The organism is Rhodococcus sp. JS3073, from assembly GCF_026810085.1.
Classification (GTDB): Bacteria; Actinomycetota; Actinomycetes; order Mycobacteriales; family Mycobacteriaceae; genus Rhodococcus_F; species Rhodococcus_F wratislaviensis.
The window spans coordinates 2,459,034-2,689,719 of record NZ_CP113951.1 but is presented as its reverse complement, the minus strand read 5'-3'; the positions used below and the strand labels follow the sequence as shown (position 1 = coordinate 2,689,719).

The 230,686-nt window shown below is 68.8% G+C and carries 183 protein-coding genes, 4 pseudogenes and 2 riboswitches (1 of these 189 running past the window's edge); of the genes and pseudogenes, 100 read left to right on the top strand and 87 right to left on the bottom strand.

Annotated elements, in window-relative coordinates; genetic code table 11:
- The first annotated feature begins 30 nt into the window (after positions 1 to 30).
- The gene (locus OYT95_RS12045) at positions 31 to 816 is read left to right on the top strand and encodes an IclR family transcriptional regulator (protein WP_037230440.1); all 786 of its coding nucleotides are present in this window, start codon (positions 31 to 33) and stop codon (positions 814 to 816) included.
- Here OYT95_RS12045 and OYT95_RS12040 read toward each other — a convergent pair.
- The 5 genes from OYT95_RS12040 to OYT95_RS12020 are packed head-to-tail and all read right to left on the bottom strand — an operon-like array spanning position 782 to position 6,407.
- Complete coding sequence (locus tag OYT95_RS12040; protein ID WP_268791545.1) at positions 782 to 1,774, bottom strand: glycerate kinase; 993 nt, start codon at positions 1,772 to 1,774, stop codon at positions 782 to 784. The genes OYT95_RS12045 and OYT95_RS12040 overlap by 35 nt on opposite strands.
- Positions 1,771 to 2,766, bottom strand: coding sequence for a 2-hydroxyacid dehydrogenase (locus tag OYT95_RS12035; RefSeq protein ID WP_037230435.1), 996 nt, complete (start codon positions 2,764 to 2,766; stop codon positions 1,771 to 1,773). Before OYT95_RS12035 ends, OYT95_RS12040 begins: the two co-directional genes overlap by 4 nt.
- Complete coding sequence (locus OYT95_RS12030) at positions 2,763 to 3,701, bottom strand: hydroxymethylglutaryl-CoA lyase (RefSeq protein WP_112301182.1); 939 nt, start codon at positions 3,699 to 3,701, stop codon at positions 2,763 to 2,765. The genes OYT95_RS12035 and OYT95_RS12030 overlap by 4 nt, the downstream gene beginning before the upstream one ends.
- Positions 3,698 to 4,951 (bottom strand): CaiB/BaiF CoA transferase family protein, encoded by a 1,254-nt coding sequence (locus tag OYT95_RS12025; RefSeq protein WP_112301181.1) that lies wholly within the window; start codon positions 4,949 to 4,951, stop codon positions 3,698 to 3,700. The genes OYT95_RS12030 and OYT95_RS12025 overlap by 4 nt, the downstream gene beginning before the upstream one ends.
- A 25-nt stretch (positions 4,952 to 4,976) precedes the next feature.
- A complete protein-coding gene (locus OYT95_RS12020) occupies positions 4,977 to 6,407 on the bottom strand; it encodes a GntP family permease (protein WP_037234659.1) in 1,431 nt (476 codons plus the stop codon).
- A 122-nt stretch (positions 6,408 to 6,529) separates the two neighbouring features.
- On the opposite strand from OYT95_RS12020, the gene OYT95_RS12015 reads away from it, so the two are divergent.
- On the top strand, positions 6,530 to 7,537 hold the full coding sequence (locus OYT95_RS12015) for an AraC family transcriptional regulator (protein WP_268791544.1): 1,008 nt from the start codon (positions 6,530 to 6,532) through the stop codon (positions 7,535 to 7,537).
- A 118-nt stretch (positions 7,538 to 7,655) separates the two neighbouring features.
- Positions 7,656 to 8,792 (top strand): IS481 family transposase, encoded by a 1,137-nt coding sequence (locus tag OYT95_RS12010; protein ID WP_037246031.1) that lies wholly within the window; start codon positions 7,656 to 7,658, stop codon positions 8,790 to 8,792.
- 77 nt (positions 8,793 to 8,869) lie between these two features.
- Here OYT95_RS12010 and metE read toward each other — a convergent pair whose 3' ends face one another.
- The 5 genes from metE to OYT95_RS11985 all read right to left on the bottom strand — a co-directional run bounded on the left by metE (position 8,870) and on the right by OYT95_RS11985 (position 15,052).
- Positions 8,870 to 11,131, bottom strand: a complete 2,262-nt coding sequence (metE, locus tag OYT95_RS12005) for a 5-methyltetrahydropteroyltriglutamate--homocysteine S-methyltransferase (protein ID WP_268791543.1) — start codon at positions 11,129 to 11,131, stop codon at positions 8,870 to 8,872.
- Between the two features lie 127 nt (positions 11,132 to 11,258).
- Positions 11,259 to 11,471: riboswitch (cobalamin riboswitch) on the bottom strand.
- 120 nt (positions 11,472 to 11,591) lie between these two features.
- Positions 11,592 to 12,200, bottom strand: coding sequence for a response regulator transcription factor (locus OYT95_RS12000; RefSeq protein ID WP_128639883.1), 609 nt, complete (start codon positions 12,198 to 12,200; stop codon positions 11,592 to 11,594).
- Positions 12,197 to 13,312, bottom strand: a complete 1,116-nt coding sequence (locus tag OYT95_RS11995; RefSeq protein ID WP_268791542.1) for a sensor histidine kinase — start codon at positions 13,310 to 13,312, stop codon at positions 12,197 to 12,199. The genes OYT95_RS12000 and OYT95_RS11995 overlap by 4 nt, the downstream gene beginning before the upstream one ends.
- 19 nt (positions 13,313 to 13,331) lie before the next feature.
- Positions 13,332 to 14,108, bottom strand: a complete 777-nt coding sequence (locus OYT95_RS11990; protein WP_268791541.1) for an ABC transporter permease — start codon at positions 14,106 to 14,108, stop codon at positions 13,332 to 13,334.
- The gene (locus tag OYT95_RS11985) at positions 14,108 to 15,052 is read right to left on the bottom strand and encodes an ABC transporter ATP-binding protein (RefSeq protein WP_268791540.1); all 945 of its coding nucleotides are present in this window, start codon (positions 15,050 to 15,052) and stop codon (positions 14,108 to 14,110) included. The genes OYT95_RS11990 and OYT95_RS11985 overlap by 1 nt, the downstream gene beginning before the upstream one ends.
- Before the next feature lie 282 nt (positions 15,053 to 15,334).
- Between OYT95_RS11985 and OYT95_RS11980 the strand changes: the two genes are divergently transcribed.
- Positions 15,335 to 16,423 carry a 3-deoxy-7-phosphoheptulonate synthase gene (locus OYT95_RS11980; RefSeq protein ID WP_037234639.1) on the top strand — a complete coding sequence of 363 codons (1,089 nt, stop codon included), beginning with the start codon at positions 15,335 to 15,337 and terminating at the stop codon, positions 16,421 to 16,423.
- Here the strand turns inward: OYT95_RS11980 and OYT95_RS11975 are convergent, their stop codons facing one another.
- The 3 genes from OYT95_RS11975 to thpD all read right to left on the bottom strand — a co-directional run bounded on the left by OYT95_RS11975 (position 16,424) and on the right by thpD (position 20,480).
- Positions 16,424 to 17,071 carry an alpha-ketoglutarate-dependent dioxygenase AlkB gene (locus OYT95_RS11975; protein ID WP_037234636.1) on the bottom strand — a complete coding sequence of 216 codons (648 nt, stop codon included), beginning with the start codon at positions 17,069 to 17,071 and terminating at the stop codon, positions 16,424 to 16,426.
- Between the two features lie 178 nt (positions 17,072 to 17,249).
- Positions 17,250 to 19,400, bottom strand: a complete 2,151-nt coding sequence (locus OYT95_RS11970; RefSeq protein ID WP_268791539.1) for an MMPL family transporter — start codon at positions 19,398 to 19,400, stop codon at positions 17,250 to 17,252.
- Between the two features lie 168 nt (positions 19,401 to 19,568).
- Complete coding sequence (gene thpD, locus OYT95_RS11965) at positions 19,569 to 20,480, bottom strand: ectoine hydroxylase (RefSeq protein ID WP_268791538.1); 912 nt, start codon at positions 20,478 to 20,480, stop codon at positions 19,569 to 19,571.
- Positions 20,481 to 20,625: 145 nt separating this feature from the next.
- Here thpD and OYT95_RS11960 point away from each other — a divergent pair, with 145 nt between their 5' ends.
- From OYT95_RS11960 to OYT95_RS11940, 5 genes and pseudogenes are all read left to right on the top strand, one after another.
- On the top strand, positions 20,626 to 21,273 hold the full coding sequence (locus OYT95_RS11960; protein ID WP_268791537.1) for a LysE family translocator: 648 nt from the start codon (positions 20,626 to 20,628) through the stop codon (positions 21,271 to 21,273).
- A gap of 88 nt (positions 21,274 to 21,361) precedes the next feature.
- A pseudogene (locus OYT95_RS11955) lies at positions 21,362 to 22,168 on the top strand (zinc-binding dehydrogenase); the annotation flags it as partial.
- Between the two features lie 249 nt (positions 22,169 to 22,417).
- Positions 22,418 to 22,552, top strand: coding sequence for a hypothetical protein (locus tag OYT95_RS11950; RefSeq protein ID WP_255309515.1), 135 nt, complete (start codon positions 22,418 to 22,420; stop codon positions 22,550 to 22,552).
- Between the two features lie 279 nt (positions 22,553 to 22,831).
- Positions 22,832 to 23,044: pseudogene (locus tag OYT95_RS11945) on the top strand (zinc-binding dehydrogenase); the annotation flags it as partial.
- Positions 23,045 to 23,106: 62 nt separating this feature from the next.
- The gene (locus OYT95_RS11940; protein ID WP_037234622.1) at positions 23,107 to 23,532 is read left to right on the top strand and encodes a VOC family protein; all 426 of its coding nucleotides are present in this window, start codon (positions 23,107 to 23,109) and stop codon (positions 23,530 to 23,532) included.
- 7 nt (positions 23,533 to 23,539) lie between these two features.
- Here OYT95_RS11940 and OYT95_RS11935 read toward each other — a convergent pair whose 3' ends face one another.
- Positions 23,540 to 24,577: an AraC family transcriptional regulator gene (locus OYT95_RS11935; protein ID WP_128639875.1), complete on the bottom strand. Its 1,038-nt coding sequence runs from the start codon at positions 24,575 to 24,577 to the stop codon at positions 23,540 to 23,542.
- Positions 24,574 to 25,761 (bottom strand): pyridoxal phosphate-dependent aminotransferase, encoded by a 1,188-nt coding sequence (locus OYT95_RS11930; protein WP_037234616.1) that lies wholly within the window; start codon positions 25,759 to 25,761, stop codon positions 24,574 to 24,576. The genes OYT95_RS11935 and OYT95_RS11930 overlap by 4 nt, the downstream gene beginning before the upstream one ends.
- A gap of 120 nt (positions 25,762 to 25,881) precedes the next feature.
- Between OYT95_RS11930 and OYT95_RS11925 the strand changes: the two genes are divergently transcribed.
- A complete protein-coding gene (locus OYT95_RS11925; protein WP_112301169.1) occupies positions 25,882 to 26,481 on the top strand; it encodes a carboxymuconolactone decarboxylase family protein in 600 nt (199 codons plus the stop codon).
- On the opposite strand, the gene OYT95_RS11920 is transcribed toward OYT95_RS11925, so the two are convergent.
- The gene (locus OYT95_RS11920; protein WP_037234611.1) at positions 26,456 to 27,376 is read right to left on the bottom strand and encodes a sigma-70 family RNA polymerase sigma factor; all 921 of its coding nucleotides are present in this window, start codon (positions 27,374 to 27,376) and stop codon (positions 26,456 to 26,458) included. The two genes, OYT95_RS11925 and OYT95_RS11920, sit on opposite strands and share 26 nt — an antisense overlap.
- Positions 27,377 to 27,656: 280 nt before the next feature.
- Here OYT95_RS11920 and OYT95_RS11915 point away from each other — a divergent pair, with 280 nt between their 5' ends.
- Genes OYT95_RS11915 through OYT95_RS11880 form a run of 8 tightly spaced genes read left to right on the top strand, consistent with a single transcriptional unit; the run spans position 27,657 to position 35,757 of the window.
- Positions 27,657 to 28,727, top strand: a complete 1,071-nt coding sequence (locus OYT95_RS11915; RefSeq protein WP_037234607.1) for an ABC transporter substrate-binding protein — start codon at positions 27,657 to 27,659, stop codon at positions 28,725 to 28,727.
- A gap of 38 nt (positions 28,728 to 28,765) precedes the next feature.
- Positions 28,766 to 29,854, top strand: a complete 1,089-nt coding sequence (locus tag OYT95_RS11910) for an ABC transporter substrate-binding protein (protein WP_268791536.1) — start codon at positions 28,766 to 28,768, stop codon at positions 29,852 to 29,854.
- Positions 29,851 to 30,687, top strand: a complete 837-nt coding sequence (locus OYT95_RS11905; RefSeq protein WP_005244194.1) for an ABC transporter ATP-binding protein — start codon at positions 29,851 to 29,853, stop codon at positions 30,685 to 30,687. Before OYT95_RS11910 ends, OYT95_RS11905 begins: the two co-directional genes overlap by 4 nt.
- Complete coding sequence (locus OYT95_RS11900; RefSeq protein ID WP_037234603.1) at positions 30,680 to 31,555, top strand: ABC transporter permease; 876 nt, start codon at positions 30,680 to 30,682, stop codon at positions 31,553 to 31,555. Before OYT95_RS11905 ends, OYT95_RS11900 begins: the two co-directional genes overlap by 8 nt.
- A gap of 24 nt (positions 31,556 to 31,579) precedes the next feature.
- Positions 31,580 to 32,923 carry an LLM class flavin-dependent oxidoreductase gene (locus OYT95_RS11895; protein ID WP_128639873.1) on the top strand — a complete coding sequence of 448 codons (1,344 nt, stop codon included), beginning with the start codon at positions 31,580 to 31,582 and terminating at the stop codon, positions 32,921 to 32,923.
- Positions 32,920 to 34,146, top strand: a complete 1,227-nt coding sequence (locus tag OYT95_RS11890) for an MFS transporter (protein ID WP_128639872.1) — start codon at positions 32,920 to 32,922, stop codon at positions 34,144 to 34,146. Before OYT95_RS11895 ends, OYT95_RS11890 begins: the two co-directional genes overlap by 4 nt.
- A 13-nt stretch (positions 34,147 to 34,159) precedes the next feature.
- Positions 34,160 to 35,149 (top strand): LLM class F420-dependent oxidoreductase, encoded by a 990-nt coding sequence (locus OYT95_RS11885; RefSeq protein WP_037234594.1) that lies wholly within the window; start codon positions 34,160 to 34,162, stop codon positions 35,147 to 35,149.
- A 47-nt stretch (positions 35,150 to 35,196) separates the two neighbouring features.
- Complete coding sequence (locus OYT95_RS11880) at positions 35,197 to 35,757, top strand: GNAT family N-acetyltransferase (RefSeq protein ID WP_112301351.1); 561 nt, start codon at positions 35,197 to 35,199, stop codon at positions 35,755 to 35,757.
- Here the strand turns inward: OYT95_RS11880 and OYT95_RS11875 are convergent.
- The 3 genes from OYT95_RS11875 to OYT95_RS11865 all read right to left on the bottom strand — a co-directional run bounded on the left by OYT95_RS11875 (position 35,754) and on the right by OYT95_RS11865 (position 39,107).
- A protein-coding gene (locus OYT95_RS11875; RefSeq protein WP_268791535.1) for an IS5 family transposase occupies positions 35,754 to 36,663 on the bottom strand; the annotation gives its coding sequence in 2 pieces (ribosomal slippage) (positions 35,754 to 36,305 and positions 36,307 to 36,663; 909 coding nt in all). The two genes, OYT95_RS11880 and OYT95_RS11875, sit on opposite strands and share 4 nt — an antisense overlap.
- 58 nt (positions 36,664 to 36,721) lie before the next feature.
- Positions 36,722 to 37,390 (bottom strand): DUF3239 domain-containing protein, encoded by a 669-nt coding sequence (locus tag OYT95_RS11870; protein WP_128639870.1) that lies wholly within the window; start codon positions 37,388 to 37,390, stop codon positions 36,722 to 36,724.
- A gap of 37 nt (positions 37,391 to 37,427) precedes the next feature.
- The gene (locus tag OYT95_RS11865; RefSeq protein ID WP_005244182.1) at positions 37,428 to 39,107 is read right to left on the bottom strand and encodes a DNA repair helicase XPB; all 1,680 of its coding nucleotides are present in this window, start codon (positions 39,105 to 39,107) and stop codon (positions 37,428 to 37,430) included.
- Positions 39,108 to 39,281: 174 nt separating this feature from the next.
- Here OYT95_RS11865 and OYT95_RS11860 point away from each other — a divergent pair, with 174 nt between their 5' ends.
- From OYT95_RS11860 to OYT95_RS11830, 7 genes are all read left to right on the top strand, one after another.
- Positions 39,282 to 40,043 (top strand): LppU/SCO3897 family protein, encoded by a 762-nt coding sequence (locus OYT95_RS11860; protein ID WP_112301163.1) that lies wholly within the window; start codon positions 39,282 to 39,284, stop codon positions 40,041 to 40,043.
- Positions 40,044 to 40,189: 146 nt separating this feature from the next.
- Positions 40,190 to 41,401, top strand: coding sequence for an ROK family transcriptional regulator (locus OYT95_RS11855; RefSeq protein WP_037234586.1), 1,212 nt, complete (start codon positions 40,190 to 40,192; stop codon positions 41,399 to 41,401).
- A 292-nt stretch (positions 41,402 to 41,693) separates the two neighbouring features.
- Complete coding sequence (locus OYT95_RS11850; protein ID WP_037234583.1) at positions 41,694 to 42,761, top strand: PhnD/SsuA/transferrin family substrate-binding protein; 1,068 nt, start codon at positions 41,694 to 41,696, stop codon at positions 42,759 to 42,761.
- Positions 42,758 to 43,627, top strand: a complete 870-nt coding sequence (locus OYT95_RS11845; RefSeq protein ID WP_268791534.1) for an ABC transporter permease — start codon at positions 42,758 to 42,760, stop codon at positions 43,625 to 43,627. Before OYT95_RS11850 ends, OYT95_RS11845 begins: the two co-directional genes overlap by 4 nt.
- The gene (locus tag OYT95_RS11840) at positions 43,603 to 44,337 is read left to right on the top strand and encodes an ABC transporter ATP-binding protein (protein WP_037234578.1); all 735 of its coding nucleotides are present in this window, start codon (positions 43,603 to 43,605) and stop codon (positions 44,335 to 44,337) included. The genes OYT95_RS11845 and OYT95_RS11840 overlap by 25 nt, the downstream gene beginning before the upstream one ends.
- Positions 44,338 to 44,349: 12 nt before the next feature.
- Positions 44,350 to 45,711: an LLM class flavin-dependent oxidoreductase gene (locus OYT95_RS11835; protein WP_037234576.1), complete on the top strand. Its 1,362-nt coding sequence runs from the start codon at positions 44,350 to 44,352 to the stop codon at positions 45,709 to 45,711.
- Positions 45,708 to 49,466 carry an ABC transporter ATP-binding protein gene (locus OYT95_RS11830; RefSeq protein ID WP_268791533.1) on the top strand — a complete coding sequence of 1,253 codons (3,759 nt, stop codon included), beginning with the start codon at positions 45,708 to 45,710 and terminating at the stop codon, positions 49,464 to 49,466. Before OYT95_RS11835 ends, OYT95_RS11830 begins: the two co-directional genes overlap by 4 nt.
- Positions 49,467 to 49,508: 42 nt before the next feature.
- Here OYT95_RS11830 and OYT95_RS11825 read toward each other — a convergent pair whose 3' ends face one another.
- Both OYT95_RS11825 and OYT95_RS11820 read right to left on the bottom strand, forming a co-directional pair.
- Positions 49,509 to 50,492 carry an alpha/beta hydrolase gene (locus OYT95_RS11825; RefSeq protein ID WP_268791532.1) on the bottom strand — a complete coding sequence of 328 codons (984 nt, stop codon included), beginning with the start codon at positions 50,490 to 50,492 and terminating at the stop codon, positions 49,509 to 49,511.
- 146 nt (positions 50,493 to 50,638) lie between these two features.
- Positions 50,639 to 52,957: a helicase-associated domain-containing protein gene (locus OYT95_RS11820; protein WP_268791531.1), complete on the bottom strand. Its 2,319-nt coding sequence runs from the start codon at positions 52,955 to 52,957 to the stop codon at positions 50,639 to 50,641.
- Positions 52,958 to 53,017: 60 nt separating this feature from the next.
- On the opposite strand from OYT95_RS11820, the gene OYT95_RS11815 reads away from it, so the two are divergent.
- A complete protein-coding gene (locus OYT95_RS11815) occupies positions 53,018 to 53,206 on the top strand; it encodes a hypothetical protein (RefSeq protein ID WP_025431899.1) in 189 nt (62 codons plus the stop codon).
- A 67-nt stretch (positions 53,207 to 53,273) separates the two neighbouring features.
- On the opposite strand, the gene OYT95_RS11810 is transcribed toward OYT95_RS11815, so the two are convergent.
- The 3 genes from OYT95_RS11810 to OYT95_RS11800 form a co-directional block, all read right to left on the bottom strand.
- Positions 53,274 to 53,855, bottom strand: coding sequence for a transglycosylase family protein (locus OYT95_RS11810; protein WP_037234566.1), 582 nt, complete (start codon positions 53,853 to 53,855; stop codon positions 53,274 to 53,276).
- 8 nt (positions 53,856 to 53,863) lie between these two features.
- Positions 53,864 to 54,077, bottom strand: a riboswitch (cyclic di-AMP (ydaO/yuaA leader).
- 234 nt (positions 54,078 to 54,311) lie between these two features.
- Entirely contained in the window at positions 54,312 to 54,689 is a 378-nt protein-coding gene (locus tag OYT95_RS11805; RefSeq protein WP_005244158.1) for a YccF domain-containing protein, read from the bottom strand.
- A 30-nt stretch (positions 54,690 to 54,719) separates the two neighbouring features.
- On the bottom strand, positions 54,720 to 54,959 hold the full coding sequence (locus tag OYT95_RS11800; RefSeq protein ID WP_037234564.1) for a hypothetical protein: 240 nt from the start codon (positions 54,957 to 54,959) through the stop codon (positions 54,720 to 54,722).
- A gap of 153 nt (positions 54,960 to 55,112) precedes the next feature.
- On the opposite strand from OYT95_RS11800, the gene OYT95_RS11795 reads away from it, so the two are divergent.
- Positions 55,113 to 55,523: a cold-shock protein gene (locus tag OYT95_RS11795; protein ID WP_005255275.1), complete on the top strand. Its 411-nt coding sequence runs from the start codon at positions 55,113 to 55,115 to the stop codon at positions 55,521 to 55,523.
- 69 nt (positions 55,524 to 55,592) lie between these two features.
- Here OYT95_RS11795 and OYT95_RS11790 read toward each other — a convergent pair whose 3' ends face one another.
- The 3 genes from OYT95_RS11790 to OYT95_RS11780 all read right to left on the bottom strand — a co-directional run bounded on the left by OYT95_RS11790 (position 55,593) and on the right by OYT95_RS11780 (position 58,621).
- Positions 55,593 to 56,078: a DUF2771 domain-containing protein gene (locus tag OYT95_RS11790; RefSeq protein WP_037234561.1), complete on the bottom strand. Its 486-nt coding sequence runs from the start codon at positions 56,076 to 56,078 to the stop codon at positions 55,593 to 55,595.
- Positions 56,079 to 56,084: 6 nt separating this feature from the next.
- Complete coding sequence (locus tag OYT95_RS11785) at positions 56,085 to 57,755, bottom strand: MFS transporter (RefSeq protein WP_037234560.1); 1,671 nt, start codon at positions 57,753 to 57,755, stop codon at positions 56,085 to 56,087.
- Between the two features lie 71 nt (positions 57,756 to 57,826).
- Positions 57,827 to 58,621, bottom strand: coding sequence for a glutaminyl-peptide cyclotransferase (locus OYT95_RS11780; protein ID WP_268791530.1), 795 nt, complete (start codon positions 58,619 to 58,621; stop codon positions 57,827 to 57,829).
- Positions 58,622 to 58,659: 38 nt separating this feature from the next.
- On the opposite strand from OYT95_RS11780, the gene OYT95_RS11775 reads away from it, so the two are divergent.
- The 3 genes from OYT95_RS11775 (at position 58,660) to OYT95_RS11765 (ending at position 62,793) form a co-directional block, all read left to right on the top strand.
- A complete protein-coding gene (locus tag OYT95_RS11775) occupies positions 58,660 to 59,505 on the top strand; it encodes a DUF3027 domain-containing protein (protein WP_037234555.1) in 846 nt (281 codons plus the stop codon).
- A 176-nt stretch (positions 59,506 to 59,681) separates the two neighbouring features.
- The gene (locus tag OYT95_RS11770) at positions 59,682 to 62,249 is read left to right on the top strand and encodes an ATP-binding protein (protein ID WP_268791529.1); all 2,568 of its coding nucleotides are present in this window, start codon (positions 59,682 to 59,684) and stop codon (positions 62,247 to 62,249) included.
- On the top strand, positions 62,239 to 62,793 hold the full coding sequence (locus tag OYT95_RS11765; protein WP_037234549.1) for a phosphatase PAP2 family protein: 555 nt from the start codon (positions 62,239 to 62,241) through the stop codon (positions 62,791 to 62,793). Before OYT95_RS11770 ends, OYT95_RS11765 begins: the two co-directional genes overlap by 11 nt.
- On the opposite strand, the gene OYT95_RS11760 is transcribed toward OYT95_RS11765, so the two are convergent.
- Positions 62,790 to 63,038, bottom strand: a complete 249-nt coding sequence (locus OYT95_RS11760; protein WP_009478020.1) for a DUF2530 domain-containing protein — start codon at positions 63,036 to 63,038, stop codon at positions 62,790 to 62,792. The two genes, OYT95_RS11765 and OYT95_RS11760, sit on opposite strands and share 4 nt — an antisense overlap.
- A 76-nt stretch (positions 63,039 to 63,114) precedes the next feature.
- Here OYT95_RS11760 and OYT95_RS11755 point away from each other — a divergent pair, with 76 nt between their 5' ends.
- The 3 genes from OYT95_RS11755 (at position 63,115) to OYT95_RS11745 (ending at position 66,536) form a co-directional block, all read left to right on the top strand.
- Positions 63,115 to 64,569, top strand: a complete 1,455-nt coding sequence (locus tag OYT95_RS11755; protein WP_268791528.1) for an NCS2 family permease — start codon at positions 63,115 to 63,117, stop codon at positions 64,567 to 64,569.
- Between the two features lie 33 nt (positions 64,570 to 64,602).
- On the top strand, positions 64,603 to 65,034 hold the full coding sequence (locus OYT95_RS11750; RefSeq protein WP_005244136.1) for a MarR family winged helix-turn-helix transcriptional regulator: 432 nt from the start codon (positions 64,603 to 64,605) through the stop codon (positions 65,032 to 65,034).
- A 170-nt stretch (positions 65,035 to 65,204) separates the two neighbouring features.
- A complete protein-coding gene (locus tag OYT95_RS11745; RefSeq protein WP_268792233.1) occupies positions 65,205 to 66,536 on the top strand; it encodes an MFS transporter in 1,332 nt (443 codons plus the stop codon).
- Between the two features lie 16 nt (positions 66,537 to 66,552).
- Here OYT95_RS11745 and OYT95_RS11740 read toward each other — a convergent pair whose 3' ends face one another.
- The 6 genes from OYT95_RS11740 to OYT95_RS11715 all read right to left on the bottom strand — a co-directional run bounded on the left by OYT95_RS11740 (position 66,553) and on the right by OYT95_RS11715 (position 73,303).
- On the bottom strand, positions 66,553 to 67,407 hold the full coding sequence (locus OYT95_RS11740) for an FAD binding domain-containing protein (protein WP_268791527.1): 855 nt from the start codon (positions 67,405 to 67,407) through the stop codon (positions 66,553 to 66,555).
- Positions 67,404 to 69,779, bottom strand: a complete 2,376-nt coding sequence (locus OYT95_RS11735) for a xanthine dehydrogenase family protein molybdopterin-binding subunit (protein ID WP_268791526.1) — start codon at positions 69,777 to 69,779, stop codon at positions 67,404 to 67,406. Before OYT95_RS11735 ends, OYT95_RS11740 begins: the two co-directional genes overlap by 4 nt.
- The gene (locus tag OYT95_RS11730; RefSeq protein ID WP_128639861.1) at positions 69,776 to 70,306 is read right to left on the bottom strand and encodes a (2Fe-2S)-binding protein; all 531 of its coding nucleotides are present in this window, start codon (positions 70,304 to 70,306) and stop codon (positions 69,776 to 69,778) included. The genes OYT95_RS11735 and OYT95_RS11730 overlap by 4 nt, the downstream gene beginning before the upstream one ends.
- A 96-nt stretch (positions 70,307 to 70,402) precedes the next feature.
- A complete protein-coding gene (locus OYT95_RS11725) occupies positions 70,403 to 71,518 on the bottom strand; it encodes a vWA domain-containing protein (RefSeq protein ID WP_112301149.1) in 1,116 nt (371 codons plus the stop codon).
- A gap of 5 nt (positions 71,519 to 71,523) precedes the next feature.
- Complete coding sequence (locus OYT95_RS11720) at positions 71,524 to 72,417, bottom strand: AAA family ATPase (protein WP_128639859.1); 894 nt, start codon at positions 72,415 to 72,417, stop codon at positions 71,524 to 71,526.
- A 46-nt stretch (positions 72,418 to 72,463) separates the two neighbouring features.
- A complete protein-coding gene (locus OYT95_RS11715; protein WP_128639858.1) occupies positions 72,464 to 73,303 on the bottom strand; it encodes an SDR family NAD(P)-dependent oxidoreductase in 840 nt (279 codons plus the stop codon).
- A gap of 70 nt (positions 73,304 to 73,373) precedes the next feature.
- Between OYT95_RS11715 and OYT95_RS11710 the strand changes: the two genes are divergently transcribed.
- Positions 73,374 to 74,180 (top strand): TrmH family RNA methyltransferase, encoded by an 807-nt coding sequence (locus OYT95_RS11710; protein WP_025431907.1) that lies wholly within the window; start codon positions 73,374 to 73,376, stop codon positions 74,178 to 74,180.
- A 2-nt stretch (positions 74,181 to 74,182) separates the two neighbouring features.
- A complete protein-coding gene (locus tag OYT95_RS11705) occupies positions 74,183 to 74,473 on the top strand; it encodes a DUF2537 domain-containing protein (RefSeq protein ID WP_037234531.1) in 291 nt (96 codons plus the stop codon).
- Between the two features lie 15 nt (positions 74,474 to 74,488).
- On the opposite strand, the gene OYT95_RS11700 is transcribed toward OYT95_RS11705, so the two are convergent.
- The 3 genes from OYT95_RS11700 to OYT95_RS11690 form a co-directional block, all read right to left on the bottom strand.
- Positions 74,489 to 75,268, bottom strand: a complete 780-nt coding sequence (locus OYT95_RS11700; RefSeq protein ID WP_128639857.1) for a DUF6928 family protein — start codon at positions 75,266 to 75,268, stop codon at positions 74,489 to 74,491.
- A 72-nt stretch (positions 75,269 to 75,340) separates the two neighbouring features.
- Positions 75,341 to 76,198, bottom strand: a complete 858-nt coding sequence (sepH, locus tag OYT95_RS11695) for a septation protein SepH (RefSeq protein ID WP_009478031.1) — start codon at positions 76,196 to 76,198, stop codon at positions 75,341 to 75,343.
- Positions 76,199 to 76,315: 117 nt separating this feature from the next.
- Positions 76,316 to 77,062, bottom strand: coding sequence for a GntR family transcriptional regulator (locus OYT95_RS11690; protein ID WP_112301145.1), 747 nt, complete (start codon positions 77,060 to 77,062; stop codon positions 76,316 to 76,318).
- A gap of 173 nt (positions 77,063 to 77,235) precedes the next feature.
- Between OYT95_RS11690 and OYT95_RS11685 the strand changes: the two genes are divergently transcribed.
- Genes OYT95_RS11685 through OYT95_RS11660 form a run of 6 tightly spaced genes read left to right on the top strand, consistent with a single transcriptional unit; the run spans position 77,236 to position 83,324 of the window.
- Complete coding sequence (locus OYT95_RS11685; RefSeq protein WP_112301144.1) at positions 77,236 to 78,252, top strand: BMP family protein; 1,017 nt, start codon at positions 77,236 to 77,238, stop codon at positions 78,250 to 78,252.
- A gap of 1 nt (position 78,253) precedes the next feature.
- On the top strand, positions 78,254 to 79,801 hold the full coding sequence (locus tag OYT95_RS11680; protein ID WP_128639856.1) for an ABC transporter ATP-binding protein: 1,548 nt from the start codon (positions 78,254 to 78,256) through the stop codon (positions 79,799 to 79,801).
- Complete coding sequence (locus OYT95_RS11675; RefSeq protein WP_128639855.1) at positions 79,798 to 80,916, top strand: ABC transporter permease; 1,119 nt, start codon at positions 79,798 to 79,800, stop codon at positions 80,914 to 80,916. Before OYT95_RS11680 ends, OYT95_RS11675 begins: the two co-directional genes overlap by 4 nt.
- The gene (locus tag OYT95_RS11670; RefSeq protein WP_037234519.1) at positions 80,913 to 81,836 is read left to right on the top strand and encodes an ABC transporter permease; all 924 of its coding nucleotides are present in this window, start codon (positions 80,913 to 80,915) and stop codon (positions 81,834 to 81,836) included. Before OYT95_RS11675 ends, OYT95_RS11670 begins: the two co-directional genes overlap by 4 nt.
- 25 nt (positions 81,837 to 81,861) lie before the next feature.
- On the top strand, positions 81,862 to 82,842 hold the full coding sequence (locus OYT95_RS11665) for an ornithine cyclodeaminase family protein (protein WP_268791524.1): 981 nt from the start codon (positions 81,862 to 81,864) through the stop codon (positions 82,840 to 82,842).
- A complete protein-coding gene (locus OYT95_RS11660; protein ID WP_005244099.1) occupies positions 82,839 to 83,324 on the top strand; it encodes a nucleoside deaminase in 486 nt (161 codons plus the stop codon). Before OYT95_RS11665 ends, OYT95_RS11660 begins: the two co-directional genes overlap by 4 nt.
- A gap of 65 nt (positions 83,325 to 83,389) precedes the next feature.
- Here OYT95_RS11660 and serC read toward each other — a convergent pair whose 3' ends face one another.
- A complete protein-coding gene (gene serC / locus OYT95_RS11655) occupies positions 83,390 to 84,511 on the bottom strand; it encodes a phosphoserine transaminase (protein WP_128639853.1) in 1,122 nt (373 codons plus the stop codon).
- 41 nt (positions 84,512 to 84,552) lie between these two features.
- Positions 84,553 to 85,683 carry a citrate synthase 2 gene (locus OYT95_RS11650; protein WP_268791523.1) on the bottom strand — a complete coding sequence of 377 codons (1,131 nt, stop codon included), beginning with the start codon at positions 85,681 to 85,683 and terminating at the stop codon, positions 84,553 to 84,555.
- A gap of 270 nt (positions 85,684 to 85,953) precedes the next feature.
- On the opposite strand from OYT95_RS11650, the gene pdxH reads away from it, so the two are divergent.
- The 5 genes from pdxH (at position 85,954) to OYT95_RS11625 (ending at position 91,103) form a co-directional block, all read left to right on the top strand.
- Positions 85,954 to 86,625: a pyridoxamine 5'-phosphate oxidase gene (pdxH, locus tag OYT95_RS11645; protein WP_037234511.1), complete on the top strand. Its 672-nt coding sequence runs from the start codon at positions 85,954 to 85,956 to the stop codon at positions 86,623 to 86,625.
- Positions 86,626 to 86,667: 42 nt separating this feature from the next.
- Positions 86,668 to 87,954, top strand: coding sequence for an MFS transporter (locus OYT95_RS11640; RefSeq protein ID WP_128639852.1), 1,287 nt, complete (start codon positions 86,668 to 86,670; stop codon positions 87,952 to 87,954).
- Positions 87,955 to 88,006: 52 nt separating this feature from the next.
- Positions 88,007 to 88,969, top strand: a complete 963-nt coding sequence (locus OYT95_RS11635) for an aldose 1-epimerase family protein (RefSeq protein ID WP_037234505.1) — start codon at positions 88,007 to 88,009, stop codon at positions 88,967 to 88,969.
- Between the two features lie 482 nt (positions 88,970 to 89,451).
- Complete coding sequence (locus OYT95_RS11630; protein WP_052033306.1) at positions 89,452 to 90,693, top strand: citrate synthase; 1,242 nt, start codon at positions 89,452 to 89,454, stop codon at positions 90,691 to 90,693.
- A gap of 47 nt (positions 90,694 to 90,740) precedes the next feature.
- Positions 90,741 to 91,103 carry an FKBP-type peptidyl-prolyl cis-trans isomerase gene (locus OYT95_RS11625; RefSeq protein WP_005244090.1) on the top strand — a complete coding sequence of 121 codons (363 nt, stop codon included), beginning with the start codon at positions 90,741 to 90,743 and terminating at the stop codon, positions 91,101 to 91,103.
- Between the two features lie 30 nt (positions 91,104 to 91,133).
- On the opposite strand, the gene OYT95_RS11620 is transcribed toward OYT95_RS11625, so the two are convergent.
- Both OYT95_RS11620 and OYT95_RS11615 read right to left on the bottom strand, forming a co-directional pair.
- Positions 91,134 to 92,498 carry a sensor histidine kinase gene (locus OYT95_RS11620; RefSeq protein ID WP_037234500.1) on the bottom strand — a complete coding sequence of 455 codons (1,365 nt, stop codon included), beginning with the start codon at positions 92,496 to 92,498 and terminating at the stop codon, positions 91,134 to 91,136.
- Complete coding sequence (locus OYT95_RS11615) at positions 92,495 to 93,211, bottom strand: response regulator transcription factor (protein WP_037234498.1); 717 nt, start codon at positions 93,209 to 93,211, stop codon at positions 92,495 to 92,497. Before OYT95_RS11615 ends, OYT95_RS11620 begins: the two co-directional genes overlap by 4 nt.
- 82 nt (positions 93,212 to 93,293) lie before the next feature.
- Between OYT95_RS11615 and OYT95_RS11610 the strand changes: the two genes are divergently transcribed.
- Both OYT95_RS11610 and OYT95_RS11605 read left to right on the top strand, forming a co-directional pair.
- Positions 93,294 to 94,211 (top strand): mechanosensitive ion channel family protein, encoded by a 918-nt coding sequence (locus OYT95_RS11610; protein ID WP_037234496.1) that lies wholly within the window; start codon positions 93,294 to 93,296, stop codon positions 94,209 to 94,211.
- Positions 94,212 to 94,240: 29 nt separating this feature from the next.
- Positions 94,241 to 95,581, top strand: a complete 1,341-nt coding sequence (locus OYT95_RS11605) for a cryptochrome/photolyase family protein (RefSeq protein WP_268791522.1) — start codon at positions 94,241 to 94,243, stop codon at positions 95,579 to 95,581.
- A 21-nt stretch (positions 95,582 to 95,602) separates the two neighbouring features.
- Here the strand turns inward: OYT95_RS11605 and OYT95_RS11600 are convergent.
- Positions 95,603 to 96,825, bottom strand: a pseudogene (locus OYT95_RS11600) (MFS transporter).
- A 97-nt stretch (positions 96,826 to 96,922) separates the two neighbouring features.
- Between OYT95_RS11600 and OYT95_RS11595 the strand changes: the two are divergent.
- Entirely contained in the window at positions 96,923 to 97,510 is a 588-nt protein-coding gene (locus OYT95_RS11595; protein ID WP_112301135.1) for a TetR/AcrR family transcriptional regulator, read from the top strand.
- A 4-nt stretch (positions 97,511 to 97,514) separates the two neighbouring features.
- On the opposite strand, the gene OYT95_RS11590 is transcribed toward OYT95_RS11595, so the two are convergent.
- Positions 97,515 to 99,449, bottom strand: a complete 1,935-nt coding sequence (locus tag OYT95_RS11590; protein ID WP_268791520.1) for a propionyl-CoA synthetase — start codon at positions 99,447 to 99,449, stop codon at positions 97,515 to 97,517.
- Between the two features lie 142 nt (positions 99,450 to 99,591).
- On the bottom strand, positions 99,592 to 100,629 hold the full coding sequence (locus tag OYT95_RS11585; protein WP_268791519.1) for an alpha/beta hydrolase: 1,038 nt from the start codon (positions 100,627 to 100,629) through the stop codon (positions 99,592 to 99,594).
- Between the two features lie 146 nt (positions 100,630 to 100,775).
- On the opposite strand from OYT95_RS11585, the gene OYT95_RS11580 reads away from it, so the two are divergent.
- The 3 genes from OYT95_RS11580 to asnB all read left to right on the top strand — a co-directional run bounded on the left by OYT95_RS11580 (position 100,776) and on the right by asnB (position 104,994).
- Positions 100,776 to 101,450 carry a GOLPH3/VPS74 family protein gene (locus tag OYT95_RS11580; RefSeq protein WP_268791518.1) on the top strand — a complete coding sequence of 225 codons (675 nt, stop codon included), beginning with the start codon at positions 100,776 to 100,778 and terminating at the stop codon, positions 101,448 to 101,450.
- A 59-nt stretch (positions 101,451 to 101,509) separates the two neighbouring features.
- A complete protein-coding gene (locus OYT95_RS11575) occupies positions 101,510 to 102,979 on the top strand; it encodes an HNH endonuclease signature motif containing protein (protein ID WP_268791517.1) in 1,470 nt (489 codons plus the stop codon).
- A 173-nt stretch (positions 102,980 to 103,152) separates the two neighbouring features.
- Entirely contained in the window at positions 103,153 to 104,994 is a 1,842-nt protein-coding gene (gene asnB / locus OYT95_RS11570; RefSeq protein ID WP_268791516.1) for an asparagine synthase (glutamine-hydrolyzing), read from the top strand.
- Between the two features lie 159 nt (positions 104,995 to 105,153).
- Here asnB and OYT95_RS11565 read toward each other — a convergent pair whose 3' ends face one another.
- Positions 105,154 to 106,650 (bottom strand): acetyl-coenzyme A carboxylase carboxyl transferase subunits beta/alpha, encoded by a 1,497-nt coding sequence (locus OYT95_RS11565; RefSeq protein ID WP_037234471.1) that lies wholly within the window; start codon positions 106,648 to 106,650, stop codon positions 105,154 to 105,156.
- A 216-nt stretch (positions 106,651 to 106,866) separates the two neighbouring features.
- On the opposite strand from OYT95_RS11565, the gene OYT95_RS11560 reads away from it, so the two are divergent.
- From OYT95_RS11560 to OYT95_RS11545, 4 genes are read left to right on the top strand one after another with little or no spacing between them, the layout of a single operon-like run.
- On the top strand, positions 106,867 to 107,694 hold the full coding sequence (locus OYT95_RS11560) for an FAD binding domain-containing protein (protein ID WP_268791515.1): 828 nt from the start codon (positions 106,867 to 106,869) through the stop codon (positions 107,692 to 107,694).
- A complete protein-coding gene (locus OYT95_RS11555) occupies positions 107,691 to 110,408 on the top strand; it encodes a molybdopterin-dependent oxidoreductase (RefSeq protein ID WP_268791514.1) in 2,718 nt (905 codons plus the stop codon). Before OYT95_RS11560 ends, OYT95_RS11555 begins: the two co-directional genes overlap by 4 nt.
- Positions 110,409 to 110,425: 17 nt before the next feature.
- Positions 110,426 to 111,409, top strand: coding sequence for an antibiotic biosynthesis monooxygenase (locus OYT95_RS11550; protein WP_112301126.1), 984 nt, complete (start codon positions 110,426 to 110,428; stop codon positions 111,407 to 111,409).
- A 21-nt stretch (positions 111,410 to 111,430) separates the two neighbouring features.
- Entirely contained in the window at positions 111,431 to 111,898 is a 468-nt protein-coding gene (locus OYT95_RS11545) for an SRPBCC family protein (protein ID WP_037234464.1), read from the top strand.
- 21 nt (positions 111,899 to 111,919) lie between these two features.
- On the opposite strand, the gene OYT95_RS11540 is transcribed toward OYT95_RS11545, so the two are convergent.
- From OYT95_RS11540 to OYT95_RS11520, 5 genes are all read right to left on the bottom strand, one after another.
- On the bottom strand, positions 111,920 to 115,099 hold the full coding sequence (locus tag OYT95_RS11540; RefSeq protein ID WP_268791513.1) for a multicopper oxidase family protein: 3,180 nt from the start codon (positions 115,097 to 115,099) through the stop codon (positions 111,920 to 111,922).
- A 90-nt stretch (positions 115,100 to 115,189) separates the two neighbouring features.
- Positions 115,190 to 116,383, bottom strand: a complete 1,194-nt coding sequence (locus OYT95_RS11535; protein ID WP_128639839.1) for an ABC transporter permease — start codon at positions 116,381 to 116,383, stop codon at positions 115,190 to 115,192.
- On the bottom strand, positions 116,380 to 117,276 hold the full coding sequence (locus tag OYT95_RS11530; RefSeq protein ID WP_037234455.1) for an ABC transporter ATP-binding protein: 897 nt from the start codon (positions 117,274 to 117,276) through the stop codon (positions 116,380 to 116,382). The genes OYT95_RS11535 and OYT95_RS11530 overlap by 4 nt, the downstream gene beginning before the upstream one ends.
- Before the next feature lie 31 nt (positions 117,277 to 117,307).
- Positions 117,308 to 117,847 (bottom strand): hypothetical protein, encoded by a 540-nt coding sequence (locus tag OYT95_RS11525; protein WP_037234452.1) that lies wholly within the window; start codon positions 117,845 to 117,847, stop codon positions 117,308 to 117,310.
- Positions 117,840 to 118,145, bottom strand: a complete 306-nt coding sequence (locus OYT95_RS11520; protein ID WP_037234450.1) for a helix-turn-helix transcriptional regulator — start codon at positions 118,143 to 118,145, stop codon at positions 117,840 to 117,842. The genes OYT95_RS11525 and OYT95_RS11520 overlap by 8 nt, the downstream gene beginning before the upstream one ends.
- Before the next feature lie 144 nt (positions 118,146 to 118,289).
- Here OYT95_RS11520 and fdxA point away from each other — a divergent pair, with 144 nt between their 5' ends.
- Positions 118,290 to 118,616 carry a ferredoxin gene (gene fdxA / locus OYT95_RS11515; RefSeq protein WP_005244047.1) on the top strand — a complete coding sequence of 109 codons (327 nt, stop codon included), beginning with the start codon at positions 118,290 to 118,292 and terminating at the stop codon, positions 118,614 to 118,616.
- On the opposite strand, the gene OYT95_RS11510 is transcribed toward fdxA, so the two are convergent.
- Both OYT95_RS11510 and OYT95_RS11505 read right to left on the bottom strand, forming a co-directional pair.
- Positions 118,617 to 120,257, bottom strand: coding sequence for an ABC-F family ATP-binding cassette domain-containing protein (locus tag OYT95_RS11510; protein ID WP_268791512.1), 1,641 nt, complete (start codon positions 120,255 to 120,257; stop codon positions 118,617 to 118,619).
- Between the two features lie 15 nt (positions 120,258 to 120,272).
- Positions 120,273 to 120,866: a class I SAM-dependent methyltransferase gene (locus OYT95_RS11505; protein WP_268791511.1), complete on the bottom strand. Its 594-nt coding sequence runs from the start codon at positions 120,864 to 120,866 to the stop codon at positions 120,273 to 120,275.
- Between the two features lie 139 nt (positions 120,867 to 121,005).
- Between OYT95_RS11505 and OYT95_RS11500 the strand changes: the two genes are divergently transcribed.
- Positions 121,006 to 121,854: an aldo/keto reductase gene (locus tag OYT95_RS11500; RefSeq protein WP_112301120.1), complete on the top strand. Its 849-nt coding sequence runs from the start codon at positions 121,006 to 121,008 to the stop codon at positions 121,852 to 121,854.
- Between the two features lie 9 nt (positions 121,855 to 121,863).
- Here OYT95_RS11500 and OYT95_RS11495 read toward each other — a convergent pair whose 3' ends face one another.
- Positions 121,864 to 122,304, bottom strand: a complete 441-nt coding sequence (locus OYT95_RS11495) for a cupin domain-containing protein (RefSeq protein ID WP_128639836.1) — start codon at positions 122,302 to 122,304, stop codon at positions 121,864 to 121,866.
- 152 nt (positions 122,305 to 122,456) lie between these two features.
- Between OYT95_RS11495 and OYT95_RS11490 the strand changes: the two genes are divergently transcribed.
- Together OYT95_RS11490 and OYT95_RS11485 are read left to right on the top strand one after the other, a co-directional pair.
- Entirely contained in the window at positions 122,457 to 122,585 is a 129-nt protein-coding gene (locus OYT95_RS11490; RefSeq protein ID WP_009478066.1) for a hypothetical protein, read from the top strand.
- Positions 122,586 to 122,589: 4 nt separating this feature from the next.
- A complete protein-coding gene (locus OYT95_RS11485) occupies positions 122,590 to 122,961 on the top strand; it encodes a hypothetical protein (protein WP_037234439.1) in 372 nt (123 codons plus the stop codon).
- Here the strand turns inward: OYT95_RS11485 and OYT95_RS11480 are convergent.
- Together OYT95_RS11480 and OYT95_RS11475 are read right to left on the bottom strand one after the other, a co-directional pair.
- Positions 122,921 to 125,026: an MMPL family transporter gene (locus OYT95_RS11480; protein ID WP_268791510.1), complete on the bottom strand. Its 2,106-nt coding sequence runs from the start codon at positions 125,024 to 125,026 to the stop codon at positions 122,921 to 122,923. The genes OYT95_RS11485 and OYT95_RS11480 overlap by 41 nt on opposite strands.
- Before the next feature lie 57 nt (positions 125,027 to 125,083).
- Positions 125,084 to 128,362 carry a BTAD domain-containing putative transcriptional regulator gene (locus OYT95_RS11475; protein WP_268791509.1) on the bottom strand — a complete coding sequence of 1,093 codons (3,279 nt, stop codon included), beginning with the start codon at positions 128,360 to 128,362 and terminating at the stop codon, positions 125,084 to 125,086.
- 65 nt (positions 128,363 to 128,427) lie between these two features.
- On the opposite strand from OYT95_RS11475, the gene OYT95_RS11470 reads away from it, so the two are divergent.
- Positions 128,428 to 129,102, top strand: a complete 675-nt coding sequence (locus OYT95_RS11470) for a hemerythrin domain-containing protein (RefSeq protein WP_268791508.1) — start codon at positions 128,428 to 128,430, stop codon at positions 129,100 to 129,102.
- On the opposite strand, the gene OYT95_RS11465 is transcribed toward OYT95_RS11470, so the two are convergent.
- Entirely contained in the window at positions 129,075 to 130,568 is a 1,494-nt protein-coding gene (locus OYT95_RS11465) for a phospholipase D-like domain-containing protein (protein WP_268791507.1), read from the bottom strand. The genes OYT95_RS11470 and OYT95_RS11465 overlap by 28 nt on opposite strands.
- Positions 130,569 to 130,684: 116 nt before the next feature.
- Between OYT95_RS11465 and OYT95_RS11460 the strand changes: the two genes are divergently transcribed.
- The gene (locus OYT95_RS11460) at positions 130,685 to 131,785 is read left to right on the top strand and encodes a lipase family protein (protein WP_268791506.1); all 1,101 of its coding nucleotides are present in this window, start codon (positions 130,685 to 130,687) and stop codon (positions 131,783 to 131,785) included.
- On the opposite strand, the gene OYT95_RS11455 is transcribed toward OYT95_RS11460, so the two are convergent.
- On the bottom strand, positions 131,778 to 132,887 hold the full coding sequence (locus OYT95_RS11455; RefSeq protein ID WP_268791505.1) for an NAD(P)-binding domain-containing protein: 1,110 nt from the start codon (positions 132,885 to 132,887) through the stop codon (positions 131,778 to 131,780). The two genes, OYT95_RS11460 and OYT95_RS11455, sit on opposite strands and share 8 nt — an antisense overlap.
- A 144-nt stretch (positions 132,888 to 133,031) precedes the next feature.
- On the opposite strand from OYT95_RS11455, the gene OYT95_RS11450 reads away from it, so the two are divergent.
- The 14 genes from OYT95_RS11450 to OYT95_RS11385 all read left to right on the top strand — a co-directional run bounded on the left by OYT95_RS11450 (position 133,032) and on the right by OYT95_RS11385 (position 147,904).
- Positions 133,032 to 133,763, top strand: coding sequence for an enoyl-CoA hydratase (locus tag OYT95_RS11450; RefSeq protein WP_037234663.1), 732 nt, complete (start codon positions 133,032 to 133,034; stop codon positions 133,761 to 133,763).
- Positions 133,764 to 133,807: 44 nt separating this feature from the next.
- The gene (locus OYT95_RS11445; protein WP_174484695.1) at positions 133,808 to 134,923 is read left to right on the top strand and encodes an MBL fold metallo-hydrolase; all 1,116 of its coding nucleotides are present in this window, start codon (positions 133,808 to 133,810) and stop codon (positions 134,921 to 134,923) included.
- 50 nt (positions 134,924 to 134,973) lie between these two features.
- Entirely contained in the window at positions 134,974 to 137,424 is a 2,451-nt protein-coding gene (locus OYT95_RS11440) for an HAD-IC family P-type ATPase (RefSeq protein WP_037234423.1), read from the top strand.
- A gap of 124 nt (positions 137,425 to 137,548) precedes the next feature.
- On the top strand, positions 137,549 to 137,740 hold the full coding sequence (locus OYT95_RS11435; RefSeq protein ID WP_005244012.1) for an antitoxin: 192 nt from the start codon (positions 137,549 to 137,551) through the stop codon (positions 137,738 to 137,740).
- A gap of 106 nt (positions 137,741 to 137,846) precedes the next feature.
- Positions 137,847 to 139,463 (top strand): Na+/H+ antiporter, encoded by a 1,617-nt coding sequence (locus tag OYT95_RS11430; protein ID WP_268791504.1) that lies wholly within the window; start codon positions 137,847 to 137,849, stop codon positions 139,461 to 139,463.
- The gene (locus OYT95_RS11425) at positions 139,460 to 140,707 is read left to right on the top strand and encodes a lipase family protein (protein WP_268791503.1); all 1,248 of its coding nucleotides are present in this window, start codon (positions 139,460 to 139,462) and stop codon (positions 140,705 to 140,707) included. Before OYT95_RS11430 ends, OYT95_RS11425 begins: the two co-directional genes overlap by 4 nt.
- Positions 140,704 to 141,069, top strand: coding sequence for an MmcQ/YjbR family DNA-binding protein (locus OYT95_RS11420; RefSeq protein WP_268791502.1), 366 nt, complete (start codon positions 140,704 to 140,706; stop codon positions 141,067 to 141,069). The genes OYT95_RS11425 and OYT95_RS11420 overlap by 4 nt, the downstream gene beginning before the upstream one ends.
- A complete protein-coding gene (locus OYT95_RS11415) occupies positions 141,066 to 142,274 on the top strand; it encodes a histidine kinase (RefSeq protein WP_268791501.1) in 1,209 nt (402 codons plus the stop codon). The genes OYT95_RS11420 and OYT95_RS11415 overlap by 4 nt, the downstream gene beginning before the upstream one ends.
- A gap of 33 nt (positions 142,275 to 142,307) precedes the next feature.
- Complete coding sequence (locus tag OYT95_RS11410; protein WP_037234407.1) at positions 142,308 to 143,102, top strand: LytR/AlgR family response regulator transcription factor; 795 nt, start codon at positions 142,308 to 142,310, stop codon at positions 143,100 to 143,102.
- The gene (locus OYT95_RS11405; protein ID WP_011597296.1) at positions 143,099 to 143,458 is read left to right on the top strand and encodes a hypothetical protein; all 360 of its coding nucleotides are present in this window, start codon (positions 143,099 to 143,101) and stop codon (positions 143,456 to 143,458) included. The genes OYT95_RS11410 and OYT95_RS11405 overlap by 4 nt, the downstream gene beginning before the upstream one ends.
- Positions 143,459 to 143,465: 7 nt before the next feature.
- Positions 143,466 to 145,223, top strand: a complete 1,758-nt coding sequence (locus OYT95_RS11400; RefSeq protein WP_268791500.1) for a sodium/solute symporter — start codon at positions 143,466 to 143,468, stop codon at positions 145,221 to 145,223.
- A 184-nt stretch (positions 145,224 to 145,407) separates the two neighbouring features.
- Positions 145,408 to 145,770, top strand: a complete 363-nt coding sequence (locus tag OYT95_RS11395; RefSeq protein WP_005260521.1) for a DUF485 domain-containing protein — start codon at positions 145,408 to 145,410, stop codon at positions 145,768 to 145,770.
- Positions 145,767 to 147,401: a solute symporter family protein gene (locus OYT95_RS11390; RefSeq protein WP_268791499.1), complete on the top strand. Its 1,635-nt coding sequence runs from the start codon at positions 145,767 to 145,769 to the stop codon at positions 147,399 to 147,401. The genes OYT95_RS11395 and OYT95_RS11390 overlap by 4 nt, the downstream gene beginning before the upstream one ends.
- 71 nt (positions 147,402 to 147,472) lie before the next feature.
- On the top strand, positions 147,473 to 147,904 hold the full coding sequence (locus OYT95_RS11385; RefSeq protein WP_009478084.1) for a type II toxin-antitoxin system Rv0910 family toxin: 432 nt from the start codon (positions 147,473 to 147,475) through the stop codon (positions 147,902 to 147,904).
- A 1-nt stretch (position 147,905) separates the two neighbouring features.
- On the opposite strand, the gene OYT95_RS11380 is transcribed toward OYT95_RS11385, so the two are convergent.
- Positions 147,906 to 148,820, bottom strand: coding sequence for an ABC transporter substrate-binding protein (locus OYT95_RS11380; protein WP_268791498.1), 915 nt, complete (start codon positions 148,818 to 148,820; stop codon positions 147,906 to 147,908).
- 88 nt (positions 148,821 to 148,908) lie between these two features.
- Here OYT95_RS11380 and OYT95_RS11375 point away from each other — a divergent pair, with 88 nt between their 5' ends.
- Positions 148,909 to 151,185 carry an ATP-dependent DNA ligase gene (locus OYT95_RS11375; RefSeq protein ID WP_442972558.1) on the top strand — a complete coding sequence of 759 codons (2,277 nt, stop codon included), beginning with the start codon at positions 148,909 to 148,911 and terminating at the stop codon, positions 151,183 to 151,185.
- Positions 151,185 to 151,781, top strand: coding sequence for a hypothetical protein (locus tag OYT95_RS11370; protein WP_112301108.1), 597 nt, complete (start codon positions 151,185 to 151,187; stop codon positions 151,779 to 151,781). Before OYT95_RS11375 ends, OYT95_RS11370 begins: the two co-directional genes overlap by 1 nt.
- Here the strand turns inward: OYT95_RS11370 and OYT95_RS11365 are convergent.
- A complete protein-coding gene (locus OYT95_RS11365; RefSeq protein ID WP_037234391.1) occupies positions 151,731 to 152,000 on the bottom strand; it encodes a hypothetical protein in 270 nt (89 codons plus the stop codon). The genes OYT95_RS11370 and OYT95_RS11365 overlap by 51 nt on opposite strands.
- 21 nt (positions 152,001 to 152,021) lie before the next feature.
- The gene (locus tag OYT95_RS11360) at positions 152,022 to 152,552 is read right to left on the bottom strand and encodes a hypothetical protein (protein ID WP_268791496.1); all 531 of its coding nucleotides are present in this window, start codon (positions 152,550 to 152,552) and stop codon (positions 152,022 to 152,024) included.
- 258 nt (positions 152,553 to 152,810) lie between these two features.
- Between OYT95_RS11360 and OYT95_RS11355 the strand changes: the two are divergent.
- Positions 152,811 to 152,978: pseudogene (locus OYT95_RS11355) on the top strand (response regulator); the annotation flags it as partial.
- 167 nt (positions 152,979 to 153,145) lie between these two features.
- Here OYT95_RS11355 and OYT95_RS11350 read toward each other — a convergent pair.
- From OYT95_RS11350 to OYT95_RS11340, 3 genes are read right to left on the bottom strand one after another with little or no spacing between them, the layout of a single operon-like run.
- Positions 153,146 to 153,328: a hypothetical protein gene (locus OYT95_RS11350; protein WP_268791495.1), complete on the bottom strand. Its 183-nt coding sequence runs from the start codon at positions 153,326 to 153,328 to the stop codon at positions 153,146 to 153,148.
- 27 nt (positions 153,329 to 153,355) lie between these two features.
- A complete protein-coding gene (locus tag OYT95_RS11345; protein ID WP_037240963.1) occupies positions 153,356 to 154,162 on the bottom strand; it encodes an ABC transporter ATP-binding protein in 807 nt (268 codons plus the stop codon).
- A complete protein-coding gene (locus OYT95_RS11340; protein ID WP_268791494.1) occupies positions 154,159 to 154,851 on the bottom strand; it encodes a FadR/GntR family transcriptional regulator in 693 nt (230 codons plus the stop codon). Before OYT95_RS11340 ends, OYT95_RS11345 begins: the two co-directional genes overlap by 4 nt.
- A 94-nt stretch (positions 154,852 to 154,945) precedes the next feature.
- Between OYT95_RS11340 and OYT95_RS11335 the strand changes: the two genes are divergently transcribed.
- Positions 154,946 to 155,407 carry a PPOX class F420-dependent oxidoreductase gene (locus tag OYT95_RS11335; protein ID WP_037240969.1) on the top strand — a complete coding sequence of 154 codons (462 nt, stop codon included), beginning with the start codon at positions 154,946 to 154,948 and terminating at the stop codon, positions 155,405 to 155,407.
- Between the two features lie 11 nt (positions 155,408 to 155,418).
- Here OYT95_RS11335 and OYT95_RS11330 read toward each other — a convergent pair whose 3' ends face one another.
- Genes OYT95_RS11330 through OYT95_RS11305 form a run of 6 tightly spaced genes read right to left on the bottom strand, consistent with a single transcriptional unit; the run spans position 155,419 to position 162,208 of the window.
- Entirely contained in the window at positions 155,419 to 156,561 is a 1,143-nt protein-coding gene (locus tag OYT95_RS11330; RefSeq protein WP_268791493.1) for a CaiB/BaiF CoA transferase family protein, read from the bottom strand.
- Entirely contained in the window at positions 156,558 to 158,771 is a 2,214-nt protein-coding gene (locus OYT95_RS11325) for an acyl-CoA dehydrogenase (protein WP_268791492.1), read from the bottom strand. The genes OYT95_RS11330 and OYT95_RS11325 overlap by 4 nt, the downstream gene beginning before the upstream one ends.
- An 11-nt stretch (positions 158,772 to 158,782) precedes the next feature.
- Positions 158,783 to 159,652: an SDR family oxidoreductase gene (locus OYT95_RS11320; RefSeq protein WP_268791491.1), complete on the bottom strand. Its 870-nt coding sequence runs from the start codon at positions 159,650 to 159,652 to the stop codon at positions 158,783 to 158,785.
- A 10-nt stretch (positions 159,653 to 159,662) separates the two neighbouring features.
- Complete coding sequence (locus OYT95_RS11315; RefSeq protein WP_268791490.1) at positions 159,663 to 160,538, bottom strand: MaoC/PaaZ C-terminal domain-containing protein; 876 nt, start codon at positions 160,536 to 160,538, stop codon at positions 159,663 to 159,665.
- A gap of 5 nt (positions 160,539 to 160,543) precedes the next feature.
- Positions 160,544 to 160,975 (bottom strand): type II toxin-antitoxin system Rv0910 family toxin, encoded by a 432-nt coding sequence (locus OYT95_RS11310; protein ID WP_128639815.1) that lies wholly within the window; start codon positions 160,973 to 160,975, stop codon positions 160,544 to 160,546.
- Positions 160,976 to 161,023: 48 nt separating this feature from the next.
- A complete protein-coding gene (locus tag OYT95_RS11305; RefSeq protein ID WP_268791489.1) occupies positions 161,024 to 162,208 on the bottom strand; it encodes a lipid-transfer protein in 1,185 nt (394 codons plus the stop codon).
- Positions 162,209 to 162,311: 103 nt separating this feature from the next.
- On the opposite strand from OYT95_RS11305, the gene OYT95_RS11300 reads away from it, so the two are divergent.
- A complete protein-coding gene (locus OYT95_RS11300; protein ID WP_128639813.1) occupies positions 162,312 to 163,007 on the top strand; it encodes a TetR/AcrR family transcriptional regulator in 696 nt (231 codons plus the stop codon).
- 23 nt (positions 163,008 to 163,030) lie between these two features.
- Entirely contained in the window at positions 163,031 to 165,322 is a 2,292-nt protein-coding gene (locus OYT95_RS11295; RefSeq protein ID WP_268791488.1) for a serine/threonine-protein kinase, read from the top strand.
- Here OYT95_RS11295 and OYT95_RS11290 read toward each other — a convergent pair whose 3' ends face one another.
- Positions 165,323 to 166,585: an Nramp family divalent metal transporter gene (locus OYT95_RS11290; protein WP_037240985.1), complete on the bottom strand. Its 1,263-nt coding sequence runs from the start codon at positions 166,583 to 166,585 to the stop codon at positions 165,323 to 165,325.
- A 165-nt stretch (positions 166,586 to 166,750) separates the two neighbouring features.
- Here OYT95_RS11290 and OYT95_RS11285 point away from each other — a divergent pair, with 165 nt between their 5' ends.
- Positions 166,751 to 167,929 (top strand): hydroxylase, encoded by a 1,179-nt coding sequence (locus OYT95_RS11285; RefSeq protein ID WP_128639811.1) that lies wholly within the window; start codon positions 166,751 to 166,753, stop codon positions 167,927 to 167,929.
- A 44-nt stretch (positions 167,930 to 167,973) separates the two neighbouring features.
- On the opposite strand, the gene OYT95_RS11280 is transcribed toward OYT95_RS11285, so the two are convergent.
- The 3 genes from OYT95_RS11280 to pdxR form a co-directional block, all read right to left on the bottom strand.
- Complete coding sequence (locus OYT95_RS11280; RefSeq protein WP_268791487.1) at positions 167,974 to 169,275, bottom strand: bifunctional o-acetylhomoserine/o-acetylserine sulfhydrylase; 1,302 nt, start codon at positions 169,273 to 169,275, stop codon at positions 167,974 to 167,976.
- Between the two features lie 40 nt (positions 169,276 to 169,315).
- The gene (locus OYT95_RS11275) at positions 169,316 to 169,843 is read right to left on the bottom strand and encodes an OsmC family protein (RefSeq protein WP_268791486.1); all 528 of its coding nucleotides are present in this window, start codon (positions 169,841 to 169,843) and stop codon (positions 169,316 to 169,318) included.
- A 232-nt stretch (positions 169,844 to 170,075) separates the two neighbouring features.
- Positions 170,076 to 171,485 (bottom strand): MocR-like pyridoxine biosynthesis transcription factor PdxR, encoded by a 1,410-nt coding sequence (gene pdxR, locus OYT95_RS11270; protein ID WP_268791485.1) that lies wholly within the window; start codon positions 171,483 to 171,485, stop codon positions 170,076 to 170,078.
- A 49-nt stretch (positions 171,486 to 171,534) separates the two neighbouring features.
- On the opposite strand from pdxR, the gene OYT95_RS11265 reads away from it, so the two are divergent.
- On the top strand, positions 171,535 to 171,993 hold the full coding sequence (locus OYT95_RS11265; protein WP_112301098.1) for a carboxymuconolactone decarboxylase family protein: 459 nt from the start codon (positions 171,535 to 171,537) through the stop codon (positions 171,991 to 171,993).
- A 47-nt stretch (positions 171,994 to 172,040) separates the two neighbouring features.
- On the opposite strand, the gene hppD is transcribed toward OYT95_RS11265, so the two are convergent.
- A complete protein-coding gene (gene hppD / locus OYT95_RS11260) occupies positions 172,041 to 173,246 on the bottom strand; it encodes a 4-hydroxyphenylpyruvate dioxygenase (RefSeq protein ID WP_268791484.1) in 1,206 nt (401 codons plus the stop codon).
- Positions 173,247 to 173,463: 217 nt separating this feature from the next.
- Between hppD and OYT95_RS11255 the strand changes: the two genes are divergently transcribed.
- Positions 173,464 to 174,111, top strand: a complete 648-nt coding sequence (locus OYT95_RS11255; RefSeq protein ID WP_037232712.1) for an IclR family transcriptional regulator — start codon at positions 173,464 to 173,466, stop codon at positions 174,109 to 174,111.
- A 5-nt stretch (positions 174,112 to 174,116) separates the two neighbouring features.
- Here OYT95_RS11255 and OYT95_RS11250 read toward each other — a convergent pair whose 3' ends face one another.
- Positions 174,117 to 174,659 carry a gamma carbonic anhydrase family protein gene (locus OYT95_RS11250; RefSeq protein WP_181910947.1) on the bottom strand — a complete coding sequence of 181 codons (543 nt, stop codon included), beginning with the start codon at positions 174,657 to 174,659 and terminating at the stop codon, positions 174,117 to 174,119.
- 214 nt (positions 174,660 to 174,873) lie between these two features.
- On the opposite strand from OYT95_RS11250, the gene OYT95_RS11245 reads away from it, so the two are divergent.
- The 4 genes from OYT95_RS11245 (at position 174,874) to OYT95_RS11230 (ending at position 180,879) form a co-directional block, all read left to right on the top strand.
- Positions 174,874 to 176,091 (top strand): CaiB/BaiF CoA transferase family protein, encoded by a 1,218-nt coding sequence (locus tag OYT95_RS11245; RefSeq protein WP_268791483.1) that lies wholly within the window; start codon positions 174,874 to 174,876, stop codon positions 176,089 to 176,091.
- 16 nt (positions 176,092 to 176,107) lie between these two features.
- Positions 176,108 to 176,977 (top strand): hydroxymethylglutaryl-CoA lyase, encoded by an 870-nt coding sequence (locus OYT95_RS11240; protein ID WP_268791482.1) that lies wholly within the window; start codon positions 176,108 to 176,110, stop codon positions 176,975 to 176,977.
- 28 nt (positions 176,978 to 177,005) lie between these two features.
- Entirely contained in the window at positions 177,006 to 178,379 is a 1,374-nt protein-coding gene (locus tag OYT95_RS11235) for an SLC13 family permease (protein WP_268791481.1), read from the top strand.
- A 220-nt stretch (positions 178,380 to 178,599) separates the two neighbouring features.
- Entirely contained in the window at positions 178,600 to 180,879 is a 2,280-nt protein-coding gene (locus OYT95_RS11230; protein WP_268791480.1) for a bifunctional SulP family inorganic anion transporter/carbonic anhydrase, read from the top strand.
- A 1-nt stretch (position 180,880) separates the two neighbouring features.
- On the opposite strand, the gene OYT95_RS11225 is transcribed toward OYT95_RS11230, so the two are convergent.
- Positions 180,881 to 181,777 carry an AurF N-oxygenase family protein gene (locus tag OYT95_RS11225; protein ID WP_005255915.1) on the bottom strand — a complete coding sequence of 299 codons (897 nt, stop codon included), beginning with the start codon at positions 181,775 to 181,777 and terminating at the stop codon, positions 180,881 to 180,883.
- A gap of 99 nt (positions 181,778 to 181,876) precedes the next feature.
- A complete protein-coding gene (locus OYT95_RS11220; protein WP_268791479.1) occupies positions 181,877 to 183,460 on the bottom strand; it encodes an MFS transporter in 1,584 nt (527 codons plus the stop codon).
- A 90-nt stretch (positions 183,461 to 183,550) separates the two neighbouring features.
- On the opposite strand from OYT95_RS11220, the gene OYT95_RS11215 reads away from it, so the two are divergent.
- Entirely contained in the window at positions 183,551 to 184,222 is a 672-nt protein-coding gene (locus OYT95_RS11215; RefSeq protein WP_268791478.1) for a TetR/AcrR family transcriptional regulator, read from the top strand.
- Positions 184,223 to 184,426: 204 nt separating this feature from the next.
- Here the strand turns inward: OYT95_RS11215 and OYT95_RS11210 are convergent, their stop codons facing one another.
- Positions 184,427 to 185,482, bottom strand: a complete 1,056-nt coding sequence (locus tag OYT95_RS11210) for an adenylate/guanylate cyclase domain-containing protein (protein WP_268792232.1) — start codon at positions 185,480 to 185,482, stop codon at positions 184,427 to 184,429.
- 162 nt (positions 185,483 to 185,644) lie between these two features.
- Here OYT95_RS11210 and OYT95_RS11205 point away from each other — a divergent pair, with 162 nt between their 5' ends.
- Both OYT95_RS11205 and OYT95_RS11200 read left to right on the top strand, forming a co-directional pair.
- Positions 185,645 to 186,364 carry a DUF6319 family protein gene (locus tag OYT95_RS11205; RefSeq protein ID WP_128639804.1) on the top strand — a complete coding sequence of 240 codons (720 nt, stop codon included), beginning with the start codon at positions 185,645 to 185,647 and terminating at the stop codon, positions 186,362 to 186,364.
- Positions 186,365 to 186,484: 120 nt separating this feature from the next.
- Positions 186,485 to 187,138 (top strand): S1 family peptidase, encoded by a 654-nt coding sequence (locus tag OYT95_RS11200; protein WP_037232738.1) that lies wholly within the window; start codon positions 186,485 to 186,487, stop codon positions 187,136 to 187,138.
- Between the two features lie 66 nt (positions 187,139 to 187,204).
- Here OYT95_RS11200 and ilvD read toward each other — a convergent pair whose 3' ends face one another.
- Both ilvD and OYT95_RS11190 read right to left on the bottom strand, forming a co-directional pair.
- Positions 187,205 to 188,899, bottom strand: a complete 1,695-nt coding sequence (ilvD, locus tag OYT95_RS11195; RefSeq protein ID WP_268791477.1) for a dihydroxy-acid dehydratase — start codon at positions 188,897 to 188,899, stop codon at positions 187,205 to 187,207.
- A 37-nt stretch (positions 188,900 to 188,936) separates the two neighbouring features.
- On the bottom strand, positions 188,937 to 189,503 hold the full coding sequence (locus OYT95_RS11190; RefSeq protein ID WP_268791476.1) for a TIGR03086 family metal-binding protein: 567 nt from the start codon (positions 189,501 to 189,503) through the stop codon (positions 188,937 to 188,939).
- A gap of 84 nt (positions 189,504 to 189,587) precedes the next feature.
- On the opposite strand from OYT95_RS11190, the gene OYT95_RS11185 reads away from it, so the two are divergent.
- From OYT95_RS11185 to OYT95_RS11170, 4 genes are all read left to right on the top strand, one after another.
- Positions 189,588 to 190,586, top strand: coding sequence for an aldo/keto reductase (locus tag OYT95_RS11185; protein WP_268791475.1), 999 nt, complete (start codon positions 189,588 to 189,590; stop codon positions 190,584 to 190,586).
- A 45-nt stretch (positions 190,587 to 190,631) separates the two neighbouring features.
- Complete coding sequence (locus OYT95_RS11180) at positions 190,632 to 191,900, top strand: MFS transporter (protein ID WP_037197583.1); 1,269 nt, start codon at positions 190,632 to 190,634, stop codon at positions 191,898 to 191,900.
- Between the two features lie 91 nt (positions 191,901 to 191,991).
- Positions 191,992 to 193,572, top strand: coding sequence for an FAD-binding oxidoreductase (locus OYT95_RS11175; protein WP_268792231.1), 1,581 nt, complete (start codon positions 191,992 to 191,994; stop codon positions 193,570 to 193,572).
- Positions 193,569 to 194,483, top strand: coding sequence for a diacylglycerol kinase (locus OYT95_RS11170; RefSeq protein ID WP_037232750.1), 915 nt, complete (start codon positions 193,569 to 193,571; stop codon positions 194,481 to 194,483). The genes OYT95_RS11175 and OYT95_RS11170 overlap by 4 nt, the downstream gene beginning before the upstream one ends.
- Before the next feature lie 4 nt (positions 194,484 to 194,487).
- Here OYT95_RS11170 and OYT95_RS11165 read toward each other — a convergent pair whose 3' ends face one another.
- Together OYT95_RS11165 and OYT95_RS11160 are read right to left on the bottom strand one after the other, a co-directional pair.
- Complete coding sequence (locus tag OYT95_RS11165) at positions 194,488 to 194,871, bottom strand: RNA-binding S4 domain-containing protein (RefSeq protein ID WP_037232752.1); 384 nt, start codon at positions 194,869 to 194,871, stop codon at positions 194,488 to 194,490.
- Positions 194,872 to 194,916: 45 nt separating this feature from the next.
- Complete coding sequence (locus OYT95_RS11160) at positions 194,917 to 196,407, bottom strand: MFS transporter (RefSeq protein WP_037232939.1); 1,491 nt, start codon at positions 196,405 to 196,407, stop codon at positions 194,917 to 194,919.
- A gap of 79 nt (positions 196,408 to 196,486) precedes the next feature.
- Between OYT95_RS11160 and OYT95_RS11155 the strand changes: the two genes are divergently transcribed.
- Positions 196,487 to 196,942 carry a GNAT family N-acetyltransferase gene (locus tag OYT95_RS11155; RefSeq protein ID WP_037232755.1) on the top strand — a complete coding sequence of 152 codons (456 nt, stop codon included), beginning with the start codon at positions 196,487 to 196,489 and terminating at the stop codon, positions 196,940 to 196,942.
- A gap of 53 nt (positions 196,943 to 196,995) precedes the next feature.
- Positions 196,996 to 197,415, top strand: a complete 420-nt coding sequence (locus OYT95_RS11150; RefSeq protein ID WP_005561883.1) for a hypothetical protein — start codon at positions 196,996 to 196,998, stop codon at positions 197,413 to 197,415.
- 15 nt (positions 197,416 to 197,430) lie between these two features.
- Here OYT95_RS11150 and OYT95_RS11145 read toward each other — a convergent pair whose 3' ends face one another.
- On the bottom strand, positions 197,431 to 198,879 hold the full coding sequence (locus tag OYT95_RS11145) for an MFS transporter (RefSeq protein ID WP_268791474.1): 1,449 nt from the start codon (positions 198,877 to 198,879) through the stop codon (positions 197,431 to 197,433).
- 86 nt (positions 198,880 to 198,965) lie between these two features.
- Positions 198,966 to 200,219, bottom strand: a complete 1,254-nt coding sequence (locus tag OYT95_RS11140; protein ID WP_268791473.1) for a hypothetical protein — start codon at positions 200,217 to 200,219, stop codon at positions 198,966 to 198,968.
- A gap of 91 nt (positions 200,220 to 200,310) precedes the next feature.
- On the opposite strand from OYT95_RS11140, the gene ubiG reads away from it, so the two are divergent.
- Positions 200,311 to 201,150, top strand: coding sequence for a bifunctional 2-polyprenyl-6-hydroxyphenol methylase/3-demethylubiquinol 3-O-methyltransferase UbiG (ubiG, locus tag OYT95_RS11135; protein WP_128639796.1), 840 nt, complete (start codon positions 200,311 to 200,313; stop codon positions 201,148 to 201,150).
- On the opposite strand, the gene OYT95_RS11130 is transcribed toward ubiG, so the two are convergent.
- From OYT95_RS11130 to OYT95_RS11120, 3 genes are all read right to left on the bottom strand, one after another.
- Entirely contained in the window at positions 201,141 to 201,989 is an 849-nt protein-coding gene (locus OYT95_RS11130; protein WP_268791472.1) for a 3-hydroxybutyryl-CoA dehydrogenase, read from the bottom strand. The genes ubiG and OYT95_RS11130 overlap by 10 nt on opposite strands.
- Positions 201,990 to 202,063: 74 nt before the next feature.
- The gene (locus OYT95_RS11125) at positions 202,064 to 203,224 is read right to left on the bottom strand and encodes an acyl-CoA dehydrogenase (RefSeq protein WP_037232767.1); all 1,161 of its coding nucleotides are present in this window, start codon (positions 203,222 to 203,224) and stop codon (positions 202,064 to 202,066) included.
- Between the two features lie 172 nt (positions 203,225 to 203,396).
- Complete coding sequence (locus OYT95_RS11120) at positions 203,397 to 204,095, bottom strand: TetR family transcriptional regulator (protein WP_005243897.1); 699 nt, start codon at positions 204,093 to 204,095, stop codon at positions 203,397 to 203,399.
- Between the two features lie 118 nt (positions 204,096 to 204,213).
- Here OYT95_RS11120 and OYT95_RS11115 point away from each other — a divergent pair, with 118 nt between their 5' ends.
- Positions 204,214 to 230,686, top strand: the 5' portion of a protein-coding gene (locus tag OYT95_RS11115) for a non-ribosomal peptide synthase/polyketide synthase (RefSeq protein WP_268791471.1). 284 nt of this gene lie beyond the right edge of the window; the window shows 26,473 of its 26,757 coding nt (coding positions 1–26,473); the start codon lies at positions 204,214 to 204,216; its stop codon lies beyond the right edge, outside the window.

Genomic DNA, 230,686 nt, shown 5'->3' with positions numbered 1-230,686 from the left:
GTGCTGGTGAGGGCGACTATCGTCGAGGGTATGCGAGCGGAAGACGGCGAATTGACCTCCAAGCACCAACCGTTGCTGGTGCTGAGCAAGATCAGGGAGATCCTCGATGCCTTCAGCCTGACGCGTCCGTCGATGACGCTGGGTGAGCTCCACCAGGCGACGGGTCTGCCGACGTCGACGGTCCAACGGCTGGTCAGCAACCTGGTGGCGCAGGAATTCCTCGACCGCACGGGCGACCAGATCCGGATCGGCGTGAAGATGGCGTTCTGGGCCGCGACAGCCACCAAGGGACTCGACGTCCTGGCTGTCGTCACGCCGGTACTGAAGGAGATCCGCGACGCCACCGGCGAGACCGCCAGCTTCTTCCGGGTCGAGCAGGGCTACCGCGTGTGCGTGGCCATCGCGGAGACCGAGCACGCGCTGCGCCGCAACATGTACGTCGGGAAGATCGTCCCCCTGCCCGCGGGATCGGCGGGCCGGGTGCTGCTCGCCTGGAACCCGGACCTCACCGAACAGGTCCTCGCCGGCCCCATCGAGCCGATGACCGAGGGCACCGTCACCGACACGGCGGTGCTGCGCGAACTGATCCACCAGGCCAAGGCGGACGGGTACGCCATCACCGCGGGGGAGCGGGAGGACAGTGCCTCGGGTTTGGCTGCGCCCGTGTTCGATTCGTCCGCCGACGTGATCGGTGCGCTGGCGATCAGCGGGCCGACACTGCGCATGCCGCTCGAACAGTGCGAGAAGTGGGTGGATCTGCTCGTCGGCAGCGCCGAGCAGGTCACCCGGACGCTGGGCGGCCGCTACCCGTCATGAGGCGCGCCGCAATCGCCCGTCCGGCTTCGTGCATGGCCACGGCGTCGGTAGCGACGATCACGTCGGCGAACCGGGACCGGTAGTCGCCGAGATCGTCACCGACGGAGCCGACGACGGCGTACACCGGGGACGCGCCCGCGCGGGCGAGGACCGCGGAGATGATCTTGCCCGCCTTCGTCTGTCCGTCGAGCCTGCCTTCGCCGACGACGATCGCCGACGCGTCCGCGGCCAGGGTGTCGAAGCCGATCACGTCGAGGATGTAATCGGCGCCCGAGCGTAATTCGGCGCCGTACCGTGCCCACATCCCGCCGGAGAACCCGCCTGCCGCGCCGGTCGCGTCGACACTCGACGGGTCGCGGGGCAGGGCCCGCGCCTTCGCCTCGAGTTGCCGCGTGAGGAGTTGCACGGCGCCCGCGTCGGCGCCCTTCTGCGGTCCGAACACCCTGGCGGCGTCGACATACCGGGTGGTGACGTCGGTCAGCACGGTGACGGAGGCGCCCCGGAGTCCGCCGCCCGCCTCGATGGCGGCGATTGCCCCGGTGCCGCCGTCCGTGGTGGCGGACCCGCCGGCCGCGACGACGATGTGCCGGGCACCGCGCCGGGCGGCGTCGGCGACGAGCATCCCGGTGCCGTAGGTGGTGGCGGTGACCGGGTCGCGGGGACCGTCGTGCGGCGTGGTGATCCCGGAGGCGGCGGCGATCTCGATGACCGCGGTCCCGTCGTCGGACAGTCCGTACGTCGGCCGGCACGGGCTGCCCCAGGGGTTGCGGGACCTGGTGGTGACCGGGCGCAGTCCGAGGGGGACGGTGAGAACGTCGAGGGTGCCCTCGCCGCCGTCGGCGACCGGCAGCCTGATCGCGGTGCCGCCGGACGACTCGACCCCGCCGGCGACGGCGTCGGCGACCTCACCGGCGGTGTAGGTGCCCTTGAAACTGTCGGGGGCGATCAGAACCGTCATGAGTTCCAGGCTTCCGGGTTGACCGGATGCGGCGGAATCCGGTTCTGTGCCATGGCCACAGCGTTCTCGGCGCACAGTCTCGCCATCTCGGCGCGCACCGACACCGTGGCGCTGCCGAGGTGGGGGAGCAGGACCGTGTTCGACAGTTCCGCGAGTCCCGGGGCGAGCGCGGGTTCGTCCTCGTAGACGTCCAGTCCGGCCCCGGCGATCTCCCCGGACTTCAGGGCGGCGACGAGAGCGGCTTCGTCGACGACGGGGCCGCGGGCCGTGTTGATCAGGATCGCGGAGGGTTTCATCGCCGCCAGCACACCCGCATCGACCAGGTGGCGGGTCTGCGCGGTGAGGGGCACGTGCAGCGACAGGTAGTCGCTGGTGGTGACGAGGGTGTCCCAATCGGTGTGGGTGACGAGTCCGGCGAACTCACCGAGTTCCGCGTCCGGCACCGGCCGGTCACCGGGCGGCCGCGGACAGAACAGCACCTGCATCCCGAAGGCCAGTGCCCGTTTCGCGGTCGCCCGCGCGATCCGCCCGAACCCGGCGAGACCGAGCGTTCGGCCCGAAACATCCTGGCCGAGAAGCAGGTTCGGTTCCCATCCGGTGAACCGTCCGGCGCGGACGAACGTGTCGGCCTCCACGGCGCGGCGGGCGGTGGCCATGATCAGCAGCATCGCGACGTCGGCGGTGGCGTCGGTGAGCACACCGGGTGTGTTGCCGACGAGTATCGAGTTCGCGGTGGCCGCCCCGATGTCGACGTTGTTGAATCCGACCGCGTAGTTGGAGATCCCGCGGATCTTCGCGGCGGCCAGGAGGTCGGCGTCGAACGTGTCGCGTAGCTGTGACACCACCACGTCGTAGTCGCCGGACACGCAGACCTCCCGCAGCCGGGCGGCGTCCGGAAGCTCGTCGGGGACCTCGACGCTTCCCGCGGCGCGCAGCAGCGTGAGAGCGGGTTCGGGGATCGGGGTGGTGACGTAGAACCGGGCCGCGCTCATCGGCCGCCGCCGATGACCCACTCGAACGCGGTGGCATTGGAGCGCGCACCCTGGGCGGCTTTGGACCGGTTGGCTTCACCGAGTTCGGCGAGAGTCTTCTCGGACAGTTCCACGAGGGATCCGAACGTGGTGGGGTTCAGCCAGTCCGGGCGGGTGGCGAACAGCAGGTCCTCGCTGGCGGTGTTGCCGCTGGCGCCGGGTGCGAACGGGCAGCCGCCGAGTCCGCCGAGGGCGCCGTCGACGGTCATCGCGCCTGCCGCGACCGCGGCGAGACTGTTCGCGACCCCCAGACCCCAGGTGTCGTGACCGTGGAAGACGATGCCCCGCTGCGGGGTTTCGAGCCGGACCCGGGAGACGAGCGAGTACACCTCGGCAGGGACGGCCTGGCCGAGGGTGTCGCAGACGACGACGTCGACGGCGCCGTGGGCGCGCGGATCGTTGGCGATGTCGATGACCCGCTGCTCCGGCACCCGGCCCTCGAACGGGCAGGTGAACGACGTCGCGATGCACAGCTGGATGCTGCCGCCGACTTCCTGTGCGAGTTCGATCGCGGCGGGCATCGCGGCGAGGCTGTCCTCGGTGGAACGTCCGATGTTCGCCTGGTTGTGGGAATCGGAGGCGGAGAAGCAGTACTGGAAATGGCGTGCGCCGGCGGCGGCGGCCTTCTCCACGTGCCGGGGCGTCGCCACCCACACCCAGCAGTGGTCCAGTTCCTCCGGGGTCAGTTCCGAGATCACCTCGACGGTGTTCGCCATCGGCGGGACGAGGTCGGGGCGGGCCATCGACCCGATCTCGAGCGCGGGCACGCCGAGTTCGAGAAGTCGCCGGGCGATCTCGAGCTTCCGGGCGGTGGGCAGCATCTTGCCCGTCAACTGCAATCCGTCACGCAGGGTGACGTCGCGGAGCAGGGTGCGTGATTCGAAGGACTGCGTCATGAGAGGCCACCTACTGTGTCGTTGACGATGGAGTCGATCTGTTCCGGGGTCTTACCGAGCAGCGTTTCGAGAACCTCCCGGGTGTGCTCGCCGAGGTCCGGACCGACGCTGCGGATGGGCAGCGACTTGCCGCCGATCACCGGGACGATGCCGGGGAACCCGACCTGCTTCGGCTCGGCCTCACCGGTGTCGACGGTGAACTGCTGAATCATGTTGCGGGCCGCGTACTGCTCGTCGCTGCAGATGTCGGCGGCGGTGTTGATCGGACCCGACGGCACGCCGGCGGTGTCGAGGATCTTCAGCGCCTCGTCGCGCGAGTACTGGATCGTCCACTCACCGATCGCCGCGTCGAGTTCGTCGCGGCGCGCCCACCGTCCGGCGTTGGTGGACAGGTCCGGGTCGGCGCCGAGGTCGGGGCGGCCGATGATGTCCATGTAGCGCTGGAAGATGGCGTCACCGTTGCCGGCGATGATGATGCTGTTGCCGTCGCTGCAGATGTACGCGTTCGACGGGGCGATGCCCTCCATCCGGCCGCCGACGCGTTCGCGTTTGATGCCGTACGCGAGGTAGTCGGGGATCAGCGACTCCATCATCGACAGGATCGATTCGTTGAGCGCGACGTCGATGATCCGATGCGGCAGTGACGGACCCTGCGTTCCGGCGACCTTCGCGGCCTCGCGCTGGAACAGGGCCATCACCGCACCGAAGGCCGCGTAGAGGCCGGCGATCGAGTCGCCGATCGACACCCCCACCCGCACCGGTGGCCGGTCCGGGTCGCCGACGAGTTCACGGAATCCGCCGGCGGCCTCCGCGACCGCGGCGAATCCCGGCCGCTGCGACATCGGCCCGGTCTGCCCGAACGCCGAGATGCGGGTGATCACCAGGTCCGGATTGGCCGCATTCAACGCGTCCGGTCCGATACCCCACTTCTCCAAGGTTCCCGGCCGGAAGTTCTCCAGCAGGATGTCGCACTTGGCGGCGAGGTCGAGGACGAGCTGCCGGCCTTCCTCGGTGCGCAGGTCCAGCACGATCGACTTCTTGTTGCGGTTGATCGTGCGGTACAGCATCGAGGTGTCGCCGGAGTAGAGCCGCCAGTTGCGCAGTTCGTCGCCGGTCTTCGGGCGCTCCACCTTGATGACCTCGGCCCCGAAGTCGGCGAGCATCCGGCCCGCGGTCGGAGCGGCGATGTAGTTACCCAGTTCGAGTACGCGCACCCCGTCGAGTGGCCGAATGGTGTTGTCGGAGAACATGGTGATCCTTAACTGGTTGTGACGCTCAGAGAACGAGGCTCATGGGCAGGACGAGCAGTATTGCGACGACCGATGCCACCGATACTCCCACCGAACACGTCTTCAGCGTGCCTCGTGTGGTCTGACCCATCAAGGACTGCAGCAGCCAGAACGTGTTGCTGGTGACATGCACCGCGAACAGGGAGCCGGCGCCGGCCGCGAGGGCGATGAGGACGGGGTCGAGGCCGAGGGTGGGCGCGATGGGTGCGAGGATGCCCGCGGCGGTGATGGCGGAGATGGTCACCGAGCCGACAGCGATGTGCAGGACGGCGGCGACCACCCAGACCATCAGCAGCGGAGCCGCGTGATTGGCGGTGAAGTACTTGCCGAGGATGTCGCCGAGGCCGACCGCGGCGATGGTCGCGGCGAGTGACCCGCCGACGCCGGTGAGGATGAGGATCTGGCCGCTCTCGCTGAAACCACTGGCGATCGCCTTCTGGATGCGGTGCTGGCCGACGCTGAACCGTCCGACGAAGCTGGTGCCGATCAGTCCGATCAGCAACGCGATGAGGGGTTCCGACACGAACGAGACGACCGGATTGCTGATCTCGGCGATGTCCAGGATCGCGCCGGTCGCGATGAGAAGGAGCGAGACGAGCAGCGGAGCGAGGAGCAGGATCAGCGGACGGTCGTGTTCGGTCCGCTCGGTGGTGACGGTCGCGGCGCGTTGCGCCTGGGCGACGCCACCGCCGGCATCGGGCCGAGGGGTGGTCCCGCCGCTGCCGCCGTCGGTCCACTCGTCCTCTTCGTCGTCGACGACCGTCTGATGGAAGTGCTCCTCGTCCTTCTCCGGGTTCCACCAACCGCGGGTGAACAGGAACGACATGATCGCGACCGAGATCGCGACGGTCGGGATCACCAGGATCAGCCCGAAGATCAGCATCTTGCCGAGCGGCACACCGAGAAGTCCGGCGAGGGCGAGGGCGCCGACACCGGGAACCATGAGGACGATGCCGCACTCCAGGCCGATGGCGAGGGCGGTGGCCATGCGCGCGGTCCCGACCCGGCCGACCTTCGGTGCGAGGTTGCGGGCGAGCGGCGCCGAGATGACGAGCAGGACGTCGAGGAAGATGGACTGCAGCAACGTCGCGATCGTCAGCGACATCGCATAGGGCATTCGTTTCGGCCCGAACACCCGCAGAAGTGTTCCGACCAGGCGCTGGATCGCGCCCATTTCTTTCAACATGGCGCCCATCAGGACGCCGAAGGCGATCAGGAGTCCCACTTCGGCCATGATGTCGCCGAAACCGGTGCTGATGACGTCCACCGTTTCGGCCGTGCCGAGTCCCGTCGTGAGTCCGAGGTAGGCGGATCCGACGACCAGTGACACCACTGGGTTGAACTTGAAACGCACGATCATCAGAACGACCGCCGCAACGGCGACCGTGGTGTTGATCAGGATTGCTACGTCTGACATGTGCGCGTCCTTATCGAGGAGGCGGGGCAGTGACTGGTGTCACAGGTACACCCATATTATGAGCACACACTCACGATATAAGCAATGGGCCTCCGGCCTCGTGTGGGTGGGATACTCGACGCATGGTCGCGCTGGATCCGTTTGCGGTGGGACGGCCGCCGGCCGCCGAGCGCAGGACGTCGGAGGACTGGAGTGAGATCCAGCTCTGGTCCGACCGCATGTACATGCCCTACGTCGTGCGTCCGCTCGGTGTCGGACTGTCACCCCGATCGAGCATGTACTCCACGAAGATCGGCGACATCACGGTCACCCGGTTCTCCTACGGAATCCCCGTCTCGGTCGGCGACTTCTCGTCCGACGCCGGAAACGCGCTCGTTCTCACGACCATTCGGGGCAACGCCCGGCACCACCTCGACCACGACGCCACCGCGAACACGCCGTCTGGTGACACGTTCGTCGCCGACTGCAGTCGCGTCGACTACCTCGTCGAGTTCTCTCCCGACCACGTCCAGCTCAATCTCACCGTTCCCCACACGTTGCTCGCCGACACGGCTGTGCGGTGGTGGGGATTCGACCCCGGAGATGTTCTCTGGCAACGTAAATGCGTCATCGGGGGCGGTGGATCCGGCTGGCAGGCGCTCCTCGGGTACGCGATGCGGACGACGGGAGAGCTACCGGGTCACGCTACCGAGGGGCGCATCGGGCTCAACCTGCAGGAGTTGCTCGTCGGTCACCTGCTCACCGAATGGGCGGCTCGCGCCGGAGTGGACCCGGACAGGTCCACCGGTCCGGCGGCGCCCGGCTATGTGCGGCACGCCGTCCAGTACATCCGGGAGTACGCCCGCGAACTGCCGACCTCCTCCGACATCGCCGACGCGGTGGGTGTCAGCGTCCGCACCCTGTCCGGGTCGTTCCGGAAATACCTGGACACCACCCCGGCCGAGTACGTGCGTGAGCAGCGGCTTCAGGGCATCCGGGAGGAACTGCTCACCGCATCGCCGGGTGCGACCGTCGCCTCGATCGCCGGCGCGTGGGGGTACGTCAACCTCGGTCTCTTCGCGGCGGCCTACCGACGCCGGTTCGGTGAGAATCCGTCGCAGACCAGGGCCTTCGGCCCCGTGAGTGGTTGACGAGTCCAGGGACTCCTGTCTGAGTTCAGGACATGCAGGACAGTTGATGTCTCAGGACATCGAGGACACTGACGACCCGTGCCCGGGACAATCGGGCATGGGTGGAAAAGGGTTTTCGATGAATCCGGACATCGTGGCCACGGTCTCGGCGGTCGCAGGCGGGGCACGGGTGAACGTGTCCCGCCTGTGCCGAGAGCAGGGCATCTCCCGCAATACCTTCTACGTCCTGGTGGGCAGGTTCCGCACCGAGGGCGCCGCAGCGTTCACCACCCGCTCGACCCGGCCACACCACAGCCCGACCCGTACCGGACCCGAGGTGTGTGAGGCCATCGTCCGTGCCCGCAAGGAACTCGACGACGAGGGCTTCGACAACGGCCCGATCTCGATCGTGTGGCGCCTCGAGGCCCAGGGACTCGACCCGACCCCGTCGCGCTCAACGGTGTACCGGGTACTGAGGGAGTGCGGACAGATCGTTCCTCAGCCACGCAAGAAACCCCGTTCACGCCGCAGTTTCGAGTACTCCGCCCCCAACGGGTGCTGGCAGATCGACGGCCTCGAGCATTATCTCGCCGACGGCACCGTGGTGTGCATCCTGCAGATTCTCGACGACCACTCGCGTCTGGACGTGTGCTCGTATGCCGCCCGGGCCGAAACCTCCGCCGACGCGTGGGCGGCACTGCAACGGGCGATGGACGGGCACGGGGTGCCGGTACACCTACTCTCCGACAACGGGCTCGCCTTCTCCGGGAAACGCCGGGGCGGGATGTCCGAGGTCGAACGCAACCTCGCCGCCCTCGGGACCGTGACGATCGCGTCCTCGGTCCGGCACCCGCAGACCTGCGGCAAGAACGAACGCGCCCATCAGACCTTGCGGAAATGGTTGGCCAAGCAGCCACCGGCGGCGACCCTGACCGAGCTGCAGTCCCAACTCGACACCTACCGGCAGCTCTACAACAACAGGCGCCACCAGGGCATCGACGGTATGACCCCGAACCAACGCTGGGACGCAACACATCCGGCCCAGCCGACGCCCGGGCCGGCGGCACGATCGGGATGCACCACCCGCCCCGTCTCGACTACCGGCGTGATCCAGTTCGACGGACTCTCGATCATCCTCGGCCGCCGACACAAGAACACCACCGCGACCGTCTACTGGCAGGGCGATCGTGTCGTCGTGATGATCGGCGACACGACCGTCCGCACACTTACACTCGACAGGACCACGCGTTACCAGAAACTGTCCTCAAAGTCCTGAGACAGATCTGTCCTCCAAGTCCTGAGACATGACACGAGTCCAGGGACTCCTCAACCACTCACGGGCGGCGGAGCCGCCTACAGCTCCGCGCGGACCAGCTTCGCCGCGTCGACGAGGTTGCGCAGCGACGCCTCGACCTCGGCGGGGCCACGGGTCTTCAGGCCGCAGTCGGGGTTGACCCACAGCCGTTCCACCGACACCGCCTTCAGCGCCTCCCGCAACGACGCCGCGATCTCCTCGACACCGGGCACCCGCGGCGAGTGGATGTCGTACACGCCCGGGCCGACGCCGAGATCGAAGCCGACGGCGTTGAGGTCGTCGAGGACCTCCATGTGCGAGCGCGCAGCCTCGATAGAGGTGACGTCGGCGTCGAGTCTCGCGATGGCCTCGATGACCTCACCGAACTCCGAATAGCAGAGGTGGGTGTGGATCTGCGTCGAGTCCGAGACACCCGACGTCGCGAGGCGGAACGCCCCGACCGACCAGTCGAGGTAGGCCGGCTGATCCGCGGCCCGCAGCGGCAGCAGTTCGCGCAGCGCGGGCTCGTCCACCTGGACGATCCGGATGCCCGCACCCTGCAGGTCCACCGTCTCGTCGCGGATCGCCAGCGCCACCTGGTTGGCCGAATCGGCCAGCGGCTGGTCGTCGCGCACGAACGACCACGCCAGGATCGTCACCGGACCGGTCAGCATTCCCTTCATCGGACGCTGCGTGAGCGACTGCGCGTACGTGATCCATTCGACGGTCATCGGGGTGCTGCGCCGCACGTCGCCGTACAGGATCGGCGGGCGGACGCAGCGGCTGCCGTACGACTGCACCCAGCCGTTGTCCGTCGCGAAGAACCCGTCCAACTGTTCGGCGAAGTACTGCACCATGTCGTTGCGTTCCGGTTCGCCGTGCACCAGCACGTCGAGGTCCAGCTTCTCCTGCAGCGCAACCACATCGGCGACCTCGGCGCGCATCCGGTTCAGGTACTCGGCCTCGTCGATCTCACCCTTGCGCCGCGCCGCGCGCGCGACGCGGATCTGCGTCGTCTGCGGGTAGGAGCCGATCGTCGTGGTCGGCAGCACCGGAAGCGACAGCGCCGACTGGGCTTCCCGACGTTCCGCCGCGGGACTGCGCCCCGGATCGGCCGCGGTGAGCGCGTCCAGCCGGGCACGGACCGTGGCGTCGTGCAGACGCGGGTCCGTGCTGCGAGTGGACGCTGCCGCGCGGGCGAGCGCGAACTCGTCTTCGACGGACTCGCGACCGCTGGTCAGTGCGGTGCCGAGCGTGACGACCTCGCGGACCTTCTCGGTGCCGAACGCCAGCCACGACCGAAGCGCCTTGTCGAGGCCGGTCTCGGCGTCGAGCGTGTACGGGACGTGCAGCAGCGAGCACGACGTCGACACGGCGAGCGAACCGGTACTTCCCAGCAGCGTGCCGAGCGAAGCCAGTGCCGCGTCCAGGTCGGTGCGCCAGATGTTGCGTCCGTCGACGACGCCGGCGACGACGTGCTTGCGGGTCAGATCGGGAACCGTGGCGAGAGTGTCGGATCCGGCGACCAGATCGATCGCGATCCCCTCGACACCGGTCGATGCGATCGCGGGGAGTGCGTTGCCGAGGCTGCCGAAGTAGGACGCGACGAGGATCGCCGGTCGCGACTCCAGCGCGGACAACCGGTTGTAGACCCGCTTGGCCGCCGCGATCTCCTCCGGTGTGCGGTCGGCGACGAGCGCAGGCTCGTCGATCTGCACCCACTCGGCGCCCGCGTCGGCGAGCTGACCGAGCAGGTCCGCATACAGCGGGACGAGTTCGTCGAGGCGGTCGAGGAGGGGTGCGTCCGAGCCGACGGCCTTCGACAACAGCAGGAACGTGACCGGTCCCACCACCACCGGGCGGGCCGGAATGTCCAGGGCGCGTGCCTCTTCGAGTTCGCGGAGCACCTTCGACGGGTCGAGGGCGAACGTCGTCGTCGGGGAGATCTCCGGCACCAGATAGTGGTAGTTGGTGTCGAACCACTTGGTCATTTCGAGCGGGGCGACCGTGTCGTTGCCGCGGGCGGCGGCGAAGTAGCGGTCGAGGTCGCTGCCGATGCCGGCGACCCGGTCGGGCAGGGCGCCGAGCATCGCCGCGGTGTCCAGCACATGGTCGTAGTACGAGAACGTATTGACCGGCACGGAGTCGAGGCCGGTGTCGCGCAGGCTCGTCCAGGTCCGGCGTCGCAGATCCCGGGCGAGAGCGTCGAGCCCTTCGGCGTCGAGGCGGCCGGCCCAGTACGACTCGACGGCCTTCTTCAGTTCGCGATTCGGACCGATGCGAGGTGAGCCCAGCACGGTCGCGGTGAAAGAAAATGTCACGGTATCTCCAGTTGCGTACGCGGTACGGCTACCGCCGGCAAACGGGTACACCTCTCGAGCCCAGGGACGTGCTGCAGCGCGAGAAGGTCTACACGCCCAATCCACGAGGCGGTAACCGTCGGGCACGGCGTGCCCGACACAGTCGGCAGGTCTTCGGACTCGCAGGCAGCCGGTGTGACATCACACCGGACCTAGTGGCCGTCGCTTCCCAGGCGGTTGCCCAGTGCGTGGTGACGGCGGTCGTTCCTGCTCACCGCTGCGGGACAGTCCCGGATTTTCACCGGGTTCCCTCTCACACGCGCGAACTCCGGGGAGTCCGACGTGCTTCGACGCCAGGTGCGGTCTTCGGGGCTCCTCACGACCGTGCCGGGCGAACCAGCTGCAAGGCCAGCATAGGCCTTCGGCCCGTGCGCGGTTAAGGGGTCCCTGGACTCGTCAAGCACTCACGGGCGCGAATCGCCTAGAGCCAGCCGTTCGACTCCGCGGCGCGGACGGCCTCGGCGCGGGTGCTGGCGCCGGTCTTGCCGATCGCCGAGGACAGGTGGTTGCGCACGGTACCTGCGGACAGGAACAGCGCGGCCGCGATCGAGGCGACCGGCGCACCGTCCCGCGCCGCCCGCAGCACGTCGGTCTCCCGGTCGGTGAGCGGCGATTCCCCGCTGACGAGACTGTCGGCGGCCAGAGCCGGGTCGACGACGCGCAGTCCGGCATGGACGCGCCGGACGGCGTCGGCGAGCTGGCGGGCCGGGGTGTCTTTAACGACGAACCCCGACGCACCGGCCTGCAATGCCTTGCGCAGGTAGCCGGGACGGCCGAACGTCGTCACGATCAGGACGCGGGTCTGCGGCATCTCGGCCCGTAATGCCGCGGCCGCGTCGATCCCGTCCAGGCCGGGCATTTCGACGTCGAGGAGCGCGACGTCGGGGGAGTGCTCGCGCGCCGCTGCGACGACCTCGTCGCCGCGCCCGACCTCCGCGACGACCGTCAGGTCCGCCTCCAGGTCGAGGAGGGCGGCGAGGGCGCCACGGACGAGTGCCTGATCGTCGGCGAGCAGCAGCCGGATCGTCACGGGACCTCTTCCTTCAGCACGTGCAACGAGAATCCGCCCGGTTGCGGATGGGTGATGACGACCCGGGCTCCGGCGGCGGCGGCGCGCTCCCGCAGGCCCACCAACCCGTTCCCGTGCACGGATTCACTGCAGCCGGATCCGTCGTCGACGACGGTGACCTCGCGTTCGCCCACCGTGACGGAGCAGTGCGTCGCGCCGCTGTGCCGGACCACGTTCGTGACACCCTCGCGGACCGTCCACGCGAACAACTCGCGCAGGCCGGTGGGTACCGACTCGGTGCTGTTGGGCAGCTCGGCCTCGATTCCGGCCGACCGCAACGCTTCCCCGGCCCGGGCGATCTCCACCGGAAGCGACAGCCCCCGGATTCCCTGCACGGCCTGCCGGACGTCTGCGAGCGCGTCGCGGGAAAGGCGTTCGAGGTCTGCCACTTCCGTGCGCGCCCGGTCGATGTCGATGTCGAGGAGCCGGCCCACGAGTTCGGCCTTGACGGTGATGACGGTGAGGGAGTGCCCGAGGATGTCGTGGAGGTCGCGGGCCATCCGGGTGCGTTCCTCCTGCACGGCGAGTCGTTCGCTCGCTTCCCGTTCCCGGACCAGTTCGATGTTGCGGTTGATCAGCTTGGTCACCCCGAACATCGCGAATGCGGCCGCGCACACGCCCAGCGAGAGCCCGGTGCCCGACCCCCAGTCCATCACCGCGGAGATCGCTTCCACGAGAACTGCGACGGTCAGCGCGGTGATCCCGCCGAGCCACGCGGGGAACAGCATGACCGCGGAGACGGCGAGGAAGACGGCGGCGGACAGCCCCGAAGACCCGACGGCGACCACCATGACGGCTGCGAGCCCGAACAACGCCACCACGAGTGGTACCGCCTGGTTCAGTGGTGGCCGAAACTCGTTGTGCGCGCGCCGGGTATGCGACCACCGGAACATCGCGAGGTACGTCACCGCGAAGGACAGCGTGGCGATCATCCCGATCCAGCCCCGGACCTGATCGCGGGCGGCCCACCCGTCGAGGAACGGCTGGAAGAGGAAGACGGTCCACGCGGCGGCGAAAATGAATCCGAAACGGCCCCATCGTCTGGTCACGACGGGGCCGTCGGGGGTGGTCACGGCAGTCACGATACCGCCGTCACACTCGCTCGGTGTCGCGCTGGAAGCGCCACGCCGCACCGCCGACGAAGATCGCCAGCCACAGCGCGACGTTCAGGAGCCACGTCCACTGCATCGCATCGCCGGTGAGCGGTGCGTGCACCAGTTGACTCAGCCCGTACGTGGGCATGAACTGCGCGATCGACGCCCACACCGAACCGTCCTGCAGCGGCATGAACAGGCCGCCCGCGAAGCCGAGCACGGCGAGCCCGGGGCCGAGGATCTGCATGACGTTCTCGCTCGGCAGCAGGTACCCCATGAACAGGCCGAACGCGGCGAACACCGCGGATCCGAGCAAGGTGATCAGGGCCGTCGTGAACCACAGGGACGTGTCCATCTGGACGGACGTGAACGCGCCCACCAGATAAACGACGCCGACCGCAGCCAGACCGAGCATCATCGCGACGAGCACCTTGACGAAGATGTACACCCCGGGGGACAAGGGGGTGAGCCGCAACTGCCGGCTCCATCCCGACGCCCGTTCCACCGACACCATCGCCCCGCCGCTCGTCGTCGCGATCATCGCGCCGTACAGCGCCATGCTGATCATCACGTACGCCGAGACGTTCCCGTTGCCCGCGCTCTCACCCGAGTAGCTCGGGTTCAGGCCGAAGATGAGGAAGAAGACGACCGGCATGACGAGAGTGATGATCATCGTGCGCCGATTGCGCAGCAGCCGGCGCAGTTCGAGGCCGAGGAGGGTGGTGTTGAGTCCGCCGAGCGGGGGAACACGGCGGCGTGCAGTGAGGGTGGTCATCAGTTGGATCCTTCCGTGCCGGAGTCGGAGGTGAGCGCGATGAACGCGTCTTCGAGTCCTCGGGAGACGATTTCGAGGTCGCAGGCAGGTGTCTGTGTGAGGAGGTGGCGGGCCACGGCGTCGGTGTCCGTCGAGTGGACGAGGACGCTGTCACCGCGAACTTCGATGCTGTCGGCGCCGGGAATCGCGAACAGCTGTTCCCGGTCAGCACCCGGGAAGTGGGCGCGCACCGTGCGTCCCGCAGCCAGTGCCTTCACCTCGGCAGCGGTGCCGTCGGCGACCACTTTCCCCTTGCGCACCAGCACGATCCGGTCGGCGTAGGCGTCGGCCTCCTCGAGATAGTGCGTCGCGAAGACGACCGTTCGGCCGCTGTCCGCGTCGGCGCGGATCGCCGACCAGAAGTCCCGCCTGCCCTCGACGTCCATGCCCGTGGTCGGCTCGTCGAGGATCAGCAGCTCGGGATCGGAGAGCAGTGCCATCGCGAACCGCAGTCGCTGCTGCTGACCGCCGGAACACTTGCCCACCAAGCGGTTTCCGAGATCGGCGATACCGGCCCGGGTGAGGACCTCGTCGACGGGCCGCGTGTCGGCGAACAGGCTCGCGGTGAGCCGGACTGTCTCCTCGACCGTCAGTTCCTTCAGCAGCCCGCCCGTCTGCATGACCGCCGAGACCAGGCCCTTCGCGATCGCGGTGCGCGGATCGGTGCCGAACACGGATACCTCGCCGGCGGTGGGGCGGGACAGTCCGAGGACCATGTCGACGGTGGTGGTCTTGCCGGCGCCGTTGGGGCCGAGGAACGCGACGATCTCGCCGGGCCGGATCTCGAGGTCCAGGCCTCGGACGGCGTGAACGTCACCGAAGTACTTGTGGACGCCTCGCAGGCTGACGGCCGGAGCCGGCGACGCGGAGGCGTTCGTGGAGGTGTGGAGCTCTGTCGATGTCATGCATTCAGCGTGCGATCCGGACGGCCGCCGACCCCGACACGTCCGTCACGACCTCACCGTGACAAATGTCAGGGGGCCGGGGTAGGTGTGGCGCCGATCGGGGGCAGCCGTTACTGTGGGCGCCATGCAGCGCGCATATTTCTGGTTTAGCAGGCCGGCCCCGGGTGGGCCGGTCGGCGTAACCACGCGCTGACTTCTTCCACCCCAGAGCCGGATTACAGACCGGCTCGCGGGAATCTCCACAGTCTTCGAGGGCCGGCCTGAGAACAGGAACCCGAACCCATGACTGTCACTCTCGACACCACCACCAGCAGTGATCGGCTGGACGACCAGCGCACCGTGAGCATCAGCCCGCTGGTGGCGCCGTCGGTCGTGCGCCGTGAACACGCCCCCGACGACGTCGCGTCCGCGACCGTGCGCTCCGGCCGCGCCGACACGGTGAACGTGCTGAACGGCGAGGACGATCGACTGCTCGTCGTGGTGGGCCCGTGCTCGGTGCACGACCCGGACGCCGCCATGGACTACGCCCGCCGCCTCGCCGCGAAGGCCGAGGAACTGCGCGACGACCTGCACATCGTGATGCGGGTCTACTTCGAGAAGCCGCGCACCACGCTCGGCTGGAAGGGTCTGCTCAACGACCCGCACCTGGACGGCACGTTCGACATCGACACCGGGATCCGCATGGGCCGCAAGCTGCTGCTCGACGTGTCCTCGCTCGGCCTGCCGGTCGGCTGCGAGTTCCTCGACCCGATCATGCCGCAGTACATCGCGGACCTCGTCACGTACGGCGCGATCGGTGCCCGCACCGCGGCCAGCCAGGTGCACCGGCAGCTGTGCAGCGCGCTGTCGATGCCCGTCGGGATCAAGAACTCGACGGAGGGCGACGTGCAGGTGGCCGTCGACGGCACCCGCGCCGCTGCGGCGAGCCACGTGTTCCCCGGCACCGACCTCGACGGGCAGGCCGCGCTGATCCGCACAGTCGGCAACCCCGACTGCCACGTCATCCTCCGCGGGGGCAGCGACGGACCGAATTACGACGCGGAGACGGTGGCGGACACGCTCGCCCGGCTGCGCAAGGGCGGTCTGCCCGAGCGGGTCGTCATCGATGCCAGCCACGGCAACAGCAGCAAGAACCACGAGAAGCAGGTCGACGTGCTGAACGACATCGCGGCCCGGCTCGAGGGCGGTGAGAAGGGGATCGTCGGTGTGATGGTGGAGAGCTTCATCGAAGCCGGTCGTCAGGACCTCACACTCGGAAAGGCCGAGGACCTCACGTACGGCCAGTCCATCACCGACGCGTGCATCGACTGGAACACGACGGCGGCGCAGCTGGACCGCCTCGCCCAGGCAGTGGCCGCACGCCGGAAGTGATCACCGCACACCTCTCGTGCGGAACTGCACGCTGATCCGCGGTCCGAGCGGGCGGGTGCTCTTCGGTACGCAATGCTCCCAGGTGCGCTGGCAGGAACCACCCATCACCAGCAGGTCACCGTGGCCGAGTGAGTACCGGATCGAGTGCCCGCCGCCGCGCGGACGCAGCAGCAGCGGACGCGCGGCGCCGAGCGACAGGATCGCGACCATGGTGTCTTCGGTGCGGCTCCGGCCGGTGTCGTCGCCGTGCCAGGCGACGCTGTCGGAACCGTCGCGGTAGAAGCAGAGTCCGGAGGTGGCGAACCTCTCGCCCAGCTCGGGCAGGTAATACCTGCTCAGGGCGTCGCGTGCCGCGACCAGCAGCGGGTCGGGGAGCGGCTCGCCTTCCGGGTAGAACCGGACGAGGCGTGGCACGTCGACCACCCGGTCGTACATCTGGCGCCGCTCCGCTTTCCACGGCACCGTCTCCGCGAGCGTCGTGAACAGCTCGTCGGAACCGGTCAGCCACCCCGGCCGCACGTCGACCCACGCTCCCGCCGTGAGCGTGCGACGCTGCACCGTCGGCCCGAGCTCGCCGAGTTCGACACCGAACGACGCGTCGTCGAACAGTGAAGCCTGGAGCGCATACCGCGCATCCGCGGAAGTCATGTCGCCATGCTACCCGAGATTCGAACGTATGTTCTCATCATTTTTCGTGCGGCGACCGCCGCCGGCGGCGGTACGCGCAGACGCACCCCGTCTTGGGTCGCCCACTGTTTCGGGCCCTGAAAGGAGTGCGGCTGCAAAGAAGTGGTGCGTCTGTGCACAACGCGGCCGGCGGTGGCAGTTACCGCGGCACCGCCGGCTCGCGGTCGTCGCCGGTGTCGATGGTCGCCTTCTGCCTGCTCGGCCACCAGAAGGCGCGACGTTCGAGTGCGGACAGGCTCGGTACCAGTATCGGTGCCATCGCGAAGGCGGCGATCGCGACACCGATCGCGACACCGAAGCCGAGTTCGGCGAGGTTGGCCAGTCCGGTGAGGGTCAGGGAAGCGAAGGTCAGCGCCAGGATCAGACCGGCGGCGGCCACGGTGGGGGCGTCGTTGGAGACGGCGATCCGCGCCGCCTCACGCGGGGTGTACCCGTTGCGGAATTCCTCGCGCAGTCGTGAGGCCAGCAGGATGTTGTAGTCGGTGCCGATCGCGACGACGAACAGGTAGAGCACGATCGGAATGGAGAAGTCGATCCCGTCGTAGCCGAGGCCGTGCAGGAACAGGAGCACGACGGCGCCGAGGGTGGCGACGAACGTGAGTGCCACGCACACCAGCAGGTTGAGCGGGGCCAGCACGGCGAGCAGCAGCAGGGCGAGAATCAGCGCGATCGCGACTGCGGCGACGGGGAACACGAGGCGCGTATCCGCCGCGAGTTGCGCGCGGACGTCGACGAACGTGGACGTCTGCCCTCCCACAACGACTTCCGAACCGGGTACCGCATTGTGAGCTGCATCGCGGATCGGGCCCTCGACGAGGTCGAGGGACGCGTTCGAATAGGGATCGTCGGCGAGTACGACGTTGACGAGCGCGGCGCGACCGTCCTGACTCGGTCGCGGCGGGGCGACCGAGGACACGCCCGGCACCTGCGTGAGAGCAGTGACGAGCGGGGTCAGCGACGCCGGATCGAGCGGCCCGGGAGCCACGACGTACACCTGGGTCGGGCTCAGCGCGCCCGCGGGAAAGGATTGGTCGAGGGTGTCGAATGCCTGCTGTGACGGCGTGTCGGAGGGCAGTTCGCCCAGCGTGTTGTACGTCGACTTGTAGCCGGACGCGAAGGAGGCGAGCGCGATCAACACGACGCCGACCGCGATGGCGAAGACGGCTGGGCGCCGCCCGATCGCGGTGCCGATCGAGGCGAACGGTGTGTGGGGGCTGTCGTGCCCCGGTCCGAGCGGCCAGAACAGGTGTCGGCCCAGAACGGTGAACACGGCGGGGATGAGCGTCAACGCCGTCACCAGCATGACGACCACGGCGACGATCAGACCGGGCGCGAGCGTGGTGAGCGAGCCGAGTTTCGCCAGCAGCAGTGCGGCGAACGCGACGATGACCGTGAGCGCCGACGACGCGACGACGCGCCCGACGACGTCGGTGGAGAACACGAGGGCTTCTCGATGCGTGTCGGTGGTGGACCCTGCCGCGGCCTGTTGCCGGAGGCGTTCGCGATAGCGGAACAACAGGAAGACGATGTAGTCGGTGCCGACACCGAAGAGGACCACCACGAGGATGGATTGCAGTGACGTGCTGACCTGGAAGTCGAACAGATCGGCGAGCACGGCGGTGAGTCCGGTGACCACCGACAGCACCACGCCGATCACGAGAACCGGCAGGACGGCGATGACGGGGCTGCGGAAGATCAGGCCGAGCAGGGCGAGGATGACGATCACCGTGGCAATCGTGATGACCTTGTCGGCGTTGTCGTATGCGGCGGTGGTGTCGACTTGAATGGCCGCGTTGCCGGTCAGCCCGCTCACCAGTCCGGTTCCGTTCAGTTGCTGCTCGGCGTCGCCCCGGATGACCGGCACGGCGTCGTTGACCCGGTCGTCGCCGGGTTGTCCGTCGAACACCACCTGCAGTGCGGCGGCCTTCCCGTCGGCGGACAGCGACGCAGGCGACCCCTGCACGCTCACCACACCAGGGATCGCCGAATTCTGCAGCGACGTCGCGAGATTCAGCGCCGTCTGCTGGTCGGCCGGCGACAGCGGGGCGGCGTCCGCGCGGACCACCACCAGGCTGCCGGTGGCGCCGGACAGGCTGGGGAAGTATTGGTTGCCGACGGCCTGCGCCTCGGAGGACTCGAATGAACTGGGCAGGAACGTCTGCTGGTTACCGGTGGTGTAGTCGTCGAGACTCGGTGCGAACAGAATGACGGCTATTGCCGCGACCACCCAGGCGGCGATGACCTGCCACGGGTGTGCGACGACGGTGCGCGCGATGTAGGCAAACATCATTCCCCGTTCCGGGAGATGAAGGTTCGGCCGCGCCCGGCCGGGCGGTCGAACCGTGCCCAGCCATCGTCGCATGCAGGGTGCCGCGAAGGCTACGGGTTTCGCGGCATCGACAGACCGCGGCCCCGCTCCGGCGTCAGGGAGCAGGGCCGCGGTACGTCATGGTGCTCGTTACCGCAAAGGGGTGAAATCCCGGCTGCCGAGGTAGTCGGGGCGCGGCGCGGGCGCCGAAAACGGATCCGTCAGGGTGTTCTCGGCACTGTTGAACACGATGAAGAGGTTGGAGCGCGCGAACGGCGTGATGTTGCCGTTCGACCCGTGCATGCAGTTGGAATCGAACACGGTGGCGGACCCGGCCGGTCCGGTCATCATGTCGATGCCGTACTCGTTCGCCATCCGGGTGAGCGTCGGCTGATCGGGCGACCCGGTGGGGGGAACGTAGCTGACCAGCGATTCCTTGTAATAGTCGTCGGGGGTCTCGCCGGCGCACGAGACGAACGCGCGGTGAGATCCGGGCATGATCATCAGCCCGCCGTTGTGCCCGTAGTTCTCGGTGAGCGCGATCGAGATACTTGCGGCGCGAGGAGTGGGCATGCCGTCCTCGGCGTGCCAGGTCTCGAAGTCGGAGTGCCAGTAGAACGGTCCGCCGGTGAAACCCGGCTTGAAATTGAGTCGCGACTGGTGGACGTAGACGTCCGAACCGAGGATCTGCCGGGCGATACCCACCACCTCGGGGCGGCGGATGATCTCGTCGACGACGTCGCTGAGACGGTGCACGTCGAACACGGAACGGACGGCGCCGTCGCCGTTCTCCCGTACGACGCGGCCGTCGCCGCGCAGCGTGTCCGTCTCGGCGAGGCGGGCCATCTCGTCGACCAGATTGAACACGTCGCGGGGTGGGATGATCGCGTCGGCGGAGTGATATCCGCGTTTGTCGTAGTCGGCAACCTGATTCGCGGTGAGCGGACCGGTCCGGGTATCACCCCGTTTCTGGTCCGACCAGGTGACCGGGTCCTGACGGACGGTCATCGTGCACTCGTTGCGGTCCCTCGTGGGGTAGTTGTCGGCTACGGCCGTACGCATAACTCGTGTTTCACCCTTTCGGATTGGACAACGCTTTACTCTTCCGACGTTCCCACTGGTCGTCGACGAATGCAACCCGGACACAGGTCCACCGAGGCTGGACTGGACCGCGACGGCGCGTCGCCGCGGTGGGATCGTCACGGACATGATCGATTCGGCGGCGGTACTCGGAGTGGCGGCGATCGCCCTCGGCATGGTTCTCACACCGGGGCCCAACATGGTGTACCTGGTCTCGCGCAGCATCACTCAGGGCAGGGCGGCGGGACTGGTCTCGCTGGCCGGTGTCGCTTTCGGATTCCTGTGCTATCTGGCAGCTGCGACACTGGGTATTTCGGCGGTGTTCTCCGCCGTCCCGCAGGCGTACACCGCGCTGAAGCTGGTGGGCGCGTGCTACCTGGGCTGGCTGGCGTGGCAGGCGTTGCGTCCCGGCGGGCACACACCGTTCGCGCCCGCCCGGGCGCTGCCCCGGGATTCGTCCACCCGGCTGTTCCTGATGGGTCTCACGACCAACCTGCTCAATCCGAAGATCGCGGTGATGTACCTGGCGCTGATCCCGCAGTTCGTCCACCCCGGCGCCGGGCCCGTGTGGTTGCAGAGCCTGCTGCTCGGCAGTGTCCAGATCGTGGTCGCGCTCACCGTGAACGCGCTGATCGTCTGCGTCGCAGGAACTGTCGCGACGTTCCTGTCCGGACGACCGGTGTGGCTGCGTGCGCAGAAGCTCGTGATGGGAAGCGTCCTCGGCGGTCTCGCCGTTCACCTCGCCCTCGACCGGACGCGGCCCGCGACGGTCTGAATCGGCAGTTGCCCAGTGGTCTGAATCATGCACACATGGGCATGTTTCGCGGGTACCGTCGGAGGCGACGACGACGAAGGGGTGAGAGATGGCCGAGACGATGCGGGCGCAGCGATTCCATGCCGACACGAAAACTATTGCCGTGGAGGATGTTCCGATTCCAGAACCCGGTCCCGGTGAAGTGCTCGTCAAAGTGGAGTTCTGCGGCATCTGCCATTCCGACCTGAGTCTGATCGACGGCACGTTTCCAGCGCTGCTGCCCGAGGTGACCCAGGGGCACGAGGCGTCGGGCACCATCGCGAAAGTCGGTGCCGGCGTGACCGACTGGTCCGAGGGGGACCGCGTCGTACCGTCCGCGGGCAGGCCCTGCTTCGTGTGCCGCAACTGTCGCCGCGGGGACCTCACGAACTGCCTGAACATCCAGCTCATGGCGTTCGCCTACGACGGCGCGTGGGCCGAGTACACGGTGGCGCAGGCCGGGGGACTGACCCGCATCCCGGACAACGTCCCGTTCGAGCAGGCGGCGATCCTCGCCGACGCGGTGTCGACGCCGTTCGGTGCGGTCGTGCGCACCGGCAAGGTGGTGGTCGGGGAGACCGTCGGCGTGTGGGGCGTGGGCGGAGTCGGCACCCACATCGTGCAGCTGGCACGTCTGGTCGGCGCCGTCCCCGTGATCGCGTTCGACATCAATCCCGCTGTGCGGGAACGCGCCCTGGAACTCGGGGCCGATTACGCGTTCGACTCCCGGGACGAGAACCTGAAGGAGAAGGTCGCCGAGGCGACGGACGGCCGGATGCTGGACGTCGCGTTCGATGCGGCCGGCCTGAAGGTGACGTTCGAGCAGGCACTCGACTGCCTGACGGTCGGTGGCCGGCTCGTCGCGGTCGGGCTCTCAACTGTTGACGTAGTGGCTAATACTTCCTATCACTGTCGGTTCATACGCATCGGCGAGGCGGCGGCAACCTGAGCATGTCCGTGGTGGGGGTCCAGAGGGGTCTAGAGGGCCGCGTCGGAGGACCGGTTACCGTCCCGGCGACAGGTTCCGGTCGGCGAGTTTTCGATCGGGAGGATAGCGACGTCAATCTGGGTCGATCTGCACCGGAGAGTGTTCGGGCCGACAGGGCGGAAGCAGTTGTATTGCCGGGTGTCCGGCTCGACCGGCCTGGAACCCTCGCTCGCCGATCAGGATGTGATATTGCGTGAGCGTGCCACCGGCACCGTCTACCGGGCCTACCAGGATCGTGGTTCCGGTCTTCGGGAGAGGCTCGAGCGGGTGTGAATCGGATGCGTGGCGATGCAGCCACCCGCCGGTTTGCGGTGGTGCGCGTGGTGGCGGGATCGGTGGCGCGGGTTTCGGGGTGGCGTGGATCGAGCGTGACGTGTCGGTGGTCGGCGTTAGGGTCGAGACCGTCGGTGAGGATGGGGACATCGCGTGGTCCTTCATCGAGTGACTTTGGTAGGTCTCTCGAAGAGTGACGCGATGGCCACCTTCGTTGGCTACGACACGCCGGTCAGATGCGGAACCGCTTCATACACCATCTTCATGGACGCAACCACCACCGCGCAGTTCGGTCTGTCCCAGAAGCAGGTGCTCGGCCACCTCGGCTACAAGAACGTGGACATCGAAACCCTCGCCGAACTGGTGTCCCGTGGCCGCCTCGACCTGTCGCGGTCGATCAGCGAGATCATCCCGCTCGAAGACGTCGCGAAGGGCATCGAGAAGCTCGCGAACCACGAGGGAGATCCCATCCGGATCCTCGTCAAACCCTGACACCGGCCGGTCCCGGGCCCGGCTCACCGGGACCTGTCGGTGCCCCGCTGTACCGTCGGGCCATGGGATATGAATTTCAAGTCACAGTGGACTCGGAGAACCCGCATACCCTGGCCAAATGGTGGGCCCAGACGCTCGGCTGGGAGGTCGAGCCGAGCAACGAGGAGTTCATCCGCGGGCTCGTCCAGGCCGGCCACGCACAGGAGTCCGACACCATCGAGTTCGAGGGTGTCCTGGTCTGGCGGGAGGGCCAGGCCATCCGCGATCCGGAACACCCGGAGCGCCCCCGCGTGCTGTTCCAGCTGGTTCCCGAACGGAAGACGGTGAAGAACCGGCTCCACCTGGACATCCGGGTCGGGGACGCCCGCTACGAGGTGGCCGAGAAGCTGGAGCAGGCCGGCGCCACCGTGCTCCACCGGGGCCGCCAGGGACCGAGCGAGTGGGTCACGATGGCTGACCCGGAGGGCAACGAATTCTGCGTCAGCTGACGCGCTGTCATGCCCCGCGGTAGGAGCTCGGGGTGCTGCCGGTCCATCGTTTGAAGGCGCGACGGAACGCGCTGGGCTCGGAGAAGCCGAGCCGCGCCGACAGGTCCTCCACCGTCTCGCCGCGCCGGAGCCCGGCGACGGCGGCGTCCCGGAGCACTTCCTCCCGCAGCTGGTTCAGCGACGTCCCCTCCTGCCGGAGCAGGCGGCGCAGGTGGGGGACGCTGATCGACAGCATCTCCGCAATGTCCTCGGCTGTCGAGGTCCTGCCTTTCATGCCGAGCTCGAGGACGCGGCGCACCTGCGCCGACGCCGTGCTGTCGTAGTCACGCTCCGACATCAGCAGCGTCGGTGACTCCCGGAGATAGTCCTCGAGCGTCTCCTCGGTCTGGATGATGGGCGCCCGCATCACCGCGTTGTCGAATTCGATTGCGGGAATATCGGAATCGAATGTCACCGGAACGCCGAAGATGTGATCGTAGTTCTCGGCGAGCTGCGGCAGCGGCGCCGGATACGGCAGTTCCACCGCCAGCAACCGGACCCTCTTGCCCACGAGCCACGCCGCGAAACGATGAAGCAGGATCAGCAGGAAGTCGGTGGTCACCCGCGTCGCCTCGATCGACGACTGCACGTCCTCGGTGGACCGTTCGGCCGCGGCCGGGCGGATGTCGATGGTCATCCGGGTGCCGCCGTTGACACCGGGGCCGATGTGCAGGGCGGGAAGTGACGGCAGGGCGCGCAGGATGTCGGCCATCCGCTCGAGGGCGGCGGACAGATCCGCGGTGTGGATCAGGGCGAGGCAGACGAGCCGAAACGTGCCGCGGGGGACGGGGGCCGGCCCGAGGCCGAACAATTCGTCGCCCGTGATCTGCCAGACCGCCTGGGTGAACGCGGTGACCTGGGTCGGCGTCAACCGGGCCAGCGGGTCCTCGAGCGACGCCGCCGTGATTCCCGCCGCCGTCAGCGCGGGGGAGAGATCGACCCCACTGCGCGCCGACAGTTCGAGCGACCGCCGCACGAAGTCGGCGGGGATCGTGCGGACAGTCACGATCCAGGCTCCCCGAGGGTCCGGAGCCGCCGCGCAGCCTCCTCGAGCACGTGATCCTGCTTGCAGAACGCGAACCGCACCAGCGGGTTCCACGGCTGCGGATGGTCGGTGAACACACTGACCGGCACCGCGGCCACGCCGATGCGCTCCGGGAGCCTGCGGCAGAAGTCGATGCCGTCGTGTTCGCCGATCGCGGTGATATCGGCGCACAGGTAGTACGTGCCGCCACCAGAATGGACCTCCAGGCCGGACGCGACGAGCGCGTCGTACAGCACGTCCCGCTTGGCCTGGAGACTGTCCCGCAGTTCCTTCACCCACTGCTGCTCGTGGCTCAGCGCATGTGCCACCGCGGGCTGGAACGGTCCGCCGCCGACGAAGGACATGTACTGCTTCGCGGTCCGGACGGCGTCGATCAGTTCCGCCGGACCGCACGCCCAGCCGATCTTCCACCCGGTGACATTGAATGTCTTGGCGGCGCTCGACACCGAGACGGTGCGTTCGTACATTCCCGGGAGAGTGGCCAGTGCGGTGTGCGTTCGGCCGTCGAAGACCAGGTGCTCGTACACCTCGTCGCTGAGAACCAGCAGGTCGTGCTCGCAGGCCAGTTCCGCGACGGCGGCGATCTCCTCCGGGGTGAACACGGTGCCCGTCGGATTGTGCGGGGTGTTGATCACCAGCATCCGGGTCTTCGGGGTGATCGCGGCCCGCAGAGCGTCGAGGTCGACGACGAACTTCGTGCCCGAGCGGGCGAGCGGCACGCTGCGCCGCACCGCTCCCGCCAGCGCGACAGACGCCGCGTAGGAGTCGTAGTACGGCTCGATCAGCACCACTTCCTCACCCGGTTCGACCAGACCCAGGATGGCGGCGCTGATGGCCTCGGTGGCGCCGACGGTGACCAGCACCTCCGAGTCGGGATCGTGGTCGAGCCCGTACCGGGCCAGCCGGTCGGCCGCGACCGCGTGCCGGAGCACGGGCATGCCGGGGCCGGGCGGGTACTGGTTGAGCCCGTCCGCGATGGCTCGGCGCGCGGTGTCGAGCATGGACGCGGGACCGTCGGTGTCGGGGAAACCCTGACCGAGGTTGATGGCGTCGTGGCGCACGGCGAGCGCGGTCATCTCGGCAAAGATGGTGGACGCGAACGGCTGCAAGCGCTGGACGGTGCGGTTGCGCGGCGTTGCGGGCATTACTGCAGCGTAGTCGGTGTGACGGCGAGGGTTGCACACGGCCGCGTCACGTTCTGCAGGGCTGTCTCGTCTTCTCTGTAGACGGCGCGCGAAGGGCGCCCGGTGACGATGGAGGACGCAATGCCCCGCATTCCCGCAGTGGCCCCGGCGGACGCGAGCCCGCTGGTGAAGGTCGCCTACAAATATGCTGCCCACAAGTTCGACGAGGTGCCCGAGCCGTTCACCGTGCTCGCCCATCACCGCAAACTGTTCGTCGCGTCGGCCCGGCACGAGCTGGCGGTGCAGAAGGCGTCGACCGTGCTTCCCGCGAACGTGCGGGAGATCGCCGTCTACCGCGTGGCGTGGACGATCGGCTGTTCGTGGTGCGTGGACTTCGGCACGATGCTGCAACGCCTCGACGGCCTGGACGTGGAGCGGCTCCAGCACATCGCCGACTACGCCGACTCGCCCGCGTACAGCGAGGACGAGCGCGCGGCCATCGCATACGCCGACGCGATGACGGCGACGCCCACCACGGTCACCGACGAACAGGTGGCGGACCTCGAGCGCCGGTTCGGCCGGGCCGGTGTCGTAGAACTGTCCTATCAGATCGGTATCGAGAACATGCGCGCCCGGATGTACTCGGCGCTGGGCATCACGGAGCAGGGTTTCGGCACCGACTCGTGCCGGGTGCCGTGGGCCGACGACGCCGCGGTCACGAAGGAAGGTCCGGGATCCTGATTCCGCCGAACTTCTCCGGATTGGCGATGTCGTACGCCGCGTAGACGAGTCCGTCCCGGACGGTGAACCCACCCACTCGCGGCGGCGAGCTGCGGTGGGCATCGTCGCCGGTGAGTGCGGCACTGAAGAAGCCCAGCTGGCCGTTGACCAGGACCGGCTGCATGACGGTGAACACAGCCGGCCCGTACCGCTTGATGAGGCCGAGGAAGAAGCGGGCGAATTTGTCCGCGCCGTGGATGACGTTGACGGCGGTGCTCGTAGTGCCGTTGGCGTCGCCGATGACGAGGGCGTCCGGGTGCAGCGCCGCGATCACCGCGTCGACGTCGCCGGCGGCGAGTGCCTCGAGCAGTCGCTGCACGGCGACGGCATGCTCGTCGTCGGGAACGGCGGGTGTGGTTGCGGCAGCGGCCTTGCGGGCCCGCGACGCGAGCTGACGCGCCGCGGGCGTCTCGATGCCGAGAATCCCGGCCACCTCGTCGAACGGGACCCCGAAACCGTCGTGCAGCACGAACGCGACCCGTTGCGCAGGGGTGAGCGTGTCGAGCACGATCAGCGCGGCGAGGCGGTTGTCCTCGTCCCGGACGACCGCTTCCAGCGGGTCCGGCTCGGCCGACGGCGACAGTCCGGTGACGATGGGTTCCGGAAGCCATTGGCCGACATACTGTTCCCTCCGCACCGCCGCCGACCGCAACCGGTCGAGGCAGATCCGCCCGACCACCGTCGTGAGCCACGGCCGGAGGTCGCGGATGTTCGCGGCCTTCGCGTCGTCGAGTCGCAGCCACGACTCCTGCACGGCGTCCTCCGCATCGCTGACACTTCCCGTCAGCCGATACGCCACGGAGAGCAGATGCGGCCGGTGGGACTCGAATTCGTCGACCAGCGTCGCAGTGGGCATGCCGATATCCTACGTGCGGTCCAGACATAAAATCCGTCGTGTGTGTAACCGTTGACCCTGGTGGTGGGTCCGGACGTATGGTGTGGCGACCACACCACGTCCAGGGAGTCTGCCATGTTCCAGTGTTTCGGCTGTCGTAGCTGACCTGGCTTTTTCGCACCCCTTTTCTTTCCGCACGTCCTGCTCACCCGTTCGGCGACCCGCCGGGCGGGTTCGGGAGTGCGCTCGCACGACCCGCCGCTTCGTCGTCCGCGGGCATCACACACTAGGAAGACCTTCGATGATTCGTCCACGTTTCGCGCGGACTCTGGCCGCAGCGGCCGCCCTTCTCACGTTCACCAGCCTTGCTGTCGGGTGCTCCAGTTCCGAGACGACCACGACAGCCGACGGGAAGACCGTACTTCGCTACGAGGGGACCACGGGACAGGTCTCGTTCCCGGAACTCGCGGCCGACCTGGGCTACTACCAGAAGGTCGAACTGAACTGGATCGGCGACACGACCAGTGGGCCGCAGAGCATCCAGAATGCCGCCACGGGGCAGACCGACTTCGGTGGCGCGTTCAACGGTGCGGTGCTGAAGCTGGCCGCGGCCGATTCGCCGATCACGTCCGTCATCGGCTACTACGGCTCCGACAAGGAGACGTTCAACGGGTACTACGTGCTCGACGGAAGCCCGATCACGTCGGCACGTGACCTGATCGGCAAGAAGGTCGGGATGAACACGCTCGGTGCGCACCACGAGTTCCTCGTGCGTGAGTGGCTGGCGCGGGAAGGGCTGACCCCCGACGAGATCAAGCAGGTCGAGTTGACCGTCGTGCCGCCGGTGAACACCGAACAGGCGCTGCGGCAGGGTCAGATCGACGTCGGCACGCTCGGAAGCGTGTTCCGCGACAAGGCAGTCGAACGCGGCGGTATCCGCCCGCTGTTCACCGACGAATCCATCTTCGGGTCCTTCACCTACGGTTCGCTGCTGTTCCGCAACGACTTCATCGCGAAGAACAAGGACGCCGTCGCCGACTTCGTGCAGGGCACGGCCCGCGCCATCCGCTGGACCCAGACCACGCCCCGCGACGACGTGATCGCGAAATTCAAGGACATCATCACCAAGCGCGGCCGCAACGAGACCACCGATCTCGTCGGCTACTGGAAGTCGCCGGGTGTGGCGGGTCCCGGTGGCGTGATCACCGACAAGGAGATCCAGACCTGGATCGACTGGCTGGTCCGCAACGGCGAACTCGAGGACGGCAAGCTCACGCCCGCCGACGTCTACACCAACGAGTACAACCCGTATGCCAACGGCACGTACCCCGCCGACAGCGGCCCCGACGGACAAGCGCTGGCCGCCAAGTGAACTCCACCCCAGGTCCCCACGAGAAGAAAGTGACGTCGATGTCCCACTCCCGGTTCCGGCGCGGCGCCGTGCGCGCCCTCGCGGCGACCGCAGCACTGTTCACGGTGGCCTCGGGAGTGGCGGGGTGCGCCGGCACGTCGGATACCGCCACCACCGAGGACGGGAAGACGGTCCTGCGCTACCAGGGGTGGGCCGGGGACGTGGGATTCCACGAACTCGCCGAGGACCTGGGGTATTACGACAAGATCAAGCTCGAATGGGTCGGCGACACCACCAGCGGCCCGCAGGACATCCAGTCGGCGGCCACCGGTGACATCGAGTTCGGCTCGGCATTCAACGGAGCCGTCGTCAAGCTCAATGCTGCGGGGGCACCGATCACGTCGGTGCTGAGTTCCTACGGTGCGGATGCCGGCGAGTACACCGGATACTTCGTGCTGGACGGCAGCCCCATCCGCTCGGCGCGCGACCTGATCGGCAAGAAGGTCGGGATGAACACGCTCGGTGCGCACCACGAGTTCCTCGTCCGGGAGTGGCTGGCCCAGCAGGGGTTGACCCAGGACGAGATCAAGCAGGTGGAGCTGACCGTCGTCCCGCCGGTGAACAACGAAACGGCCCTGCGCGAAGGTCAGATCGATGTGGCTGCCATCAACGGCATCTACCGCGAAACAGCCCAGGAGCGTGGGGGTATCCGGCCGCTGTTCACGGACCGGGATCTGTTCGGCGCCTTCAGTTACGGAACCTACGTCGTGCGCGACGACTTCCTGGCGAAGAACAAGGACGCCGTTGCGGACTTCGTGCAGGGCACGGCCCGGGCCATCCGATGGACCCAGGTGACTCCGCGTGAGGAGGTCGTCGCACGGTTCAAGAGCATCATCGACAGGCGTGGCCGCAACGAGAGCGACGAGGCCATCGACTACTGGCGCAGCTCCGGCATTCCCGTCGCCGGGGCCGTGATCCAGGAGAAGGAGTTGCAGACCTGGATCGATTGGCTCGTCCGCAACGGTGAGCTCGACGAGGGCAAGTTGACCGCAACCGACCTCTACACCAACGAATTCAACCCGTACGCCAACGGCACGTTCCAGCCCGAGAGCGGGCCCGACGGAGAAGTACTGGAAGGACAGAAATGAGCACCACCGCTTCGAACCCCGATCGGGTTCAGACGCCCAAGCTCCGCCTCGAGCACGTCACCAAACAGTTCGACGTGCGCGGGTCGAAGGACAAGTTCACCGCGATCGAGGACATCGACATCGATCTCGCGGACGGCGAATTCCTCGTCCTCGTCGGGCCGAGTGGTTGCGGAAAGTCCACGCTGCTCGACCTGCTCGGCGGACTCAGCACCCCCACATCGGGCCGGATCCTGCTCGACGGTCAGCCGGTGACAGGGCCCGGTCTCGATCGCGGAATCGTCTTCCAGCAGTACGCACTCCTGCCGTGGCGCACGGCCCGGCACAACATCGAATTCGGGCTCGAGGCCAAGGGACTGCCCAAGAAGGAACGGCGCGAACTGGCCGAGCACTACCTCGAACTCGTCGGCCTGAAGGGCTTCGGCGACCGGTACCCGCACGAGCTGTCGGGTGGCATGAAGCAGCGCGTCGCGATCGCCCGCAGCCTCGCGTTCGACCCCGAGGTGCTGCTGATGGACGAGCCGTTCGCGGCGCTCGACGCGCAGACCCGTGAGTCGCTGCAGGACGAACTGCTGCGCATCTGGAAGGCCACCGGCAAGACCATCCTGTTCATCACGCACGGCATCGACGAGGCCATCTATCTCGGGCAGCGGGTCGCCGTCCTGACGTCGCGGCCCGGCCGGGTGAAGACGTTCGTGGACATCGACATCGACCGCAGCGGCGAGGACGTCCGGTCCAACGAGCAGTTCCGGCACTACCGCCACCGCATCTGGACGCTGCTGCACGGCGAAGTGGAGCGTGCACAGGTAATCGAGAAGGAGGAAGCACATGTCTAGCGCACTCGCGTCACCGGAAGCTCCCGTCGCAATCGATCGACCCGGGACCTCGGCTCCGACGCCTCCTTCCACCCCGCCGGAGCCGGGTGCCGTCCAGCGTGCCGGTGCGGCACTGGGTCCGATCGCCTGGCGGATCCTCAAGCCGTCCGTTGCGATCGTCGCGTTCCTGGCGCTGTGGGAGATCGCTCCCCGAGTCGGGCTCGTCGACGAGGTGTTCCTTCCCCCGTTCACTACGGTGGTCGAGGCGTTCTTCGACCTGGTTCAGAGCGGTGAGCTGTGGCAGCACGTGTCCGCCAGCCTCTCCCGCGCCCTGATCGGCTTCTTCGTTGCCGTCGTGATCGCGATCCCGCTGGGTATCGCGATCGCCTGGTACCGCCCGGTGTCGGACTTCCTGAACCCGATCCTGGAGCTGTTCCGCAACACGGCGGCGCTGGCGTTGCTCCCCGTGTTCATCCTGATCCTCGGCATCGGTGAGGAGTCCAAGATCGCCCTGGTGATCTACGCGTGCACCTTCCCGATCCTGCTGAACACGATCTCCGGTGTGCGCACCGTCGACCCGTTGCTGATCAAGTCGGCGTCCTCGCTGGGACTGTCGCCCGTGCGCCTGTTCCAGAAAGTGGTGCTGCCCGCCGCCGTTCCCACCATCTTCACCGGAATCCGCATGGCCGCGGCGTCGTCGATCCTCGTGCTGATCGCCGCCGAGATGGTCGGGGCCAAGGCCGGCCTCGGCTACCTGATCACGGCCTCCCAGTTCAACTTCCAGATCCCCAACATGTATGCGGGCATCGTCGCCATCTCGGTTCTCGGGCTGACGCTCAACGCCGTTCTCGTACTGATCGAACGCAGGCTGTCCCGCTGGCGGGTCTAGTCACTTACCGGAAAAGAAAACCACATGTCACAGGATTCCCAGTTCCACCTCAACGCGTTTCTCATGGGTGTGGGACATCACGAGGCGGCGTGGCGCCATCCCCGTACCGAGGCGCACCGCGTACTGGACGTCGCGCACTTCCAGGAACTCGGCCGGATCGCGGAGCGGGGCAAACTAGATTCGGTGTTCTTCGCCGACGGTCTCGCCGTCGGACCGCGGATCAAGCACAACACGCAGGCGATCTTCGAGCCCGTCACATTGCTGTCGGCGATCGCCGTCGCCACCGAACACGTGGGGCTGATCGCCACTGCCTCCACCAGTTACTCCGACCCGTACAACCTGGCGCGCAAGTTCACGTCGCTCGACCACATCAGCGGCGGCCGTGCGGGGTGGAACATCGTGACCTCGGCCGGTGCGGACGAGGCGGCGAACTTCGGCGTCGACGGCATCCCCGCGCACAGCGGACGGTACGAGCGCGCAGAGGAATTCGTCGACGTCACGCTCGCCCTGTGGGACAGCTGGGAGGACGGCGCGGTGGTCCTCGACCAGGAGACCGGCGTGTTCGCCGACCCCGGCAAGGTTCACACCATCGACCACGACGGACCGCGGTTCCGGGTCAAGGGGCCGCTGAACTCGCCGAGGTCCGCCCAGGGCAGGCCGCTGCTGGTACAGGCCGGATCGTCCGAGAGTGGCAAGGAGTTCGCCGCGCGGTACGCCGAGGCCGTGTTCACCGCCCAGCGCACCCTGGAGCAGGGTCAGGAGTTCTACCGCGACCTCAAGGCGCGTGTCGTCAAGCACGGCCGGAATGCCGGCGAATTGAAGGTGCTGCCCGGCATCGTGCCGTTCATCGCGGACACCGAGGAGGAGGCGAAGGCGCTCGAGCAGTCGTTCACCGACCTGATCTCGCCCGAGTACTCGCTGCGGCAGCTGTCGACGATGCTCGGTGTCGACCTCACGAAGCATTCCCTCGACGCCCCGCTTCCGCCACTTCCTCCGCTGGACGAGATCCAGGGCAACAAGAGCCGGTACCAGCTGGTGAAGGATCTCGCCGCGGACGGTTCGCTCACCGTCCGGCAACTGATCGGGCTGCTCGGCGGCGGACGCGGGCACCGCACGTTCGCCGGAACCCCGGAACAGGTGGCCGACGAGCTGCAGACGTGGTTCGAGCAGGGTGCGGCCGACGGCTTCAACATCATGCCGCCCTACCTGCCCGGCGGACTGGACGACTTCGTCGACCGTGTCGTCCCGATCCTGCAGCAGCGCGGACTGTTCCGGACGGAGTACACGGCGACCACCCTGCGCGGTCACTACGGTCTCACGGACATCGGCAACCGGTTCGCGGGCGCGGTCGACGAAGCGAGCGCATGAGCGGCGAGACCGGTCTGAAACCTCTCGTCACCACCGTCTTCGTCCCCGCCGCGATCTTCGGCATCGGCCAGGGGGCCGCCGCCCCGGTCATGGCACTGACGGCCCGCGAACTGGGTGCGTCCGTCGCCGTGTCCGGGCTGATCGTCGCGGTCGTCGGGCTCGGCGCCGTCCTGGGCGACCTGCCCGCGGGCCGGATCGTCGCCAAATTCGGGGAGCGGCGGTCCATCATCGGCGGCAGTACCGTCGGCGCCGCCGGAGTGCTGGTCTGTCTGCTCGCGCAGACACCCTGGATGCTCGGTGTGGGCGCACTGCTGACCGGGCTCGCCAACGCCGTGTGGGGGCTGGCCCGCCAGAGCTACCTGGCCGACGCCGTGCCGATCGGGCTGCGCGCTCGGGCGATGTCGTCGTTCGCGGCGATGTGGCGGCTCGGCTTCTTCGTGGGACCGCTCCTCGGAGCCGCCGTGATCCTGGTGGTCGGCGCCCGCGGCGGGTTCATGGTGCAGTTCGTCGGCGTCGTGCTGTCCGGGTGGCTGATGTCGAGGGTCCCCGACCCGCCGAGGCGCCACGCAGGCACCGCCGGCACACACGCAACGCTGCCGTCGATTCTGCGCCGGCACCGGAAGTTGCTGGCCACCCTCGGCGCCGGATCGCTCCTGATGGGTGCGGCCCGCGCCTCGCGGGAAGCGGTGCTGCCGCTGTGGGCTGCCCATCTCGGACTAGATGCCGCCCAGGTCAGCCTCGTCTTCGGAGTCGGAGCGGCCGTCGATCTGCTGTGCTCGTATCCGGCCGGACACTTCATGGACCGATACGGCCGCCGGTTCATCGCGGTGCCGTCGCTGCTGGTGATCGGGGTGTCGTACCTGGTGCTGCCGCTCTCGCACGACCTTGTGTCGATCGGGGCCGTCGCCGTCGTGATGGGAATCGGCAACGGCCTCGGCAACGGCGTCATCATGACGCTCGGCGCCGACATCGCCCCACCGGCGACGCGCGCCGAATTCCTCGCCGCCTGGCGGCTCACCCACGACACCGGCATGTTCGCCGGGCCCTTCGGGGTCGGCGCGCTCGCCGCGGTGGTCCCGCTCGGGGCTGCCGTCGCCGCGATCGGGGGAGCGGCGCTGGTCGGCGCCGGACTCCTGTTCCGGTTCATCCCTGTCTATTCCCCGTGGCCACCGCCGCCCGCGTCGGAGCCCGATTCCTCACCGCTCGAAAAACAGGAAGCATAGGTACATTCGTTTCATGCGCTTCGGATTGTTCGTTCCTCAAGGTTGGCGTCTGGATCTCGTCGGAATCGATCCCTCGGATCAGTGGTCGGTGATGCGCGACTTCGCGTTGCGCGCCGATCAGGGTTCGTCCTGGGATTCACTGTGGGTCTACGACCACTTCCATACCGTCCCGGCACCGACGGAGGAGGCCACGCACGAGGCGTGGACCCTCATGTCCGCGTTCGCGGCGGTCACGTCGCGGGTGCGTCTCGGTCAGATGTGCACGGCGATGAGCTACCGCAACCCGGCCTACCTCGCGAAGGTCGCCGCCACCACCGACCTCATCTCGGGGGGACGCGTCGAGATGGGTATCGGCGGCGGCTGGTACGAGCACGAGTGGCAGGCGTACGGGTACGGGTTCCCCTCTGCCGGTGTACGTCTCGGCCGTCTCGACGAGGGCGTGCAGATCATGCGGCAGGCCTGGACCAACGGCGTCGCAACCCTCGAAGGCAAGCACTACCAGGTCGACGGAGCCATCGTCCGCCCACTTCCGTTGCAGGAAGGCGGCATTCCGCTGTGGATCGCCGGCGGCGGCGAGAAGGTGACGTTGAAGATCGCGGCAAAGTACGCGCAGTACACCAACTTCGACGGCACGCCCGAGGGCTTCGCGCAGAAATCCGAAATCCTGCGGAAACACTGCGACACCGTCGGCACCGACTTCGACGCCATCACCCGCTCGGCGAACTACAACGTCGCGATCGGCACCACCGAGGCGGAGGTCGAGCAGCGGTTGCTCACCCTGAAGGACCGGCTCACCCCCCACGTCGGCGCCGAGGCAGCCGAAGGTGCGCTGGGAGCCTTCCGCGGTATGCCCGGTGTGGGAACACCGGAGCAGATCGTCGAGAAACTGTCGGCGCTGAAGGAACTGGGCCTGTCCTACGGCATCTTCTACTTCCCCGAAGCCGCCTACGACACCTCGGGCATCGAACTGTTCGAGAAGGAGGTCCTGCCCGCGCTGCGCTGACAGCGTGCCGACGGGCAGGGTGGTTCGCCGGGCATAGAGTGGCGGGCATGTTCGTCGTCACCCTCGCCGCCGACAACGTTTGGCTGAGCCCGCCGGTCGTCACCGACGTCGACGCGATCTGCGCGGCGTGCAGCGAACCGTCGATAGCCGAGTGGACGACGATGCCCGCCCCGTATGCCCGCTCGGACGCCGAGCAGTTCGTGCGGCAGACGGTGCCGTCCGGGTGGGCGGATCGCAGTCCCACCTGGGCGCTGCGGGAACGCGAGGACGGTCCCGTGCTGGGGATGATCGGCCTGATGGCGCGGGACGTGACGGCTGCGGAGATCGGATACTGGCTGTCGCCGGCCGCACGGTCGCGGGGCCTCATGACGACGGCGGTGAACCTGGTGTGCGATTTCGCGTTTCGGCCGGACGGCATGGGGCTCGAACGCATCGAATGGCGCGCGTTCGTCGGCAACCTAGACTCGGCGGCGGTCGCCCGCCGGGTCGGCTTCCGGTTCGAGGGCGTCCAGCGCGCCGGACTCGTGCAGCGCGGCGTCCGGCGTGATTCGTGGGTGGCCGCCCTGCTCGCCGCCGACCCGCGGCAACCGGCCGAAGGCTGGCCCTAGGACATGTCTCCCAATAACTTGAGCCACTCGACGATGCCGGCGAGCAGGAATCCGGCGCGGTAGGTGAGGGCGAGTTTGTCGTAGCGGGTGGCCACCGCACGCCACTGTTTCGCCTTGTTGAAGGCCCGTTCGACCACGTTGCGCCCCTTGTAGGACTCCGGGTCGAAGTTCGGTGGCCGCCCGCCCGCGCGGCCCTTGTTCACCCGGTTCGCTGCCTGATCGGTCTTCTCGGGGATTACCGCCTTGATGCCTCTGCTGCGCAGCAGTTCCCGGTTTGCCCGTGATGAGTACGCCTTGTCGGCCCGGACCTCGTCGGGGCGCGTGCGGTGCGCTCCGCCGGCGAGCCGCGGGACGCAGATGCCCTCCAGCACGTGGGCGAACATCGGACTGTCACCGGCTTGGCCTGGGCCGACCAGCACCGACAGCGGGCGCCCGTGACCGTCGCACGCCAGGTGCGCCTTGCTGGTCAACCCGCCCCTCGACCGGCCGATGCCGTGATCGGCAGGCTCGTCACGCAGGTTCGTGTAATTCGGTAGATCCCCCTGTGTGGCGGGCGGCGTTCGCACCGTGCTGATGGACCCGGACCACTGTGGAATCGACCGAGACCGCCCAGTCCAGGTTCCCGCCGGCGTCGGCCATCGCGACCAGAGCCGTCAGCACCCGATCCCAGGTTCCGTCTCCGGCGTAGCGGCGATGTCGCTTCCACACCGTCTTCCACGGCCCGAAATGCGACGGGAGATCTCGCCAGGGCAACCCGGTCCGCAGTCGATACAGCATCCCCTCGACCACCACACGATTGTTCCGGAACTTCCGCCCCCGGAGCCCGTCGGAACTGGGCAACAGCAGCGCGAGCAACTCCCACTGCTTGTCCGTCAACACCTCAAACCGATCAACAACGTCTGCCACACCGAAGAGTCTGCAGCACAACACCACAAATCATTGGGAGACACACCCTAGCGGCCGATCAGCGCAGGCCCTCCGGAAGGTCGTGCTCGGACACCGCGACTCGCTGGTCGGGGCTGGTCCGGATGTGCTCCGACTCGGCGATCCGACTCTGCAGGAAGTCCCACTCGGCCTGATCGATGGCGTCCTCCGCGCGGGAACGCACGGCCGCGTCGCGGGTGCCCCACGCGATCGGCATCGGGCTGACCATCTCCCACGTGGCGGCGTCGCTGTGGGTGCTGCGGTCGTTCAGCAGTGCGACGGACGGCACCCTGTCGCCCACCCTCTGCTTCTGACCGGAACGGATCGGGACGTTGCGGGTGACGAGCGCGTACGACGTCCGGCCCGCGGAGGGCTTCGCGACGTCGATCAGCGACAGCAGAGTGACCGCACGGGGATGGACCTCCGAGACGACGGCAGGCACCAGGGGGCTCTTCGCGTACAGCTCCTCGATGCTGCCGACCTTCTTCGGCACCCAGAACGCCACCCACACGGACGTCAGTGCGGCGATCGCCACGACGACACCGAGGATGATCGACCAGGGGTGGGCGAGCAGGATCAGACCGACAGCGGCGGCCGCGAACAGCAGCGCCACCACGATCGCCGACACCTGCAGGCGTCGCATGTCGGCGAACGTCTGGTTGACAGACTTCGCGTAGGGCCGGTCGACGGTGAACTCGAAATGTCGCACGGCCCCAGCTTAGATCCCCCGGTCCGGGGGACGGCGGTTACCCGATGGCCGGGCCCAGTAGGTCGTCGGCGTCGGTGATCCGGTACGCGTACCCCTGCTCGGCGAGGAAGCGCTGCCGGTGGGCGGCGTACTCGGCGTCGAGCGTGTCGCGCGCCACCACCGAGTAGAAGTGCGCCTGGCCGCCGTCGTGCTTCGGTCGCAGCAGGCGGCCCAGCCGCTGGGCCTCCTCCTGGCGTGAGCCGAACGTGCCCGAAACCTGGACGGCGACAGATGCTTCCGGCAAGTCGATCGAGAAGTTCGCGACCTTGCTGACGACCAGCGTCTGGATCTCGCCCGCCCGGAACCGGTCGAACAGTTCCTCGCGCTCCTTGTTCTTGGTCGACCCCTTGATGACCGGGGCGTTCAACGCCTCACCCAGTTCGTCGAGCTGGTCGAGGTACGCGCCGATGATCAACGTCGGTGCGTCGGTGTGCCGCTCCAGGATCGACTTCACCACCGCGATCTTGGTGTGCGCGGTGGAACACAGCTTGTACCGCTCGTCGGGCTCGGCGACGGCGTAGGACATCCGTTCGGCGTCCGTCAGCGTCACCCGCACCTCCACGCAGTCGGCGGGAGCGATCCACCCCTGCGCCTCGATGTCCTTCCACGGCGCGTCGTACCGCTTGGGGCCGATCAGCGAGAACACGTCGCCCTCGCGGCCGTCCTCGCGCACCAGCGTGGCGGTGAGGCCGAGGCGTCGACGGGACTGCAGGTCGGCGGTCATGCGGAACACCGGGGCGGGCAGGAGGTGCACCTCGTCGTAGATCACGAGACCCCAGTCGCGGGAATCGAAGAGTTCGAGATGCTTGTATTCGCCCTTGGTGCGCCGGGTGATCACCTGGTACGTGGCGATCGTGACCGGGCGGATCTCCTTGCGCTCGCCCGAGTACTCGCCGATCTCCTCCTCGGTGAGCGATGTGCGCGCGATCAGCTCACGCTTCCACTGCCGTCCCGCGACGGTGTTCGTCACCAGGATCAACGTGGTCGCCTTCGCCTTGGCCATCGCCGCCGCACCGACCATCGTCTTACCCGCACCACAGGGCAGGACGACGACGCCGGACCCACCCGCCCAGAACGAGTCGGCGGCCATCTCCTGGTAGTCGCGCAGGTGCCACTGGCCGTCCGCGGACCCGGGGGACGTGCCGTCGAAGTCCAGGTCGATGGCGTGCGCCTCGCCGTCCACGTACCCGGCGAGGTCCTCCGCCGGCCAGCCGACCTTGAGGAGCAACTGCTTGAGGCGGCCGCGCTCGCTCGGGTGGACCACGACCGTGTCGTCGTCGACGCGGGCACCGAGCATCGGGGCGATCTTCTTGTGCCGGGTCACCTCGGTGAGGACCGCGCGGTCCAGGCTGACCAGCGTCAGACCGTGGGCCGGGTTCTTCACCAGTTGGAGGCGCCCGTACCGGGCCATCGTGTCGACGATGTCGACCAGCAGCGGCTGGGGCACCGCGTACCGGGAGAAGTTGACCAGCGCATCGACCACCTGCTCGGCGTCGTGTCCGGCGGCGCGTGCGTTCCACAGGGCCAGCGGGGTGATGCGGTAGGTGTGGACGTGTTCGGGCGCGCGCTCGAGTTCCGCGAACGGCGCGATCGCCTGGCGGGCGTCGTTCGCGCGTTCGTGATCGACCTCCAACAGCAGGGTCTTGTCGGATTGGACGATCAACGGTCCGTCGGTCACGGAAGCCTCCTCGAAAATGCGGTGCCGGATGTAGCCAGCCTGTCCATTGTCCTGATCTGAGCGACACCGCGCCACGTCGCGGCCTTCGACGCGGCCCGATACCTGCACATCCGCGGCGGTCGGGGCCTAAATTGAGGGGCAGCCGGATGGATCGACCCAGAGACGAGGCTCGCGATGACCCAGCCCCCCGACGACCCCCACCGTCGCGATCCGAACGTCCCCGGCGAACCGCCGAACAACCCGCAGCAACCGTACCCGCAGGGTGGGCCGCAGCAGCCGTACCAGCAGGGCCAGTACCCGCAGCAGCCGTACCCGCAGGGGCAATACGCCCAGCAACCCGGCCAGTATCCGCCCGGCCAGTACGGGCAGCAGCCTGGCCAGTACCCGCCCGGCCAGTATCCGCCGCCGCCGAAGAAATCGCGGAAGGGGCTGTTCATCACCCTCGGCGTCGTCGCCGTCGTGATCCTCGCCGCCATCGCCGCGTTCGCTGTGTTCGCCGTCAAGAGCGCCGACAAGAACGCTCTCGACGTCGGCGACTGCCTCTTCTTCGAGTCCGCGTCGACGACCGCGGCCGACACCTCACACGAGAAGCGGGACTGCTCCGACAGCGAGGCCACGTACGAGGTGGCGCAGAAGAACGACGGCGACGTCCAGTGCGCGGAGGACTACTTCTCCTACACCCTCGTGAGCGAGGGTGACGACGTGCAGACCACGCTCTGCCTCGTTCCGAACATGATCGAGGGGTCCTGCTACCTGCTCGAGGACGACGGCCGGATCGTGCCGTCCGACTGCACCGACATGCAGACCGTCAAGGTCGTCAGACGCGCGGACGGCCAGAACGACGAGACCCTCTGCAACGAGTTCGACAACGCATTCCCCATCGCGTTCTCCGAACCCGAGCGCACCTATTGCATCGAGGTCAATCTCGGTGGCTAGGGTCCTGTGAGTACTCATTGACCGCCCGGCGCTGACAAGTACTCACGGGAGTTAAATTCACGGGTATCTGGTCCGTTGAAGTGCACGTTCCCCTTCGATAGCGTTCGAGATCAAGCAAATCACGGCGCGCGGGGAAGGTGGGAACGATGGCGCGAACCCAGCCCGACACCCGGCGTGGTGCCGGTCGTTCCGGCGCCAGCGCGGGCACGGTGCTGCGTACCGTCCTCGACCGCGGGCCGATCGCGCGCAGCACGATCGCCCGGGTCACCGGGCTCTCACCCGCGACGGTGACCACCGCCAGTGCACAGCTCGTCGAACGCGGCCTACTGCGGGAACTGCCGGAGATCGCGGGCCCCACCGGGTTGGGACGGCCACATGTGCCGGTGGACCTCGACGACACCCGTTACGTCGTCTACGGAATCCATCTGGCGATCACCCACGTGACCACTGCATTGCTCGACCTCCGCGGGCGGGTGCTGGCGCGATCCCGCGATCCGCACTTCGGGCTGGGACCGGCCGAGATCCTGCGGAACGCCGTGACGACCCTCGAGGCGCTGGCCGCAGGGCACGGTGACGTGTCCGTCCCGATCGGCGTCGGTTTCGCGGCCGGCGGCTGGATCGACTCCGAATCCGGTGTGGTGCGTGAGCATCCGATCCCGGGGTGGAACGGGTACCCGGTCCGGGCGGATCTCGAGCACCGCACGGGGCTCGACGTTCGGATGGATTCGCACGCGCGCGCCCTCATCGACGCCGAGGTGTTGTTCGGGGAGCCGAGGGCGCGGGACAGCGTCGTGCAGCTCTTCGTCGGGAACGTGGTGGACGCTGCGTTCGCGACCGGAGGCGTGGTCCACCACGGTCCTCGCGCGGCGGCAGGCGCGGTGGCGCACGTGCCCGTCGAGAACAGTGTCGAGGAGTGCACCTGCGGGCGTACCGGATGCGTGCAGGCCACCCTGTCGGATCGGGTGCTGGTGCGCAGGGCGATGCAGCTCGGCATCATCGAGCGGCCGGTCTTCGGCGACCTTCTCGACGCGGGGCGACGTCGGCAGCCGGCGGCCCTGGCACTGTTCGAGGAACGGGCGCACGGCGTGGGGGTGGTGGCGGCGCGTCTGCTCGATCTGTTCAATCCCGAGGTTCTGATCGTCTGCGACCAAGGCGTGAGCCGGATTCCGGGGACCCTCGACACGGTTCGGCGGGCAGTCGGGGAGTCGTCGGCGACGTGTGACGACCCCTCTCTGTCGGTGCTGTCCACCAGTTTTCCCGGGAGGGCATTGCCGGTATCCGCCGGCTCGGTGATCCTCGCGGAGCTCTACCGGGCACCTCTCACCAGCTTCGTGCGGCCGCTGGCCGGCATATCGTGACATGTATCACAGAGCCGGAGTTAATTCGGTGGGAAGCAATGTTGACGTCGATTGCACTGGATCGCAAGGATATTGGTGTGAACACCACCATGGCGGACAGCGTGCGTACTTTCTCGTGTCGCTCCGAGTCCTGTTGTCGCCGCACGCGACCGGGTCGCATCTGACGTCTCCGCGCTGACCCCGGCGGACGCTCGAAACACCGTTCCGTTCTTCCTTTCTCGCTCCTCTGCGGCACCCGACCGACCGTGTCCGGTGTGCCCGACCGGAGATCACATCCTTCGAAGGATCAATCATGTCCAGTTCACTCGTGTCTTCCGCCGGGTATCGGCGCCTCACCCGCGCCGCCTTCGCCGGCGTCGTGGCGCTCGGGCTCGCGTCCTGCTCGTCCGGTTCCTCCGGCGGGCTGTCTCTCGATGATGCTGTGCCCGATCAGGTTCCGGACGGAACCTCGCTCAGCGTGTCGATCAAGACCACCCGGCTTCAGCTCGAGGCGACCGACCAGCTCGCGGACCTCCCGTTCACCGTGTCGGACTGGCCGGACGTCAGTGCCGGTCCCGACGTGATCCAGGCCTTCCGGGGCAACGCGGTCGATCTGGCCACCAACGCCGCGATCCCGCCGATCCAGGCGCACGCCACCGGGCTCGACGCGAAGATCGTCGCGGTCCGGGAGAAGGAGCAGCCGCAGTACCTGCTGGCCACCGCTCCCGGCTCGGACATCACGGAACTGCCGGACCTGCGGGGCAAGAAGATCGCGTTCTCACCCGGGCAGGCCCAGGGCGTGGTGATCCTGCGAACGCTGAAGGCGCAGGGTCTGACCACGGAGGACGTCCAACTCGTCGAGCTCCCCAGCCCGCAGTTCCTCACCGCACTGCAGTCGAAGCAGGTGGACGTCGCGCCGCTGTCGGAGCCGACGGTGACGAAGTACCTGAACCAGTACGGGCCGGACGGAGCGAAGGCGTTGGCGACGAACGCCGTGGATGCGCTCACGGTGCTCTGGGCGCCGGTGGAGGTCCTCCAGGACCCGGCCAAGGCCGCGGCGATCAAGGCGTTCATTCCGTTCTGGGCGCGCGGGGAGATCTGGGCGTGGGAGAACCAGGACGCCTGGATCCAGAAGTACTACGTGGAGAGTGAACAGGTATCGGCCGAGGACGGGAAGCGCATCGTCGCCTCCGTCGGGCAGCGCCCGGTCTACCCGGCCAACTGGGACGCGGCCGTCGAGTGGACGCAGGACACCGTCCAACTGCTCTCCGATGCAGGCTATTTCAGCGAGTTCGATGCCAACGAGTTGTTCGACCGCCGATTCGAAACGGTCGCCGCTGACGCCGTTCCGGCCGAGTACCGGGGCGGTGTGCAGAAATGACCAGTACTCTCTCCGCGCCCGCAGCCGTACTGGCACGTACTGTCGCCCCCGGTGTCGAGAGGCCCGGGCCCGGCGCCGCCGATCGGCAGATCCGCCGGCTCGGGTTGCGTAAGGCGTTCCCGTTCGCCCGGCTTGCCGGTGTCCTGCTCCTCCTCGCGGTGTGGGCGGTGGGAAGCCTGACCGGCTTCATCGACGCACGAAAGCTGTCGGCGCCCTGGACCGTGGTCACCACGGCCGTCGACCTGATCTCCACGGGCATCCTGCAGGAACACGTCCTCGCGTCGTTGAGCCGTGCCGCCATCGGTTTCGCGTTCGGCGTGGTGATCGGTACGGCCCTGGCCGTCGTCGCCGGTCTGACGCGGTCCGGTGACGCGCTGATCGACGGGCCGATCCAGCTCAAACGTGCCATCCCGACGCTCGGCCTGATCCCGCTGCTGATCCTCTGGCTCGGCATCGGCGAGACGTTCAAGATCGTGATCATCGCGCTCGGTGTCGTCGTCCACATGTACATCCAGACGCACAACTCGTTGACGTCGATCGACAACCGCTACGTCGAACTCGCCGAGGTCCTCGGGTTGTCCCGGGCCACGTTCATCCGCAAGGTCGTATTGCCGGGTGCGATGCCGGGATTCTTTCTGGGACTGCGCCTCTCGGTGACCGGTGCCTGGCTCACCCTCATCGTCGTCGAGGGAATCAACGCGGTGACCGGTCTGGGGAAGATGATGTACAACGCGCAGAACTACGGACAGTCCGACGTGATTCTCGTGGGGCTCGCGGTCTACGGCATCTTCGGTCTCCTGTCCGACTCCGTCCTCCGCTACGTCGAAAGGCGGTCGCTGTCATGGCGCAAGACGCTCGCCGGCTAGAACCCGCCGCCGTGCAGGTGCGGTCCCTCGTCCGCGGATTCGGCGACAAGACCGTCCTCGACCGCCTGGACCTGGACATTCCCGAAGGCCAGTTCGTGGCCCTGCTCGGCAAGAGTGGGTCCGGCAAGAGCACGCTGCTCCGGGCGCTCGCCGGCCTCGACTACGACGTCGAGGGCCGCGGCGGAACCCTCACCGTGCCCGAGGAGGTGTCGGTGGCGTTCCAGGACTCACGGTTGCTGCCGTGGCTGAGGGTGCTGGACAACGTGACGCTCGGACTGGGCCGCACCGGCACGAGTAAGGGTGCGGCGGCCCTCGCGGAGGTGGGCCTCGCCGGTCGGGAGAAGGCGTGGCCCAGCGAATTGTCCGGCGGTGAACAACAGCGCGTGGCGCTGGCGCGAGCGCTGGTCCGCGAGCCCGAACTGTTCCTGGCCGACGAGCCCTTCGGGGCCCTCGACGCGCTGACCCGGATCAAGATGCACGCCCTCTTGCAGGAGTTGATCCGTCGCCACCGCCCGACCGTCCTGCTCGTCACCCACGATGTCGACGAAGCGATCGCGCTCGCCGACCGGGTGCTCGTTCTCGACCGCGGGCAGATCGTCGTCGACGAGATCATCGACATCCCGAAGCCGAGAGCGCTCGGCGACAGCAAGTTCCACGAGTTTCGCAACACGCTGCTCGGCGCCCTCGGCGTCGAGGTAGCGGCACAGTAAGGGAGTTACACCATGAGTTCGTCCCCACAGCGCCGGCTCCATCTCAACGCATTCCTGATGGCGATCGGCCACCACGAGGCCGCCTGGCGCCTGCCCGAGAGCGATGCGAACGCCAATCTCGATATCAAGCATTACATCTCGTTGGCGCAGACCGCCGAACGCGGAAAGTTCGACTCGGTGTTCCTCGCCGACAGCCCGGTGCTGTTCAGCAATCCGGAACGCAGGCCGAGCGGCAAGCTGGAGCCGACGATCATCCTCACGGCGATCTCCGCGGCCACCGAGAAGATCGGCCTGATCGCGACCGCGTCGACCAGCTACAACGAGCCGTACAACCTGGCGCGGCGGTTCGCGTCCCTCGACTTCGTCAGCGGCGGACGCGCAGGCTGGAACATCGTCACCACGGCCGGCGCCGATGCGGCGCAGAACTTCGGGCTCGACGACACTCCCGCACACCGGAGCCGGTACGAGCGGGCCGCGGAGTTCGTGGAGGTGTCCACCAAGCTGTGGGACAGCTGGGAGGACGACGCCATCGTCGCGGACAAGGAGGTCGCGATCCATGCCGACTCCGCCAAGGTGCACGTCATCGAACACGAGGGCCGGTTCTTCAAGGTGCGGGGACCACTCAACGTGCCGCGGTCGCCGCAGGGATACCCGCTGCTCGTGCAGGCGGGATCGTCCGAGGACGGAAAGGATTTCGCCGCCCGGTACTCGGAGGCCATCTTCACCGCCCAGCCCACCCTGGACGAGGGGAAGGCGTTCTACGCGGACGTCAAGGACCGTGTCGCGAAACTGGGCCGGGACCCCGAGCAGGTGCTGATCCTGCCCGGCATCGTGCCGGTCATCGGGGACACCGAAGAGGAGGCCCGCGAACTCGAGGCCGAATTGGAAAGGTTGATCTCGCCGGAATACGCCCGCAAGCAGCTGGCGCAGCGGTTCAATCTCGAACCGGAGCAACTCCCGCTCGACGAGCAACTTCCCGAGGACTTGCCGTCCGAGGACGAGATCGAGGGCGCGAAGAGCCGGTACACGCTGATCGTGGACCTCGCCCGCCGCGAAAAGCTCACGGTCCGGCAGCTGATCGGGCGACTCGGTGGTGGTCGCGGTCACCGCACGTTCGCGGGCACCCCGCTGCAGGTGGCCGACACGATCGAGTACTGGTTCCGGAACGGCGCCGCCGACGGTTTCAACATCATGCCCGCGGTCCTCCCGTCCGGGTTGGAGAAGTTCGTCGACTCCGTGGTCCCGATTCTGCAGGAACGCGGACTCTTCCGCACCGACTACACCGAGACCACGCTGCGCGGGCACTACGGTTTGCCGCGGCCCGCCAATCAATTTGCGGTCGAGAAGGATTCCACGCTGGTGTCTGCGCAGTGACGACGGGAGCTCCGGGGGAGAACGCCGGCTGGCTGCGGTACCTGTTCGGATACTGTCTGCGTCAGCGGCGCAATCTCGTTCTCGCGTACGGGGCGGCGGCGGTGGCGCCCGCCGCCACCGCCACCATTCCGCTGGCCGTCCGGCACGTGATCGACAATGCCGCGGTAGACACGAATCATGCACTGGCGCCGTGGATCGCGGTGCTCATCGCCCTCGCATCGCTCCGTTTCGCCGCCGCCTACACGCGACGGTACCGGTCCGGGCAGCTGTCCCTCGGGGTGCAGTACGACCTGCGGGGCGACGCCTTCCGATCCCTGCTGCGGCTGGACGGCGTCAAGCAGGACGGACTGCAGACAGGGCAGGTGGTCAGCCGGTCGATCTCGGACATCACGCTGATCCAGATGCTCCTGCAGTTACTGCCGCACATGGCAGGGAACCTGCTGATGTTCGCGATCTCCCTGGCCGTGATGGCCGTGCTGTCGCCGATCCTCACCCTGGTCGCTCTCGCCGTCCTGCCTGCGCTGTGGTTCATCTCCATGCGTAGTCGCGTCGACCTGTTTCCCGCCAACTGGCACGCCCAGGAACAGGCAGCGATCGTGGCCGGGGGAGTCGAAGCCGCCGTCACCGGGGTGCGCGTCGTCAAGGGATTCGGCCAGGAAGGCCGCGAACTCGAAGACCTCGAGAAGCGGGCCGGCGACCTGTTCCGATCCCGGCTGCGCGTCGCACGCCTGACCAGCCGGTACAACCCTGCACTGCAGGCGGTCCCGATGCTCGGGCAGGCACTGGTCCTGGCGCTCGGAGGATGGCTCGCGCTGCACGGCACGCTGTCGCTCGGCACGTTCGTCGCCTTCACCACGTACCTGGCGTCGTTCGCCTCGCCCGTGCGACAGCTCGCGACGCTGCTGACCGTGAGCCAACAGGGCCGGGCGAGCGTCGAGCGCGTCCGCGAGGTGATCGACAACGCCCCGGCAGTCACGACCCCACCCGGCGCCGTGGACCTGCCAGATGGGCCGCTCGAGGTCGTGTTCGACGACGTGGCCTTCGGATACGATCCGTCGAACCGCCTACTCGACGGACTGTCGCTGCGGATCGCACCGGGGGAGACGGTGGCGGTCGTCGGTGCCGCCGGGTCGGGAAAGTCGACTCTGGCCATGCTCGTTCCGCGGTTGTACGACGCCGACGCGGGTGCGGTCACCGTCGGGGGGATCGACACCCGCCGGCTGTCGCTCGAATCGCTGCGCTCCGCGCTCGGCGTCGTCTTCGAAGACAGCTACCTGATGTCCGAGACAATCCGCGCCAACGTGTCCTACGGCCGGCCGGATGCCGACGAGACACTGGTGCGTGAGGCGCTCCGAGTGGTGCAGGCGGAGGAATTCGTCGACGCGCTTCCGGACGGGCTCGACACCGTCGTGGGGGAGCAGGGGGTGACGTTGTCGGGTGGTCAGCGGCAGCGGATCGCCCTCGCCCGAGCATTGGTGACCGATCCGCGGATCCTGGTGCTCGACGACGCGACATCGGCGGTCGACGCCCGTGTCGAGGCCGCCATCCACCACGAACTGTGCGTCGCGACCAGCGAACGGACCACCCTGATCATTGCGCATCGCCGGTCGACGCTCGCGTTGGCGGACCGCATCGCGGTCCTGGCGGACGGTCGCATCGTCGATGTGGGCACGAGCGCCGAACTCGACGAGCGGTGCCCGCTGTTCCGCGCGCTGCTGTCGAGCGCGGACGACGTGACCGCTCCGGACCCGTCACCCGACCCGCCGGACGTCGACGGTGTCACCGCCGAACTGTGGCGCCGGGAGGACGGCGACGAGGCATCCGGGATGTTCGACGCCAGAGCCGCAGCGGCTTTCGCGACCGCGGCCGCGGGCGCCAGTGGACCGTCGCGCGGAGGCGCGTCGGGCGGAATCCTCTCGTCGGCGCCGCCCAGCCCCGAAGTCATGGCTCGGCTCGACGACCTGCCGCCACTCACAGGCGACCCGGACGTCGCCGCGGACGAGGCCAGGGCCGCCGACCCGGCGTTCGGGCTCGGCTCGCTGCTGCGGCCGCTTCTCCTGCCGCTGGGCGCGGGCTTGGCGCTCGTCGGGCTCGACGCCGTCGCGCAGATCGCGGTGCCGGTCCTCGTCCGTACCGGGGTGGATCGGGGAGTGCTGCAAGGCGCCCGCGACCTGCTGCTGCTCGCGGCGGCCGCGACCATTCTGGTGGTGCTGCTGGACTGGGCCGTCAACATCGCCCAGGCGCGGGTCACCGGGCGGACGGGCGAACGGCTGCTGTACACGTTGCGGGTCAAGACGTTCGCGCAACTACAGCGGCTCGGTCTGCAGTACTACGAACGAGAACTGGCCGGCCGGATCATGACACGCATGACCACCGATGTCGACAGTCTGTCCAACTTCCTGCAGACGGGTCTGGCCACGGCGGTGGTCAGCGCGCTGACGATCTCCGGTGTTCTCGTGGCACTCCTGGTGATCGATGCGGAACTTGCCCTCGTGCTGGTCCTCGTGGTGCCCATCCTCGTCGCGGCCACCGTGGTGTTCCGCCGAAAGTCCGTGCCCGCCTACGCGGAGGCCCGTGATCGCGTCGGGATCGTCAACGCCTATCTGCAGGAGAATGTGACGAATATCCGCGTCACGCAGGCATTTCGGCGCGAAGACTACAACGCGGTCCAGTTCGCCCGGCGGGCCTGGGACTTCCGGGAGTCGCGGCTACGGGCCCAGCGGTACATGGCCCTGTACTTTCCGTTCGTCGAGTTCCTGTCGGTGGTGGCGACCGGGCTGGTGCTCGCGGCCGGTACGGCGCGGATCCATGCAGGGTCACTCACCGTCGGCACCCTGATTGCCTTCGTGCTCTACGTCGAACTGTTCTTCGCTCCCGTGCAACAGCTTTCGCAGGTGTTCGACGGGTATCAGCAGGCGGTGATCGGGCTGGGCCGACTGCGGGGGCTGATGAGGACACCGACCACCACCCCGCAGACGGACGATCCGATCGTCCTCGACCGCATCCAGGGCGGAATCGTGTTCGACGACGTCCACTTCGCGTACGAGTCCGGCAAGGGAGAGGCCCTGCGAGGGGTAGCGCTTCGCATCGAACCGGGCGAGACCGTCGCCCTCGTAGGTCAGACCGGCGCGGGCAAGTCGACGGTGCTCAAGCTGCTCGCCCGGTTCTACGACCCGACGGAGGGCGCGGTGCGGGTGGACGGCATCGACACCCGGTCGCTCGACCTCGCGTCGTTCCGGCAGCGACTCGGTGTGGTTCCGCAGGAGCCGCATCTGTTCGGCGCCACCGTCCGCGACGCCGTCGCCTACGGGCGCCCCGACGCGTCGGACGCGCAGGTCGAGGCCGCCAGCCGAGCGGTCGGGGCGCACGAGATGGTGTCCGGGCTCGCCCTCGGATACCTGCAGCCGATCGGGGAGCACGGGCGCAACCTGTCGGCCGGACAACGCCAGCTGCTGGCACTCGCCCGCGCCGAACTGGTGGACCCCGACATCCTGCTGCTGGACGAGGCCACGGCGTCACTGGACCTGGCCACCGAGGACCGCGTCCGGCTCGCGACCGAGAACCTGTCCCGGCGGCGCACCACCGTCGTCGTGGCGCACCGGTTGAGCACCGCGGCGCGAGCCGACCGGGTGGTGGTCCTCGACGGCGGACGGGTCGCGGAAGTCGGGACGCACGAGGAGCTACTGGAACGAGGGGGCGTCTACCGCGAGCTCTGGGACGCCTATGCGGCTTCGCCGCCCGTGAGTACTTATTAACCGCCGGACGTTAATAAGTACTCACGGGGCCGGAGGCCACGGTCAGGCGCCGATCGACGCTTTCATCATCGGCAGCATGGCCCACAGCTGGTCCTGCCAGTATCCCCAGCTGTGGGTTCCCGTCGCCGGAAAGTCGTAGTGCGCGGGAATGCCGAGGGTGTCGAGCCGCACCTGGAACGCACGGTTCTGGGCCAGCGCGATGGCCTCGAGGCCCATGCCGGTTCCGACGTTGAACACGTCGATGGCTGATTGCGGCTGATCGTGCGGGCCCGGGAGGCCGGCGCCCGCCGAGACCCACATCGGTAGTCCGCGCAGCAGCGGCGCGGCGACGAACGGATCGTTGCGGAGCCACGCCGGATCCCACGGCGGACCCCACATGCAGTCGGAGTTGTAGCCGCCGGAGTCGAGCATCGCCACCCGGATCGCCTCACGCATGCCCGGCGCCGACAGGTTCAGGTACCCCGACATCGAGCCGGCGAACGTGAACTGGTCGCGGTGGTAGGCGGCGAGGATCAACGCCGCGTTGCCGCCCATCGACAGTCCGGCGATGGCGTTGCTGGTGCGGCTGATGCCGTAGTTGTTCGCCAGGAAATCGGGCAGGTTCTGAGTGAGGAAGGACTCCCACTTGTAGGTGTACGGCTGACCGTTGGTGTTGCTGGGCGCGTACCAGTCCGTATAGAAGCTGGACTGCCCGCCGACCGGTTCGACCACGGTGATCCCGTGATCGGACAGCCACGCGGCGTTGGTCTCGTGCTCCCACCCGCTGACGTCGTTGGTCGCGCGGAGGCCGTCGAGGAGGTACAGGGCCTTGTTGCTGCCGTTGTTCGCAAGCCACATGCGTACTTTGATCTGCCCGACCCCGCCGGGGGCGTCGACCCAGTGCTCGCGCAGACGGCTGTACGGGTCTGCGGACGCCGTTCCGCCGCCGACGAGGACGAACGCCAGCGGCAGGATCACCACGGCAACCATGAGCCGGACGACGCTTCGTAACCAACCATGTGACGGCTTCGTTGCAGTGACAATCACGGTTCTGCCTCCTGGTAATCGTCCCCGGCCAGGTACATACCAGCATCACGGTATTGCGCGCCCCGGAATTCCTCGGCGTTTGCGCAGAATCGTTATCTGACCCGTGAGTACTTGTTAACCGCCCGTGGTTAACAAGTACTCACGGGTCAGACGACGCGGGCGACCGACGTGATGCGGTGGAGGGTGAACCGCCGGACCGCGCCGCTCGCCGGGTCGAACGCGTCGAGCTGACCGCCGCCGACGCTCACGGGATCGACGATGCGGTGCGTCGCCACGCCCTGCGCGTCGACGTACCCGATGGTCACGCTGGTGCGTTCCCGCGCCGCCGCGTTGAGCAGGGCGATGGTCGCGGCGCTGCTGGCGCGCGACCCGTCGGACCGGATGCTGCCGGAACCCTTGGCCGACGCGGCCAGGTCACCTGCGCGGAGAGTTCGGACGACCGCGTCGAGCTGGGCATCCGTGGCGACGGCCGGGGTGCGGCCGGCGGGAGCCTTGCGCCGGGTCAGGACCCGGGCGCCGCGGGGACGCAGGTCGACCAGGGCGCCGGACGAGTCCTCGCCTGCGGGCGCGAAACCGGCAGCCCGCAGTTCGCCCAGTACTTCCCGCAGCGGTGCCTGCGACACCGCGACCGTCGGAGCCAACGCGCGCAGGGCCAAAGATGCAGCGACCGGCGACGCCAGGACTTCCGCGAGCAGCGTGGGGTCCTCGCAGCGGACGAACGACGCCGCGACTCCCGCCCGGAGCCGGCCGTGCCGTCTCGCGACGTCGTCGATCAGATACGACAGCGACTGCGGAACGGGTGTGCGCGACCGGGTGGCGAACAGGCTGTGCAGTTCGGCTGCCGTCATCCCGACGTCGAGGGCGCGCCGGACGCTGTCTTCGCTGATCCGGTACATCGACGCCGCACCGGCGGATTCGATGTCCGCGACCAGGGTGATCTGCTCGAGCAGCTCCGGTGTCAGCGGTCCGGGGGCGACGACGGTGAGGTCGGCCTGGACGAGGACGTGGTCGACGGGTTCGGGCAGCGACGCGTGCATCTCGGCCTCGGCGTCGCCGCCGTGGAGCAGTGCGCGTCCGGGTGAGCTGAGTGCCCCGCGGGCGACGAGTCCGAGCGTCGCGGCCTCGTCGAGGGTGCGATCCACCGCGTGGACCCGCAGCCGGGCACCCCAGCGGGGGCGACGCCACGCCAGCAGTCGGCTGACCTCCGCGGGATCCGCAGAGTGTCCGCTGCCCAGCTCCGCCAGCAATCCGAGGATCGCCTGCCGGTCGCGCGGCGCGGACGGCGCGCGCACTTCCTCGGACAGCGCGGCGACCGGTTTGTCGTTGGCGTCGCGCATGCCGATGAACCACGCCATGCGCGGCAGTTCCAGCCACGCCGCGGCCAGAGCGTGCCACCGCCGGGCGACCGGCGCCGTGAGCCAGTTGTCGACCGCGGTGGTCGGGGCCCAGTAGTTCTCCCCGCTGTCGGTCGTCGGGGCCGGGTCCGGGGTGCCGCTCGCGATCAGTCCCGCGGCAGAGAGAAGTTCGACGAGCAGGCTCAGCCTGTTCTCGTCGATGCCGGACGTCTTGGCGATCCGCCGCAGTTCGCGGACACCGAGACCACCCGCCCGCAGCGCGGGCGCCGGGACCTCGCCGAGAGCCTTGACGACGTCCTCGCAGTGGCGAACCAGTTCGAGCGCTTCACCTGCCGCGGCGGCATTGATGTCGGTCGGCTTGTGCTTACGGCCGGTCACGGTGGGAGGGGCCAGCGAGGTGGGGTCGAAGACGGCCTCCCCGCGCAGGACCTGCCGCACCTGATAGGGCAGTTCGACGGTTTCCTCGTCGATCCACCGCAGCAGCCCGGCGGCGAGGAGCCGCTGCACGGGACGGTCGGGGGGTGTTCCGGGGGCCGCGTCCCGGGTCCGTCCGATCGAACTCGACTTCGACAGCGTCTCGAGGATGTCCCGCTCGACGCTCTGCAGGCCGGCCAGCGCGGCCGTGATCCCGGGTTCGTCGAGCGTCTCGACGGGTTCGGCGCTGCGCCCGACCCGCCACGGGATGGTGGCCACGACAGCGGGAACGATGCGCAGCGACGTCTTGTCACCCCAGACGATCCCCACGGACCGCAGGCCGTCCAGCGTGGCGTCGACGGTCTTCTTCGTCGCCCGCGACCCCACCGCATCCTGCAGGGTGGCCCGCGGCACGGCGACCTCGTCGGCCCGTTCGAGCGCCAGGAGTTCGAGGATGCCGAAGTCCAGCGACGTCAGGTTGTCGGCCGCGCGGGCCACCGATGCCCGCTGTTCGGCGCGGCCGGCGAGGACGACGATCGTGGCCGGCGGTGGGACCGCCAGGTCGGGGCGCTTGCGGAGCAGATCCGTCAGTTCGGCGTCGCTGCGCGCGGCCAGCCAATCCGCGAGGGTCGCGGCGCCGCGGGGGGAGGCAGCGGTGCCGTTGGTGCTCGCGGTGGCGTCGTCGGTGTCGGTCATCGACTATCAGATTAGAGACCTGGGCTGTACGTCGCCGAACGCTCCTGTCAAAATGGCACCGTGGCTAACAATTCGAAGAAGCAGTACGTGGATCCAGGGTGGCCCGAAACCGCCGATGGAGATAGCGCCGTGACCGAACTGTCGTCGAGCCGTGCGGGCGGATTGTCCCCGTTCGGCGAGGACACCGAGTTCCCGCTACCGGCGGACTCGCTGCCCTACGCGCATCCGCACACCGTGATCAACCGCTGACCCGACGACAGAAGAGGGGCCCTGCACCGGATCGGTGCAGGGCCCCTCTTCTGTGAATTGCGGGGGATTACTGCGGGAGCAGTCCCTTGTTCGCGTCGATGAGCTGCAGGATCTGGGGATCGATCGCGATGCCCTGAGCCTTGACGGCCTCGATCGCGTTGTCGACGACACCGGCGTACTGCGAGGTGCCGTTGGTGCTGGGGACGCCGCCCGTGAGGTCGGGGAGTGCCGGCGCCGCGGGGGCCTCGGGCACGGTGGCGGGGGCGTTGCGCTGGGTGGGTGCGCTGCTCAGGCCGAGGCTCGAGGAGCAGGACGGCCATGCGCCCCAACCCTGGGAGTCGAGGACCTTCTCGGCGACGACGATCTGCTCTTCACGCGAGGCCTGGTTGGCGGTGGCGGCGTACTGGGTTCCGCCGTGTGCGTTCCAGGTGCTCGGGGAGAACTGGAGTCCGCCCTGGAAGCCGTTTCCGGTGTTGATGCCCCAGTTTCCGCCGGACTCGCACTGCGCGAGGCGGTCCCAGTCGGAGTCGGGTGCCGCGTTCGCGGTGCCCGAGAAGGCTGCTCCGGCGACGCCCATGATGGCGCCGGTGACGGCGACCTTGGCGACGGTGCGGCCGGTGGTGGTGGGCTTGCGATGGCGTCCGCTCATAGTGGTCGAGATCCTCTCCACACGCGCCTGCGAGGTCAGCTGTCGGGTTCGGGCTGAGAGGTCGCCCGGCCTCGCCTCTCCTGGCTGGAGAGGGTCTGGCTTCACCCCAAGATCCGAGTGTGCGAGGCACATCCGGACCGGTGTCCGTCTGAGAACTTGCGTTCCCTGGAGGACTTTGGGTCCCCCGTCCTCGTCCCTGGAATGCTTCGTCGGGACTCCGGTACCCGCGGGACGAGGCTTGGCGCGGCGGGCCGGATGTGGCCGATGTTTCCTCGGCCGGTGACGACGGTAACGGGCCGAGGCCGCAGTGTCACCATTTGATAACGCGGAGTGTCTTCGCCTGTTGCGGGGCCTCATTGGGCGCGCAGAGACTCTTCCCAGCTAGTGGGGACAAGTCGTGCGTATCGCCGAGCCGTTGCCCTTCCGTTACCGGGCCGTTATGTGAGGAAGCTCACATCACTGGGGAGCGTCGACGATGTCCTTGCCGAGGGGCATCAGCGAGATGGGAATCATCTTGAGATTCGCGACCGCGAGCGGGATCCCGATGATCGTGATCGCCATGGCGATTGCCGTCACGACGTGCCCGATCGCGAGCCACAGACCAGCAATGACGAACCAGATGACGTTACCGATCAGCGAGGCCACACCGGCCGTCGGCTTGTCGACCACGGTCTTCCCGAACGGCCACAGTGCGTAGACGCCGACTCGGAACGACGCGATGCCGAACGGGATCGTGATGATCAGGATGCAGCAGAGGATTCCCGCGACGAAATACCCCAGCGCCAGCCACAAACCGCCGAAGATCAGCCAGATGATGTTGAGCAGAATTCTCATGATCGTCCCATCGGTCGGTGGTCGGGTGTGTCAGCGCGAGCGTCTGCCCTGCCTCAGTGCCGCGACGATTCCGAGGAGGAATCCGATCGGGCACGCGAGGGCGACGAGATAGAGAACGAGGCCCGGTTCGGAATCGGAGAGCACCGGGGTCAGGAAGATCGCCACGATCGCGACGAAGCCGATCGCGAAGAAGGCGAGCGCGACGCGCAGTAGTCCGTCGCCCCTCCGGGGCGTGTGAGGAGTGCTCGAAGGAGTCGATTCGTGGGCCACACCAGCAACGATAGTGCCTGGAAACCCGAATGCCGGAGGGGGTGTCTGCAAGGTAGACTGTGGGCACTGCGCGTCCCGCACCAGAGGTGGGGCGCGCTGTTTTGCATACCAAGTGCAACCAACTGCACTCCAAGTGATGAGCGGGTGAACGCGGTGCCGACCGGCAAGGTGAAGTGGTACGACGTCGAAAAGGGCTTCGGCTTTCTGTCGCAGGAGGAGGGGGAGGACGTCTATGTGCGTTCGTCCGCTCTTCCCGAGGGCGTCGAGGGCCTCAAGGCCGGCCAGCGTGTCGAGTTCGGCATGGCCGCCGGTCGACGCGGACCCCAGGCGCTGAGCCTGAAGGTGCTCGACCCGGCGCCGTCGCTGCGTCAGAACGCCGCGCGTAAGGAACCGTCCGCCAAGAAGCACACGCCGGACGAACTCCACGGCATGGTCGAGGACATGATCACGCTGCTCGAGGCGAAGGTCCAGCCCGACCTGCGCAAGGGCAAGTACCCGGACCGCAAGACCGCCCAGCGGATCTCCGAGGTGGTCCGCGCCGTCGCGCGCGAGCTCGACAGCTGATTCGACCGACGAATAGACGAATAAAGGCCCCGCGCTTCGGCGCGGGGCCTTTCTTCGTGAGGGGTCGTTCTAGGCGGTCTTGATCGACCAGGCGGCCCGGGCCTGCGTGAGCCCCTGCTCGTCGATGACGGCGGACGGCAGCTGGATCTCGACGCCCGCCAGCTGCAGGTCCTCCGAGGACGGCACGGTCACGGCGCGGGTCTCACCGGCGCGGTGAGCCTGTTCCTGGACGATGACCTGTCCCGACGCGTCCTGGTAGACGACGAGCATGCGCCACGGCGCCTCGACGATCTCCTGCGGCAACGACAGCTGCAGCGCGGATCCGGGCGGCACGTCGAGTTCGGCGAGGTCTCCGGTTGTGCAGTCCTCGAGATACAGGTTGCAGTACGCCAGCGGGGGGACCTGCTCGGCCCGGTTGTGCGCGAAGGCCGTGATCTCGGGCAGGCGGGGCGAGGAGTTGCGGACGAGTGCGTACAGGACTCCGACGAAGGCCACCAGGACCACCATCAGCCCCACTGCAATCAGTGCCAGGATCTTCTTGGTTCGCGCCTGCATTCTCACTTACTTCACATTTCCTGTCGATCGGTCGGCCCGGTGGGTCGAGTGGGGCTCGGTCACTTCTTGTTCGGCCAGGTCGGGACGTTTTCCGCCGAGCCCGGGCAGGAGGGTGCTCCCGCGGTAGGTGAGGACGGTCTGGACGAGCCCGATGGTCATGACGGCAGAGACCACGGAGAATCCGATCCAGTATTCGGTGGGCAGGAGGACGCCCAGCGCGCCGCCCACCACCCAGCTCAGCTGTAGGACCGTCTCCGATCTGCCGAATCCGGACGCGATCGATTCCTCGGGCAGGTCGTGCTGCAGCGAGGCGTCCAGCGACACCTTGGCCAGGGCGCTGGCCGCCGACGCGACGAGGGTTGCCAGGGCGGCGGTCAGCAGGTTGTCGGTGATCGCGGCGAGGACGGCGATGATCCACACGGCACCCGTGCAGCGCAGCACGATGAGGGCGGGGCGGCCGAGCTTGATCCGGGCGCCTGCGGCGTTGCCGGCGAAGTTGCCGATGCCTGCGGCGGCGCCGACCAGGCCGAGCATGGCGGCCTGCACGAGCGGCTCGTGGTCGGTTCTCGACTTCGCGACGAACGCGATGTACAGCGTGAGGAACCCGGTGAGCACGCGGATGGTGCTGTTTCCCCACAACCCGGTGATGACCGCGCGGCCGAGCGGTTGCCTGCGTTTACCGGATTTCGCGGTGGCAGGCGCCTCGGGCTGCAGCACCCGGGTGCGTCCCAAGACCTCGGTCGGGTGTTCGTCGCCGTGGTACGTGAGGGTGGCGGGGACCTCACCCTCGGTGACCTCGACCCACGACGGGATCCGCATGCTGAGGTATGCGCCGAGTGCAGTGATGACGGCCGCGAACCACAACGCGCCGACGGACCCGGTGGCCATGGCGAGACCACCCGCGAGGGCGCCGGCGCCGATGGTTCCGCCGAGAAGTCCGAACACGGTGAGCCGGGAGTTGACCCGCACCAGGTCGATCTCCGGTGGCAGCACACGTGGTGTGACCGCACTCTTGAGCACCGAGAAGGACTTGCTGAGCACCATCATTCCGAGGGCGGCCGGATACAGCACCCAGCTGTCGAAGTTGAAGACGAGAACGATCGCCAGGATCGTCCGGAGGCCGAACGACGTGGCCAGTGCGACGCGTCGGCCGTGCTGGAGCCGGTCGAGCATCGGACCGATCAGCGGAGCGATGACGGCGAACGGGGCGATGGTGATCAGAAGGTACAGCGCGACCTTCGTCTTGTCCTCGCCCGTCGCGGCCGAGAAGAAGAGGGTGTTCGCCAGGGCGACGGCGATGGCCGCGTCGGTGGCGTTGTTGGCCATCACCGCATAGGTGAGCGCGGTCAGACCCGACTTGTCCGCTCCGTCCGCCTTGGCCGCGCGATGGAACGTCGCGATGCCCTTGTTGGTCAGTTCCCGGCTGCGCATCGCCGCGACCCGGGTGACGGTGAGTTTGCGCGGCATCGGCGGCGCCTTGGGGGCGTCGGCCCGCTCCTCGTCGGAACGGGGACGCTGCCCGCCGCCGACCGGATGGAGGGGTGGGAGCGGTGTGCGTCGACCTCCCGAGCGTGCGGCCGGCGGGTATTTGTCGTAGCCGGGATGAACGGGGGGCCCGGAATTCTCGTCAGGAGCCCGACCGCCGTCAGGCTCGTAGGGTTCGCGCGGTCCGGTCACTCCCTAATTCTGTCCTAGTCGGGAGACATGCGACCACAGCAACCCCGGCCAATGCTGGTCAGATCGGCCTGTCAGGGAACGAACCGCACCTCGAACATGCGCGGCCAGTACTTTCCGGTGACGAGGAAGCGGTCCGTTCCCGGGATCTGGGCGATGCCGTTGAGGACGTCGACGTCCCGCGGGCCCGGCGGAAGCGCGTCGCGGAGGGCCGAGGCGTCGACCTCCGCGGTGACCCGCCCGTCCGAGGGATCGATGCGGACGAGGGTGTCGGTGGTCCAGACGTTCGCGTAGATCGCGCCGTCGTCCGCGCAGTCGAGTTCGTTGAGGCGGGACAGGGGGCTTCCGTCGTGCACTGCCTGCACGGTGCGCCGGGGTTCGAACGTGACCGGGTCGCGGAACGTGAGGGTGGGTGAGCCGTCACTGGTGACGAGGGCGTCGGGCAACGCGCAGATGCCCCACCCTTCGCCGTCGAACGGGACCCGCCGCTGTTCGGCGAGTGTCGCGCGATCCCGGGCGACGGCCACCCCGTCGCGCCACGTCAGCTGCCAGACCGTGCCGCCGTTCACCGTGATGCCCTCGCCGAACAGGGGCGACGGCAGGTCCGCGCGCGCCCGGACGGTGCCGCTGTCGAGGTCGGTGGCCTGTACCCAGGACTCACCGGGGCGACCGGTGCCCTCGAGCAATTCGGCGCCGTCGATCTCGAGTCCCTGGGTGAACGCATTCGGGTCGTGGTCGAGGGTGCGGAGGATCTCCACGCGAAGGTCCGCGCCGGACGCGCCCGCCGCCACGGGACTCTGCGGGGAGCACGCGGTGACCATCCACGCCACCGCGAGCAGGGCTGGGACGAGGTGCCTCCGGCCGGTCATCGGACCAGCATGACAGCCCAGGTGGGCACGCACTTGCGGTGGTGCGGCAAACTGGTGGTGTGAGTGTTGCTTCTTCCGACGAGCGCGCAGTGGCGCGTCCCGTACTGACCGACGCCGTCGAGCTCGCCCGAACCGCCTTGGTCCAACTGCAGGAAGGGGGAGTCGGCGACTACCTGGGCGTCACGTCCGAGGACGCGTGCGCCGCGACTCACCGTTTCGTTGCGGACCTTCCGGGCTACCGGGGCTGGCAGTGGGCGGTGGTGGTGGCTGCCGATCCCGAAGCGGACCACGCCACCGTCAGCGAGCTCGCCCTCCTCCCCGGACCCGATGCGCTGGTCGCACCCGAGTGGATTCCGTGGGATCAGCGCATTCGCCCCGGCGACCTGTCCGCGGGCGACCTGCTGGCACCGCCGGCCGGGGACCCCCGCCTCGTCCCCGGCTATGTGGCGACGGGTGACCCCGAGATCGACGAGGCCGCCCTCGAACTCGGCCTGGGTCGCAAGCAGGTGATGAGCCTCGAGGGTCGCGTCGACGCTGCCGAGCGCTGGCACGACGGCGACTACGGCCCAGATTCCGAGATGGCCAAGGCCGCGCCGTCGACGTGTGGGCTGTGCGGCTTCTACCTCCCGCTCGCCGGTTCGCTGCACGCGTCGTTCGGGGTGTGCGGCAACGAGATGGCCGCCGACGGGCACGTGGTCGACGCCACCTACGGTTGCGGCGCCCACTCCGACACACTGCTGCCCTCGGGTGCCGGTTCGCCGCAATTCGCCGCCTACGACGACGGGGCCGTCGAGATGGTCGAGCGGGCCGTCGCCGAGACGGAGAACGAGCCCGAAGCCGCTGCCGAGGTCACCGAGGCCGAGGAATCCGCATCGACCAGCTAGCCGATCCTTTCGGCACCGCCGCCCTGAGGGATTCGACGCTTCTGGCGTGGCGAACGTCCCCGACCCGTCTGCGGGAGGATGCGGCGGCCGAATCCGATCTGGCGCGCGCCGGCTACCGTGACCGGCTCCTCACCGAGCTGGCTCAGAATGCGGCCGACGCCGCCGCCCGCGCCGAAGTGCCCGGCGAGCTGTCCGTGCAACTCGACGGACGTGTCCTGAGCGTGTCCAACACGGGCACCCCGCTGGACGAGCCGGGAGTCCAGGCGCTGGTCGCGTTGCGGGCGTCGAACAAGTCCGGGACGACCGTCGGCCGCTACGGCGTCGGTTTCACGGCGGTGCTGTCGGTGAGCGACGAGGTCGAACTGCGGTCGACGTCCGGTTCGGTGCTGTTCTCCGGGGAACGGACGAGGTCGGAACTCCGGGCACTCGACGGTGCGGACCCGGGAGCGGACGTGCCCGCCCTGCGGCTGGCGTGGCCGACGGAGAACCGCCCGGCCGCAGGCGCGGCGTCGGAAGTCGTGTTGACGCTGCGCGAGGACGTGGACGGTGAGTCGATGCTCGCCTACATGGCCCGCGAGGCGCCCGACCTTCTGCTCGAACTGCCGGCACTCGTCTCGATCACCGTGGGCGACAAGCAGTTCCGTCGTCGCGAACGACCACTCGATTCCGGGTTGACCGAGGTCGCGATCGGCGACGACCGCTGGTGGCAGTACGAGTCCGGGCGCGCACGGTGGCTCGTCCCGGTCCGTGACGGCGTCGTCTCACCCGTGACGGAGGACGTCCTGCGCGCGCCCACCCGGTCGGACGAGGAACTGTCGATACCCGCGATCCTCGTCGCGGACATCGCCATGCAACCCGACCGCAGGCGCATCCTGCCCGGCGCAGCGATCGCCGAGTTGGCGTCCGGATACGCCGAGTTCGTGGCCGCCGTGCCGCCCGAGCAGCGACTGTCACTGGTTCCCGTTCCCGCATTCGCACGCAGCGAGGTGGACTCGGCGTTGCGCGACCACCTCGTCACCGAACTCCGGGAGCAGCCCTGGGTGCCGACCGTCGGCGGCACGAACAAGGCCCCGACTCGGGCGTCGGTGGTCCCCGGGCTCACCGAGGAACTCGCCGAAATCCTCGCCGAGATCGTCGACGGCCTGGTCGTCCCGGATCTGTCCGGGCCGCGCTGGGCACCCGCGCTGGCCGCCGTCGACGCCCACCGCCTCGGCCTGGCCCGCCTCACCGAACTTCTCAGCGGCATCGAACGGGCACCGTCCTGGTGGCAGCGCCTGTATGCGGCGCTCGAACCGCTGGCTGTCGACGCCCTCGCGGCGGAGGAGCTGGCGTCGATCCCGGTTCCGCTGTCCGACGGACGCACGGTGACCGGTCCGCGAACGGTGTTGCTGGGGCACGACATCGACGGTGTCCTGGGGGTCGACTGGACGCGGCTCGTCCACCCGGATGCCGCGCACCCGCTGCTGTCGAGGCTCGGCGCGAAGACCGCCACGGCCGTCGACCTGCTCTCGGATCCGGCGTTGCGGGCCGAGATCGAGGACCTCGACCCCGACGACGCGGCGGCGGCAGAAGAACTGTCGACCGCGGTGCTGGCACTCGCCGGGCGCGTCGACCCCGGCACACTGCCGTCGTGGCTCGGACAGCTGCCCCTCCCGGATGTCGACGGGGAGTTGCGGGGCGCGGACGAATTGCTGTTGCCCGGAGCGCCTCTCGCCGAGGTCCTGGTCGACGACTCACCGTTCACGGGCGTGGACGCCGCGTTCGCCGAGCGGGTGGGGGAGGACGCCCTCCGCGCCGTGGGCGTCGGCTGGGGCTTCACCGTGCTGCGCGCCGAACTCCCCACCGGCCCCGACCACGACCTCGACGACGAGGACCGCTGGTGGGACACGCTCGACGACGACCCCGACGAGATCGGGGCGGTGCGCGACCTGGATCTGGTGGACGAGGACCGCTGGCCCCAGGCGCTGACGATGCTGGCCCGGGACCCGTCGACGCGTCCGCTGCTCGCCGACCGCGCCGGGTACACGGCCTGGTGGCTCCGTCACAACGCGGAGGTGGACGGTCAGGTGCTCGGTCTGCTCCGCGATCCCGCCGACGAGACGTTCGCCGGACTGCTCGACCCCGTCGAGCACCCGGAGTCCGCCGTGTTCGCGGCGGCCCTGGCGCCGTCGACGGTCGACTCTCCCGAACTGGCACAGCTACTCCTGGATCGACTGGCCGATCCGGATCGCGAACCGAGCCCGGCGGTGATCGCGCGGGCGCACAGCCTGCTCGCCGCGGCCGCGGCCGCGCATTTTCTCGACCTCGAGGAAATTCACCTGCCCGAACACGTGCGCGGCCTGACGGGCGCACTCGTCGACCCCGGCGACGCCCTGGTGCTGGACGCACCGTGGCTGGCCGCCGCGGTGCCGCGCGAGCGTCTGGTGGTCGGGAGCCTGGACACCGCCGAGGCTCTCGCCGATCTGCTCGACCTCCCCCTCGCGTCCGCGGCGATCCGTGGCACCGTCACCGGCTCCGGCCGTGCATCGTCGTGGGATCGCGAACCCGCCGCGGTGCTCGCCTTCGCCGCACTGGGCCGCGACCTGCCGCACGGTCCCGTCGTCGTCCATCCCCGGCTCACGGTGAAGCTCACGGGCGCGGTCGACACCGAGATCGCGGTCCCGTGGTGGGTGGACGAGCAGGGGACCACCCATTGCTCCGAGTCGTGGGCCGAAGGCACGTGGGGCGCCGCCGGTGTCGTTTGACCAGAGCGTTCTCGACAGTGCCGTCGGGGACCGCACACCGTGGTTGATCGACGTCGTCACCGTCGTCACGCACAGCGGCGGAACGGTCGCGGCCTGGATCGTGTCCACCGTCCTGACGATCGCCCTCCTGCTCCAGGACCGACGGCGCGAAGCAGTCCTCGTGGCCGGCGCGATGCTGTCGGGTCTGGCCGTGATGACCACGCTCAAGAATCTGTTCGAGCGGCAGCGCCCGCCTCTGCCGGATCGGCTGGTGGAGATCTCGTCCTTCTCGTTCCCGTCCGGCCACGCGATGATGACCGCGATCCTCGCGAGCGTTCTCGTCGCCGTGACCCTCCGGGTCGTGCTGGTGGGGCACGTCCGGATCGCGCTGGTCTTCCTGCTGGTGCTGTACACGCTGGCAGTGGGGCTGTCGCGCGTCTACCTCGCCGCGCACTGGATGACCGACGTCCTCGCCGGGTGGGCATTCGGTGTGCTGTGGGCGGCGTTCTGGATCCTGCTGACCCGCACCCGGCCCCGCCGCGCCCTGACCTCCAGCGAGATCTAGAGCAGTCCCTGCTGTGCCCCGCGGCTGCCGCGCCGGGCCGCCCGCCGCTGCAACGCGAACAGTCCATAGCCGAGGAATCCGACGACGACCCCCGCTATACACGTCGGAAGCGCATCCGACCACCGGTCGCCCGTGACGATCACCACGACGATCGCGACCGCCCACGCCAGCGTTCCCAGTATCAGCGCAGGTCGCGGGTCGGCGAGGCGCTGAGTGAGGGGTGGGCGATCTGCGGATTCGTTCACCGAATGAACGCTACCCTCGCCGTGGTGCCCTAATCTCCAAGGGCGACGCGCGACTTCTGGCGATGGGGACTGAACAATGGGTGCTGCTCCGAAACTGCTCGACAACTACTTCAAGATCACCGAGCGTGGTTCGACGGTAGGCGCGGAGGTCCGCGGCGGAGTGGTGACGTTCGTCGCGATGGCATACATCGTGGTGCTGAACCCGCTCATCCTCGGCAGCTTCTCCGCCGACGACGCCGTCGCGAAGACCGACGTCCTCGGCAACATCCTCCCGGTCAACCAGGTGGCCGCGGTCACAGCCCTGGTGGCGGGACTGATGAGCATCGTGTTCGGGGTCGTCGCGAACTATCCCTTCGCGATCGCGGCGGGCCTGGGCATCAACAGTCTTCTCGCCGTCACCATCGCACCGCAGGTCACCTGGCCCGAGGCGATGGGCCTCGTGGTGATCGACGGTGTCATCATCGTCGTGTTGGCGCTCACCGGATTCCGGACGGCCGTCTTCAATGCCATTCCGGCCGAGCTCAAATCCGCCATCGCCGCCGGTATCGGCATGTTCATCGCGTTCATCGGTCTTGTCGACGCCGGGTTCGTGCGGCGCATCCCGGACGTCGCGGGCACCACCGTCCCCGTCGGCCTGGGCATCAACGGATCGATCTCCTCCTGGCCGACCGTGACGTTCGTGTTCGGTGTGCTGCTGATGGGTGTTCTGGTGGTGCGCAAGGTGCGCGGCGGTCTGCTGATCGGCATCGTCGTCACCACCGTGCTGGCCGCGATCATCGAGGCCGTCGCCGGCGTCGGACCGTCGCTGGGCGTGAACCCCCAGGGCTGGAACCTCAGCGTCCCGGCCGCTCCCGATGTGCTGGCGGAACTTCCGGATCTCAGCCTCGTCGGCGACGTCAGCATCTTCGGCGCGTTCACCCGCATCGGCGTACTCGCCGCCAGCCTGCTGGTGTTCACGCTCGTGCTCGCCAACTTCTTCGACGCCATGGGCACGATGACCGGGCTCGGCAAGGAGGCCGGTCTCACCGACGAGGACGGCAACCTGCCCAATATCGGACGGGCCCTGGTCGTCGAGGGCACCGGCGCCATCGTCGGTGGCGGCGCATCGGCGTCGTCCAACACCGTGTTCGTGGAATCCGCCTCGGGTATCGCCGAGGGCGCCCGCACCGGACTCGCGAATGTGGTGACGGGACTGCTGTTCCTGGCCGCGATGTTCCTGACCCCGCTGTACTCGGTGGTGCCGATCGAGGCCGCCGCGCCGGCGCTGGTCGTGGTGGGCGCAATGATGATCGGTCAGGTCCGCGACATCGATTTCACCCAGTTCTCGATCGCGCTGCCCGCGTTCCTCACCATCGCCGTCATGCCGTTCACGTACTCGATCGCCAACGGCATCGGCGTCGGATTCGTGTCGTGGGTCGTCCTCAATGCTGCGAGCGGTGGTATCAAGAAGATTCACCCGTTGATGTGGGTGGTGGCGCTTCTCTTCGTGGCCTACTTCGCGGTCGGTCCGATCACCGACGCAGTAACGTAAACGGCGGCCGATCGGTCCCGTATTGTCATTCCCGTGACCACGGATACGCGAGCACTCGCCAGCGACCTTTCCCTGGCTGTCGTGCGCCTCACGCGTCACCTGCGTGGGCGCCGCGTCGACGCCCAGGTATCGCTGACCCAGCTGTCGGCTCTGGCCACCCTTGCCCGCGACGGCGCCATGACGCCGGGCAATCTCGCGGCGCGTGAGAAGGTGCAGCCGCCGTCGATGACCCGGGTCATCGCGTCGCTGGTCGAGCTGGGGCTGGTCGAGCGGGCACCGCATCCCACCGACGGACGGCAGATCATCGTCACGCTGTCGGACGCCGGTCATGCGCTGATCGCCGACGAGACCCACGCCCGTGAGGCGTGGATGAACGAGCGGCTGTCCGGGCTCGACGAGGCTCAGCTGAAGACCCTCCGCGACGCGGTCGGCATCATCACGTCCATCGTCGCCGACTCGGAGTAGCCCGCCGCGGCTGCGCGGAAACCCCTTGCCGGAGAACGTAGCCGGCATCCGAGGTGATCCGGCCACCGATGTCCACCCCGGGCCGGTCGATGGTGCGCCGGGTCCGGGAGCAAGATGGATGTGTGCCGCCCGAATCCGAGACCACCGACTCAGCCCAGCCGAAGACCGGCATGTTCGCCGCTCTCCGCACCCGGAACTACCGGTTGTGGGCGTCGGGGCAGATCGTCTCCCTCGTCGGAACGTGGATGCAGCGGGTGGCGCAGGACTGGCTCGTCCTGACGTTGTCGAACGGCAATGCGCTCGCGGTCGGCATCGTGATGGCGCTGCAGTTCGGCCCGACCCTGTTCCTGTCCGTGTGGGGCGGCGTCCTCGCCGACCGGTACGACAAGCGTCGCATCCTGATCGCGACGCAGGTGTCGATGGCGTTGTGCGCGCTGGTGCTCGGGCTGCTCGACGTCGGCGGGCTGGTGGCCCTGTGGCACGTCTACCTCATCGCGTTCCTGCTCGGCTGCGCGTCGGCGATCGACGCGCCGACGCGGCAGTCGTTCACCATCGAGATGGTCGGCAAGGAGTCCTTGCCCAATGCGATCGCCCTGAACTCCATGACGTTCAACACGGCTCGCATCATCGGCCCTGCGATCTCCGGTGTGCTGATCACCCTCATCGGCACGGGGTGGGTGTTCCTGCTCAACGTGGGCACGTTCACCGCGGTACTGATCGCCCTGCTGATGATGAGTACCCGCGAATTGTTCACGGCGCCCCAGGCGGAACGCGGGAAAGGACAGGTCCGCGAGGGTTTCCGGTACGTGTGGGGCCGCACCGACCTGCGGGTGCTGATGGTGGCGGTGTTCATGGTGTCGACGTTCGGGCTGAACTTCCCGATCAGTCTCGCCGTTCTCGCCCGCAACACGTTCGATCGCGGCGCGGACGCGTACGGACTGCTGTCCACGACCCTCGCCGTGGGCACGCTGGCCGGCGCCACGATCGCCGCGAAACGCAAGACCCCGCCGCGGCTGCGCACATTCCTCGGGGCTGCGGCCGCATTCGGGGCCTTCGAGATCCTGGTGGGACTCATGCCCACCTACGTGCTGGTCGCGATCATGCTCGTCCCGACCGGCGCGCTCACTCTGACGTTCACGACAGCGGCGATGAACATCCTGCAGATGTCCGTGCCGTCCGAGATGCGTGGCCGGGTGATGGGCATCTACATGCTCTGTTTCCTCGGCGGCACCCCGCTGGGCAGCCCCGTTCTGGGATGGCTGGCGGACGTCCTCGACCCTCGCGCCCCGCTCGTGATCGGCGGCGCGATCTCCCTGGTGAGCGGGATCGGCGCGGCCCTGTACCTGATGCGGCACCAGCGGGTGCGGGTGACGGTGCGCAGGCCGGACGCCGGCAGCTATCTCCCGGTGATCGAATTGCACAACGTTCTCGAACCGCACCCCGTGGTGGTCTGCGACGCCACCGAGCAGGCCGTGGAAGCGAGCCGCGACCCGCGGTCCTGACGGCTGCCGGAACCCTTCAGACGCCGACCGCCGTCGCCACGGCCCGCCGCGTCAGCACTCTCGCGAGGTGGCTGCGGTACTCGGCGTCGGCGTTGCCGTCGGTGACCGGGTCGGTACCCTCGGCGGCGTGCTCGGCCGCCGCCCGGATCAGCTCCGGGTCCGCGGCATTGCCGACGAGCGCGTCCTCGACGCCGCGAGCCCGCACCGGCACGGACCCCATGTTGGTCAGTGCCACCCGGGCCTGCCGGATCGTGCCGCCGTCGACCTGGATCGTCGCGGCCACCGCCACGATCGACCACGCCTCCGCGACCGTGTTGAACTTCTCGTACCGCGCCTCCCAGTCGGTGTGCTTGGGAACCCGCACGTCCACGAGGATCTCGTCCGGTCGCAGCGTCGTGGTGTAGTAGCCCTCGAAGAAGTCGGCGACCGGGATGCTCCGCCTGCCCGCGGTACCCACGGCGGTCAGGGTGGCGTCGAGTGCCAGTGCGGGGGCGCAGAGGTCGCCCGCCGGATCGGCATGCGCCAGAGCGCCACCCAGCGTGCCACGGTGCCGGATCTGCGGATCGGCGACGGTGCGGGTGGCCTCGACGAGCAGCAGTGCGTGCTCGTGGACGAGCGGGTCGCGGATCAGGTCGTAGTACGTGGTCATCGCGCCGATCACGAGGCTGTCCCCGTCGTCGCGGACACCGCGCAACTCACCGATCCGGCCCAGGTCGACGAGCGTGCTCGGCGAGGACAACCGCAGCCGCAGCACCGGCAGCAGGCTCTGGCCGCCCGCGAGTATCTTGGCGTCCTCCCCGGCCTCGGCGAGCGCGGCCACGGCCTGTTCGACGGTGGTCGGGGCCACGTAGTCGAAGGTCGACGGAATCATCGGGCACCTCCCTGAGCGGACTGGATGGCGTTCCAGACCCGCATCGGTGTACACGGCATCTCGACGTCACGCACCCCGAACTGGCGGACGGCGTCGAGGACGGCATTGACGACGGCCGGCGTGGACGCGATCGTCCCCGCTTCACCGACTCCCTTGACGCCGAGCGGATTACCGGTGGCGGGTGTCTCGGTGCGGCCCGTGGTGAACGTCGGCAGATCCGCCGCCGACGGCACGTGATATTCGGCGAAGGAACCCGACAGCAGGGTGCCGGACTCGTCGTACACCGCCTCCTCGTACAGGGCCTGCGCGATGCCCTGGGCGAGTCCGCCGTGCACCTGCCCCTCCACGATCAGCGGGTTGACCACGTGCCCGATGTCGTCGACGCACACGTAGGAGCGGATGCCGACCTTCCCGGTCTCGGTGTCCACCTCCACCGCGCACAGGTGCGTGCCGTGCGGGAACGAGAAGTTCTCCGGGTCGTACGCGGCCTCGGAATCCAGATTCGGTTCCACACCCTCGGGCAGGTCGTGCGCGGCGAACACGGCGAGCGCGACATCGGCGATGCCGACCGCCTTCTCGGTGCCCTTCACCCGGAACCGGCCCTCGGTGAACTCGAGATCGTCCTCGGCGCACTCCATCAGGTGCGCCGCGATGGGCCGGGCCTTCGCGATCACCTTCTCGGCGGCTTTCACGACGGCGATCGCGCCGACCGCCAGCGACCGGGAACCGTACGTGTCCATGCCACGCGGCGACGTCTGGGTGTCGCCGTGCAACACCTCGACGTCCTCGAACGGAACCCCGAGCTGATCCGCGACCACCTGGCTCCACGCGGTCTCGTGTCCCTGGCCGTGCGCCGAGGAACCGGTGACCACCTCGACCTTGCCGGTGGGCAGCATCCGGATCGCCGCGTGTTCCCAGCCGCCGGCCCCGTAGGCCAGGGCGCCGAGGGTGCGCGACGGCGCCAGACCACACATCTCGGTGAACGTGGACACCCCGATGCCGAGTTGCACCGGGTCCTTCCGCTCGCGGCGCTCCGCCTGCTCGCGCCGGAGCCCGTCGTAGTCGAACAGCTCCCGCGCATGCGCGGTGGCCGCCTCGTAGTTGCCGGAGTCGTACGTCAGGCCCGCGACGGTGTCGAACGGGAACTCCTCGTGGGTGATCCAGTTCTTCGCCCGCAATTCCAGCGGATCCAGCGACAGCTCGGTCGCGAGTTCGTCCATCATCCGCTCGATCGCGAACGTCGCCTCCGGGCGCCCCGCCCCGCGGTACGCGTCGGTGGGCACCTTGTCGGTGAACACGTTGGTGCACGTGAAGTGATACGCCGGGAACTTGTAGATGCCGTTGAACATGAACGCGCCCAGGATCGGCACCCCCGACGTGACCAACCGCAGGTACGCGCCCATGTCGGCGAGCAGTTCCACCTTCATCCCGGTGACGGTGCCGTCGCGGCGGGCGGCCAGGGTCAGTTTCTGGATCTGGTCGCGCCCGTGATGGGCCGCGACCATCGATTCGCTGCGGGACTCGGTGTACTTGACCGGTTTGCCGAGTCGCCGTGCGACGAGCAGTGCGATCACTTCCTCCGGCGTCACCTGGAGCTTGCCGCCGAAACCGCCCCCGACGTCCGGGGCGACGACACGCAGCTTGTGCTCCGGGATGTCGAGCGTCATCGCCAGCATGAGCCGCAGGATGTGGGGGATCTGGGTGGCCGACCACATGGTGATCTGGGCGCCGGTCGGGTCGACCACCACCGAGCGGGGTTCCATGAACGCCGGGATCAGCCGCTGCTGCCGGAACGTCCGCTCGACGAGTACCTCGGCGTCGCGGATGGCCTCCTCGACGTCGCCGCCGGTGCCGGCCTCGGCGGAATCGAAGGTCCAGGTGGCGCTGACGTTCGTCCCGAGATCCGGGTGCACGAAGTCGGCGCCGTCGGCGGCCGCGGCCGCGAGATCGAGCACGACCGGCAGTTCGTCGTACTCGACGTCGATCGCCTCGAGTGCGTCGTGCGCCTCGTAGGCGCTGCGCGCCACCACGACCGCGACGGCCTCGCCGGCGAAGTTCACACGGTCGACCGCGAGCGACGGGGCGGGCGGCGACTTCATGTCCGGGGTGATCGGCCAGGCGCACGGCAGGCTGCCCTGCTCGCCGGCGAGATCGGCGCCGGTGAGGACCGCGACGACACCGGGCATCTCGCGGGCGGCGGAGGCGTCTACACCGGTGATGCGGGCGTGCGCGAACGGGCTGCGCAGGATCGCCAGATGCTGCATGCCCGGCAGCACCAGGTTGTCGGTCCAGCGGGTGCGGCCCGTGACCAGATGCTCGTCTTCCTTGCGTGTGCGGGCCTTCCCGATTTCCGGTTCGGCGGTGGCGGTCATCGCACACCTCCCTGCGCGGTGTCGGTCTTCGGTGCATCCGCCGTCGGTGTTTCCGCGGTGCCGCCGCCGCGCAACCGCTGCGCCGCGTCCTGGACCGCGCTGACGATGTTCTGGTACCCGGTGCAGCGGCACAGGTTGCCTTCCAACCCCAGCCGGACCGCCCGCTCGTCCGGGTCGGGTTCCTCGGCGAGCAGGTCGAGAGTCTGCATGATCATGCCGGGGGTGCAGTAGCCGCACTGCAGTGCGTGGTTGTCGCGGAACGCCTGCTGCACGGGGTGCAACGTCCCGTTCCGGGACAGGCCTTCGACGGTGAGGACGTCGCCGCCGTCGGCCTGCACGGCGAGCACCGAGCAGGACTTGACGCTGTGACCGTTCAGGTGAACGGTGCACGCCCCGCAGTTTCCGGTGTCGCAGCCGATGACGGTGCCGACCTTGCCGAGCCGGTCCCGCAGATAATGGACGAGGAGCAGTCGCGGCTCCACCTCGTCCGTGTATGCCGTTCCGTCGACGGTGACAGTGATGCGCATCGCGCCTCCAAAGCCGGGAGCCTCAGGTGATACGTCCTACTCTGCGCCGACGGAGCGCGAACAACACCCGAAATCGTGGAACCGGTTCCGGATCGGTCACGTTCGGCGCGCGACCTCGAGCAGTTCCTGCAGTGTCGCGAGACTGTGGCCGGCGAGGAGACGATCGACGTACGGCAGCGCGGCCGCGATCCCGGACTGCACCGGCTCGTAACCGTCCGCGCCTGCGTGCGGATTCACCCACAGCACGGTGCGGGCGAGCCTGCGCAGCTGAGCCATCTGCTCGGCGAGCAGGGCCGGGTCACCGCGCTCCCAGCCGTCGGAGAAGATCACCACGACGGCCCCGCGCGCCACACCGCGCCTGCCCCAGCGGTCCAGGAACGCGCGCAGCGTCTCCCCGAGACGGGTGCCGCCCGCCCAGTCGGGCACGGCCCGGCCCGCGGCGGCGAGCGCCACTTCCGGGTCGCGGACCCGCAGCGCCCGCGAGAGCCGCGTCAGCCGAGTACCCAGGGAGAACACCTCGGTGCCTGCGGGGTTGCCGCGGGCGACGACGTGCGCGAAGCGCAGCAGCGCATCGGCGTACGGGCTCATCGATCCGGAGACGTCGATCAGCAGCACCATCCGTCGTGGCCGGGTGGCCTTGCGGTGGTGGCTCGGCCGCACCGGTTCGCCGCCCGCCGCGAGCATGCCCCGCACCGTGCGCCGCGGGTCCACGGTGCCCCGTCGGGCCGGACGCATCCGGATCGCCGGGCGGGTCGGGGGCCGCGGGCGCAGGGAGGCGATCAGCTCGGCGAGGTGCGCGCGCTCGGCCGCGGTGAGGCCGGCGATGTCCCGGTGGCGCAACACCTCGGTGTCGTCCGCGGCGACCCGCAGGTGCGGCGCGTCGCCACCGGTCTCGCCGCCGTCCGTCGTGGTCAGAGCCGCGGTCCTGGCGCGGCGAGGCTGTTCCCCCGACCGTGGCGTGCGCGCCGGGACGGTACCGCCGAACCAGCCCGCGAACGCCGAGTCGTACCGCGGGATGTCGTCGGGACCGCGGCACAGCGTCGCGCGACCCGCCCAGTACACCTGACCCGGATCGCCCACATCCACCTGGCGCAGGGCCCGCGTGAACGCGGCGACGGCGTCCGACGCGACCGACAGCCCCGCCGCCGCGAGGACATGCGCGAACCCGGCGATGCCCACGAGCGGGTCGCCGATGCCCGGGGTCGTGGACATGGTTCTCACCCCGCCAGGAGCCGGTCCAGTCCGGCACGGGCCACCCGTTCGAGGTCCTCGCGGTACTTGAGGACCGCGCCGAGCGTCGCGGCGGCGGTCTCCGCGTCCAGTACGTCCCGATCGAGTTCCCGCAGTGCGCGGGCCCAGTCCAGCGACTCCGCCACCCCCGGCGGCTTGAGCAGTTCCATCTCGCGCAGGGAGCGGACGGCCCGGGCGACCTGGTCGGCGAGTTCGGCCCCGATTCCGGGAATGCGACGGCGCAGGATCGCGACCTCCCGCGCCAGATCGGGGTGTTCGAGCCAGTGGTAGAGACAGCGGCGTTTGAGGGCGTCGTGCACCTCGCGGGTGCGGTTGGAGGTGAGCACCACCAGCGGCGGTGTCGCCGCCCGCACCTCGCCGAGTTCGGGGATGGTGACGGCATTCTCGTCGAGCACCTGCAGCAGGAACGCCTCGAACTCGTCGTCGGCGCGGTCGATCTCGTCGACGAGCAGCACACACGGGGCTTCGGTGAGGGCCCGCAGCAAGGGGCGCGCCAGCAGGAACCGCTCGGTGTACAGCGAGCGTTCGACCGTGTCGGCCTCGAGCAGTCCGTCGCTCGCCGCCTCCACGGTCCGCAGGTGCAGCAACTGCCGCGGGAAGTCCCAGTCGTAGAGCGCCTGCGCGGCGTCGATGCCCTCATGGCATTGCAGGCGGATCAGCGGCAGACCGAACGCCTCCGACAACGCGCCCGCGAGCGACGTCTTGCCGGTCCCGGGTTCGCCCTCGCAAAACAGCGGACGTCCCATACGTATGGCGAGAAACGCGGCCATCGCGACACCGTCGTCGGCGAGGTAGCCGGTGGCGTCGAGCGCCCGCGCCAGCTCCGCAGGCGAACCGACCGTCGGCGTGGAATCACTCACGCCCGCGAGCCTAGGTGAGTGCCCGCGCCCGGGTACGCGACTCGGGTCAACCGCCCGGCTCCACCCTGCCGCGGTCCTCGCTCAACCGCCGGAACATCGCGGTGGCGCCGAACCTCGCGGCCGCCCGCTCGACGAGTCCCGGCGCGATCTGCGCCAGCGCGAGCAGCGGGCGGATCGGCGCTCCACTCTCCACGATTTCGGGCCGGTCACGCCGGATCCCCCGGATCACGGCGGCCGCGACCTTGTCGGTGCTGGTCTCGCCCGTGATCCGGCCGGCCCTGATTCCGCGTACCGTCATCCGCTGGTACATGCCGTCGCCCGCGATGAACCCGGGGCACACGACGGAGAAACCGACCGGCAAGCCCGCGTACTCCGCGCGCAGCGACTGGGTGAGACCGATCAGCCCCGCCTTCGTCGCGGCGTACGGCGCGCAGTACGCCGGACCGATCTTCGCCGCCAGCGATGAGATGAACACCACGTGACCGCGGCCGCGGCCCAGCATCCCGGGCACCACCCGGCGCGTGAGAAGCAGTGGCGCGGTGAGATTCACGTCGACCATGGCGGTGAGCTCAGCGGGGTCGAGTCGGGTGAAGGCCGAGACGTTCTCCACGCCGGCGTTGTTCACCAGCAGGTCGAGGGGACCGACCGCCGCCTCGGCGCGTTCGATCAGCGAATCGAGTTGATCGAGGCGGTTCAGGTCCGCGGGCACGGCCTCGGCGCGCACACCGAGCGCACGCAGTTCACCGACGAGTTCCGCGAGTCGGTCCTCACGCCGGCCGGACACCGCGACGGCGACGCCCTCCCGCGCGAGGGCCCGGGCGACGACGCGGCCGAGACCGCCGGAGGCACCGGTCACCAGAGCCGTGCGTCCGTGCAGTTGCTTCATTCCTTCGAGCTTTCGCGCTCGGCGGAGGGGAGTCAACGCCGTGACGCCGCGCATACGGCACGATGGACCAGTGGTTCACGTCATCGACATAACAGATCCGGCCGACACCAGGCTGGACGACTTCCGCGATCTCAATTCCTCGGACCGCCGTCCCGACCTCCCCGAGGGCAAGGGCCTGGTGATCGCGGAGGGAGTGCTGGTGGCGCAGCGCCTGCTCACGTCCCGGTTCGACCCGATCGCGCTGCTCGGCGTCGACCGGCGGCTGGAGGAACTCACGGACGACCTCGCGGGCGTGGACGTGCCGTTCTACCGGACGACGGCGGACGTCATGGCCGAGGTCGTCGGGTTCCACCTCAACCGGGGTGTGCTCGCGGCGGCGCGCCGTCCCGCGCCCCTCGAACTGTCGGACGTGCTCGAGCACGCCCGGACGGTCGCGGTGCTCGAGGGCGTCAACGATCACGAGAACCTGGGCTCGATGTTCCGCAACGCGGCGGGCCTCGGCGTCGACGCCGTGGTGTTCGGCAAGGGCTGCGCCGACCCGCTGTACCGCCGGGCGGTCCGGGTGTCGATGGGGCACGTTCTCCGCGTTCCGTTCGCGCACGTGACGAAATGGCCACACGATCTGGACGCGTTGCGGGAGCGCGGTTTCCAGCTGATCTCGCTGACCCCGAACCCCGAGGCGGTGACGCTGGCCGAGGCGATGACGGGGGAGAAGGTGGCGTTGCTGCTGGGCGCGGAAGGTCCCGGCCTCACCGAACACGCCATGCGGGCCACGGACATTCGCGCCCGCATCCCGATGGCACCGGGAACGGACTCGCTCAATGTCGCGACGGCGGCGGCGATGGCGTTCTACGAGCGCGTCCGCACGGGCCGGTGAGAATGCTGCACCCTCATTCCCCGTATCCGCCGCCGACGGGAACACCATGGTTCACCGGACTTCTCGTGGCGGGGTTCGCCGCGGCGGTGGTGGCGGTCGCGATCATCGCGTTCGGCTCGCAGCTCGCCCGGATCAACCCCGCCCTGGCGGTGTTCCTCGAACTCGTCGTGGTGGCCGGGGTCGCGCCGTCGGTGTGGCGACTACGCCGGACGCCGGTCTGGCGGTGGCTGGTGTACGGGGCCGCGGCGGGAGTTGTCGCCGGCTGGACTGCGCTGCTCGTCGGCGCCGCCTGATTCAGGCCGGAGTCGTCAGAAGCCGAAGTAGCGGCGGAGGAGTCCGCCTTTGCGAGCGGGCGGCGGCGGAGCGGGCGCGGGCACCGGGCCGGGGGCAGGGGCAGGGGCGGGCTGTTCCGCCTCGACGGGAGGCTCGGCCGCCGGACCCTCGCCGGGTGGGTGAACGGTGAAACCGTGCACCGTGAGCGTCTTCGGGTCGATCTCGGTGCCCTCGGGGGCGCCCGTGTACCGGAAGCCCAGCCATTCCCGGTTGGCGCCCTCGGCGAACTGCTGCGGGTGGAACGGCAGCGACTGCGGGTCGGGCAGGACACCCGCCGGATGTTTCAGCGGAAAGTCACCCGCCCAGAACGGCAACTCCCACACCAGCGGGATGCCGAGGTCCTCGTGGATGTGGACCGGCGTCGCGCTGAACGACCGCGTCAGGTGCCCGTCCTCCCACATCGCGAACGAGCCCCACGCGATGTCGGGCTTGGACGCCACGTAGTACGTCTTCGCGAATTCGGTGGGCCGGACGCGTGTTTCGGGCAGGCCGGACGGTCGGGGAACGGCCAGGTCGGGCCCGCACACGACGGTGACGCCGGGGTAGGAACCGATGTGCACGGTCCCGGCGGCATCGAGGCGCGCGGCCTCGGCCAGCGGAACGGGGCCGGTGGGGGTGGCCGTCAGATCGGGATAGAGCCGGGAGGCGAGCTGCTGCGCCGCGTCGAGGTCAGGTTCCGGGTGGCCGCGCAGGACAGCGGCAGGGTCGGGGACGTCGACGTACCAGATCGTTGATACCTTGGCCCCCACGGTCATCCCTCTCTTCCGGTGTCTTCCTGAAAGAGTACGACCCCGACCGTGTTCCCGGCCTGCTCACCGTGCAGACGGTCAGCGTCCGCTGCTGCGGACACCGAGCAGGACGTCGTCCCAGGACGGGAGGGCGGGTTTGCCGCGCTTGTCCTTGTTGTTCGTCTGGTGCGGGGCGATCTTGGGCGCCGCGGGTTCTTCGGACGGGGCGGGCTCGTCCTCGGGCTCCTCGGTGACGTCGGCCTCGATGATCTCCTCGGGCTCGATCGTCGGCACCTCCACCTCGGTGGGGAACTCGGCGAGTTCGAGTTGCTCCGGCTCGTCGGACGCCACCGGCGCCAATCCGCGGAGCGGACGGCCGAAGTCGGGATCGATCAGGTCGAACGCGGTGTCGTCGAGCGCCACGATGGTGCCACCGTGCGCGTCCGGCTGGTACCGCCAGTGCGCCGCGTTGGTGGTCCGCCCGGCCTGCCACTGCAGTTGGGCGACCCAGTGATTGTCCTCGTCGCGCCACGCGTCCCACGTGGCGTCGTCGATGTTGTGCCCGCGGGCGCGGAACGCCTGCGTGACGATCTCGGCGAGCGTGGGAACGGCGGGGCCGTTGTCGCGGACCGGGTGTCCGCCCTGCGCCATCTCGGCCGCACGGGAACGCTCGAGCAGAACTGGATAGGCGAAACGCTCCACCTTCGCCAGGGGGATACCGGCCTCGTCGGCGACCTGTTCGACGGAGGCGCCGGCGCGGATGCGGGCCTGGATTTCGCGGGGCCTGAGCTGACTGTCCATTTCGATCTCAATCTGGCCGAGTCGAGCGATGTCCCCGCGGGATGCGGCGCGGAGTTTGTCATCGGCGGGAAGCCGGAATTTTTCGCCGGTACTGGCATCTGCGCACACGACGTGCGATCCATCGGGCTCGAGACCGATCACTCGAAGCTCTCGCACGTTGACCTCCTTATCGCGCCGGCTCGCGACTTTGCACCTGGGCAACTGTAATTCATTCGTGACAGCCCGCGCGGCAGGACACGCGCGGGTAAATCCCGTCCCGGCGTCGCGGCCGCGCTACGCTTCCTCGTTTCGTGATCGGTCCTTCGTGCGGGGTGTGCGCTGCCGCGTGCGGGTGGCCTCGACCGGGTCGATCGCGGGTGCAGACCAGTGTTCGGCCAGCTCGAGACTGGGTTCTCGGCCCGAGGCGACGTGCCGGAACGCGATCTCCGCGGCGCGGTCCGCATCGCCCGCCGCGATGGCGTCGTACAACTCGGCGTGCTCGTCGCATTGCTGTCCGGGGTCGCGTTCCTTGGTGAGGTGGAACAACCACTGCACGCGCGTCGCGAGGGGTTGCAGCATCGACTGCAGCAGGGGACTGCCGGACATCTCCACGATGACGGCGTGGAATGCGGCGTTCGCGGCGGCGATGGCGGGCTTGTCGTCGCGGGCGGTGGCTGTACGTGCCGCGGCGAGTTCGTCGCGCAGTGCCGTCAGGTGGGAGTCGTCCGCTCGCTGCGCGGCGAGCCGGGCCGCGAGCACCTCGAGGCTTTCGCGGACGTCGAAGAGGTCGCGGACCTCGTCGACGCCGAACGGGGCGACGATCGCTCCGCGGCGCGGGACGATCACGACGAGTCCGTCGGTCTGGAGCTGCTGCAGGGCCTCACGCAGCGGGATGCGGGACACCTGCAGCTCCGCGGCGAGGTCGCGCTCGATCAGGCGCTGGCCCGGCGCGAGCTGCAGGTTCACGATGCGGCGGCGCAGCTCTTCGTACGCGGTCTCGCGCAGCGACTTCGGCGCCGACGCGTCGGCTGCACCGTTCACCCGGTCTCCTGTCGTCGTGGCCACGTCAGCCACCGTAGAGCGCACCCAAGCGCCGCCCTCGAGTGGATGCGGGTCCTTACGTCTGTGTAACACGGCGGAAATGACGCGCCTCCAAGATTCAAATAACGGTATACCGCTAACTGTGGCGGTTCCTGAGTCAAGGAGTCCAGCGCGTGAACACCACCCTCTCCGCCCGAGCCCGAACCCTCGTCCCCGCGCTGTGCGCGGCCGCGACTCTTGCGGCGACCCTGACGGCGTGTTCGTCGTCGGACGCAGGCACCGCCTCCGGCGACACCCTCCGCGTCGGAGTGTTCTTCCCCGGATCCGTCTCCGACACGGGCTTCATGGAATCGGGGTACCTCGGCTACCAGCGACTCGAGGAAACCCTCGGCGACCGGGTGGAACTGAGCTACGTCGAGCAGGTCGCCGCCGCCGACTACCAGCAGGCCCTGGTGCGGTTCGCGACCGCGAACGACCTCGTCGTCTCGCTCGGCGGTCAGACGGACGCCGACGTCCGCAAGGTGGCACCCCAGTTCCCCGACGTGAAGTTCGTCGAGATCGGCGGACCCGCCGACGCGTCCCCGCTGCCGAACCTCGCCTACTACGACCCGCAGCAGGCGGAGGCCGAGTTCCTCAGCGGAGCGGTCGCGGCGACGGCGTCGAAGACCCCGTCCGTGTCGTTCGTCGGCGGTGTCGAACTGCCCGCCATCGTGAACGCCGCGAAGGCCTTCGGCAATGGCGCCGAGTTCGCGCGGCCCGGCACCCAGGTGCTCACCCCGCAGTACGTGGGCGACTTCAACGACCCGGCCAAGGCGAAGCAGGCCGCGCTCGCCAACTACGGCGCAGGCGCGGGCGCCGTGGGGCAGATCGTGAACCTCGGCAAGTCCGGGCTGGAACAGGCCGCCGCGCAGTCGGGCGCGCTGATGGTGGGTGGCCCGATCCCCGGCGACTGCTCGAACCCCGCCTACGTCGGCTACGTGCACACCGACATCGGCAAGGAAGTGGAGTACGCCGTCCAGTCCACCCTGGACGGAACGTGGAAGGCCGAGAACGTGGCGTTCGGCCTCACCTCCCCGAACGACGGCACCGACTTCCGGCTCTGCAGCGCCGACCCCGCCGTCGCGGACGCACTCGCCAAGGCGAAGACCGCCCTGGCCACCGGTGCCGTCGAGCCCTACCGAGCGGGCTGACATGAGCACACCAGCACTGCACCTCACGGGAATCGGGAAGAGCTTCGGCGACGTCCGGGCCCTCCACGGTGTCGACCTGTCGGTGCTACCCGGAACGGTGCACTGCATTCTCGGGGAGAACGGGGCCGGGAAGTCGACGCTCTGCAACGTGGTCTACGGCGGTCTGCGACCGGACACCGGAACGATGACCCTCTCCGGTCGCCGATACGCGCCCGGTTCGCCCGCTGCCGCGATGGCGGACGGCGTGGCCATGGTGCACCAGCACTTCAGTCTCATCGGCACGATGAGCGTCGCCGAGAACCTGCTGCTCACCGGACGGGGGCTGCGATTGCGCCGCGCGGAACTGCGGACCCGCCTCGATCGGCTCGCCGACGACTATCACCTGCGGATCGACCCGGACGCGCTGGTCTCGGCCATGCCGATCGGTGCGCGGCAGAAGGTGGAGATCGTGAAGGCCCTGCTCACCGACCCCTCACTGATCCTGCTGGACGAGCCGACCGGGGTACTCGACCCCGACGAGATCGACGCCCTGATCGAGACGTGCCAGGCCGTCGCGGCGGCGGGCAAGGCAGTCGTCCTCGTCACCCACAAACTCGGGGAGGTGGCCCGCGTCGCGGACGCCGCCACCGTGCTGCGGGGAGGTGAAGTGGCAGGTGGGGGCCGCATGTCGGAGCTGACGATCCCCCAGCTGACGACGGCCATGGTCGGCAGGCCGGTATCCGAACTGAGCCCGGTGCTCGCCGCGGGCGTCGGCACGGAGAGCGACGGCGGCGCGATGCCCGACCGGCGGGCGACCGGCCGGGTCGTTCTCGGGCTCCGCGATGTGCGAGCCACCCGGGCGGACGGCAGCGTCGCCCTGTCCGGCGTGGGATTCGAGGTGCGGGCCGGTGAGATCGTCGGGATCGCAGGAGTCGAGGGGAACGGGCAGAGCGAACTGGTCGCCGTTCTGTCCGGGGCCACCACACCCGAGTCCGGCACGGTCACGCTCGGCGACGCCGACATCACGTCGGCGTCTCCGGCCGAACGCACCCGCCTCGGTCTCGGGGTGGTGCCGGAGGACCGGCACCGGGAGGCGATGGTGGCAGAACTGTCCCTGTCGGAGAACCTCTTCCTCGGCCGCCTGCACCACTTCCGCAGGATGGGCCTGCTCGATCGCCGCCGGATGGACGCCGCGGCCCGGGACCTGATCGAGCAGTTCTCGGTGCGGACACCCGGACCGGGAACATCCATGGGTTCGCTGTCGGGCGGCAATCAGCAGAAAGTCGTCTTGGCCCGCGAACTGTCGACGGAGAATCTGCAGTGTCTGGTCGCGGCGCAGCCCACCCGCGGACTCGACATCGGGGCGGTCGAGTTCGTCCTGAACCAACTCCGCAGCTGCGCGTCCTCGGGGAACGCAGTCCTGGTCGTGTCCAGCGAGATCCCCGAACTGCTCGCGCTCTGCGACCGCATCTTCGTCAGCTACCGCGGCGCCCTGCTCGGGCCCGTCGACGCGTCGGCGGGCACTGCGCGGCAGCACCTCGGTGAACTGATGACGGGAACGGCGGCATGACTCGACTTCGAACCTGGGCACATCACCCACTTCCGGTGGCGATCGCCGCGATCGCGGTCGCGGGACTCGCCGGAGTGCTCCTCGCCGCGGCCGCGGGCGCCACCGTGACCGAGACCGCCGAGGCACTGTCCGAAGGGATGTTCGGCAGCAGCTACGCGATCGGAGTCTCGCTCAATACTGCTGCGGTGCTGGCTCTCGTCGCGGCCGGATTCACCGTCGCACACCGGGCCGGACTGGTGAACGTCGGTGGCGAGGGCCAGCTGTGCGTCGGGGGCATCGCCGCGACCGCGGTCGGCACCACTCTGGGCGAGGGCACCCCCGCCCCGATCGCCGTCACCGCGGTTCTCCTCGCCGCGGCCGGTGCCGGGTGGGCGTGGGCCGCGATCGCCGCGTACCTGCGGGTCCGCCGGGGCACGAGCGAGATCATCACGACGCTGCTGCTGAACTTCGTCGGCCTCGCGCTGGTGCTGCTGATGGTGCACGAGCCCAGCCTCCTTCGCCAGCCCGTCACGTCCTCGGAGACACTGCCGCAGTCCTCGCCGCTGATCGAGTCCGCGCACCTGCCGCTGCTGGGGATCGAGCGCTCGCCGGGGACGATCGCGCTGTGGATCGCGGTGGTCGCGGTGCTGATCGTCGGGGTCCTTCTGCGCCGGACGGCGATCGGTGTGCGACTGCGCTCCGTCGGGCTGAATCCGGACGCGTCGGCGCGGCTGGGACTGCCGGTCGGACGGCTGCGGTTTCTCAGCCTGTCCTGTGCCGGCGCGTTCTCCGGGCTCGCCGGTGGGATCCTCGTCGCGACGGCGCCGTTCGTGCTCGTCGAAGGATTCTCCTCCGGCTACGGGTTCTCCGGGCTGGTCGTCGGGCTTCTGGCGCGCGGTTCCATGCTCGCCGTCGGCGCCGTGTCACTGCTGCTCGGATTCCTCGTGTCCGGCGGAATCAATCTCCAACTCGCAGCCGGTGTTCCGGCATCGACCGTCTCGATCGTGGAATCGCTCATGATCATCCTGATCGCGGGAGCGGTGCTGTGGACCGCGGCCGGCCGGAGATCGAGATCCGCGGCCGCGACGACCGCGAAGACCCACGACGTCCCCGACCTGGCTGGAGCGAAGCAATGATCGATACGGTCTCGGACATCGCCGTCAGCGGCGTCGGATTCGCACTCCCGATCCTGGTAGCCGCGAGCGGGGAACTGGTGAGCGAGCGGGCAGGCGTACTGAACCTCAGCCTCGAGGGGATGATGCTGACCGGCGCGTTCGCCAGCGTGCTCGGCGCCGTCACCACCGGATCCGCGGTGGGCGGTCTCGCGGCCGGACTGGCGGCCGGGTTGCTGTTCGGACTGCTGCAGGCACTGCTGAGCGTCACGCTGCGCGCCGACCAGATCGTGGTGGGCATCGCGAGCAACGCCCTCGCCCTCGGGGCCACCACCTACGGCGCCCGGCTGCTGCTCGCGGACGGCAAGGGGCAGAACGCCCCGGGGTTCGCCGCCCTCGAGATCCCGCTGCTGCACCGGATCCCGATCCTCGGACCGGCGCTCTTCTCCCAGACGGCACTCGGCTACTTCTGCTACGCGGTGGTCGGGCTGCTGGCCGTCACCCTGTCGCGCCGGACCCGCGCCGGTCTCGTCGTCGACGCGGTCGGGGAGGACGCGAAGTCGGCCGACTGGAGTGGACTGCCGGTGCGGAAGGTCCGCTACCTGTGCGTGCTCGTCGCGGGACTGACGGCGGGCTTGGCCGGGGCCCAGCTGGCGCTGTCCGAGGTGCGGTCGTTCAGCGACAACATGACCGCCGGAATCGGGTACCTGGCCGTCGTGGCCGTGATCGCGGGCAGGTGGCGCGCGCTCGGCGTGATCTGGGCGTCCGTGTTCTTCGGGATCGCGCAGGCGCTCCAGTTCGCGCTGCCCGCGCTCGGTGTCAGCGTCCCCTTCGCCCTGCTCGTCATGCTGCCCTACGTGATCGCAATCGTCGCGGTCAGTGGATTCATCCGCAACAGCCGCTCACCCGCAAACCTGACCGTCGCGTTCGCGCGCACGTCCTGATCGATCTCTCAGCGAGGAAACTCTTGTGACACTGATTCTTTCCCACTCCGACGTGGCCGGCCTCATCGACCGCGCCGAGGTGTTCGCCGCGGTGGAACGGGCGCACGCCGCCCTGACCGCCGGGACGGCGTCCGTACCCGCCCCACCCGCAATGACCCTGCAGTCCGCGGCGTTCATCCCGATGGTCGCGGCGGCGCAGTCCGCCGGCGCGGCCGCGGTGAAGATGCTCGTCGATCTTCCCGGCAACGCCGCCCGCGGTCTGCCCGTGCAACGTTCGGCCGTGCTCGTGACGTCCGCGGACACCGGCGAGTGCGAGGCCCTGCTCGACGGCCGGCTGATCACCGCCGTGCGCACCGCCGCCGCCAGCGCCGTGGCCACGAAGCATCTCGCCCGCCGAGGCAGCCGGGTGCTGGGATTGGTGGGCGCCGGGACCCTCGCCGTCGAACACGCCCGGGCGATCACCCGGGTGTCGGACGTCGACACGGTGCTGGTGTGGTCGCGCTCGGATGCCACGATCGAGGAATTCCGCAGCCGGACAGAGGATCTCGGAATCTCGGTCAAGCCGATGGACTCGCCGGAGGCGGTCACGCGGTCTTCCGACGTCCTCTGCACACTCACGCCGTCGAGGAACCCGATCGTGCGGGGCGCCTGGTTCGGCGAAGGCTTGCACGTCAACGCCGTGGGCGCGCCCCCGCGCGCGGACCACCGGGAGATCGACGGCGACGGAATGCGACGTGCCCGCGTGGTCGTCGATTCGGTGGCCACCACGATGACCAAATCGGGGGAGACGCTGCTGGCGCTCGCCGAGGGCGCGATCACGCACGACGACGTCGCCGTGGAGTTGGGCGACGTGATCGCGGGCCGCACCGTCGCCCGCACATCCGATCGGGACATCACGCTGTACAACTCCGTCGGGATCGGCCTCCAGGACCTCGCCGCGGCGCGCATACTGATCGACAGAGCCCGGGAACGGGGCGTCGGAACAGAAGTGGATCTGAGTCGATGAGTCAGAGCGATGTCGGCGACGTGGACCTTGCGCACCTGCGGCGAGCCATCGAACTCGCCGACGAGACGGGCGACGCGGGCAACAGACCGTTCGGTGCGGTGGCGGTCGGGGCCGACGGTCACGTGATCAGCGAGGGCGCCAACTCCGTCGCGACGTCCGCCGACGTCACCGAGCACGCGGAACTCGACGCGATCACCACCGCCTGCGGTGAGGGACGAACCGGCGACCTCGTCGGCGCCACCATGTACGCCAGTGGTGAGCCGTGCCCGATGTGCAGTGCGGCGATGGTGTGGGCCGGCATCACGCGGGTGGTCTACGCGGCGTCGTCCGCGGACTTCTCCCGGATTCTCCCGGACGGTCCACGGTTCACTCTGGGCTGCTCCGACGTGCTCGAGTCCGCGAGCGTCGAGATCGAGGTCAGCGGACCGCATCTCGGCGACGAGGCGCTCGCGCCGTTCCACCGTTTCCTCGACACGGACTGACCCTCGAAACGCCGTCAGCCCCCGGCACCGAGGTGCCGGGGGCTGACGGACGTGTGCGCCGGGACTCAGCCGAGCTGCGAGACGACCCAGTCGATGCTCTTCGTGAGCTGCGAGACGTCCTCGGGATCGATCGCCGGGAACATGCCGACACGCAGCTGGTTGCGGCCCAGCTTGCGGTACGGCTCCGTGTCGACGACGCCGTTGGCGCGCAGGATCTTCGCCACCTGGGCAGCGTCGATCTTGTCGTCGAAGTCGATGGTGCCGACCACCTGCGAGCGGTGAGCGGGATCGGTGACGAACGGGGTGGCGAATTCGCTGGCCTCGGCCCACTGGTACAGCCGCGAGGACGAATCGGCGGTACGCGAGGTGGCCCAGTCGAGGCCACCCTTGCCGTTCAGCCAGTCGATCTGGTTGGCGAGCAGCAGCAGGGTGGCCAGTGCCGGGGTGTTGTACGTCTGGTCCTTGGAGCTGTTGTCGACTGCGATGGGCAGCGACAGGAAGTCGGGGGTCCATCGACCCGAATCCTTGATCTCCGCGACGCGCTCGAGCGCCTTCGGGCTCATCAGCGCGATCCACAGTCCGCCGTCGGCGGCGAAGCACTTCTGCGGGGCGAAGTAGTACACGTCGGCGTCGGCGACGTTCACCGGCAGACCGCCGGCGCCGGACGTGGCGTCGATGGCGATGAGCGCATTCTCCGAGCCCGCGGGACGCGAGACGGGAATCGCGACACCGGTGGACGTCTCGTTGTGCGCCCAGCCGATGAGGTCGACGGACGGATCCGAGACCGGCTCGGGCGCACTGCCCGGGTCGGCGGAGACGACGATCGGGTCGCCGATGAACGGGTTGTTCTTGGCGACCGACGCGAACTTGGAGCTGAACTCACCGTTCGTGAGGTGCAGCGACTTCTCCCGGATCAGGCCGAACGCGGCCGCGTCCCAGAACGCGGTGGTGCCACCGTTGCCGAGCACCACCTCGTAGCCCTCGGGCAGGGAGAACAGATCGGCGAGGCCGGACCGCACGCTGGCGACAACGTCCTTGACAGGCTTCTGGCGGTGGCTGGTGCCGAACACCGAGGAGCCCACCTCGACCAGCGACTGCAGCTGTTCGGGCCGAACCTTGGAGGGTCCGCAGCCGAAACGACCGTCGGCGGGCAGGAGGTCTGCGGGGATGATCGGTGTGGAGGTCATCGCTACTTTCTGTTCCTTACTGGTTCTGGCGGGGGAGACGGTCAGCTGGTGTGGGCGATCTGGTCCCAGCCCTCGACGGACTCGGGGGTGCGGGGTGCGGGTCCGGTGTAGATGGCGGCGGGGCGGACGAGTTTGCCGAGGCGTTTCTGTTCGAGGATGTGGGCGCACCAGCCGGCGGTGCGGCCGCAGGTGAACATCGCGGGCATCATGTGCGCGGGGACCTCGGCGAAGTCGAGGATGACCGCGGCCCAGAATTCGACGTTGGTTTCGATGGCCCGGTCGGGGCGGCGTTCGCGCAGTTCGGCGAGGGCGGCCTGTTCGAGGGCGGCGGCCGCTTCGTAGCGGGGGGCGTTCAGGCGTTGGGCGGTGGCGCGGAGCACCCGGGCGCGGGGGTCTTCGGCGCGGTAGACGCGGTGCCCGAAGCCCATCAGCTTTTCCTTGCGGTCGAGGATGCCCTTGACCAGGGTGCGGGCGTCGCCGGTCTTTTCGGTGTCCTCGATCATCGGCAGGACGCGGGCGGGGGCGCCGCCGTGCAGGGGGCCGGACATGGCGCCGATGGCCCCGGAGAGGGAGGCGGCGACGTCGGCGCCGGTGGAGGCGATGACGCGGGCGGTGAAGGTGGAGGCGTTCATGCCGTGTTCGGCGGCGGAGACCCAGTAGGCGTCGATGGCGGCGACGTGGGCGGGGTCGGGGTCGCCCTTCCAGCGGACCATGAACCGTTCGGTGACGGTTTTCGCTTCGTCGATTCGTCTCTGGGGGACGGCGGGTTGGTAGATGCCGCGGGCGGATTGGGCGACGTAGGACAGGGCCATGACGGAGGCGCGGGCGAGTTGTTCGCGGGCTGTGTCGTCGTCGATGTCGAGGAGGGGTTGGTATCCCCAGATGGGGGCGAGCATGGCCAGGCCGGCCTGGACGTCGACGCGGACGTCGCCGGTGTGCACGGGCAGGGGGAACGGTTCGGCCGGGGGCAGTCCGGGGCCGAAGCGGCCGTCGACGAGCAGGGCCCACACGTTGCCGAAGGTGACGTGCTTGGAGACGAGTTCTTCGATGTCGACGCCGCGGTAGCGCAGGGCGCCGCCGTCCTTGTCGGGTTCGGCGATGTCGCTGGTGAACGCGACCACACCTTCCAGTCCGCTGACGAAATCGTCCGGTATTGCCGCGCTAGCTGACATAGCTCGTGGACTCTCCTCGTTCGAGTGCCCCCGGTCAGAGCGGCACTGTCTCGGCGTTCGACAATTGCGCTCGGCGTGCATGCGGGATGGGCAGGCACCTTCGTCCGCGCAATCGACTTCCCTTCCCCGGGCATCGCACGATCGCGGCTGCAATCCGAGGGGACGGGTTCGGTCCCCAAAACTTTAGCCGGTGTCACCGGAGAGTTGATCAGTGCATACCCGGGAGTAGCGTTCTCGGCTGTGTCTCCAGATGCAGAACAGCCGAAACCGGTGAACAAGGACCTCGCGGCGATGCGCGTCGGTTACGCACACCAGGGCGCTGACGGACGGTACGTCGACTCCGATCTGGACGCCGACCAGCTGAGCGACGGCTGGCTTCCCCTGATGCGCCTGTGGCTCGAGGACGCCGTGGAGGCCGGGGTTCCCGAACCCAACGCGATGACCCTCGGAACCGTCGACGAGCACGGACATCCGTGCACCCGCACCGTCCTCTGCAAGGGACTGAGTGCCGACGGTGTGCTGTTCTTCACCAACTACGACTCGGACAAGGGCCGCCAGCTGGAGGCGGTGCCCTACGCGTCGGTCACGTTCACCTGGGTGCCCGTCGCCCGGCAGATCACCGTCCGCGGTCCCGTCGAGCGCGTGAGCGCCGAGGTCACGGACGAGTACTGGCACAGCAGGCCCCGCGGATCCCGACTGGGGGCGTGGGCGTCCGAACAGTCGAAGCCGATCGGTTCGCGAGCCGAACTGGACGCTGCGCTGCTGCACGCGGCGGAGCGCTTCCCCGTCGACGTCGACATCCCGGTCCGGCCGGACTGGGGCGGAATCCTGATCCGCCCCGCGGTCGTGGAGTTCTGGCAGGGCCGCGCCAACCGGATGCACAACCGCATCCGGACGTCGCTGGTCGACGGCTCGTGGACGGTGGAGCGACTGCAGCCGTGACAGCCGGGGAATAGTGAGCACGGGAAACGAGCTAAGGGAAGAATGACCGAGACCGTCACCGAGAAGAAGAAGCGACGGCTACTCGCCGACACGGCGCCGCTGCAGAACCGGGACTACCGCCGCCTGTGGGCGGCCGGGATCGTGACGGTGATCGGCGGGCAGCTCAGTGTCGTCGCCGTGCCGCAGCAGGTCTACGAGATCACCCGCAGCTCGGCGTACGTGGGTCTGACCGGTGTGTTCGCGCTGGTACCGCTGATCGTGTTCGGGTTGTGGGGCGGCGCGCTGGCCGACGTCATGGACCGGCGGAAACTGCTGACGATCACCACCGTCGGACTCGGTGCCACGTCCGTGCTGTTCTGGGTGCAGGCAGCGATGGGCCTGGACAACGTGTGGCTGGTACTCGGACTGCTGGGGTTGCAACAGGCGTTCTTCGCGGTCAACCAGCCCACCCGCAGCGCGATCATCCCGCGGCTCATTCCGGCGGAACAGCTGGCCGCCGCCAACTCGCTCAACATGACGGTCATGCAGTTCGGCGCCATCGCCGGACCGCTGCTCGCCGGTGTGATGATTCCGACGGTCGGGCTGTCGACGCTGTATCTCGTCGATTCGATCGCACTGCTGGCCACGCTGTGGGCAGTGCTCCGGCTGCCTGCCATCCCGCCGACAGGGGAGTCGCGCCGGGCGGGGCTGCGCGAGGTGTTCGACGGATTCGCCTACCTCGCGACCCAGAAGGTGCTGCTCGCGTCGTTCGTCGTCGACATCATCGCCATGGTGTTCGGCATGCCGCGGGCGTTGTTCCCGCAGATCGCGCACGACACGTTCGGCGACCCGGCATCGGGCGGTGTGGCGCTCGGCCTGCTGTTCGCGGCGATGTCCTTCGGCGCGGTGGCAGGCGGGGTGTTCTCCGGTTGGCTGCCGCGGGTCCGGCGGCAGGGCCTCGCCGTGATCGTGTGCATCGTGCTGTGGGGTCTCGCGATGGTGGGCTTCGGCGTGGTGGTGGGGGTCGCGTCGCCCGGCGGCAGCCCGGTCCTGTTGTGGATCGCTCTCGCGTTCCTCGCATTCGGTGGCGCCGTCGACATGGTCTCCGCCGCGTTCCGCAGCACCATGCTCCAGCAGGTCGCCACGGACGAGATGCGCGGACGACTTCAGGGTGTCTTCATCGTCGTCGTGGCCGGGGGTCCGCGGATCGGTGACGTCGTGCACGGCGCGGCCGCGGCGGCGGTCGGGACGAGCGTGGCTGCCGCGGGCGGCGGCATCCTCGTCGTCGTCGGTGTGGTGATCGCCGCGCTCGCGTTCCCGGCACTGGTGCGGTACAAGGTCACCCGCTAGGTTCCTGTGCGCCATCACATATTTCGTGCCCATCTCGGGCACACTGAAGTGCATGGGTGAACCGCAGTCTTCGAAGACGGACAGGCCTGCCACGGCCGGATTCGAGATCCGGGGAGGCGGCTACCGGGCCGGTATCGCGGCCACCGGCGCCGGTCTCCGGCTACTCGAATGGGATGGTCCGGAGGGGCCGATGGCGCTCACCGAGACGTGGGACCTCGGAACCCGGCCACCGTTGTCGGCCGGGTTGATCCTCGCGCCGTGGCCCAACCGGATCCGCGACGGCCAGTTCGTCTTCGACGGCATCGACCATCAGCTCGAGATCACGGAACCCACGTTCGGCAATGCCAGTCACGGATTCGTCCGGCGCCGGGACTGGCGTGTCGCGAATCACGACGACGACCGCATCGAGTTGTCGATCGACGTCGGCCTCCACAAGGGGTGGCCGTACCCGCTGCGGCTCACCGTCGCCTACGTCCTCGACGAGGACGGCCTGACCGTGACGCACACGGCCACCAACACGGGAGCCATCCCGGCACCGTTCGGGATGGGCTTCCACTCGTACGTCCGCGCCGGCGACGTCCCGCTCGACGAGTGCACGCTGCACCTGTCCGCGGGCACCCGGCTGCCCCTCGACGAGCGCATGCTGCCGAGTGGGGGTTCGCAGCCCGTTGCCGGCACCGAATACGACTTCACCAGCCCGCGCACGTTGGCAGGCGTCGCTCTCGACACCCCGTTCAGTGCACTGGACGTCGACGCGGACGGCAGGTCGCGACACGAATTGCGCGCGCCGGACGGCACCGGAACGGTCCTGTGGGCGGCCCGTGAGTTCGGCTGGCTGCAGGCGTTCGTCGCGGATCCCGACGCCGGCAAGTCGTATCCGGGCCGCGGGCGGGCGCTGGCGCTCGAACCGATGACGTGCCCGCCGGATGCGTTCAACTCCGGGATCGATCAGTTGGTGCTCACTCCGGGGCAGCAGTGGACCGGTGTGTGGGGCATGTCCGCGCTGGGGTCGTAGCGGTTCAACTTTCGAGCATCGGGTGCCCACTTGGTGAGACGGTGTAACACCGGTCGCGGTCGGGCCGATACGTCGGGCGGGGGTTCTTCTGTCGCGGCTGCGGCGCTCTGTATCACCCTCTGTTCTTCCATCACCGCGTCGGGCGGCGCGGCGTGCGTTCTCCACCGCGCTCGGCATCTGTGCAGGTAACACGGCCAGTCCAGTCTCGGGTCACTGGCCCTCACCGATTCCGCTTCCGCGCCGTGCGGGCAAATCGGACACTCGCGGATCCCGTTCGGCGACCCTTCTCCGTGGTCGCCGCGCATCCCGCGGCGGACCCGGATCACGGGCTCTGAGCGGACCCGCCTTCGGCACGCAGGCCAGAGTGGGGCTAGTTTCTACCTGAATGAAGTTGTTACTCATTGGTTTGAGCTTGAGAGGGATGCTTCGTGCCTGACAATGACACAAAGCCCACGCTTACCTACCCTGGTGGTGAGCACACGATGTCCATTGCCAGGGCAACCGAGGGCAATGACGGTATCGAACTGGGCAAGCTGCTCGCCAGCACCGGGTACACCACCCTGGACCCGGGTTTCGTCAATACCGCCTCCACCAGCTCCGCGATCACCTACATCGACGGTGAGCACGGGATTCTCCGCTACCGCGGGTACCCGATCGAGCAGCTGGCCGGGAAGTCGACCTTCATCGAGGTCAGCTATCTGCTGATCTACGGTGAGCTGCCCACCACGGCGCAGCTCGAGTCGTTCACCGACCGGATCCGGCGCCACACGCTGCTGCACGAGGACCTCAAGAGGTTCTTCGACGGATTCCCGCGGAACGCACACCCGATGCCGGTCCTGTCCAGCGCCGTCAACGCGCTGTCCGCGTACTACCAGGACTCCCTGGACCCGGCCGACCCGGAACAGGTCGAGTTGTCGACCATCCGCCTTCTCGCGAAGCTGCCGACCATCGCGGCCTACGCGTACAAGAAGTCCGTCGGGCAGCCGTTCCTGTACCCGGACAACTCCCTGAACCTGGTCGAGAACTTCCTCCGGATGACGTTCGGCTTCCCCGCGGAGCCCTACGAGATCGATCCCGAGATCGCCAAGGCTCTCGACATGCTGCTGATCCTGCACGCCGACCACGAGCAGAACTGCTCGACGTCGACGGTGCGGCTCGTCGGTTCGTCCGACGCCAACCTCTTCACCTCCATCTCCGGTGGCATCAACGCACTCTGGGGCCCGCTGCACGGCGGCGCCAACCAGGCGGTGCTGGAGATGCTCGACGAGATCAAGGCCAGCGGTAGTAATGCGGACGAGTTCGTCCGCAAGGTCAAGAACAAGGAAGACGGCGTGAAGCTCATGGGCTTCGGGCACCGCGTCTACCGCAACTACGACCCGCGCGCGGCGATCGTCAAGCAGACCGCGCACACCATCCTCGAGAAGCTCGGCGGCGACGACGAACTGCTCGACATCGCGATGGCCCTCGAAGAGGCGGCGCTGACCGACGACTACTTCGTCGAGCGCAAGCTGTACCCGAACGTCGACTTCTACACGGGTCTGATCTACCGCGCGATGGGCTTTCCCACGCGCATGTTCACCGTTCTGTTCGCCATGGGCCGCTTGCCCGGGTGGATTGCACACTGGCGCGAGATGCACGAAGATCCGGCTACGAAGATCGGCCGTCCGCGCCAGATCTACACCGGTTACACCGAGCGTGACTACAAGGACGTCACAGGTCGCTGATCGCGGATACCTGTGCCGAACGATAGAGCCCTCACCGAGGAGGACATATGACCAAGCCCGAGATCGAGTTCCAAGACGGACCCGCCCCGACCGACCTGGTCATCAAGGACGTGGTGGTCGGAGACGGCGCAGAGGCCGTCCCCGGGGGCACCGTCGAGGTGCACTACGTCGGCGTCGAATTCGAGTCCGGCGAGGAGTTCGACTCCTCCTGGAGCCGCGGCGAGTCCATCCAGTTCCCGCTGCGCGGCCTCATCAAGGGCTGGCAGGACGGCATCCCCGGCATGAAGGTGGGCGGACGTCGTCAGCTCACGATCCCGCCGGAGCTCGCCTACGGTCCCGCCGGCGCCGGACATCAGCTGTCCGGCAAGACGCTGGTCTTCATGATCGACCTGCTCGACGTGAAGGAATAGTCTCCGCAGTACCCAGAGCCCCGCATCACCTCAGGGTGACGCGGGGCTTTCTGCTGTCCGTGGTTCCGCTCTCGGTGGCTGGTGTGTGGTGTCGGTGTGGAGTTCGACGACGAGGCGTGCGCCACCGAGCGGGCTGACCTCGAAACGTGCGCTGCCGTTGTGCAGTGCCGCCTGCTGCGCAACGAGCGCGAGGCCGAGGCCCGACCCGCTCTTCGTCGCGTTGGAACCGCGGTGGAACCGTTCGAACACCGCGGCCCGTTCGGCCTCGGGCACTCCCGAGCCGTTGTCGTCGACGACGACGGTGGTGATGCCGTCGGCCGCTCTCAGCGTGATCGTCACCGCGGTGGCAGCGCCGTGCCGGACCGCGTTCTTGATGGCGTTGTCCAAGGTGAGACGCAGCCCACCGGGCATGCCCCGGACCGTCACCGGGGTCGCGTCGACGGTCACCTGCAGGCCCGGATTGTGACGCATCGCCTCCTCGGCGGCGAGGTCGCTGATGTCGACGAGGTCGCAGTCCACGAAGTCCTTGTCGGTCGACAGTTCGCCGCGGGCGAGGCGCTCGAGGTCGGACAGCGTCGATTCCACCCGGCCCTGTGAGCGGGCGAGGTCGCGGAGGATCTCGTGCTGCTGGTCCGGCGTCAGGTCGAGAGTGGTGAGGACCTCGAGGTCGGTGCGCATCGCGGTGAGCGGGGTCCGGAGTTCGTGTGCCGAGACGGCGGCGAAGTCGCGTGCGGTGGCGAGCGCGGCGGTGGTCGCGTCCTGCGCCTCCGCGACGTCGCGCAACATCGACTCCGCGGCGGAGGCCAGTTCGTCCGCCTCCCGGACACCGGAGGTCGTGGGCGTCAGCTTCGGTTCGCGGCGCACGATGCGGCCGGTCAGGTCGACCAGCGGGCGCACGGCACGACCGCCGAACAACCAGCCGAGACCGCTGGCCGCGGCGATGGCGAGCACTCCGACGAGCGCCACCTGCCGTTGCTGCTCCGACGTCACGTCTTGGGCTTCAGCGTACGGCACGGCAAGGGAGATCCGGGTGCCGAGGAGCGGCACGGTCGCGGTGTACGCCCGGTACTTCGTGTCACCCACCTCGACGGTCTGCTGGCCCGGGTCGAGTTCGGGCAGTTGGGTGGGGGTGCTGACCAGCACGGTGTTGCCGTCGGCCGAACGGATGGTGATGGCGAACGCACCCTTGTCGCCCAGTGCCCCCAGGAACAGTCCCGCGGTGGCAGCGTTGGGAACCAGGACATCCGACGCCGTCTCCAGCCGCCGGTCGAGTTGCGACAGGTTGTTCCGGTTGATCGCCAGCGACACCAGGATGCCGAGCGCCACGACGATGATCGTCGCCCCCAGTGCGGTCGCGGCGGCCACGCGGGTCCGGAGGGAGAAGGACCGTTTCACGACGGTTCCCGGAGCACGAACCCGACTCCGCGGACCGTGTGCAGGATGCGCGGCTGACCACCGACTTCGAACTTGCGACGCAGGTAGCCGACGAAGACGTCCACCACGTTGGTGTCGGCGACGAAGTCGTACCCCCACACCAGTTCGAGGAGCCGCTCACGGCTCAGCACGATGCCGACGTTGCGGGCGAGAACCTCGAGGAGTTCGAATTCCCGTTTGGTCAGCGTGATCTCCTCGCCCGCCATGAACACCCTGCGCGCGGACGTCCGGATCTCCAGGGCACCGACGCGGATCGGTGGGGTCGCGGGCGAGCCGGCAGGCGCGGCGGCCGTCGTTCCGTGCCGCCGCAGCATCGCCCGGATCCGAGCGATCAGTTCGGCGAGGACGAACGGCTTGACCAGGTAGTCGTCGGCGCCCGACTCCAGTCCGGAGATGCGGTCGTCGACGGTGTCGCGGGCGCTGAGCACGCAGATCGGGATGTCGTTGTTCATCGCGCGGAGCGCGGTGACGACACCGGTGCCGTCGATGACCGGCATGTTCATGTCGAGCACCATCGCGTCCGGGCGTTGTTCGCTGACCACCCGGAGCGCGTCGGCGCCGTCGACGGCGGTGAGGACGGTGAATCCGGACAGCCGCAGGCCGCGTTCGAGGGAAGTCCGCACGTCCTCGTCGTCGTCGACCACGAGGACACTGGCTGAGTCGGTGACGGTCACTCCTGCATTGTGCCGTGGGCGCGACCCGCGAGCGTGCGGATGGCAGTTGTGGGAGCGTGTCTCGTCCGTACACTCGTTGGAGATGTTTTCTTCGCTGCAGGCATTCGAACTGACCGAAACCAACCGTGACTGGCTGATTCACCGGCCGGCCGAGATCGCGACCTACGTCGTCCTGGCGCTCGTGCTGCGTTTCGCGTTGCACCGGATGATCGACCGGATGACGCGGCCCCGGGAGCCTTCGGACAAACCGGCCATGCTCCGTCCCCTGCGGGAACGGGCCCCGCGCGGCGTCAAGGAGGCGATGGTCAACGAGCGCCGCGCGCAACGCGCCCGGACGATCGGGTCGGTGCTCAAATCGACCGTGTCGATCGTGGTGCTCATCTGGGTGGTGCTCCAGGTCCTCGCCGTCCTCGGCGTCAACGTCGCGCCGTTCATCGCGTCCGCCGGTGTGATCGGTGTCGCACTCGGTTTCGGTGCGCAGAACCTCGTCCGGGACTTCCTGTCGGGCATCTTCATGCTGCTCGAGGACCAGTACGGTGTCGGGGACGTCGTGGACCTCGGCGAGGCCGTGGGAACTGTCGAGACGGTGGGTCTGCGGGTCACCACGATCCGCGACGTCAACGGCACTCTCTGGTACTGCCGCAACGGTGAGATCGTGCGCGTCGGCAACATGAGCCAGGGTTACGCGGTCGCGGTGGTCGATCTGCCGATCGCGCACGCCGCCAACGTGCAGCGGGCGTGCGAGGTGGCGCTGGAGGCCGTCACCGAGGCGGCCAAGGGCGACACGATCGCGGCCGACGTACTCGAACCCCCGGAACTGCTGGGCGTCAACTCGGTGACCGCGGAATCGGTCACACTGCGGATCACCGCGCGGACCAAGCCCGGCAGGCAGTGGGCGGTGCAGCGGACGTTCGCCCGCGCTGCGCTGTCGGCGTTCGAGCACTACGACATCGACGCGCCGTACCTGTCGGTGCTGTCGTCTGCTCGCTCCACCAACTGATCGTCCCGCGCTTCGCTACCGTGACAGGTATGGACACCGCACTCGTCTGGTTCCGGCGCGACCTTCGGCTCGGTGATCTGCCGACGCTTCACACGGTGGCCGAGTCGGGGGCGCGTGCGCTCGGGCTGTTCGTCCTCGACGATCGGCTGCTGACAGCATCGGGCGGTGCTCGCCGGGACTTCCTGTTCCGCAGTCTCGCCGCACTGGACGACCAACTCGACGGCCGGTTGCTGGTGGTGAAGGGCGATCCCGTCGACGTGGTTCCGAGGATCGCGGAGAAGGTGTCGGCCGAAGAAGTGCACGTGAGTGCGGACTACGGGCCCTACGGTCGCGAGCGTGATGCCGCCGTCGCCGAGCACGTCGATCTGGTGGCCACCGGTTCGCCGTACGCCGTGGCGCCCGGCCGGGTGACCAAGACGGACGGGGAGCCGTACCGCGTGTTCACCCCGTATTTCCGGCAGTGGCTCGAACACGGGTGGCGCGCGCCGATCGACACCGGGCCCGCGACGGTGGAGTGGATGGACCCGGGTGACGTGAAGACGCGGCGGGTGACGATCCCCGAACCCGAATCCGACGGGTGCCCCGCGGGTGAGGCGGCGGCGCTGCAGCGGTGGGCGGAGTTCTGTGAGGACGACCTCGCCGGGTACGAGGATGCGCGGGATCGTCCCGGTCTCGACGCGACCAGCCGGATGTCGGTGTACCTGAAGTACGGCAACATTCATCCGCGGACGATGCTCCGCGACCTCGCGCGCCGCCGCAGCAAGAGCGCCGAACAGTACCGGCGGCAGCTCGCGTGGCGGGACTTCTACGCCGACATCCTCTTCCAGCGTCCGGACAGTGCCCGCGAGAACTATGACCGCCGCTTCGACCACATCCGCTACGACAGCGGGCCCGACGCAGAGGAGGCGTACACGGCGTGGTGCGAGGGCCGGACGGGGTTCCCGATCGTCGACGCCGGGATGCGCCAGCTGAAAGCCGAAGCGTGGATGCACAATCGGGTGCGGATGATCGTCGCGTCGTTCTTCGTCAAGGATCTGCACCTGCCGTGGTGGCGGGGTGCCCGCTACTTCATGAACCAGCTCGTCGACGGGGATCTGGCGAACAACCAGCACGGCTGGCAGTGGACCGCGGGATCGGGGACGGACGCGTCGCCGTACTTCCGGGTGTTCAACCCGACGACGCAGGGCGAGAAGTTCGACCCCGACGGCGAGTACGTGCGCCGGTGGGTGCCCGAACTGCGCGGCATCTCCGGGAAGGCTGTTCACGCTCTGAAAGACGGCCGCCCCGAGGACTATCCGCCGCCGATCGTCGACCACGCCCACGAACGGCAGGAGGCCCTCGCCCGCTACGGTGAGATCAAGGCCCCGTGAGTACTTGTTAACCGCGGGCGGTTAATAAGTACTCACAGGCGCTTGCGCACGAGAAGCCCGAGGAAGGCTGCCGCGGCGAGGACGATGACGAGTCCGCCGTAGATGCGGGTGGTGTCGACGAGCCCGACCTTCCCGACGAGGTATCCGGCGATCAGTGCCGGAACGCTGTTGGCGAGGTAGGCGATCACGTAGATGCTCGAGAGCAGTCCCGCGCGCTCATGCGGTTCGGCGAGCGGCATGACGGTGCGGATGGTGCCCTGGAAGCCGGCGCCGAACCCGATGCCCGCGACCGCGGTTCCCGCGAGAATCCACAGCGCGGAGGATGTTTCGGCGCCGATCAGGGTGATGGCGACCCCGGCGACGAGGGCGGAGGCTCCGACGTACAGGATGCGCCGTGCCGCCACGTTCCGCAGCAGGAACACCGCGAGTGCGCCGGTCCCGGTGAGCGTCGCGACCATGATCGCGCCGACCAGCGACGTGTGGACGTCGAGCGCGTTGCGGGCGAGCGAAGGTCCGAGTGACAGGTAGAAGCCGCCCAGCGCCCACACGGCCACCAGGCAGGGACCCGTGAGGACGAGCATGCCCAGGGCGGTGGACGGGACCGCGAGCGCCGGCCGCATCGATGCCAGAGCCCCCTTCTGCCGGACCGCCGTTTCGGGTGCGGCCCAGATGCCGAGGATCTCGACGAGGAACAGTGCGCAGAACACCAGGAACACGGTGCTGGTGGGCCGGGGAAGGTGCTCGCTGATCAGGCTCGATCCGATGGCGCCCAGCGCGAGGCCGACGGTGGGCGCGATGCTGTTGACGGTGGCGCCGCGTCCGGGCGTGCGTTCGAGGTCGAGGAGGGTGGAACCGAGCGCGCTGATCGCGGCGCCGGTCGCGAAACCCTGCACCACCCGGGCGAACAGCAGGAGGCCGATGCCTTCGGCCGTCGCGAACATGATCATCGAGGCCGCTTCGAACACGAGTGCCGTGATCAGCACGGGTCGGCGGCCGACGTAGTCCGAGAGCGACCCGACGGTGAGCAGCGCCAGCAGCAGGCTCACGGCGTAGATGCCGAAGACCAGCGTCGACTGCAGCGACGAGAAGCCCCAGTTCGCCTGGTACACCTCGTACAGCGGTGTCGGTGCGGCGGACGCGCCGAGCAGGGTGGCGATCACGACCGCGACGAGCGTGAAGGCGGCTCCGCGGCGCAGTGCGGGTCGAGACGTCGGTGGTGCTTCGGGCGCGTCAAGCGTCGTCATGGCGTACTCCCGGAGAACGTTAATGCAAAAGGTTTGCGTTAACGGACGCTACGCCGTCACCGTTCTTAATGCAACGTCTTTGCGTTAGCATGGGGGTATGAGTCCGGCTCCAGGTCCACGCCCCGGCGGTCGCAGCGCCCGCATCCAGCAGGCGGTGCACGCGTCCACGCGCAAACTTCTCGACGAGCGCGACCGAGCGGACATCACCGTCCCGATGATCGCCGCCGACGCCGGTGTCACCCCGTCGACCATCTACCGGCGCTGGGGTGACATCACCGAAGTGTTCGCGGACGTCGCGCTCGAGCGACTGCGTCCCGACGCGACCCCGCGTGAAACCGGCAGTGTGCGAGGCGACCTCGTCGCCTGGGCGCAGGACTACCTCGAGGAGATGTCCTCGCCGGTGGGGCGGGCGTCGTTGCGCGACGTCGTGATGAGCGGCGACACCGTCAGGTCCGAGGACGGCACCAATCAATTCAAGTGCGCGACGTTCTGCCGCACTCAGATCGAGGCGATCCTCGGGCGCGGCGAACCGGTCGGCTCGCCGGTGCAGGGCGTGGTCGAGCACGTGATCGACCATGTCGTGGCGCCGATCATCTACCGCATCCTGTTCGACCTCGACCCACTCGCAGCGGACCGCGTCGAGGTGCTGGTGGATCAGGCACTCGACGCGGCCGTCCGGGTGTGAGAGGTCAGCCGCCCAACTGCTTCTTCAGCGCGTCGAGGACGGCGATGTCCTCGATGGTGGAGGGCACCGTGTACTCCTCGTGGTCGGCGATCTGCCGCATCGTCTTGCGCAGGATCTTGCCCGAGCGGGTCTTGGGCAGCGCCTGCACGACCGTCACGTCGCGGAACGTGGCGACGGCGCCGATCTGCTCGCGCACCATCGCGACCAGTTCGTTGCGGAGTGTCTCCGGGTCGATCTCGACCCCGGCCTTGAGCACGACGTAGCCGCTGGGCCGCTGGCCCTTGAGTTCGTCGCGGATCCCGACCACCGCGCACTCGGCCACCGCGGGGTGTCCCGCGACCACTGCCTCCATGCTGCCCGTCGAAAGCCGATGTCCGGCAACGTTGATGACGTCGTCACTGCGGCCGAGGACGTACACGTACCCGTCCTCGTCGATGTAACCGGAGTCGCCGGTCAGGTAGTAGCCGTCGAACGTGGCGAGGTACGACCGCACGTACCGCTCCGGGTCGCGCCACAACCCGGCGAGGGTGCCCGGAGGCAGCGGCAGCCCGATCACGATGTTGCCCTCAGCCCCCGCCGGAACCGCGTTCCCCTCAGCGTCGACCACCTCGACCCGGTACCCGGGCACCGGGACGGTGGGGGAGCCGGCCTTCAGCGGCATGGGTTCGAGCCCGCGCAGGTTGGCGCAGATCGCCCAGCCGGTCTCGGTCTGCCACCAGTGGTCGACGACGGGACGGTCCAGGACGCGGGTGGCCCACGCGTACGTGTCGGGGTCGAGGCGCTCGCCCGCTGCGAACAGCGTCTTCAGGGAGGAGATGTCGTACTTCTCGATCTCCTTCGCGTCCGGATCGGCCTTGCGGACGGCGCGGATCGCGGTCGGTGCGGTGAACAGTGCGGACACACCGTGATCGGAGATCACCCGCCAGAACGCGCCCGCATCCGGGGTTCCGACCGGCTTGCCCTCGTAGAGCACGGACGTGGCACCGGCCAGGAGCGGACCGTAGACGATGTACGAGTGCCCGACCACCCAGCCCACGTCGGACGCGGTCCACCACACGTCGCCCGGGCCGATGTCGTAGATGTTGCGCATCGACCACGTGAGCGCGACGGCGTGCCCACCGTTGTCACGGATCACGCCCTTCGGCTTCCCGGTGGTGCCAGACGTGTAGAGGATGTACAGCGGGTCCGTCGCGGCCACCGGAACCGGCTCCGCGGGTGCCGCATCCGCCATCAGGGTGTCCCAGTCGAACCACGCCGCCCCGCCACCCTGGTAGTCGGCGGCCGAACCCGGGATCTGCGCCCGGTCCTTGACGATCACCGTGTGCGGAGGGGTGCCGGACAGCTCGAGCGCCTTCGCCACCATCGGCAGGTAGTCGACGGTGCGCCCCGGCTCGAGGCCACCCGATGCCGTCACCAGGACCACCGGTCCGGCGTCGTCGATGCGGGTCGCGAGTTCCTTCGCGGCGAAGCCGCCGAACACCACCGAGTGCACGGCACCGATGCGGGCGCAGGCCAGCATCGCGATCGCCGCTTCGGGGATCATCGGCATGTAGACGATCACCCGGTCACCGGCCACCACACCCTGGTCCTTCAGGACGCCGGCGAACCGGGACACCTCGCCGAGAAGTTCTGCGTAGGTGTAGGTGCGGGACGCATCGGGGGCCATCGCCGAGTCGTAGATCAACGCCGCCCGATCCCCGTTGCCGTCCCGCACGTGCCGGTCGAGAGCGTTGAAGCAGGTGTTCAGCGAGGCATCCGGAAACCACCGGTACATCGGGGCGGCGGAATCGTCGAGCGCCCGCGCCGGCGGCGTCTCCCATTCCACGGCCTCGGCGGCGGCGAGCCAGAAGTCCTCGGGACTGTCGGTGCTCCGGCGGTACACCTCGGCGTAGCTCTGACCATGGTTGTCGCTCGAAGGCGGAGTCCCCGGGGAGCTCATCGATGCACGTCCTCTCGTCGTCGTGTGACCCGAAACACCCTATGCGACGTCGGGTGTTCGGGACACCGTCCGGACGGCCGGGGCGGACGCCTGCGCTGGGCGGTGGTTTTTCGTCGCCCAGCGGAGTCGCGCCGTGAATCGGTCAGAGGCCGAGGGAACCGGCGATCATCGGCCAGGAGTTGTGCAGGTCGTCCTGCCAGTAGCCCCACGAGTGGGTGCCGGTGGGCCGGAAGTCGAACGTGGCCGGGATTCCCAGGGCGTTCAGCCGGTCGGCCAGCCGATGGGTGCACTCGTTGGTTCCGGCCTCGATGATGCCGCCGATGATCACCTGGTTGGCCAGCACGCCCACATCGCCGTTGATGTCCGGGCCGTTGAGATTCTCGTGGACGCCGGGCAGGCCGGTGGCATTGCTGATGTACAAGTCGATGCCGCGCAGCTTCTCGGCGTTGACGACAGGGTCGTTGGCCACCCAATCGGGGTCGTCGGGCGGTCCCCACATGTTCTCGACGTCTCCGCCTCGGAAGCTGACGACGAAGGTGACGTAGTCCCGGCCTGGTTTGGTGCTCGTCTCGGCGCACCCGCTGAACGCGCCGACCGCGCGATACAGAGAGGGTGCGGCCTCCGCCAGGCTCAGGACGGACGTACCCGACATCGACAGGCCCGCGATGGCATTTTCACCGTTCGTTCCGAGTGTGGCGTCGACGATCGGGGGAAGTTCCTCGGTGAGGAATGTGGTCCATTTGTTCACGCCGAGGACGGGATCGGGCTTCTGCCAGTCGGTGTAGTAGCTGTACGCGCCGCCGACAGGAGTGACGACGTTGACGTTCTTGTCGGCGAAGAAGTCGACCACGTCGGTCCTCGCCTGCCAGGTTGCCGAATCCTCGCCACCACCGGCGCCGTTGAGCAGGTACAGGGTCGGCCGGGGCACGCTCGTGTCGGCGGGGCGAATCACCTCGAGGAGAATCACTTTGTCCATCGCCGCCGAGTAGACGTACATGTTCAGCTGACGGTCGTCGATCTCCTCGATGTGGTCGAGGACGGATCCGTCTGCCGACGCCGGCTTGTCGGCGGGAAGGGCTCGCCACTCGTCCGCCGACGACGCTGCCACCTGACCGAACATGGCCGACGACGCAACGACGGCGACCGCCAGGAGTGCCCGACAGTGTCCGATCGCGCTCATAGCCGCTCCTCGTGCTTGACTGCGGTGCCCGACAACCGTCCGGTGGTGCTCAGAACATTTCCCCTTCACGGTAACCGGCAAACATTCCCCGGGGCGGCCGAACGGGACACCCCACTTCGCCGCGACGCCCGCCCTATCGTGGAAGCATGACGCTGCTCGCCGAGGACCTGCTGTTACTGCTGCTGGACGACGCTTCGGGGAAGCCCGTCGTCGACGGGACCCGGATGCCGCGCGTCCTGGCAGGCGCCGTTCTTCTGGAGCTGGCGCTGGGTGACGTCGTCACCCCGGCCGAGCCCGCCGAGGACGTGAAGAAGGGGCGTCTCGTCGTCCGGGACGGAGCACGTCCGCAGGATCCGCTGCTCGTGCGGGCCGTCGACCGCATCGGTGCGTCCAAGCCGATGAAACCGGAAGCAGCCATCGAGAAGCTCGCCAAGAACCTCCGTGACGAACTCGCGAAACGAATAGTGGCCGCGGGATGGGTTCGGGAGGAGAAGGGCAAGGTGCTGGGCATCTTCCCGACCACGCGGTGGCCGGAGGTCGACGGCAGCCACGAACGCGCGCTGCGGTCCGAACTGGGCGCCGCACTCCTCGACGGGGTCACCCCCACGCCGCGCACCGCCGCGCTCGTCTCGCTCCTGTCCGCGGTCGACGCGGCCCCGAAGCTGTTCCCGGACGCCGATCGTCGCGCCGTGAAGAAACGGGCGAAGGAGATCGCCGAAGGGGACTGGGCAGGAAAGGCCGTGCGCAAATCGGTCGAGGCGGTCAACGCCGCAATCATCGTCGCCGCCACCGTGCCCGCCATCGTCGCGGGGAGCGGGTAGGCGGCGGCGTCTTCTTCGGGGGCTTGTGGAGCGCAAGGGATTTCGCTAGGATAGAACACATGTTCGATACGGGGGTATTCGATCGGGGGGTTCGCGAGACGGTCTGCTGTCTCGCCGACGGGGAATCCGATGTGGGTCTGGTCGAGTTGATGACCGACCTGCATCGCAGCGAAGCGGTGGTGGCCGAACGGAAGCTGGCGGTGATCGCCGAGCTCTTCGTGCGCCGCACTACCGAGGTCGAGTCCGACGGGGCGTGGACGTCGACCGCGCACGAAGTGGTCGAGGCCGAGATCGGTGCCGCGCTCACCATGGGCCGAGCGGCGGCGGGTCGGCTGATCGGCCTGGGCATGTCGCTACGTACCCGGTTGCACGCCACACGCGAGGCAATGGCGCGCGGTGATCTCGACCTGTACCGTGTGCGCCTGATCGAGGACGCGACGGCAAACGTCAGCGATGACCGGATCGGCGAGGTCGAACATCAACTCCTCGAACAGGTTCTGGCCCCACCGCGCTCCGGTGGAACCGGGTTGACCGGTCGCCGGCTGACGAATGCCGCCAACCGCATCATCGCAAGGCTCGACCCGGCAGGGGTGCGGGCCAAGCGGGAGAAGGCGCAGGCAGACCGGTTCGTCGGAGTCTGCGCGGCAGAGGACGGCATGTGCCGAATCCTGGGTTCCATCCCTGCGGTGCGGGGTCGCGCATTCGACGCGCGATTGCGTGAACTGGCAAATACCGTGTGCCCGAAAGACCTTCGAACGTACGAACAGAGACGAGCCGACGGATTGTCCGCGCTCATCGACGGGGCCGGGTTCGTGCACTGCGAATGTGGGCGGGTCGACTGCGGCCAGGATTCCCGCCTAGCGACGACGGCGCGCAAACCTCTCGTGCACCTGATCATGCTCGACGCCACACTCGCGGGCGGCGACGAACCGGCCTACCTCGACGGCTACGGAATCGTCGACGCAGCGCACGCACGCGAGATCGCAGCCGACGCGGAAGTCGAACCGGTGCGGGCACCGAGCTCTGTCCTCCCGACCACGTACCGCCCAGGCGCCGTGCTCGACACCTGGATGCGGGTGCTGGCCGGCGGGTGTGAATGGTTGCACTGCGATGTGGCGGCATGGAACACGGACCTCGATCATCATCGGCCGTTCGACCACTCCGATCCCGCGACCGGAGGTCCGACGGTGGCCGGGAACATGACCGCCTTCTGTCGAAATCATCACCGGCTCAAACATTCCGGACATTGGGCGGTGACCGCCGATGGTGGAATCGAGTTGGTGGCGCCCACCGGTCACCGGTACCGACCGCGGTCGTCGGGGCTTGTGGGCGTCGGAAGTGACCATGCTGCCGGAAGTGACCATGCGGCCGTCGCGGCCCGCCGCCGCACCCGTGCGCAGAACAGGGCTGCCCGGATCCGGGCGGAGCGCCGCCGACGGCAGGCGCACCTGGATGCGGTACGGCACAGGCGTGCGACGCCCAACCGGTCGTCCGGCACCGGCGCACCCGACGAACCCGCGCCGTTCTGACGGGCGGTGTTTCCGGGCCCACCGCCTGCGCGCCGAAAAGGGTTACCGTGGAATATAGGTGGTTAGCAAGAGTAAAGAACTGTCCATGTGATTGCTACGGTTCGGACTCGGTTCGCCGCCTCGCAACTGACCATGCGCTGAAGGAAGAGCGCCAGCGACAGCCGGAGGAACACATGTGCGGAATCGCCGGATGGATCTCGTTCGAACGCGATCTACGCGTCGAGCAGTCCACCGTGGATGCCATGGCCGAGACGATGAACTGCCGGGGGCCGGACGATCGCGGTACGTGGGTCGTCGAACACGCCGCGCTCGGGCATCGAAGGCTCGCGATCATCGATCTGCCGGGTGGGCATCAGCCGATGAGCGTGGACACTCCCGGCGGGACCGTTGCGATGGTCTACTCCGGTGAGGTGTACAACTTTGGTGAACTGCGCGAAGAGCTGTACGGGCGCGGTCACCGGTTCGCCACGGACTCCGACACCGAGGTGGTGCTCCACGGATACCTGGAATGGGGAGAGGCCGTCGCGGAGCGGCTCAACGGCATGTACGCGTTCGCCATCTGGGATTCGCGGACCGACGCACTCGTGATGATCCGCGACCGGATGGGTATCAAGCCGTTCTACTACTACGAGACCCGAGACGGCGTCCTGTTCGGTTCGGAACCGAAAGCGATCCTTGCCAATCCGATCGCCGAGTCGACCGTCACGATGGATGGGATCCGGGAGTTGTTCGCGTTCGTGAAGACACCGGGCCATGCGGTGTGGGAGGGCATGCGTGAGGTGGAGCCGGGCACGGTGGTCACCGTTTCCCGCACCGGACTGCGGACGCACCGGTACTGGACCCTGCAGACCCGCCCGCACACCGACGACCGGGACACCTCCGTCGCGCACGTCCGCGAACTCCTCGACGATATCGTGCGCAGGCAACTGGTCGCCGACGTGCCGCGCTGCACCCTGCTGTCCGGTGGACTCGACTCGTCCGCGATGACCGGCATCGCCGCCGAGCAGCTCGCGGAGGTGGGCGAGACGGTTCGCACGTTCGCCGTCGACTTCGTCGGTCAGACCGAACATTTCGTCGCGGACGAACTGCGGGGCACCCCGGACACTCCGTACGTGCACGACGTGGCCCGGCGATCCGGGACCGCGCACCAGGACATCGTCCTCGACTCCGACGCACTGGCCGACCCCGCCGTGCGCGCGAAGGTCATCCGGGCACGAGACATTCCCATGGGCCTCGGCGACATGGACGCGTCGCTGTATCTGCTGTTCAAGGCGATCCGGCAGCACTCCACGGTGGCGCTGTCCGGTGAGTCGGCCGACGAGGTGTTCGGCGGGTACAAGCAGTTCTTCGACCCGAAGGCGCAGCAGGCGAACACCTTCCCGTGGCTCGTGCAGTTCGCCGAGCACTTCGGCGACGAGAGCAACATCTTCACCCCGGAGGTGACGGCGGGGCTGAACATGGACGACTACGTGCAGGACTCGTACGACGCAGCGGTGGCCGGGATCGATCGGCTGGACGGCGAATCCGACTTCGAATGGCGGATGCGCAAGATCTGCTACCTGCATCTGACGCGTTTCGTCCGGGTCCTGCTCGACCGCAAGGACCGCGCGAGCATGGCCGTCGGACTGGAGGTCCGGGTGCCGTTCTGTGATCACCGGCTGGTCGAGTACGTCTACAACACGCCGTGGTCGCTGAAGACGTTCGACGGCAAGGAGAAATCGTTGCTGCGGGCGGCGACCAGGGATGTGCTGCCGCAGTCGGTGATCGACCGGGTCAAGTCGCCGTACCCGTCCACCCAGGACCCGAAGTACGCGGTGGCGTTGCAGCAGCACGGTAAGGACCTGCTCAGCGACCCCTCGCACCCGGTCTTCGGCCTGGTCAGTGCGGACTGGTTGTCCCGGGCGGTGTCCGTCGACACCCCGCAGATCAGTCAGGTGTCGCGTCGCGGACTCGAGCGCACGCTCGACCTCGCGCTGTGGATGGACATGTACAACCCGACGATCAAACTGTCATAGGGTATGTCTCCCAATCCCCATTCGGCGCTCCCGGCGCCCAATCGCCGCCCTGCTTCGTTGTCGTCGGCGCCGATACAACAGCGGTATCGGCTTCTCCTCCGCCTTGCCGGACGACGATTGCTTCGCCAGGCGCATCCGAGAGAGACTGGGAGACACACCCTAATCCAGGCCGAGGTTCCGGTAGCGGGCGAGCCGGGCCGCGAAGCGTTCGCTCTCGGGAACCCCGGTCAGGGCACGGAGTTCCCGGGAGATGGCCTCGCCGACCCGCTTGGAGAAATCGACGGCCTCGTCGGCGGCGTCCGGATGCTCGGGGATGATGGCGTCGATGACACCGTCGCGCAACAGGTCGAGCGAACGGATGCCCTGCGCGGCCGCCATCTCGGGGGCGTGCGAGGTGTCGCGGTGGACGATCGCGCTGGCGCCTTCGGGGGGAAGCGGGGCCAGCCACCCGTTCTGCGCGGCGAGCACGCGGTCGGCGGGGAGGAAGGCCAGCGCCCCGCCGCCCGTGCCCTGACCGAGCAGAACGGACACGGTCGGCGTCTTCAACGTCACGAGGTCGGAGATGCATCGGGCGATCTCGGGGGCCAGTCCGCGTTCCTCCGCCTCCTGCGACAGCGCGGCACCGAGGGTGTCGATCACCAGGACCAGGGGGATCTGCAACTCCTCGGCCAACCGCATGCCGCGGCGCGCCTCGCGGAGTGCGGCGGGCCCCATCGTGTTCAGCGCCGACTGTCCGGCGCGGTCCTGGCCCAGCAGCACGCACGGCGCGCCCCGGAAACGGGCCAGCGACAGCAGCACCGTCCCCTCGGTTTCACCCTGGCCGGTGCCGCTGAGGGGCACCTGCTCGGTGGCCGCGTGCCGCAGCAGGTGCCGGATCCCGGGCCGGTCGGCGCGCCGCGACAGCATCACCGACTGCCACGCGGGCACGTCGGGGATGTCGACGGCCGGCGGCGCCGGTTCGGTGACGGCGGTCGACGTCGGCGGATCGATCAGCACCCGCAACGCCCGATGGACGAGCCGGCGCAGGCGCGTGGCGGGGACGACGCCGTCGATGACGCCGTTGCGGTACAGGTTTTCGGACGTCTGCACGCCCTCGGGGAACTTCTCGCCGTACAGCGCCTCGTAGACGCGGGGTCCGAGGAACCCCACGAGTGCGCCGGGCTCGGCCACGGTGATGTGCCCGAGGGAACCCCAGGACGCGAAGACACCGCCGGTGGTCGGGTTCCGCAGATACACGAGATAGGGGAGATGGGCGGCCTTGTGGGTGGCGACGGCCGCCGCGATCTTCACCATCTGCACGAACGCGACGGTGCCCTCCTGCATGCGCGTGCCCCCCGACGTGGGTGAGGCGAGCAGGGGGAGACCCTCACGGGTGGCGCGTTCGATGGCGGAGACGATCCGCTCGGCGGCGGCCACGCCGATCGAACCGGCCAGGAACGCGAACTCGCACGCGATCACCGCGACCGGGCGCCCGCGGACGGTGCCGACGCCCGTGATCACCGATTCGTCGACACCCGACTTCTCGGCGGCCTTCTGCAGGTCGGCGCGGTACTTCTCGTTCGGCCGCGCATCGACGGGCGTGGTGTCCCAGGAGACGAAGCTGCCTGCGTCCAGTACCAGCTCGAGCACGTCGTGGGCGGAGATCTTGGCGGCCATGGCCCTGAGAGTAGCGGTCGGGCCGGGGCAGCAGATGTCTGCTACGGCGGGTGACGGTCGCCCACGCGGTCGCCTGCACGGCCGGAACACGGCAAACAGCGACCGGGTGGAACCCGGCAATCGACACCGAGACCGCCGTCGCGGTGTCTAAAGTCAGATGGGTTGACGCAGGCCGGGTACGAGAACGACGACACATTTCCCGAGTGGAGCAGTCATATGGACCTCAACACCATCACCGATGTCGTTCGGCGCCCACCCGACCGGCCGGGTGCGCAGTGGCGGGAAGGTGACGCCTGGCTGGCAGGCGGAACGTGGCTGTTCTCCGATCAGCAGCCCGACCTGCGCCGTCTCGTCGATCTCACGGCGCTCGGCTGGGACACCCTGGTGCCGAGCGATGCCGGCCTCGAGATCGGAGCGACGTGCACCGTCCGTGAGTTGTATGCGCTTGCGCCACCGGACGACTGGAGCGCCGCCTCGTTGTTCGCAACGAGTTGCGAGGCGTTCCTGGCATCGTTCAAGATCTGGAATTCGGCGACGGTGGGCGGCAACATCTGCATGTCGTTGCCCGCAGGCCCGATGATCACGATGACCGTCGCGCTGGAGGCGACGTACACGCTGTGGGCGGCCGACGGGTCCGAGCGCACCGTCGACGCCGCCGACTTCGTGACGGGCAACCACGAGAACGTGCTCACGCCGGGTGAGATCCTGCGGCGCATCGACATCCCCGTCCGCGCCCTGCGCAAGCGTCACGCGCACCGCCGCTTCACGCTGACGCACCTGGGCCGGTCCACCCTGTTCATGATCGGCACCCGGTCGCCCGACGGCGACGACCTGCTGCTCACGATCACGGCGGGCACGACGCGTCCGATCCGTTTCGCGTTCGACGCCGTACCCGCCGCCGAGGCGCTGCAGCAGCGCATCGACGCGCTGCCCGAGGACGTGTGGTTCGACGACCCCAACGGCAGCCCCGACCACCGTCGCCACCTGGCGAAGCATTTCGCCGAGGAGATCCGGACCGAGCTCGTGGCAGGAGACCGGCGATGACGTACACCGTGAACGGCAGGGCGTTCGACGCGGAGCCGAATCCCGGCCAGTGCCTGCGCACGTTCGTGCGCTCGCTCGGTCATCACGGCGTCAAGAAGGGTTGCGACGCAGGTGATTGCGGAGCCTGCACGGTGTGGCTCGACGGCGATCCCGTGCACAGTTGCATCACGCCCGCATTCCGCGCCGAGGGGCGGGAGGTGACGACGATCGAGGGCCTCGGTTCGCCGGACGACCTGCATCCGCTGCAGCGGCAGTTCCGGGACGCCCCCGGGTTCCAGTGCGGCTTCTGCACCGCGGGCATGATCATGACCTCGGCGACGTTCACGGACGCGCAGAAAGAGGACCTGCCGCGCGCGCTGAAAGGCAATCTCTGCCGCTGCACCGGCTATCGGGCCATCGAGGATGCCGTGAACGGTGTCGCCGGGGTGGAGGTCGCCGAGCCGGGTCGCGCGGTCGGCACCAGCGTCGGGGCGCCCGCGGCCACCGATGTGGTCACCGGCCGCGCCGAGTTCACGATGGACACCGAGATCGAGGGCATGCTGCACCTCAAGGTGCTGCATTCCCCGCACGCCCACGCCCGCATCGTGTCGATCGACAAGACGGCGGCGCTCGCCGTCCCCGGCGTGCACCGCGTGTACACGTGGGAGGACGTGCCCCGGAAGCGGTTCACGACCGCGATCCACACCGATCACCTCGTCGACCCCGACGACACGTACATCCTCGACGACAGGGTCCGCTTCGCCGGCCAGCGAGTGGTCGCGGTGCTGGCGGACACGGTCGGCGCCGCGGAGGAGGGCTGTCGCGCGGTGGTCGTCGAATACGACGTGTTGCCTGCGGTGTTCGACCCTGAGGAGGCGATGGCCGACGGCGCACCACAGCTGCACGGTTCGGACGACCCGTTCGTCCGCGATCCCGTGCACAACATCCTGCTCGAACTCCACGGGGAGGTGGGCGACGTCGAGGCGGGGTTCGCCGAGGCCGACGTGATCCACGAGGGCACCTATTTCACCCCGCGCGTGCAGCACGCGCATCTCGAGACGCACGGGTCGATCGCCTGGATGGAGGATGGCCGGCTGCACGTGCGCACGAGCTCGCAGTCGCCGTCGATCGCCAAGGTCAAGCTGGCCCACCTGTTCGACCTGCGTCCCGACCAGTTGCGCGTGTTCTGCATGCGCGTCGGAGGAGGTTTCGGCGGCAAGCAGGAGGTGATCTCGGAGGATCTGGTCGCGCTCGCCACCCTCGACACGGGCCGGCCCGTCTGCTTCGAGTTCACCCGGGAAGAGGAATTCACGACGGCGTCGCCGCGTCACCCGATGAAGCTGACCATCACGCTCGGCGCCCGGGCCGACGGCACACTCACGGCGTTCCAGGTGCGCAACGTGTCGAACACGGGCGCGTACGGCAACCACGGGGGCGAAACATTGTTCGCCGCCGGAGCCGCCATCTCGGCCTACCGGTGTCTGAACAAGAAGTTCGATGCGTACTCCGTCTACACGAACAGCGTGCCCAGCGGAGCGCTGCGCGGGTACGGCATGACCCAGCCCGCCTTCGCGGTCGAATCCGCCATGCACGAGCTGGCGGTCGCACTCGACATCGACCCGCTCGAGTTGCGGCGCCGCAACATCGTCCGCCCCGGGGACTCACTCGTGGCAATCGAGGACGGTCCCGACGACGTCGTGTTCGAGGAGGACGGGCTCGGGCAGTGCATCGATCTCGTCGACGCCGCACTGAGGCGGACCGGGAACGGGCAGGTGCTGGGCGAAGACTGGCTCGTCGGCGAGGGCACCGCGAGTTCGCTCCACGAGACGGCGCCCCCGACCGAACACATCTCGGAGGCGTGGGCGACGCTCGGCGACGACGGCGTGTACGAACTCGCCGTCGGTACCGTCGAATTCGGTGAGGGGACGTCGACCGCGCACGTGCAGATCGCGGCCACCCATCTCGGTACCACGCCGTCGCGGGTGCGTCTCGTGCAGTCCGACACCGACCGGACGGGTTTCGACACGGGGGCGTTCGCGAGCGCGGGCCTCTTCGTCGCAGGCAACGCCGTGTCGCGGGCGTCGGAGGCCCTGCGCGACCGCATCCTGGCGTTCGCCGCGGCGCACATCGGGGTCGACGTGGCGTTCTGCGCGATGGACGACGACGGGGTGCTCTGCGACGGCACGCACGTGCCGCTGACCGAACTCCTCGACGCCGCCCGCCGCCGCGGCATCCGGTTCACCGAGGCGCGCAAGGCGTACGGGTCGCCGCGCAGCGTCGTCTCCAACACCCACGGTTTCCGCATCGCCGTCCACCGGGTGACGGGCGAGATCCGCATCCTCTACAGCGTCCATGCCACGGACGCCGGGGTCATCATCAACCCGGTGCAGGTCCGCGGCCAGATCGAGGGCGGCGTCGCCCAGGGCATCGGATTCGCGTTGACCGAGAACTTCCGCGTCGACGACAACGGCGTGATGATCAACCCCAACCTGCGCAACTACCGCATCCCCACCTACGCCGACATTCCCCGTACCGAAGTGCTGCTGGTCGATTCGGCGGACTCCGTCGGACCGATGCGTGCGAAGGGAATGGCGGAGTGCTGCATCAACCCGGTGGCACCTGCGCTGGCCAACGCGCTGGAAGACGCGACCGGTGTGCGTTTCCGCGCGTTGCCGCTCACCCCCGAGCGGATCTACCACCGAATCGGCGAGAACCGATCGGTTCCGACGACCTGAGCCGTGAGGAGAGGGCGATGGACACCGAAAAGCCCACCGAGAAATCCACCGGCAACGCCGCGACGGTCATCATCGGCCAGAAGGTGCGCGCCGGATCCGAGGAGGCCTTCGAGGCCTGGCAGCAGGACATGAACACCGCCGCGTCCCACTACCCGGGTTTTCTGGGCGCCGAGATCTCGGCGCCCACCGCCGTGCAACCCGACTGGGTCGTGGTGTACCGCTTCGATTCCGTCGCCCACGTGCAGGCCTGGATCAACAGCGCCACCCGGCAGGGCCGCCTGGACCAGGGGCAGCAGTACTTCGACGGTCCCGCCACCCAGCAGGTCATCAGCGGGGGGACGCGCGAGTCGGATCCGCTGGTGACGGTCGTCGTGACGCACCGTGTCGGTCCGGAGCACGTCGACGACTTCCTCGCGTGGCAGGATCGACTGCGAGTGGAAGAGAGCAAGTTCGACGGCTTCCGCGGGAGCGAACTCTTCCGCCCCATCGAGGGCGTCCAGGACGAATGGACCGCGCTGTACCGCTACGACAACGCGGCCGACCTCGACAGGTGGCTCACGTCGACGAAGCGTCAGGAACTCCTCGCCGAGGGCGAGAAGTTCCACGATTTCGAACTGCGCACCATCGACAACTCCTTCGGGAGCTGGTTCGCGTTCGACGAGAACGGCAACGAGGCGCCGCCGCCGTCCGAAACCAAGACGTCGATCGCGGTGTGGGTCGGTCTCTATCCCACCGTCGTGATTCTCACCCTCGCGCTGTCGCCGCTGAAGATGCCACTGTGGCTCGGTCTGCTCGTCGGAAACCTGCTGTCCAGCTTCATCATGAGCTTCGTGACGATGCCGTACTACGTCAACCGTGTGCTGGGGCGTTGGCTGCGACCGCCCCTGGACGTTCCGGTAGCGAGAACGAACCGTCGAGGGATCGCGATCGTCGCCGGGGTTATGGTGTTCTGGGTCATCGTCTTCTACCTGGTGACCCGCCAGTTCTGGACCCTGCCCTGAGAAGAAAGAAATGGGTGCCTCATGTCAGCTTCGGAGATCCGCGTGAGCCGAACGATCGATGCGCCCGTCGGCGCGGTCTGGGCGGTCATCACCGATCTGGACAATGCGGAATCGGTTCTGAGCGGTGTGGAGAAGCTCGAGAGGCTGGATTCGACGAAGTACGAGGTCGGTACGCGGTGGCGTGAGACCCGGGTGCTGTTCGGCAAGTCGTCGACCGAGGAAATGTGGGTCACGGAGATCGACCCGGAGAAGCGCACCGTGGTGAAGGCGTCGTCCCACGGCGCCGACTACACGACGGTGTTCACCCTGGAGCCTGCTGGTGACGGCACCACCCTGACCTTTCACTTCTCAGCGGAAGCAACTGGGCTCGGCGCATTTTCGAAGTTCATGATGAAAGTGTTCGGCTCCTTCGCGTTGAAGGCGACCACCAAGGCGATCCGGCGCGATCTCGACGACATCGCCGACGCCGCCGAGAAGCGGGCCGGCTGACCCACTGCATCTGCCGGCCGACTATCGGCCACCGAGTGGCACGGACCCTTGCGCTGCGGGGAGCGCGGGGAGGGCGCCCAACGGCAGCGGCACCAGCGTGGTGGATTGGGGTTCGGCGCGGCCCAGACCGAACTTGCGCACCTCGGTGCCGCCGGGCCCGGAGCCGCTGACGAGCAGGTCGGCGCCGCTGGTGGTGCTGGTGGTGGCCACCTGGACGCCCGTCCCCGGAGTACCGCCGGCGAATGGTGCGAACGACGCGATCTCAGTGAAGACGACGTCGCCGGAGTGGTGATTCGGACTCTCGAGATACATGCCCGGTTCACCGTCGAGGCGTGAACCACTCGACCACACGCGGACAGTGCCGTCACCGCCCAGCATGCCGGTGACGATGCTCTTCGCTCCACCTTCGGCGCCGGCCACCCATCCCGTCGAGAGTGAGACACCGCCGACGTAGCTCTCGTCGAACGCCAGGAACTCCGACGTCATCCGCGGTCCGCCGGTGTGGCCGGCGTGCTCGTCCGCGGTGCCGTCGGCCGCCGCGGCGGCGGTCGGCTCGAACAGGTCGTAGCGGAACGTCTTCACGCGAGGCGCTTCTCCCGGGCCGGGGGCGGTGACGATACTTGCCCGGCCCGAGCCGGCGTCGACCAAGCCGGTGGCGACGGTGACCCCGGACTGCGATCCGGGGTAGGGGGTGAAGCTCGAGAACACCTCGGGTGCCACGCCCTTCTCGGTGGGCAGGGTGGACGAGAACACCTTCACCTGCGATTCGGTGCCGGGGCCCGTGCCGGCGATGATGTTGTCGGCCAGCGCGTTTCCGTCGATGTCCACACCCGCGACGTTGACGCCTCCGCGGAAGCCGTCGTCGAACGGGGCGAACCGGGTCAGCTCTGCGGTGAACGGGCCGGAGCCCACATCGTTGCCGTCGTAGGCGACGACCTCCGGCGCCACGCCCGCACCGGTCCCGGCGACGAGGTCGAGGATCATGTCGCCGTTGACGTCGGCCATCGCCACCGTCGGGGTGCCCTCGAAGGCCGGGAACGGTGTGACCGCGGCGATCACCTTGTCGCCGTTGCCGTCGTGGACCTGCACGGTCGCGGGAGTGCCCGCCGAACCTGGCACCGCCACCGCGTACGTCGACACCTCGGGAATGACGTTGACGGTGGCCATCAGACCGTTGTCCTCGTGGTTGAGGCGATGGCAGTGGATCACGAAAGTGCCCGTGTATTCCGTGAATTTCGTGCGCAGCGTCACCGATGCGGGCACGAGCGGGTTCTCGTTCGCGTCGGTGACGGGCGCCGGCACGTTGACGTTGTCCTCGCCCCACGGTTGCACCCCGGTCCGGGTACCGGCGATCGGGTCGACGATCTCCATCACCTGGAAGTCGTTGACGTGGATGTGCATCGGATGCTCGTCGTTGTTGAGGTTTGTGATCAACCATTCCTCGACCGAGTTGAGGCGCGGCTGGATCAGCGGGATGTTCGGGAACGTGTTGTCGTCGAACTCGTACGTGAAGGCCTTGGGGTCGCTGTTGCTGGCCTTCTCGTTGCCGAACCCGCCCGAGACCGTGAGGGTGCGCTTCACGTCCGGTGTCATCACCGACGTGTCCACGAAAGACGTGTACGCGTCGAGGTTCTGGCCGGGCTCGAACGGCGTGGTCTGCCCTTCCCCGCTGTCGGGTGTGACGTGCAGGAGGGTCTGGGTGGGGAAGGTGAAGAAGCCGTCGGCGTAGCTGATGACCGACGGGTCGACCGTCACCGTGCCCAGTTCGGCCGGCGGGTTGTCGGTGCCGTTGTCGGTGTAGAGAACGCCGGGGTTGGTGACGGGTTTCGCCCCGTCCAGTGGTGGCATGTCGAGCACCAGATCGCCGGTGTCCGGCATCGTCACGGCGATCGCGTACCGCGACCCCGGCGGGATGACGAGCCGGGTGCCGTCACCACCGACGGGCAGCTGCACCTGGGTGAAGGGATTGCCGTCCTGGCCGACGACGGAGAACTTCGGGTGGTTGCCCGTCGCGGTCTCGGTGAGTCTGAGCGGCATGTAGGCGAAGTCGCTGATGTTCGCCAGCGACCAGATCTCCGTCTGGCCCGGCTTCAGTTTCAGCTCCGGCTGAAACTGCCCGTTGACCGTGTACTGCACGTCGCGTTCGTTGTCCGGCAGCGATGGGTCGGCGGGGACATTCGTCGAATCACTGCTGAAACTCTGGAGATTGCCCGGCACGAACTGGTTCTGCCCGCGATGATTCGCCGGCGACAGCGGCCCGGAATACCAGTTGGTGACGTACTGGGCGCCCTCCGTGGTCTCCGAGAAATTCACGGGTGCGAGACTCGGCTCGTACGTTCCGTCGGCGAGCTGGGTCCCCTCCGGCGGCTTCAGTGTGCTCACGAACTGTGGCCAGTTGGGGTCGTTCAGCTGGTGGCCGTTGCCTTTACGGTCGAAGACGAAGTTGTACTGCAGCGCCATGTCGCGGATGGGAACGTCGTTCTGCGTCACCAGAGGAAGGTTGCCGTCGGGCCTGCCGATCTCGAGCAGTCCCGCGAGCCCCGCGTACGTCTGCTGCGCGGTCATCGTGTGACGGTGGCTGTGGTACCAGTACAGGCCGTTCGGCATGTCCTTCGGCACCGCGTAGTCGTAGACGTTGCCCATTCCGGCGGGGATGTCGAGCAGCACGTTGTCGGCGTTGCCGTCCGGGCTCACGTGCAGACCGTGGGTGTGCAGGTTCAGCGGCGCCGATTCGAGTGCCGGGGGATAGATGGGGACCTCCCCGCCCGCCGGCGTGAACGCGGGGTCGTAGAAGTCCTCGATCGTCAGGTTCCGGAGATCGTTGTCGTAGTGGATGATCAGGCGCTCACCCGGATCGACGCGCAACGTCGGTGCCGGGTAGAGGTCGTCGCCCGTGGTCGAGCCGTTCGAACTCGTGCCCTGCAGAACCTCGTATCCGAAGACCAGGAAGTTGGACACCGGTTCCGAGACGGTGTCGAGGTCGACCGTGCCCTGATGGGCCGACAGCCGAACCTCGAGCACCCCGTTCTCGCTCGACAGCCTCACCGGTTCCTTGAAGGCGACCGGGGTGCCGTCGGGGCCGGCGTTGCCACCGCCCGCCGTGGTCGGCTCGTCGGACGTGCACGCCGTCAGCATCAACGCCATGGACGCGACCACGGCGACGGCGACGGCGACGATCGGCTTCCCGCGACGGACGACCATGGGTGTTCCCCGTTCCACGACGGCAGCTGAGCAGCATCGATCGACGATTCGAACACTACACAGCGAACTTGGCCGTGCGCTGGGAATTCACTACCTCCCGAGTGCTTCCCTCCACGACACGACCTTGCCGATCCGCAGGATCGAGCGCTGGTAGATCTTCGCGGCCAGCACGCTGAGCGCGGCAGTCACCGCGAGCATCAGAGCGACGGTGACGACCACCTGGACCGGGGACGCCACGCCGGCGGCGATGCGCAGCGGCATCAGGATCGCCGAGAACGGCGGAATCCAGCTGAGGACGTTGCTGAGGGTGCCGTCCGGGTTGCTCACCGAGGAGAAGGCGCTGAAGAACATGATGACGATCAGCACCATCAGCGGTGATGCGGTCGCGTTGACGTCCTCCTGCCGCGACACCATCGACCCGGCCGCGGCGTAGAGGACGGCGAAGAACGCGAATCCGAGCACGAACCAGCCGAGCGTTCCGGCCAGCACCCCGATCGCCGTCCCCGTCACGGTGAGCACGCCCGTTGCAAGTCCGGCCGCGACACCGACCACACCGTAGGCGGTCAACTGGACGAGACCGACCGCGCCGATGCCGATGACCTTGCCCCAGAGCAGTTGCAGCGGACGGAGGGTCGACAGGAGCAGTTCCACGACCCGGCTCGACTTCTCCTCGACGACACCCATCGCCACGTACATGCCGAACATCATGATCTGCATGTACAGCAGGACGACCACGGCGATGGAGAGGGCCACGCGCTGGCCCTTCTCCGGGTCGGGCGGATCGAGTGCGTCGACGGTGACCACCGCCCGGCCGGTCGCTTCGGCGAGTTGGGCGGGATCCACGCCCTGTGCCGCGAGCGCGCCGGCCTGAGCCTGCTGCACCACGGCCGCGTCGATCACGGTGCGGAGCCCGGAGCCGATCTCGGATTCGGTGACGGCCGTGACGGATCCGTCGGTGCCGGGAATCAGGGCGACGTCGAGGTCACCGCTCCCCACCTCGTCCCGCGCGGCCTGCTCGTCCGCGGCCGGGACGACGTCGACCGGTGTCCCGACCGCATCACCGGTGGCGACGAGAGCCGGCGCGAGCGACTGGTCGCCGACGAGTCCGACGGTGGCGCGTTCGTCGTCGCCGCCCGAGAACAGCGAGTACGCGACGATGCCGCCCACGATGGCCAGCAGGATGATCACGTTGCTGATGACGAAGCTCTTCTTCGCCACCTGGGTCAGGAATTCGCGGCGGGCCACGAGGCCGATCGCGCGGGCGGGGCTCAGTGGGGCACTCATGCCGTGACCACCTCTCGGAACAGATCGGTCAGGGTGGGCCGGTGCAGCGAGAATTCGTGCACCGGTCCGGTCTTCAGGGCGGTGTGCAGGATCAGCTGGTCGTCCACGTGGGCGTCGAGCGACAGCAGGGTTCGGCCGTCGAGATGACTGATAGTCGTGACGCCCTCGAGATGGTGCGCCCAGCCGACCGGCGCCTCCGGTGCGTGGACTTCGAGTTGGGCGTTGCCGCCGCCGCGCAGTTCGTCGACGGTGCCGACGGCACGCATCCGGCCGTGGCTGATGATGCCGACGCGGTGGCAGAGGCGCTGGACGAGTTCGAGCTGATGGCTCGAGAAGATCACCGGCACTCCGGTGTTCGCCTTCTCCACCAGCACGTCGCTCATGACGTCCACCGCGACGGGGTCGAGCCCCGAGAAGGGTTCGTCGAGAACCAGCACCGCCGGATCGTGGACGAGCGCAGCGGCCAGCTGGACGCGTTGCTGATTGCCGAGCGAGAGTGCGTCGACGGTGTCGCCGACACGGTCCGCGATGCCGAGGCGTTCGGTCCATCGGGCGACCGCCTCCCGCGCCGCCGAGCGGGAAATGCCGTGCAGCTCGGCGAGGTATTCGAGTTGCTTGCCCACCTTCATCTTCGGGTACAGCCCGCGTTCCTCCGGCATGTATCCGATGGTGCGCCGCACGTCCAGGTCCACCGGCTTGCCGCCGAGCCGGACCTCGCCGGAATCGGCGGACAGGACACCCAGCGCGATGCGCATGGTGGTGGTCTTGCCGGCACCGTTGCTGCCGACGAAACCGAAGATCTCGCCGGGGCGGACCTCGAAGGACAGGTCGTCGAGTGCGACGACCTCGCCGTACCGTTTGGAGATGCCGTCGATCGTGAGGGTGTGAGACATGGGTCCTTCCCGTTCTGGAGTGCGGGTGTTCCTAGGAAGCGAGGTCGTCGGGGTCGGGATCGGGTTGCGTCCAGCCGAGGATCATGGCGGGCGTGCAACCCCCGACCATCAGCGCAGTGACGACGAGCAGTCCGGCGGCGTACGGCACGTTGCCGTGATCGCCGTCCAGCGCGCCGACGAAGATCAGGTACAACGCGGGGACGAGCGTCAGCAGCTGGGTGACCGTGAGTCCGATCGACCGGGCACTGTTGCGCTGCTGGATCTCCCACTCGTCGAGAGCGTCGCGCGGAGCGTCCCCCTGCCGCCCGGACACGATCTGGAGCATCGTCCACAGGGGAAAGAACAACAGGCACGCGGGTAGCCACAGCAGCGGCCCGACGACCATGTCGAAATGGCACACGATGCCGACGGCGGTCATGAACACGAACGTGACCGCGAGGGCGACCACCAGGATTCGTCTGCGGCTGCGGGTCCGCCACCTCGGTAGCCACGTCCGGTAACGGCGTTCGTTCTGGAGGAACCTGCGCGTCCGGAACCCCTGGTACCGCTCGATCAGATTGGTCTCAGGCATGGGAACTCTCCCCGCTTCCTGTGGTGGACGGCGGTCGGTCGGTGCGGTACAGCTCGGTGGACAGGGGGCCGAACTCGGTGCGGGAGAAGATGGCCTCCACCGGCAGTTCGAACACCCACGAGATACGGAACGCCAGGTCGAGGCTGGGGTAGTGGTCGCCCCGTTCGAGCGCGCCGACGGTCTGGGGATTGACGTCGATGAGTCCCGCCAGCTGAGCCCGGCTCATCCCGCGCTCGGCGCGAAGGACGCCGATGCGGTTGTAGATGGGGAGGGCGTCCCCACGCCGTACTGGGCTCATGCAACAAAGTGTTGTGAAAACCCAACAGTTTGTCAACGGTGTACAACGGCGACGGGCGCCGAAATGACAGGTTGACCCTGGGAAATTGCGTGGCAGAGTGGAGGCGATTCGCGCAGGACGGCAGGAAAGGACAGGATTACAGACGTGACCTACACCATCGCTGAACCCTGTGTCGACGTTCTGGACAAGGCATGCATCGAAGAATGTCCTGTCGACTGCATCTACGAGGGCGGTCGGATGCTCTACATCCACCCCGACGAATGCGTCGATTGCGGCGCGTGTGAGCCGGTGTGCCCCGTCGAGGCGATCTTCTACGAGGACGACGTCCCGGACCAGTGGGTGGAGTACACCAAGGCGAACGCCGACTTCTTCGACGACCTCGGTTCCCCCGGCGGCGCGGCGAAGCTGGGCAAGGTCGACTACGACCCGCCGTTCGTCAAGGCGTTGCCACCCATGGCCGAAGGCGACTGACTACTCCTCGGACAGCCGGCCGCCGTCCATCCGCCACCGGCGGGTGCTGCGTGTCGAATCCAGCATCCGCCGGTCGTGGGTGACGAGCAGCAGCGTGCCGTCGAAGTTCTCCATGGCCTGCTCCAGCTGTTCGATCGCGGGGAGGTCCAGGTGGTTGGTGGGCTCGTCGAGCACCAGCAGGTTGACGCCCCGCGCCTGCAGCAGCGCCAGGGCGGCGCGGGTGCGTTCACCGGGTGACAGCGACGCCGCCGGCCGCAGCACGTGGTGCCCCTTGAGCCCGAACTTCGCGAGCAGCGTCCGCACGTCGGCGTCCGGCCAGTCCGGGACCTGCGCCGCGAACGCGTCCGCCACCTTCTCGCCGCCCTCGAACAGGCCGCGGGCCTGATCGATCTCGCCGATCGCCACACCCGAGCCGAGTGAGGCTGTGCCCGCATCCAGGGCGATCTTGCCGAGCAGCACCTTCAGCAGGGTCGTCTTACCGGAACCGTTGGCGCCGGTGATGAGGATCCTGTCACCCCAGTCCACCTGAGTGGTGACCGGGCCGAACGTGAACTCGCGGTCCCCGCCCCACGCGACGGTGGCGCCGTTCGCCGTCGCCACGACCGACCCGCTGCGTGGGGCGGCGGCGATCTCCATCCGCAGTTCCCATTCCTTGCGCGGCTCCTCGACCACCTCGAGCCGCTCGATCCGGCGCTGTGTCTGCCGGGCCTTCGCCGCCTGCTTCTCGGTGGACTCGGTGCGCAGACCCTTGCCGATCTTGTCGTTGTCCTTCGCCTTGCGACGCGCGTTCCGGACGCCGTGCTCCATCCAGTTCCGCTGCATCTGCGCGCGGTCCTCGAGGTCCGAACGGGTCCCGGCGTACTCCTCGTACGCCTCCCGCGCATGCCTGCGCGCGATCTCCCGTTCGGCGAGATACGAGTCGTAGCCGCCGTCGTAGACCGCGATCTGCTGCTGGACGAGATCGAGCTCCACGATGCCGGTCACGGTGCGCGCCAGGAATTCCCGATCGTGACTCACCACCACCATGGCCGCCCGGCTCTCGGCGACGAAACGCTCGAGCTGCTCGAGCCCCACGAGGTCGAGGTCGTTGGTCGGCTCGTCCAGCAGCAGCACGTCGTACCGGGACAGCAGCAGCGACGCCAATCCGGCGCGCGCGGCCTGCCCACCGGACAGCGACGTCATGTACGTGTCGAGCGGCACCCCCAGCCCGAGTTCGCTCACGACCTTCTCCGCGCGCTCGGCGAGGTCGGCGCCGCCCAGCGCGAGCCAGCGTTCGAGGGCGGGGGAGTAGAGATCCTCCTCCGACTCGCCGAGCGTTTCGGCGGCCGCATTCATGGTGTGCTCCGCCTCGGTGACGCCGGTCCTGCGGCCGAGGAAGTCGAGCACCGTCTCGCCGGCGATCCGGTCGGGCTCCTGGGCGAGGTAGCCGACGGCCGCGTCGGGCGGGCTCAGCACGATGCTGCCCTCGACGTCCGCCGAGCCGACCCCCGCGAGGGCGGTCAGCAGCGTCGACTTGCCGGCACCGTTGGCCCCCACGAGTCCGGTCACGTCGCCCGGGGCGACGGTGAGGTCGAGGCCGGCGAACAGGGTGCGCTCACCGCGCGAAGCCGACAGTTCGCTGATGCGCAGTGTTGCAGTCACCCGGCGATTATCCACTCAACGCTTGACGAGGCGGAACCAGCGGGGGTCGGCCTTCTTGAGCGGTCCCGGCATACCGGTCGTGTCGGCGTCGACGTCCGAGACGAGTTTCCACTTCTCGAACGTCCGCTCCACGTCGGAGCGGGAGACCCCTCGCGGCAGCGGGCCGCGATGCCCCGGCCCGAACGCGAACATCAGCAGGGTGGCGTGCGGTTCGCTCACGGTCGTGACGTTCTCGGCGTACGCGACCCGATCGTGGTCGCTGAGCCCGTGGTAGCACCCCACATCCAGGATCAGGTGGTACCCGCGGCCGACGGCGTGCTCGAGGTCGGTGGCGTCCGCGTGCATGAATCGCACGTCGACGCCCGCCTTCCGGGCCTTGGACCGCGCCTTGTCGAGGGCCAGCTGGACGGTGTCGATCCCCGTCACCTGCCACCCCCGCCGGGCCATCTCGATGGCATGGTCACCGGTGCCGCATCCGATGTCGAGGACCTCACCCGGTGGTGCGTCGAAGGGATCGAGCAACGTCTCGATCTGGCTTCCGAAGATGCGGCCCGCTTTCACCCAGGGCGTGATCTTGAACCGATAGGCCAATGTGTATCCGAGGCCCATGTCCGCCCCTTCCACCGGGCGCGTCACCACCTGAACGCCGATGCCGTCGGATTACCCGGTCGTGCCGAAACAACACGCGAAAGTCCACATTCTGAGACGGTCGGGAACATCTGGTCCGGGTGCCCGGTTGCACAGTCTCATGGGTTTCAACAATGCACAGAGTCCTGTACCTACGGTCACGCTCAACGACGGGAACAGCATTCCTGCCCTCGGCTTCGGCGTGTGGCAGGTGCCGGACGACGAGAGCCACGCGGCGGTCACCGAGGCGCTGAAGGCCGGGTACCGCAGCATCGACACCGCCAAGATCTACGAGAACGAGACCGGAGTGGGCCGCGCGCTCGCGGACTCCGGCATCGCCCGTGACGAGTTGTTCGTCACCACCAAGCTGTGGAACGACGACCAGGGCTACGACTCCACGCTCCGCGCGTTCGACGACAGCCTGAACCGCCTCGGGCTCGACTACGTCGACCTCTACCTCATCCACTGGCCGGTGCCGTCCGCGGACCGCTACGTGGACACGTTCAAGGCGTTCCAGAAGATCAAGGCCGATGGGCGTGCGCGGTCGATCGGCGTCTCCAACTTCACCCCGGAGACCCTCGACCGTCTGATCGCCGAGACGGGCGAGGTGCCCGCGGTCAACCAGGTGGAGCTGCACCCGCGGTTCAACCAGGCCGACCTGCGCGCCTTCCACACCGGCAAGGGCATCGCGACCGAGGCATGGAGCCCGCTGGGGCAGGGCACCGTCCTCGAGGACGAGTCCATCGCGAAGATCGCTGCGGCGCACGGCAAGACGACCGCACAGGTGATCATCCGCTGGCACCTGCAGATCGGCAACGTGGTCATTCCCAAGTCGGTGACGCCGGAGCGCATCGCCGCCAACTTCGACGTCTTCGACTTCGAGCTGACCCCCGACGAGATCAACACCGTCGGGTCGCTGACCCGGGCCGACGGGCGCATCGGCCCCGACCCGGACACGCTGGGCGCGTAGGCGGAGGGCCTAGAGCCGGAAGTCCGCGAAGTCGAAGCCCGGGGTGACGACGCAACTGACGAGAGTCGGTTCGTCGCCCTCGGGCTTCGCTCGTTGCCAGTGCCGCGGCGGGACCAGCAGCTGTGGTTGCTGGCCCGCCGCGACGTCTGCGCCGAGGATCTGCGCGTGTGGGGACGCGGGTTCGCTTCCGTCCCCACCGAGTTCGAGCCGCAGGGGGCTGCCCCGGTGATACAGCCAGATCTCGGCGCTGCGCACGCTGTGCCATTCCGACTGCTGCCCGGGCATCAGGAGAAACAGGATCGCGGTACCGGCCGATCTCGGTCCGGGGTAGTCGCCGGGCAGGCTCCCCTCCGGAATCGTGACGTCGCTGCGCCACGTCTCGCGGTACCAGCCGCCTTCGGGGTGCGGGGCGAGGTCGAGGGTTCGGGCCCACTCCGGTAATTCCGTCATGGCCGCCATTCTGCCGCCCGGCGTGCCGACCGGGGGTGCGGTTGCACCACCCCTGGGGTGTCTTATCTCCGAGGGCCGGAGCCGCCAGAGTCGTAGGTGTTCAGAAAGCGGGGGCACGAAATCCCGCACACCAGCGACGAACAGGAGACAACATGCTCGGAATCATGCTCGGACTCGGCGGAGCCGCAATCGGACTCGGAATCGGCGTCATGGCCCTCGGGGTCGGACTCCTTCTCAGCGACGCGACGATCAAGCACGATGTCGGCGAACTCCCCGACTGACTCCATGTGGGTCGACACCCGTCGGGGGCGGGTGCGGGCGCGAACAGCGGCCCGTACCCGCCACCCGCTGGCGTGGTTTCACTCCGTCCTGACCCGCAAGCGCGGTGTTGCCGTCCAGACACCGCCTGCCAGTGCCGGCGAGGTGCTCGAACGCCTCGCCGAGATGCCGCTCAGCGTCTGGACCTACGGTTTCGATCACGAGTCGGTGCGGCACCTGGGCCCGATGGCACAGGACTTCGCGACCGCATTCGGTCTCGGTTCCCACGACCGCCGCATCGCGATGGTCGATGCGAACGGGGTGTGCATGGCGAGCATCCAGGCCCTGTACCGGCGGGTCATCGCGCTCGAAGCGGAAGTGGAACGCCTGCGGAGGTAGCGTCCCCGTCCGGTGCCGCATCCCGGCGTCCGCCGGGCCGCCACCAATTGGCGTTGCCCAGCAGATACATCGTCGCGGGCACCAGCACCATCCGCACGATCGTCGCGTCGATGAGGACCGCGGTCGCGAGGCCGACGCCCATCATCTTCACGGTCACGTCCCCGTCGAGCGCGAACCCGGCGAACACCGCGACCATGATCGCCGCGGCGCTCGTGATCACCCGGCCCGTGGATGCCAGTCCCTCGACGACGCTCCGGTGCGAGTCGCCCGTGTCGAGCCAGCGCTCACGTATCCGGGAGAGCAGGAACACCTCGTAGTCCATCGACAGTCCGAACAGGATGGTGAACATCAGGATCGGCACCCAACTCGACACGGGAAGCGCATGCGGAAGGCCGAGTAGCTGGGCGCCCCAACCCCATTGGAACACCATCACCATCACGCCGTAGGCGGCGGCCACCGACAGCAGGTTCATCACGGCCGCCTTCACCGCGACCACCGGTGCGCGGAAGACGAACGTGAGCAGCACGACCGACAGCGCGACGACGAACGCGATCACGAGCCACAGCCGTTCGGCGAGGCGGGCGGAGATGTCGGCGAACGTCGCGGTGAGTCCGGTGACGTGGACGCCGTCGGCGGCGTCGGACCGGATCCGCTCCAGCAGTTCGGTGCTGCGGGGGTCGCTGGGACCGGTGGTCGGCTGCACCGAGATCAGCGCGGCCGTCGAATCGGCGTTCAGCAGGACGGGCGTCACCGACGCCACCCCGGGCTCGGCGGCCAGTTCACGCGCGAGAGCCGGAAGTTCGGATGCCGGAACCTTGTTCAGGTCGACCGCCACCATCAGGGGTCCGTTGGCGCCGGGCCCGAACTCGGAGTCGATCAGGTCGTACGCCTGACGGATCGTGTTGGCGGCCGGCGCGCTGCCCGCGTCCTGCGGCCACGTCCGCATGCCCAGAACCGGAGCGGCGAGGAGCAGCAGCACCCCGAGCGCCGTCAGGGCCCACAGCCACGGGCGGCGGCTCACCCGGATCGCCCACCGTTCCGTCAGCGGCGACGTCGTGCGACGTTCGGCCCGGGCACGGGACCGTTTGCCGAGCACCCGCGTGCCCGCCAGCCCGCACAGCGCGGGCACCAGCGTGACCGAGGTGAGCATCACGATGCCGACCATCGCGAACGTGGCGTAGCCGAACGACGCGTACATCGGCAGCCCGGACAGTCGCAGCCCGAACAGGGAGACGAGGACGGTGGTGCCGGCGAAGATCACCGACGTCCCGGCCGTGGAGTTGGCGGCGGCGACGGCGTCCCGCACCGACATCCCGGACCGCAGTCCCTCGGTGTACCAGGTGACGAGCAGCAGCGCGTAGTCGATTCCGACACCGATGCCGACCATCGTGGCGATGGTCGGGGCGATGGTGCTGATGCTGGTGAACCCGGCCATGATCGTGATGAGGCCCGACCCGATGCCGACGCCGACGAGCGCGACGGCCAGGGGCAGTCCGGCGGCCACCACGGAGCCGAATGCGAACACCAGGATGATCAGCGCCAGGATCATGCCCACCGCCTCGGCGGTGCCCGACGGCTTGGAGATGTTCTCCGGGACCTGCCCGCCCAGTTCCACCTGCAGCCCCTGCGCCTGAGTGTCGGCGACCGCGGCGTCGAGGGCGTCGACGCCTTCGCTGCCGTGGAAGTCGGTGACCGGGATGCGGTAGTTGAGGCTGATCACGGCCGTGTCGGAATCCTGGGACAGGCGGGGCGGCGACACGGCACTCACACCGTTCACCTCCGCCAGCCTGGTGCCGAGGTCGGTGAGGACCGCGGGGGAAAGCGGGCCCGTGTCCGAGTGCACGACCACCCGGGCGTCCGCCCCCGACATCTCCGGGAATCGTTCGCTGAGCAGAGTCGTCCCCTGCTGCGACGGCAGACCGGGCACGTTGTAGTCGTCGTGGTTGGTGCCACCGAACGCGGACGCGGCGGCGAACACCAGGACGAGCAGCGTCAGCCACGTGGCGATCACCCGCCAGGGATGCGCGGCGGCGGCCGAGCCGAGGCGCGCGAGCAGGGAACTCATGGGGAAGCCTCCAGGAAAGCCGGATGGTTCTGTCGCCTCCGACTGTGCGCCCGGCCGCTAGTGGCCCACTTGGAACTCGCTTGGGTGGGTGGTCACCCGGGTGCGCGCCGCCTCCACCCAGGGCGGGCAGCCGCAGCGTTCGGCCAGTTCCAGCGCCGCAACGTAATGCGTTCTCGCGTCCTCGGGCCGGTCGAGGAGCATCTCGAGGTCGCCGAGGATCGTGTCGACGGGCCCCACCGCGAACGCCGCCGTGTCGCCGCCCCCGATCTGACCGCTGTACGGGCTCAGCTCCGCGTGCACCGCGGCCGCCTCGTCCCGTTCACCCAGCCTCGCGACGACGATGCCCCGCAGCGACATCATCAGGGAGTGGAAGAAGTCGCGGCGGACCGGGCGGAGGTGACGCCGGACCTCACGCGCCCGGTCCGGTTTGCCGTTGCCGAGAAGCGCGAGGGCATGCAGATCGGCGATCACGTCCATCGCGGCGCTGTCGACGGTCTCGATCACCGCCTCGAGTTCTCCGGCGCGTCCCTCGGTGAGCCGGAGCGTGAACTGCGCGAGAGCGAAGACACTGTCGGCGTCGAGCCCCGCCCGGGTCATCAACTCGTGGCCGCGCACGTAATGTCGTTCCGCCTCGGCCAGATCGCCGGTGAGGTGTGCGACCATGGCGCGGCTCATCTCCCGGGTCGCCTGCGCCTGCTGGAACTGATACCGGTCCGCCAGTTCCGACTGGATGCCCATGTGATGCTCGATCGCCGGGATGTCACCGTTGCCGGACGCGATCTCGGCCAGCAGGTGGTGGCCCAGCATGGTGAACACGGGGAGCTGCGTCCGGTCACCGATCCGGAGCAGCTCGTCACCGATGACGTGGCCGCCGAGCGTGCTGGTCGGCGAGCCGGTGCCGGCGTGGACGGCGCAGAGCACCAGCCCGAGCAGCACCGGATCGTCCAGATCCCGGGCCAGAGCTTCGGCCTCCCGGACCGCGGAACCGGTGCGCTCGTGGTCCTCCGCCCCGATCTCGTGGACGAGCGTGACCAGCAGCCGGCACCGCACCGCCGGCTCCAGCTCCTCGTCCCGCAGCAGCGCCTCGATCTGCAGGGCGACGGCCGTGTCCACTTCGCCGTACCGCCGGTTGATCCACGGCGTCGGGGTGTCGACGAACGCGAGCACCCGGATCGCCAGGTCGGTTCGGCCCGCGTCCTCGGCGAGTTCCAGAGCCCGCTTCCGGGAACGGGCCCCGTCCAGTCCGATGCCTGCGGCGAGTTGCGTCCGACTCAGCTCGGTGAGGAGTTCGACGCGCTCGTCCACGGACGCCGCTGCGTCCGGCGGCAACCGGTCGGCCGCGCGAAGGGCGTTGTCGAGAAAGCTGATCTCCGCGTCGTGGGCGTAGCGGTCGGCGGCCTGCGCCGCGGCCGCCACATTGTGGTCGAGTGCCTGCCGTGCGGTGGCGGCCGACAGCGCCTCGGTGAAGTGGTGGGCGAGAGCCGCGACATCGTGTGGACGCAACTCCTCGAGTGCCGTCCCGACCCGGGCGTGCCACCGGCTCCGGCGCAGCCGGGTGAGGTCGGAGTAGAGCGTGTCGCGGACGAGGGCGTGCGTGAATCGGACGGTCCCGGCGCGCGGCTCGCCGAGAAGTCCGGCGATCACGCCCGATTCGAGTGCGTCGAACACGACGTCCTCGTCGACTTCGGCGGCACGGGTGAGGACGTCGATGTCGGATTCGCGGCCCACGACCGCGGCCAGTCGCAGGACGGACACGGTGAGCTCGGGGAGACGGGCGATCCGCCGGCGCAGGACGTCCCGGATCCCCTCGGGAACCTCCGACGTGGCTACCAGTTCGCCCTCGCTGGCCAGGAGCCGGGCGCTCTCCTGCAGGTAGAACGGGTTTCCGCCGGTCCGGTCGGCGAGCGCGCGGAGAGTGTCGGGATCGGGGTCGCGTCCCGCCACGTGCCGGATCAGCTCCGCCGAATCCTCGGGACCGAGTCCGTCCAGGCGGATGCGTGTCGGCTGCAGCGACGCGAGATCGGCGAAGCAGTTCTCCAGGTTCGGGTCCACCTCGTCCGGGCGGAACGCGAGGAGCAACAGGATCGGCGACCGCTGCTGCGCGAGCCGCACGAGGATCGACAGGGTGTCCTCGTCGGCGCGGTGGACGTCGTCGAGAACGACAGCGAGAGGACCGTGATCGCGGACGGTCCCGATGTAGTCGGCGACGGCACGGTGCAGCAGGAACCGTCCGCTCGGATCGTCCGGCCGCGTCGCGTGCGAACGGTCGTCGGCGAGCAGGGGTGCGAGCGCGTCCGTCGCGGCACCGGGGTCGACCGTCTCGCACAGTGCGCGCAGGATCTCCACCCACGCCCAGGCGGGCGGGGCGCCGTCCACTTCGGGGCAGCGACCCACCGCCACCTGCCATCCCGCGGCGTGCAGTGTTCGACGGAACCGGCGCAGCAGGGACGACTTCCCGGATCCGGCGTCGCCCCCGAGGAGGACCACAGGGGCGCCGGGGTCGGTCATGAGGTCGGTCAGGGTCGCCAACTCCTCGCTGCGGCCGAGGAACCAGGCGTCCGGCGTGGTGTCGACGGGCCCGGTGGCGGGGGCGGGGTGAGACGGGACGGTGCCGGTGAGGATCTGGCGTTCGAGTTCCGTCAGGGCGGGACCGGGGTCGAGGCCGAGTTCGTTCGCCAGCCGGTCGCGGGCCTCGCGCAACGCGGCCAGGGCGTCGGCTTGTCTCCCGCTGCGGTGCAAGGCCAGCGCGAGCAACCGCCATCCCTCTTCCCGGAGCGGGTGGTCCCGGGTGAGGGCCTGCGCGTCGAGCACGGCGCCGGCCGCGTCGCCGATCGCGACGGCGGCTGCGACCAGACGTTCGCGCGCCACCGCCCGCAGTTCGTCGAGCCGGGCGATCTCGGCGAGGGCCCAGTGCTCGCCGGCCACCTCGGCGAATGCCGGCCCCCGCCACAGGCTCAGCGCGTGCTCGAGATCGGCTCGCCCGGTGTCGGAGGCCGACCGGATCAGGTTCTCGAACTCCCACGCGTCGACACCGGACGGGGGCAGGGTGAGCGCGTAACCGGGGGCCCGGCTCACCAGGACGGTGGAGTCCGCCCGCGGCGCGCGGTGCGGCTCCAGTGCCCGGCGCAGATTCGAAATGTATGCCTGAAGTGCACCGACCGCCCGCGGCGGGGGAGCGCCGTGCCAGAGATCGTCGATGAGCCGATCCACCGGGACCACCTCGCCGCGCGCGACGAGCAGCAGCGCGAGCACGGCGCGCTGGCGGGGGCCGCCGAGGTCCACCGTCCCCGATTCGTCCTCCGCCTCGAGCGTCCCGAGTACTCGAATACGCAGCATCGTGCCAAGGGTAAGCACTAGTGGCCTCCAAGTGCTCTCCAAGACGCCGAACCGACCCTGAGTGCATGACTACGTCAACTGCTCACACAGTCCGGCCCGACACCCGCGAGATGGTGGTGGTCCACAACTGCTTCCGTCGCCAGTTCGCCGCGCTGCCCGCACTCGTCCGGGGTGTTCCCGCCGGCGACACCGCCCGCGCCGGGGAGGTGGTGACGTTCTTCGAGGAACTCGCCACGGCGCTGCACCACCATCACACGAGTGAGGACGACCTGCTGTGGCCGAAGCTCCTCGACCGCGCGCCCACCGACGCGGCGCTGGTGTTGCGGATGGAGGAACAGCACGAACGTCTCTCGGAACTGCTGTCGCGGGCGCAGTCGCAGGGCGCCGCGTTCACGGCGGATGCGGTGGACGGCGAACCGCTGGCGAGGACGCTGACCGCCCTGTCTGCCGCGCTCGACGAGCACCTCGGCGAGGAGGAGCAGCGCATCCTCCCGATGGCGGAGCAGTTCCTGACGCTCGCCGAGTGGCAGGAGATGGGCGATCGCGGCCGCGCGTCGATCCCCAAGGACCGGTTGCTGGTGTTCCTCGGCTTCATCCTCCAGGGTGCGACCCCCGGCGAGCGTCGAATGTTCCTGTCGGAGATGCCCTTCGCGGCCAGGATGGCATGGTCGATCCTGGGGCGGCGGGCCTTCCGCAAGGACTACCGACGGATCTACGGCACCGAACCGGCAGCCTTCTGACGCCGGATCACCTTGCGCCGCAGCCGGCCCCGGCTGGTGCGCTCCCACAAGCTCGGCGGGGTGCGTTCGGGATCCATCAGTTCGTTCTCGGCGAGCGGACTGTCCTCGTCCTCGACCGTCTCCGGCTCGAACTTCTCGAGGGTGCGGCCGCCTCCGCGTAGTGCCTCCACGGTGCCCACGAACGACGACGTCCTTGCCAGGGTGTCCTCGAACAGCCCGGCCGGGACACCGAGGTGTTCGCAGACGAGCTGACGGCGAATGCCGAGAATGGTCTGCCGCAGCTCGTCACCGTTCGCCGTGTCGGCGGTGACCTCGACCGCCAGATCACACTCGGTGTCGAACCCCATCGACCGGTTGTTGAGGTTCGACGAACCCACGCGCAGGAGACGGTCGTCCATTACCAGCACCTTGGCGTGGACGTAGATCGGCTCACCACCCGCCGTGACGGGGTAGTAGACGCCCAGCCGGTTCCCGGTATCGGCGTGCCAGAGCAGGTGCAGCAACCGGCGGCGGGCGCCGTCCATGGCCTTCTGCTCGAGCCAGCCGTCGGCGTTGCGCGGCAGCACCAGCACGATCTCCGGTCCGTCCGGTTCGCGTAGTCGCGCGGCGATCGCCTCGGCGAGGGTGCGGGAGGCCAGGTACTGACTCTCGATGTACAGCGACCGCTCGGCGCCGGCGATCGCGGCCAGATACAGGGCCTCGATCTCGCGGACCTCGTCCCGATCGGACAGTTCCGGGAGCGTGCGCGCGATACCCACGTCGACGGAGCGCATCGCCGGCTTCAGCCCCTCCGGCCACGGCGTGCTGCCCGCGACCTCGTCGACCGGCGCCAGATCCTGCCCGGTCGCCGCCTTCCACCGGGTGCGGGCGAGCTCGCCGATGGCCTTCGCCGCGTCCCCGTCGACGGCGGTCGTCGCGTCGTGCCACGGCCCGTACCGCTTGCCGTTCGGCTGCGTCCGGTAATGGTTGCGATCCCGATGTTCCGGGGTGTCCCACCGGTCCACGGTCATGTCGATCCCGCCGCAGAATGCGAGCGCGTCGTCGATGACGACGATCTTCTGGTGGTGGGCCGAGCCGATCGGGTGGGCGGCGTCGAGTTCGAAGTGCAGGCGGTGGTCGGTCACCCAGTTGACCACGAAGATCGGTGTCATGCCGCGCCCGATCGCGGTGAACGCCCCGATGTTCCATTTGAGCAGGTAGATGTCGAGATCCGGGCGTTCCCGGGTCAGCCAGGCCAGGAACCGGCCGAGCTGGTTGGGGCCGTCGAGCGTCTTCTCGTCCGGCTCGAACTTGATCCTCGTGTCGAAGTCCCAGCCGATGAGGATGATGCGCCTGCGAGCCTGCAGCATCGCGGACTTGGCATGGCGGAAGTAGTCCGCCGCATCGACGATGCACGCGAGACGATCGGCGTGGGCAACCTGCCAGCACGTGTCGCCGGGAGTGAGGATCGTGCCGTCGTCGCTCATGTGTTTTATGTTCTCCCCGTCTCGTTCGTCCCGCCCTCCCCTGCGGGAGGACGATTCACAGTACTGCGCCACCCCCACCCAGCTACCGTTGAGAGGTGCGGAGGTGGTGGCGCATCGTGGCGTTGCTCGCACTGGTCAGCGTGCTGTGGGCACCAACTGTCGGTGCGGATCCGCTGCGGGCCGGATCGAGCCCCGGCACCGTCGTCGCCTCGTCGGAGTTGCCGGCGGAGCTCTGGCTCCGCGGAACCGGCAGTGCCTACCGGATGACATATCTGACCACCGACCGGCACGGCATCACCCCGTGCACCGGGATGCTCTTCGTGCCGCCCGGTGCACCGCCCCCCGGTGGCTGGCCCGTCATCGCCTGGGCGCACGGAACGGTCGGGGACTCCGACGCCGACGCGCCCTCCGTGACGGGGGTCGACAAGGAATCCGCGGACTACGTGAGCAGCTGGCTGCAACTCGGCTACGCCGTGGCCGCCACCGACTACGTGGGCCTGGGCACCCCCGGGGTGCCGCCATACCTCGACGGGAAGGTCGCCGGACGCAGCGTCGTCGACTCCGTGCGCGCCGCCCGGGAGATCGATGCCGACCTCTCCGCCACATGGATGGCGGTCGGACTGTCCCAGGGCGGGCAGGCCGCGGTGTTCGCCGCACACACCGCCACGACGTACGCGCCGGAACTCGACTACCGCGGTGCCGTCGCGAACGGGGTGCCGTCGAACATCGAGATGGTGGCGAACTGGAGTGGCCCATTGTTTCCGCCGCAGGGCCTCGCCGGTCTCACCGTGTACATCTCGTACCTGATCGCCGGGGTCCGTGACGCCTACCCGCAACTGGACATCGACAGCTATCTGACCCCGGTCGGGAAGCAGTTCGTCGACGCCGCTCCCGAAGTGCCGTTCCGGCAGTTCGCGGCCATGACCCGGAACGTGTCGGTGGCGCAGATGCTGGCGAGGGCACTCGACGTCCCGGCGCTGCAGGACGCGTTGCGCGAATACCTCGAGGTCCCGGTCTCGGGTTACGACCGTCCGCTGCTGCTCGTGCAGGGGATCACCGACGCGTCGGTGCCGATCCCGCTGACGGAGAAGCTCGTCTCCGAGATGCAGAGTGCAGGAACGGATCTCGACTACCGGGTGTATTCGGGTGGTCACTTCGGCAGCATGTACCAGGCCGGTCCCGACCAGGCCGCGTTCATCGCCTCGCTGATCAGGTAGGGCGCGCTGATCCGGCGGGCACGCCGAGGTGCCGGGTGAGCTCGCGCGCCGCGGCCTGTCCGGCCCGGTTCGCGCCGATCGTCGACGACGAGGGGCCGTAGCCCACGAGATGAATCCGCGGATCCGACGCCACCTGGGTGGCCAGGCGTCCCGTCATCGTGATCCCGCCGCCCGGCCCGCGGAGCCGCAGTGGCGCGAGGTGATCGAGTGAACTGCGAAAACCCGTGCACCACAAAATCACATCGACCTTCAGTTCGCGGCCGTCGTCCCAGCGGACGCCGTCCGCGGTGATCTCGCTGAACATCGGTTGCCGCGCCAGCGCCCCGCGTTCGCGAGCGGCGCGGATCGCCGGCGTCACGGGCAGGCCCGTCACCGACACCACCGAGCCCGGCGGCAGCCCGCGACGGACCCGGTCCTCGACGAGAGCGACGGCGGCGCGGCCGATCTCGGGCGTGAACGGCTCGTCCCGGAACTCCGGTGGGCGACGCGTCACCCATGTGGTGGTCGTGACGCGGGAGATCTCGTCCAGCAACTGCACCGCCGAGATGCCGCCGCCCACGACGAGGACGTGCCGTCCCGCGAAGTCTTGCGCCGAGGTGTAGTCCTTGGTGTGCACCTGGCGGCCGGTGAACGACTCGGCGCCGGGGTACCGGGGAATGAAGGGGCGTTCCCACGTTCCGGTCGCGTTGATCAGACCGTGGGCCGATACGACGCCGCCGTCGGTCTCGATCCGCAGACGCTCGCCACGGGCACACACCACCCGCGTGTGCACGGGACGGTGCACCGGCAGTTCGAACTGTTTCTCGTACGTCGCGAAGTACTGGGGAACCGCGCTCGCCGCATGCACCAGCGCGGCCTCCGGATCGTCCGGGTCCACGCCGATCGTGTCGGCGAAGCCGAGCCCGGGCAGGTCGTGGACACCGTTGACGGTGCTCAGTGTCAATGACGGCCACCGGAACTGCCACGCGCCGCCGGGACCCGGGGCGTGATCGAGCACCACGAAACCGGACTCCGGTTCCACCCCGAACCTGCGCAGATAGTAGGCGGCGGACAGCCCCGCCTGCCCCGCGCCGATCACGGCCACGTCCACATCGCTGTTCATGTCGGTCCTCACCTCCCCCCTCACAACTACCGGAGAGCCTCGTGTGTTCCGGTCGATTCAGCTGTGGTTGGCTGACAGACGTCCAGTCGGGTGGACAGGGGAGAATTCGTCAGTGGACTGCAATCACGAAGAAAGCGAGTGGACATGATCGGGACGAGTCGTGACGGCGACGTCTTCACCCTCGAACTGCAACGCCCCGACCGTCGCAATGCGTTGAACACCGAGATCTGCGAACTCCTGCGGGAGGAGACCGAGAAGTCGGTCACCGACGGCGCGCGGGTGATCGTCCTCACAGGGCAGGGCAGCGCGTTCTGCGCCGGCGCCGACCTGTCGGGCGACGTGTACGCCGACGGATTCACGGACACCCTGCTCGAGATGCTGCACACCATCGACTCGGTGCCCGTCCCCGTCATCGCCGCGATCAACGGCCCCGCGATCGGCGCGGGCAGCCAGCTGGCGCTCGCCGCGGACCTGCGCGTGGTCGCTCCCGAGGCGCGCTTCGCCATCCCCGCGGCCAAGCTCGGGATCTCCGTGGACCGGTGGACGGTGCACCGTCTGGCCGCCCTGATCGGCGGCGGACCGGCACGAACGATCCTGCTCGGCGCGGAAGAGGTCGGCGCCGACGAGGCGCTCGCGCACGGCCTCGCCAACAAGCGCGGCGACCTCGCCGTCGCGCAGCAGTGGGCACACTCGATCGCGCGCCTGGCGCCGCTGTCGCTGCAACATCTCAAGATGGTGCTCAACGACGACGGCACCCAGAGCCCGCCACCGCCCGAGCAGCTCGCGGCGCTGCACGCGGCGTGGAAGAGCTACGACGCGCAGGAAGCGCGCACGGCGCGCGCCGAGAAGCGTCCGCCGGTGTTCCGGGGCCAGTAGCCGCTCGCCACACCTTTCCCGCACGCGTGGTTACAGTTGTCGGGGTGAAAGCGAAGAGCGCTGTGACGACTGTTCTGGCCACCGCCGCCCTCGGGTGGCTGACGCGGGCTGCGTGGGGGCTTCCGTCTCAGATCGGCGCGTCGCGTGCCAAGGTGCGCCCGTACGCCGCGACGTCGCCGCGGTACCGCGACCGCCAGTTCCACAACACCGATCCGAGCAGCATGATGCTGCCCGGATCGGAGACCGGGATCGTCAAGGCACTGATCACGCGGGGCAGCGCGGGACGCCCGCGCAGGCCGATCCCGCTCGCCACACCCCTCGCGCCTGTCGAGGCCGCCGACGCAGCCGTCACCTGGTACGGCCATTCGAGCGTGCTCGTCGAGGTCGACGGGTACCGGGTGCTGGCCGACCCGGTGTGGAGTCACCGGGTGTCGCCGTCCGCGATTCTCGGTCCGTCCCGCATGCACCCGACCCCGGTCCCGCTGGCCGACCTGCCCGTTCTGGACGCGATCGTCATTTCGCACGACCACTACGACCACCTCGACATGGCCACCGTGCAGCAACTCGCCGCCACCCAGAAGGCGCCGTTCGTCGTTCCGGTCGGGCTCGGTGCGCACCTGCGGCAGTGGCGGGTGCCGGAGGAGCGGATCGTGGAACTCGACTGGGACGAGTCGACCACGCTCGGCGAACTCACGCTCACGTGCACCGAGGCCCGGCACTTCTCGGGCCGCGGGCTGGTACGCAACACCACCCAGTGGGCGTCGTGGGTGCTGGCCGGACCGAACCGGAAGGTGTTCTTCGGCGGCGACAGCGGGTACACCCCGCGGTTCGCCGACCTGGGCCGCCGGTACGGTCCGTTCGATCTCACGCTGCTGCCCGTCGGCGCCTACGACACGCGGTGGGCCGACATCCACATGAACCCGGAGGAGGCGGTGCAGACCCACGCCGACCTCAACGGCGGCGACACCGGCCGCGGACTGCTGGTGCCGGTGCACTGGGCCACGTTCAACCTCGCGTTCCATTCGTGGTCCGAGCCGATCGTCCGGTTGCTCGCCGCCGCGCAGGAGAAGGGCACCCCGGTGGCCGTGCCGATGCCCGGACAGCGGATCGACGCGTTGAAGCCGACGGCCCAGACACCGTGGTGGTCCGCGCTCGGCTGAGTCCGGCGCGCATCCCCTCGGAGCCGAGCCTCGTTGCGTAGCCTTTGACCATGGCATACGACGAAACGGGCACCGACAGCGTTGCAGTCGTCGCAGTGGAGGGGTTGACGGCCGCCCAGGTGGCGGAGCGGGTGGCGGCAGGCAAGACCAACGACGTTCCCGATCGAGCCAGCCGATCCGTGCGCGACATCGTGCGCGCCAACGTGTTCACCCGGATCAACGCGATCCTCGGTGTCCTCCTGATCATCGTGCTGGCCTCCGGTTCGATCATCGACGGGATGTTCGGCCTGCTGATCGTCGCCAACAGCGGGATCGGCATCATCCAGGAAGTGCGGGCCAAGCGGACCCTCGACAAGCTCGCGATCGTCAGCCAGACCAAACCGGTGGTGCGCCGTGACGGTGCCGCGGTCGCGATGGCACCCCGGGAGGTCGTGCTCGACGACATCATCGAGCTCGGCGCCGGCGACCAGATCGTCGTCGACGGTGTCGTGGTGGAGGCGATGTCGCTCGACGTCGACGAGTCCCTCCTCACCGGTGAGGCCGACCCCGTGCACAAGGACGCCGGCCAGCAGGTGCTGTCGGGAAGCTTCGTCGCATCCGGCAGCGGCTGCTACCGTGCCACGAAGGTCGGAAGCGACGCGTACGCCGCCAAACTCGCGGACGAGGCCAGCAAGTTCACGCTCGTGCACTCGGAGTTGCGCAGCGGCATCGACAAGATCCTGAAATTCATCACATACCTGATGATTCCGGCGGGTCTGCTGATCATCTACAACCAGTTGTTCTCCAGCGGCGAGTCGATCCGGCCGGCGCTGAGCGGGATGGTGGCGGCGCTGGTCCCGATGGTGCCCGAGGGTCTGGTGCTGATGACGTCGATCGCGTTCGCGGTCGGGGTGGTCCGGCTCGGTCAGCGGCAGTGCCTCGTGCAGGAGCTGCCCGCCATCGAAGGTCTCGCGCGCGTCGACGTGGTGTGCGCCGACAAGACCGGAACGCTCACCGAGAACGGCATGCGGCTGTCCGAACTGCGCTGCGCCGACACCGCCGACACCGAACCGTCCCGTGCGGCACTCGCCGCGATGGCGGCGTCCGACCCTCGGCCGAACGCCAGCGTCCTCGCGATCAAGGAGGCGTTTCCCGACGACCCCGGGTGGGGTGACGTCACCGCGGAGGCGCCGTTCTCCTCGGCCAAGAAGTGGAGCGGACAGTCGTACGGCGCCCACGGCAACTGGGTCCTCGGTGCGCCGGACGTGCTGCTCGACCCCGGCAGCGACATGGCCCGGCAGGCCGAGGACGTGGGATCCTCGGGACTGCGCGTGCTCCTGCTCGGCAGTTGCGACGTCCCGGTCGACCACCCCGCGGCGCCGGGTGCGATCACGCCGCGGGCACTGGTGATCCTGGAGCAGCGGGTGCGTCCCGACGCCCGCGGCACCCTCGAGTACTTCGCGAGTCAGAACGTCACGGTGAAGGTCATCTCGGGGGACAACGCCGTGTCGGTCGGTGCGGTGGCCGGATCGCTCGGACTGCCCGGCGGCGACCGTCCCGTCGACGCCCGCGAACTGCCCGACGACCGCGACGCCCTCGCCGAGACCCTGGAAACGTCCACCACATTCGGCCGCGTGCGCCCCGATCAGAAGCGGGAGATGGTGGGGGCCCTGCAGTCTCGCGGGCACACCGTCGCGATGACGGGCGACGGTGTCAACGACGTCCTGGCCCTCAAGGACGCCGACATCGGGGTGTCGATGGGCTCGGGCAGCCCCGCAACCCGCGCGGTGGCGCAGATCGTGTTGCTGGACAACAAGTTCGCCACTTTGCCCTACGTGGTGGGTGAGGGCCGCCGGGTGATCGGCAACATCGAACGCGTCTCGAACCTGTTCCTCACCAAGACCGTGTACTCGGTGCTGCTGGCGTTCCTGATCGGTCTGTCCGGTGTGCTGTCGCAGATCTTCCACTTCGAGCCCATCCCGTACCCGTTCCTGCCCCGGCACGTGACGATCGCCGCCTGGTTCACCATCGGCATACCCGCGTTCATCCTGTCGCTGGCCCCCAACAACGAGCGGGCGCGCTCCGGTTTCGTGCCGCGCGTGATGCGTCTCGCCGTGCCGTCGGGTGTGATCATCGGTGTCACGACGTTCATTTCGTATCTTCTCGTCTACTCCGGCCCGGATCAGACGGAGACGCAGAAAATCCAGGCGGGCACGTCGGCACTGATCACGCTCATCATGATCGCGCTGTGGGTGCTGGCCGTGGTCGCGCGGCCGTACGTGTGGTGGAAGCTGGTGCTGATCTTCGGATCCGTAGCGGGATATCTCATCCTGTTCGCGTTGCCGTTCACGCGGGAGTTCTTCAAACTCGATCCGACCAACGTCGGTGCCACCACCTCCGCTCTCGTGTGCGGCCTGGTCGGAGTGGTTCTCGTCGAGATCGGATGGTGGGTGACGGGCCGCCTGCACGGTGAGCATCGCCGCCTCTTCGCGGTGCCGGAAGACCTGCCGGGTGTGCACTGACGCGACTACCGCTCGCGACGATTCGAACGGTTGGCGTCGCCGAGTCAATGCTGTGAGACTGGGTGCACGGCGAGTGATCGAACTCGGTCGGAATGCGTGCGCATGCACCGGAGGAGGAAGAACGATGAGTTTCGTCGACACACTGAAGGGCCTGCTGGGCAAGGGGAGGGAAGCCGCTTCGCAGAACGCGGACAAGGTTCACGGCGCCATCGACAAGGCCGCCGACGTCGCGGACAGCAAGACCGGCGGCAAGTACAGCGACAAGATCGACAAGGCCGCCGACGCGGCGAAGAAGGCTGTTCCTCCGAAGGAGTGAACACCTCGCACACAGACGCGCGTGGGCCCCGGTTCTCGGACCGGGGCCCACGCGCGTCTTCGGAGATGACCCGCGCACGGCGGGCGGGCGCGGCAGAATCGGTGTCGTGAACGGCGTCCTCGTGCTCCTCGTCATCATCGCGGCCATCGCCGTGACGAGTTTCGCGAAGCGCCGGGACCTCCAGGCGCCGCTGGTGCTCGTCACCATCGGGTCGGTGGCGTCGTTCATCCCCGGGATGCCGCGCCTCGAACTCGACCCGGAGGCCATCCTCGGTGTGGTGCTGCCGCCGCTGCTGTACTCCGCGGCGCTCAAGTTCTCGGTGGCCACATTCCGGCGCCACCTCGCACCGATTCTCCGGCTGGGGATCTTCACCGTCTTGGCGACCGCGGTGGGGGTGGCCTTCTTCGCCAACTGGCTGGTCCCCGAATTCACGCTCGGCGCCGCGCTGGTCCTCGGCGCCGTGGTCGCGCCGACGGACGCGGTCAGTGCCGTCGCGGTCGGCCGCAGGCTCGGCCTGCCGAACCGGGTGATCGCGATCCTCACCGGTGAGGGACTCGTCAACGACGCCACCGCGCTGACCCTGTTCACCGTCGCCGTCTCCGCCGTCGTCGGGGCGAAGATCCCGGTCCATCCCGTGGTGTTCTTCGGCTACGAGGTGGTCGGCGGGGTCCTGATCGGACTGGTCCTCGCGAAGATCGTCGAGTGGGTGCGCCACCGCATGTACGACTCCCCGCTGGAAACGGTGCTGGGGCTGATGCTCCCGTTCGCCGCGTATCTCGCCGCCGAGGAGGTGCACGCGTCCGGTGTGCTGTCGGTGGTGGCCGCGGGGTTCCTGATGGGGCACAAGGCCACCGACGCCTCCGTGGCCACCCGCATCCAGGAGCGGTCGCTGTGGGAGAGCGTCGACCTCCTGCTCGAGATGTTCGTGTTCGCCTACATGGGACTGCAACTGAAGTTCGTCATCGACGACGTCCGCGACCAGGGTCTGCCGGTGCACCACGTCTTCTTCTACGGCTTCGCGGTCCTCGCCGTGGTCATGGCGATACGGCCGGCGTGGATCCTGCTGCACTGGCTCCGCCGCCGGTTCGGGCTGGCGATCGAGGCGCCGGGCGGCTCGGTGGAACTCGGGTGGCGGGAGAGCCTCGTCGTGTCCTGGGCGGGCATGCGCGGGGTCGTCACACTCGCCGCCGCGTCCGGCGTGCCCGTGGTGATCGCGAGCGGGCAGCCGTTTCCGGGGCGCGAGGTGATCCAGGCGATCGCGTTCGTCGTGGCCGTCGGCACGCTGCTGATCCAGGGTGCCACCATGCCGCTGCTGATCCGGAAACTCGATCTGGCGGATCCCGGCGAACGTGAACGCGAGGAGGCCCAGGTGAACCTGGCCCGCGCGATCTCCCGCGAATCCGGCGAACGGGCCCTCGTCGAATTCGCCGAACACCCGCCGGAGGGAATCAACCGAGCCGACCTGATCGACATCCTCGACCGGGTGCGGCGGTCGATGCGGGCCAGGCTCCAGGCCGAGGAGGCGGAGGACGCCGCGGAGAAGCAGCGGGCCGGCGCACTGTTCGACCACTACCGGCGCGCCGCCCTGCGCGCGCAGCGCGAGGCGATCATCGCCGCCCGCGACGCGGGAACGCTCGACGACGAGGTGATGCGTAGCGTGTTGGAAGGCCTCGATGTGGAGGAGGCAGCAGCCGAGGAGCGGGTGCGGAGACGTCGCGAATGAGGTGCGAGGTGGGTGTGCGTCCGGTGCGAACCGCCGTGGTCGCCCTTGCCGGTGTCGTGGCGCTGACCGCCTGCACCACGGACGAGGCGTCCCCGAACCCGTCTCCCACCACCTCGGTGGCCGCACCCTCCGCCCCTACCGTTCCGTCGGCGCCGACCGGCGATCAGCGTGGCGCGCTGACCAGCCGGGAGCCGGTGCCCGACATCGATCCGGCGATCACCGCCCTCGGCGCGACGGCCACCCGGGTCGTCTACCGGTCGACGTCCGGTGTCGACGGCGGCGGCTCGGAGGTCGTGGGCACGGTCTTCACTCCCGCCGGCCCCGCACCGGACGGCGGCAGGCCCGTCGTCACGGTCGGGCACGGCACCACGGGCGTCACCGACGAATGCGCCCCCTCGTCGTCACCGACCCTGCTGGGCACGACGAACCTCGTCCGCCCGCTGCTGCAGCACGGGTACGTCGTGACCGTCACCGACTACCAAGGGCTCGGCACGGACGGTCCGCATCCCTACCTCGAACCCGACACCGCCGCCTACGACCTGATCGACGCGGTCCGGGCGGCGCGCAACGTGGTGCCGGACGCGTCGACGCGCTGGGCGGCGATCGGGGTCTCACAGGGTGGTCAGGCGTCGTGGTCCGCGGCCGAGCACGCGGACGACTACGGCGACGGGCTCGAGTTCGTCGGTTCGGCGAATCTGTCACCCGCTGCCGATCTGTCGGGGATCGTCGCCGACGGGACCGTCGACCCACTGTCGTTGCCGCAGAAGATGTTCCTTCCCTATCTCCTCGAGGGACTGAAGGTGATGCACCCCGAACTGAATCCGGACGACTACATGCGCGGCGCGCTCGCCGCCACGCCCGACGTCACGCTGTCGTGCGTCGTCGCGAAACTCCCCGAGAAGTGGACGGTGGCAACCCAACTCACCCCGGCCGACACGGGTCCGCGGACGGAGGCCGACGCCGAGCGCATGCGCGGGTGGCTCGAGGACATCGCCCTGCCCCGGAACGGCGCGGGCGGGCCGATGCTCGTCGTGGTCGGGGACCGGGACAACCTCATTCTGCCGCAATGGACTTCGCAGGCCGTCGATCACGCGTGCGCACTCGGGGACGTCGTCGAGTTCGACTCCCGGCCCGGGCAAGGGCACGCGGACGGGCGCTCCGTTCCCGGGGCGGTGCAGTGGATCGCCGACCGCTTCGCCGGTGTGCCCGCACCCGACACGTGTCCCGAGGGAGGAACACCGTGAAGAAGGCCGATCTCGCACGGCTGCGGGCGCTGTGCCTCGCTCTGCCCGAAGCGACGGAACGGGTCAGTCACGGCGAACCGGCGTGGTTCGTTCGCAAGGCGCCACAGTTCGCGACGCTCGCCGACCGCCACCACGACGACCGGGTGTCGTTCTGGGCGGCGGCTCCGCCGGGGGCGCAGCAGGATTGGGTGCAGCGTGACCCCGGCAGGTTCTTCGTCCCGCCGTACGTCGGGGGACGCGGGTGGATCGGCGTCTATCTCGACGTCCCGCAGGACTGGGACGACGTCGCCGACATCGTCGAGGACGCCTACCGCACCGTCGCCCCGAAGACCCTGATCGCCCGACTGGACGACGGCGAATGACGGGAACCGTCGTCGCCGTCGTCGCGTTGCTCGTCCTCATTCCCGTCGTCGCGTTCACCGCCGTGTGGCTGCGCGCCCGGCGAGAGCTGACGACACCCACCGAACGGGCCGTTCACACCACCCTGCACACGGCGTCGCTGGCGGCGCGCCCGTTGCGGCGGGGGCTCGACGAGACGTCGGCGGAGGAGGCCGCACCGCACCTGCGCCAGCTGACCGGCGCGCAGGCGCTGGGGGTCTTCGACGCCGCCGGTGACGTCCTCGCATGGAGCGGACCGCACGAGGCCATGACCGAACAACTGCACGACGCGGCCGCCCGCGCCGTCGACGGGGAACGCCGGGTGCTCGTCGCCTACGGCGGCCTCGTCCGGGGCGCGGGCGACAACGCGGTGCGGGCACTGATCGCCCAGCCCCTGCTCATCGAGGCGACCGGCGTGGTCGGGGTGCTCGGCATCGTCACCACGGAAGACCCCGGCCCGGGCATGCTCGGCGCCGTCACGGAGGTTGCCCGGTACGCGTGCAGCCAGATCGAACTCGCCGACCTCGACGCGTCCCGCGCCCGACTCGACCGCGCCGAGGTCCGGGCGCTGCGCGCACAGATCAGCCCCCATTTCATCTACAATGCGCTGAACACGGTGGCGTCGTTCGTCCGCACCGACCCGGATCGCGCCCGGGAACTGATCCTCGAGTTCGCCGACTTCACGCGGTACTCGTTCCGTACGGCAGGGGAGTTCACCCTGCTCGCCGACGAACTGCGCAACATCGACCGGTACCTCACCCTCGAACGCGCCCGGTTCGGCGACGCCCTCGCGGTGAAATTGCAGGTGGCGCCGGAGGTGCTGAACGTGGTGCTGCCGTTCCTCGCGCTGCAACCGCTGGTCGAGAACGCGGTGCGGCACGGAATCGCCGCCAAACCGGACGGTGGCACCGTCAGCATCGTCGCCGCCGACGAGGGCACCGACTGCGTGATCAGCGTCGAGGACGACGGGGTCGGCATGGATCCCGAACTGCTGCGGTCGGGGTCACTGGACTCGGTGGCCGAGACGTCGGGGGTGAAGGAGGCGGCGCACGTCGGGCTCGCCAACGTCGACGACCGCCTGCGCGCCGCGTTCGGCAACGACTACGGACTCGTGGTGGAGACCGCGCCCGGTGCGGGCACCAAGGTGAGCATGCGCGTCCCGAAGTTCCGGCGGGGGATCTCGACATGAACGGGGAGGGTCCGTGCGACGATTGCTGTCGTTGTGAACCACACTGACGACAAGTCTCCGGACGCACCCCTCACCGTGCTGGCCGTCGACGACGAGAAACCCGCCCTCGACGAGCTGGCGTTCCTGCTGCGCGCCCAGGACGCGGTCGGGGACATCCGGACCGCGGGCGATGCCACCACGGCGCTGCGCATCCTCCGGGACGGGGAGATCGACGCCGTCTTCCTCGACATCAACATGCCCGGACTCGACGGTCTCGAGCTGGCCGGGATCCTCGCGAACTTCGCATCCCCGCCGCAGGTGGTGTTCGTGACCGCCCACGACGACCGGGCCGTCGCCGCATTCGACCTCGGCGCCGTCGACTATCTCCTCAAACCCCTGCGCGAGGAACGGCTGGCGGAATCCGTGCGCCGCATCGTCGAAGGGCGCCGCAGGCGGGTCGACGCGGGACCGGCCGCCCCCACCGACGAGGTGATCCCGGTCGAACTCGGCGGCATCACCACGCTCGTGCACCGGTCCTCCGTCGAGTGGGTCGAAGCGGACGGCGACTACGCCCGCCTGCACACCGCGGACGCCTCCCACCTCGTCCGCATCCCCATCTCGGCACTGGAGACGCGCTGGGCGGATGCCGGGTTCCTGCGGGTCCACCGCTCGTACCTCGTCGCGTTGCCGCGGGTCACCGGAATCCGGACCGTCGGCAACGGTCTCGTCGTGTGCCTCCGCGCGCACGGCGACCACCCGCCCGTCGAACTGCCGGTCAGCCGCAGGCACACCCGGATGCTCAAGGACCGGCTGGTCCGGGCGCCGAAACAAACGTGGACCGCGCGATGAGCTCGCCGGAGCGGGTGCGGGTCGTCCTCGCCCAGCGCCGCGGTGCGCGGATCGTCCGCACTCGTGTCGAGGTGCAGGAACAGACCGCGGTCGGGGACGCGATGATCCGGGGGCTCGTGCGCACCCAGCTCGTGCTGGCCATCCGGCTCGCGCTCCTCGCGGCGTGCCTGCTGTGCGCGGTGCCGCTCGTGATGTTCCTGTTCCCGGCGTTGTCGGACGTGGCGGTGCTGGGGATCCGGCTGCCCTGGGTGGTGCTCGGGGCGCTCGTGTACCCGGTGCTCCTGACCACCGGCTGGATCTATGTGCGGCAGGCCGAGCGCAACGAACAGGAATTCGCCGACCTGGTGGACGACTGAGCATCCCGTGACCCCGGACCAACCCATTCCCTGGCTGACCCTGGCCGGTCTCGCCGCGGCCGCGGTCGCGACGGTGGCCATCGGCATCTACGGGGTGCGGTTGGCGCGCACCACGTCCGACTTCCTCGTCGCGTCCCGTAGCGTCGGACCGCGGTGGAACGCCGCCGCCATCTCCGGCGAGTACCTCTCGGCCGCATCCTTTCTCGGTGTCGCCGGCCTGATCGCGAAATACGGCGCGGACGCCCTCTGGTACCCGATCGGCTTCACGGCCGGCTACCTCGGGCTGCTGCTGTTCGTCGCCGCACCGCTGCGACGCTCCGGCGCGTACACGGTCCCGGACTTCGCCGAGTTCCGGCTCGGCTCCCGTCGCCTCCGCACCCTGGCGATGCTCGTCGTCGCCGCCGTCTGCGCGCTGTACCTCGTGCCGCAACTCCAGGGCGCGGGGCTGACCCTGAACATCCTGCTCGGGGTGCCGACCTGGGTCGGGGCCGTCGTCGTCGGGCTCATCGTCATCGCCAACGTGGTGGGCGGCGGCATGCGGTCCATCACATTCGTCCAGGCCTTCCAGTACTGGCTCAAACTCACCGCGGTCGCGATCCCGGCGCTGGTGCTGTCGGTGTACTTCTTCGGCGACCACCACGAACTGGGCGCCGCCGCACCACCCACCGTGAGCGAGCAGACCACCGTCGACATCACCACCGACGTCGTCGTGCAGGTGTCCGAACCGGTGACGGTCGGCGGGTCGGGGACGATCGACGGGGTAGAGGCGACCGGCGACGTTCGCCTCGAGCCGGGGGAGCACCACCTCGGCGAGGGCACGTCGATGACCCTCGAGGCGGGCGCACCGGTTCCGGTGGTGGCGGGCGCGCCCGCCGACAACTCCGACTGGATCGCCCCGGGCTGGGGATTCGGCGGCGACCACCCGATGTACCAGGTGTACTCGCTGATCCTCGCCACGTTCCTCGGCACGCTCGGGCTGCCACACGTGCTGGTCCGGTTCTACACGAACCCCGACGGGCGGGCCGCGCGGCTGACGTCGCTGGCCGTGGTCGGGCTGCTCGGAGTGTTCTACCTGTTCCCGACACTGCTCGGGGTGTTCGCGCGGCTGTACGTCCCGCAGCTGCTCATCACCGGCACGTCCGACGCCGCGGTCCTGCTGCTGCCCGGTTCCGTGATCTCCGGGTGGGCCGGGCAACTGCTCGCCGCGCTGGTGGCGTCCGGGGCCATCGCGGCGTTCCTGTCCACGTCGTCCGGCCTGCTCGTCAGCATCGCCGGAGTGCTCAGCACCGACGTCCTGCGCGGGCGGATCCGGGACTTCCGGCTCGCCGCCGTGCTGGCCGGAGCGGTGCCGCTGGTGCTGTCACTGGCGGTGACGTCGCTGGACCTGTCGCGCACGGTGGGGCTGGTGTTCGCGGTCGCGGCGTCGACCCTCTGCCCGCTGCTCGTGCTCGGCATCTGGTGGCGTGGTCTGACCGCCGCCGGGGCGGGTGCCGGGATGGTCGCAGGCGGACTCGTCGCCGGCTGTGCGGCCGGGGTGTCGGTGCTCGGCGGCTTCACCGCCGACGCCTGGAACGGGTGGCCCGCGGCGATGGTCGCGTACCCGGCCGCCGTCAGCGTTCCGCTGGCCTTCGTCACGATGGTGCTGGTCAGCAAGGTGACGAAGCGCCAGATTCCCGCAGACCTCAGCAGGATCTTCACCCGCATGCACGCCCCCGAACGCCTCGATGTGGGCTCCGACCGCGAGAGGGAGCTCCGCTCCCCGTGAGTGCTTGACGAGTCTCTGCACTCCTCGAGCACGCACGGGCGGCGGAGCCGCTCGTCGCGGTCGGGGGACCGTTCGACGCACAGTCCGGCAGCTCGCCGTGTGACAGGCACCACAACCTGTTTCTGTGACTCAACTCTCACTAACGTCGGTAACCAGTTCACTTCACACGACCAAGGAGTCTGCAGTGACCACAGCCGATCTCAGTGAGGGCGCACCGCAGAAGCGGCGTGCCCCTGATGCGCAAGCCTTCGTAGACATGCAGGCGAGCCCGGAGTTCCAGGAGTTGCGACACCGCCTGCGGAGTTTCGTCTTCCCGATGACGGCGTTCTTCCTCGCCTGGTACGCGGCGTACGTCCTGCTGGCCACGTACGCGCCCGAGTTCATGGCCACCAAGGTGATCGGCAACATCAACCTCGGCATCATCCTCGGTCTCGGCCAGTTCGTGACCACGTTCGTGATCACCGCGCTGTACGTCAAGTTCGCCAACCGGGAACTCGACCCGCGCTCCGCCGCGATCCGCGACGAGCTGGAAGGACCCCTCAAGTGATCACCACGCTCGCAGTCGGCACCGACGTCGGGAACCCGCTCCTCAACATCGCCATCTTCGTGGCGTTCGTCGTGATCACGATGACCATCGTGATCCGGGCGAGCCGCACCACCAAGAAGGCCTCGGACTTCTACACCGGCGGCGGCCAATTCTCCGGACCGCAGAACGGTTTCGCCATCGCCGGCGACTACCTGTCGGCGGCGTCGTTCCTCGGCATCGCCGGCGCCATCGCGGTGTACGGCTACGACGGCTTCCTGTACTCGGTCGGCTTCCTCGTCGCCTGGCTGGTGGCCCTGCTGCTGGTCGCGGAACTGCTGCGCAACACCGGCCGGTTCACGATGGCGGACGTGCTGAGCTTCCGGCTCAAGCAGCGTCCCGTGCGGATGGCCGCGGCGCTGTCCACGCTGGTGGTCTCGCTGTTCTACCTGCTCGCGCAGATGGCGGGCGCCGGCGGACTCGTCGCTCTGCTGCTGAACATCGACGGCAAGGTCGGTCAGGGCGTCGTCGTCGCGGTCGTCGGCGTGCTGATGATCGTGTACGTGCTCGTCGGCGGTATGAAGGGCACCACCTACGTCCAGATGGTCAAGGCGGTGCTGCTGGTCGCCGGTGCAGGCATCATGTTCTTCCTCGTGCTGTTCGCGGTGCGCGGCAACTTCTCCCAGCTGCTCGCCGACGCCCAGGCGACGGTCGCCGGCTCGACGAACGAGGCGATCGCGGGCCGCGACATCCTCGCTCCCGGCGCCAAGTACGGCATCAGCTCGATGAGCAAGCTCGACTTCATCTCGCTCGGTATCGCCCTGGTCCTGGGCACCGCGGGCCTGCCGCACGTGCTGATGCGGTTCTACACCGTCCCCACCGCCAAGGAAGCCCGCCGCTCGGTCACCTGGGCGATCGGACTGATCGGCGCGTTCTACCTGTTCACGCTCGTCCTCGGCTACGGTGCCGCCAAGATGGTCGGCCCCGACGTCATCCTCGCAGCACCCGGCAAGGAGAACGCGGCGGCGCCGCTGCTCGCGTTCGAACTGGGCGGCACCATCTTCCTGGCCATCATCTCCGCGGTCGCGTTCGCAACGATCCTCGCGGTGGTGGCGGGGCTGGCGATCACAGCGTCCGCGTCGTTCGCTCACGACATCTACGCCAGCGTCATCAAGCGCGGACACGCGTCGGAGGAGTCCCAGGTGCGGGTTTCCCGGATCACGGTCGTCGTGATCGGTCTCGTGTCGATCGTCCTGGGAATCATGGCCATGGGCCAGAACATCGCGTTCCTGGTGGCGCTCGCCTTCGCGGTGGCCGCCTCGGCCAACCTGCCGACGCTGCTCTACTCGCTGTTCTGGAAGAAGTTCAACACCACCGGCGCCCTGTTCAGCATCTACGGTGGCCTCGTCAGCTGCCTGCTGCTGATCGCGTTCTCGCCGGCGGTGTCCGGCAAGCCGTCGTCGATGTTCCCCAACGCCGACTTCGACTACTTCCCGCTCGCCAACCCGGGCATCGTCTCCATCCCGCTGGCGTTCCTGCTCGGTGTCGTCGGCACCTACGTCGGCCGCGGCAAGGCGGAAGATCCCGCCAAGCAGGCCGAGATGGAGGTCCGCTCGCTCACCGGTGTCGGTGTCGAGAAGGCCGTCTCCCACTGATGCCTTCGGCCTGTGAGTACTTATTAACCGCCCGCGGTTAATAAGTACTCACAGGCCGTTAGGCTGCACCAATGGCGAAACTCACGGTCAAGACCGATGTTCCCCTCAGCCCCCAGGACACCTGGGACAAGGCCTCGAATCTGCAGGACTTCGACAAGTGGTTCGTCGTCCACGACGGCTGGCGCGGCGAACTTCCCGAGACTCTCACGGCCGGAACCGAGATCAGTTCCGTCGTCACGGTCAAGGGACTCCGCAACCGCGTGAAGTGGACGATCAAGGAGTACGACGCCCCGAACCGCATCGTTCTCAAGGGCGACGGCAAGGGTGGCGTGAAGCTCGGAATGGTGCTCGACGTCAAGGCGAAGGGCGACGCGTCCGAGGTGGCGTTCACCATCGAACTCGGTGGCGCACCGCTGTTCGGACCTATCGGCTCGGGTGTCGCGAAGGCGCTGAAGGGCGACATCGAGAAGTCCCTGAAGACGTTCGTCGAGCTGTACGCCTGATTCAATCGAGGACGTGCGCGCCGCCGGTGTCGGTTATCCACTCGGCGGCAAGGGCGTCCAGCGTCCCGTCGGCGTAGAGCGAATCGACGGCCGCCGAGACGCACGGGGTGAGCGGGCTGTTCTTCTCCAGCACGAGGCCGAAGAATTCGGTGACGGCGTTCGGGCGCGGGAACTGCCCGACGAGGACACTGTCCTTCACCTCGTTGGCGGTGATCTGAAACCCGGTCGGGATGTCCACCACCAATGCGTCGATGTCGCCCGCGGCCAGGGCGGCCTTGGCGTCGTCGGTGGTGGTGAAACTGACCGGTGCCTGGCGGGGCTGCACGGTCTGGGTGATGGCGTCGAAACTCGTGGACCCCACCTGTGCCCCGAGGCGGAACGGCGCGAGGTCGGCGAGGGATTTGGCTCTCGCAGCGGGAGAATTCTTCAGCGCCAGCACCGACTGCGTGACGGCGTAATAGGGCGAACTGAAATCGACCGTCTCGCGCCGGGTGTCGACGATCGTGAACTGGTCGATGGCGAAATCGAAGTTCTTCTCGCCGGCCGCCAGCGCGTCGTTGAATGCGACGGTCTCGAATTGCACCTGGTCCGGACCGTATCCCAGCTTCTCGACCACTTCCCGGGCGACGGCGCCCTCGTAGCCCTTGCCGTTGGACGGGTCACCGTCGGTGAACCACGGCTGGTACGACGGACTGTCGGTGGCGATGGTGACCACGCCGTCCCGCGAGGTGACGCCGCTGCCGGGGGCACAGTCGCCGACCGCGCGGGTGGACGGAAGTTTGGTGAACGCTTCGGGAATCGTCGAGGCTTCGGCCCGGGCGTCGACCTCCGACGCGGTGTCGGTGGAGCAGGATCCGGCGAGCAATGTCAGTGCAGCGGATATGGCGGCGACGGCTGTCTTGGGTCCTCGGTGCACCCCGCCATCTTGCCTGGCGGGTAGCGATCCGGCCAGCGCAGCGGCCGCGCGGCGCACAATATGTATGTATTGGCGTAGGGAGGTGCGCGTGGCCACGGCGGGAACCCGGCAACTGACGGTCGACGGACATCGCCTGTCCCTGACCAATCTCGGCAAGGTCCTCTACCCGGAGTCGGACACGACGAAGGGTGAGGTCATCGACTACTACACGCGGATCGCGCCCGCCATGCTCCCGCACGTCGTCGACCGTCCCGCCACCCGTAAACGCTGGCCCAACGGGGTGGACAGCGAGCCGTTCTTCGAGAAGAACCTCGCGGCCTCCGCGCCGGCGTGGTTGGAGCGCCGCGCGATCGAGCACTCGGATCGGTCCGTGCACTATCCGCTCCTGAACTCGGTCGCGGCGCTGGCGTGGGCGGGGCAGCAGGCCGCACTCGAACTGCACGTGCCGCAGTGGCGGTTCGACGGCCCTCATCGGGGTCCCGCCACCCGGATCGTCTTCGACCTCGACCCCGGTCCCGGTGTGGGCCTGGCCGAATGCGCGGAGGTGGCACGGGCCGTGCGCGACCTGGTCGCGAACCTCGGCTGGACCGCGTACCCGGTCACCAGCGGCAGCAAGGGTATTCACCTCTACGTGCCGCTCGACCGGAAGCTGGACGGTTCGGGCGCGTCGACCGTCGCGAAACAGGTGGCGACGGGACTGGAGAAGCTGCGGCCCGAACTCGTCACCGCCACCATGGCCAAGGCGGTGCGCGCGGGAAAGGTGTTCGTCGACTGGAGCCAGAACAATCCGTCCAAGACCACCATCGCGCCGTATTCGCTGCGGGGACGCTCCCAGCCGTATGTCGCGGCGCCGCGGAGCTGGGACGAACTCGACGACCCCGACCTGCGACAGTTGCGGTTCGAGGAAGTTCTCGCACGGTGGGAGTCGGACGGCGACCTGCTCGCCGGACTCGATCCGCCGATCGAGGACGACGCCGCCCTCGCCGAGTACCGCCGCAAGCGCGATCCGGGACGGACTCCCGAGCCGATGCCGGACGCGGTGCGGCAGGGGGAGGACAACAGCTTCGTCATCCAGGAACATCACGCCCGGCGTCTGCATTACGATCTGCGGCTCGAACGAGACGGGGTGCTCGTCTCGTGGGCGGTGCCGAAGAACGTGCCGACGACGACGGGGGAGAACCGGCTCGCCGTGCACACCGAGGATCACCCGCTCGAATACCTCACGTTCTCCGGGACCATCCCGAAGGGCGAGTACGGCGGCGGCGAGATGACCATCTGGGACACGGGAACATACGACACCGAGAAGTGGCGCGACGACGAGGTGATCGTCCAGTTGCACGGCGAGCAGGTGGAGGGCCGGTTCGCGCTGATCCGCACGAAGGGCGACCAGTGGCTGATGCATCTGATGAAGGATCAGACACCGGGCGGCTCGCACACGTCCGAATTGCCGCGCGGACTGTCGCCGATGCTCGCGAGCCCCGGCACCCTCGACGGGCTGGACGCCGACGAGTGGGCCTTCGAAGGGAAGTGGGACGGGATCAGGGTGATCGCCGAGATCAGTGGCGGTGAGCTGAAGCTGACGAGCCGGGCGGGCAACGACAAGACCCGCGACTATGCGCGATTGGGGTGGCTGGCAGACGCTCTCGGCGACCACGAGGTGGTCCTCGACGGTGAAGTCGTCGCGTTCGACGAGCGCGGTGTCGCGAACTTCGGCCTGCTGCAGCAGGGCAACGAGCCGCACTTCCTCGCGTTCGACGTGCTGTACCTCGACGGGGTGTCGTTGCTGCGCAAGAAGTACACCGACCGGCGCCGCGTCCTCGAAGCCCTGGCGGCCAAGGTGGACGACCTCGTCGTTCCGCCGCAACTGCACGGGTCCGCGCAGGACGCTCTGGACGAGAGCCGCGGCAAGGGGTGGGAGGGTGTCGTGGCGAAACGCCGCGAATCCGTGTATCTGCCGGGCAAGCGGGGGTCGAGTTGGATCAAGGTGAAGAACTGGCGCACACAGGAAGCTGTGATCGGCGGGTGGCGCCGCGGTCAGGGTGGGCGGTCCACGGGAATCGGGTCGATACTGCTCGGCGTCCCCGCGGACGGCGGTCTGCGCTACATCGGGCGCGTCGGAACCGGCTTCACCGACCGAGATCTGCAGGAACTCGCGTCCACCCTGGGGCCGCTCGAAACCGATACCAGCCCGTTCGTCGAAGACCTGCCGACCGCCGACCGCAAGGGGGCCGTGTGGGTGACGCCCACGCTGGTCGCGGAGGTGCGATTCATGGATTGGACCGGCTCGAAGAGGTTGCGGCACCCCAGTTGGCGTGGGCTCAGGGACGACAAGGCACCCGAGGACGTCGAAGTGGAGGTCTCGTGATGGCCGGTATCCGATTCCAATCGACCCCGGAGAACGAGATCCCCGTCTCGGTGCCGGTCGACACGGTGCTGGCCCGCACCGAGTCGCTTGTGCTGTGGCTGACCGATGTCCACGTGTACAGCTGTGGTGTCGAATTCACGATCCAGGCACGCAGATCCGAGTCCACGGTGCTGCTCGACATGTTCGGCTTCGGCAAACCCGCGTCGCCGAAGAGCAGCGGGCCGTTTCTGTTCGGGGTCGAGTACGCGGACGGCAGTGTGTTCACGAACCTTCCCGGCGCCCGCATGGTTGACGGCCTGCACGGCGGGGCAGGCCGCGGTGGACCGCTCACCGCGGACAAGACGTACTTCCTCCAACCTCTCCCGCCGCCGAAACGCTGGTCGATGATCACGGCGTGGCCGTATTTCGGTGTCCCGGAGTCTCGGACCGACCTCGATTCCGCCGTGTTCGCCGACGCCGCGGAGCGGGTGGAGACATTGTGGCCGGAACCGGTCCACGCGCTCGTCGAGGCGCCGGACGGCCGACAGCAGCAGCCGGCGCTCGAGTTACCGCCAGGGGGCTGGTTCGAATGGGCCCACCGACTCGGTGTCGAATGATCCGGGCGGTTCCTGCGTCGGGGTGTGCAGCGCCGGGGGCGTGAAGACCGGCAGGGGTGCGGACGTACTCGTGTTCTCCTCGTGATGTTGCTCGGAGACACTCACGTCGGCGATCGGTGACGCCGTGCCGCTCGCGACGGCGATCCCGGCGGCGCCGACGACCGAGAGGACGAAGGCCGCGCCGGACCCGATCGCGATGCGGGACTTGGTGTGGGACATGGTGTGAATTTCCTCCGGTGATCAGGGGCCGACGACGGTTCCGCCGTCGACGGGGCCGGCTCCGCCGGGCGACTGCGGGGCTGCGGGCGGGGCAGGCTTCGGGCCTCCGCCGACGGGGAAGGGATTGGTTTCGGGTTCGAGAACGCCCGGCTCGACCTGGCCCGGTCCTTCGAACGGACCCTTCGGCGGGTGAACGGGGTCGACGACGACGGGCGGATCGACGACGACGGGCGGATCGACGACGACAGGCGGGTCCACCACGACGGGCGGCTGAGCGATGGGCGGTTGGGCAACCGGCGGCTGGGCGATCGGTGCTCGGACGATGGGCGGTGCCGCCACGATGGGCGGAACGACACCCGGTCCCGGTGCCACCGTTTCGGTGTCGGCCGAATAGCCGGGCGCCGAGTACCCGGGATTCACCGAGTAGCCGGGGTCTGCGACGACCCGGCCCGGGGTCGGCGCGATCACCGGAGCCGGCTGCTGCTGCGAGATGGCCCCCTCCGAGCTCGGGGTCGGAGCCCCGTCGGTATGTCCACCGGCAAGAACGATCACTGCGGCTCCTGCGAGGGAGAACGTGAGGGCGGCGGTTGCGCCGATCGCGATGCGGGTTGCGGTGTGGACGATGGGGTGCCTCCAGTGGATTGGGGTGTCTAGCTGGGCTGATAGACCAAGCTTGCGCCGGACGCGTGCCTGTCGACAGGCACCCCAGGGTGCGCATCTCCCACCCCGCGGCGGAACCGCGGGCAAACCTGCACAGAATCTTCACAAGCTCTGACGGGGATCCGCACGTCCGCCCAATACAGTCGGGGAATGAGCCGGCGAAGAGTGCTCGTCGTCGACGACGAGGCAACGATCTGCGACGCGGTCGCGGCGCGGTTGCGTGCGGAGGGCTTCGACGTCGTGACGGCGCCGGACGGCCCCTCCGCCGTCGCGGAGTGCGAGGCCTCGTCACCCGACGTGCTGGTGCTGGACGTGATCGCGCGAAGGAGTTGCTGGCCGCGCATCCCGTCGGCTCGTGTGAGCGGGTGAGGTCGTAGCGCCTCCCGCGCAGTTGCCGACGGATTTGCCGGAATCACAGGCAATTCGTTCGTTGCCTGGGAATCCGGCCAATGTCTTTGCAACTGTGGCGCGGGTCGGCTACCCACTCACGACAGGTCGCGGAAGGTCATGACGAAGCCGGTCATGGCGGCGAGCACGGCCAGGACGTAGACCGGTACCTGCACCCAGACGGGTGCGGTGCGGTTCGCGGTCATCGCCGCCGCCAGTGCGACGACGATGAGCACCACACCGTAGAACGGGGTGCGCTGAGGGTGGTCGCCTCGTGCCATGCCCACCAGTGTGCACCGCGTCGGCGGCTATCCGACCGCCTCGGGCACCCGCGTCTGCGCGACCCACCGGCCGCGTTGCCGGGTGATCTCGATCGGGTGGTCGAAGCATTCGCTGATGGTGCCGGTGGTGAGGACGTCCGCGACGGGGCCCTGTGCGATCACCCGGCCGTCGCGGATGAGGACGGCGTGGGTGGTGGTGGTCGGGATTTCCTCGAGGTGGTGGGTGACGAGGATGCTGGCGAGGCTCGGGTACGTGACGCGCAGTTCGTCGAGTGCGGTGAGGAGTTGTTCTCGCGCAGCCAGATCCAGGCCGGTGGCGGGCTCGTCGAGCAGGAGGAGTTGCGGCTCGGATATGAGCGCCCGCGCGATCAGGGCCCGTCCGCGTTCGCCCTGGGACAGGTTGGGCCACAAGGCATCCGCGTGCTTCTGCATGCCGAGGGATGCGATCAGTTCGTCGGCTCGGGCGACCTGGCCGGCGGTCGGTGACCACCTCGGCACGAATTCGGGTGTGTTGGTGAGACCGGTCAGCACGACGTCGCGCACCGTCAGTGGCGCGTCGATCCGGTGTCGCGGGTTCACGTGCCCGATGTGGGCGCGCAACTCACGCATGTCGACTCGGCCCAGCTGATGGCCGAGGACGTGGACGGTGCCGTGGGTCGGGTGCGCGAAAGCGCCGAGCATGCTCAGCAGGGTGCTCTTGCCCGCACCGTTCGCACCGAGCAGCACCCAGTGCTGTCCGCGTTCGATGTGGAGGGTGATGTCGCTGAGCAGATACCGTCCGCTCCGCACGAGGTCGACGTGCTCGGTGCTGACGACCGAGTTCGGGGTGGTCACTGATGTTCGCCTTTCCGCAGTATCGACATGGTCGGATCGAGGTTGGCGGCGGTGGCGGCGACAGCCGCCTCGGCATCGCCCGCTTCCAGCGCGCGCACCAGGTCGTCGTGTGCGCAGTTGGTGTCGGGTCTGCCCGGTTCGTGGTCGACGAGTTCGGCCAGCGCTTCGACGAGCAGCGGCCGGATCGAATCGAACAGGGCGGACAGGATCGAGTTGCCTGCGATCTCCAGGATCGAGGCGTGGAAGTCGAGGTCGGCCGCGACGAAGACGGCGGTCGACTCGGCGGTGCTGTCGTGTCGGGCCGACAGCTGCTCTCGTAGTCGCCGAAGATCCTCGGGGCGTGCGCGTTCCGCGGCGAGCCGGGCGGCCTCGATCTCGAGGGCGCGCCGTACCTCGTATACCTCGAGCAGGCGGGCGCGGCGCAGCAGCTTCTCGAGTCCCGCACCGCCCGTGGGTGGCTCAGCGACGAACGTGCCGACGCCGTGCCGCACGTCGAGCAGGCCGTCGCGGGCGAGCAGCCGGACGGCCTCGCGCACGGAGGAGCGGCCGACGCCGAGTTCGGTGGCCAGTTCGGCCTCGCTGGGGATGCGGCTGCCGAGGGCCCACTTGCCTTCACGGATCCAGGCGGTGAGGAGTTCCTCGAGCTGGGGAACCAGCGGTCCGCTGCGGAGGGTGTGACGTCCGGCCATTCGGCGACGCTAGCACAGTCCTCAGACGTCTGAGGACTGTGGCGGAGCTTATGGTGAACCGGAGAGAACCAACGCAGCAGAGGAGAGGTGCACCATGGCCATCGCCACCGCCGACCGTGTCACGCGAGAAGAGTTGCTCGACTTCGTCCGTCCGCGCCATCGCAGCGTGCTGATCACCCGGAAGCGCTCCGGCGGCCTGCAGATCTCCCCGGTCACGTCGGGACTCGACTCGGAAGGCCGGATCGTCGTCGCCACCTACCCGCAGCGCGCCAAGGCGGCGAACGTGCGACACGACCCCGCCGTGAGCGTGTGCGTGCTCTCCGACGAGTTCAACGGCGCCTACGTGCAGATCGACGGCACGGCCGAGGTGCTGGACATGCCCGACGCGCTCGAGCCGCTGGTGGAGTACTTCCGCGGCATCTCCGGCGAGCATCCCGACTGGGACGAGTACCGGGACGCCATGCGGAAGCAGAACAAGAGCCTGATCCGGATCGCCATCGACGAGTGGGGACCCATCGCGACCGGTGGCTTCCCGCCGGACGCCGAGCGCGGATAGGTCCCGGTCACCTACTCGACGGCACCCGCCGAGCGCAGGTGCTCGATGCCCGTCGCGTCGTACCCGGCCTGCGCGAGGATCGCATCGGTGTCCTGCCCGGGCCGCGGGGCCGGGCGGGGAACGGGCGCCGGGGTGCGGCTGAAGCGCGGTGCCGGTGCGGGCTGGCGGATGCCCCCCACCTCGACGAACGTCTCCCGTTCCTTGTTGTGGGGGTGCTCGTGCGCTTCCCACGGCGAGAGGACGGGCGACACGCACGCGTCGGAATCGGCGAAGAGTGCCGCCCTGTCGTCCCGCGGCCGGGTCGCGAACACGTCGGCGAGGCGCTTCTTCAGTTCCGGCGCCGCATCGAGGTCGTACTGCGACGGCAGATCCTCGCCGCTCAACCCCAGCACGTCGAGGAGTTCACCGTAGAAGTGCGGTTCGACGCACCCGACCGCCACGTGCAGACCGTCGGCGCACTCGTAGGTGTCGTAGAACGCGGCGGCCCCGTCGAGGACGTTCTGCCCGCGACCTTCCTGCCACAGGCCGGCGGCGTTCATGCTGTGGACGAACGCCGTCAGCAGTGCCGCGCCGTCGACCATCGACGCGTCCACCACCTGCCCACGGCCCGAACGGGAACGCTCGTGCAGCGCGGCCAGGATCCCCATCGCCAGCATCAGGCCGCCACCGCCGAAGTCGCCCAACAGGTTCAGCGGCGGCACCGGCCGCTCGCCGGCGCGCCCGATGGGTTCGAGCGCGCCGGCGAGCGCGATGTAGTTGATGTCGTGGCCGGCCCGCGGCGCGAGGGGTCCGTCCTGGCCCCAGCCGGTCATCCGCCCGTAGATCAGGCCGGGGTTGCGGGACAGGCAGTCGTCGGGGCCGATGCCCAGGCGTTCCGCGACGCCGGGCCGGAAACCCTCGACGAGGATGTCGGCGCCCTCGACGAGTCTCAGAACGGCCCCCCGCCCCTCCGGGGTCCGCAGGTTCACCGCGATCGACCGCCGTCCGCGGTCGAGCACCCCCGACGGCGCCATCAGCCCGCTGCCGCCGTCGCCGGCCCGTTCGACGCGGATCACGTCCGCGCCGAGGTCGGCGAGGATCATGCACCCGAACGGGGCGGGCGCGAGGCTCGCGATCTCGACGACGGTCAGCCCGCTCAGCGGCCCGCCGGTCACGACACCCCCTGCGCGTCGCGGGGCAGTCCGAGCATGCGTTCCCCGATCACGTTGAGCTGCACCTCGGTGGTGCCGCCGTAGATGGTGGTGGCGCGGCCGGCGATCAGCTGCTCCATCGCCTTGTCGCTCGGCTCCCCGGGAATGCTCACGGCGCCCGCCGCCCCCAGTTCGGCGACGACGAATTCGGCGATCGACTGCCCGAGCCCCATGCCCAGCAGTTTCCCGACGCTCGACGTGGTGCTCACGTCCGCCCCCGACAGCTGCTTCAGCACGATCCGTGAACCGATCAGATCGATGGCCTGGCTCTCGGCCACCAATTCGCCGACACGGAAGCGTGCCAGCGGGCCGAGGTCACGGCCGCGGGCGAACTGCAGCAGATCCTTGTCGGTGGCGTAGGCCTCCATCTTCTGACTCAAGGCCACCCGCTCGCCCGCGAGGGTCGTGCGGGCCACGTTCCACCCGTCGTTCACGGTCCCGACCACGTTCTCGTCCGGGATGAACACGTCGTCGAGGAAGACCTCGTTGAACAGGGCCGACCCGGTCATCTCGCGCAGCGGCCGGACGGTCACCCCCGGCGTCGACATGTCCAGCACGAAGTACGTGATGCCCTCGTGTTTCGGCCTGGACGGGTCGGTGCGGGCGATCAGCATCGCCCAGTCGGAGAACTGCGCCACCGTGGTCCAGATCTTCTGCCCGGTCACCGTCCAGCCGCCGTCGACCTTCTCCGCCTTGGTGGTCAGCGACGCCAGGTCGGAACCGGCCCCGGGTTCGCTGAACAGCTGGCACCACACGAGATCTCCGCGCAGCGTGGGGACGGCGAGATCCCGTTTCTGCGCGTCCGTGCCGTGGGCGACGACGGCCTGCACCGCCCAGCCGCCCATCAGCAGCTGCGGCATCGAAATTCCCGCCGCCGTGATCTCTCGGGCGATGACGATCTGCTCGAGCGGGGACGCGCTGCGCCCGTACGGCTTCGGCAGGTGCGGCTGCACCCAGCCGCCGTCGCCGAGGGCGATCAACTGGTCGTCCTCGTCGAGGCCCACCAGCGGGGCGAGTTCCGCCCGCACCAGGGTGCGGATCGCCTCGGCGTCGTCCGGCAGTTCCAATTCGGAGGTGCGGGCGGTGCCTGCGAGGGACTGGTCGGCCACCCGAGTGGCCCGCTCCTCGCGGGTGCCGAGCAGCCCCCGGATGGCCAGCGCCCGGCGGTAGTACAGGTGTGCGTCGTGCTCCCAGGTGAATCCGATGCCGCCGTGGACCTGGATGCAGTCCTGTGCGCACTGCACTGCGGCATCGGGGACGACGACGGCGGCGATATCCGCGGCGAAATCGGCGGTGTCGTCACCGTTGTCGAGGGCGGACGCGGCGTCCCACAGCACCGCGCGCGCCTTCTCCAGTGCGATGCCCATGTGGGCGCACTTGTGCTTGACGCCCTGGAACTGGCCGATCGGGCGCCCGAACTGCACCCGTGTCTTCGCGTATTCGGACGCGGTGGACACGCACCACGACATCACGCCGATCGCCTCGGCACCGAGGACGACGGTGGCGAGGGACCGGACACGCTGCTCGCCGAGCCCGTCGAGGATCCGGTCGGCGCCCACCTGAACGGCGTCGGCGGTGATCCGTGCCGAACCGCGGAGCACGTCGATGCTGTCCTGCACCGTGACGGTGACGTCCGCGGAATCGATGACGGCCCAGCGGACGTCGTCGCCGACGGTGATCGGGAGTAGCAGGAGGTCGGCGTGTTCGCCGCCGAGGACGGCGTCGGCGACCCCGGTGACACGGTATCCGCCCTCGTGCGCCGACGCGTCGAGTGGGCGGCCCAACGCGACTGCGGCGGTGTGTGATCCGTCGAGGAGTCCCGGCATCAGCTCGATGCCGACCTTGGAATCCGCGGCCGCCACGAGCGCGGCGGACAGCGCTGTCGGGACGAACGGGCCCGGAGCGGCCGTCCGCCCCAGGGCTTCGAGAGCCACCGCCAACGTGAGGAGCCCGGCGCCGTGACCGCCCTTGTCCTCGGGGATGTGCAGTCCCAGCAGGTCCTGACCGACGAGTGCATCCCAGAACGGCGGGAACTTGTCCTCGCTCGTAGACTCGATCGCGGACCGGACGCGATCCGCAGTGATGGTGCGTTCGGCGAATGCGCGGACCGAGTCGGCGAGGGCCCGGTGTTCCTCGGTGAGCCCGAGCCCGAGCTCGTACGTGTTCTTGGCCATGTCGGGGCCCTTCAGCCGAGCCGGTCGGCGAGGTCGGCGACGGTCCACGGGCCTTCGCTCTCGATGGTCGTGACGTCGTGCCAGCCGGCGAGCTCGGAGATGGCCCCGCCCTGCACGGCGAACACCTTGCCGGTGATCTTGCAGTTCGCGTCGGCGAGACGCGCGACGAGCGGAGAGATGTTGGCGGGGCTGAACGCGTCGAACTCGCCCTCCGGCACCTCCTCGGCGAACAGCGCGCCCATGCCCGGGGTGGCCAGCGTGAGCCGGGTGCGGGCGATCGGGGCGATCGCGTTGACCCGGACGCCGTAGCGTTCGAGTTCGTCCGCGGCGACCAGGGTGAGTGCGGCGATGCCCGCCTTCGCGGCGCCGTAGTTGCCCTGGCCCGCGTTGGGCATGAACGTGCCCGACGCGGACGCGGTGTTGATCACGGACGCGTGCACGGTCGCGCCCGCCTTGGTCTGCGCCTTCCAGTACGCCGCCGCGTGGTGCAGGGTGGCGGCGTGTCCCTTGAGATGTACGGCGATGACGGCGTCCCACTGGCTTTCGGTCATGCCCGCGATGAAGGCGTCCCGCAGGATGCCGGCGTTGTTGACGAGGACGTCGAGTCGGCCGAACTCGCGCACCGCTTGGTCGACGAGTCCTTCGGCGCCGTCCCAGGATGCGACGTTGTCGGTGTTCGCGACTGCCCTGCCGCCCGCGGCGACGATCTCGTCGACGACCTGCTGCGCTGGGCCCGCGTCCTCGCCGGTGCCGTCGTTCGCGCCGCCGAGGTCGTTGACGACCACGGCAGCGCCCTCGCGGGCGAAGAGCAGTGCGTGCTCCCGGCCGATTCCGCGTCCGGCGCCGGTGACGATGGCCACCCGTCCGTCGAGTGTTCCCATGTGCGTGCTCCTAGGTTTCGGTGTCCGCGATGACGGCGAGGCCGTCCTTGATGACGAGTGCGTCGCCGACGGTGGTCTCGTAGGCGTACGACGTTGCCGCGTCCGTGGGCTCGGCGACCTGCCGGAACTGCGTGCCGATGTCCTGGCCGGGCAGCACGGGTTTCGCGAACCGCACGGCGAGCCGGCGGAGCCGTTCGACCCTGCCGTCGGCGAGTTCGGTGAGCGCCGCCCACGAGGTGAACGCCATGGTGCACAGGCCGTGGTTGATGATTCCGGGAAGTCCGGACATCCGGGCGATCTCGTCGTCCAGGTGGATCGGCATCGGATCACCGGAGGCGGGGGAGTACCGGAACGTCTGGTCCTCGTCGATGTGCTGGGTGATCGACGCGACCGGGGCCTGTCCCCGTAGGGACTCGTCGAACCGGTGCGCGGGTGCCTGCTCGCCGAGTCCGGCTCCCGCGTCGACCTTCCGGAAGAACGCGGTCATCCACTGCTCGTTGACCAGTTCACCGGTGTCCGTGGTGGTTTCGACGTAGACGACGACGGTGGAGCCGTTCTCCCGGCCCTCGAATCCGATCGGCTTCGCACGGACCACGAGGGTGTCGCCGGGGCGGATCGGACGGTGGAAGTGGAAATCCTGCTCCCCGTGCACGAGCTTCATGAGCAGTTCGACCGGGGCGACGGACAGTGCCGCCGGTGCCATCGACGTGAACGCGGGGACCACGGCGAACACCGGGGGCGCGACCTCGCCGGCGAGATGGCGTTCGATGGGATCGTTGGTGGCCGCGGCGTAGTCGGCGATGCGCTCGGCGGTGACCTCGAACCGCTGCGGATCCGTCCACTGGCCGACGCCGCTCGTATCGAATTCGACTGTGGGGGTGGTCATGCGGATCAGCCCACCATGTCGGCGAACCCGGCCAGGGAGGCCTCCAGATCCGCCTTGGCGTTCTTGGCGACGGCCTTGCCGATGGGGCCGACGATCATCGTGCCGGTGAAACTCGCGTCGATGATCGCCGTGGATCCGGCGCCGTCCGGCTCGACTTTCAGCGTGAATTCGACGGTGACCCCGGCCATGCCGGTGCCGGAGATCTTCACCATCTCGGGGACCTGCACCTCGGTGACGGTCCACTCGATCTTGTTGGCCATACCCATCACGGAGACGACCTCGGTGAACTTCGATCCGAGTGCCACCTGGGCGGGGATCTCGCTCTTCCAGGACTGGTGGATGGTGAGCCACTCTTCCCAGCGGGACAGGTTGGAAAGCGCGTCCCACGCCTTGTCGGGGGAGGCGGGCAGGGACGCTGCGACGGAAACGGAAGCCATGGTGTACTCCTGGTGTTTCGAGGTGAAAAGAATGGTGAGAAAGGAGGATCAGAGCGCGCGGTAGGCGGTGACGACGACGGCGCCACCGAGGCCGATGTTGTGCTGGAGGGCGACCGCGGCGCCGTCGACCTGCCGCTTGTCGGCCGTGCCGCGGAGTTGCCAGGTGAGTTCGCTGCACTGGGCGAGTCCGGTGGCGCCGAGCGGGTGGCCCTTGGAGATGAGACCACCGGACGGGTTGACCACCCAGCGGCCGCCGTACGTGGTGTCGTCGTTGTCGACGAGTTTGCCGCCCTCGCCCTCGCCGCACAGCCCGAGCGCCTCGTAGGTCAGCAGTTCGTTGGTGGAGAAGCAGTCGTGGAGCTCGATGACGTCGATGTCGTCCGGTCCGATGCCCGCCTGTTCGTACACGCGGGCCGCGGCCGTGCGGGTCATGTCCGCGCCGACCAGGCTGATCGCGCTCCGGTCCTCGAACGTGCTCGGGAGGTCGGTGACCATGGACTGGCCGACGATCTCCACGGCCTGCCCGGCGAGGTCGTGCTTGTCGACGAACTCCTCGCTCACGACGACGACGGCACCGGAGCCGTCCGAGGTGGGGGAGCACTGCAGTTTGGTGAGGGGCCCGTAGATCGGCTTCGAGCCGAGGATCTCGTCGAGCGTGTACTCGTCCTGGAACTGGGCGTACGGGTTGTTCTGTGAGTGGCGGTGGTTCTTCACGCCGATCTTGGCGAACTGTTCCGCCGTGGTCCCGAAGCGTTCCATGTGTTCCTTGCCTGCGGCGCCGAACATGTACGGGGCAGGCGGCATCGCGAACTCCTGGAGTTCGGCGAGCGCGAGGAGATGGCGCATCATCGGCTGTTCCCGGTCGTCGTACGTGGACCCGAGCGAACCGGCCTGCATCTTCTCGAAGCCCAGCGCGAGTGCGCAGTCCACCTGACCGCTCCGGACCGCCTGTGTGGCGAGGAAGAGCGCGGTCGACCCCGTCGAACAGTTGTTGTTGACGTTCACGATGGGAATGCCGGTGAGGCCGAGTTCGTACACCGCCCGCTGTCCCGACGTGGATTCGCCGTACACGTATCCGACGTACGCCTGCTCCACGAGCGCGTACTCGATCCCGGCGTCCTCGAGTGCCCTGCCGCCTGCCTCGCGCGCCATGTCGGGGTAGTCCCACTCGCGTGCACCCGGCTTCTCGAACTTCGTAATCCCGACGCCGACGACGAACACCCTGTTACCCATTGCGGCTCCCTGAGTCTGGAGAAATTTGTGTGTGACACCCTGTCTCACCAAAGTATGTGAGACAGACTGTCCAGTCAACAGTCGGATGGGTAACGTGTGCGTGATGCCGGACAAAGTGGAAACCGCCGCGTCGCCCCAGGGCGACGGCCGCGCCACGCGCTGGGAGGACCACAAGGCGGAACGCCGAAGCCGGATTCTCGAAGCCGCGATGGACGCCATCAACGAGGACGGTCCCGACGTGGGCGTCCAGCAGATCGCGAACCGCGCCGACGTGCCGCGGTCGGTGGTCTACCGGATCTTCACCGATCGCGGCGACCTCGACGAGCAGTTGCGCGGCCGCATCATCGAACGGCTGATGGCGGACCTCGCCCCCACGTTGACACCGGAGGGGACCGTGGGCGAGGCGATCGCGCGCGCGGTCGAGACATACCTGAGGTGGATCGTGGAATATCCACGGCTCCACCAATTCCTCGGCACCGGATCGCCGAGCAGGCGCACCACCGGCTCGCGTGTGGTGACGGGAACGAAGACCGCGATCGCACTCCAGCTGTCGGGGTTGATCGCGACGGTCCTCGACACGGTGGCCGGCAATTCGGATCTGGCCGAGTCGCTGGCCTTCGGTTTGGTGGGGCTCGTGGATGCCAGCGTCAACCGGTGGCTGAGCAACCCGCAGCCGGCGCTCGGCAGCGACGAGCTGGCCGAGTTCCTCGAGGTGTCGATCTGGCAAGTGCTGCACGGCAATCTGGCGCGGATCGGCGTCACCATCGACCCGTCGACCCCGGTGTCGGAACTGCAGTAGTCCGCCGGGTGTGGCCAGCTACCATGGCTTTCATGCCCTCCCGGCGAGGTTCACCGGCCGCTTCCGAGCAGGCCTGGGTGTCGGACACGGCGGTCGGCGACGCCGTCGCGCGCTTCGCCAGTGCCTGGGAGTCCTCGTCGTCCGCGCCCGATCTGGTCGCGTATCTGCCCACCTCACCCGCGCTCCGCCGCGTCACGCTCGTCGAACTGGTCAAGGTCGACCTGGAGAACCGCTGGCTGCGCGGCGACCACCCGAAGCGGCTCGCCCAATACTGTGAGGAGCTGCCCGAACTGCGGCGGTGGCCGTTGCCGCCGGACCTGCTGTACGAGGAATTCCACATCCGGCGGCGCAGCGGGGAATCGGTCGAGGCGAGCGAATACACCCAGAACTTTCCGGGCCAGGCCGGTCAGCTCGACGAACTACTCGGCACCGGCGAGTACCAGAGCACCTCGCTCCACCACGGCGAGAAGACCCCGACCGTCTATGCGGGGAGCGTAGCCACCCTCGACGATCTCGAGGTGGGCCAGCGGATCGACGACTTCGACCTCATGACCGGTCTCGGCCGGGGCGCGTTCGCGCGGGTGTTCCTCGCCCGGCAGCGGTCGCTGCAGAGACTGGTCGCGGTGAAGATCTCACAGGACCGCGGCACCGAGCCGCAGACCCTGGCCCAGTTCGACCACGACTACATCGTCCGGGTCTTCGATCAACGACTCCTCGCGGGCCGCGACCTGCGACTGCTGTACATGCAGTACGTTCCGGGGGGAACCCTGCTCGACGTGGTCGGCCGGGTACGTGAGACGCCGCCGGACTCGCGCAGCGGCGCCGTGCTGCTGGATGCGATCGACCGGGCCCTGGTGGGCAGGGGCGAGATCCGGCCCAGCGAATCCGCCGTTCGTCAGGAGATCGCGACGCTGACCTGGCCCGAGACGGTGGCCTGGCTCGGCCGCCGGCTGGCGCAGGCGCTCGATTACGCCGGCAGGCACGGCGTGCTCCACCGCGACGTCAAACCGGCGAACGTGCTGCTGACGGCCGAGGGCGTCCCGAAGCTCGCCGACTTCAACATCAGTTTCAGCGGGAACATCGCGGGTGCCAGCCCGGTGGCGTACTTCGGCGGCTCGCTGGCCTACATGTCGCCGGAACAGCTCGAGGCGATCCACCCGGACCGGCCGGGCGCACCCGGCGATCTCGACACCCGCAGCGATCTGTATTCGCTCGCCGTCGTCCTGTGGGAGTTGCTGACCGGCAGAAGACCTTTCGACGACAGCGACGCCGAACTGCACTCCCACCCGCCCGGCGACCGCACCACTCTCGACGCGATGCTCGCGCGGCGGCGCGGACCGGACGAACCGGCCGCCGCCGCGCTGCCCGCCGACTGCCCGAACGCGCTGCGGCGAGTGCTGCTCACATCGCTGGCGCCGGCACCGAAGGATCGGTTCTCCTCCGGTGCCGAACTCGCCCAGCAACTCGACGTCTGCCTCGACGCGCACGCCCGCGATCTGGTCGATCCGCCGCCGGGAAGCTGGCGGCTGCGGATGCGGCGGTGGACGCACCCGATCATGTTCCTGGCCATCGCAGTTCCCAATCTGCTGGCGATCCTCTACAGCTACCAGCACAACAGCACCCTGATCATCAGCAAGCTGCCGCCCGCCGCGCAGGAGAACTTCGAGCGGATCACCCGGATCGACTACACGGTCGCGTTCCTCATCGGAGCCGTGGGCACGCTGTCGATGGTGCTCTACCTGACGATGGTGGCCGGCGGGCTGCGCCGAGGGCGGGTCTACACCGGCGCCCAGCTCGCCCGGGCGCGCCGGGACACCCTGCTGCTCGGCCAGCGGTGTGCGCTGCTCTGCCTCGGTCTCTGGGTGGTCAGCGGCCTCGTCGTGCCGATCACGCTGGAGGTGAGCGGCAGTGAGGTTCCGTGGAACACGGTCGTCCACTTCGCTGCATCACAGCTCGTGTGCGGAGCGATCGCGGTGGTCTACCCGTTCTTCTTCGTGAACTTCTACGCCGTCCGCTGCCTCTACCCGGTGTTTCTGCGGCACGGCGAGATCAGTGCCTCGGACGCCCGGATGCTGCGACGGCTCGGGCGGCGCAGCACGCTCTTCCTCGCCGCGGCGGCCGCCGTGCCACTGCTCGGGATCGCGGGGGCCACGTTCATTCCCCCGGAAGACCTGCCCCGGGTGATCGTCGCGCTCCGCGTCCTGTGCGTCGGCAGTGTCGTCGCGTTCGTCGGGGCCTACTGGATGTTCCGGATGCTGTCCGAGGACCTGCAGGCGCTGCACCGCGTCGTGTCCGGTGCGCCGCGGCACGAGTGATCAGGCCGACCCCGTGAACGTCAGCCACAGCAGCGACACGTTGAGCACGACGATCAGCGACGCCGCCACCCAGGCGGCGACCGTGGTGGCCGTCGCGTTGCGGTGGACGCCCATCAGGTCGCGACTCGACGTCATCCGCACGAGTGGGATCACCGCGAACGGGATGCACAGGCTGAGAACCACCTGACTGAGGACGAGCGCGAACGTGGGATCCACCCCGACCGCCAGCACGACCAGCGCCGGGATCAGGGTGACCACCCGGCGCAGCAGCAGCGGGATGCGCATCGACAGCAGGCCGTACATGATCTCGGAGCCGGCGGCGCAGCCGATCGACGTGGACGCCAGGCCGGAAGCCAGCAGTCCGACGGCGAAGATGACGGCGACGGTGGGGCCGAGCGAACTCTGGATGGCGGCGTGCGCCCCGTCGATCGAATCGGTGCCGGGGATGCCGCGCAGGGCCGAGGCGGCGAGCAGCAACATGCCGATGTTCACCGCGCCCGCCACGATCAGCGCACCGACCACGTCCCACTTCGTCACCCGTAGCAGTCGCGCGAGGCGGGGTCCTTCCAGGTCGTTCCCGTGCCGGTCGCGGGCGAGGGCGGAGTGCAGGTAGATCGCGTGCGGCATCACGGTGGCGCCGAGCATGCTCGCGGCGAGCAGCACCGTCTCGGTGCCCTCGAAACGCGGCACGAGTCCGGCGAGCGCGTCCGTGCCCGACACGTCGGTGAACGCGAGTCCGGTGAGGAACCCGACGGTGATGATCGTCAGGAGTCCCATCACGACGAACTCGAACGTCCGCTGACCGCGGCGGCTCTGGATCGACAGGATGCCCATCGACACGACGCCCGTGATCAGGCCTCCGACGAAGAGTGGAACGCCGAACAGGAGATTGAGTGCGATCGCGCCGCCGATCACCTCGGCGAGGTCGGTGGCGATCGCCATCGCCTCCGCCTGCAGCCAGAACGCGCGGCGGTTCCCGGTCCGCAGGCGGGTCCCCAGCATCTCGGGCAGTGATTTGCCGGTGACCAGCCCGAGTTTCGCGGACAGGTACTGCACCAGCACGGCCATGGCATTGGCGAGCACAAGGACCCAGACGAGCAGGTACCCGTACTTCGCGCCCGCGGTGAGGTTGGCGGCCACGTTTCCGGGGTCGACGTACGCGATGGCCGCCACGAAAGCGGGCCCGAGGAGCGCGACCGTTCGAAGGCTGCCCTTGCGGGGTGTGCGGCGCGGGAGGAGAGGGCGGGGTGCCTCGATGCTCACGGAGCTCCTGGTCGTGGTCTGTCGATCTACCTGCTGATTCGTATCTCCGCACTATAGATTTAGGTATGGCGAACTTTCAAGCGTGAGGTGCGGATCGGCTCGGAATTGCCACCTCGGCGCTATATTGACTAGAACGTGTTCTACTCGCGGAGGAAGGGAGTCCCGATGGGTCAGGTTCTCGACAGAATCGAAGGCGTCGCCGAGGAGATTCGCGGGCAGGCCGTCCGGTCGGAGGCGGACTGCCGGCTCACCGACACCGCCGCAGGCCTCCTGCGCGACTCCGGGGCGATCCGATTGCTGCAGCCCAAGCTCTACGGCGGCTACGAGGTCCACCCCCGCGAGTTCGCCGAGACCGTCATGGGAGTCGCCGCACTCGACGGTGCGAGCGGATGGGTCACCGGGATCGTCGGCGTGCACCCGTGGGAACTGGCGTTCGCCGACCCACAGGTGCAGGAGGAGATCTGGGGCGAGGACAACGACACGTGGATGGCGTCCCCGTATGCGCCCATGGGTGTCGCGACCCCGGTCGACGGCGGGTACGTCCTGAAGGGGCGGTGGTCGTTCTCGTCCGGAACCGACCACTGTCAGTGGGCCTTCCTCGGTGCGATGGTCGGTGACGGCGAGGGTGGCATCGCGATGCCGCCCTCGTCTCTGCACGTGATTCTGCCGCGCACCGACTATGAGATCGTCGAGGACACGTGGGACGTCATCGGACTGCGGGGAACGGGAAGCAAGGATCTGATCGTCGACGGTGCCTTCGTCCCGGGCTACCGGACGTTGAACGCGGCGAAGGTGATGGACGGGCGTGCACAGAAAGAGGCGTGCAGGCCGGAACCGTTGTTCAACATGCCGTATTCGTGCATGTTCCCGCTCGGCATCACCGCCGCCGTCATCGGCATCACCGAGGGCGCGCTGGCCTGTCACATCGCGGTGCAGAAGGACCGCGTCGCCATCACGGGGCAGAAGATCAAGGAGGATCCCTACGTGCTCAGCGCGATCGGGGAGTCCGCCGCCGAGATCAATGCGTCGCGGGTCTCCCTCATCGAGACCGCAGACCGGTTCTACGACAAGGTCGACGCGGGCAAGGAGATCACGTTCGAGGAGCGTGCGATCGGACGCCGCACCCAGATCGCCGCGGCCTGGCGCGCGGTGCGTGCCGTGGACGAGATCTTCGCGCGCGCCGGCGGCGGCGCGTTGCACTACAAGACTCCGATGCAGCGCTTCTGGCGGGACGCGCACGCCGGTCTGGCCCACGCGGTCCACGTGCCCGGACCGACCAATCATGCGAGCGCGCTCACCCAACTCGGCGGTGAACCGCAGGGGATGATGCGCGCCATGATCTGAAAGCGCCGGGAGGCCGAGGCGCGCCCCGGCCTCCCAGCATCGGATCAGAGTGCGGCTGCAGCGAATCCGGTCTCGAGGTCGGCGAGGATGTCGTCGATACCCTCGATGCCGACGGCGAGCCGGACCAGTCCGGGAGTCACACCGGCGGCGAGCTGCTCCTCCGGGGTGAGCTGCGAGTGCGTCGTCGACGCCGGGTGGATCACCAGCGAGCGCACGTCGCCGATGTTCGCGACGTGGCTGTGCAGGGTGAGCGCGTTGACGAACTTCTTACCGGCATCGACACCGCCGGCCAGTTCGAACGTCACGATCGCACCCGGACCCTTCGGGGTGAGCTGCTGTGCGCGCCCGTGCCACTGCGAGGACGGCAGACCCGCGTACGCCACGGACGTCACCTCCGGGCGCGCCTCGAGGAACTCGGCCACCTTCTGTGCGTTGGCGACGTGCCGCTCCACGCGCAGGCTGAGGGTCTCGATGCCCTGCGCGATGAGGAACGCGTTGAACGGGGCGACCGCGGAACCGAGGTCGCGCAGCAACTGCACGCGCGCCTTCAGCGCGTAGGCCGGAGCACCGAGGTCCGCGAAGACGACACCGTGGTAGCTCGGGTCCGGGGTGGTGAAATTGCTGTGGCGCCCCTGGGTCCAGTCGAACGTGCCGCCGTCGACGATGACCCCGGCGATTGCCGTGCCGTGACCGCCGAGGTACTTGGTGGCCGAGTGCACCACGATGTCCGCGCCGTGCTTCAACGGTTGCAGCAGGTACGGTGTGGCCACCGTGTTGTCGACGATCAGCGGGATCCCGTTGTCGTGGCCGACCTTCGAGATTCCGGGGATGTCCAGGATGTGATTCTTCGGGTTGGCGATCGTCTCACCGTAGAACGCCTTCGTGTTCGGGCGGACGGCGCTGCGCCACTGCTCGAGGTCGTCGGGGTCCTCGACGAACGAGACCTCGATGCCGAGCTTGGGCAGCGTGTAGTGGAAAAGGTTGTAGGTGCCGCCGTACAGGTACGGGCTGGAGACGATGTGGTCGCCCGCCTCCGCGAGGTTCAGCACCGCAAAGGTTTCCGCCGCCTGCCCGGACGACAGCAGCAGCGCGGCGACGCCGCCTTCGAGTGCGGCGATGCGCTGCTCGACCGCGTCCTGTGTGGGGTTCATGATGCGGGTGTAGATGTTGCCCGGCTCGGCCAGACCGAACAGCGCGGCAGCGTGATCGGTGCTGTCGAACGTGTACGAGGTGGTCTGGTAGATCGGCAGCGCCCGCGCCTTGGTGGTTGCGTCGGACGTCTGCCCGGCGTGGATCTGCTTGGTCTCGAACGACCAGTTGACGGTGGGATCGATGTTCTCGGTCACGAGTGGTGTGCTCCAGATTCGGTGAGGTGGATGTGGTGAATCAGTTTTCGCCGGTGCGTGTTTCGACCACGGTGTGGACCGGGGTCTGATTGCGGGTCAGGTCGAGGACGGGGCAGTGCGCATCCACTGCTTCCTGCAGTTCGAGGTAGCGCTCCCGCGGTTCCGGGCCGGTCAGCGTCACGACGACGCGCACTTCACCGAACCCGGCACGGACGGCGTCGTCGAAGCCGAAGAACCCGCGCACGTCGAGGTCGCCCTCGGCGCTCGCCGAGATGTCGTCGACGCGGACACCGAGCTTCTCGGCCCAGAAGCGGTACGTGACCACCTGGCAGGAGAGCAGTGAGGCGAGGTAGTACTCCACGGGATTGGCGGCCGAGTTGTCGCCGCCGAGCGCCGGCGGCTCGTCCACCTCGACGCTGTACTTGCCGAGCGTGACGGTGCTCGCGACGGCGTCGTGCGCCTGCGCGGAGGCACGGAAGACGACGTGAGCGTTCGCGGAATCCTGGGAAACGGCGTCGCGGGTGGCGCCGATGACGGACGTGAGGTGCGACACGGATGCAGTGGTCATGACAGTGCGAATCCTTCGAAAACGAGGGTGTGCGGGAAGAACCCGGCGTGGAGAACGTCACGCCGGGACGGGTCCGATCAGGAGATCGGACACCTCGAGGTACACACCAGTGCGAAATCGACATGGCGACGCCGCGTCAGCAGCTCACCTGAGTCGATCACGCCGGATTCGGTCACGGATCAGACTGTAACCGCACGACACGCATTCCGACCAGTCCCATAGGAAATTCCGCTCACGGAGTGGGCAGCGCTCGGCACAGGGCGTCGAGCGTGGCCGGGAAACGCGCGGACGACGGTGTGCTGTAGCCGACGACGAGTCCGTCGGGCCGGTCGGCGGGAGCGCCCGGATGACGGAACGTGCGCAGACCCGCCACTGCGAGACCGAGTGCCGCGGCGCGGTCGACGGTGGCCGCCTCGGTCCCGTCGGGAAGTTCGAGCACGGCGTGCAAACCGGCCGCGATGCCGGTGACGTGCACGTGTGGTGCGCGGGCGGCGAGGGTGTCGACGAGGGTGTCGCGGCGGCGGCGGTAGAGGGTGCGCATCCTGCGGACGTGCCGGTCGAATGAGCCCCGCTCGATGAAGTCTGCCAGGGTGAGCTGGTCCGTCGCGCTGACCCATCTCTCGTATCCGCCCTTGACTGCCAGGACACCGTCGATCAGGCGTTCCGGCAGCACCATCCATCCCACGCGGATCGCGGGGGAGAGGGTCTTGCTCACCGTGCCCAGATACGCCACCTCGTCCGGGGCCAGACCCTGCAGGGCGCCGACGGGTTGGCGATCGTACCGGAACTCCCCGTCGTAATCGTCCTCGATCACGGTCGCCCCCGTCGCGCGTGCCCATTCCACGAAAGCCGTTCTCCTGCTGGGATGGAGCGGCCCGCCGGTGGGGAACTGATGAGCCGGGGTCAATAGCGCCGCCGACAGCGGCCTGACTGTCGTATCCGGGGGCTGCGCTCCGCGGTTGTCGAGGTACAGGGGGACGGTGGAGACCCCGGCGTCGCCGAGAAGTTCGCGATGCAGATGCAGCCCGTAGCCCTCGACGGCGATCGGCCCCTTCCCGGCGCGGGCGAGCAACCACAGTCCGTGCCCCGAGCTCGCACTCACCACGATGTGGTCGGGATCGGTGCGCACTCCACGTGCGCGAGAGAGGTATTCGGCGAGGGCGTGTCGGAGTTCGGGGCGTCCCCGCGGATCACCCGGTCCGAAGGCGTCGTTGGGTGCCGCGGTGAGCGCCCGGCGGGCCGACGCCATCCAGGCGGCACGCGGAAATTCCCCGACATCGGGCGAACCGGGCATCAGGCTCAACGCCGGTCGGGGTGCGGCCGCGGAGCGGGTGCGCGGACGCCGGGCGGGCTCGCCTGCCCGCTCGGCGACCCGGGTCCCCGATCCCTGCCGGGCGGTGAGCCAGCCCTCGGCCACCAGTTCGGAGTACGCCTCGGCGACGGTGTTGCGGGCGATACCGAGGTCGAGGGCCAGCGTGCGGGACGGCGGGAGGGTGGTGCCTGCGACGAGCCGGCCCGATCGAATCGACTCGCGCAGCGCGGAAACCAGGTTCGCGCGCACCCTCGGTGCCTGTCCGCCGCCGGACGCGGTCAGGTCGAGGTGGAGGTCACGGCCCAGACCTGAATTGGCCCACGTTTCCATGTATGAATTGAACCATGCAGATGGGCTACTTCGCGCCTACGGTTCTCGTATGACCACAACAGAGCGCAAGACCCGAGTCGATCTCGCACGCAAGGCCCCCGCCGTCTACAAGGCGATGATCGCCCTCGACGCCGCGGCACGGCAGGGCCTCGACCCGGAGCTGGTCGAACTCGTGCTCACCCGTTGCTCCCAGATCAACCACTGTGCCTGGTGCATCGACATGCACACCGCCGATGCCCGCACGATCGGCATCAGCGAACAGAAGCTGTACCTGCTGGGCGCGTGGGAGGAGGCGCACGGGCTGTACACCGACAAGGAGCGTGCGGCGTTCGCGCTCGCCGAGGCGATCACCGTGCTGACCGACGGCTTCGTCCCCGACTCGGTGTACGAGGAGGCGGAGGAGCACTTCGAGGAGACGGAACTGGCGCAGCTCATCTCGCTGGTGCTCACGATCAACGCGTGGAATCGCATCGCCGTGAGCACGCGGAAGACCCCGCGGGTGCGCTGATCCCGGGTACCGACCTGCCACATCGCGCCCGCTGCACTGCCGCCCGCTCAGAAGTTTCCGCGGGCGGCCTGTTCGCGTTCGATGGCTTCGAAGAGGGCTTTGAAGTTGCCGATGCCGAAGCCGAGGGAGCCGTGGCGTTCGATGAGTTCGAAGAACACGGTGGGGCGGTCGACGAGGGGTTTGGTGAAGATCTGCAGCAGGTAGCCGTCCTCGTCGCGGTCGACGAGGATGCCGCGTTTCTGCAGTTCGGCGATGGGGGCGCGGACGTTGCCGATCCGGGCCCGCAGTTCGGGGTCCTCGTAGTAGGAGTCGGGGGTGGCCAGGAATTCGACGCCCTCGGCGGTGAGCTGGTCGACGGCGGTGAGGATGTCGTTGGTGGCCAGGGCCAGGTGCTGGGCGCCGGGGCCCTGGTAGAAGTCGAGGTATTCGTCGATCTGCGACCGCTTCTTGGCGAGGGCGGGTTCGTTGAGGGGGAACTTGACCCGGTGGTTGCCGTTGGAGACGACCTTGCTCATCAGCGCGGAGTAGTCGGTGGCGATGTCCTCGCCGACGAACTCGGCCATGTTCGTAAAGCCCATGACCCGGTTGTAGAAGTCGACCCAGTGGTCCATCTTGCCGAGTTCGACGTTGCCGACGACGTGGTCGAGGGCCTGGAACAGGCGCTTGGGTGCCCCGTCGCGTTTGGTGTGGCCGGAGGTGCGGGCGGTGTAGCCGGGCAGGTAGGGGCCGGTGTAGTTGGTGCGGTCGACGAGGGTGTGGCGGGTGTCGCCGTAGGTGGCGATCGCGGCGAGGCGGACGGTGCCGTGCTCGTCGGTCACCTCGTGCGGTTCGTCGAGGACGGTGGCGCCCTGGGCGCGGGCGTGGGCGATGCACTTGTCGACGTCGGGGACGGCGAGGGCGATGTCGACGACGCCGTCGCCGTGGGTGCGGTGGTGCTCGATCAGCGGGCTGGCCGGGTCGACGGCGCCCTTGATGACGAAGCGGACGGCCCCGGATTCGAGGACGAAGCTGTGGTGGTCGCGGTTGCCGGTGGTGGGTCCGGAGTAGGCGACGAGGGTCATCCCGAACGCGGACTGGAAGTAGTGGGCGGTCTGGGTGGCGTTGCCGACCACCCAGACGACGGCGTCCCAGCCGCTGACCGGGAACGGGTCGCGGGTGCCGTCGTATTCGACCAGCCCGACCAGCTGCTCGAGCTGGCCGAGGTCGAGACCTGCCAGGCGTTCCTTGTCGGTGAGAGTCTGCTCGATCGTCATGATGGTGCCTTTCCTTGCAACGGTTTTCGGATACCGGGAATGGGAGTGCGACTGTGCACCGGGGGAGTGGCGAATGCCTGACACAGAGGTAACCGGGCCCCGATCCGGTCGTCAACCGACACCCGGACAACTAGCCGCATCGACGGATGCGGGCGGGCACGCACCGGCTTTCCTATACAATCTGAATACTTCAATGGGGCAATAGAAATGGACTGCGATGGTTGCGCGGAGTGAGATCGGCGTCGGAGTGCTCGCCCGCGCGGTGGCGATCCTCGATGTCGTCGAGTCGAGCCCGATGGGCGCGAGCGACCTCGCCCGTGAACTCGACCTGTCCCTCTCGACCACGTACCGGCTGGCAACCGACATGGTCAAGCACGGCCTCCTGCGCAAGGATCAGGAAGGCCGTTTCTATCTGGGTCAGCGATTCGTCACCACGGCGTTGAGCGACCTCGCGATTCCAGCGCTACGCGAATTGAGTGAAAAGACAGGGGAATCCGCGCAGTTGTGGGTTCGCCGAGGCGAATCCCGTCTCTGCGCCGCGAGCGTCGATTCCCAGCACGAACTGCGGGTGGCACTGCCCGTCGGAACGTTGGTCCCGCTACCGCAGGGGTCGAGCGGCCACGTGTTGTCCGGAGACTGGGAGGCCGACCCCGAAGCCGTGAAATCAGGTTGGTGGGTGTCGGTTTCGGAACGGACACCGGGGTCCGCGTCCATCAGTGCGCCGGTCCGCCGGCACGGCGAGATCGTGGCCGCCGTGTGCGTGTCGGGTCCCGAGGGGCGGATGGGGAAGAACCTGGGTGCGTCGATGGGCCGCGCAGTCGTCGCTGCCGCGCGGCAGATCGAGAAATCCGTTCCGGGCGACTGAGTCGCTCAGGCGATGTCGAACGTGGTGACGTCCGCCGACCGATGTTGCTGCGCCAGTTGACGGTAGACCGCGGCGTTGGCGGCGTTGTGGGCCACCTCGTCGTCGGTCAGTTCGCGACGCACCTTCGCGGGCACGCCTGCGACGAGTGAGCGCGGCGGAATTCGCGTGCCCTCGAGGACCAGCGCGCCCGCCGCGACCAGCGACTGCTCGCCGATCACCGCACCGTTGAGGACGGTGGCCCCCATGCCCACGAGGGCGCCGTCGCCCACGGTGCAGCCGTGCAGGACGGCGTTGTGCCCCACACTGACGTCCCTGCCCACGACGACGGGGAATCCCGGGTCGACGTGAACGGCCACCCCGTCCTGGATGTTGCTGCCCTCGCCGAGGGTGATGGAATCGCAATCGGCACGCAGCACCGCGCCGTACCAGACGCTGGTCTCCGCGCCGAGAGTCGCGGCGCCGATCACCGCGGCCGTCGGCGCGACCCAGGTGCTCTTCTCCGCGCGCGGCGACCGTCCATCGATCGCAACGACGTGTGGTTCTCTCACCGTGTTCTCCTCCTGTCGAGCAGTGAATTCCTGCTGCATTGCGCAGCGTCCCGTCGTCCATTGTCGTGTGGCGCGGACTCCGGGCATTGCCAATTGTGACTGCTGCCACTACCGTCATTCTTATCAGACGGGAATCTAACTGCCAAATAATGAGAATGTGCAGGTTAGGAACCCAGTCGTCATCCAGTTCAGATCGACGAGGGAGAACTCTCACATGCAGGTCCCAGAGAACGGCCCACTGCACGGCATCCGTGTGCTGGAACTCGGCAACTTCATCGCAGCCCCCATGGCGAGCCGCATCTTCGCCGACTTCGGCGCCGAGGTGGTCAAGATCGAGCGACCGGGCGTCGGCGACGAACTGCGGGGCTGGCGTCGCCGCCGTGGCGCGACATCGATGATGTTCCGCACCATCGCGCGCAACAAGCGGTCCGTCACCCTCGACCTCCGGACCGACGAGGGCCGCGCGATCATTCTCGACCTCGCCGCGAAGTCGGATGTCGTCATCGAGAACTTCCGTCCCGGAACGCTCGAGCGGTGGGGAATCGGGCCCGACCAGCTGACGGCCGCCAACCCCGACATCGTGCTGGTCCGGATCTCCGGCTACGGGCAGACGGGCCCGTACCGGGAGCGCACCGGATTCGGCGGCGTCGCCGAGGCCTTCGGCGGACTGCGGCACGTCACCGGCTATCCGGACCGTCAATCGGTCCGGGCGGCCGCCCCCATCGCCGACACGCTCGCCGGACTGCACGGCGCGATCGGCGCCCTGATGATGTTGCTGGCCAAGGCAAGGCAGGGTGATCACTCGACCCCGCGCGTCGCGGACGTGGCCCTGTACGAATCGGTGTTCATGGCGATGGAATCCCTCGTCCCCGACTACGACGCGTACGGCATGGTCCGCGAACGGACCGCGGGCAACCTGCCCGGCGTGGTACCCAGCGGCGTCTATCCGTGCGACGGTGGATCCGTCATGATCGCCGGCAACTCGAGTGGCGTGTTCGGCCGGTTGATGCAGGCCGTGGGGCGTGACGATCTGGCCGACGATCCCGAACTCGCCGACGGGGATCAGCGATTCCGTCGGGAAGCCGAACTCGACGAGGCCATCTCGTCGTGGACGTCTGTGCGTCGCCCCCGCGACGTCGTCGCCGAACTCGGCGCCGCCGGTGTGCCCGTGGGCGAGGTGTACGACGCGGTGCAGATCGCCGACGACGAGCACTACAACGCCCGCGGCATGCTGCAGAGCCTGAAGGTGTCCGTCGACGGGGAGCCCGAAGAGGTGCGCTTCCCCGGAGTGGTCCCGCAGCTCGACGGTGAACCCACGCAGATCCGCTGGGCCGGCCCCGAGCTGGGTGAGCACACCGACGAGATCCTCGGCGGATTGCTGAATCTGTCGGGTGATCAGCTCGACGACTACCGCGCCCGCAACGTCATCTGAATCGGAGGAAAGTGAAATGTCAGTCACCATAACGGATGTCGTGCTGCGAGACGGACTGCAGGACGAGGATGTGGTCGTCTCGACCGACCACAAGATCGCCGTCGCGGACGCACTCGTCGCCGCCGGTGTGAAGCACATCGAAGCGGCATCGTTCGTCTCGCCCACGCGTGTGCCGCAGATGGCGGACGCCGACGACGTCATCGCCCGGCTGCCCCGCACCGACCCGTCGGTCACGTACAGCGCTCTGGCACTCAACCCGCGTGGAGTGCACCGTGCGATCGCGACCGGTATCGACGAGATCCAGGTCGTGACGTCGGCCAGTGCCGGGCACAGCACGGCGAACACGGGCCGGAACCCGGACGAGGCGCTGCACGGACTTGCCGAGGCATTGCAGAAGTACCCCGACCGGAGTTTCCTCGGAGGTGTGTCGACCGCGTTCGTCTGCCCGTTCGAGGGCATCATCGCCCCCTCCGCGCTGGTGCGGGTGGCGAGCGCGATGGCCGCGATGGGTGTGCGCCGGCTCGGGCTGGCCGACACGCTCGGGACGGCCACCACCGAGCAGGTGCTCGCTTCGGCCGGGGCGGTACGCGACGCCCTGCCCGACATCGAATTGAGCCTGCACCTCCACAATGCGCACGGTCAGGCCCTGGGCACCGTGATCGCCGCGCACCGGCAACTCGGGATCACGCACTTCGACAGCGCCATCGGCGGGTACGGTGGCTGCCCGTTCGCGCCGGGCGCCCACGGCAACCTCGCCACCGAGGAACTGGTCGCGCACCTGCACGCGCACGACATCGACACGGGTATCGATCAGCAGGCCCTCGGCCTCGCCGTCGACACCGTGAAACACGCTCTGGCCCAAGCTCGGCCCCTCACCGCAGTGTGATCTGCGAACTCACCCCGAAAGGCCGACCATGGTCTACGCAATCTCCATCGTCGCTCTGATCGCGATCTTCACAGTGGCGACCCTCACCCCGATCAACATGGGCATCCTCGCGTTCGCCGGAGCGTTCGTCATCGGCGGCTGGGTGTCCGGGATCCCGGTCGAGGACATCATCGACGCCTTCCCCGGCAGCACGTTCATCATCGTCGGCGGCATCACGCTGCTGTTCGCCATAGCCAAGGCGAACGGGACCATCGACCTCGTCATCGAGGCCTCCCTCCGACTCGTGCGCGGCAGGCGGTGGGCGATCCTGTGGATGATGTTCCTGCTGTCCGGACTGCTGATGGCCCTCGGGTCCGTCCTCGCGGTCGGGATGCTCGCCCCCATCGCGATGCCTCTCGCGGCCAAGAACAAGATCAACCCGTTCCTGATGGGCATGGTCATCAGTCACGGCGCCCTGGCCTGCGCGTTCTCACCCATCAATCTGTACGGCGCATTCATCAACGGACTGATGGACTCGACCGGCGTCGGAGCGAATCCCCTGGTCCTGTTCGCTCTGCCGTTCGTCCTCAACCTGGCCATCGCGATCGTGCTGTTCCTGATCTACGGCCTCGACCTGATCGGTCGCCGCACTCCGCGTCCCGTCGAGGAGACGTCCGACGGCGGAGGATTCGGCGGCTCCTCATCCTCACGTGGGCCGTCCGGCGGCGTGACTGCGGGCAACGGCCCGGGCGGGAACACCGCGACCCTCACCGATCGCGAGGTCATCGAGGAGGCGCTGATCCACGAAGGCGTGAAGCCGGTGAAGATGAACCGGTACCGGTTCGCGACGCTCGCCGGCATCGGCTTCCTCGTCGTCGGGTCGGTCGCGTTCGGAATCGACGTCGGCGTCAGCTCGATCTGCATCAGTGCGGTGCTGCTCCTGATGGCGCCCAAATCGCACCCCAAGGTCATCGACAACGTGGCATGGCCTGCCGTGGTGCTCGTGTGCGGGATGCTCACCTACATGGCGGTCATGACACAGAACGGCACGCTCGACTTCCTCGGCGATGCGGCGTCGGCTCTCGGATCGCCGTTGCTGACCGCGTTGATCCTCTGCTACGCGGTCGCGATCATCTCCGCGTTCGGATCGTCGATCGGTACCCTCGGCATCGCGTTGCCCCTCGCCGCGCCGATGCTCGCGATGGGAGAGGTGGGCGCCGTGGGATTCGTCGCGGCCCTGGCATTCTCCGCGACGGTGGTCGACGTCAGCCCGTTCTCGACGAACGGTGTGATGGTGCTCGCCAACGCACAGGTCGAGGACAAGGGCCGCTTCCAGCGCAAGATGCTCGCCTACTGCGGTCTGATCGTGCTGTCGGCCCCGATGTTCGTCTGGGCGCTGGTCGTCGTGCCCACGTCCGTGTAGGCCGGCCCGGTCGTGCCGGTCACCGTTTCCCACGGTGACCGGCACGTCTCACGGTGCAAGGGTGGGCACGGTGAACTTTGTGTACTTTAAGCTTCATGTAATGGACTGTTGTCCAATAGTTTTCGATTCAACTGTGCGAAAAGCAGTGCCACAGTGACACATGCCACAAGATCCCGTCCGTTTCGGGCGTTTCGTCGTTCTCCGCCCGTAAGGTGTCGACATGTCGATCCTCGAGAACGAGAAAGCACCCCCATCCGGTGCACCCGCCCCCGGACCGACCCTCGGCGAAAGGTTGCGAGATAACGCGCGATACGACCTACCCGCGTCGCTCGTCGTCTTCCTCGTCGCACTACCACTGTCGCTCGGTATCGCGATCGCGTCCGACGCCCCGATCATGGCGGGGCTCATCGCGGCGATCGTCGGCGGTGTGGTGGCGGGTTCCATCGGAGGTTCACCGCTCCAGGTCAGTGGTCCTGCCGCCGGATTGACCGTGGTGGTAGCAGAATTGGTGGCCACGTTCGGCTGGAAGGCCACGTGCGCGATCACCGTCGCGGCCGGATTCCTTCAAATCATCTTCGGGCTCAGTAGAATTGCCCGTGCGGCCCTGGCCATCGCGCCGGTCGTGGTCCACGCCATGCTGGCGGGTATCGGAATCACGATCGCCCTCCAGCAGATTCACGTCCTACTCGGTGGTAGCTCGCACAGCTCGACCGTCGAGAACATCACCCAGCTCCCCGGGCAGCTGACGTCCGCCCGGTACAGCGACGTCCTCGTGGGATCGGTGGTCATCGCCGTCCTGCTGTTCTGGAAGAAGATCCCCGGCAAGCTGCAGGTGCTCCCCGGCCCGCTGGTCGCCGTCGTCGCCGCCACCGTTCTCTCCCTTGTCTTCCCGCTCGACATCGATCGAATCGCGTTGGACGGCTCCCTGTTCGACGCCGTGGCACTGCCTTCGATGCCGGACGGCCCGTGGCTCGCAGTGGCCACCGGTGTACTCACGGTCGCGCTGATCGCGAGCGTCGAGAGCCTGCTGTCCGCGGTCGCCGTCGACAAGATGCACGGCGGCACGCGTTCCGAGTTCAACCGTGAACTCGTCGGTCAGGGCTCGGCCAACATGATCTCGGGTCTCATCGGCGGCCTGCCGGTCACCGGTGTGATCGTGCGCAGTTCCACCAACGTGGCCGCCGGGGCGCGCACCCGGGCATCCGCCGTGCTGCACGGCGTGTGGATCCTCGTCTTCGCCGCGCTGCTCACCGGACTCGTCGAGCAGATCCCGATGGCCGCGCTCGCCGGCCTCCTCATCGTGATCGGCATCCAGCTCGTCAAGATGGCTCATCTGCGGACGGCCCGGCGCACCGGCGACCTGTGGGTGTACGGCGTGACCGTGGCCGGCGTGGTCTTCCTGAACCTGCTCGAGGGCGTGATCATCGGTCTCGCACTCGCGGTGGTCCTGCTGCTGTGGCGGGTCATCCACCCCAAGATGCGGGCCGAACCTGTCGGCTCCGAGGATTCCGGGCAGTGGCGCGTGACCGTCGAGGGGTCGTGCAGCTTCCTGTCTATGCCGGCATTGACCGGGCTCCTCGCGAAGGTGCCCGAGGGCGCGCACGTCACCGTGGAACTGGCGGTCGACTTCCTCGACCACGCCATGTTCGAGGCGATCGACGACTGGAAGCGTCACCACGAGCGGAACGGCGGAACGGTCGTGATCGATGCGCTCGGTCCCGTCGACATGGACGCCGTCGGCGCATCGCCGCCCAGGCGTGGCATCGGAGTGGTGAGCCCCCGCGGGTTCGCGCCGTGGAAGAGCTGGCAGCCGCGACACACCGACACCGAGGAGTCCACCAGCACACCGGCGGCGCTCCGACCGGTCCTCGCGGGAGTGTCGGAGTACCACCGGCGGAACGCGGCTCAGCTGCAGCCGCACCTCGACGACCTCCGGGACGGGCAGCGCCCCGACTCGTTGTTCCTCACCTGCTCCGATTCACGCATCGTGCCGAACGTGATCACCAGCAGTGGGCCGGGCGACCTGTTCACGGTGCGCAACGTGGGCAACCTCGTCCCGACCGGGAAGCAGGACGTGTCCGTCGAGGCGGGACTTGCCTTCGCCCTCGACGAACTCGAGGTCAGCTCGGTGATCGTGTGCGGCCACTCCGGCTGTGGCGCGATGAAGGCCGTGCTCGCAAGTGCGCCGCCCGAGAACGACGGGTCCGATCGCGACGCAGTCGAACAGTGGCTGACGTTCGCGCAGCCGAGCCGGAACGCGTTCCTCAGCGGTCATCCGGTGGCGCGAGCAGCGGCCGAGCTCGGATTCGACGAGGTCGACCAGTTGGGCATGGTGAACGTGGCGGTCCAGGTACAAACCCTCGGGCGCCATCCCCTCGTAGGCGCGGCGGCGGCCGAGGGCCGAGTACGCGTCGCGGGAATGTTCTTCGACATTCGGTCCGCGCGCGTACTCGAGATCACCTCGACCGGTGTGTCCTACCTGGACCACGTCCCCACATGATTCAGAGGAGATGGACCCTCTTGTAGAGGCGCTTGGACGGGCCGCCGACGAGGCCGACGCCATCGAGGAACTGCATCAACTTGGAACCGGACGTACGGACGGTGTCCTTGTAGTGCTGGTTGTTCTTGGCCTCGGCGGCGGCCCGCTCCGGGTCGAGTCCGGCATTCGCATACACGTCCTTGCGGATCATGCTCTTCATCACGAAATACACGACCACCGCGGTGTTGAGGCGCTCGAACTGCAGTCGTGCCCAGCTGGCGCCCTCGATGCGGCGTCCGACCTCTTCGCGAGCGAAGCGGATGTGGCGGGCCTCCTCGAGGACGTGGATCTTGCTCACCGTTCGGGTGACGGGCTGCACGCGCTCGTCCTTCATGAAGTCGCGCTGCATCATGTCGAGGATCTCCTCGGCGGCCATCACGCTGGCGTACGCGTTGGCGCCGCGAAAGAAGCCGCCCCAGATGCGTCCGAGCTTGTGGATCGCGGGGTGCGGGCCGTAGCTCGGCATGTTCAGGCGTTCACCGGCGCGGGCGAACATCACCGAGTGGCGGCATTCGTCGGCCACCTCGGTGAGCGCGAACTGGACGTGGCGCGAGTGCTTGTCGCGGCCGTACACGTCGCGCAGCAGCATCTGCATGAGCAGGATCTCGAACCACAGTCCGACGCTGGAGACGCTGGCGGCCTCGTGCTTGGTGAGTTCGATCTTCTGCTCTTCGGTCATCTCGTCCCACAGGGCGGTGCCGTAGAGCGTGCTCCACTCGGGGGTCAGACCGAACTTGTCGTCGGGGATCGGTGCTTCCCAGTCGACCTCGACCATCGGGTCGTAGGACTTGCGTGCCGACGACGCCAGCAAGCGCTGGGCGGTCTCTTCGCGGTCGGAGACGACGATCGATGCGGTCATCACTACCCCTTGATCTGTGACTAGGCGGTCAACTAACTGTGACATTCAGTAACTGATACTGAACGATACAATGACGGCGGTCACAAGGGCAATGTTCGCTCAGTCGACGTCGGCCAGTTCTTTCGGCGATTCGGTCGTCGGCGCGGAGCCCTTCCGCCCGGGAGCCCACACCGCGAGCAGCAGCGACGCGGCGAACAATACGCAGGCCAGCACGATGGATGCCTCGTCGAAACCCTTCAGGAACGAGTCCCGCGCGAACGTCGCCAGCTGCTCGCCCTGGGGGCCGGCAACTTCGGCGACCTGCAGTGCCGCCGCCAGGGAACTGGACACGGGCTCCTTCGCGGCCTCCGGAACGGCGTCGACCGCCGGCTGCACGTGGGTGCCGTACCCCGCGGCCAGGACGCTGCCCGCCAAGGCGACCCCGATGGCCGAACCGATCTCGCGCGCCGTGTCGTTGACGGCCGACGCGACACCCTGCTTCGCGTCCGGGGTGTTCTGCACGATGGCCGCTGTCGCGGGTGCCGTGCACAGTCCGATACCGAAGGCGGCCACGATGAGCGGGCCGCACACTTCCGCGTAGCTCGAATGCGCATCGAGCCGCACCAGGAGGAGGATGCCGAGGCCGAGCAGTGCGGAACCGGACGCGAGCAGCGGCCGGAGCCCGACGTGCGGGATGAGCATCGGCATGACCGCGGACATCGCCACGACCGGCACGGCGATGGGGGCGAGCGCGAGCGCAGACTGCAGAGGGGAGTAGTTCAGCACCAGCTGCAGGTACTGGACGACGAGGAAGAAGAGGCCGAGAGACGCCAGGAACTGCAGTAGGAGCGACATCGACCCGGAGCCGAAGGCGCGGTTGGCGAACAGCCGGACGTCGAGCAGTGGGCGTTTTCTGCGCAGTTCCACGAGGGCGAACGCGGCCGCGGCGGCGAGGCCACCGACGAGCAGTCCGAGCACGACGGGATCCAGCCAGCCGCGCTGCGGCGCCTCGATGGTTCCCAGGACGAACAAGCCGACCGCGGCGGCGATCAGCGCGGTGCCGGGCAGGTCCAGTGGTGGGCGTTCGGTCTCCCGGGAGGAGGAGATGGTGAAGCCCGTGACGAAGATCAGGGCGGACACCACGGCGAGGCTGATGAAGATGGCGTGCCACGACCACTTCTCGAGCAGGAGTCCGGAGACGAGCAGGCCGGCGATTGCGCCGGACCCCGCGACGCCCGACCAGATGCCCACGGCCCGGCCTCGGTGTGCGGGCGGAAAACCGGCCGTGAGCAGTGACAATGTTGCGGGCATCACGAGGGCGGCGCCGACGCCCGCTATCGCCCGGGAACCGATGATCCACTCGGGGCTGTCGTTCAGGATCGGAATGGCGGAGCCGAGGCCGAAGATCAACAGCCCGACCATGAGCAGCCCTCGCCGGCCGTACCGGTCGCCGAGCGCGCCCGCCGGAAGCAGCAGGGCGGCCAGGGTGAGGGTGTAGCCGTCGACGATCCACGTCAGCTGGCTCTGGGTCGCGCCCGTGTCGCGCGCGAGGTCGGGGAGCGCGGTGTTCAGTGCCGCCATCGCCGCGACGACGAGTGCGACCGCGCAGCACGCGACCGTCAGCATCCAGATCTGCCGAAGGGTCCAGCCGGTGGTGTTGCTCTGTTCGGTGTCCTGCGGTGGTGCGGAGTCCCGAGAGCGCACGATGAAGTCCCTCCGTGGAAGTAACGAGACTGTCAGTATCGTTGGTAGACTGACGGTTCACAAGAGGTCGGGCAGTGGCAGGAACGGGCGGTGCAGATGACCGAGCAGGATCCCCGCAGGCAGCGCTCCCGCGCGAGACTTCTCGACGCCGCGACAACTCTTCTCGCGAAGGGCGGCACCGACGCCGTCACGATCGACGCTGTCACCAAGCTGGCGAACGTGGCTCGGGCCACGCTCTACCGGCACTTCGACAACGGCACCGAACTGGTCGCCGCGGCCTTCGGGCGGCTGATCCCACCCGCGCCGACAGTGCCCACCGACGGCGACCTCCGCGACCGGCTGGTCGAGTTGATGGTCAGTCAGGCGAAGCTCATCGAGAGTGCGCCCATGCACGTGACGGCCATGTGCTGGCTGGGCATGGGCCCTGCGTTGGACGACTACTCGAGCGCGGCCGCCGTCGAATCGGACAAACCGGAACTGCGGACGCTGCGGCAGACCATCGTCGAGCAGTACCGGGCGGCGTTCGACCAGGTCTTCGGGACACCCGAGGCAGCCGAACGCCTCGGTGCATTCGACTACGACCTCGCCCTCGCGCAACTGATCGGACCACTCGTCTTCACCCGGCTCGCGACCCTGACCCCGCTGGGACGGGTCGCGTGTGAGCAGATCGTCGACGACTTCCTCGCCGCACGCGCCGCCCAGGTCGCCGCCGGCCCCGCCGAGCCGGCACTCCTCGAGATACCGCCTGCTCAGGCATTGTGACGTCGACAGCTCCGCACGTCGTCATTACCGTGGCACGTACGCGCGGCACCGGATGCCGCGCGTATCGAATGAATGGTGTGGGAAGGTTTCTCGATGATCACTGATGCACTCAACTGGCTCCTCGGTGCTTGGGGCGGCGTCGCCGCCGGCAGCAGCGGATACTCCATCCCGCCCGGAACCCTTCCCTTCGGAAGCTGACGGTCGCTAGGCGTCCCGGTCTCGGCGCAACACGAACTGTTCGAGTCTTCGTATCCCTCGAACGCGTCGTGGGCGTAGCTGCTTGAGGTAGTAACCGGGAGCGTCGGCGAGTTCGTGGGCGAGCGCCTCGTCGATCAGCACCGTGCCGGGACGCGCCGAACCGGTGAGTCGCGCCGCGGTGTTGACGACGGAGCCGTAGAGGTCGCCGAACCGGACGAGCACCGGACCCATCGCGAGACCTACCCGCAGTTCGGGGTCCGTCTCGTCCGGCAGAACCTGCTCCCGCAGCTGCAGGGCGATCTCCGCCGCATCGGCCGGCGACTCGACGGCGAACATGACCTCGTCGCCGACCGTCTTCACCACCCATCCCTGATGCCGGCTGATGACCGACGTCGACGCCGACTCGAATCGTTCCAGAAGGTCGCTCAGTTCCCGGGCGCCGAGCTGACGGGTCAGCGACGTGTACCCGACGATGTCCGCAAAGCCGACGACCAGTTTCCGGCTCGCGACCTCCTCTCCGGGGTTCCCCACGTTGCGACCGGTGGTCGAGGCGATGTGCCTGCGCCACACGTACGCCTGCAGAGACTCGACCGCCGGAAGGATCTCGGCGGTGAGTTCGCGTACCTGCTCCCGGATGGCCTGCTCGTCGCTGCCCGCGGACCCCGCGAGCTGATCGACGATGTGGGTGCTGATCAATGAAACCTGCCATTCGGCGAGCCGCGACATCGACTGGCCGAGAGCACGAGCCGCCGCCACTTCGCGTTCCGGCGAGATGATCCCCTGGTCGACGAGCGACGCGATGGTGCGCAACGCGGCGGCGTCCCCCTCGGTGAACATGACACCGTCCGGATCGGTGTCGACCGCGAAACCCATCGACACCCACAGGCGGTCCGCCCGTTCGAGGGACACCCCCGCGAAGTCGGCGATCTCGGCCCGCGTGTAGCGGCGGGGCCCGCCCAGAAGCGACTCCTCGAGATCGGCCTGGACGTCGCGGAGCAGGCTCGGTGAGATCTCCGTCGTCGTTGCGGTCTCGTCGCCGTTCTCCGGTGCTTCCGACGTCACGTCGTTCCTCTCGATACGTTCGATCCGCACGCAGGGTCGCGGTGCGTCCAGTCCCTCAATCTGCCACTGTCCGAGCCCGTCCGATGCGGAACCGTCGGTGGGGTGTGCGAGAGTTGCGGTGCTCACGAGCGTAACCAGGAGACAGACCAGAAAGGACAGCGCATGCCGCCCCGTAGACGTTCCGGTGCTGCCGCACCGGATCACCTGACCGCGGAGAATCTCGAGACCCTCGCTGCCGCGATCGCGGAAGGCAAGCGGGCCACCGTGTATCTGCGCGAGGCGATGCCCAGCCTCGGGCTCGAGGCCGGAGCCTCGGCGAAAGTTATCTCCGTGCAAGGCAATACGGTCTTGATCCGCCCCAAAGGTGTCGACGACGAGCTCCCCTTCGAAGCAGAGGAGCTTCTGATGAGACGAACTCCCGCCCCCAAGCCCGCGCCCGCCGCCCCCGCGGCGCCGGCCGTGCACCAGGAAATCGAACCCGGTCCGCCCCCCGCCCCCAAGACTGCAGCCCCCAAGACACCCGCCGCCAAGACCGTCGCGACGCCTCAGCCCGCCGCCGCGGTCCCGAAACCGGCCGCGGCACCGGCCAAACGCACCAGCAAGAAGGTGCCCGCGGGAGTCAGCGTCACCATCCACGCCGGCGCCGACAACGACTGGAGCGTCACCGTCGCGCACGGAGCCAAGCGCCCCGGCAAGGCCGTCCCCGTCTCGCCGGACGCCGTCGAGCGCGCCGTCCGGGAACTCGGGGAGGAGACGGCGATCGAGGCCGTCGAGTCGATCATCGTGGCGGCACGCAACCTCGCGGCGGCCCGGGTGGACGAGCTGAGCCGGCAACTCGAGGACGCCCGCAAAGCACTGGAGGCGCTCGGCGCCGTCGAGTAGTACCCGGGCGGGTCACGGTCGCGGTCTCTACATCGGCATTCCCCCACGCAGGTCCTGCGCGGGTGGGATTCTTATGGGGAGACACGCGGCCGTCGGGGCTCATCCGGGAAGGTTCGAAAAATGTTGAAACGATTCGCGGCGGTTGTTGCGGCGACAGCGGGAATTCTGGGATTCGTTGCGGCGGGGTCCGCGACAGCAGCTCCGGCCGCCGTCTTGGGGGGCGGTTCGGGGATCGTGGTGAACGACGAACTCGTCTGCTCACTCACCACCATCGGACACGACAACGCGGGCCGGCTCGTCGGCCTGACGGCGGGCCACTGCGGTGAAGCGGGCTCCTACGTGGTGCCCGAGGCCAGTCAGGACAGCGGCATCGTCGGCGAGTTCGTCATCTCCAATCCCTCGCTCGACTACGCGGTGATCCAGTTCGACCCGGCGAAGGTCGTCCCGGTCAACAGGGTCGGCGGCGTCACCATCACCCACATCGGCGCACCGGCAGCCTTCCCGCAGGTGGCGTGCAAGGAAGGCCGCACCACGGGAAACACCTGCGGCATCGTCTACGGCGACCTCATGCAGACGGGGGAGACGTGGACCCAGGCCTGCGTGATCGAGGGTGACTCGGGCGCGCCGATGGTCGTCGGCACCACCTTGGTGGCCATGGTCAACGCCTACCTCGCGGCACCGTGCATCGGCCCGGAGATCGGCACCAACCTCAACTCGATCATCGCCGACATGAACGCGAGCGGCGGTCCCGGCGCCGGGTTCCGGCCCATCTAGGCCCTCCGGGCCCGTGAGTGGTTAACGAGTCTCTGGACTCGTCGACCACGCACGGGCGCGAAGCGCCTACCCGCAGACGGCGCCGCCCGAGGCGGAACCGACGAGCTTCGTGTACTTTGCCAGGACCCCGCGGGTGTAGCGCGGGGGCAGAGGCTCCCACCCGTGCTTGCGGCCGGCGAGTTCCTCTTCGTCGACGAGCAGTTCCAGCGTGCCCGTTCCGACGTCCAAGCGAATCTGGTCGCCGTCGCGGACGAACGCGATGGGTCCGCCGTCGACGGCCTCCGGCGCCACGTGGCCGACGCACAGGCCGGTGGTGCCGCCGGAGAATCGGCCATCGGTGAGCAGGAGTACGTCCTTGCCCAGCCCGGCGCCCTTGATCGCGCCGGTGATCGCGAGCATCTCGCGCATGCCGGGACCGCCCTTGGGGCCCTCGTAGCGGATGACGACAACGTCACCATTGGTGATCGTGCCGTCCTCGAGGGCATCCATCGCGGCGCGTTCCCGTTCGAAGACGCGGGCGGTGCCGGTGAAGACGTCGGAGTCGAACCCCGCCGACTTGACCACCGCGCCGCCCGGGGCGAGGGAACCCTTGAGGATCGTGATTCCGCCGGTCGGGTGGATGGGCGAGCTCATCGCGCGGAGCACCTTGCCGTCCGGGTCGGGAGGGGCGATGGCCGACAAGTTCTCGGCCATGGTCTTCCCGGTGACGGTGAGGCAGTCGCCGTGCAGCATCCCGGCGTCGAGGAGGGCCTTCATGATGACGGGTACGCCGCCGATGTGGTCGACGTCCTTCATCACGTGCTTGCCGAACGGTTTGACGTCCGCGAGGTGCGGGACGCGGGCGCCGACGCGGGAGAAGTCGTCGAGGGTCAGTTCCACATCGGCTTCGCTCGCGATGGCCAGCAGATGCAGGACGGCGTTGGTGGAACCACCGAACGCCATGACCACGGCGATGGCGTTCTCGAACGCCTCCTTGGTGAGGATGTCCCTGGCGGTGATGCCGCGGCGGAGCAGTTCGACGACGGCTTCACCGCTGCGCCTCGCGAATCCGTCGCGTCGACGGTCGGTGGCGGGCGGGGACGCGCTGCCGGGCAGCGACATGCCGAGCGCCTCGGCGGCGCTGGCCATCGTGTTCGCGGTGTACATTCCGCCGCACGCGCCCTCGCCGGGACAGATGGCTCGCTCGATGGCGTCGACGTCCTCACGGCTCATCAGTCCGCGCGAACAGGCGCCGACCGCCTCGAACGCGTCGATGATGGTGACGTCGCGTTCGGTGCCGTCCGACATTTTCGCGATACCCGGCAGGATCGAACCGGCGTAGAGGAACACGCTCGCGAGGTCGAGGCGGGCCGCGGCCATCAGCATGCCGGGCAGCGACTTGTCGCAACCGGCTAGCAGCACCGACCCGTCGAGGCGTTCGGCCTGCATCACCGTTTCCACACTGTCGGCGATCACCTCACGGGAGACGAGGGAGAAGTGCATGCCCTCGTGTCCCATCGAGATGCCGTCGGATACGGAGATGGTGCCGAACTCGAGGGGATATCCGCCGGCGGCGTGCACGCCGTCCTTGACGGCCTTCGCGAGCCGGTCGAGCGACAGGTTGCAGGGGGTGATCTCGTTCCAGGACGACGCCACGCCGATCTGGGATTTCCCCCAGTCGTCGTCGCCCATGCCCACCGCACGGAGCATTCCGCGCGCTGCGGTCTTCTCCAGTCCGTCGGTGACGTCGCGGCTTCGGGGTTTTGGATCCGGGGTACTCATGTATGCCAGCGTAGGCGGGACCCTCGGCGGCGGTTGGTTAAATGCGTTGCCGGGGATCGCGACCGGTCAGGGCGATCAGGCGATCCTGAAGCGGCGCGTCGTCGGGAACGTCGACGGGGTCGGCGAACAGCCCGCTCTCGGAGAGCATCTCGCGTTGGCCGTCGAGATCCGACCAGACGCCGGCGACGAGCTGCGGGTCGAGTGTGTCGTCGGATCCGGTGGCCTTGGAGAGGTCCCATGCGTGGATGGTGACGTCGGCGATCTGCTGCCGCAGGTACGGCTCGAGCGGCACCGTGCCGTAGGACAGGTGCACCTGCGTGTGCGGGTCGGTCGACGACCACGCGTGGATGGCCGCGTCCGAATACCGCTCCCATTCCGACCGCATGTCGCCGTGCAGGGGCTCGATGTCCGGGGTCGCTTCGCCGACCGTCTTCCCGGCGAGCAGTGGGGGAACCCACTGCTGTTCCTCGATGACGTGCCGCACCAGCTGGGTGACGTCCCATTCGTGGTCCGGGGTCGGCGCGGACCAGTCGGTGATCGCGGCGACCCGTGCACCGAACTCGCGGTGGGCGATGCGGGCGAGTTCGAACCAGTCGAATGCCATGTCTTCAGGGTAGAGGCAGCCGGGTCACGATCAGCGCGATTCCAAACGATGCACCTGTCGGGGTGCTCGGGAAGGATGGGGCGCATGACCAACATCCCCACCGTGCAGTTGTCCGAAGGCCTCACCGTCAGCGCGCAGGGCTACGGCGCCATGTCCGTCGCCCCCGTGTACGGCCCCGTCGATGCCGCGGAGGCGCTCGCGACCCTCCACCACGCCATCGACATCGGAGTGACGTTCATCGACACGGCCAACGTGTACGGCGACGGCGCGAGTGAGGTCGCAGTGGGCACGGTGCTGAAGGAACGCCGCGACGAGGTGCAGCTGGCCACCAAGTTCGGTCTCGTCGGCAACATCGCGAACGGCAGGCGCAGCATCAACGGCAAGCCCGAGTACGTGGCGCAGGCCCTCGACGAATCGCTGACCCGGCTCGGTGTCGACGCCGTCGATCTGTACTACCTGCACCGCGTCGACCCCGAGGTGCCCATCGAGGACACCGTCGGCGCGATCGCGGAACAGGTGAAGGCCGGAAAGGTCCGCAACATCGGACTGTCGGAGGCGACCGGCGACGAGTTGCGTCGCGCGTCGCGCGTGCACCCCATCGCCGCGATCCAGAGCGAGTGGAGCATCTGGAGTCGCGACGTCGAGAAGCACGTGGTTCCCGCGGCAGCGGAGCTGGGCATCGGCTTCGTGCCGTACTCCCCGGTGGGCCGGGGCTTCCTCACCGGAACGTACGACCCGGCCACGCTGGGCGACAAGGATCTGCGCCGCCGGTTCCCGCGTTTCGGGGACGAAGCGCTGCCCGCGAACCTGAAGGTGCTCGACGTCGTCCGCGAGGTCGCCGCCGAACTCGACGCGACGCCCGCCCAGGTGTCGCTGGCGTGGCTGGACGCGAAGGGCCGCGAGTTCGGAGTGCCGTCCGTGTCGATTCCCGGCACCCGGTTCGCGGCGCGCGTCACGGAGAACGCCAGCGCGCTCGCACTCACGCTGAGCGAGGGGCAGATCGCGCGTCTGGACCTGCTCGCGGATCTCACCGTCGGTGAGCGCACGGCCGATCCGACCTGGGTGTCGCTGGGCCGCGAGTGACTTCACCCGGCGGGTAATACCTGCTGGGGGGTAGTTTGATCTGCGATGAGCAGAGTGTGGTTGGTGTGGGGCGTCGGGGTTGTCGCTTATATCGTCGCCGTCCTGCATCGAACCTCGTTCGGTGTGTCGGGCCTCGCGGCGACGGAACGATTTTCGATCAGTCCGAGTGTGTTGTCGGGTTTCGTCGTACTCCAGATCGTGGTGTACGCGGGGATGCAGATCCCTGCCGGTGTGCTCCTCGACCGGTACGGGTCGCGGATCATGATTTCCGCGGGCGCCCTCATCATGGCGTCGGCGCAGATGCTCCTCGCGCTCACCGAATCGCTGCCGCTGGCGGTCGCCGCGCGCGTTCTCGTCGGCGTCGGCGACGCGATGACCTTCATCTCCGTGCTGCGCCTGGTACCGCAGTGGTTCGCGCCGCGGCGGGTCCCGCTCGTGTCGCAGTTGACCGGCATCTTCGGTCAGATCGGTCAGATCCTGTCGGCGTTGCCGTTGATGCTGTTGCTGAACGGGCCGGGCTGGAGTTTCGCGTACGGCAGCGCGGCGTCGCTCGGGTTGCTGTCCTTCGTGCTGGCCGTCTCCGTCATCCGCAATGCCCCTCCCGGTCTGGAGGTGGTGGCCGCGCCCGCCGGACTGCGGGAGGTGGGCAAGCAGATCCGCGCCGTGTGGGGTCGTCCCGGCACCCGGCTCGGGTTCTTCACCCACATGGGCACGCAGTTCTCGATGACCACATTCGCCCTGCTGTGGGGTGTGCCGTACCTGAGGTCGGCGCAGGGGTTGTCGCCGGCGGAGGCCGGTTCGCTGCTGACCCTGTCGGTGATCTCGGCGATCGTGGCCGGGCCGATCATCGGCATCCTCAGCGGCCGCTTCCCGATGCGCCGCTCCTATCTGGTGCTGGCGATCATGATCAGCAACGCGGCGATCTGGACCGTCGTCCTGTCGCTGCCCGGTCCGGCGCCGATCTGGTTGCTGATCGTGCTCGTGATGGTGATCTCGGTGGGCGGCCCCGGTTCGATGATCGGCTTCGACTACGCCCGCATGTTCAACCCCAGTACCAGCATGGGAACGGCGCAGGGGATGGTCAACATCGGCGGCTTCCTGGCGTCGTTGCTGGTCATCCAGGCGATGGGTCTGATCCTCGACGCGATGGGCGGGTATTCGTTCGACGCGTTCCGGGTGGCCTGGCTCGTGCAGTACCCGGTCTGGATCGTGGCGATCACGGGTGTTCTGGTGACGCGTGGGAAGACGCGGAGGCAAATGGGGTTGGTGCTGCGGCCCATCCGTCAGGTGTGGCGGGAGCGGGGCGGTCGCTGAAAGGGCTAGTTACACTCTTACATGATGTGTAACACTATAACGCATGAGCAATGAGCGATCGGCAGATCACGCCGTCCTGACGGCACCCCCGATGCAGTGGGACGCCTGGGGCGCGCCGGAAAAGCACAAGGTCCTCTCGGACGGCATCAAGGGACTGCTGCAGCAGGCCCTCGGCGTCACGATCAGGGAGCCGTCCGACCGAGCGGCCGACGATGTCGTCCTGGCTCCGAGCGCACTGTCCGACCAGCAGGTCGCCGCGCTCGCGGGCATCGTCGGAGAGCAGTTCTGCAGCACCGCGCACTCCGACCGGCTGCTGCGTTCCGGCGGCAAGAGCACGCTCGACCTGCTGCGTCGCCGCAGCACCGAACCACAGAACGCGCCCGACGCCGTGATCACTCCCGGTACGGACGACGAGGTCGCCGACGTGCTCCGGTACTGCGCCGGCAACGGCATCGCCGTGGTGCCGTTCGGCGGCGGAACGAGCGTGGTCGGCGGACTCGACCCCGTGCGCGACCGATTCGACGCCGTCGTCTCGCTGGACCTGCGCCGGTTCGACGCGCTGATCGACCTCGACACCGACTCCGGCATCGCGACGCTCGGGGCGGGCGTGACGGGTCCGCGCGCCGAGGAACTGCTCGGCGCGCACGGCTTCTCGCTCGGGCACTTCCCGCAGAGTTTCATGTTCGCGACCATCGGCGGCTTCGCGGCCACCCGGTCGTCGGGGCAGGCGTCCGCGGGGTACGGGCGGTTCGAGGACATGGTGCAGGGACTGCGAGTGGTGACCCCCACCGGGACTCTCGACACGGGGCGCGCCCCGGCCTCCGCGGCGGGTCCGGACCTCGGCGAGCTGTTCGTCGGGTCGGAGGGAACGCTCGGCGTCATCACCCGGGTGCGGGTGCGGGTGCACGCGGTCCCCGACACCACCGTCCGGGAAGGGTGGAGTTTCCCCGACTTCGAGACGGGCGCGGCAGCTCTGCGTGCGCTGCGGCAGGAAGGTGCGGTCCCGACCGTGCTGCGACTGTCCGACGAGGCGGAGACTGCGGTGAACCTCGCGACCACCGACAAGATCGGTGAGGAGACCGTCACCGGCGGCTGCCTGGCGATCACGACGTTCGAGGGCACCGCCGAGCACACCGCGGAGCGGACGGCGGAGGCTCGCGCCGTGCTGGTGGCACACGGCGGCACGTCCCTGGGGGAGGGGCCCGGAAACGGTTGGGAGCACGGCCGTTTCGACGCACCGTACCTGCGCGACTCGCTGCTCGACGCGGGAGCGCTGTGCGAGACACTGGAAACCGCGACCACCTGGGGCAACCTCGCTGCGCTCCGCACGGCCGTGACCGCCGCACTGACGGAATCGCTGTCCGGGCAGGGCACCCCGCCGCTCGTCCTCTGCCATATCTCACACACGTACCCGACCGGCGCCTCGCTGTATTTCACCGTCGTGTCCGCGCAAGCGGAAGACCCGATCGAACAGTGGCAGAAGGCCAAGACCGCCGCCGGTGATGCGATCGTCGCCGCCGGCGGAACCATCACGCACCACCATGCGGTCGGAGTCGACCACCGGCCGTGGATGCGGGACGAGATCGGCGACCTGGGCGTCGCGATTCTGCGGGCGGTCAAGGATACGGTCGATCCGGCGGGAATCCTCAACCCCGGCAAGCTGATTCCGTGAGCACGCGGCAGGTGATCGAGAAGGTCACCGTCCTCGTCAACCCGCTCGCCGGGCACGGGCACGCACCCGTCGCGGGACGGAAGGGGGTGGCGCGTCTGCGGGAGCGCGGGGTCGCCGTCACCGAGATCATCGGGACGGACGCCGATCACGCGCGCATGCTGGCCCGCCGGGCGATCGACGACGGCACCGACGCGCTCGTCGTCGTCGGCGGGGACGGCGCCATCAGCATCGGGTTGCAGGCGGCCGCGCAGTCCGGGACCCCGGTCGGGCTGATCCCGGCCGGCACCGGCAACGACCATGCGCGCGAATTCGGTATCCCCGTCGGCGATCCCGTCGCCGCGGCCGACGTCATCGCCGACGGGGAGGTACAGGAGTCCGACCTCGCCAGGATCACGCTCACGGACGGCGCGGTGGTGTGGGCGGGCACGATCGTCGCGAGCGGATTCGACTCGCTCGTCACGGACCGCGCCAACCGGATGTCCTGGCCGAAAGGCCCGATGCGGTACAACCTCGCGATGCTCGCGGAACTGACGCAGCTCCGCCCGCTGCACTACACCATCGAACTGGACGAGGAGTCGTTCCAGGTGGACGCCACACTCGTGGCGGTGGGCAACGGACGCTCCTACGGCGGCGGCATGCAGATCTGCCCGGGCGCCGACAAGACCGACGGCCTGCTCGACGTCACGGTCGTCGACTACGGGCGCCGGTCGAGGCTGGTCCGGCTGTTCCCCCGGGTCTACAAGGGCACTCACGTGGATCTCCCCGACGTGCAGACCTACCGCTCGCGGAGGGTGCGGTTGCAGTGCGACGGCATCACGGCCTACGCGGACGGCGACCGGGTCGGTCCGCTGCCGGTCACCATCGAGGCGGTGCCAGCCGCCCTGCGCATCCTCAGTCACACCCCGGCCTGAGCGGTCAGAGCCCCCGCAACCGGTCGATCTCGCGGCGTTCGCGTTTCGTGGGCCTGCCCGCGCCGCGATCGCGCTGCGGTATCGACGCGAGGACTTCGCGCGGTGGGGGCGGTGGAGTGTTGTCGGCATAGCACTCGACCGCCACCACCGCGCCTACCCGTTTGGTGATGGGCCGGACGACCTCGACGATGCGTTCGACACCCGCCGCGCGGATGCGGACCTCGTCACCGGCCTTGACCGGCTGCGCGGGTTTGGCGGTGGTGCCGTTGACCCGCACGTGCCCCGACCTGCAGGCGGCCGCCGCCGCGGAGCGCGTCTTGAACAGCCGGATCGCCCAGGTCCAGCTGTCGACCCGGACGCTCGCGGGGTCGGTACCGGAAATCGCCACCCGACCAGGATACGAAAGCGCGCGCCGAGGTGGCCTGCGGGCGCGTCACTCGTTCGGCGGAGCGGGACTCGACCGGGCGAGGGTCGGTTGCACGGCTGGACCGGTGACGTCGCAATGTGGTTTGCAGGCAACCGAATCCGGGACGGGACCAAGCGGGGTGGGAGCGGGCGGGGCCGGCGCCCGGATCAGGGCTGCGGCGATGGTCGCCCCGACCAGGAGCAGTGCGATGCAGATGTACATCGCGATGCGGAAGCCGTGCGAGAAGCTGTCGGGGTCGATCATGCTTTCGGCGTCGATGCCGGCGATCCCGGGGAGTGCGGCCACCGCCAGCAGCTGGCTGGTGCGCGCGACGGCGTTGTTCACTCCGGAGGCGATGCCGGACTGCTCCACCGGGACCGACCCGAGCACGGCGGCGGTCAGCGGCGCGACCATGGCGGACAGTCCCAGGCCGAAGACGACGACGCCGGGCAGTACGACCGTCCAATAGTTCGCACCCGGCCCGATCCGTGTCATCAACAGCAGGCCGACCGCGGCCAGTGCGGGCCCGACGGTCATCGGCAGTCGGGGGCCGTGGGTCTGTGCGTAGCCGCCGGCGCGGGAGGAGAAGGCGAGCATCGCCAGCGTAATCGGGATGGTGGCGACCCCGGCTTCGATCGGCGAGTATCCGGCCACCAACTGCAACTGCAGGACCAGCAGGAAGAAGACGCCGCCGAGTGCGGCGTACACGGCGAGCGTCACCAGGTTCGCCGCCACGAACATGCGCGACGCGAACAGGCTCGGCGGCACCAGCGCGTTCGGTGAGCGCCGTTCCACCACGACGAACGCGATCAGCGCGACGGCTCCGACCACCCCGGCGATCAGGTTCATCTCGATCAGACCGTAGGTGAGCGCGCCGAGACCGATCACTGCGCACACCGAACCGAGCACGTCGAGGTGATCGGACGGATGCGGGTCCCGGCTCTCGGGGACGTGCCGCATCGACGCCCACACGACGACGACGGCGAGCGGAAGATTGATCAGGAACACCGACCGCCAGCCGGCCACTTCCACCAGCCAGCCGCCCAGTAGCGGTCCGATCGCCCCGGCCACCCCGCCGAGTCCCGACCACAGTCCGATCGCGGCACCCCGGTCGTCCTCGTGGATGGACGCCGAGATCAGTGCGAGGCTGCCGGGGGTCAGCATCGCGGCGCCGACACCCTGCAGGATCCGCGCGATCACGAGCATCGTGATGTCGGGTGCGATGCCACACAGGAGTGACGCCACCGCGAACCAGACCGTCCCCCAGACGAAGACGCGGCGTCTGCCCCAACGGTCCCCGAGTGCCCCGCCCAGCAGAATCAGCGACGCCAGGGCGAGGGTGTAGCCGCTCAGTACCCACTGCATTCCCGCGACATCCGACCCGAGGTCCTCGCCGATGTGCGGCAGGGCGATGTTCACCACCGTGCCGTCCAGTAGCGCGAGGCTCGAGCCGAGAACGGTGGCGGTGACCACCCACCGCCCCTGGCGGGTGCTCAGGCGTAGAACTGTCTCGGTCATCTCCCCATGGTGCGCCGCGGTCCGGGCCGGTGCGGTGCTCGTTGCGATTTCTCGCGCCGGCTTCGGCATACTCGAGCACGTGTACATCGAAGTCGACGACCTGTCCCGCGCGGCCGTGCACGGACTGCTGGCCGAGCACCTGGCGGACATGCGTGCGACGTCGCCGCCCGAAAGCGTGCACGCCCTCGACCTGCCCGGTTTGCGGGACCCCTCGGTCACCGTGTGGACGCTGTGGGACGAGGAGGCCGTGCTGGGCACCGTGGCTCTGCGTGAGCTCTCGCCGGCCGAAGGCGAGATCAAGTCGATGCGGACGGCCACCGAGGCGCGCGGGCGGGGAGTAGCCACCCGGCTCCTCGCGCACCTGGTCGACGAGGCGCGGGCACGCGGGTACGTCCGGCTCAACCTCGAGACCGGCACCGAGGACTTCTTCGCCCCGGCCAGGCGTCTGTACTCCGAGTACGGCTTCACCGAATGCCCCCCGTTCGGGGACTACGGCAACGATCCGAACAGCATCTTCTTCACACTCGCCCTGTGACGGCCCTGTCCGTGCGACACTTTCCGCCACGCACCTCGATATACGGAGAACTCATGGACATCATGCGCAAGGTCGCGGTCGGGGCCGTCGCGGTGGCCGGCCTGTCTTTCTTCGCCGCGGGGACGGCCGCAGCAGACCCGGTGCCGGCACCCATGCCGCCGCCGCTACCAGCGCCGATGCCGGTCCCGTTGCCTGCAGGGACATACCTCGGCACCACCAATGTTCTCGGTGGCGACCTGATCTGGAAGGGCAAGACGTTCGGACCCGGGTGGGTCATGGACAACTTCGGGGTGTTCTTCCCGTACATCTTCGGCATGACCACTCCGGAAGCGAGCGGTTCCCTCGTCACCGACTACAGCCCCTCCGGGTTGCCTTTCCTGACCGACCGGATCACCCCGAGGCCCGACGGGACCTACGAGGGCACCGTCTACATCAACGGCAACCCCGTGGCGGGGTACGCCCTCCACAAGTAGGCAACCGGCAACGGTCTACACCTTCGACGGGGCGAGCGGTTCGGGGGTGATCGAATTCGGCGCCGCGGGGGTGGCGCGGCGGGTGGGGATGGCCAGCGTGATGGCCGCGGCGACGAGTGCGACACCGCAACCGATCAACAGGCCTGTTCGGAAGCCGCCCTCGGTGGGCAGGGTGTGGCCGGCGACCTGGACGCTCATCTGGGCCAGGACCACTCCGACGACGGCCGCGGACACTGCGGTACCGACCGAGCGCATCAGGGAATTGACGCTGTTGGCGGACGCGGTGGCCGATTGCGGCACGGCGCTCATCACCAGGGCGGGCATCGCGCCATAGGCCAGGCCGACTCCCGAGCCGCAGATGCAGGTCACCACGACCAGGCCCCACGTCGACCCCATCAGGATCATCGACGACCCGTAGCCGAGCGCGATGACGAGGCTTCCGACGAGCAGGGTGACCTTCGGTCCGCGGGTGGACGACAAGCGGGCCCCGAAGGGGGACACTGCCATCATCATCAGGCCCGAGGGGGCCATCCACAGGCCCATGGCCAGCATCGACTGTCCCAGGCCGTATCCCGTCGACGTCGGCAACTGCAGGAGCTGCGGAACGATCAGGGACTGGGCGTACATGGCGAAGCCGACCACGACGGACGCGGCGTTGGTCAGCAGCACCTGACGGCCGGCGATCACCCGCAGGTCGACCAGTGGTTCGGGAGTGCGGAGTTCCCACCAGCCCCAGGCCGTCAACGCGATGACCGTGGTCGCGAACAGGCCGAGGGTGGTACTGCTCGTCCAGCCCCAGTCGGCGCCCTTGGATACGGCCAGCAGGAGGGACACCAGTCCGACTCCCAGTCCGACTGCCCCGATGGGATCGAAGCGGGCCGCGGGTCCGTGGACGGGCGTGGCAGGCACGAAGAACCAGAGCAGCACGGCGATCAGCGCGCTGAGCCCGGCGGCGCCCCAGAACAGCGCGCGCCAGCTCGAATTCTCGGCGACCGTTGCGGCGAGCGGCAGACCGAGGGCACCGCCGATGCCCATCGACGAGCTCATCAAGGCGATGGAGGAGTGCAGGCGCTCGGGCGGCAGCAGGTCCCGCAGTGCGCTGATTCCCAGCGGAATCATGCCCACTCCGATGCCCTGCAGCCCTCGGCCGATCACCATCGGGGCCAGGGACGTCGCGAGTGCACAGACCACCGAGCCGAGGACGAGCGGCACGGTGCAGATCAGCATCATTCGCCGCTTGCCGTACAGGTCGCCGAGACGTCCGGTGACCGGTGTCGCCACGGCGCCGGCGAGCAGCGTCGCGGTGATCACCCAGGACGCGTTGGAGGCGGTCGTGTCGAGCAGTCGGGGGAGGTCGCCGATCAGCGGCACCACGAGGGTCTGCATGAGTGCGGCGACGATGCCGGTGAATGCCAGCACGGCGACGAGGCCGCCCGGGCGGACGGCGGGCGTCGGACTGTCCACACGAATCTCCTCAACTCTGCGAAACACAATTTGTGCACCATACACAGCGTATGCATGGTGCACAACATGTGTATCGTGCAATGAGCTCAGGAGGGACGTTTTCCGAGGTAGGCGGCGGCGCCACCGCACGCGACCACGGCAGCCACGGACAATCCGGTCGATGTCCACGCCCACGAGTCCGGCCCCAGCGTGCTCTCGGATCCGACGAGCGGCGCGTACGCCGTCCACCCGTAGTCGGCGATCAGCGGGACCGCCAGCGCGGCCGGGGCCGCCAGCGACGTCGCGGAGACCGGTTCGCTCGACGGCAGACTCGACGCGACCGCGTACGAGGCCGCGAGCGGCAGGAGGAGCCACGTCGCACCGAAATGCACGGTGTCCCACGGTGGGTTCTCGAACAACGCCGACGCGGCCACGACTGCGAGCGCCGCGATGCCGGACACCGGCTGAGGGAAGCGCCTGCCGAGCACGGCACCCGTCAGCACGAGCGCCGCGGCCACCAGCAGCCACGGCCAGGAGTCCGGGAACGCCGCCACGCCTATGTCCCCCGCGGCGACGAACGCCATCGCGGCGAGCAACACGATCCCGGTGCGGCCCTCCAACCACAGCGAGGCGGCGATCACCACCACGACGAGGACGAGTCCGAACATCCACCGAACCTGCATCGCACCGTCGGAGCCCACGTTCCAGACACGACGGACGAACCACCAGTACAGCACCAGCCCGACCAGCGGCAGAACGATCCCGACGACGAGGGCGCGCCCGCTCACTGCGACCTCCGTCCGCTCGCCGAAGTCGCCGAGGTCGCCTGACGCGAGCGTGACGGCCAGAATCACGGCCGTGAGCACGAGGAGGGTCAGTGTCACCGGCTCGAACAGGGGTTCCGGAAGGTAGTCCGCGTAACGCCGGGGAGCCGACGTCCAGAAGTGGTCGATCGGGCCGGCGAGGAGGAATCCGGTGAGAACCCCCGCCGCGAGTGCGGTCTGCAACCACGCCCGGTCGGCGGTGGCACACAGTCCGACGAGTCCGCCGAGCAGAAGGCCCGCACCGACTCCGCCGAGATACACCTCGAAATCCCACGGCCCCGTCGCCGGAGCGACACCCAGCAGCGCGAGACCGGCGAACGACAGCGTCGACAGGATCCGGCGGGCACGCACCAGCGCTGCCACCAGGACGCCGACGATCGCGGCGAGGGAGGCGCCTGCGGCCGGACCGGCATACAACGCGTCCAGGCGGTCGCCGCCGACCACGAACGCGAAATCACTGGACGTGGTGGACGTCAACGCAATTCCCGCGACGAACCCGCCCAGCAGCAGGCAGACGTGCGAGATCCTGAATGTCATCTCCTGAGCATCGCGTACGGGCACCGGCCTTGAAGTGACCGACGCGCAGGAGAAGGCTGGAGGTCGTCGCTGTGCTCTCGGCAGAGAAGGGGTGGTCCGCTTGGTCATCGACAACGACGTCTACAACCGCGTGGGGGAGTCGTGGTGGGAGGAAGACAACCCACTCAACCTGCTGCACGGAAGCCTGACGCCGGGACGATTCGCCTACTTCCGCAAGGTGCTCGGCGAGACGGTCGGTCATGATCATCGCGGACTCCGCGCCCTCGACGTCGGGTCGGGCGGCGGGTTCCTCGCGGAGGAGTTCACCCGCATCGGGTTCCGGGTGACGGGCATCGATCCGTCCCCGGTGTCGGTGGACACCGCGCGGCGTCACGCAGCCGGCTCGGCACTCGACATCGAGTACCGCATCGGGTCGGGCGAGCAACTGCCGGTGCCGGATGCCGCGTTCGACGTCGTCTACTGCTGCGACGTCCTCGAGCACGTGTCGGATCTCGACGGTGTGATCGCCGAGACGTCCCGCGCGCTGAAACCCGGTGGCCTCTACCTGTTCGACACCATCAACCGCACGTTCGCCAGCAAGCTCGTCGCGATCAAGATCATGCAGGAGTGGCGGATGACCCGGATGTTCGACACTCCCATCCACGACTGGTCGATGTGTATCCGTCCCGCGGAACTGGCTCCGATCATGGAGCGGCACGGGCTGCGGCTCGGCGAGTTCGTCGGGCTCGGCCCGCGGTCGAAGAATCCTCTCCGGCTCCTCGACCTCGCGCGGGCCGGCGGAACACGGCTCAGTTACGGGGAGTTGAGCCGCCGACTCGACTTCGGGCAGATCAGGAGCACGGCCATCTCCTACATGGGATTTGCGGTCAAGAACGGCGAAAGCCCGCCGCGACAGCGCGACGGGCTTCCGGAGGGGCGTGATCAGCTGTAGTCGTAGAAGCCCTTGCCGCTCTTCTTGCCGAGGTGTCCGGCGTCCACCTTGCGCTTGAGCAGCGTCGGGGGAGCGTAGTGCGGCTCCGCGAACTCCGCGTACAGCGACTCCGCCGCGGCGAGGGTGATGTCGAGGCCGACGGTGTCGATCAGCGTCAGCGGGCCCATCGGGTAGCCGCAGCCGCCCTTCATGGCCTCGTCGATGTCCTCGGCGGTGGCGTAACCCGACTCCAGCATCCGGACCGCCGACGTGAGGTACGGGATGAGCAGCGCGTTCACGATGAAACCCGCACGGTCACCGGCCCGCACCGTCTTCTTGTGCAGCGTGTTCTTCGCGTAGTCGGTGACCGCGAGGACGGTCTCCTCCGACGTGACCAGGCTGACCACGATCTCCACCAGCGGCATCACCGGCACCGGGTTGAAGAAGTGGACACCGACGACCTGCCCGGGACGCTGCGTGGCGTTGGCCATCTTGATCAGCGGGATGGACGACGTGTTGGACGCCAGGATGCCCGACGGCTTCACGATCTTGTCGAGCTTCTGGAAGATGTCGACCTTGAGGGACTCGATCTCCGGTGCCGCCTCGATCACGAGGTCGCGGTCCGCGAAGTCCTCGATGTCGAGGGTGACCCGCACGCGGGCGAGCGCGGCGTCCGCGGCGTCCTGGTCGAGTTTGCCCGCCTTGACCCCGCGGGCCAGGGACTTCTCGATCCGGGCCTGCGCGGCCTCGGCGAATTCCGGCTTGGTCTCGAGGATGAGAACCGAGCTGCCGGCCTTGATGCATACCTCGGCGATGCCGGCACCCATGGTGCCGCCGCCGATCACGCCTACTAGTTCCACAAATTCTCCTCACGTAGCCGTGCGTGGTTAGCGAGTCCAGAGACTCGCTAACCACGCACGGGCGGCGTAGCCGCCTACTTCAACAGTGCACGCGACATCACGACGCGCTGGATCTGGTTGGTGCCTTCGTAGATCTGTGTGATCTTCGCATCACGCATCATCCGCTCGACAGGGAAGTCGGTGGTGTAGCCGGCGCCGCCGAACAGCTGGACGGCGTCGGTGGTGACCTCCATGGCGACGTCGGAGGCGAAGCACTTGGCGGCCGCGGAGATGAAACCGAGGTTCTTCTCGCCGCGCTCGGCGCGAGCCGCGGACGTGTAGACCATGAGGCGCGCGGCCTCGACCTTCATCGCCATGTCGGCGAGCATGAACTGCACGGCCTGGAAGTCGCTGATCGACTTGCCGAACTGCTTGCGATCCTTGGTGTAGGCGAGAGCGGCGTCGAGGGCACCCTGCGCGAGGCCGACTGCCTGCGCGCCGATGGTGGGACGGGTGTGGTCGAGGGTCTGCAGCGCCGTCTTGAAACCGGTGCCGGGCTCGCCGATGATGCGGTCGCCGGGGACCTTACAGTTCTCGAAGTAGAGCTCCGCGGTGGGCGAACCCTTGATGCCGAGCTTCTTCTCCTTCGGTCCGACGACGAAGCCCTCGTCGTCCTCGTGGACCATGAACGCGGAGATGCCGTTGGCGCCCTTGTCGGCGTCGGTGACGGCCATGACGGTGTACCAGCTGGACTTGCCACCGTTGGTGATCCAGCACTTGGAGCCGTTGAGGATCCAGTCGTCGCCGTCGGCCTTGGCGCGGGTGCGCATGCTGGCGGCGTCCGAACCGGCTTCACGCTCGGACAGTGCGTAGGACGCCATGGCCTCGCCGGACGCGAGCTGCGGCAGGACCTGCTGCTTGAGCTCCTCGGACCCGTTGAGGATGAGGCCCATGGTGCCGAGCTTGTTGACGGCGGGGATCAGGGACGAGGAACCGCAGACGCGGGCGACCTCTTCGATGACGATGCAGGTGGCGACGGAGTCGGCGCCCTGGCCGTCGTATTCCTCGGGGACGTGGATGGCGTTGAACCCGGAGTTCACGAGGGCGACGCGGGCCTCTTCGGGGAAGCGTGCGTCCTCGTCGACCTCCTTCGCGTAGGGTGCGATCTCCTTCTCGGAGAGCGCGCGGATCGCGGACCGCAGTTCGTCGTGCTCTTCACCGAGCTTGAACAGATCGAAGTCCGGATTTCCGGCCATGGGGCGCTCCTTGCTGAGTCTCGACGGCACCGAGTCTGAATAGGCACTCCGTGCCAAGGTCATTGTCGTTCAGGTGGGCCGCAACGTTCGTGGTCGGCAAACTACTGCCACTACAGTGCAGTCAACCACGGCACTGAGTGCCAGTCAAGGGTGGTTGTCGTCACCCGGCCACTCAGCCCCGGCGCCGGGACAGCTGGGCTTGGATACGCCCGGTGATCTCCTCCACCGGCGTTCCCGGCGGGTACGACACCACGAGCACAGCGTCCTGTTCCTGCGTCGATGCCCCCGGAGCGACGCCGAACGTCCGGCGCACGTCGAGGAGGGCCCGCTCCAGTTCGTCGGCGGTCGCGTCGGGGTCACCCTTGATCATGTTCCGGAGCAGGAAGTTGTGGCACGCGGTGACGGCGGCCGCGAATCCGATGACCTTCAGGACCGGTTCGGTGGGTACGACGCCGCGCAGGTAGTCGACGAACAACCGCTCGTAGCGGAACCCGGTGACGATCTCCCGGTCGCGCAGGGCGGGAACCCGCTGGACCACCTGGTACCGGCGGGCCGACAGCTCCCGATTCTCGCGAAACCGGTCGAAGACCAGGCCCGCCGTCCTGCAGACCGCCGCCCACGGGTCGTCGGAATCCGTGGACAGATAATCGCCTGCCTGCTGCAACAGCGATTCGTGATCGGCGAAGATCACGTCCTCCTTGGAACGGAACTGCCGGAAGAACGTCCGCCGGGACACGCCCGCGGCCGACGCGATCTGCTCGACGGTCGTCGCCTCGTACCCGTTCTCGGAGAACAGCCGGATGGCCTGCGCCACGACGTGGACGCGGAAATCCGCGGGATCGATGCCGGGTGTGTCGACGCGCTCGGTCATGGGGCCCAGTATCCATTGGCGGCTTTGACCCCGCAGTGCCCTGGACCCGGCGCGCCCTGCGGGCGGATACTCGAAACAGTGCGTCCGTCCTGGTAGGGCGGGGCGAGGTCGAGTTCGAGTGTGCCCTGGACAAAGTGAAGGACCCGTTCCGGGGGCGGGGGAAACGCGCCGCCCCGCGGACCTCCGTGTCCCGGGGGAGGGACTGACCGATTCCGCTCCGGGCGGCGGCGAACCGTTTCCGCTCTCGGCGGCGCAGCGGGCAACGTGGTTCGCGCAGCAACTCGAACCGCAGGTCCCGATCTTCATCGCCCAGTACGTCGAGTTCCACGGTGCGCTGGACATCGACCTGCTGCGGCAGGAGACGGTGGAAGCGGCCCGCGAATTCGAATCGCCCTTCCTCAAGGTGTACGACGTCGACGGCAGGCCGCTGCAGTACGTGGACCATCGGACGGACACGTCGATCGCGTACGTCGACTTCCGTGCCGAAGAAAATCCGGTGGTGGCGGCGCACGAATGGATGGAACGTGATTACGTCACGCCGCTCGATCTGAGCGCCGACCGGCTGGTGGAGACGTCGATCCTGCAGATCGGTGACGCGCACTTCCTGTGGTACAGCAGGATTCACCACGTCGCCCTCGACGGCTACGGCGCCATGACGATGCTGCGCCGGATCGCGCACCGGTACTCCGCGAAAATCGCGGGCCGCGAACCGGATCCGAACCGCGCGGTGAGCCTGCGGCAGCTGTACGACATCGACAGCCGGTACCGCGCATCCGAGCGTTTCGTGACCGATCGGGAGTACTGGGCGGGGCGGGTGGCCGGGCTCGAGGGCACCACGCTGGCGCGGACGGCGGGGCACGTGTCGGCCACCAGTACGGTGGAGAGCGCGGTCCTCTCGGACGACGTCGTGGCCGTTCTCGATTCCCGCGACAGCCTGTCGGCGGCGACCATCATCGCGGCCGCGGCGTGCTACCTGTCGCGACGCACCGGCAGAACCGATGTGCTGGTGACCATTCCGGTGTCGGCGCGCACCACGGCGGTGCTGCGCAATTCCGGGGGCATGCTCGTCAACGTGGCCCCGATGCCCGTCAGCGTCCGGGCCGACGACACCGTCGCGGAACTGATCGAGAAGGTCCAGCGTGAGCTGGTCGCCGCACTGCGGCACCAGCGGTGCAGCCTCGACGACATCCGCCGCGACGCCGGCGACACCGCGACGACGGCACTGTACGGGCCGATGGTGAACGTCATGTTGTTCCGCCAGGAGGTCGCGCTGGGTCCGCTCCTCGGCGATTTCCACATCGTCACGTCGGGTCCGGTCGAAGACCTGCTGATCAACGTGTATCAGAGCGGCACCCCCACCAGGATCTTCGTGGACTTCCGCGCGAACCCCAGCCGCTACGAGGACGACGAACTGCGGGAGCACCACCGGCAGTTCGTCGAGTTGCTGGAAGAACTCGCCACCGCAGACCCGGCGTCCCGGGTGGGCAGCATCCACGAGATCAGTTCCCGCACCGGTGAACGACTTCTGCGCGAGGCGGCGGAAATCGAGTACTGGCGCCGGCAGCTGGACGGATTGCCCGACCTCCTGCCGCTGCCCACCGACCGTCGGCGGCCCGCGAGGTTGTCGCAGGCGAGCGACCGGGTCACCGTGGTGGTGCCGGGGGAATTGCACCGGCGTGTGGCCGCACTGGCCGATGCCGCCGGGACCAGCGGCCGGATGGTGTTCCTGACGGCCCTGTCGATCCTGCTGGGCAGGGTCACCGGAAGCAGCGACATCGCCGTCGGAACGGTGGTGGACGTGGGCGATCGCACCGACACCGTGGTGGTGCGGTCGCGGTACGCGAGCGAGATGTCGTGCCGCGACTACCTGGCGCACGTCCGGGACGTCGCCATCGAGGCGGTGGCGCACACCGGCGTTCCGTTCGACCGCCTGGTGCGGGAACTCGGAGGGTCGGCGTCGGACGCGTACGCACCGATCGTCCAGGTGCTGCTCGACACCCGCGCGCCCGGCTCGGCCGATTCCACCGTGTCCGGTCTCGACCTGCGCGTCTCCGTCACCGAGGCGGCCGACGAGTCGGGCGGACCGGCGGGCGTCACCATCGAGTTCTGTTTCGCCGCCGACCTGTTCGACGCCCTCACGATCCGGGTGGCCGCCGAACGGTACCTCCGAATTCTCGGCGCGATGGCGGCCGATCCGGATGTCCCGGTCGGTGACATCGAGATCCTCTCCGAAGACCAATATTCCGCGCTGACCCCGGTACGAGGACGGCCGGGCCGGTCCGAGCGCACCCTGTCCGACGTGTTCGCGGACGCCGCCGCACTGGATCCGGCGGCGACGGCCCTGTCCCGGCAGGGCGAGGAGTTGTCGTACCGCGAACTGGACCGGTGGTCCACGCAGGTCGCGCGGATGCTGATCGACCGCGGGGTGGGACCGGAATCGTTCGTCGCATTGGCGCTGCCGCGTTCGTTCCGGTCGGTGGCGTCCGTGTGGGCCGTCGCGAAGACCGGGGCGGCATTCGTTCCGGTGGACCCGAACTACCCGGCCGATCGGATCGACTACATGCTCGCCGATTCGGGTGTGGTGCTGGGTCTGACGGAGAAGTCGGTGCGCGGCCGCCTGCACGACTCGATTCCGTGGTGCGTGCTGGACGATTCGGACTTCCAGGCCGGCTCCGCCGCCCGCTCCGATCGTCCGCTGACCGACTCCGACCGCATTCGGCCCCTGCACCTCGACAATGCTGCGTATCTGATCTACACGTCCGGCTCGACGGGGCAACCGAAGGGCGTCGCCGTCACACACCGCGGGCTGGACAACTTCGCTGCCGACCAGCAGGAGCGGTTCGGTGCCACGAGATCGTCCCGGACGCTGCACTTTTCGACCCCGAGTTTCGACGCGTCCGTCTTCGAGTACCTGCAGGCTTTCGGGGTGGGCGCGACGATGGTGGTGGTGCCGCCGTCCGCGTACGGCGGCGCGGAACTGGCCGACCTGCTGAAGTCGGAACGTGTCACGCACGGCTTCGTCACCACCGCCGCGCTCGGCACGATCCCGCCCGATGCGCTGGTCGACTTCCTCGACGTGGTCGTGGGCGGTGAGGCCTGCCCGCCGGAGCTGGTGGCACGGTGGGCGCCGGGTCGCAGGCTGTACAACGCGTACGGTCCCACCGAGACCACCATCATGGCGAACATCAGCGCGCCGATGACCCCCGGCGACCCGATCACGCTGGGCGGGCCGATCCGGGGCGCCGAGGAAGTGGTGCTCGACGCCCGGCTCCGTCCGGTGCCCGTGGGGGTACCGGGTGAGCTGTACATCGCCGGGTGCGGCGTGGCCCGGGGGTATCACCGGCGGCCGGGCCTCACCGCGGCGCGGTTCGTCGCCGACCCGTACGGCCGGGGCCGCATGTACCGCACCGGTGACGTGGTGCGGTGGCGGCCCGACCACACGCTCGAGTACCTGCGGCGCAGCGATTTCCAGGTGAAGGTGCGCGGTTTCCGCATCGAGCTCGGCGAGATCGACGCGATGCTGCAGACACATCCGGACGTGCGACTGGCCGTCACCATCGGCAGGCCGGGACCGTCCGGGGACACAGTCCTGGTCTCGTACGTCGTCCCGGCCGCGGGCAGGCCGATCGAGACGACGGAACTGCTGCGGCAGGTGCGGAACCGGTTGCCGGCGTACATGGTTCCGTCGGTCATCGTGGTGCTGGACGAGATCCCGTTGAACCCGGTCGGGAAGCTGGACAGGGCGGCGCTGCCGGAACCGCGGTTCCTGTCCGCCGCCGCCGAGTTCAAGGCGCCGACCGACCCGGTCGAGGAGTCGATCGCCGAGGTCTTCACGGAGGTCCTCGGCGTCGACCGGATCAGTGTCGACGACAGCTTCTTCGACCTCGGCGGCAATTCTCTCGTGGCGACGCGGGTGATCGCGCGCGTCAACGCGGCCCTCGGATCGGACGTGGGTGTGCGGGCGTTGTTCGAGGCGCCCACCGTCGAACTACTGGCGGCCTACGTTCGCCGTGCCGGTACGGAGCTCGTGGACCGGCCACCCCTGATCGTCGGGGATCGGCCCGAGCGGATTCCGTTGTCGCTGGCGCAGCAACGGATGTGGTTCATCAACCAGTTCGACCCGGCGTCGGTGGCGTACAACATCCCGATGGCCGTGCGCCTCACCGGTCCTCTGGACGCGGACACGCTGCGGGCCGCGGTGGGGGATGTGATCGAGCGGCACGAGTCGTTGCGCACCGTGTATCCGGCGTCGCCGGACGGGCCCTACCAGGTGGTCGTCGACACCGCGGACGTCCTCCCCGACCTCACCCCGCACGTCGACGGCGACGAGTCGCTGCACGAGAGGATCGCGACCCTCCTCGCCGGCGGGTTCGACGTGAGCGCGAAGGTCCCCTTGCGCGCGGCGCTGTTGTGGACCGGCCCCGACGAACACGTGCTGGTGATCGTGGTGCATCACATCGCCGCCGACGGGGCGTCACTCGCGCCGCTGGCTCGCGACCTGATGGTCGCCTACTCGGCGCGCCGGTCCGGGACCGTGCCGAGCTGGGAGCCGCTGCCCGTGCAGTACGCCGACTTCAGCGTGTGGCAGCGTCGCCTTCTCGGCAGTGCCGACGACGCGGACAGCCTGATGTCCCGGCAGCTGCGGTACTGGCGCGATGTGCTGGCCGGACTACCGGAGGTCAGCGCGCTGCCGCTCGACCGGAACCGGCCGGTCACCCGCTCACTCGAGGGCGCGACCGCGGCGTTCTCGATCGACGCGGGCCTGCACCGGCAACTGCTGCTCCTCGCGCGCGAGCACAACGCGACGCTGTTCATGGTGATGCATGCGGCGCTCGCCGTGCTGCTGTCGAGGATGTCCGGATCGGGTGATGTCGCCATCGGTACCCCGATCGCGGGCCGCGGCGAGGCGGCGCTGGACGACCTCGTGGGGATGTTCGTGAACACGCTGGTGCTACGAACCCCGGTGGAGTCGGACGAGGTGTTCGTCGACGTGCTGGCCCGGGCCCGGGACACCGATCTCGGCGCGTTCGGGCACACGGACGTTCCCTTCGAAAGCGTCGTCGACGAGCTCGCTCCCGGCCGGTCCACATCCCACTCGCCGTTGTTCCAGGTGCTGCTCGAATTCCAGAACACCGTGCGCGCCCACCTCGAGCTGCCGGGTCTGACCGTCGAAGCGGTGGACGTCGACCCGGGTGTCGCCAAGTTCGATCTGCAACTGTCGCTCGCCGAACACCACGACGAAAAGGGCACCGCGGCAGGGATGTCCGCTGCCTTCCTGTTTGCGACGGACGTGTTCGACCGGACGTCGGTGGACGGGTTCGGGGAGCGTTTCGTCCGGGTGTTGCGGGCGGTGGTGGACGACCCGGCGGCGGTGGTGGGCGACATTCCGGTTCTCGGTGCGGCCGAGCGCGATCTGGTGCTGGACCGGTGGAACCGCGAGGGTGCCACTGTCGACGCGCAGACCGTGGTCGAGCTGTTCGCGCGGGTGGCCGCGGTAACCCCGGACGCCACCGCGGTGGTGAGCGGCGACGAGACGATGACCTACGGTGAACTGGACGAGCAGGCGAACCGGTTGGCACGGTTGCTGATCGCCGAGGGTGTGGGAACCGAGTCGCTGGTCGCGGTGATGGTGGATCGCACGCCTGCCCTCGTGGTGACGTTGCTGGCCGTGCTCGCGGCCGGTGGCGGGTACGTGCCCGTCGACACCAGCTATCCCGCCGAGCGGGTGGCGGCGATGTTCGACGACGCGCAGCCCGTCTGCGCCGTGGTCAGCGCCGAATTCTCCGCGCTGGCACCGGCTGGGATTCCGGTGGTGGTGATCGACACTCCGGCGACGGCCGGTGCGGTGGCGGAACTGTCCGGGCTGCCGGTCACCGATTCGGACCGGTTGCGGCCGCTGCGGGCCGACGCCATTGCATACGTCATCTTCACGTCGGGATCGACCGGGCGGCCGAAGGGCGTGCAGGTGTCGCATCGGTGCGTCGTCACGCTGCTGGCCAACACCCGGGAACTGTTCGGGTTCGACGCATCCGACGTGTGGACGCTGTTCCACTCGTACGCTTTCGACTTCTCCGTCTGGGAACTGTGGGGTGCGCTCGTCCACGGTGGCAGGCTGGTGCTGGTCGACTACTTCACCGCACGGTCGCCGGACACGTTCCTCGAACTGCTGCGCCGGGAACGGGTGACGGTGCTGAACCAGACCCCGACGGCGTTCTACCAGCTGACGGAGGCCGACCGTGCGGCGAGCGCCGTCGAGGACACTGACCAGACACCACTGTCGTTGCGGCACGTGATCTTCGGTGGCGAGGCCCTCGACGTCGGGCAACTGGAGCGGTGGTACACCCGGCACGACGACCGGACCCCCGTGCTGGTGAACATGTACGGCATCACCGAGACCACGGTGCACGTCAGCTTCCTCGCCCTCGACCGCGCGCTGGCGGCGTCCGTGCCGGGCTCGGTGATCGGCGGCGGACTCCCCGGTCTGCGCGTCTACGTCCTGGACGGCCGGCTGCATCCGGTGCCGCCCGGGGTGGTGGGCGAGCTGTACGTGTCCGGCGACCAGGTGACCCGCGGCTACATCGGCCGGCAGGGTTTGACCGCGACGCGTTTCGTCGCCGACCCGTTCGACCACCACCGGGCGGGGGCACGCATGTACCGGTCGGGCGACGTCGTGAAGTGGGGTGCGGGCGGACGGCTCGAGTATGTCGGGCGCAGCGACTTCCAGGTGCAGCTGCGCGGTTTCCGGGTGGAACTCGGCGAAGTGGAGGCCGCCCTGGCCGCGTGCGCCGGGGTCGCGCAGTCGGTGGTCGTGGTGCGCGGCGACGACCGGGACGGCGACCGGCTGGTGGGTTACGTGGTCCCGGAGGCGGGTGCGGATGTCGACGCGGCGGCGGTTCTGGGCGCGGTCGGGGAGACCGTACCGTCGTACATGGTGCCGGCCGCGGTGGTGGTGATCGACGCCCTGCCCCTGACGGTCAACGGCAAACTCGACCGGAAAGCGCTGCCGGAAGCAGATTTCGGAACGTCGACAGTGGGATTCGCCGCCCCGCGCAATCCGGTGGAGGAGATCGTCGCCGCCGTGTTCGCCGACCTGCTCGGCGTCGTCCGGGTCGGGGCGAACGACAGCTTCTTCGCGCTCGGCGGGAACTCGCTTTCCGCGACCCGGCTCGTCGCCCGCATCAACGCTGCGGTCGGCAACCGACTGGGCGTGCGTGACGTGTTCGACGCCCCGACCGTCGCCGGGTTGGCCGCCCGCGCCGAGGCCGGGGGCTCCGGCCCGGAATCGCGGCCGGCGCCGACCCCGCGGGATCCGTCGCGGGAGGTCCCCGTCTCGCTCGCACAACAGCGGATGTGGTTCATCAATCAGTTCGACACGGCCAGCGCGGCGTACAACGTGGCGATCGCGCTCCGCCTCGACGGCACTCTCGACGCGCAGGCGCTGCAGGCGGCCGTGACCGACGTCGTCGAGCGCCACGAGTCCCTGCGCACCGTGTTCCCCCTCACCGACAGCGGTCCGCGGCAGGTGATCCTCGCGGCGGAGAACGTGGCGCCCGCTCTCACCCCGCACGCCGTCGGGTCGGCGGACCTCGACGCCGAACTTCACCGGCTGCTCTCCGCCGGGTTCGACGTGACGACGGAGGCGCCGGTGCGGGCCCGGCTGTTCGGGGTGACCGAGCGCGAGCACGTGCTCGCCGTGGTCGTGCACCACATCGCGGCGGACGGCTTCTCGATGGTTCCGCTCGCCCGCGACGTCCTGTCGGCGTACACCGCCCGGTGCCGCGGCGCCGCGCCCGACTGGACCCCGCTTCCCGTGCAGTACGCCGACTACACACTGTGGCAACGAGACTGGCTCGGGGGCGAAGACGACGACGGGTCGCCGCTCGCCCGCCAACTCGCCTACTGGACCGCCACGCTGGACGGCCTCCCCGACGTACTGGAACTGCCGACGGACCGGCCCCGCCCGGCCGCGCGCACCCTGGGTGCAGGCCGGGTCGAGTTCGAGCTCGACCCCGATCTCCACCGGAGCGTCGTGCAGCTCGCCCGCAGGCACGGATCGACCGTGTTCATGGCCCTGCACGCCGCGCTGGCGATCCTGCTGTCGCGGCTGAGCGTGTCGGACGACATCGCCGTGGGCACACCCATCGCCGGCCGCGGCGAGGCCGAGCTCGACGACCTGGTCGGGATGTTCGTGAACACCCTCGTGCTCCGCACCCCCGTCGACGGTTCCCGTACGTTCGCCGAGCTGCTCGTGCAGGTCCGCGAGGCCGATCTCGGGGCGTTCACGCACGCGGACGTCCCGTTCGAACGCGTCGTGGAGCGCCTGCGTCCCTCCCGGTCGACGGCGTACTCGCCGCTGTTCCAGGTGATGCTCGAATTCCAGAACACCGAGCGCCCCGAGCTGGAGCTGCCGGGCCTGCACGTCGAACCCCTCGACCTCGCGTTCGACACGATCAATTTCGACCTCCAGCTGACCCTGCGGGAGAACGTCGACGCCGACGGGCATCCCGCGGGCATCAGTGCGGCACTCGGGTACGCCACCGACATCTTCGACGCCGACACGGTGGCCGCGTTCGCCGAGCGCCTGGTCCGGATCCTGAGCGCTGTCACCGAGTCGCCGGACGCCCCGGTCGGTGACGTCGACGTCCTCGGCGCCGGCGAGCGGGCCGCACTGACGTCCGCGAGCGGGGGCCCCGGCGTGGCGGCACGGACGCTGCCGCAGTTGCTGAGGGCCGCCGCGGCCGCGGACCCGGATGCTGCGGCGCTGTCCTTCGACGGGCGTCCGGTGTCCTACCGGGACCTCGACGAGTGGTCGAACAGGCTCGCCCGCCTCCTGATCGAGCGCGGCGTCGGCCCGGAACAGGTGGTGGCGCTGGCATTGCCGCGGTCGATCGAATCCGTGCTGGCCGTCTGGTCGGTGGCCAAGACCGGGGCCGCGTTCCTGCCCGTCGACCCGAACCATCCGGCCGAGCGCATCGAGTACATGCTCGGCGACTCCGGCGCCGTCGCCGGTCTCACCACGGCCGCGCTGCGGTCGGCCCTCCCCGCGTCGATCCCGTGGCTGGTGCCGGGCGAGCCCGGGACCGAGGCCGAGCTGGCGCTGCTCCCGGCGGCGGCGGTGACCGACACCGACCGCACGTCGGCGTTGCACGTGGACCACCCCGCGTACGTCATCTACACGTCGGGATCGACGGGCCGACCGAAGGGCGTCGTGACCACACACCGCGGTCTGGCGAATCTCGCTGCGACGGAGCAGAACACGTTCGGCACGACCGGGGCGTCCCGGACCCTGCACTTCGCGTCGCCGAGCTTCGACGCCTCGGTGCTCGAGCTGATGCTGGCGGTCGGGCCGGGCGCGACGATGGTGATCGCGTCCCCGTCCGTCTACGGCGGCGACGAGCTGGCGGAACTGCTGCTGCGCGAGCGGGTCACGCACTGCTTCGTCACCCCGGCGGCGCTCGCCTCGGTCGATCCCGCCGGCCTCGAGAGCGTGCGGTGCGTCGTGACCGGCGGCGAGGCCTGCCCACCGGAACTGGTGGCCCGCTGGGCGCCGGGCCGGGCCATGTTCGACGCGTACGGTCCGACCGAGTCGACCGTCGTGTCGAGCATCAGCACCCCACTGACGCCGGGCCTACCGGTCACGATCGGCGCGCCGACGCTCGGGTTCACCGAGGCGGTCCTCGATCAGCGGCTGCATCCCGTGCCGGCGGGGGTCGCGGGGGAGCTGTACCTCGCCGGACCCGCGCTCGCGCGCGGCTATCACGGTCGGTATTCGCTCACCGCGGAACGCTTCGTGGCCAACCCCTTCGGGCCTGCGGGCGGCCGGATGTACCGGACCGGCGACCTCGTGCGCTGGACGGCGGACGGACAACTCGACTACCTCGGGCGCACCGACTTCCAGGTGAAGATCCGCGGATTCCGGATCGAGCTGGGCGAGGTCGAGTCGGCGCTCCTCGCACACGGCGACGTGGCGGCGGCGGTCGCCGACGTGCGCCGGGACGGCCACTCCGGCGACCGGCTGATCGGGTACGTGGTCCCCGAACCCGGAGCGGACATCGATCCGGGTGAGGTGGTGCAGTTCGCAGGCACGCGGCTCGCGTCGTACATGGTGCCCGCGGCCGTCGTGGTGATCGCGGCACTCCCGGTGACGGTCCACGGCAAGCTCGACCGGAAGGCGCTGCCGGAACCGGACTTCGGGGTCGCCGTCACCGACAGTCGTCCGCCACGCACCGAGACGGAGGCGCTGCTCGCCGGCCTGTTCCAGGATGTGCTGGGACTCGAGTCGGTGGGTGTGGACGATTCGTTCTTCGCGCTGGGCGGCGACAGCATCATGTCGATCCAGTTGGTGGCCCGCGCGAAGGCCGCGGGTCTGATCCTCTCCCCGCGGGACGTGTTCGAGCGCAGGACCGTCGCCGGTCTCGCCGAGGTGGCCCACTACGAGCGCGCGGATGCCGTGGTGCTGGAGGAACTGCCCGGCGGTGGCGTCGGCCCGGTTCCGCTGACACCCGTCGTCGCGTGGATGCTGGGGCGCAGCGGCGGCCGGCTGAACCGGTTCTCGCAGGCCGTGCTGGTCACCGCGCCGCCCCGGCTCACCCGTGACGATCTCGCCGCCGCCGTCGACGCCGTGCTGGACCGCCACGACATGCTCCGCGCGCGGCTTGCCGTCGACGAGTCGGGGCAGTGGGCCATGACGGTGCTGCCGACCGGATCGGTGCCTGCCGACGCGCTGATCCATCGCGTGCCAGTCACGTCGTTCGACGCCGGCGACTTCGATGCGGTGGCGAGAGCGGAACTGAATGCGGCGGCGGACCGCCTGGACCCGGCCTCGGCCAGCATGGTGCAGGTGCTCTGGTTCGACGGTCCCGGCGGGCAGGGGCGGTTGCTGCTGGTCGCACATCATCTCGTGGTCGACGGCGTGTCGTGGCGGATCCTGATCTCGGATCTGGCGGCGGCCCACACTCGCGTCGCCGAGGGCCTGCCCGCCGCGCTGCCTGCCATCGGGACGTCGATGCGGCGGTGGGCGCACGGACTCACCGATGCCGTCGCGGCCCGGCGCACGGAAGCGGGGCGGTGGCAGTCGATCCTCGACGGCCCCGATCCGCTTCTCGGCTTCCGGGCGCTGGATCCGGCCGTCGACGTCGATGCCACGACGGGCCGCGTCACCGTGGACGTACCCGCACACGTCACCGAGGCACTCCTCACCACATTGCCCGCGGCCTTCCACGGCACCGTCGGCGACGGCCTGCTCACGGCGCTCACACTGGCGACGATTCGGTGGCGGCGCCGTCGTGGGGTCGAGACGGCCGACGTGCTGGTCAACCTCGAGGGGCACGGCCGCGAAGACCACGTCGTGCCCGGCGCCGACCTGTCCCGCACCGTCGGGTGGTTCACCACACTGTTCCCGGCGCGACTCGACCTCGCGGGCGTCGACGTCGATGCCGCCCTCGCCGGCGACGACGCCGCCGGGGCCGCGATCAAAGCGGTCAAGGAACAGCTGCTCGCGATCCCCGATCACGGCATCGGTTACGGGATGCTGCGGTACCTCGATCCGGTCGGCTCCGCGGCGCTGAGCCGATTCCGGCCACCGCAGGTGAGTTTCAACTACCTCGGCCGGGTGGCGACGAGCGCGGGCGAGGTGCCCTGGCTGCCCGTCGCGGGCAGCGGGGACCTCGGCGGAACCCAGAACTACGACATGCCCGCCGCCTGGGTGGTGGACGTCAACGCCGCCACCACCGTCCGGGACGGCGCACCGGTGCTCACGGCGACGTGGTCGTACCCCGCCGGTGTGCTGGCCGCCGAGGACGTCGAGGAGCTGTCCGCACTGTGGGTTCGAGGACTCACCGCCCTGGCCGAGCACGCGAGCCGTCCGGGCGCGGGCGGGCTGACACCGTCCGATCTCGATCTGGTACCCGTCGGGCAGGCAGACATCGACCGGCTCGAGGGCACCTACCCGGACCTCGCCGACATCTGGCCGCTGTCACCGCTGCAGGCGGGTCTGCTGTTCCACGCGCAGCTGTCCGAGCATCGCCTCGACGCCTATCAGGTGCAGCTGGTCCTCGACCTGCGCGGCACCGTCGACTCCGCGAGGCTCCGCCGCGCCGCACAGGGCCTGCTCGACCGGCACACGAACCTCCGGGTGGCGTTCGCGGACACCGGCGGCGGACCGGTCCAGGTGGTACTCGATTCGGTGACCGCGCCGTGGACCGAGGTCGACCTGACACATCTCGACGACACCCGGCTCGCCGCGGAGGCGTCGGCACTCGTGGCGGCCGACCGCGCCGTCCCGTTCGAGATGTCCGAGGCGCCGCTGCTCCGATTCACGGTGCTGCGCACCGCACCCGACCGGTGCCGGCTGGTCGTCACGCATCACCACATCCTCCTCGACGGATGGTCCACGCCACTGGTGATCAAGGACCTGCTCGTCCTCTACGCCACGGACGGCGACACGACGGCCCTTCCCCGCGTCACGTCGTACCGCGACTACCTGCAGTGGATCGGCAGGCAGGACCACGAACGCTCCACGGCCGCCTGGGTATCCGCCCTCGCCGGCTCGGACGAGCCGACATTCGTGGCACCGGCGGCGCGCGGCGAGCAGAGCTTCGCCGAACCCGAGGACGTGCGCCTCGACGTGGGCGAGGAGAAGACCCGGGCGCTCGAGGCGCTCGCGCGCGAGCACGGGCTGACGATGAACACCCTCGTCCAGGTGGCGTGGGGGCTGGTGCTGACCACGCTCGGCACGCGCGAGGACGTGGTTTTCGGAGCCACGGTGTCCGGCCGCCCACCGGGAGTCGCCGGCATCGAGTCGATGGTGGGGCTGTTCATCAACACGGTGCCCGTCCGGCTGCGCCTGCGCCGCGAGGAGACGCTCGCGGAACTGCTGCAGCGTTTCCAGCGTGAACAGTCCGCCCTCCTCGATCACCACTACGTGGGACTCACGGAGATCCAGCGCGCCGTGGGCGCGGGCGCCGCGTTCGACACGCTGACCGTGTTCGAGTCGTATCCGGTGGACCGCATGGGATTGTCGGAAGACACCGACATCGACGGCATGCACGTCGCGGGGATCGAGGGGATCGACTCCACCCACTATCCGTTCACCCTGATGGCGCACGTCGACACCGGACTGCACCTGCGACTGCGCTACCAGCCGAACGTCTTCCAGGGCGAGTTCGCGGAGTCGGTGGCGGCCCGCGTCGCGCGCGTCGTGCAGATCCTGCTGTCGGACATCGACACGCCGATCGCCCACCTCACGCTGCTGTCGGAGGCCGAACTCCAGGAGTACACCGCGGTGTCCGGCGCCCCGGCCGGGCCGCCGAAGACCCTGCCGGAGATCCTCACGGCCTCGGCCTGGAACCGGCCGGAGGCGCCCGCGCTCGTCTTCGACGGACGCGAGACGAGTTACCGCGAACTCGACGAGCGGTCGAGCGCGCTGGCCCGCGTGCTCATCGATCGTGGTGCCGGACCGGAGACGTTCGTGGCGCTCGGGTTGCCCCGGTCACGGGAATCGGTGCTCGCGGTGTGGGCGGTCGCGAAAGCGGGCGCGGCGTTCGTGCCCGTCGACCCGAACTATCCCGCCGACCGCATCGAGCACATGCTGGCCGATTCCGGTGCGGCACTGGGTGTGACGACGTCGGCTCACCGGCACCGATTGCCCGGTTCCGTGCCGTGGCTGGTGCTGGACGATCCGGTCTTCGACCGCACGTGGTCCGCCGCACCCTCCGCCCGCGTGACCGACCTGGACCGCCGGTCGGTGCTCGACGTCGACCACGCCGCGTATGCGATCTACACGTCCGGATCCACCGGCAGGCCGAAGGGTGTCGTCGTCACCCACCGCGGTCTGGCGAACCTGCTCACCGAGCAGACCGAGCACTACACCGTGTCGCCCGACGCCCGGTGCCTGCACATCTGTTCACCCAGCTTCGACGTGGCGATACTCGAACTCGTCCAGTCGTGTGCCGCGGGGGCGACGCTCGTGATCGCTCCCCCCGACGTCTACGGCGGGGCGGAACTGGCGGCGCTGCTGCGTCGCGAACGCGTCACCCACGCCTGCATCACCCCGGCCGTCCTGGCCACCGTGGAGCGCGACGGTATCGAGCACCTCGAGGCGCTCGTCGTGGCCGGCGACGCCGTCGGCGACGAACTGGTCGCCGCGTGGGGTGCGGATCGGGCGATGTTCAACGGCTACGGCCCCACCGAGGCCACCATCCTCACCACCTTCAGCCGGCCGATGAGACCGGGAGAACCGGTCACCATCGGGGGCCCCGTCCGCGGCATCGCGCTGTCGGTCCTCGACGCGCGGCTGCAGCCCGTTCCGGCCGGGGTGCCGGGTGAGCTGTACATCGCGGGAACGGCTCTGGCCCGCGGATATCACCGGCGGCCCGCTCTCACCGCGGAGCGGTTCGTCGCCGACCCCTACGGCGGCGGCCGGATGTACCGCACGGGCGACGTCGTGCGGTGGCGTCGCGACCACACCCTCGAATACCTCGGGCGCAGCGACTTCCAGGTGAAGATCCGCGGTCAGCGCGTCGAACTGGGGGAGATCGATTCCGTTCTCACCACCCACCCCCACCTCGACTTCGCCGCGACCCTCGGCAGGCCGGGCCCACTGGGGGACACGGCGCTGGTGTCGTACGTGCTGCCGCACGACGGCGAGGAGGTCGCGGCACCGGACGTGCTCGCGTTCGCGGGCCGGATCCTGCCCAAGTACATGGTGCCCGCCGCAGTGGTGGTCCTCGACGAGATTCCGCTGACCCCCGTCGGCAAACTCGACCGGAAAGCGCTGCCCGCACCGGAATTCACGTCGGCGACCCTCGGGTACCGGGCGCCCACCACTCCGATCGAGGAGGCCGTCGCGCAGGTGTTCGCCGACGTGCTCGGTGCCCCGCGCGTCGGCGCCGACGACAGCTTCTTCGAACTCGGCGGCGACTCGCTCAGCGCCACCCGGGCGGTCGCGCGCATCAACTCCGCCCTCGACGCCGGGATCGGTGTGGCCGCACTGTTCGACGCGCCTGTCGTCTCCGATCTGGCCGTCCGGATCGACTCGGCCGCGACGGCGACCACCCCGTCGGTGGCACTCACCGCACGACCGCGCCCCGACCGGATCCCGTTGTCGCTGGCGCAGCAACGGATGTGGTTCGTCAACCAGTTCGACACGTCCTCGCCCGCCTACAACATCCCGATCGCCCTGCGACTGACCGGCACCCTCGATCACGCCGCCCTGCTCGCAGCGGTCGGCGACGTGGTCGAACGCCAGGAATCGCTGCGCACCGTGTTTCCCGGGTCGGTCGACGGACCGCACCAGGTGATCGTCGATCCGGGGCGGGCCACGCCCGGCCTCGATCCGGTGGCCGTCTCCGATGATCGTGCTCTGCGGGACGCCCTCGCGGCCCTGGCCGGCACCGGTTTCGACGTGAGTGACGAGATCCCGTTCCGTGCCCGGCTGTTCGAGCGGGGGCCGGAGAAACACGTCCTGGCGATCGTCGTGCACCACATCGCCGCCGACGGGTTCTCGATGATGCCGCTGGCCCGCGACGTCATGCTCGCGTACACCGCCCGGACCGTGGGGGAGACACCCGGCTGGACCCCGCTGCCGGTGCAGTACGCCGACTACAGCGTGTGGCAGCGGGACTTCCTCGGTGCGGTGGACGAACCGGACTCGGTGCTGTCGAGGCAACTGGGCTACTGGACGGACACCCTGTCCGGTGCGCCCGAGGTGCTGCAGATCCCCGTCGACCGGCCGCGCCCCGTCCAGCGGTCGTACCGCGGGGGCGTCGTGGAGTTCGACGTGCCTGCCCGGCTGCACCGGGCGTTGAACACGATCGCGACCCAACATAATTCGACACTGTTCATGGCGGTCCACGCGGCGTTCGCCGTCCTGCTGTCCCGGTTGTCGGGCACGGACGACGTCACGATGGGCACGCCCGTCGCCGGTCGCGGGCAGGCGGTGCTCGACGACGTGGTGGGCATGTTCGTCAACACGCTCGTCCTGCGGACCGTGGTGGATCCGCGGGCGTCGTTCGGTGAGGTACTGACGGCGGTCCGGGCCGCCGACCTCGGTGCGTTCGAGCACGCGGACATCCCGTTCGAGCGGCTGGTCGATCATCTCGCCCCCGAACGATCCACGTCGCACACCCCGCTGTTCCAGGTGCTCATCGAGTTCCGGAACGCGGAGGGCACCCACCTCGAACTGCCCGGTCTCACCGTCGACTCGCTCGACGTGGACCTCGGCGTCGCGAAGTTCGACCTGGAACTGAGCCTCGCCGAACAGATCGACGCGGACGGCGCGCCCGCCGGACTCGCTGCCGGACTGCGGTTCGCGACGGATGTGCTCGATCGCGACACCGTCGCCCGGTTCGGGGAACGGTTCCTCCGGGTGCTCGAGTCGGTCGCCGGTGCCACGGAGCTCCCGGTGGGCGACATCGAGATCCTGGACGCCGTGGAGCGCGACCTGCTGCTGCCGGCGCTCGCCGGGCCCGCCCCGCCGGACGCGACCCTGGCGGAACTCTTCGAGCGGGCGGCGCAGCGATCCCGCCACGCGACGGCCGTCGTGTGCGAAGGCGTGTCCCTCACCTACGACGAGCTGGATACCCGGGCGAATCGTCTGGCGCGGCTGCTGATCGCGCGGGGCGCCGGCCCCGAGACCCTGGTGGCCGTCGCCGCGGCGCGGTCGGTGGATCTGGTGGTGGCGCTGCTCGCGGTGGTGAAGTCGGGCGCCGGGTATGTGCCCGTGGACGTCACGTATCCGGCCGAGCGGCTCGCGTTCGTGTTCGCCGACGCCCGCCCGGTGTGTGTGCTGACCACCGAGGCCGAATCCGACGCGGTCCGGGCGAGCGGGGTCCCCCTCCTCCTCGTGGACAGCCCGGACGTGGCGGCCGAACTCGACCGTGCGTCGCCGCTGCCGGTGACCGACGGCGACCGGACCGGGCCGCTGCGCCCGGACTCGGTGGCGTACGTCATCTACACCTCCGGATCCACGGGGCAGCCGAAAGGCGTTCAGGTGGCGCACCGCAACGTCGTCACCCTGTTCGCGGACACGCAGCCGCTGTTCCGGTTCGACGCATCCGACGTGTGGACCATGTTCCACTCGGCGGCGTTCGACTTCTCCGTCTGGGAGCTGTGGGGTGCGCTGCTCCACGGTGGCCGGCTGGTGGTGGTCGACTACTTCACGACCCGCTCACCCGACATGTTCCTGCGCCTGCTGCGGGACGAGAGCGTCACCGTCCTGAATCAGACTCCCACCGCCTTCTACCAACTCGCCGAGGCGGACCGGGTCGCCGGCACCACCGCACTCGCCCTCCGCGTCGTGGTGTTCGGCGGCGAAGCCCTCGACCTGGGACAGCTCACCCGCTGGTACGCGCGACACGTCGACACCACCCCGGTGCTGGTGAACATGTACGGCATCACGGAAACCACCGTGCACGTCAGCCACCTGCCGCTGGACGAGGAACTCGCCGCGTCCGCGTCGGCCTCCGTGATCGGCCGGGCATTGCCCGGACTGCGCGTGTACGTGCTCGACTCCCGCCTGCACCCGGTACCGCCGGGAGTGGTCGGGGAACTCTACGTGTCGGGCGCGCAGGTATCCCGTGGGTATCTGGGCCGGTTCGCGCTCACGTCGACCCGGTTCGTGGCCGACCCGCACACACCCGGTTCGCGGATGTACCGATCCGGCGACCTCGGCCGGTGGAACGCGGACGGGCAGCTGGAATATCTGGGCCGCAACGACTTCCAGGTTCAGGTCAGGGGGTTCCGCATCGAGCTCGGTGAGGTGGAGTCGGCGCTCCTCGCCTGCGAAGGCGTGGCGCAGTCGGTGGTGCTGGCGCGGCGCGAGCGACTGGTGGGCTACGTGGTGCCCGAGGCGGGCCGGGTGCTGGACCCGGCCGGAATCGTCGACACGGTCGCCGGCCGCCTGGCGGCGCACATGGTGCCCGCGGCCGTGGTGGTACTCGACGCCCTGCCCCTCACCGTGAACGGCAAACTCGACCGCCGAGCGCTGCCCGAACCGGACTTCGGACGGCAGGTGTCGCTCGGCCGCGCACCGGCGACGGAGACGGAGCGGATCCTCGCCGGCCTGTTCGCCGAGGTGCTCGGCCTCGACTCGGTGGGAGTCGACGACTCGTTCTTCGCGGTGGGCGGCGACTCCATCATGTCGATTCAGCTCGTCACGCGGGCGAAGGCGTCCGGGGTGGTGATCACCCCGCGGGACGTGTTCGAACGCAGAACGGTTGCCGCACTCGCTGAGGTCGCGACCGCGGGCGAGCAGACGGTCACGTTGGAGGAACTGCCCGGCGGCGGCGTCGGCGAATTCCCCCTGACCCCGATCGTGCACTGGATGCTGGGCAGGGACGGCGATTTCCGGCGGTATTCCCAGGCCGCGCTGTTCACGACTCCCGCCGCACTGGACGAAGACACGCTGACGGCGGCGATGCAGGCCGTCCTGGACCGGCACGACATGCTGCGCGCCCGGCTGTACCGCAGCGACCGGGCCGAGCGCGGCGCGGCGATGGCGGTCGCGCCGCCCGGCTGGGTGCGGGCGACAGCGGTGCTGCGCACGGTGCCGCTCGACGCCGTGGACTCGTTCACCGAGGCCGCGTCCCGCGAACTGGGCGCCGCCGCGAGCCGGCTCGACCCGGAGTCGGGTGTGATGGTGCAGGCGGTGTGGTTCGCGAGCAACGCGACACCGGCCGCCGCGGGACGGCTGCTGATCGTCGCCCATCACGTGGTGGTCGACGGGGTGTCGTGGCGCATCCTCGTCCCCGACCTCGCCCTCGCGTGCGCTCAGGTGCTGGCGGGTGAGTCGCCCGCCCTGCCCGGCACCGGCACGTCGATGCGCCGGTGGGCGCACGCCCTCACGGACGTGGCGCAGGAACCCTCTCACACAGCCGAACTCGACCTGTGGCGGCGGATGCTCGACACCCCGGACCCGCCGCTCGGGTCGCGGCCCCTCACCGCCACCGACGTCCAGACCGCCGACGTCGAGGTCCGGATCCCCGTCGAGGTGACCGAGGCGCTGCTGACGACGCTGCCACAGGCCTTCCACGGGAGTGTCGGAGACGGACTGCTGACGGCGCTGGCGTTGGCGCTGGTGCGCTGGCGCCGGGCGCGGGGGATCGAGTCGTCCGGCGCGCTGGTGAATCTCGAGGGGCACGGTCGTGAGGAGCAGGTGGTTCCGGGCGCCGATCTCGCCCGCACCGTCGGCTGGTTCACCACGATCTTCCCGGTGGGCCTCGACCTGAGCGGCGTGGACGTCGACGACGCGTTCGCGGCCGGCCCCGCCGCCGGTGCCGCGGTCAAGGCGGTGAAGGAGCGGTTGCAGTCGATCCCCGACCACGGCATCGGGTTCGGGCTGCTCCGGTACCTCGCCCCCGAGACGGCTCCCGTGCTCGCGGCCCTGCCGGGCGCGCAGGTGAGCTTCAACTACCTCGGCAGGCTCGGTTCGGGTTCCGCGCCGGACGGCGCCTGGACGCCGGTCGCCGACGCGGGCCTCGCCGCCGCCGCGCATTCCGGGCTGCCCGCGGCGGCCGTCGTCGACGTGAACGCCAGGACCACCGACACCGCCGCAGGTCCCGCCCTGACCGCCACGTGGTCGTTCCCCGTCGGGGTGATCGCGGCCGACGACGTCGGCGAACTCGCGAGCCTGTGGGTCGGCGCGCTCGAGGCCATCACCGCGCACGCCAGGTCCGGTGGCGGCGGATTCACCCCGTCCGACCTGAACCTCGTCCGGCTCGGCCAGAGCGCGATCGACGACCTCGTGCGCCGCTATCCGGCGATGACCGACGTCTGGCCGCTGTCACCGCTGCAGGCGGGCATGCTGTTCCACGCCGAACTGGCCGACGAATCGGTGGACGCCTACCTCGTCCAGCTGATTCTCGACCTCGGCGGCGACGTCGATGCGGCTCGACTGCGCCGGGCCGCAGCCGCGCTCCTCGACCGTCACCCGAACCTGCGCAGCGCGTTCTGTCACGACTCCGAGGGCGGGGCCGTGCAGGTCGTCTCGGGCCGGGTTGCCGTGCCCTGGCGGGAAATCGACCTGAGCGGACTGGGCCAGGACGCGGCGGCCGCCGAGATCGAGCGACTACTGGCCGCCGACCGGACCACCCCCTTCGACATGGCCACCGCACCACTGATCCGGTTCCTGCTGGTGCGGACGCCCGGCGGACGCCGGCGACTGGTGTCGACGAACCACCACATCCTGCTCGACGGCTGGTCGATGCCGCTGATGATCCGGGAACTGCTCACGCTGTACGCCACGAATGCCGACCCCGCGCCGCTGCCCCGGGTACGGGACTACCGCGACTACCTGGCGTGGATGAAGGGGCGCGACACCGACCTGGCCGCGCGGGCCTGGGCGGACGCCCTCGCGGGGGTCGAGGAACCGACGCTGCTGGTGCCCGCCGACCGGGCTCGGCAGCTGTCGACCGTGTCGCGGGAGTGGGTGTTCGACCTCGACGAGGACCGGACCGACCGGCTGCGCGAATCCGCGCGCGCTCGCGGGCTCACCCTCAACAGCATTCTGCAGACGGCATGGGGCATCGTGCTGGGGATGCTCACCGGACGCGACGACGTCGTGTTCGGCGCCACCGTTTCCGGCCGGCCGCCGGAACTCTCCGGCATCGAGACGATGGTCGGGCTGTTCATCAACACCGTTCCGGTGCGCGTCACGCTGCGCCCGGAGGAGACGCTCGGCGCGTTGCTGGAGCGGGTGCAGGCCGAGCAGGCGGCGATGCTCGATCACCACTACACGGGTCTCGCCGAGATCCAGGACGCCGCGGGTCCCGGCGTCGGGTTCGACACCCTCACCGTGTTCGAGTCGTACCCGGTGGACCGGGCCGGGCTGTCGGAAGACACCGACATCGCCGGGCTCCGCGTGACCGGCGTGGATGCCCGCGACGCCGCCCACTACCCGCTGAGCCTCGTCGCGTCGGCGGCGGCGAGCCTGCACCTGAAGTTCGAGTACGTGCCCGACCTGTTCGCCCCCGGCGCGATCGAGGACATCGCCGAGCGGGTGGTGCGGGTGCTCGACGCCTGCGCCGGACCCGACGTTCCGCTGGCCCGGCTGTCACTGCTCACCGAGCGGGAACGCGCAGAACTGGTACCGGTCCGCGGTGGTCCCGCCGGCTCCGTCCGCACGCTCCCGCAGATCTTCACGGACGCCGCCGCGGTCGACCCCGATGCGGTCGCCCTGTCGTCCGGCGACGTCGAGGTGTCGTACCGGGAGCTGGACGAGCGGTCCAATCGGCTCGCCCGTGCTCTGATCGCCCGCGGACTCGGACCGGAAACGTCGGTGGCCGTGGGTATCCCACGGTCGATCGAGTCGGTGCTGTGCGTCTGGGCGGTGGCCAGGACCGGGGCCGTGTTCGTGCCCGTCGACCCGAACTATCCGGGCGAGCGCATCGCGCACATGCTCACCGATTCGGAGTGCGCACTCGGGCTGACGACGTCCGAGCATCGCGCCCGCCTGCCCGAAAGCATCGGCTGGCTGGTCCTCGACGACCCCGCGTTCGCCGCCGAGTGCGCGGCCGCATCCGCGGCACCGGTCGGCGACGGCGACCGCACGGCACCGGTCACCCTCGACACGGCCGCCTACCTCGTCTACACGTCCGGGTCCACCGGCAGGCCGAAGGGCGTGACCGTGACGCACCGCGGTCTCGACAATTTCGCCCGAGATCAACTCGCCCGCTTCGGGGCGGATCCCGGGTCCCGGACGCTGCACTTCTCGACACCGAGTTTCGACGGATCCGTATTCGAGTATCTGCAGGCGTTCGGCGCGGCGGCGACGATGGTGATCGCGCCGACCACCGTCTTCGGCGGCGACGAACTCGCCCAGCTGATCCGCGACCGGCACGTCACGCACGCGTTCGTCACCACGGCGGCGCTCGCGTCCCTCGACCCGGCGGGGCTGGATCAGTTCACCGACGTCGCGGTCGGCGGCGAGGCCTGCCCACCCGAACTCGTGTCCCGGTGGGCGCCGGGGCGCCGGTTGTACAACGCGTACGGGCCGACCGAGACCACAGTCATGTCCAACATCAGCGATCCCCTGACCCCGGGGGAGCGCATCACCATCGGTGGACCGATCCGCGGTGTCACGGAGTTGGTGCTCGATTCCCGGCTGCAGCCCGTTCCGGCGGGGGTTCCGGGGGAGTTGTACCTCGCCGGTGCGGGACTGGCGCGCGGCTACCACCGGCGCCCCGGGCTGACGGCGGAACGGTTCGTCGCCGACCCCGCCGAGCCAGGGCAACGGATGTACCGCACCGGCGACATCGTGCGCTGGACCCCCGAGCGCACCATCGAGTACCTGGGCCGCAGCGACTTCCAGGTGAAGGTGCGCGGGTTCCGCATCGAACTCGGCGAGATCGACACCACCCTCATGGCGGACCCCGACGTCCGGTTCGCGGTCACGGTCGCCTACCGCGGCCCGGCCGGGGACACACTCCTCGCGTCCTATGTCGTGCCCGCACCCGAGCGAGCCCTCGACACCGAGACGATCACCCGCCGCCTCGCGGGCAGACTGCCCGCCCACATGGTTCCGTCGTCGATCACGGTGCTGGACGAGATCCCGCTGAACGCCGTCCGCAAGTTCGACCGCAAAGCCCTGCCCGCACCCGAATTCGACGTCGGCGCGCGCGAATACCGGGCACCCGCCGATCCGGTCGAGGCGACGGTGGCCGAAGTCTTCGCGGAGGTCCTCGGGCTCGACCGGGTGAGTGCGGATGCGGGATTCTTCGACCTCGGCGGCAACTCACTGAGCGCGACCCGCGCGGTGGCCCGCCTGCGTGCCGCACTCGACACCGACATCGGGGTGCGGGCGCTGTTCGAGGCGCCCACGGCCCAGGCGTTGGCCGCGCGCATCGAGCACGCGGGGGCGGGTCCGTCCGGCCGTCCCGCCCTCACCGCCGGGGACCGCCCGGACCGCATCCCGCTGTCGTACGCCCAGCAACGCATGTGGTTCATCAACCAGTTCGACACGAGTTCGCCCGCCTACAACATCCCGATGGTGGTGCGGCTCACCGGCGACCTCGACGTGGATGCGCTGACCGCCGCGGTCACGGACGTCGTGACCCGGCACGAGTCGTTGCGCACCCGCTTCCCGCTCCGCGACGGCGAACCCGTCCAGGAGATCCTCGCGCCCACCGGCCACCAGGGCTGTGGCCGATCGGAACAAGCGCCGACGCTCGGGCCGATCGCGGTCGCAGACGAAAGTCGCCTCCGGGAGGAGCTCACCCGGCTGGTGTCGGCCGGCTTCGACGTCGCCGCCGCCGTACCGCTGCGCGTCGCCCTGTTCTCCCTGGACCCGACGGACCACGTGCTCGCCGTCGTGGTCCACCACATCTCGGCCGACGGTTTCTCGATGGCACCGCTGGTGCGGGACGTGATGATCGCGTACGAGTCCCGCGTCCACGGTCGCGCTCCCGCATGGACGCCGCTGCCGGTCCAGTACGCCGACTACACACTGTGGCAACGCGGGCTGCTGGGTTCGGAGGACGATCCCGGGTCGCTGCTCTCGCGGCAACTGGCCTACTGGGAGTCGGCGCTGGCCGGGCTGCCCGAACTCCTCGAACTGCCTGCCGACCGTCGGCGTCCCGCACAACAGTCGTTCCACGGCGACCGGGTGCGCTTCGCGATCGCCCCCGGCCTCCACGAGCGGATCCGGACGGCGGCGCGAGAGCACCGGTCCACCGAGTTCATGATCGTGCACGCCGCACTCGCGGTCCTGCTCGGGCGGCTCGGCGGCACGGGGGACGTGGCGATCGGGACCCCGATCGCGGGCCGCGGTGAGGCGGCGCTCGACGACCTCGTCGGAATGTTCGTCGGCACGCTGGCCCTGCGCACCCCCGTCGAGGCGGGACAGCCGTTCCGTGACCTGCTCACGCGGGTGCGCGATGCCGATCTCGGCGCCTTCGCGCACGCCGACGTGCCCTTCGAACGGGTGGTGGACGCCGTCGGACCGGTGCGGTCGACCGCCCATTCGCCGCTCTTCCAGGTGTCCCTCGAATTCCAGAACACCGAGACTCCCACGCTGCGGTTGCCGGGGCTGAGCGTCGAGGGGCTCGATCCCGACCTCGACGTCGTGAAGGTGGACCTCGAGGTGATCCTCGACGAGCGGTTCGCCGCGGACGGCACGCCCGCGGGCATGGTGGGTGCGATCGACTACGCGACCGACCTGTTCGACGCCGACACGGTGCGGGGTTTCGCGGAACGGTTCGTGCGCATCCTCGACACGGTCACCGCGGAACCCGTCATTCCGGTCGGCGACATCGAGATCCTCGGCAGCGACGAAGTCGCGGCGCTCACCCCGGCGCACGGAGCACCCGACGCCCCGAATGTCCTTCTGCCGGAACTGCTGTCGGCCGCGGTCGATCGAGACCGGGGCGCCGACGCGGTGTCCTACCGGGGCAGGACGATCAGCTACCGCGAACTCGACGAGGCGTCGAACCGGCTGGCGCGCCGGCTGATCGAGCACGGTGCGGGTCCGGGAACCACCGTCGCTCTGAGCCTGCCGCGCTCGATCGAATCGGTGCTGTCGGTGTGGGCCGTCGCTCGAACGGGCGCCGCGTTCCTGCCGGTCGACCCCGGGTATCCACTCGACCGCATCGAGCACATGCTCACCGACTCCGGTGCCGTGTCCGGGGTGACCCTCCGGGCACCCCGAGATCGGCTGCCCGACACCGTGAACTGGATCGTGCTCGACGACGCCGAAGACGAGGAGCGGATCCGGGTGCAGTCGCCCGCCCCCGTCACCGACGGGGACCGGACGGCACCGCTGCACGAATCACATCCCGCGTACCTCATCTACACGTCCGGATCCACGGGTATCCCCAAGGGAGTGGCCGTCACGCACCGTGGCCTGGCGAACCTCGCCGCGGAGGAGCGCGACCGTCTCGCCGTTACCCCCGGCTCCCGGGTGCTGCACTTCGCGTCGCCGAGTTTCGACGCGTCCGTGTTCGAACTCGTGATGGCATTCTGTGCGGGTGCGACGCTGGTGATCGCTCCGCCGACGATCTACGGCGGCACCGAACTGGCCGGACTGCTGAGCGACGAGCGCGTGTCCCACGGATTCGTCACCCCGACCGCGCTGGCGTCGATGGACCCCCTCGGCTTCGAGTCGCTGCGGACGCTGGTCGTGGCCGGTGAGGCCTGTCCACCCGAACTCGTCGCCCGGTGGGCGCCCGGCCGCCGGATGTTCAACGCGTACGGGCCGACCGAGACCACGATCATGTCGAACATCAGCGACGTGCTGGTGCCGGGCGACCCGATCACGCTCGGCGCACCCACCCGCGGCGTCTCGGAGGTCGTGCTGGATCCGCGGCTCCGCCCGGTGCCGGTCGGTGTGGTCGGTGAGCTGTACGTGTCGGGACGCGCCCTGGCGGCCGGGTATCACCGTCGGCCCGGTCTGACGGCCTCCCGCTTCGTGGCCGCGCCCTGGGGTGTCCCGGGCGAGCGGATGTACCGCACAGGAGACGTGGTGCGGTGGCGCCGGGACGGCACCCTCGAGTACGTCGGGCGCACCGACTTCCAGGTGAAGATCCGCGGGTTCCGCATCGAACCCGGCGAGATCGACGCGGCACTCACCACCCATCCCGACGTCGGGTTCGCCGTCACGGTCGGCCGTGCCGGGCCTGCGGGGGAACCGCTGCTCGTCTCGTATGTCCGTCCGATCGGCGGCGCGGACGTCGACACCGCGGAACTCACCCGTCTCGTCGGGGAGCGGTTGCCCGCCCACATGGTGCCCGCCGCGATCGTCGTGCTCGAACAGATTCCGCTGACGCCGGTGGGCAAGCTGGATCGCGCCGCACTGCCCGCACCCGAGTTCCTGTCGGGCGCCCGCTTCCGGTTGCCCGCGAACGACCTGGAGGCGGCGGTCGTGGACGTCTTCGCCGACGTCCTCGGGCTCGACCGGGTGGGGGCGGACGACAACTTCTTCGAGCGGAGCGGCAACTCCCTGCTCGCCACGAAGGTGATCGCCGCCCTGCAGGAGAGACTCGACCGGAAGATCCCGCTGCAATGGATGTTCCTCGATCCCACCCCGTCCGGCCTCGCAGGCAGGATCGCACTGCCGTCGGCGGAGGGCGGTGTCATGGAGGCACTCGGGGTGGTGATTCCGCTGCGCACCGAGGGCACCGGACGGCCGCTGTTCTGTGTCCACCCGGGAATCGGGCTCTCCTGGGGGTACGCGGGCCTCATCCGGTATCTGCCCGCCGACCGCCGGGTGTACGGACTCCAATTGCCCACGATCAGCGGGGACGGCGACTACCAGTCGATCGAACAACTTGCGCACCGGTACGTCGAGGAGATGAAGGCCATCCAGCCGGAGGGGCCGTACGACCTCCTCGGCTGGTCGCTGGGCGGGGTCATCGCCCACGCGATGGCCGTCGAACTCCAGAATGCCGGTGAGGAGGTCGCCACCCTCGCGGTCATGGACAGCTATCCCGACAACGGAGAGGATTCGCTGTTCGGGAAGCTCGACATGCGGGATCTGCTCCGCGGACTGGGGCTCGTCGTCGCGACCGACGGCGACCTCACGTACGAACGCGCGGCGGAACTCCTCAACGAATCGTGGGGCAGTGACTCCGGACTGCGCGGAGAACACCTCGAGCGAATCA

Excerpts from the sequence above, each read along its gene's own strand:
- OYT95_RS11425 (WP_268791503.1), top strand. The coding sequence starts at position 139,460 with ATGAGGTGCGAGGTGGGTGTGCGTCCGGTGCGAACCGCCGTGGTCGCC.
- OYT95_RS11415 (WP_268791501.1), top strand. The coding sequence starts at position 141,066 with ATGACGGGAACCGTCGTCGCCGTCGTCGCGTTGCTCGTCCTCATTCCC.
- OYT95_RS11450 (WP_037234663.1), top strand. The coding sequence starts at position 133,032 with ATGATCGGGACGAGTCGTGACGGCGACGTCTTCACCCTCGAACTGCAA.
- OYT95_RS11540 (WP_268791513.1), bottom strand. The coding sequence starts at position 115,099 with ATGGTCGTCCGTCGCGGGAAGCCGATCGTCGCCGTCGCCGTCGCCGTG.
- OYT95_RS11455 (WP_268791505.1), bottom strand. The coding sequence starts at position 132,887 with ATGAACAGCGATGTGGACGTGGCCGTGATCGGCGCGGGGCAGGCGGGG.
- OYT95_RS11490 (WP_009478066.1), top strand. The coding sequence starts at position 122,457 with ATGCTCGGAATCATGCTCGGACTCGGCGGAGCCGCAATCGGACTCGGA.
- hppD (WP_268791484.1), bottom strand. The coding sequence starts at position 173,246 with ATGACGATCGAGCAGACTCTCACCGACAAGGAACGCCTGGCAGGTCTC.
- OYT95_RS11285 (WP_128639811.1), top strand. The coding sequence starts at position 166,751 with ATGGGTCAGGTTCTCGACAGAATCGAAGGCGTCGCCGAGGAGATTCGC.
- OYT95_RS11850 (WP_037234583.1), top strand. The coding sequence starts at position 41,694 with ATGTCCAGTTCACTCGTGTCTTCCGCCGGGTATCGGCGCCTCACCCGC.
- OYT95_RS11465 (WP_268791507.1), bottom strand. The coding sequence starts at position 130,568 with ATGAGCGACGACGGCACGATCCTCACTCCCGGCGACACGTGCTGGCAG.
- OYT95_RS11940 (WP_037234622.1), top strand. The coding sequence starts at position 23,107 with ATGGGATATGAATTTCAAGTCACAGTGGACTCGGAGAACCCGCATACC.
- OYT95_RS11745 (WP_268792233.1), top strand. The coding sequence starts at position 65,205 with ATGTTCGCCGCTCTCCGCACCCGGAACTACCGGTTGTGGGCGTCGGGG.
- OYT95_RS11675 (WP_128639855.1), top strand. The coding sequence starts at position 79,798 with ATGACTCGACTTCGAACCTGGGCACATCACCCACTTCCGGTGGCGATC.
- OYT95_RS12030 (WP_112301182.1), bottom strand. The coding sequence starts at position 3,701 with ATGACGCAGTCCTTCGAATCACGCACCCTGCTCCGCGACGTCACCCTG.
- OYT95_RS11605 (WP_268791522.1), top strand. The coding sequence starts at position 94,241 with ATGGACACCGCACTCGTCTGGTTCCGGCGCGACCTTCGGCTCGGTGAT.
- OYT95_RS11730 (WP_128639861.1), bottom strand. The coding sequence starts at position 70,306 with ATGCGCATCACTGTCACCGTCGACGGAACGGCATACACGGACGAGGTG.
- OYT95_RS11185 (WP_268791475.1), top strand. The coding sequence starts at position 189,588 with ATGACCAACATCCCCACCGTGCAGTTGTCCGAAGGCCTCACCGTCAGC.
- OYT95_RS11480 (WP_268791510.1), bottom strand. The coding sequence starts at position 125,026 with ATGAGTTCCCTGCTCGCGCGCCTCGGCTCGGCCGCCGCCGCGCATCCC.
- OYT95_RS11925 (WP_112301169.1), top strand. The coding sequence starts at position 25,882 with ATGCCCCGCATTCCCGCAGTGGCCCCGGCGGACGCGAGCCCGCTGGTG.
- OYT95_RS11755 (WP_268791528.1), top strand. The coding sequence starts at position 63,115 with ATGGGTGCTGCTCCGAAACTGCTCGACAACTACTTCAAGATCACCGAG.
- serC (WP_128639853.1), bottom strand. The coding sequence starts at position 84,511 with ATGACCTCCACACCGATCATCCCCGCAGACCTCCTGCCCGCCGACGGT.
- OYT95_RS11705 (WP_037234531.1), top strand. The coding sequence starts at position 74,183 with ATGCTGCACCCTCATTCCCCGTATCCGCCGCCGACGGGAACACCATGG.
- asnB (WP_268791516.1), top strand. The coding sequence starts at position 103,153 with ATGTGCGGAATCGCCGGATGGATCTCGTTCGAACGCGATCTACGCGTC.
- OYT95_RS11365 (WP_037234391.1), bottom strand. The coding sequence starts at position 152,000 with ATGTCCCACACCAAGTCCCGCATCGCGATCGGGTCCGGCGCGGCCTTC.
- pdxR (WP_268791485.1), bottom strand. The coding sequence starts at position 171,485 with ATGGAAACGTGGGCCAATTCAGGTCTGGGCCGTGACCTCCACCTCGAC.
- OYT95_RS11230 (WP_268791480.1), top strand. The coding sequence starts at position 178,600 with ATGTCGATCCTCGAGAACGAGAAAGCACCCCCATCCGGTGCACCCGCC.
- OYT95_RS11820 (WP_268791531.1), bottom strand. The coding sequence starts at position 52,957 with ATGACCGACACCGACGACGCCACCGCGAGCACCAACGGCACCGCTGCC.
- OYT95_RS11505 (WP_268791511.1), bottom strand. The coding sequence starts at position 120,866 with ATGGGCCTCGGATACACATTGGCCTATCGGTTCAAGATCACGCCCTGG.
- OYT95_RS11635 (WP_037234505.1), top strand. The coding sequence starts at position 88,007 with ATGGGTGAACCGCAGTCTTCGAAGACGGACAGGCCTGCCACGGCCGGA.
- OYT95_RS11805 (WP_005244158.1), bottom strand. The coding sequence starts at position 54,689 with ATGAGAATTCTGCTCAACATCATCTGGCTGATCTTCGGCGGTTTGTGG.
- OYT95_RS11740 (WP_268791527.1), bottom strand. The coding sequence starts at position 67,407 with ATGATTCCGTCGACCTTCGACTACGTGGCCCCGACCACCGTCGAACAG.
- OYT95_RS11535 (WP_128639839.1), bottom strand. The coding sequence starts at position 116,383 with ATGAGTGCCCCACTGAGCCCCGCCCGCGCGATCGGCCTCGTGGCCCGC.
- OYT95_RS11470 (WP_268791508.1), top strand. The coding sequence starts at position 128,428 with ATGACTACGTCAACTGCTCACACAGTCCGGCCCGACACCCGCGAGATG.
- OYT95_RS11530 (WP_037234455.1), bottom strand. The coding sequence starts at position 117,276 with ATGTCTCACACCCTCACGATCGACGGCATCTCCAAACGGTACGGCGAG.
- OYT95_RS11885 (WP_037234594.1), top strand. The coding sequence starts at position 34,160 with ATGCGCTTCGGATTGTTCGTTCCTCAAGGTTGGCGTCTGGATCTCGTC.
- OYT95_RS11810 (WP_037234566.1), bottom strand. The coding sequence starts at position 53,855 with ATGAGCGGACGCCATCGCAAGCCCACCACCACCGGCCGCACCGTCGCC.
- OYT95_RS11440 (WP_037234423.1), top strand. The coding sequence starts at position 134,974 with ATGGCATACGACGAAACGGGCACCGACAGCGTTGCAGTCGTCGCAGTG.
- OYT95_RS11335 (WP_037240969.1), top strand. The coding sequence starts at position 154,946 with ATGGCCATCGCCACCGCCGACCGTGTCACGCGAGAAGAGTTGCTCGAC.
- OYT95_RS11340 (WP_268791494.1), bottom strand. The coding sequence starts at position 154,851 with ATGGCCGGACGTCACACCCTCCGCAGCGGACCGCTGGTTCCCCAGCTC.
- OYT95_RS11930 (WP_037234616.1), bottom strand. The coding sequence starts at position 25,761 with ATGCCCGCAACGCCGCGCAACCGCACCGTCCAGCGCTTGCAGCCGTTC.
- OYT95_RS11525 (WP_037234452.1), bottom strand. The coding sequence starts at position 117,847 with ATGCCTGAGACCAATCTGATCGAGCGGTACCAGGGGTTCCGGACGCGC.
- OYT95_RS11895 (WP_128639873.1), top strand. The coding sequence starts at position 31,580 with ATGTCACAGGATTCCCAGTTCCACCTCAACGCGTTTCTCATGGGTGTG.
- OYT95_RS11855 (WP_037234586.1), top strand. The coding sequence starts at position 40,190 with ATGGCGCGAACCCAGCCCGACACCCGGCGTGGTGCCGGTCGTTCCGGC.
- OYT95_RS11585 (WP_268791519.1), bottom strand. The coding sequence starts at position 100,629 with ATGAGCGCGATCGGACACTGTCGGGCACTCCTGGCGGTCGCCGTCGTT.
- OYT95_RS11650 (WP_268791523.1), bottom strand. The coding sequence starts at position 85,683 with ATGTCAGCTAGCGCGGCAATACCGGACGATTTCGTCAGCGGACTGGAA.
- OYT95_RS11295 (WP_268791488.1), top strand. The coding sequence starts at position 163,031 with ATGGCTTTCATGCCCTCCCGGCGAGGTTCACCGGCCGCTTCCGAGCAG.
- OYT95_RS11125 (WP_037232767.1), bottom strand. The coding sequence starts at position 203,224 with ATGGCCGGAAATCCGGACTTCGATCTGTTCAAGCTCGGTGAAGAGCAC.
- OYT95_RS11495 (WP_128639836.1), bottom strand. The coding sequence starts at position 122,304 with ATGACGGAATTACCGGAGTGGGCCCGAACCCTCGACCTCGCCCCGCAC.
- OYT95_RS11305 (WP_268791489.1), bottom strand. The coding sequence starts at position 162,208 with ATGGGTAACAGGGTGTTCGTCGTCGGCGTCGGGATTACGAAGTTCGAG.
- OYT95_RS11180 (WP_037197583.1), top strand. The coding sequence starts at position 190,632 with ATGAGCAGAGTGTGGTTGGTGTGGGGCGTCGGGGTTGTCGCTTATATC.
- OYT95_RS11500 (WP_112301120.1), top strand. The coding sequence starts at position 121,006 with ATGGGTTTCAACAATGCACAGAGTCCTGTACCTACGGTCACGCTCAAC.
- OYT95_RS11350 (WP_268791495.1), bottom strand. The coding sequence starts at position 153,328 with ATGGCACGAGGCGACCACCCTCAGCGCACCCCGTTCTACGGTGTGGTG.
- OYT95_RS11235 (WP_268791481.1), top strand. The coding sequence starts at position 177,006 with ATGGTCTACGCAATCTCCATCGTCGCTCTGATCGCGATCTTCACAGTG.
- OYT95_RS11630 (WP_052033306.1), top strand. The coding sequence starts at position 89,452 with ATGTCCATTGCCAGGGCAACCGAGGGCAATGACGGTATCGAACTGGGC.
- OYT95_RS11405 (WP_011597296.1), top strand. The coding sequence starts at position 143,099 with ATGAGCTCGCCGGAGCGGGTGCGGGTCGTCCTCGCCCAGCGCCGCGGT.
- OYT95_RS11640 (WP_128639852.1), top strand. The coding sequence starts at position 86,668 with ATGACCGAGACCGTCACCGAGAAGAAGAAGCGACGGCTACTCGCCGAC.
- OYT95_RS11960 (WP_268791537.1), top strand. The coding sequence starts at position 20,626 with ATGATCGATTCGGCGGCGGTACTCGGAGTGGCGGCGATCGCCCTCGGC.
- OYT95_RS12015 (WP_268791544.1), top strand. The coding sequence starts at position 6,530 with ATGGTCGCGCTGGATCCGTTTGCGGTGGGACGGCCGCCGGCCGCCGAG.
- OYT95_RS11435 (WP_005244012.1), top strand. The coding sequence starts at position 137,549 with ATGAGTTTCGTCGACACACTGAAGGGCCTGCTGGGCAAGGGGAGGGAA.
- OYT95_RS11790 (WP_037234561.1), bottom strand. The coding sequence starts at position 56,078 with ATGCAGGCGCGAACCAAGAAGATCCTGGCACTGATTGCAGTGGGGCTG.
- OYT95_RS11240 (WP_268791482.1), top strand. The coding sequence starts at position 176,108 with ATGTCAGTCACCATAACGGATGTCGTGCTGCGAGACGGACTGCAGGAC.
- OYT95_RS11595 (WP_112301135.1), top strand. The coding sequence starts at position 96,923 with ATGAGTCCGGCTCCAGGTCCACGCCCCGGCGGTCGCAGCGCCCGCATC.
- OYT95_RS11680 (WP_128639856.1), top strand. The coding sequence starts at position 78,254 with ATGAGCACACCAGCACTGCACCTCACGGGAATCGGGAAGAGCTTCGGC.
- OYT95_RS11315 (WP_268791490.1), bottom strand. The coding sequence starts at position 160,538 with ATGACCACCCCCACAGTCGAATTCGATACGAGCGGCGTCGGCCAGTGG.
- OYT95_RS11780 (WP_268791530.1), bottom strand. The coding sequence starts at position 58,621 with ATGACCGGCCGGAGGCACCTCGTCCCAGCCCTGCTCGCGGTGGCGTGG.
- OYT95_RS11255 (WP_037232712.1), top strand. The coding sequence starts at position 173,464 with ATGGTTGCGCGGAGTGAGATCGGCGTCGGAGTGCTCGCCCGCGCGGTG.
- OYT95_RS11840 (WP_037234578.1), top strand. The coding sequence starts at position 43,603 with ATGGCGCAAGACGCTCGCCGGCTAGAACCCGCCGCCGTGCAGGTGCGG.
- OYT95_RS12020 (WP_037234659.1), bottom strand. The coding sequence starts at position 6,407 with ATGTCAGACGTAGCAATCCTGATCAACACCACGGTCGCCGTTGCGGCG.
- OYT95_RS11975 (WP_037234636.1), bottom strand. The coding sequence starts at position 17,071 with ATGACTTCCGCGGATGCGCGGTATGCGCTCCAGGCTTCACTGTTCGAC.
- OYT95_RS11700 (WP_128639857.1), bottom strand. The coding sequence starts at position 75,268 with ATGACCGTGGGGGCCAAGGTATCAACGATCTGGTACGTCGACGTCCCC.
- OYT95_RS11265 (WP_112301098.1), top strand. The coding sequence starts at position 171,535 with ATGACCACAACAGAGCGCAAGACCCGAGTCGATCTCGCACGCAAGGCC.
- OYT95_RS11910 (WP_268791536.1), top strand. The coding sequence starts at position 28,766 with ATGTCCCACTCCCGGTTCCGGCGCGGCGCCGTGCGCGCCCTCGCGGCG.
- OYT95_RS12040 (WP_268791545.1), bottom strand. The coding sequence starts at position 1,774 with ATGACGGTTCTGATCGCCCCCGACAGTTTCAAGGGCACCTACACCGCC.
- OYT95_RS11880 (WP_112301351.1), top strand. The coding sequence starts at position 35,197 with ATGTTCGTCGTCACCCTCGCCGCCGACAACGTTTGGCTGAGCCCGCCG.
- OYT95_RS11310 (WP_128639815.1), bottom strand. The coding sequence starts at position 160,975 with ATGGCTTCCGTTTCCGTCGCAGCGTCCCTGCCCGCCTCCCCCGACAAG.
- OYT95_RS11920 (WP_037234611.1), bottom strand. The coding sequence starts at position 27,376 with ATGCCCACTGCGACGCTGGTCGACGAATTCGAGTCCCACCGGCCGCAT.
- OYT95_RS11575 (WP_268791517.1), top strand. The coding sequence starts at position 101,510 with ATGTTCGATACGGGGGTATTCGATCGGGGGGTTCGCGAGACGGTCTGC.
- OYT95_RS11520 (WP_037234450.1), bottom strand. The coding sequence starts at position 118,145 with ATGAGCCCAGTACGGCGTGGGGACGCCCTCCCCATCTACAACCGCATC.
- OYT95_RS11610 (WP_037234496.1), top strand. The coding sequence starts at position 93,294 with ATGTTTTCTTCGCTGCAGGCATTCGAACTGACCGAAACCAACCGTGAC.
- OYT95_RS11120 (WP_005243897.1), bottom strand. The coding sequence starts at position 204,095 with ATGACCGAGCGCGTCGACACACCCGGCATCGATCCCGCGGATTTCCGC.
- OYT95_RS11150 (WP_005561883.1), top strand. The coding sequence starts at position 196,996 with ATGGACATCATGCGCAAGGTCGCGGTCGGGGCCGTCGCGGTGGCCGGC.
- OYT95_RS11860 (WP_112301163.1), top strand. The coding sequence starts at position 39,282 with ATGACCCAGCCCCCCGACGACCCCCACCGTCGCGATCCGAACGTCCCC.
- OYT95_RS12045 (WP_037230440.1), top strand. The coding sequence starts at position 31 with ATGCGAGCGGAAGACGGCGAATTGACCTCCAAGCACCAACCGTTGCTG.
- OYT95_RS11590 (WP_268791520.1), bottom strand. The coding sequence starts at position 99,449 with ATGAGCTCCCCGGGGACTCCGCCTTCGAGCGACAACCATGGTCAGAGC.
- OYT95_RS11580 (WP_268791518.1), top strand. The coding sequence starts at position 100,776 with ATGACGCTGCTCGCCGAGGACCTGCTGTTACTGCTGCTGGACGACGCT.
- OYT95_RS11555 (WP_268791514.1), top strand. The coding sequence starts at position 107,691 with ATGACGTACACCGTGAACGGCAGGGCGTTCGACGCGGAGCCGAATCCC.
- OYT95_RS12010 (WP_037246031.1), top strand. The coding sequence starts at position 7,656 with ATGAATCCGGACATCGTGGCCACGGTCTCGGCGGTCGCAGGCGGGGCA.
- OYT95_RS11140 (WP_268791473.1), bottom strand. The coding sequence starts at position 200,219 with ATGACATTCAGGATCTCGCACGTCTGCCTGCTGCTGGGCGGGTTCGTC.
- OYT95_RS11670 (WP_037234519.1), top strand. The coding sequence starts at position 80,913 with ATGATCGATACGGTCTCGGACATCGCCGTCAGCGGCGTCGGATTCGCA.
- OYT95_RS11370 (WP_112301108.1), top strand. The coding sequence starts at position 151,185 with ATGGCCGGTATCCGATTCCAATCGACCCCGGAGAACGAGATCCCCGTC.
- OYT95_RS11200 (WP_037232738.1), top strand. The coding sequence starts at position 186,485 with ATGTTGAAACGATTCGCGGCGGTTGTTGCGGCGACAGCGGGAATTCTG.
- thpD (WP_268791538.1), bottom strand. The coding sequence starts at position 20,480 with ATGCGTACGGCCGTAGCCGACAACTACCCCACGAGGGACCGCAACGAG.
- OYT95_RS11205 (WP_128639804.1), top strand. The coding sequence starts at position 185,645 with ATGCCGCCCCGTAGACGTTCCGGTGCTGCCGCACCGGATCACCTGACC.
- OYT95_RS12025 (WP_112301181.1), bottom strand. The coding sequence starts at position 4,951 with ATGTTCTCCGACAACACCATTCGGCCACTCGACGGGGTGCGCGTACTC.
- OYT95_RS11970 (WP_268791539.1), bottom strand. The coding sequence starts at position 19,400 with ATGATGTTTGCCTACATCGCGCGCACCGTCGTCGCACACCCGTGGCAG.
- OYT95_RS11980 (WP_037234639.1), top strand. The coding sequence starts at position 15,335 with ATGACTGTCACTCTCGACACCACCACCAGCAGTGATCGGCTGGACGAC.
- OYT95_RS12035 (WP_037230435.1), bottom strand. The coding sequence starts at position 2,766 with ATGAGCGCGGCCCGGTTCTACGTCACCACCCCGATCCCCGAACCCGCT.
- OYT95_RS11725 (WP_112301149.1), bottom strand. The coding sequence starts at position 71,518 with ATGTCCACGACCCCGGGCATCGGCGACCCGCTCGTGGGCATCGCCGGG.
- OYT95_RS11550 (WP_112301126.1), top strand. The coding sequence starts at position 110,426 with ATGGACACCGAAAAGCCCACCGAGAAATCCACCGGCAACGCCGCGACG.
- OYT95_RS11190 (WP_268791476.1), bottom strand. The coding sequence starts at position 189,503 with ATGGCATTCGACTGGTTCGAACTCGCCCGCATCGCCCACCGCGAGTTC.
- OYT95_RS11545 (WP_037234464.1), top strand. The coding sequence starts at position 111,431 with ATGTCAGCTTCGGAGATCCGCGTGAGCCGAACGATCGATGCGCCCGTC.
- OYT95_RS11715 (WP_128639858.1), bottom strand. The coding sequence starts at position 73,303 with ATGAAGCAACTGCACGGACGCACGGCTCTGGTGACCGGTGCCTCCGGC.
- OYT95_RS11625 (WP_005244090.1), top strand. The coding sequence starts at position 90,741 with ATGACCAAGCCCGAGATCGAGTTCCAAGACGGACCCGCCCCGACCGAC.
- OYT95_RS11845 (WP_268791534.1), top strand. The coding sequence starts at position 42,758 with ATGACCAGTACTCTCTCCGCGCCCGCAGCCGTACTGGCACGTACTGTC.
- OYT95_RS11275 (WP_268791486.1), bottom strand. The coding sequence starts at position 169,843 with ATGACCACTGCATCCGTGTCGCACCTCACGTCCGTCATCGGCGCCACC.
- OYT95_RS11890 (WP_128639872.1), top strand. The coding sequence starts at position 32,920 with ATGAGCGGCGAGACCGGTCTGAAACCTCTCGTCACCACCGTCTTCGTC.
- OYT95_RS11900 (WP_037234603.1), top strand. The coding sequence starts at position 30,680 with ATGTCTAGCGCACTCGCGTCACCGGAAGCTCCCGTCGCAATCGATCGA.
- OYT95_RS11560 (WP_268791515.1), top strand. The coding sequence starts at position 106,867 with ATGGACCTCAACACCATCACCGATGTCGTTCGGCGCCCACCCGACCGG.
- OYT95_RS11325 (WP_268791492.1), bottom strand. The coding sequence starts at position 158,771 with ATGGCCAAGAACACGTACGAGCTCGGGCTCGGGCTCACCGAGGAACAC.
- OYT95_RS11225 (WP_005255915.1), bottom strand. The coding sequence starts at position 181,777 with ATGACCGCATCGATCGTCGTCTCCGACCGCGAAGAGACCGCCCAGCGC.
- OYT95_RS11735 (WP_268791526.1), bottom strand. The coding sequence starts at position 69,779 with ATGACCGCCACCGCCGAACCGGAAATCGGGAAGGCCCGCACACGCAAG.
- OYT95_RS11565 (WP_037234471.1), bottom strand. The coding sequence starts at position 106,650 with ATGGCCGCCAAGATCTCCGCCCACGACGTGCTCGAGCTGGTACTGGAC.
- OYT95_RS11835 (WP_037234576.1), top strand. The coding sequence starts at position 44,350 with ATGAGTTCGTCCCCACAGCGCCGGCTCCATCTCAACGCATTCCTGATG.
- OYT95_RS11160 (WP_037232939.1), bottom strand. The coding sequence starts at position 196,407 with ATGACCGAGACAGTTCTACGCCTGAGCACCCGCCAGGGGCGGTGGGTG.
- OYT95_RS11905 (WP_005244194.1), top strand. The coding sequence starts at position 29,851 with ATGAGCACCACCGCTTCGAACCCCGATCGGGTTCAGACGCCCAAGCTC.
- OYT95_RS11385 (WP_009478084.1), top strand. The coding sequence starts at position 147,473 with ATGGCGAAACTCACGGTCAAGACCGATGTTCCCCTCAGCCCCCAGGAC.
- OYT95_RS11485 (WP_037234439.1), top strand. The coding sequence starts at position 122,590 with ATGTGGGTCGACACCCGTCGGGGGCGGGTGCGGGCGCGAACAGCGGCC.
- OYT95_RS11245 (WP_268791483.1), top strand. The coding sequence starts at position 174,874 with ATGCAGGTCCCAGAGAACGGCCCACTGCACGGCATCCGTGTGCTGGAA.
- OYT95_RS11175 (WP_268792231.1), top strand. The coding sequence starts at position 191,992 with ATGCAGTGGGACGCCTGGGGCGCGCCGGAAAAGCACAAGGTCCTCTCG.
- OYT95_RS11475 (WP_268791509.1), bottom strand. The coding sequence starts at position 128,362 with ATGCTGCGTATTCGAGTACTCGGGACGCTCGAGGCGGAGGACGAATCG.
- OYT95_RS11990 (WP_268791541.1), bottom strand. The coding sequence starts at position 14,108 with ATGACCACCCTCACTGCACGCCGCCGTGTTCCCCCGCTCGGCGGACTC.
- OYT95_RS11320 (WP_268791491.1), bottom strand. The coding sequence starts at position 159,652 with ATGGGAACACTCGACGGACGGGTGGCCATCGTCACCGGCGCCGGACGC.
- OYT95_RS11915 (WP_037234607.1), top strand. The coding sequence starts at position 27,657 with ATGATTCGTCCACGTTTCGCGCGGACTCTGGCCGCAGCGGCCGCCCTT.
- OYT95_RS11300 (WP_128639813.1), top strand. The coding sequence starts at position 162,312 with ATGCCGGACAAAGTGGAAACCGCCGCGTCGCCCCAGGGCGACGGCCGC.
- ilvD (WP_268791477.1), bottom strand. The coding sequence starts at position 188,899 with ATGAGTACCCCGGATCCAAAACCCCGAAGCCGCGACGTCACCGACGGA.
- OYT95_RS11985 (WP_268791540.1), bottom strand. The coding sequence starts at position 15,052 with ATGACATCGACAGAGCTCCACACCTCCACGAACGCCTCCGCGTCGCCG.
- OYT95_RS11660 (WP_005244099.1), top strand. The coding sequence starts at position 82,839 with ATGAGTCAGAGCGATGTCGGCGACGTGGACCTTGCGCACCTGCGGCGA.